Origin of the sequence: Flavobacterium cerinum, from assembly GCF_004028155.1 — a bacterium.
GTDB classification, from domain to species: Bacteria; Bacteroidota; Bacteroidia; order Flavobacteriales; family Flavobacteriaceae; genus Flavobacterium; species Flavobacterium cerinum.
In genome coordinates this window covers 346,030-576,715 of record NZ_SBII01000001.1, presented here as the reverse complement: position 1 = coordinate 576,715, position 230,686 = coordinate 346,030, and the positions used below count along the sequence as shown (strand labels likewise).

The 230,686-nt window shown below is 37.0% G+C and carries 218 protein-coding genes, 2 tRNA genes and 3 riboswitches (2 of these 223 running past the window's edge); of the genes, 106 read left to right on the top strand and 114 right to left on the bottom strand.

The window, feature by feature from the left end; all coding sequences use genetic code 11:
- Positions 1-1,283, top strand: partial view of a lysine--tRNA ligase gene (lysS, locus tag EPI11_RS02660; protein WP_128388403.1) — the 3' portion only. The gene continues 412 nt to the left of window position 1, outside the view; the window shows 1,283 of its 1,695 coding nt (coding positions 413-1,695); the start codon falls outside the window, past its left edge; its stop codon occupies positions 1,281-1,283.
- 66 nt (positions 1,284-1,349) lie between these two features.
- Here the strand turns inward: lysS and EPI11_RS02655 are convergent, their stop codons facing one another.
- From EPI11_RS02655 to EPI11_RS02640, 4 genes are all read right to left on the bottom strand, one after another.
- A complete protein-coding gene (locus EPI11_RS02655; protein WP_128388402.1) occupies positions 1,350-2,300 on the bottom strand; it encodes a transporter in 951 nt (316 codons plus the stop codon).
- Positions 2,301-2,307: 7 nt separating this feature from the next.
- On the bottom strand, positions 2,308-3,351 hold the full coding sequence (locus EPI11_RS02650; RefSeq protein WP_128388401.1) for a cytochrome-c peroxidase: 1,044 nt from the start codon (positions 3,349-3,351) through the stop codon (positions 2,308-2,310).
- Positions 3,352-3,412: 61 nt separating this feature from the next.
- The gene (locus EPI11_RS02645; RefSeq protein WP_128388400.1) at positions 3,413-4,249 is read right to left on the bottom strand and encodes an MbnP family protein; all 837 of its coding nucleotides are present in this window, start codon (positions 4,247-4,249) and stop codon (positions 3,413-3,415) included.
- A gap of 119 nt (positions 4,250-4,368) precedes the next feature.
- Complete coding sequence (locus EPI11_RS02640; protein ID WP_241657566.1) at positions 4,369-4,740, bottom strand: hypothetical protein; 372 nt, start codon at positions 4,738-4,740, stop codon at positions 4,369-4,371.
- Positions 4,741-4,847: 107 nt separating this feature from the next.
- Here EPI11_RS02640 and EPI11_RS02635 point away from each other — a divergent pair, with 107 nt between their 5' ends.
- Both EPI11_RS02635 and EPI11_RS02630 read left to right on the top strand, forming a co-directional pair.
- Complete coding sequence (locus tag EPI11_RS02635) at positions 4,848-5,276, top strand: hypothetical protein (protein ID WP_128388399.1); 429 nt, start codon at positions 4,848-4,850, stop codon at positions 5,274-5,276.
- Between the two features lie 90 nt (positions 5,277-5,366).
- Complete coding sequence (locus tag EPI11_RS02630; RefSeq protein ID WP_128388398.1) at positions 5,367-5,747, top strand: hypothetical protein; 381 nt, start codon at positions 5,367-5,369, stop codon at positions 5,745-5,747.
- Positions 5,748-5,799: 52 nt separating this feature from the next.
- On the opposite strand, the gene hemL is transcribed toward EPI11_RS02630, so the two are convergent.
- The 3 genes from hemL to EPI11_RS02615 are packed head-to-tail and all read right to left on the bottom strand — an operon-like array spanning position 5,800 to position 8,889.
- Positions 5,800-7,086, bottom strand: coding sequence for a glutamate-1-semialdehyde 2,1-aminomutase (gene hemL, locus EPI11_RS02625; protein ID WP_128388397.1), 1,287 nt, complete (start codon positions 7,084-7,086; stop codon positions 5,800-5,802).
- 2 nt (positions 7,087-7,088) lie between these two features.
- On the bottom strand, positions 7,089-7,994 hold the full coding sequence (locus EPI11_RS02620) for a glucosaminidase domain-containing protein (protein WP_128388396.1): 906 nt from the start codon (positions 7,992-7,994) through the stop codon (positions 7,089-7,091).
- Complete coding sequence (locus EPI11_RS02615; protein ID WP_128388395.1) at positions 7,987-8,889, bottom strand: 1-aminocyclopropane-1-carboxylate deaminase/D-cysteine desulfhydrase; 903 nt, start codon at positions 8,887-8,889, stop codon at positions 7,987-7,989. The genes EPI11_RS02620 and EPI11_RS02615 overlap by 8 nt, the downstream gene beginning before the upstream one ends.
- 160 nt (positions 8,890-9,049) lie before the next feature.
- On the opposite strand from EPI11_RS02615, the gene EPI11_RS02610 reads away from it, so the two are divergent.
- Both EPI11_RS02610 and EPI11_RS02605 read left to right on the top strand, forming a co-directional pair.
- Positions 9,050-11,431, top strand: coding sequence for a GAF domain-containing protein (locus tag EPI11_RS02610; RefSeq protein WP_241657565.1), 2,382 nt, complete (start codon positions 9,050-9,052; stop codon positions 11,429-11,431).
- Positions 11,432-11,444: 13 nt separating this feature from the next.
- A complete protein-coding gene (locus EPI11_RS02605) occupies positions 11,445-11,900 on the top strand; it encodes a hypothetical protein (RefSeq protein ID WP_128388394.1) in 456 nt (151 codons plus the stop codon).
- An 82-nt stretch (positions 11,901-11,982) separates the two neighbouring features.
- Here the strand turns inward: EPI11_RS02605 and EPI11_RS02600 are convergent, their stop codons facing one another.
- Positions 11,983-13,176 carry a Pycsar system effector family protein gene (locus EPI11_RS02600; RefSeq protein WP_128388393.1) on the bottom strand — a complete coding sequence of 398 codons (1,194 nt, stop codon included), beginning with the start codon at positions 13,174-13,176 and terminating at the stop codon, positions 11,983-11,985.
- A gap of 26 nt (positions 13,177-13,202) precedes the next feature.
- Between EPI11_RS02600 and EPI11_RS02595 the strand changes: the two genes are divergently transcribed.
- On the top strand, positions 13,203-16,934 hold the full coding sequence (locus EPI11_RS02595) for a metallophosphoesterase (protein WP_128388392.1): 3,732 nt from the start codon (positions 13,203-13,205) through the stop codon (positions 16,932-16,934).
- Here EPI11_RS02595 and EPI11_RS02590 read toward each other — a convergent pair.
- Entirely contained in the window at positions 16,917-17,792 is an 876-nt protein-coding gene (locus EPI11_RS02590) for an esterase-like activity of phytase family protein (protein ID WP_128388391.1), read from the bottom strand. The genes EPI11_RS02595 and EPI11_RS02590 overlap by 18 nt on opposite strands.
- Before the next feature lie 653 nt (positions 17,793-18,445).
- Here EPI11_RS02590 and EPI11_RS02585 point away from each other — a divergent pair.
- The 4 genes from EPI11_RS02585 to EPI11_RS02570 all read left to right on the top strand — a co-directional run bounded on the left by EPI11_RS02585 (position 18,446) and on the right by EPI11_RS02570 (position 20,112).
- On the top strand, positions 18,446-18,976 hold the full coding sequence (locus EPI11_RS02585) for a YciE/YciF ferroxidase family protein (RefSeq protein ID WP_128388390.1): 531 nt from the start codon (positions 18,446-18,448) through the stop codon (positions 18,974-18,976).
- A 53-nt stretch (positions 18,977-19,029) separates the two neighbouring features.
- Positions 19,030-19,284: a hypothetical protein gene (locus EPI11_RS02580; protein WP_128388389.1), complete on the top strand. Its 255-nt coding sequence runs from the start codon at positions 19,030-19,032 to the stop codon at positions 19,282-19,284.
- Between the two features lie 143 nt (positions 19,285-19,427).
- Complete coding sequence (locus tag EPI11_RS02575; RefSeq protein ID WP_128388388.1) at positions 19,428-19,697, top strand: hypothetical protein; 270 nt, start codon at positions 19,428-19,430, stop codon at positions 19,695-19,697.
- A gap of 145 nt (positions 19,698-19,842) precedes the next feature.
- Positions 19,843-20,112: a SemiSWEET family sugar transporter gene (locus tag EPI11_RS02570; protein ID WP_241657564.1), complete on the top strand. Its 270-nt coding sequence runs from the start codon at positions 19,843-19,845 to the stop codon at positions 20,110-20,112.
- Positions 20,113-20,116: 4 nt separating this feature from the next.
- Here EPI11_RS02570 and EPI11_RS02565 read toward each other — a convergent pair whose 3' ends face one another.
- The 10 genes from EPI11_RS02565 to EPI11_RS02520 all read right to left on the bottom strand — a co-directional run bounded on the left by EPI11_RS02565 (position 20,117) and on the right by EPI11_RS02520 (position 28,421).
- Positions 20,117-21,310, bottom strand: coding sequence for a retropepsin-like aspartic protease (locus EPI11_RS02565; protein ID WP_128388387.1), 1,194 nt, complete (start codon positions 21,308-21,310; stop codon positions 20,117-20,119).
- Positions 21,311-21,381: 71 nt separating this feature from the next.
- Positions 21,382-22,032, bottom strand: coding sequence for a thiaminase II (gene tenA / locus EPI11_RS02560; protein ID WP_128388386.1), 651 nt, complete (start codon positions 22,030-22,032; stop codon positions 21,382-21,384).
- Positions 22,019-22,855 carry a bifunctional hydroxymethylpyrimidine kinase/phosphomethylpyrimidine kinase gene (gene thiD, locus EPI11_RS02555; protein WP_128388385.1) on the bottom strand — a complete coding sequence of 279 codons (837 nt, stop codon included), beginning with the start codon at positions 22,853-22,855 and terminating at the stop codon, positions 22,019-22,021. The genes tenA and thiD overlap by 14 nt, the downstream gene beginning before the upstream one ends.
- Positions 22,852-23,496: a thiamine phosphate synthase gene (thiE, locus tag EPI11_RS02550; RefSeq protein ID WP_317125626.1), complete on the bottom strand. Its 645-nt coding sequence runs from the start codon at positions 23,494-23,496 to the stop codon at positions 22,852-22,854. Before thiE ends, thiD begins: the two co-directional genes overlap by 4 nt.
- A complete protein-coding gene (gene thiM, locus EPI11_RS02545) occupies positions 23,480-24,283 on the bottom strand; it encodes a hydroxyethylthiazole kinase (RefSeq protein WP_128388384.1) in 804 nt (267 codons plus the stop codon). The genes thiE and thiM overlap by 17 nt, the downstream gene beginning before the upstream one ends.
- Before the next feature lie 59 nt (positions 24,284-24,342).
- Positions 24,343-24,435: riboswitch (TPP riboswitch) on the bottom strand.
- 81 nt (positions 24,436-24,516) lie between these two features.
- Positions 24,517-25,332: a hypothetical protein gene (locus tag EPI11_RS02540; RefSeq protein WP_128388383.1), complete on the bottom strand. Its 816-nt coding sequence runs from the start codon at positions 25,330-25,332 to the stop codon at positions 24,517-24,519.
- Between the two features lie 179 nt (positions 25,333-25,511).
- Entirely contained in the window at positions 25,512-26,462 is a 951-nt protein-coding gene (locus EPI11_RS02535) for a S41 family peptidase (RefSeq protein WP_128388382.1), read from the bottom strand.
- A gap of 93 nt (positions 26,463-26,555) precedes the next feature.
- Positions 26,556-27,356 carry a TIGR00266 family protein gene (locus tag EPI11_RS02530; RefSeq protein WP_128388381.1) on the bottom strand — a complete coding sequence of 267 codons (801 nt, stop codon included), beginning with the start codon at positions 27,354-27,356 and terminating at the stop codon, positions 26,556-26,558.
- Positions 27,357-27,432: 76 nt separating this feature from the next.
- The gene (locus EPI11_RS02525) at positions 27,433-27,822 is read right to left on the bottom strand and encodes a lysozyme inhibitor LprI family protein (protein ID WP_164879097.1); all 390 of its coding nucleotides are present in this window, start codon (positions 27,820-27,822) and stop codon (positions 27,433-27,435) included.
- Positions 27,823-27,995: 173 nt separating this feature from the next.
- A complete protein-coding gene (locus EPI11_RS02520; RefSeq protein ID WP_128388379.1) occupies positions 27,996-28,421 on the bottom strand; it encodes a response regulator in 426 nt (141 codons plus the stop codon).
- 434 nt (positions 28,422-28,855) lie between these two features.
- On the opposite strand from EPI11_RS02520, the gene EPI11_RS02515 reads away from it, so the two are divergent.
- From EPI11_RS02515 to EPI11_RS02495, 5 genes are all read left to right on the top strand, one after another.
- Positions 28,856-29,320 carry a hypothetical protein gene (locus tag EPI11_RS02515; protein ID WP_128388378.1) on the top strand — a complete coding sequence of 155 codons (465 nt, stop codon included), beginning with the start codon at positions 28,856-28,858 and terminating at the stop codon, positions 29,318-29,320.
- A gap of 167 nt (positions 29,321-29,487) precedes the next feature.
- The gene (locus EPI11_RS02510; RefSeq protein ID WP_128388377.1) at positions 29,488-29,946 is read left to right on the top strand and encodes a hypothetical protein; all 459 of its coding nucleotides are present in this window, start codon (positions 29,488-29,490) and stop codon (positions 29,944-29,946) included.
- A gap of 34 nt (positions 29,947-29,980) precedes the next feature.
- Positions 29,981-30,445 (top strand): hypothetical protein, encoded by a 465-nt coding sequence (locus EPI11_RS02505; protein WP_128388376.1) that lies wholly within the window; start codon positions 29,981-29,983, stop codon positions 30,443-30,445.
- A 172-nt stretch (positions 30,446-30,617) separates the two neighbouring features.
- Positions 30,618-31,655 carry a serine hydrolase domain-containing protein gene (locus EPI11_RS02500; RefSeq protein ID WP_128388375.1) on the top strand — a complete coding sequence of 346 codons (1,038 nt, stop codon included), beginning with the start codon at positions 30,618-30,620 and terminating at the stop codon, positions 31,653-31,655.
- Positions 31,656-31,735: 80 nt separating this feature from the next.
- Positions 31,736-32,872 (top strand): hypothetical protein, encoded by a 1,137-nt coding sequence (locus EPI11_RS02495; protein ID WP_128388374.1) that lies wholly within the window; start codon positions 31,736-31,738, stop codon positions 32,870-32,872.
- A gap of 267 nt (positions 32,873-33,139) precedes the next feature.
- Here the strand turns inward: EPI11_RS02495 and EPI11_RS02490 are convergent, their stop codons facing one another.
- On the bottom strand, positions 33,140-33,838 hold the full coding sequence (locus EPI11_RS02490) for a pseudouridine synthase (protein ID WP_128388373.1): 699 nt from the start codon (positions 33,836-33,838) through the stop codon (positions 33,140-33,142).
- Positions 33,839-34,042: 204 nt separating this feature from the next.
- Here EPI11_RS02490 and EPI11_RS02485 point away from each other — a divergent pair, with 204 nt between their 5' ends.
- Together EPI11_RS02485 and EPI11_RS02480 are read left to right on the top strand one after the other, a co-directional pair.
- Entirely contained in the window at positions 34,043-34,918 is an 876-nt protein-coding gene (locus tag EPI11_RS02485) for a DUF4238 domain-containing protein (protein WP_128388372.1), read from the top strand.
- A 36-nt stretch (positions 34,919-34,954) separates the two neighbouring features.
- A complete protein-coding gene (locus EPI11_RS02480; protein ID WP_128388371.1) occupies positions 34,955-36,121 on the top strand; it encodes a hypothetical protein in 1,167 nt (388 codons plus the stop codon).
- 221 nt (positions 36,122-36,342) lie between these two features.
- Here EPI11_RS02480 and EPI11_RS02475 read toward each other — a convergent pair.
- The 3 genes from EPI11_RS02475 to EPI11_RS02465 form a co-directional block, all read right to left on the bottom strand.
- A tRNA-Met gene (locus EPI11_RS02475) sits at positions 36,343-36,415 on the bottom strand.
- 138 nt (positions 36,416-36,553) lie between these two features.
- Positions 36,554-37,003, bottom strand: a complete 450-nt coding sequence (locus tag EPI11_RS02470) for a KTSC domain-containing protein (protein ID WP_128388457.1) — start codon at positions 37,001-37,003, stop codon at positions 36,554-36,556.
- 145 nt (positions 37,004-37,148) lie between these two features.
- A tRNA-Met gene (locus EPI11_RS02465) sits at positions 37,149-37,221 on the bottom strand.
- A gap of 117 nt (positions 37,222-37,338) precedes the next feature.
- Between EPI11_RS02465 and era the strand changes: the two genes are divergently transcribed.
- The 4 genes from era (at position 37,339) to EPI11_RS02445 (ending at position 45,584) form a co-directional block, all read left to right on the top strand.
- A complete protein-coding gene (era, locus tag EPI11_RS02460; protein ID WP_128388370.1) occupies positions 37,339-38,223 on the top strand; it encodes a GTPase Era in 885 nt (294 codons plus the stop codon).
- Positions 38,224-38,343: 120 nt separating this feature from the next.
- Positions 38,344-39,654: a ribosome biogenesis GTPase Der gene (gene der, locus EPI11_RS02455; RefSeq protein ID WP_128388369.1), complete on the top strand. Its 1,311-nt coding sequence runs from the start codon at positions 38,344-38,346 to the stop codon at positions 39,652-39,654.
- A 191-nt stretch (positions 39,655-39,845) separates the two neighbouring features.
- Positions 39,846-42,665: an outer membrane beta-barrel protein gene (locus EPI11_RS02450; RefSeq protein ID WP_128388368.1), complete on the top strand. Its 2,820-nt coding sequence runs from the start codon at positions 39,846-39,848 to the stop codon at positions 42,663-42,665.
- Positions 42,666-42,749: 84 nt separating this feature from the next.
- On the top strand, positions 42,750-45,584 hold the full coding sequence (locus EPI11_RS02445) for an outer membrane beta-barrel protein (protein WP_128388367.1): 2,835 nt from the start codon (positions 42,750-42,752) through the stop codon (positions 45,582-45,584).
- Between the two features lie 269 nt (positions 45,585-45,853).
- Here EPI11_RS02445 and EPI11_RS19195 read toward each other — a convergent pair whose 3' ends face one another.
- The 5 genes from EPI11_RS19195 to EPI11_RS02420 are packed head-to-tail and all read right to left on the bottom strand — an operon-like array spanning position 45,854 to position 49,012.
- On the bottom strand, positions 45,854-46,660 hold the full coding sequence (locus tag EPI11_RS19195; RefSeq protein WP_128388366.1) for a TPM domain-containing protein: 807 nt from the start codon (positions 46,658-46,660) through the stop codon (positions 45,854-45,856).
- Positions 46,661-47,098 (bottom strand): TPM domain-containing protein, encoded by a 438-nt coding sequence (locus EPI11_RS02435; protein ID WP_128388365.1) that lies wholly within the window; start codon positions 47,096-47,098, stop codon positions 46,661-46,663.
- A 6-nt stretch (positions 47,099-47,104) separates the two neighbouring features.
- Positions 47,105-47,692, bottom strand: coding sequence for a LemA family protein (locus EPI11_RS02430; protein ID WP_128388364.1), 588 nt, complete (start codon positions 47,690-47,692; stop codon positions 47,105-47,107).
- A gap of 13 nt (positions 47,693-47,705) precedes the next feature.
- Entirely contained in the window at positions 47,706-48,035 is a 330-nt protein-coding gene (locus EPI11_RS02425; RefSeq protein ID WP_128388363.1) for a MerR family transcriptional regulator, read from the bottom strand.
- A complete protein-coding gene (locus tag EPI11_RS02420; RefSeq protein WP_128388362.1) occupies positions 48,035-49,012 on the bottom strand; it encodes a M23 family metallopeptidase in 978 nt (325 codons plus the stop codon). The genes EPI11_RS02425 and EPI11_RS02420 overlap by 1 nt, the downstream gene beginning before the upstream one ends.
- 152 nt (positions 49,013-49,164) lie before the next feature.
- On the opposite strand from EPI11_RS02420, the gene alaS reads away from it, so the two are divergent.
- The 6 genes from alaS to EPI11_RS02390 all read left to right on the top strand — a co-directional run bounded on the left by alaS (position 49,165) and on the right by EPI11_RS02390 (position 56,091).
- Positions 49,165-51,792, top strand: a complete 2,628-nt coding sequence (alaS, locus tag EPI11_RS02415) for an alanine--tRNA ligase (RefSeq protein WP_128388361.1) — start codon at positions 49,165-49,167, stop codon at positions 51,790-51,792.
- A gap of 122 nt (positions 51,793-51,914) precedes the next feature.
- Entirely contained in the window at positions 51,915-52,685 is a 771-nt protein-coding gene (locus tag EPI11_RS02410) for a putative periplasmic lipoprotein (protein WP_128388360.1), read from the top strand.
- A 93-nt stretch (positions 52,686-52,778) separates the two neighbouring features.
- The gene (locus tag EPI11_RS02405; RefSeq protein ID WP_128388359.1) at positions 52,779-53,510 is read left to right on the top strand and encodes a hypothetical protein; all 732 of its coding nucleotides are present in this window, start codon (positions 52,779-52,781) and stop codon (positions 53,508-53,510) included.
- Positions 53,511-53,691: 181 nt separating this feature from the next.
- A complete protein-coding gene (locus EPI11_RS02400) occupies positions 53,692-54,345 on the top strand; it encodes a hypothetical protein (protein ID WP_128388358.1) in 654 nt (217 codons plus the stop codon).
- A gap of 83 nt (positions 54,346-54,428) precedes the next feature.
- Positions 54,429-55,385, top strand: a complete 957-nt coding sequence (locus EPI11_RS02395; protein ID WP_128388357.1) for a GSCFA domain-containing protein — start codon at positions 54,429-54,431, stop codon at positions 55,383-55,385.
- Positions 55,386-55,479: 94 nt separating this feature from the next.
- Entirely contained in the window at positions 55,480-56,091 is a 612-nt protein-coding gene (locus EPI11_RS02390; protein WP_128388356.1) for a DUF4230 domain-containing protein, read from the top strand.
- A 36-nt stretch (positions 56,092-56,127) separates the two neighbouring features.
- Here EPI11_RS02390 and EPI11_RS02385 read toward each other — a convergent pair whose 3' ends face one another.
- From EPI11_RS02385 to EPI11_RS18915, 4 genes are all read right to left on the bottom strand, one after another.
- The gene (locus EPI11_RS02385) at positions 56,128-57,888 is read right to left on the bottom strand and encodes an aromatic amino acid hydroxylase (protein WP_128388355.1); all 1,761 of its coding nucleotides are present in this window, start codon (positions 57,886-57,888) and stop codon (positions 56,128-56,130) included.
- A 314-nt stretch (positions 57,889-58,202) separates the two neighbouring features.
- Positions 58,203-58,751: a DUF4136 domain-containing protein gene (locus EPI11_RS02380; protein WP_128388354.1), complete on the bottom strand. Its 549-nt coding sequence runs from the start codon at positions 58,749-58,751 to the stop codon at positions 58,203-58,205.
- A gap of 66 nt (positions 58,752-58,817) precedes the next feature.
- Entirely contained in the window at positions 58,818-60,806 is a 1,989-nt protein-coding gene (locus EPI11_RS02375; protein ID WP_128388353.1) for a urocanate hydratase, read from the bottom strand.
- A 67-nt stretch (positions 60,807-60,873) separates the two neighbouring features.
- Positions 60,874-61,050 (bottom strand): DUF5522 domain-containing protein, encoded by a 177-nt coding sequence (locus EPI11_RS18915; RefSeq protein ID WP_164879096.1) that lies wholly within the window; start codon positions 61,048-61,050, stop codon positions 60,874-60,876.
- Positions 61,051-61,081: 31 nt separating this feature from the next.
- On the opposite strand from EPI11_RS18915, the gene EPI11_RS02370 reads away from it, so the two are divergent.
- The 3 genes from EPI11_RS02370 (at position 61,082) to EPI11_RS02360 (ending at position 63,174) form a co-directional block, all read left to right on the top strand.
- Positions 61,082-61,417 (top strand): hypothetical protein, encoded by a 336-nt coding sequence (locus tag EPI11_RS02370; protein ID WP_128388456.1) that lies wholly within the window; start codon positions 61,082-61,084, stop codon positions 61,415-61,417.
- A 74-nt stretch (positions 61,418-61,491) separates the two neighbouring features.
- On the top strand, positions 61,492-61,974 hold the full coding sequence (locus EPI11_RS02365) for a DUF1761 domain-containing protein (RefSeq protein ID WP_128388352.1): 483 nt from the start codon (positions 61,492-61,494) through the stop codon (positions 61,972-61,974).
- A 57-nt stretch (positions 61,975-62,031) separates the two neighbouring features.
- Positions 62,032-63,174, top strand: coding sequence for a GNAT family N-acetyltransferase (locus EPI11_RS02360; protein ID WP_241657563.1), 1,143 nt, complete (start codon positions 62,032-62,034; stop codon positions 63,172-63,174).
- Here EPI11_RS02360 and EPI11_RS02355 read toward each other — a convergent pair whose 3' ends face one another.
- Positions 63,175-64,053, bottom strand: coding sequence for a diacylglycerol/lipid kinase family protein (locus EPI11_RS02355; protein WP_128388350.1), 879 nt, complete (start codon positions 64,051-64,053; stop codon positions 63,175-63,177).
- A 67-nt stretch (positions 64,054-64,120) separates the two neighbouring features.
- Between EPI11_RS02355 and EPI11_RS02350 the strand changes: the two genes are divergently transcribed.
- The 3 genes from EPI11_RS02350 (at position 64,121) to EPI11_RS02340 (ending at position 66,220) form a co-directional block, all read left to right on the top strand.
- Positions 64,121-65,095 (top strand): App1 family protein, encoded by a 975-nt coding sequence (locus EPI11_RS02350; RefSeq protein WP_128388349.1) that lies wholly within the window; start codon positions 64,121-64,123, stop codon positions 65,093-65,095.
- Between the two features lie 91 nt (positions 65,096-65,186).
- A complete protein-coding gene (locus tag EPI11_RS02345) occupies positions 65,187-65,810 on the top strand; it encodes a GyrI-like domain-containing protein (RefSeq protein WP_128388348.1) in 624 nt (207 codons plus the stop codon).
- A 110-nt stretch (positions 65,811-65,920) separates the two neighbouring features.
- Complete coding sequence (locus EPI11_RS02340) at positions 65,921-66,220, top strand: hypothetical protein (protein WP_128388347.1); 300 nt, start codon at positions 65,921-65,923, stop codon at positions 66,218-66,220.
- Between the two features lie 29 nt (positions 66,221-66,249).
- Here EPI11_RS02340 and abc-f read toward each other — a convergent pair whose 3' ends face one another.
- A complete protein-coding gene (abc-f, locus tag EPI11_RS02335; RefSeq protein WP_128388346.1) occupies positions 66,250-68,157 on the bottom strand; it encodes a ribosomal protection-like ABC-F family protein in 1,908 nt (635 codons plus the stop codon).
- 54 nt (positions 68,158-68,211) lie between these two features.
- Here abc-f and EPI11_RS02330 point away from each other — a divergent pair, with 54 nt between their 5' ends.
- Positions 68,212-68,604, top strand: a complete 393-nt coding sequence (locus tag EPI11_RS02330; RefSeq protein ID WP_128388345.1) for a DUF983 domain-containing protein — start codon at positions 68,212-68,214, stop codon at positions 68,602-68,604.
- Here EPI11_RS02330 and EPI11_RS02325 read toward each other — a convergent pair.
- From EPI11_RS02325 to topA, 7 genes are all read right to left on the bottom strand, one after another.
- Positions 68,591-69,634 carry an NAD(P)/FAD-dependent oxidoreductase gene (locus EPI11_RS02325; protein ID WP_128388344.1) on the bottom strand — a complete coding sequence of 348 codons (1,044 nt, stop codon included), beginning with the start codon at positions 69,632-69,634 and terminating at the stop codon, positions 68,591-68,593. The two genes, EPI11_RS02330 and EPI11_RS02325, sit on opposite strands and share 14 nt — an antisense overlap.
- Positions 69,635-69,701: 67 nt before the next feature.
- Positions 69,702-70,628, bottom strand: coding sequence for a type IX secretion system ring subunit PorN/GldN (gene porN / locus EPI11_RS02320; RefSeq protein WP_128388343.1), 927 nt, complete (start codon positions 70,626-70,628; stop codon positions 69,702-69,704).
- A 46-nt stretch (positions 70,629-70,674) separates the two neighbouring features.
- On the bottom strand, positions 70,675-72,219 hold the full coding sequence (gene porM / locus EPI11_RS02315; RefSeq protein ID WP_128388342.1) for a type IX secretion system motor protein PorM/GldM: 1,545 nt from the start codon (positions 72,217-72,219) through the stop codon (positions 70,675-70,677).
- A 44-nt stretch (positions 72,220-72,263) separates the two neighbouring features.
- Positions 72,264-72,899: a type IX secretion system motor protein PorL/GldL gene (gene porL, locus EPI11_RS02310; RefSeq protein WP_128388341.1), complete on the bottom strand. Its 636-nt coding sequence runs from the start codon at positions 72,897-72,899 to the stop codon at positions 72,264-72,266.
- Positions 72,900-72,966: 67 nt separating this feature from the next.
- Positions 72,967-74,349 carry a T9SS ring complex lipoprotein PorK/GldK gene (gene porK / locus EPI11_RS02305; RefSeq protein ID WP_128388340.1) on the bottom strand — a complete coding sequence of 461 codons (1,383 nt, stop codon included), beginning with the start codon at positions 74,347-74,349 and terminating at the stop codon, positions 72,967-72,969.
- Between the two features lie 149 nt (positions 74,350-74,498).
- Positions 74,499-75,653 carry a formimidoylglutamase gene (locus EPI11_RS02300; RefSeq protein ID WP_128388339.1) on the bottom strand — a complete coding sequence of 385 codons (1,155 nt, stop codon included), beginning with the start codon at positions 75,651-75,653 and terminating at the stop codon, positions 74,499-74,501.
- Positions 75,654-75,655: 2 nt separating this feature from the next.
- Positions 75,656-78,172: a type I DNA topoisomerase gene (gene topA / locus EPI11_RS02295; protein ID WP_128388338.1), complete on the bottom strand. Its 2,517-nt coding sequence runs from the start codon at positions 78,170-78,172 to the stop codon at positions 75,656-75,658.
- A 228-nt stretch (positions 78,173-78,400) separates the two neighbouring features.
- Between topA and miaB the strand changes: the two genes are divergently transcribed.
- The 8 genes from miaB to EPI11_RS02255 all read left to right on the top strand — a co-directional run bounded on the left by miaB (position 78,401) and on the right by EPI11_RS02255 (position 87,841).
- Positions 78,401-79,849 (top strand): tRNA (N6-isopentenyl adenosine(37)-C2)-methylthiotransferase MiaB, encoded by a 1,449-nt coding sequence (miaB, locus tag EPI11_RS02290; protein WP_128388337.1) that lies wholly within the window; start codon positions 78,401-78,403, stop codon positions 79,847-79,849.
- A gap of 21 nt (positions 79,850-79,870) precedes the next feature.
- Entirely contained in the window at positions 79,871-81,160 is a 1,290-nt protein-coding gene (locus EPI11_RS02285; RefSeq protein WP_128388336.1) for a sigma-54 interaction domain-containing protein, read from the top strand.
- Between the two features lie 13 nt (positions 81,161-81,173).
- Positions 81,174-81,680, top strand: coding sequence for an LptE family protein (locus EPI11_RS02280; RefSeq protein ID WP_128388335.1), 507 nt, complete (start codon positions 81,174-81,176; stop codon positions 81,678-81,680).
- Between the two features lie 79 nt (positions 81,681-81,759).
- A complete protein-coding gene (locus EPI11_RS02275) occupies positions 81,760-82,824 on the top strand; it encodes a tetratricopeptide repeat protein (protein WP_241657562.1) in 1,065 nt (354 codons plus the stop codon).
- 7 nt (positions 82,825-82,831) lie between these two features.
- Positions 82,832-83,203, top strand: a complete 372-nt coding sequence (gene secG, locus EPI11_RS02270) for a preprotein translocase subunit SecG (RefSeq protein ID WP_128388333.1) — start codon at positions 82,832-82,834, stop codon at positions 83,201-83,203.
- Positions 83,204-83,344: 141 nt separating this feature from the next.
- Positions 83,345-83,620 (top strand): co-chaperone GroES, encoded by a 276-nt coding sequence (locus EPI11_RS02265; protein ID WP_128388332.1) that lies wholly within the window; start codon positions 83,345-83,347, stop codon positions 83,618-83,620.
- Between the two features lie 41 nt (positions 83,621-83,661).
- Complete coding sequence (groL, locus tag EPI11_RS02260) at positions 83,662-85,293, top strand: chaperonin GroEL (protein WP_128388331.1); 1,632 nt, start codon at positions 83,662-83,664, stop codon at positions 85,291-85,293.
- 148 nt (positions 85,294-85,441) lie between these two features.
- Entirely contained in the window at positions 85,442-87,841 is a 2,400-nt protein-coding gene (locus EPI11_RS02255) for a hypothetical protein (protein ID WP_128388330.1), read from the top strand.
- A 46-nt stretch (positions 87,842-87,887) separates the two neighbouring features.
- Here EPI11_RS02255 and EPI11_RS02250 read toward each other — a convergent pair whose 3' ends face one another.
- The 4 genes from EPI11_RS02250 to EPI11_RS02235 all read right to left on the bottom strand — a co-directional run bounded on the left by EPI11_RS02250 (position 87,888) and on the right by EPI11_RS02235 (position 92,527).
- Entirely contained in the window at positions 87,888-89,237 is a 1,350-nt protein-coding gene (locus tag EPI11_RS02250; RefSeq protein ID WP_128388329.1) for a hypothetical protein, read from the bottom strand.
- A gap of 171 nt (positions 89,238-89,408) precedes the next feature.
- Entirely contained in the window at positions 89,409-89,756 is a 348-nt protein-coding gene (locus tag EPI11_RS02245; RefSeq protein ID WP_128388328.1) for a heavy-metal-associated domain-containing protein, read from the bottom strand.
- A 35-nt stretch (positions 89,757-89,791) separates the two neighbouring features.
- A complete protein-coding gene (locus EPI11_RS02240; RefSeq protein ID WP_128388327.1) occupies positions 89,792-92,029 on the bottom strand; it encodes a TonB-dependent receptor in 2,238 nt (745 codons plus the stop codon).
- A 66-nt stretch (positions 92,030-92,095) separates the two neighbouring features.
- On the bottom strand, positions 92,096-92,527 hold the full coding sequence (locus EPI11_RS02235; protein ID WP_128388326.1) for an HYC_CC_PP family protein: 432 nt from the start codon (positions 92,525-92,527) through the stop codon (positions 92,096-92,098).
- 148 nt (positions 92,528-92,675) lie between these two features.
- Between EPI11_RS02235 and EPI11_RS02230 the strand changes: the two genes are divergently transcribed.
- From EPI11_RS02230 to EPI11_RS02190, 9 genes are all read left to right on the top strand, one after another.
- The gene (locus EPI11_RS02230; RefSeq protein WP_128388325.1) at positions 92,676-93,131 is read left to right on the top strand and encodes a GAF domain-containing protein; all 456 of its coding nucleotides are present in this window, start codon (positions 92,676-92,678) and stop codon (positions 93,129-93,131) included.
- Between the two features lie 132 nt (positions 93,132-93,263).
- On the top strand, positions 93,264-93,533 hold the full coding sequence (gene rpsO / locus EPI11_RS02225) for a 30S ribosomal protein S15 (protein ID WP_128388324.1): 270 nt from the start codon (positions 93,264-93,266) through the stop codon (positions 93,531-93,533).
- 140 nt (positions 93,534-93,673) lie between these two features.
- Positions 93,674-95,974, top strand: coding sequence for a polyribonucleotide nucleotidyltransferase (locus tag EPI11_RS02220; RefSeq protein WP_128388323.1), 2,301 nt, complete (start codon positions 93,674-93,676; stop codon positions 95,972-95,974).
- Positions 95,975-96,381: 407 nt separating this feature from the next.
- Positions 96,382-96,996 carry a hypothetical protein gene (locus EPI11_RS02215; protein WP_128388322.1) on the top strand — a complete coding sequence of 205 codons (615 nt, stop codon included), beginning with the start codon at positions 96,382-96,384 and terminating at the stop codon, positions 96,994-96,996.
- A gap of 33 nt (positions 96,997-97,029) precedes the next feature.
- Positions 97,030-97,617 carry a TetR/AcrR family transcriptional regulator gene (locus EPI11_RS02210; protein ID WP_128388321.1) on the top strand — a complete coding sequence of 196 codons (588 nt, stop codon included), beginning with the start codon at positions 97,030-97,032 and terminating at the stop codon, positions 97,615-97,617.
- A gap of 74 nt (positions 97,618-97,691) precedes the next feature.
- Entirely contained in the window at positions 97,692-98,150 is a 459-nt protein-coding gene (locus tag EPI11_RS02205; RefSeq protein ID WP_128388320.1) for a hypothetical protein, read from the top strand.
- Positions 98,151-98,152: 2 nt separating this feature from the next.
- The gene (locus EPI11_RS02200) at positions 98,153-98,476 is read left to right on the top strand and encodes a DUF3817 domain-containing protein (RefSeq protein WP_128388319.1); all 324 of its coding nucleotides are present in this window, start codon (positions 98,153-98,155) and stop codon (positions 98,474-98,476) included.
- Entirely contained in the window at positions 98,466-99,437 is a 972-nt protein-coding gene (locus EPI11_RS02195) for a hypothetical protein (protein ID WP_128388318.1), read from the top strand. Before EPI11_RS02200 ends, EPI11_RS02195 begins: the two co-directional genes overlap by 11 nt.
- Before the next feature lie 73 nt (positions 99,438-99,510).
- Complete coding sequence (locus tag EPI11_RS02190; RefSeq protein ID WP_128388317.1) at positions 99,511-99,951, top strand: GNAT family N-acetyltransferase; 441 nt, start codon at positions 99,511-99,513, stop codon at positions 99,949-99,951.
- 11 nt (positions 99,952-99,962) lie between these two features.
- Here EPI11_RS02190 and EPI11_RS02185 read toward each other — a convergent pair whose 3' ends face one another.
- Positions 99,963-100,727, bottom strand: a complete 765-nt coding sequence (locus EPI11_RS02185; RefSeq protein WP_128388316.1) for an LA_2272 family surface repeat-containing protein — start codon at positions 100,725-100,727, stop codon at positions 99,963-99,965.
- 85 nt (positions 100,728-100,812) lie between these two features.
- Here EPI11_RS02185 and EPI11_RS02180 point away from each other — a divergent pair, with 85 nt between their 5' ends.
- Complete coding sequence (locus EPI11_RS02180; RefSeq protein ID WP_241657561.1) at positions 100,813-101,790, top strand: hypothetical protein; 978 nt, start codon at positions 100,813-100,815, stop codon at positions 101,788-101,790.
- Positions 101,791-101,940: 150 nt separating this feature from the next.
- Here EPI11_RS02180 and EPI11_RS02175 read toward each other — a convergent pair whose 3' ends face one another.
- The gene (locus tag EPI11_RS02175) at positions 101,941-103,467 is read right to left on the bottom strand and encodes a DUF6770 family protein (protein WP_128388315.1); all 1,527 of its coding nucleotides are present in this window, start codon (positions 103,465-103,467) and stop codon (positions 101,941-101,943) included.
- Positions 103,468-103,469: 2 nt separating this feature from the next.
- Positions 103,470-104,756: a M48 family metallopeptidase gene (locus EPI11_RS02170; protein ID WP_128388314.1), complete on the bottom strand. Its 1,287-nt coding sequence runs from the start codon at positions 104,754-104,756 to the stop codon at positions 103,470-103,472.
- A gap of 241 nt (positions 104,757-104,997) precedes the next feature.
- Between EPI11_RS02170 and EPI11_RS02165 the strand changes: the two genes are divergently transcribed.
- From EPI11_RS02165 to EPI11_RS02150, 4 genes are all read left to right on the top strand, one after another.
- The gene (locus EPI11_RS02165) at positions 104,998-106,527 is read left to right on the top strand and encodes a helicase HerA-like domain-containing protein (protein ID WP_128388313.1); all 1,530 of its coding nucleotides are present in this window, start codon (positions 104,998-105,000) and stop codon (positions 106,525-106,527) included.
- A gap of 229 nt (positions 106,528-106,756) precedes the next feature.
- Positions 106,757-107,620 carry a sigma-70 family RNA polymerase sigma factor gene (locus EPI11_RS02160; protein WP_128388312.1) on the top strand — a complete coding sequence of 288 codons (864 nt, stop codon included), beginning with the start codon at positions 106,757-106,759 and terminating at the stop codon, positions 107,618-107,620.
- Between the two features lie 410 nt (positions 107,621-108,030).
- Complete coding sequence (rpe, locus tag EPI11_RS02155) at positions 108,031-108,693, top strand: ribulose-phosphate 3-epimerase (RefSeq protein WP_128388311.1); 663 nt, start codon at positions 108,031-108,033, stop codon at positions 108,691-108,693.
- 48 nt (positions 108,694-108,741) lie between these two features.
- The gene (locus EPI11_RS02150; protein ID WP_128388310.1) at positions 108,742-110,187 is read left to right on the top strand and encodes a glycoside hydrolase family 30 protein; all 1,446 of its coding nucleotides are present in this window, start codon (positions 108,742-108,744) and stop codon (positions 110,185-110,187) included.
- A gap of 52 nt (positions 110,188-110,239) precedes the next feature.
- Here EPI11_RS02150 and EPI11_RS02145 read toward each other — a convergent pair whose 3' ends face one another.
- The 7 genes from EPI11_RS02145 to EPI11_RS02115 all read right to left on the bottom strand — a co-directional run bounded on the left by EPI11_RS02145 (position 110,240) and on the right by EPI11_RS02115 (position 118,862).
- Positions 110,240-111,154: a hypothetical protein gene (locus EPI11_RS02145; protein ID WP_128388309.1), complete on the bottom strand. Its 915-nt coding sequence runs from the start codon at positions 111,152-111,154 to the stop codon at positions 110,240-110,242.
- A gap of 22 nt (positions 111,155-111,176) precedes the next feature.
- Entirely contained in the window at positions 111,177-111,629 is a 453-nt protein-coding gene (locus EPI11_RS02140; RefSeq protein ID WP_128388308.1) for a GNAT family N-acetyltransferase, read from the bottom strand.
- A gap of 39 nt (positions 111,630-111,668) precedes the next feature.
- On the bottom strand, positions 111,669-112,967 hold the full coding sequence (locus EPI11_RS02135) for a TolC family protein (protein ID WP_128388307.1): 1,299 nt from the start codon (positions 112,965-112,967) through the stop codon (positions 111,669-111,671).
- A gap of 3 nt (positions 112,968-112,970) precedes the next feature.
- The gene (locus tag EPI11_RS02130; protein ID WP_128388306.1) at positions 112,971-116,048 is read right to left on the bottom strand and encodes an efflux RND transporter permease subunit; all 3,078 of its coding nucleotides are present in this window, start codon (positions 116,046-116,048) and stop codon (positions 112,971-112,973) included.
- Positions 116,045-117,124, bottom strand: a complete 1,080-nt coding sequence (locus tag EPI11_RS02125; protein WP_128388305.1) for an efflux RND transporter periplasmic adaptor subunit — start codon at positions 117,122-117,124, stop codon at positions 116,045-116,047. The genes EPI11_RS02130 and EPI11_RS02125 overlap by 4 nt, the downstream gene beginning before the upstream one ends.
- 612 nt (positions 117,125-117,736) lie before the next feature.
- Positions 117,737-117,919 (bottom strand): hypothetical protein, encoded by a 183-nt coding sequence (locus EPI11_RS02120; RefSeq protein ID WP_128388304.1) that lies wholly within the window; start codon positions 117,917-117,919, stop codon positions 117,737-117,739.
- A 94-nt stretch (positions 117,920-118,013) separates the two neighbouring features.
- Entirely contained in the window at positions 118,014-118,862 is an 849-nt protein-coding gene (locus tag EPI11_RS02115; RefSeq protein ID WP_128388303.1) for a helix-turn-helix domain-containing protein, read from the bottom strand.
- Positions 118,863-119,085: 223 nt separating this feature from the next.
- On the opposite strand from EPI11_RS02115, the gene EPI11_RS02110 reads away from it, so the two are divergent.
- Positions 119,086-121,338 (top strand): TonB-dependent receptor, encoded by a 2,253-nt coding sequence (locus EPI11_RS02110; protein ID WP_128388302.1) that lies wholly within the window; start codon positions 119,086-119,088, stop codon positions 121,336-121,338.
- A 122-nt stretch (positions 121,339-121,460) separates the two neighbouring features.
- On the top strand, positions 121,461-121,925 hold the full coding sequence (locus EPI11_RS02105) for a thioredoxin family protein (protein WP_128388301.1): 465 nt from the start codon (positions 121,461-121,463) through the stop codon (positions 121,923-121,925).
- On the opposite strand, the gene EPI11_RS02100 is transcribed toward EPI11_RS02105, so the two are convergent.
- From EPI11_RS02100 to EPI11_RS02090, 3 genes are all read right to left on the bottom strand, one after another.
- Positions 121,926-122,312, bottom strand: coding sequence for an acyl-CoA thioesterase (locus EPI11_RS02100; RefSeq protein ID WP_128388300.1), 387 nt, complete (start codon positions 122,310-122,312; stop codon positions 121,926-121,928).
- 11 nt (positions 122,313-122,323) lie between these two features.
- Positions 122,324-123,322 (bottom strand): beta-ketoacyl-ACP synthase III, encoded by a 999-nt coding sequence (locus tag EPI11_RS02095; protein ID WP_128388299.1) that lies wholly within the window; start codon positions 123,320-123,322, stop codon positions 122,324-122,326.
- Positions 123,323-123,691: 369 nt separating this feature from the next.
- Positions 123,692-123,879, bottom strand: a riboswitch (cobalamin riboswitch).
- Between the two features lie 117 nt (positions 123,880-123,996).
- Positions 123,997-126,426, bottom strand: a complete 2,430-nt coding sequence (locus EPI11_RS02090) for an outer membrane beta-barrel family protein (protein WP_128388298.1) — start codon at positions 126,424-126,426, stop codon at positions 123,997-123,999.
- A gap of 158 nt (positions 126,427-126,584) precedes the next feature.
- Here EPI11_RS02090 and EPI11_RS02085 point away from each other — a divergent pair, with 158 nt between their 5' ends.
- Both EPI11_RS02085 and EPI11_RS02080 read left to right on the top strand, forming a co-directional pair.
- The gene (locus tag EPI11_RS02085) at positions 126,585-127,910 is read left to right on the top strand and encodes a sensor histidine kinase (RefSeq protein ID WP_164879095.1); all 1,326 of its coding nucleotides are present in this window, start codon (positions 126,585-126,587) and stop codon (positions 127,908-127,910) included.
- Between the two features lie 2 nt (positions 127,911-127,912).
- Positions 127,913-128,605, top strand: a complete 693-nt coding sequence (locus EPI11_RS02080) for a response regulator transcription factor (protein WP_128388296.1) — start codon at positions 127,913-127,915, stop codon at positions 128,603-128,605.
- Positions 128,606-128,629: 24 nt separating this feature from the next.
- On the opposite strand, the gene EPI11_RS02075 is transcribed toward EPI11_RS02080, so the two are convergent.
- The gene (locus EPI11_RS02075; RefSeq protein WP_128388295.1) at positions 128,630-129,595 is read right to left on the bottom strand and encodes a GlxA family transcriptional regulator; all 966 of its coding nucleotides are present in this window, start codon (positions 129,593-129,595) and stop codon (positions 128,630-128,632) included.
- Between the two features lie 154 nt (positions 129,596-129,749).
- Here EPI11_RS02075 and EPI11_RS02070 point away from each other — a divergent pair, with 154 nt between their 5' ends.
- The 9 genes from EPI11_RS02070 to EPI11_RS02035 all read left to right on the top strand — a co-directional run bounded on the left by EPI11_RS02070 (position 129,750) and on the right by EPI11_RS02035 (position 133,840).
- Entirely contained in the window at positions 129,750-130,250 is a 501-nt protein-coding gene (locus tag EPI11_RS02070; RefSeq protein WP_128388294.1) for a DinB family protein, read from the top strand.
- A 41-nt stretch (positions 130,251-130,291) separates the two neighbouring features.
- The gene (locus EPI11_RS02065; RefSeq protein ID WP_128388293.1) at positions 130,292-130,708 is read left to right on the top strand and encodes a DoxX family protein; all 417 of its coding nucleotides are present in this window, start codon (positions 130,292-130,294) and stop codon (positions 130,706-130,708) included.
- A 27-nt stretch (positions 130,709-130,735) separates the two neighbouring features.
- On the top strand, positions 130,736-131,293 hold the full coding sequence (locus EPI11_RS02060) for a dihydrofolate reductase family protein (protein ID WP_128388292.1): 558 nt from the start codon (positions 130,736-130,738) through the stop codon (positions 131,291-131,293).
- Between the two features lie 29 nt (positions 131,294-131,322).
- A complete protein-coding gene (locus EPI11_RS02055; RefSeq protein WP_128388291.1) occupies positions 131,323-131,856 on the top strand; it encodes an SRPBCC family protein in 534 nt (177 codons plus the stop codon).
- Positions 131,857-131,859: 3 nt separating this feature from the next.
- A complete protein-coding gene (locus EPI11_RS02050; RefSeq protein WP_128388290.1) occupies positions 131,860-132,174 on the top strand; it encodes an SRPBCC family protein in 315 nt (104 codons plus the stop codon).
- 42 nt (positions 132,175-132,216) lie between these two features.
- A complete protein-coding gene (locus EPI11_RS18910) occupies positions 132,217-132,381 on the top strand; it encodes an SRPBCC family protein (RefSeq protein WP_164879094.1) in 165 nt (54 codons plus the stop codon).
- A 24-nt stretch (positions 132,382-132,405) separates the two neighbouring features.
- Entirely contained in the window at positions 132,406-132,831 is a 426-nt protein-coding gene (locus tag EPI11_RS02045; protein ID WP_128388289.1) for a VOC family protein, read from the top strand.
- 82 nt (positions 132,832-132,913) lie between these two features.
- Positions 132,914-133,291 (top strand): VOC family protein, encoded by a 378-nt coding sequence (locus tag EPI11_RS02040; RefSeq protein WP_128388288.1) that lies wholly within the window; start codon positions 132,914-132,916, stop codon positions 133,289-133,291.
- A gap of 45 nt (positions 133,292-133,336) precedes the next feature.
- Complete coding sequence (locus EPI11_RS02035) at positions 133,337-133,840, top strand: DinB family protein (RefSeq protein WP_128388287.1); 504 nt, start codon at positions 133,337-133,339, stop codon at positions 133,838-133,840.
- Between the two features lie 232 nt (positions 133,841-134,072).
- Here the strand turns inward: EPI11_RS02035 and EPI11_RS02030 are convergent, their stop codons facing one another.
- Positions 134,073-134,570 carry a CvpA family protein gene (locus EPI11_RS02030; protein ID WP_128388286.1) on the bottom strand — a complete coding sequence of 166 codons (498 nt, stop codon included), beginning with the start codon at positions 134,568-134,570 and terminating at the stop codon, positions 134,073-134,075.
- A gap of 95 nt (positions 134,571-134,665) precedes the next feature.
- On the opposite strand from EPI11_RS02030, the gene EPI11_RS02025 reads away from it, so the two are divergent.
- The gene (locus EPI11_RS02025) at positions 134,666-135,022 is read left to right on the top strand and encodes a hypothetical protein (RefSeq protein ID WP_128388285.1); all 357 of its coding nucleotides are present in this window, start codon (positions 134,666-134,668) and stop codon (positions 135,020-135,022) included.
- Positions 135,023-135,338: 316 nt separating this feature from the next.
- Positions 135,339-136,358 carry a phenylalanine--tRNA ligase subunit alpha gene (gene pheS / locus EPI11_RS02020; RefSeq protein ID WP_128388284.1) on the top strand — a complete coding sequence of 340 codons (1,020 nt, stop codon included), beginning with the start codon at positions 135,339-135,341 and terminating at the stop codon, positions 136,356-136,358.
- A gap of 27 nt (positions 136,359-136,385) precedes the next feature.
- Here pheS and EPI11_RS02015 read toward each other — a convergent pair whose 3' ends face one another.
- Positions 136,386-136,844, bottom strand: coding sequence for a copper resistance protein NlpE (locus EPI11_RS02015; RefSeq protein WP_128388283.1), 459 nt, complete (start codon positions 136,842-136,844; stop codon positions 136,386-136,388).
- Between the two features lie 61 nt (positions 136,845-136,905).
- Between EPI11_RS02015 and EPI11_RS02010 the strand changes: the two genes are divergently transcribed.
- Positions 136,906-137,313 (top strand): hypothetical protein, encoded by a 408-nt coding sequence (locus EPI11_RS02010; protein ID WP_128388282.1) that lies wholly within the window; start codon positions 136,906-136,908, stop codon positions 137,311-137,313.
- Between the two features lie 88 nt (positions 137,314-137,401).
- On the opposite strand, the gene EPI11_RS02005 is transcribed toward EPI11_RS02010, so the two are convergent.
- The 15 genes from EPI11_RS02005 to EPI11_RS01935 all read right to left on the bottom strand — a co-directional run bounded on the left by EPI11_RS02005 (position 137,402) and on the right by EPI11_RS01935 (position 154,410).
- On the bottom strand, positions 137,402-138,202 hold the full coding sequence (locus EPI11_RS02005; protein WP_128388281.1) for a zinc-dependent peptidase: 801 nt from the start codon (positions 138,200-138,202) through the stop codon (positions 137,402-137,404).
- Positions 138,203-138,345: 143 nt separating this feature from the next.
- Complete coding sequence (kynU, locus tag EPI11_RS02000) at positions 138,346-139,629, bottom strand: kynureninase (protein ID WP_128388280.1); 1,284 nt, start codon at positions 139,627-139,629, stop codon at positions 138,346-138,348.
- Positions 139,630-139,733: 104 nt separating this feature from the next.
- Positions 139,734-140,783 (bottom strand): tRNA preQ1(34) S-adenosylmethionine ribosyltransferase-isomerase QueA, encoded by a 1,050-nt coding sequence (queA, locus tag EPI11_RS01995; RefSeq protein ID WP_128388279.1) that lies wholly within the window; start codon positions 140,781-140,783, stop codon positions 139,734-139,736.
- 172 nt (positions 140,784-140,955) lie between these two features.
- Entirely contained in the window at positions 140,956-142,182 is a 1,227-nt protein-coding gene (aroA, locus tag EPI11_RS01990; RefSeq protein ID WP_128388278.1) for a 3-phosphoshikimate 1-carboxyvinyltransferase, read from the bottom strand.
- Positions 142,183-142,210: 28 nt separating this feature from the next.
- Positions 142,211-142,417, bottom strand: coding sequence for a hypothetical protein (locus EPI11_RS01985; protein ID WP_128388277.1), 207 nt, complete (start codon positions 142,415-142,417; stop codon positions 142,211-142,213).
- 36 nt (positions 142,418-142,453) lie between these two features.
- Complete coding sequence (locus EPI11_RS01980; protein WP_128388276.1) at positions 142,454-142,780, bottom strand: nucleotide pyrophosphohydrolase; 327 nt, start codon at positions 142,778-142,780, stop codon at positions 142,454-142,456.
- Between the two features lie 258 nt (positions 142,781-143,038).
- Positions 143,039-145,039 carry a DUF3857 domain-containing protein gene (locus EPI11_RS01975; RefSeq protein ID WP_128388275.1) on the bottom strand — a complete coding sequence of 667 codons (2,001 nt, stop codon included), beginning with the start codon at positions 145,037-145,039 and terminating at the stop codon, positions 143,039-143,041.
- A gap of 25 nt (positions 145,040-145,064) precedes the next feature.
- A complete protein-coding gene (locus EPI11_RS01970; RefSeq protein ID WP_128388274.1) occupies positions 145,065-147,011 on the bottom strand; it encodes a DUF3857 domain-containing protein in 1,947 nt (648 codons plus the stop codon).
- Positions 147,012-147,016: 5 nt separating this feature from the next.
- A complete protein-coding gene (locus EPI11_RS01965) occupies positions 147,017-148,918 on the bottom strand; it encodes a DUF3857 domain-containing protein (RefSeq protein WP_128388273.1) in 1,902 nt (633 codons plus the stop codon).
- Positions 148,919-148,969: 51 nt separating this feature from the next.
- Positions 148,970-149,422 carry a D-aminoacyl-tRNA deacylase gene (gene dtd / locus EPI11_RS01960; protein ID WP_128388272.1) on the bottom strand — a complete coding sequence of 151 codons (453 nt, stop codon included), beginning with the start codon at positions 149,420-149,422 and terminating at the stop codon, positions 148,970-148,972.
- On the bottom strand, positions 149,422-150,393 hold the full coding sequence (rsgA, locus tag EPI11_RS01955) for a ribosome small subunit-dependent GTPase A (protein WP_128388271.1): 972 nt from the start codon (positions 150,391-150,393) through the stop codon (positions 149,422-149,424). The genes dtd and rsgA overlap by 1 nt, the downstream gene beginning before the upstream one ends.
- Before the next feature lie 59 nt (positions 150,394-150,452).
- The gene (locus EPI11_RS01950) at positions 150,453-151,184 is read right to left on the bottom strand and encodes a DUF3667 domain-containing protein (protein WP_128388270.1); all 732 of its coding nucleotides are present in this window, start codon (positions 151,182-151,184) and stop codon (positions 150,453-150,455) included.
- Between the two features lie 81 nt (positions 151,185-151,265).
- Complete coding sequence (locus tag EPI11_RS01945) at positions 151,266-152,354, bottom strand: bifunctional 3-deoxy-7-phosphoheptulonate synthase/chorismate mutase type II (RefSeq protein WP_128388454.1); 1,089 nt, start codon at positions 152,352-152,354, stop codon at positions 151,266-151,268.
- Between the two features lie 56 nt (positions 152,355-152,410).
- Positions 152,411-153,586, bottom strand: a complete 1,176-nt coding sequence (locus tag EPI11_RS01940) for a pyridoxal phosphate-dependent aminotransferase (RefSeq protein ID WP_128388269.1) — start codon at positions 153,584-153,586, stop codon at positions 152,411-152,413.
- Positions 153,583-154,410, bottom strand: coding sequence for a prephenate dehydratase (locus EPI11_RS01935; protein WP_128388268.1), 828 nt, complete (start codon positions 154,408-154,410; stop codon positions 153,583-153,585). The genes EPI11_RS01940 and EPI11_RS01935 overlap by 4 nt, the downstream gene beginning before the upstream one ends.
- Positions 154,411-154,689: 279 nt before the next feature.
- On the opposite strand from EPI11_RS01935, the gene gldA reads away from it, so the two are divergent.
- Entirely contained in the window at positions 154,690-155,589 is a 900-nt protein-coding gene (gene gldA / locus EPI11_RS01930; RefSeq protein ID WP_128388267.1) for a gliding motility-associated ABC transporter ATP-binding subunit GldA, read from the top strand.
- 3 nt (positions 155,590-155,592) lie between these two features.
- Here the strand turns inward: gldA and EPI11_RS01925 are convergent, their stop codons facing one another.
- The 5 genes from EPI11_RS01925 to EPI11_RS01905 are packed head-to-tail and all read right to left on the bottom strand — an operon-like array spanning position 155,593 to position 162,128.
- Positions 155,593-156,342: a GIN domain-containing protein gene (locus EPI11_RS01925; protein WP_128388266.1), complete on the bottom strand. Its 750-nt coding sequence runs from the start codon at positions 156,340-156,342 to the stop codon at positions 155,593-155,595.
- A 4-nt stretch (positions 156,343-156,346) separates the two neighbouring features.
- On the bottom strand, positions 156,347-157,441 hold the full coding sequence (locus EPI11_RS01920; RefSeq protein ID WP_128388265.1) for an acyloxyacyl hydrolase: 1,095 nt from the start codon (positions 157,439-157,441) through the stop codon (positions 156,347-156,349).
- A gap of 53 nt (positions 157,442-157,494) precedes the next feature.
- A complete protein-coding gene (gene metF, locus EPI11_RS01915; RefSeq protein ID WP_128388264.1) occupies positions 157,495-158,451 on the bottom strand; it encodes a methylenetetrahydrofolate reductase [NAD(P)H] in 957 nt (318 codons plus the stop codon).
- Positions 158,451-161,129, bottom strand: coding sequence for a methionine synthase (metH, locus tag EPI11_RS01910; RefSeq protein ID WP_128388263.1), 2,679 nt, complete (start codon positions 161,127-161,129; stop codon positions 158,451-158,453). Before metH ends, metF begins: the two co-directional genes overlap by 1 nt.
- 12 nt (positions 161,130-161,141) lie before the next feature.
- Complete coding sequence (locus EPI11_RS01905; RefSeq protein WP_128388262.1) at positions 161,142-162,128, bottom strand: homocysteine S-methyltransferase family protein; 987 nt, start codon at positions 162,126-162,128, stop codon at positions 161,142-161,144.
- A gap of 90 nt (positions 162,129-162,218) precedes the next feature.
- Positions 162,219-162,328, bottom strand: a riboswitch (SAM riboswitch).
- Positions 162,329-162,486: 158 nt separating this feature from the next.
- Here EPI11_RS01905 and EPI11_RS01900 point away from each other — a divergent pair.
- From EPI11_RS01900 to EPI11_RS01890, 3 genes are read left to right on the top strand one after another with little or no spacing between them, the layout of a single operon-like run.
- Positions 162,487-162,942, top strand: a complete 456-nt coding sequence (locus tag EPI11_RS01900; protein WP_128388261.1) for a DUF6367 family protein — start codon at positions 162,487-162,489, stop codon at positions 162,940-162,942.
- Positions 162,943-162,958: 16 nt separating this feature from the next.
- Positions 162,959-163,432, top strand: a complete 474-nt coding sequence (locus EPI11_RS01895; protein WP_128388260.1) for a barstar family protein — start codon at positions 162,959-162,961, stop codon at positions 163,430-163,432.
- 23 nt (positions 163,433-163,455) lie between these two features.
- On the top strand, positions 163,456-163,989 hold the full coding sequence (locus tag EPI11_RS01890; RefSeq protein ID WP_128388259.1) for a GNAT family N-acetyltransferase: 534 nt from the start codon (positions 163,456-163,458) through the stop codon (positions 163,987-163,989).
- Between the two features lie 84 nt (positions 163,990-164,073).
- Here EPI11_RS01890 and EPI11_RS01885 read toward each other — a convergent pair whose 3' ends face one another.
- Both EPI11_RS01885 and EPI11_RS01880 read right to left on the bottom strand, forming a co-directional pair.
- Complete coding sequence (locus tag EPI11_RS01885) at positions 164,074-164,598, bottom strand: hypothetical protein (RefSeq protein ID WP_128388258.1); 525 nt, start codon at positions 164,596-164,598, stop codon at positions 164,074-164,076.
- A gap of 102 nt (positions 164,599-164,700) precedes the next feature.
- On the bottom strand, positions 164,701-165,141 hold the full coding sequence (locus EPI11_RS01880; RefSeq protein ID WP_128388257.1) for an OsmC family protein: 441 nt from the start codon (positions 165,139-165,141) through the stop codon (positions 164,701-164,703).
- 637 nt (positions 165,142-165,778) lie between these two features.
- Here EPI11_RS01880 and metK point away from each other — a divergent pair.
- Positions 165,779-167,029, top strand: coding sequence for a methionine adenosyltransferase (gene metK, locus EPI11_RS01875; protein WP_128388256.1), 1,251 nt, complete (start codon positions 165,779-165,781; stop codon positions 167,027-167,029).
- 179 nt (positions 167,030-167,208) lie between these two features.
- The gene (locus EPI11_RS01870; protein ID WP_128388255.1) at positions 167,209-167,436 is read left to right on the top strand and encodes a hypothetical protein; all 228 of its coding nucleotides are present in this window, start codon (positions 167,209-167,211) and stop codon (positions 167,434-167,436) included.
- Positions 167,437-167,479: 43 nt separating this feature from the next.
- On the opposite strand, the gene EPI11_RS01865 is transcribed toward EPI11_RS01870, so the two are convergent.
- From EPI11_RS01865 to EPI11_RS01845, 5 genes are all read right to left on the bottom strand, one after another.
- On the bottom strand, positions 167,480-167,698 hold the full coding sequence (locus tag EPI11_RS01865) for a hypothetical protein (protein WP_128388254.1): 219 nt from the start codon (positions 167,696-167,698) through the stop codon (positions 167,480-167,482).
- A gap of 81 nt (positions 167,699-167,779) precedes the next feature.
- Entirely contained in the window at positions 167,780-168,049 is a 270-nt protein-coding gene (locus EPI11_RS01860; RefSeq protein ID WP_128388253.1) for a hypothetical protein, read from the bottom strand.
- Between the two features lie 201 nt (positions 168,050-168,250).
- Positions 168,251-171,004: a TonB-dependent receptor gene (locus EPI11_RS01855; RefSeq protein WP_128388252.1), complete on the bottom strand. Its 2,754-nt coding sequence runs from the start codon at positions 171,002-171,004 to the stop codon at positions 168,251-168,253.
- Between the two features lie 26 nt (positions 171,005-171,030).
- Entirely contained in the window at positions 171,031-171,855 is an 825-nt protein-coding gene (locus EPI11_RS01850) for a GLPGLI family protein (RefSeq protein ID WP_128388251.1), read from the bottom strand.
- A gap of 128 nt (positions 171,856-171,983) precedes the next feature.
- Positions 171,984-172,865, bottom strand: a complete 882-nt coding sequence (locus EPI11_RS01845; RefSeq protein WP_128388250.1) for a GLPGLI family protein — start codon at positions 172,863-172,865, stop codon at positions 171,984-171,986.
- A 256-nt stretch (positions 172,866-173,121) separates the two neighbouring features.
- Here EPI11_RS01845 and EPI11_RS01840 point away from each other — a divergent pair, with 256 nt between their 5' ends.
- Both EPI11_RS01840 and EPI11_RS01835 read left to right on the top strand, forming a co-directional pair.
- Positions 173,122-173,916 carry a hypothetical protein gene (locus tag EPI11_RS01840; RefSeq protein ID WP_128388249.1) on the top strand — a complete coding sequence of 265 codons (795 nt, stop codon included), beginning with the start codon at positions 173,122-173,124 and terminating at the stop codon, positions 173,914-173,916.
- Positions 173,916-174,530 carry a deoxynucleoside kinase gene (locus EPI11_RS01835; protein ID WP_128388248.1) on the top strand — a complete coding sequence of 205 codons (615 nt, stop codon included), beginning with the start codon at positions 173,916-173,918 and terminating at the stop codon, positions 174,528-174,530. The genes EPI11_RS01840 and EPI11_RS01835 overlap by 1 nt, the downstream gene beginning before the upstream one ends.
- An 81-nt stretch (positions 174,531-174,611) precedes the next feature.
- Here EPI11_RS01835 and EPI11_RS01830 read toward each other — a convergent pair whose 3' ends face one another.
- The 7 genes from EPI11_RS01830 to EPI11_RS01800 form a co-directional block, all read right to left on the bottom strand.
- Positions 174,612-177,038: a sodium-translocating pyrophosphatase gene (locus EPI11_RS01830; protein ID WP_128388247.1), complete on the bottom strand. Its 2,427-nt coding sequence runs from the start codon at positions 177,036-177,038 to the stop codon at positions 174,612-174,614.
- 112 nt (positions 177,039-177,150) lie between these two features.
- A complete protein-coding gene (locus EPI11_RS01825; RefSeq protein WP_128388246.1) occupies positions 177,151-177,681 on the bottom strand; it encodes an inorganic diphosphatase in 531 nt (176 codons plus the stop codon).
- A gap of 114 nt (positions 177,682-177,795) precedes the next feature.
- The gene (locus EPI11_RS01820; protein WP_128388245.1) at positions 177,796-178,398 is read right to left on the bottom strand and encodes a DNA-3-methyladenine glycosylase family protein; all 603 of its coding nucleotides are present in this window, start codon (positions 178,396-178,398) and stop codon (positions 177,796-177,798) included.
- A 119-nt stretch (positions 178,399-178,517) separates the two neighbouring features.
- Positions 178,518-179,090: a hypothetical protein gene (locus tag EPI11_RS01815; protein WP_128388244.1), complete on the bottom strand. Its 573-nt coding sequence runs from the start codon at positions 179,088-179,090 to the stop codon at positions 178,518-178,520.
- A gap of 90 nt (positions 179,091-179,180) precedes the next feature.
- Complete coding sequence (locus EPI11_RS01810) at positions 179,181-179,696, bottom strand: lipoprotein (RefSeq protein WP_128388243.1); 516 nt, start codon at positions 179,694-179,696, stop codon at positions 179,181-179,183.
- Between the two features lie 62 nt (positions 179,697-179,758).
- Complete coding sequence (locus EPI11_RS01805) at positions 179,759-182,251, bottom strand: DUF5686 and carboxypeptidase-like regulatory domain-containing protein (protein ID WP_128388242.1); 2,493 nt, start codon at positions 182,249-182,251, stop codon at positions 179,759-179,761.
- A gap of 64 nt (positions 182,252-182,315) precedes the next feature.
- Positions 182,316-183,293, bottom strand: a complete 978-nt coding sequence (locus EPI11_RS01800; RefSeq protein WP_128388241.1) for a pyruvate dehydrogenase complex E1 component subunit beta — start codon at positions 183,291-183,293, stop codon at positions 182,316-182,318.
- A gap of 276 nt (positions 183,294-183,569) precedes the next feature.
- On the opposite strand from EPI11_RS01800, the gene EPI11_RS01795 reads away from it, so the two are divergent.
- From EPI11_RS01795 to porT, 10 genes are all read left to right on the top strand, one after another.
- The gene (locus EPI11_RS01795) at positions 183,570-184,316 is read left to right on the top strand and encodes an electron transfer flavoprotein subunit beta/FixA family protein (RefSeq protein WP_128388240.1); all 747 of its coding nucleotides are present in this window, start codon (positions 183,570-183,572) and stop codon (positions 184,314-184,316) included.
- Positions 184,317-184,364: 48 nt separating this feature from the next.
- Positions 184,365-185,333 carry an electron transfer flavoprotein subunit alpha/FixB family protein gene (locus EPI11_RS01790; protein WP_128388239.1) on the top strand — a complete coding sequence of 323 codons (969 nt, stop codon included), beginning with the start codon at positions 184,365-184,367 and terminating at the stop codon, positions 185,331-185,333.
- Positions 185,334-185,428: 95 nt separating this feature from the next.
- Complete coding sequence (locus EPI11_RS01785) at positions 185,429-186,052, top strand: bifunctional nuclease family protein (RefSeq protein WP_128388238.1); 624 nt, start codon at positions 185,429-185,431, stop codon at positions 186,050-186,052.
- Between the two features lie 79 nt (positions 186,053-186,131).
- A complete protein-coding gene (locus EPI11_RS01780) occupies positions 186,132-186,956 on the top strand; it encodes a thymidylate synthase (protein WP_128388237.1) in 825 nt (274 codons plus the stop codon).
- Between the two features lie 10 nt (positions 186,957-186,966).
- Positions 186,967-187,782 carry a hypothetical protein gene (locus EPI11_RS01775; protein ID WP_128388236.1) on the top strand — a complete coding sequence of 272 codons (816 nt, stop codon included), beginning with the start codon at positions 186,967-186,969 and terminating at the stop codon, positions 187,780-187,782.
- Positions 187,783-187,825: 43 nt separating this feature from the next.
- Positions 187,826-188,179 carry a 2TM domain-containing protein gene (locus EPI11_RS01770; RefSeq protein ID WP_128388235.1) on the top strand — a complete coding sequence of 118 codons (354 nt, stop codon included), beginning with the start codon at positions 187,826-187,828 and terminating at the stop codon, positions 188,177-188,179.
- Positions 188,179-188,667 carry a dihydrofolate reductase gene (locus EPI11_RS01765; RefSeq protein ID WP_128388234.1) on the top strand — a complete coding sequence of 163 codons (489 nt, stop codon included), beginning with the start codon at positions 188,179-188,181 and terminating at the stop codon, positions 188,665-188,667. The genes EPI11_RS01770 and EPI11_RS01765 overlap by 1 nt, the downstream gene beginning before the upstream one ends.
- 72 nt (positions 188,668-188,739) lie before the next feature.
- On the top strand, positions 188,740-189,177 hold the full coding sequence (locus EPI11_RS01760) for a GNAT family N-acetyltransferase (protein ID WP_128388233.1): 438 nt from the start codon (positions 188,740-188,742) through the stop codon (positions 189,175-189,177).
- An 82-nt stretch (positions 189,178-189,259) separates the two neighbouring features.
- Positions 189,260-189,991, top strand: coding sequence for a bifunctional demethylmenaquinone methyltransferase/2-methoxy-6-polyprenyl-1,4-benzoquinol methylase UbiE (gene ubiE, locus EPI11_RS01755; RefSeq protein WP_128388232.1), 732 nt, complete (start codon positions 189,260-189,262; stop codon positions 189,989-189,991).
- A 1-nt stretch (position 189,992) separates the two neighbouring features.
- A complete protein-coding gene (porT, locus tag EPI11_RS01750) occupies positions 189,993-190,703 on the top strand; it encodes a type IX secretion/gliding motility protein PorT/SprT (RefSeq protein ID WP_128388231.1) in 711 nt (236 codons plus the stop codon).
- On the opposite strand, the gene EPI11_RS01745 is transcribed toward porT, so the two are convergent.
- On the bottom strand, positions 190,690-191,427 hold the full coding sequence (locus EPI11_RS01745; RefSeq protein ID WP_128388230.1) for a TrmH family RNA methyltransferase: 738 nt from the start codon (positions 191,425-191,427) through the stop codon (positions 190,690-190,692). The genes porT and EPI11_RS01745 overlap by 14 nt on opposite strands.
- A gap of 38 nt (positions 191,428-191,465) precedes the next feature.
- Between EPI11_RS01745 and tamL the strand changes: the two genes are divergently transcribed.
- From tamL to EPI11_RS01725, 4 genes are all read left to right on the top strand, one after another.
- A complete protein-coding gene (gene tamL / locus EPI11_RS01740; protein WP_128388229.1) occupies positions 191,466-194,021 on the top strand; it encodes a translocation and assembly module lipoprotein TamL in 2,556 nt (851 codons plus the stop codon).
- 46 nt (positions 194,022-194,067) lie between these two features.
- Positions 194,068-195,135, top strand: a complete 1,068-nt coding sequence (gene fbaA, locus EPI11_RS01735) for a class II fructose-bisphosphate aldolase (RefSeq protein ID WP_128388228.1) — start codon at positions 194,068-194,070, stop codon at positions 195,133-195,135.
- 34 nt (positions 195,136-195,169) lie between these two features.
- Positions 195,170-196,021, top strand: coding sequence for an acetyl-CoA carboxylase, carboxyltransferase subunit beta (gene accD / locus EPI11_RS01730; protein ID WP_128388227.1), 852 nt, complete (start codon positions 195,170-195,172; stop codon positions 196,019-196,021).
- Positions 196,022-196,250: 229 nt separating this feature from the next.
- Entirely contained in the window at positions 196,251-198,107 is a 1,857-nt protein-coding gene (locus EPI11_RS01725) for a tetratricopeptide repeat protein (RefSeq protein WP_128388226.1), read from the top strand.
- Between the two features lie 300 nt (positions 198,108-198,407).
- Here the strand turns inward: EPI11_RS01725 and EPI11_RS01720 are convergent, their stop codons facing one another.
- Positions 198,408-199,658, bottom strand: a complete 1,251-nt coding sequence (locus tag EPI11_RS01720) for an ABC transporter permease (RefSeq protein ID WP_128388225.1) — start codon at positions 199,656-199,658, stop codon at positions 198,408-198,410.
- Positions 199,659-199,815: 157 nt separating this feature from the next.
- Here EPI11_RS01720 and purH point away from each other — a divergent pair, with 157 nt between their 5' ends.
- The 6 genes from purH to rodA all read left to right on the top strand — a co-directional run bounded on the left by purH (position 199,816) and on the right by rodA (position 206,910).
- Positions 199,816-201,339: a bifunctional phosphoribosylaminoimidazolecarboxamide formyltransferase/IMP cyclohydrolase gene (gene purH / locus EPI11_RS01715; RefSeq protein ID WP_128388224.1), complete on the top strand. Its 1,524-nt coding sequence runs from the start codon at positions 199,816-199,818 to the stop codon at positions 201,337-201,339.
- 62 nt (positions 201,340-201,401) lie between these two features.
- On the top strand, positions 201,402-202,430 hold the full coding sequence (locus EPI11_RS01710) for a rod shape-determining protein (RefSeq protein WP_128388223.1): 1,029 nt from the start codon (positions 201,402-201,404) through the stop codon (positions 202,428-202,430).
- 13 nt (positions 202,431-202,443) lie between these two features.
- A complete protein-coding gene (gene mreC / locus EPI11_RS01705; RefSeq protein WP_128388222.1) occupies positions 202,444-203,277 on the top strand; it encodes a rod shape-determining protein MreC in 834 nt (277 codons plus the stop codon).
- A complete protein-coding gene (locus tag EPI11_RS01700) occupies positions 203,267-203,773 on the top strand; it encodes a rod shape-determining protein MreD (RefSeq protein WP_128388221.1) in 507 nt (168 codons plus the stop codon). Before mreC ends, EPI11_RS01700 begins: the two co-directional genes overlap by 11 nt.
- Entirely contained in the window at positions 203,770-205,638 is a 1,869-nt protein-coding gene (mrdA, locus tag EPI11_RS01695) for a penicillin-binding protein 2 (RefSeq protein ID WP_128388220.1), read from the top strand. Before EPI11_RS01700 ends, mrdA begins: the two co-directional genes overlap by 4 nt.
- A 15-nt stretch (positions 205,639-205,653) precedes the next feature.
- A complete protein-coding gene (gene rodA, locus EPI11_RS01690) occupies positions 205,654-206,910 on the top strand; it encodes a rod shape-determining protein RodA (RefSeq protein ID WP_128388219.1) in 1,257 nt (418 codons plus the stop codon).
- Positions 206,911-207,009: 99 nt separating this feature from the next.
- On the opposite strand, the gene EPI11_RS01685 is transcribed toward rodA, so the two are convergent.
- The 3 genes from EPI11_RS01685 to EPI11_RS01675 are packed head-to-tail and all read right to left on the bottom strand — an operon-like array spanning position 207,010 to position 210,682.
- A complete protein-coding gene (locus EPI11_RS01685) occupies positions 207,010-207,339 on the bottom strand; it encodes a hypothetical protein (protein ID WP_128388218.1) in 330 nt (109 codons plus the stop codon).
- Between the two features lies 1 nt (position 207,340).
- Complete coding sequence (locus EPI11_RS01680; RefSeq protein WP_128388217.1) at positions 207,341-208,450, bottom strand: ABC transporter permease; 1,110 nt, start codon at positions 208,448-208,450, stop codon at positions 207,341-207,343.
- 6 nt (positions 208,451-208,456) lie between these two features.
- Positions 208,457-210,682: a carboxy terminal-processing peptidase gene (locus tag EPI11_RS01675; RefSeq protein WP_128388216.1), complete on the bottom strand. Its 2,226-nt coding sequence runs from the start codon at positions 210,680-210,682 to the stop codon at positions 208,457-208,459.
- A 156-nt stretch (positions 210,683-210,838) separates the two neighbouring features.
- Here EPI11_RS01675 and surE point away from each other — a divergent pair, with 156 nt between their 5' ends.
- The 4 genes from surE to EPI11_RS01655 all read left to right on the top strand — a co-directional run bounded on the left by surE (position 210,839) and on the right by EPI11_RS01655 (position 215,657).
- The gene (gene surE, locus EPI11_RS01670; protein WP_128388215.1) at positions 210,839-211,618 is read left to right on the top strand and encodes a 5'/3'-nucleotidase SurE; all 780 of its coding nucleotides are present in this window, start codon (positions 210,839-210,841) and stop codon (positions 211,616-211,618) included.
- A gap of 43 nt (positions 211,619-211,661) precedes the next feature.
- On the top strand, positions 211,662-212,774 hold the full coding sequence (gene lpxB / locus EPI11_RS01665) for a lipid-A-disaccharide synthase (RefSeq protein WP_128388214.1): 1,113 nt from the start codon (positions 211,662-211,664) through the stop codon (positions 212,772-212,774).
- Positions 212,775-212,886: 112 nt separating this feature from the next.
- Positions 212,887-213,594 carry a C40 family peptidase gene (locus tag EPI11_RS19120; protein WP_241657560.1) on the top strand — a complete coding sequence of 236 codons (708 nt, stop codon included), beginning with the start codon at positions 212,887-212,889 and terminating at the stop codon, positions 213,592-213,594.
- A 41-nt stretch (positions 213,595-213,635) separates the two neighbouring features.
- A complete protein-coding gene (locus EPI11_RS01655) occupies positions 213,636-215,657 on the top strand; it encodes a ComEC/Rec2 family competence protein (protein ID WP_128388213.1) in 2,022 nt (673 codons plus the stop codon).
- Positions 215,658-215,662: 5 nt separating this feature from the next.
- On the opposite strand, the gene EPI11_RS01650 is transcribed toward EPI11_RS01655, so the two are convergent.
- The 6 genes from EPI11_RS01650 to EPI11_RS01625 all read right to left on the bottom strand — a co-directional run bounded on the left by EPI11_RS01650 (position 215,663) and on the right by EPI11_RS01625 (position 223,893).
- Positions 215,663-216,130: a thioredoxin family protein gene (locus tag EPI11_RS01650; protein ID WP_128388212.1), complete on the bottom strand. Its 468-nt coding sequence runs from the start codon at positions 216,128-216,130 to the stop codon at positions 215,663-215,665.
- A gap of 138 nt (positions 216,131-216,268) precedes the next feature.
- On the bottom strand, positions 216,269-216,730 hold the full coding sequence (locus EPI11_RS01645; RefSeq protein WP_128388211.1) for a thioredoxin family protein: 462 nt from the start codon (positions 216,728-216,730) through the stop codon (positions 216,269-216,271).
- Positions 216,731-216,772: 42 nt separating this feature from the next.
- Positions 216,773-218,317 carry a peptide MFS transporter gene (locus EPI11_RS01640; protein ID WP_128388210.1) on the bottom strand — a complete coding sequence of 515 codons (1,545 nt, stop codon included), beginning with the start codon at positions 218,315-218,317 and terminating at the stop codon, positions 216,773-216,775.
- A gap of 23 nt (positions 218,318-218,340) precedes the next feature.
- Positions 218,341-219,975 carry a peptide MFS transporter gene (locus EPI11_RS01635; protein ID WP_128388209.1) on the bottom strand — a complete coding sequence of 545 codons (1,635 nt, stop codon included), beginning with the start codon at positions 219,973-219,975 and terminating at the stop codon, positions 218,341-218,343.
- A 13-nt stretch (positions 219,976-219,988) separates the two neighbouring features.
- Positions 219,989-221,707: a peptide MFS transporter gene (locus tag EPI11_RS01630; protein WP_128388208.1), complete on the bottom strand. Its 1,719-nt coding sequence runs from the start codon at positions 221,705-221,707 to the stop codon at positions 219,989-219,991.
- Between the two features lie 11 nt (positions 221,708-221,718).
- Positions 221,719-223,893 (bottom strand): S9 family peptidase, encoded by a 2,175-nt coding sequence (locus EPI11_RS01625; RefSeq protein ID WP_128388207.1) that lies wholly within the window; start codon positions 223,891-223,893, stop codon positions 221,719-221,721.
- Positions 223,894-224,055: 162 nt separating this feature from the next.
- Between EPI11_RS01625 and EPI11_RS01620 the strand changes: the two genes are divergently transcribed.
- Entirely contained in the window at positions 224,056-225,405 is a 1,350-nt protein-coding gene (locus EPI11_RS01620; protein ID WP_128388206.1) for a hydroxymethylglutaryl-CoA reductase, degradative, read from the top strand.
- Complete coding sequence (locus EPI11_RS01615) at positions 225,386-226,333, top strand: GYDIA family GHMP kinase (RefSeq protein ID WP_128388205.1); 948 nt, start codon at positions 225,386-225,388, stop codon at positions 226,331-226,333. Before EPI11_RS01620 ends, EPI11_RS01615 begins: the two co-directional genes overlap by 20 nt.
- A 36-nt stretch (positions 226,334-226,369) precedes the next feature.
- On the opposite strand, the gene EPI11_RS01610 is transcribed toward EPI11_RS01615, so the two are convergent.
- From EPI11_RS01610 to EPI11_RS01575, 8 genes are all read right to left on the bottom strand, one after another.
- A complete protein-coding gene (locus tag EPI11_RS01610; RefSeq protein ID WP_128388204.1) occupies positions 226,370-226,849 on the bottom strand; it encodes a hypothetical protein in 480 nt (159 codons plus the stop codon).
- 170 nt (positions 226,850-227,019) lie between these two features.
- On the bottom strand, positions 227,020-227,508 hold the full coding sequence (locus EPI11_RS01605; protein WP_128388203.1) for a hypothetical protein: 489 nt from the start codon (positions 227,506-227,508) through the stop codon (positions 227,020-227,022).
- 18 nt (positions 227,509-227,526) lie between these two features.
- The gene (locus tag EPI11_RS01600) at positions 227,527-227,712 is read right to left on the bottom strand and encodes a hypothetical protein (RefSeq protein WP_128388202.1); all 186 of its coding nucleotides are present in this window, start codon (positions 227,710-227,712) and stop codon (positions 227,527-227,529) included.
- A gap of 40 nt (positions 227,713-227,752) precedes the next feature.
- The gene (locus tag EPI11_RS01595) at positions 227,753-228,112 is read right to left on the bottom strand and encodes a hypothetical protein (RefSeq protein ID WP_128388201.1); all 360 of its coding nucleotides are present in this window, start codon (positions 228,110-228,112) and stop codon (positions 227,753-227,755) included.
- A gap of 217 nt (positions 228,113-228,329) precedes the next feature.
- Positions 228,330-228,830: a hypothetical protein gene (locus EPI11_RS01590; RefSeq protein WP_128388200.1), complete on the bottom strand. Its 501-nt coding sequence runs from the start codon at positions 228,828-228,830 to the stop codon at positions 228,330-228,332.
- A gap of 85 nt (positions 228,831-228,915) precedes the next feature.
- A complete protein-coding gene (locus EPI11_RS01585; protein ID WP_128388199.1) occupies positions 228,916-229,419 on the bottom strand; it encodes a hypothetical protein in 504 nt (167 codons plus the stop codon).
- Positions 229,420-229,428: 9 nt separating this feature from the next.
- On the bottom strand, positions 229,429-229,809 hold the full coding sequence (locus tag EPI11_RS01580; RefSeq protein ID WP_128388198.1) for a hypothetical protein: 381 nt from the start codon (positions 229,807-229,809) through the stop codon (positions 229,429-229,431).
- A gap of 354 nt (positions 229,810-230,163) precedes the next feature.
- Positions 230,164-230,686, bottom strand: the end of a protein-coding gene (locus tag EPI11_RS01575; protein WP_128388197.1) for a peptidylprolyl isomerase. Its footprint extends 1,583 nt past the window's final position; only the last 523 of its 2,106 coding nucleotides appear in the window; the start codon falls outside the window, past its right edge; the stop codon is at positions 230,164-230,166.

Below are 230,686 nucleotides of genomic sequence, written 5' to 3'. Positions count from 1 at the left end.
CGCTACCAATGCCTAAAACCGACGCCGACGGCAAAGTGTTTGACAGTTTTACAGATCCCGAATTACGTTACCGTCAGCGTTACGTAGACTTAGTGGTTAACCCACACGTTAAAGAAGTTTTTGTAAAGAGAACAAAACTGTTTAATGCAATGCGTAACTTTTTTAATGACAAAGGGTATTTTGAAGTAGAAACTCCTGTATTACAACCTATCCCTGGTGGAGCTGCTGCAAGGCCATTTGTAACACACCATAACAGCCTTGACATTCCTCTTTATATGAGGATCGCCAATGAGCTTTACCTAAAAAGGCTTATCGTAGGTGGTTTTGACGGTGTATATGAATTCTCTAAAAACTTCCGTAATGAAGGTATGGACAGGACGCACAATCCTGAATTTACCGCCATGGAAATATATGTAGCATACAAAGACTACAACTGGATGATGGAATTTACCGAAAACTTATTAGAACATTGCGCTAACGAAGTAAACGGCACTACAGATGTTACTTTTGGCGAACATCAGGTAAACTTTAAAGCACCTTATGCAAGAGTTACCATGACAGATGCTATCAAACAATTTACAGGTTTTGATATTACAGGTAAATCGGAAGAAGAAATATATCAAGCTGCTAAAGGCATGGGTATTGCTGTAGATGATACCATGGGTAAAGGCAAACTTATTGATGAGATTTTTGGCGAAAAGTGTGAAGGTAACTTTATACAGCCTACTTTTATTACTGATTATCCTAAAGAAATGAGCCCGCTTTGTAAAGAGCACCGTGATAATCCTGAACTTACTGAGCGTTTTGAACTTATGATCTGCGGTAAAGAGATCGCTAATGCATACTCTGAACTTAATGACCCTATCGATCAGAGAGAGCGTTTTGAAGCTCAGTTAAAACTATCAGAACGTGGTGATGTAGAAGCAGCTCAGTTTATTGATAATGATTTCCTTCGTGCATTAGAATATGGTATGCCGCCAACATCAGGATTAGGAATCGGTATGGATCGCCTTATCATGTTCCTTACCAATAACCCTTCGATCCAGGAAGTATTATTCTTCCCTCAGATGAGGCCGGAGAAAAAAGCACTGGAACTTACTGAAGATGAAAAAGCTATTGCCGAGATTCTAAAAGTAAGCACTCAGCTAACCATTGATGCTCTAAAGCTTCAAGCTGGCTTAAGCGGTAAAAAATGGGATGCTGCCATGAAAGGGCTTGCTAAACATGGGCTTGTAAAAGTAACCTTAGAAGGTGATACTAAAACTGTTGAGTTTAAAGGATAATTTCCTGAAATAAAACATAATATAAAGGCTTCCACTACAATGGAAGCCTTTATATTTAGTTATGAATTACAAACTGTAATTCAAATTCACAGACCATCTGTAATTGGCCTCTACTCTGCCACCGGTAAGATTCTGACTTATAGGTAACATAGCATTTAATCCTACTGAGAATTTTCCACTACCGGCTTCGAGTCCTACTTTACTAAAAAGAATATCACCTTTGGTATCAGGAATATCTTCTCCATATTGTTTATTAGTTGCATAGGTTTCTCCTGCAAGCCCTACCTGCGGTACCAATGTGAACTTCTCACGTTCTACTACATAAAAAAAAGTTCCTGCATAATTAAGCTGGTTACCAAATTGATAATGCTGATCATTTTCAGTTTTAAAAGCATAATTAAGCATAGCATTAAAGCCTAAATCCTGTTTCTTAATAACATATTCAGCAGCTAGCAGGTAATCCCAGCTCCCTGTGCCTACCTGAAAACTAGGGTTCACGCTTCCTGTACTGGCAGCACTATTATACTTTCCTGTAGGTGCTTTTACCCCTGCCCCTGCCTGAAGCATATGTGTAAAAACAGTACTGTCTTTTTTTGTTTGATATACCGTATAAAGCCCTAAAACAGTGATGTCTCCCAAACCTTCAATCGTCTGCCTGCCTGTAGACAACTCACGGTTATGAAAATGATAAGGCACCAGGGCCGATATCTGGAAATTCTTAAATACGGGTATTCTTGCCCACAGTTGTACGGTATTAAAGTTTTCATCAATCCATGGAGAATTTTTAAAGATCCCATCCCGGCTTGAATAACTTTGGTTAAAATAACGAACACCCACAAAATTCTTGTCCAGCATCGAACTGAACCCCATACCTCCGCCACTGGCAGAACAGCCACAGGCATCGCAATCGTCAAAATCCATTAGGTAGTGTTTAAAATTCGGTGGAGGTATATTAGTTATAGTGGCAGAAAAACCAAACTGACTGATAAACAGCAGTAATAGTAAATACTTTTTCATTTTTTTGTTATGTTTTAAAATAAAACAATTGATTATTAATGTATTCTTCATCCGTGAGTGTTTGAAAGAAAGCGATAAGCGCCTCTTTTTCATCAGCGGAAAGTGATATTCCCAAAACACCGTTTGCATTAAGCAGTGGATCCAGCGTTTCTGAGTGCTTTACTCCTGAGGCATAAAAATTAAGTACGGATTGCAGTGATCCAAACCGCCCGTCATGCATGTAAGGAGCAGTAAGTGCTATGTTTCTAAGACTGGGTACTTTAAATTTATATCGATCGGAGGCAAAACCTGTTACTGTTTCCCTACCTAAATCGTTAAGCTTGCTGTTAGGCGGCAATCCATTGTTTCTAAAAGTACTGTCAGTAAACATATCCGTTTTATGGCAGGAAGCACATTTTTGGGTAAACAATTCCAAACCAGACTTCTCCTGCTCAGACAGGTTTCCCCCCGGCTCCTTTCGCACATACTTATCATAGCGGGAATTAGCCGAAACCATCATGGTCATAAACTGTCCCAGTGCCTTAAGTATATTATTTGACGAGACCTCCTGATCTTCAAAAGCCTGAGAAAAAAGCTCCACATAACTTTTATCCTTTTTAAGTTTTACAGCGATATTTTCGAGCGTTTCATTCATCTCAACAGGATTATGTATCGGCGCAATAGAGAGCATTTCTATACTTACCGCAGCTCCATCATAAAAATATTGTGACTGAAAAGCCATGTTTTGTATCGATGGTGTATTTCTAACTCCTTCAAGGTTGTTGATACCGTGACTAAAAGCATGCCCATGATGGGTAAATGCCGATGCCTGTTCATGGCAAAAAGCACAGGAAACAGTACCATCAGATGAAAGACGGGTATCATGGAATAGCTTTCGTCCTAATTCAAATCCCCTTTCAGTAGGATAATTACGATCGATCTCCTGAGCCAAAGCAGGAAAATTAGATGGCACTTTAAAGTCCATACGTGCATTAACCTCTTCATAATCTGACTTGTTATCACAAGATATCAGAAATAAAAGGGGAGAAAGCATAAGAATAATTTTTTTCATATCATATTCGTATTATACAATCAGCCCAACCGAAGCCAGCCGGGCTGATATATGATATAAATTATTCGTGGTGACTTCCGGGTCCGTTATGTACATGATCCACCTTAAACATTTTAAGGGAGTTCTGGGCGATTTTTATGAGATTTTCTCCGCCCATAATACTCACAGCAGTACCTCCTGCATTAAGGTTATCATGAAGTAGTATCTTAGTATCACCATCCAGCAATACATTAATATCGCTCATAATATGGATGCTTGACAGCTCTTTTTCTCTTACGCGCGCGGTAGTTGGAAGATCAAGAGTTACCTCTCTATAATTATCTGTTGCAGAATTGCTTCCCTGGTGCACCTGGAAAGGTAATTCTTCATGACGGCCATGATCTGATGTTTCTGCGAATGTACCTTCAAAATTAATAAATCGATAACCGATGCTCCATGTCCAGGTCATGTCGTTAGCATAAGCAAGATCCCAAAAACTTTTCTGAGCCGATTCTCCTTCTAAATAGCGCTGCTGATCTACACCGATCCCGAATTTTACTTTTTTATAATCACCGACAGGTATATTCTCTAAATGCACGGTAAATTGTCCTTTTTCTTCACTAATAATAAAATAGTTCTCTGCTTTAGGGTATACGAATGAGCTACCGTCTTCTTTAATCAAAACTACATTACTAATAATATAATTAAGCTTTTTTACCGTAACAGTCTCTCCGTTAGAATTTGTATAGGCATTACCAAGATCGAGGGCATCTCCTGCCATACCGTTGTCAAAGAACAGTTCTGCTTCACCAACAGCGCCTTCAACTACTTTAGAGCCATTATCATCATCATTACTACAAGAAACAAAAAGAGAGGTTGCTGCCAGTACGGCAGCAATATTTTTTAATTGAAAATTCATTTTTTATTTATTTTTAAGTTATAGAATAGCATCTCAAAACATCATTATAGATAGTTGAGGCGCCAAATTGCATAAAATGTCTTACAGCACGAAAATGCACTGTATAAACAGATAAAAACTTAAGAAATAAATGCTGGCGGGTGAAAAACAGCTGTAGTATTTAAGTGAGAATATAAATTGCTGTATCCGGTAACGTTCTTTGCAAAAACGGCAGCACTGTTTGTTGAAAAACTAAAATCAGCTACCATTTCACAAAATAAAACTTCAGCTTCCTGATGTTGTGCTTTTTTTTGTGAGGCTGGTTTTTCATTTTCGGCGGCTTTTGCCAGCTCTTTCATAAGATGACATTTACCATTACAATGCATTTGGGGTTTTGCCTTGTTTTCACAAAGTTCTTTAGCGATATATTCATAGTTAATAACATAATCCAAAACAGGTATAACCGGCTTTGCCAATATTAAAAACACAACTATGAATATTGCTTTTTTCACAAGGCAAAGGTAATTGCCACATCTTGTTAAAAAAAATTAAGTGCAAAGAAATTAAACCTTTTATTTAATTTTATATCTTTCACCTATAACTTTTTAAAATTAAGATTATGAAAACGTGGATTTTAGCAGTAGTTATAATGATAGGAATAACGGTGCATGCACAAACCAAAAAAGAACATAAAGAAGCGTTAACCCCTGAACAAAGGGTAGAATTAAGGGTTAAAAAACTAACATTAGCACTCGATCTTACCAATAAACAGCAAAAAGAAATGAAAGTGTTGCTGTTAAGTAAAGAAACGGAAAGACAGCAGGTAATAGAAAAATTGAAATCGGAAAATAAAGCAAAAAAAGAGCTAACTGCCGATGAACGATTTGCAATAAAAAATAATGCGCTGGACAAAAAAATTGAGATGAAAGAAGAGATGAAAAAAATCCTTACAAAAGAACAAATCGAGAAGCTTGACAAAATCAGCGAAAGACAATATCATATAACAAAAAAAAAGATAGGCGAACTCAAAAAAAACAATAGAAGTTGATTTTTTTCTGTTAAAGTTTTGAGTTACATCATAAATTAATTAGATTTGACATAATTAAACGTAAATACTAACACCAATAACTGTTTTATTATGAAGAAAATAATCGCTGTTTTTGTTATTATGCTTGCATTTGGAGTTAACGCCAATGCACAGCAAAAAAAAGCTACTCCGTCTACTCAGGTTGCTGCTACAAATAAAGCAAATGCTGAACAAAAAGCTAATTTCAGTGAGGCTGCTTTAAAAGACATTGCTACATTATCTAACTATGTTAAGCTAACCTCACAACAAGAAGTAGCGCTTAAATCATTGTTTGAATACAAGCACCAGATTTATGCTCAAAACATTAGTGAAGAGCGTAAAGTTATCCTTGCTGAGAATATAAAAGGTAAAATAAATTCAATTTTAGGTGACGATCTATTCGCTAAAATTGAAGGTAATACTCAATTAATGAATGTTCTTACTAAACAATAAGACCAGACAATAATATACAAAAAACTCCCGTTATTCACGGGAGTTTTTTTATTTATAATGTGGCAGCAACTTTTTCTACTGCGGTTATTGTCGCATCAAGATCATCATAGGTCAGTGCATCTGTAATAAACCAGGTTTCATAAGCCGAAGGCGCTATGTAAATCCCCTCTTTAAGCAAACCATGGAAGAACTTTTTAAAGGTATCGTTATCTCCATTTGAAGCCGATTGGAAATCAGTTACAGGGCTGGCATCAAAATGCACCGATATCATCGATCCGGTTCTGTTTATAGTATAAACAACACCAGCAGCTTCAAGTTTTTCACGTATTCCTTTTTCAAGATAGGCCGTTTTTTCATCCAGCCTTTTAAATACATTAGCGTCGTTATTAAGCGCCTTAAGCATTTCCAGACCCGCAGCCATAGCTAACGGGTTCCCGGATAATGTTCCTGCCTGATAAACGGGACCAAGAGGTGCCAAATAATTCATAATTTCATTGCGCGCAGCAAAAGCACCAACCGGAAGTCCGCCACCAATAACTTTACCAAAAGCTACAATATCGGCTTTAATACCGAAAAGCTCCTGTGCACCGCCTTTTGCAAGACGAAATCCAGTCATTACCTCATCAAATATAAGCAACGTGCCGTTAGCGTCGCATAATTGCCTTAAACCTTCTAAAAAACCGTCTGAAGGAGGAATACAGCCCATATTGCCTGCAACTGGCTCTATGATAATAGCTGCAATTTCATTAGGGTTTGCTTCAAACAAAGACGCTACGTTTTGCAAGTCGTTGTATTTTGCAAGTAATGTATCTTTTGCAGTACCCTTTGTTACACCGGGACTGTTTGGCGATCCAAACGTTACTGCTCCGCTTCCTGCCTGAATAAGAAAAGAATCAGAGTGACCGTGGTAACAACCTGCAAATTTTATTATCTTATCTCTGTTCGTATATCCTCTGGCAAGGCGAATTGCACTCATACAAGCCTCGGTACCCGAATTTACAAAACGAATTTTGTCAATATTCGGAACCATAGAAACCGCCAGTTTTGCAATTTCAGTTTCTAAGGCTGTAGGCATCCCAAAAGATGTTCCTTTTTTCGCCCTTTCAATAACAGCATTTACTACGGGATCATAGGCATGACCTAAGATCATTGGCCCCCATGAATTAATATAATCTATAAGCTTGTTGCCGTCTTCGTCATACAAATAGGCTCCTTTAGCTTCTTTTACAAAAATTGGAGTTCCTCCTACGGATTTAAATGCGCGTACAGGAGAATTTACGCCGCCAGGAATTACCTGTTCTGCTTCAGCACACAGTTGGCTGCTTCGTTGATATAACATAATTATTTTACTTTTAATACCTGCCCAATAGAAATTGCATTGCTGGACATGCCGTTTAACTGCATTAACTGGTCTACGGTAAGATTGTGTTTCTTTGAAATGGAATATAAAGTATCACCCTGCTCTACTTTGTAAGTTCCAAAAGTTTTAGTTGGTGTTACTTCAGCAATCTGAGGTGTTTTTTCAATTTTAGTCTGTTGTGTTTTTTCCACTTTAGGAACCGGACTGTAAGGCTTCTTAAGCACCTCGGCATCATAACTCGCCAAGTCATACTTCTCGATAAGTCCTATTAATTTTTCAGGGTATTTTGGATCGGTTGCATAACCAGCCGCTTTAAGTCCGCGTGCCCAGGCTTCATAATCGCCTTTTTCCAATTTAAACAGCGCAGCATATCTTGATCTTGTAGTTAAGAATAACGAATGATCATTGTATGATTCGGCAGGATCATTATATTTTCTAAAACATTCCTGTTCAGAATCGTCATCATGAAAAACACTTTCACCCGTCCATCCGGCATGGCATTTAATCCCAAAGTGATTGTTTGCATTAACACACAATGTCCCCCTGCCTGCACCCGACTCTAATATACCCTGAGCCAGTGTTATACTCGCCGGAATACCATGGCGTCTCATATTCTCTTTTGCTGTTTCTTTAAAATCCAATACATAGGCTTTTACCACCTCTGCATACACAACAGTTTTAGAAGTAGACTGCAATGTCTCTGAATCTTTATTTGTATTCGAAGCGGTAGATGTTTTACTGTCAATCGTTGTCCTGATCGACGGTTTTGTAGTTCTTGTTGTCCTGGTTTTTACCGTACTGTTCTTCGATGTCTTTACGCGGGACTTAGATGACCCGCAGCTCACCAAAAAGCTCAATAAAGCTAAAGCTAGAATTTTTTTAAACATTATCTCTTATTTTAATTATGGGTAGTTTCTTTCTTAATAATTCCCTGTTCATTCCTGCTATCCCCTGCAATCCACCAGTGTGAATGAGTAAAATATCAGAACCTTGAGGAAAATAGCCTTTATATATTAAATCTATAACGCCAAAAAATAGCTTTCCCGTATACACAGGGTCTAAAGGAATACCTGTTTTATCTAAAAAATCATTTATAAAAAGCACAAGTTCCTCGTTCACTTTGCCATACCCTCCAAAATGATAGTCTTCAACCAGTTCCCAATTACTCTCTGGGGCAAATTTACAAATATCATCTAACAATCCAGCACCCTTTAAGGCCGGAAATCCCAGTACTCTTTGATGCAGCTTAGCCGATTTTATAATTCCGGATATAGTCCCCCCTGTTCCTACCGCACATGCAACATGAGTAAAAACAGCATCTTCCGGCGTTAGTATCTCTTCACAGCCTTTTACTGCAAGCGCATTTGTTCCGCCTTCGGGTACAAGGTAAAAATCACCAAATTCCGCCTTCAGATTTTCAATAAATACCGCTTCCGTTTTATTTCTATATACATCCCTGGATACAAATTTAAGCACCATACCACAATCACGCGCAAAGCTAAGTGTCGGGTTATCACCTATTTTATCAACAAGTTCCTCCCCTCGTATTACTCCTGTCGTTGCAAAACCATATTCCTTACCCGCAGCTGCCGTAGCAGCAATATGATTGGAAAAAGCACCTCCAAAAGTAAGTATAGCACTGCGCCCCTGCTTTTGTGCCTCAAGGATATTGTATTTTAATTTTCTGAACTTATTACCGGATATGTGAGGATGTAAAAGATCTTCCCTTTTTATAGTAAGTTTAATATTGTCAGGAAAATTGATGGCTATAGGCTGATTCATAAATAAAGCTAATACTGCAAAGTAAGTATAAAATATAAAGATTGCAATGATAGCGCGTGTTAAACCTATTATTTGCAGTTAGTTTTATCACAAAACAATACTTTTTTAAAAAAGCTTGGAATCTTAAAATTTTGTACCTTCGTTGTATATTTTGTATTGTATGAAAATGGACTCTGAACAAGATAACAGCACTCCCCTTATTGCCCGCATTTCCTTTCATAAAGTATTGGAAACACTGGAAGAAATTGCTGAATCTGATGTAGATTACCGATCAAATTATGCCAAGGCGCTATTAAAACATGCCGAACCTTTTCCTGAACTGCGTGAAGGAATTGCCGATTTTTCGGAACTGGAAAAGCATGAAAAACTTATAAAAAACTTACTTGCAGACCTTTTTCCTACGGCGCTTAGTAAAAACGAAATAAAAGCTGCTGCTATCCCGTTTTTCAATTTTACATTTAACCGTACTGAACGTTTTGATGCTATTCTTGAAAATGCAGGTGAAGATTTTGGCATTACCATACGTGATTTTGAAGATCATGAATTTTATATTTTTTGCTGCTGCCTAATTCTAAACGGCTATTATGGCCGCAATTTTGACTTTAGCAAGCCACTATTTTATGACATCCCTGATAATGAAGGGATCATGAAGCATTACCGCATTTTATACAATGCCGATTTTCTTGAAATTATCCCTACCGAAAAAGCCATTCCAATTACAGATGAAGACATCAATCTTCTTATGGATAATTATGACAACCTTGCAATGTGGAAAGAAAAATTTCCGCAGGAAAGTTGGGAAGTGAGAGGTTTTGGCATTATTTCATTATTTGATGCTACTACCGAAATTGCAATTTCTAACCTCAAAACCAATCTACTGGTTACCGAGGAATTTAAAGAAGTCGCCGAAGCTAATTTTGAAGGTGTATTCAGGTCCATCTATAAAATATCCGACCTACACATTGGCTTTACCGAAGTAAACCTTGAGGACAATCAATTTAAACTTGCGCCTTTTGACAGCGATATTAAAAGTCATATCCTGAAAGACTGTGCAGAAATGAGCTGCAATGCTGTTTTTAAAGATGGTTCCTTAGAAAAACTGCTGGAAGACAAAAAGTATTTTGTAATATCGGATGTTGAAGCTTACATTAAAAAGCATCCTGAAAAAGCAGGCTTTGCCCAGCATTTATTATCGCAAAATATAAGGAGCTGCATCCTTACCCCTATAGTAAAAAATGATAAACTCTTAGGCTTTATAGAACTGGTATCGTCCAGGCCTAAAGAACTTAATAGCATTAACGCCAACAAGCTTGATTACATACTGCCTTTTATTACAGATACTATAGAACGTTATTATTCTGAGCTTCAAAATGAAATTGATGCCATAATACAAAACGAGTATACCGCCATACACCACAGCGTGTATTGGAAATTTAAAGAAGAGGCATTAAAACATATCCACGCAAGAGGCAAAGAAGAACTGGCCTATAAAGAAATTGTATTCAAAGAAGTTTATCCGTTATACGGGCAAATTGATATTAAAGGCTCCTCTACTGCCAGAAATGAATCTATAGAGAAAGACCTTATCCTGCAGATAGAAAAGCTGCTATCAGTATTTAAGTTCATCTACAAGCAGGACAAACTCCCTCTTATAGAACAGCACATATATGAGCTGGAAAAAATGGAAGTCGAACTTAAGAGTCCGCTTAAAGCAGATACCGAAGGCATTGTACAAATGTACATTACAAACGAAATACATCCGGTATTAAAACATTTTGACACATCAAATACCGAAGTGCATGACAGGATCGCAGCCTATTTTAATTCACTCGACTCTAAAATAAAAATGGTTTACGAAAGCCGTAAGAACTTTGACGAAACGCTTTCAATGATCAATAAGCAGATGGCTGCGGTACTCGACCAGAAACAAGTAGAAGCGCAGGCATTTTTCCCGCATTACTACGAGCGTTTTAAAACCGATGGTGTAGAGCACAACCTTTACATAGGTGCTTCTATTTCTCCAAAACACAGTTATAGTCCTATTTACCTGAACAACCTTAGATTATGGCAATTACAGGCGATGTGCGAGATGGAAAACGAATATTACAGACTGCGTCCGTCATTACCTTATGACCTGGATGTTACCTCGCTTATCTTGGTTTTCAGTTCACCTATTTCCATTCGTTTTAGGATGGACGAGAAACGTTTTGATGTAGATGGCACTTACAATGCACGTTATGAAGTCGTAAAAAAACGAATTGATAAATCGAACATAAAAGGCACTACAGATCGCATTACCGAGAAAGGCAAGATAACCATAGTGTACTCCCAAAAACAGGAAGAAGCTGAGTACAGAAGGTATATTCAATACATGCAGCACAACAACATGCTGGGCGACGAAATTGAAACTTTTGAAGTAGAAGACCTGCAGGGTGTAACCGGACTTAAAGCTTTGCGTGTAGGTGTTCTTTACAACAGTGAAGAAAAACCTACGGAAACCTTGAGCTACGACGATCTTTTAAAAGAGTTGTCACATAAATAGTAAAATTTATAGTGTGATAAATTTTAAAAAAATATTTTATTTAATTCTGCTTTTAAACCTATTCTGCGGTAATAATTTATTTTCTCAATATAATGCTTTAGAAGCTTTAGAAAATCAGATCAATAATGAATGTAAAAATTGCAACCAAGGTGATTTAAACGTTTATCTCGTTGAAAAATGCTCTAAAACTGACTCATTGGTAAATATATTAGCTGATTCGTTAGAAAGATCAATTGAAAGAAAATTTGCAAAGAATAAGGATGCTAATTTTAAAAACAAAATGAATATACTGTTAAAGCATACTGTTAAAGATTTAATTTCAATTAGGAGTAATATCGTTAAGGAGTACTCCAGTTTAAATGAAGAAAGCGCAGAAAATGAATACTTCATTTATTTACTTCACCTGTATTGGTCCAACAGAATTACAGACATGCTTCATTATTATATTGATACAGTTGAAAAGAATTAATCTGTTCACTGTAAAATTTTATGCCTCAACAATAACTACAAAAGGCTGCCAATGGCAGCCTTTTGTAGTTTGAGTAACCCATTTATATCACATTTATGAAAGCATAAACAAATGCCATTACAGACACGATGATACCTACTGTAAAAACAATATAAGTAGCTCTAAGCAGTTTGTATTTTCTATTAAGAACAAGTCCTAAAAAGTAAAGATCTTTTATCATGGTTCCGTAAATATAATCCCTGTCTTTCATCATTTCATTCATTGCCCAATCATATTCTTCAAGAGGCATTTTATGAAAATTACCAAAAAACAGCAGATTCACCTTACGATCTTCGATATCCTTACGCGTAAACACACCACTCGTTACTTTGGGCTGTGTAGAACGTATAGCAAATATGATAGTGATCATACTCGAAATCATCAATATAAGCGTGGGCGTTATCAAATGCGCATTACTAGGATTATCAAGTTTTGGTATAAGTGTGGTAAGTGCTATTGAAATGATAATCGCATTCACAGACAACAGGATATTTGCCTTACTATCGGCAATTTCACTTAGGCGGGTATGGTTGTTTAAGGTAACACGAAACACAGTATCTATACCTCTTTCCGGCCTTTCTGATTTGTCTTTATCCTTGTTCTTTTTTTCTTTTTTCTCCTTAGGTGCTTTACCTTTTTCATCCTGAAGCACACATATGGCAGACTGGAGTACCGCTATATTAGTTTCTTTAAGCGGCTGAAGCTTTTCTTTTCCATAGTTTGAAAAAAAGCGGTGTTTGTTCATCAGTACATTCCTATTGATGAGTGCCCACTCCAAATCGGTAAACTCTTTATGCTGTGTAACTTTCCATTCTTCACGTAATAGTTCAGACAGTTGGCAGTAATGAGTATCTGCAAAATGAGAACAATCGGCATCACGCAATATCATTTCATCACGCGTATGCGGATCAATTTCCAATTTTGTTGCTTTTATCAGCAAAGCGACACGATCTGCTTTTTCTTCCGGATAGCCATTTTCGGTAAGGAATTCAATTGCCATCTGGCCACTGCGTACTTCGTGATTTACAGGCCCTTCAATGTAACCTAAATCATGAAACCATGCAGCCAAAACCAAAACTTCAATATCTTCTTCGTTTAAGCCTTCTGCTTCGGCGATAATCCGGACACTATTAACTACACGTAAAGTATGGTTAAAATTGTGGTAGATATAATCCGGAGATAGTTTATCTTTGAATAAACCAAAAACATAACTTTCGGCTTTTTGAACAATATTCATATGCTGGAATTTAATACACCCAAATTATGAAATTCTTTTGGCGTAACATAATTGTAAAGGTACATATAAAACTTACGATTTCTCTTTTTATTGCATTCTTATCCTACTCCTGCGCAACACACCAGCCACAGTATGGAAAAAGAACCTCACCTCTCCAGACAGCCACAGATACACCGGCTCAAACTCCTCAACACCGTTTCTTCCTTATAGGCGATGCCGGATATGCTACTTCCGAAAGATCGCAGCAGTTGCTTTCTATCGTTAACGACAAGCTAAAAGCGGCAGGAAAAAATACATCGCTGCTTTATTTGGGCGATAATATTTATCCGTTAGGCATGCCTCCAAAAGATGCAGGCAAAGACAGAGACGAAGCTGAAGCTTCTTTAAACAGCCAGATGGCACTTGCCAAAAGTTTTGAAGGTAAAACGATCTTTATTCCAGGTAACCACGACTGGTATTTCGGATTAAAAGGTCTTCAGGAAGAAGAGGCTTTTATTAAAGAACAGCTGAAAGATAAAAAGGCTTTCCTACCAGGTAAAGGCTGTGGTATTAATGACATTAAGATAAACGACAACATCGTTCTTATTGCTATAGACAGCGAATGGTTCTTAGAAGACTGGGACCTATACCCTACCATTAACGATGACTGTACGATAAAAACCCGTGACGCTTTTTTTGAAGAATTGGAAAGTGTTCTTAACAAAGCACAAGGCAAAACCGTTTTATTAGCCATACACCACCCGCTGCTAAGCAACGGTACACATGGGGGGCAGTTTTCGGCAAGAAAACAATTATTCCCATTGGAATCTGATATTCCATTACCTGTAATAGGATCGGTAATAAATATACTGAGATCTACAACTGGCGCCAGCCCGCAGGATCTTCAGAATAAGGTCTACCGAAGCATGGTAAACAGAATAAAAACATTAATTCAGGACAAGAGCAATGTTATTGTAGTTTCCGGGCACGACCATAACTTACAGTACATAAACAAAGACAATATCCACCAGATAATTAGTGGCGCAGGCTCTAAAGAAGAAGCTGCCAGAGCCGTAAACTCAAAAGACTTTTCTTATGGAGGCACCGGTTATGCCATACTTGACATTTACAATGATGGCAGCGCTAAGATTGCTTACTTTTCTGTAAAAGACAGTAAAGAAGAAAAGCTTTTTGAAACCAAAATGCTGGAGAAATATGAATCGGTATTAGCTCCATACCCGGATACATTTCCGGCTACGGTAAAAGCTTCAGTGTACACGCCTGAAATGACTAAAAAAAGTGGTGTGCATAATTTCCTTTTTGGCAAACATTACCGAAAATATTACAGTATGCCTATCGAGGTAAAAACAGTATCACTGGACACACTTCATGGCGGACTTACTCCCGGTAGAGCCGGTGGCGGACATCAGTCTAAATCCCTGCGAATTATAGATAAAGACGGAAAAGAATATGTAATGCGCGGCCTTAAAAAAAGCGCTACACGTTTCCTGCAGTCGGTTGCATTTAAAGATCGTTATGTAGGTAATTCTTTCGAGAACACTTACGCAGAAGATTTCCTGCTGGACTTCTACACTACTTCTCACCCTTACACACCTTTTGTTCTGGATGATCTTGCTGAGGCTGCAGGCATCTACCACACGAATCCTGAACTATATTATATTCCGAAACAAAACACGCTAAAAGAATACAATTCAGAATATGGCGATGAACTCTACATGGTAGAAGAACGTCCTATAGATGAATTTAAAGACCTTGCAAGCTTTGGAAAACCGGATCTTATAGAAAGTACCGATGATGTTTTAAACAACCTGCAAAAGGATGTAAAATATACCATTGATGAAAGAGCTTATATAAAAGCCCGTTTATTTGATATGCTTGTAGGCGACTGGGACAGGCACAGCGACCAGTGGCGCTGGTCGCGATTTGACGAAAAAGACAAAGTAATTTACCGACCTATTCCCCGTGATCGCGATCAGGCATTCTCTATGTACGATGGTACACTGCTGTCTATCCTTATGAATATACCGGCATTGCGTCATATGCAAACCTTTAAAGATGATATTCCTAATGTAAAATGGTTCAATAGAGAGCCTTACGATCAAGATCTTGCTTTGATAACCCGATCTGACGAAAGCGTATGGCTGGAAGAAGCACAAAAACTAAGAGAAAGCCTTACTGATGAAGCTATAGACAAAGCTTTTCTTGGTTTACCTAAAGAAGTACAGGACAGTACAATTGATGAAATTAAAGCGAATTTAAAGAAGCGAAAAATACATCTTGAAAAATATGCACTGGAATACCGTGCTGTTTTACTTAAAACCGTTCTGATTGCCGGCACCGACAGGAAAGAACGTTTTATCATTACCAGACTGCCTAACGGTGCTACCGAAGTACTAATGTACAGCAGTAAAAAAGACGGTGCCGAAGTTCTTTCCCACAGTAAAGTTTACAACCGTAAGGAAACCAAAGAAATTTGGATTTATGGACTTGATGATAATGATACTTTCGAAGTAAAAGGAAAACCGCACAATCCTATTTTCTTACGCTTATTGGGCGGACAGAACCACGACAATTATACTGTTGAAAATGGCAGGAAGGTTAATATATACGATTTTAAGAGTAAAGAAAACACATACAAGACTGACAGTAGAACCAATCTGGTACTGACCAATGATTATGAAACCAACAGTTACGACTATAAAAAACCCGAATACAATGTTTGGGCAGGCTATCCAATGGCAGGTTACAATCCTGATGACGGTGTAAAAGTAGGTACACTGGTAAACTACACAGTAAACAACTTTAACAGAAGACCTTTCTCCAGAAAACACAGCCTAAAAGCCAATTACTTTTTTGCGACCGATGGCTTTGAATTGGGCTATAACGGAAAATTTATGAACCTTGCCAGCAAATGGAATTTTGCTTTGGATGTATGGTACACCAGTCCTAACTTTAGCATCAATTATTTTGGGTATGGAAATGAGACCAAAAACGATGATGATAACCTGGGCATGGATTATAACAGGGTAAAACTTCAGGTATTTAGGGTTACTCCCTCTTTCTTTAAAGAAGGCAGGCACGGCAGTACAATAGAATTCCAGCTCCCTTTTGAAACTATCGAAGTAGACGGTACTACAGGAAGATTAGTAAACCAACCCGGAGTTATAGACTCTAATCTTTTTGAACACCGCCAGTTTGGAGGAGTAAACGCACGCTATAGCTTTACTAATTTCGACAGTGCTTCCCTGCCTACCCTTGGTTTAGCATTTAACCTTTTAGCAGGTTGGAAGACAAGCCTGGACGAGCTGGAACGCAATTTCCCACATTTGGAAAGTTCACTCAACATAGTACACAAATTAACATCAGATAATGCTCTTGTATTAGCCACAACCGTAAAAGGAAAAGTATTATTCAATGACAATTTTGAATTTTATCAGGCGGCAACCTTAGGTGGCGACACTGATCTAAGAGGCTACAGACGCGAACGTTTTACAGGTAAACAATCGTTTTATCATAGTACCGACGTAAGGCTTACACTAGGCAACTGGAAAAGCAGCATTATCCCAATGAAGTATGGAATACTGGGTGGTTTTGATTATGGGCGTGTATGGGTTGACAACGATAATTCCAGAAAATGGCACAACAGTGCCGGTGGTGCAGTATGGCTTAATGGCGCAGACACCGTTACCGCCAGGCTATCTTATTTTCATGCTGCCGATGGTGGTCGTGTGGCGTTTGGTTTACAGTTTGGTTTTTAGATCAGATAATTTTACTTCATAAAGTTTACCGCCTGTTTTCTTATCTTTTTCATCTGCGATAAGCAAAGTGTCGTTATCTTTAAAGCAAAGTCCTTCTTTTTGGGAAGCATGCCCCAGTTCATACATTTCCATTTTACCGGAAGCAAAATTATCGTTAGCAAAATTTGTAATAACAAAAACCTTATCTCCGGTAAGCAATACTGCTTTAGTACCATCAGGGCTGATATCGGCAGCAGTCACCGCACATTTCTTGTAGGTCGAACAGGTTGTTAAAGAGCCTAGTAATACTGCTTTATGATCGCCTTCTTTGTTAGGTACTTTATAAATATTAAAACTTCCATTAAAACCGGTACTTCTGTTTTTAGTGAACAGGTAAAAATTGCCTTTATGCTCAAAAAAAGCTTCACAGTCGAATATACGCTTTGATTTTTTTGGAGGAAATTCAGTTTGTTCAGGATAAGAAAAAGTAATTTTAGACGAAGCTGCTGCAGTCTCACCTGCAAGCTGTGATTTGTCTATTTTATAAATGCCAAGATCTTTTCTGGCATTGTCATTATTGCCAAAATCGCCAATATATAAATTACCTTCAGTATCAGATGTCAGCTCTTCCCAATCTGTGTTTACAACATTTGTTATAGTAACCTCGGCTTCTGATTTTCCGTTATCAGTTATTTTATACAATTTGTTCTCATTACCACTATCCTCAAGAGCCCATAACGACTTTGATTGCGGCAGGTATTCCAACCCAGATATTTCTTTAAGGTCTGTGCTGCCCAATTCTTTTAATTGCTGCGCACTGCCGCTGCATGATAAAAGGGTAACTGCAAATAGGGATGATATGATATAGAAGCTTTTCATAAACTGTGTTTTTGTAAAAGTATAAACCATTTGTTTATGAGCCATCTCTTTTAGGATACTTTTTACATCCCTGGCTATAAAACAAAAAAACCGCCAGCAAAAGCCAGCGGTTTCCCTACTATTAAAAAATCAAAAATATTTGAAAAACTGGTAACTAAAACCAACGCAAAGCAACAGGCACAATAGATTTTTTCAATTTGAAAGGACTTCAAATAAAACCGACACTTATAAAAGTACGGACTATCTATTAATACGAAATACATACTGGGCAGGTACATACACTATTAATTTGCATAAAGGTCAAGAACCAAAATTTACTTTATCTCCTGCCTCGCAAACCTCAACAGGATCATTAAAACTCTATATTATACACACAGATCAATTTAAAAGTTGTCTTTCAAAATTAAACAGTGTATTATTTTCGCGAACAAACATACTATCTAAAATCGTAAAATTACACAAATAAAACAAAAAACGTTAAAATGTTAAATTTTTACGACCAATTACACATAAATAATCACTGTTAACGAAACGTTAATTGTAATATTCTTAGGATAACCCCGTGGTAACTTTATAAATAACAAACACTTAACCCCTAAAAATCAGCCAGTTTAAAACCGGCTTTTTTTTCCTGATAACAAAAAAACAGTATCATGCTTCAAAACATAGCAAAAGAAAATATTGACCAGGCGCGCGAATTAAGAGGCCTATTCGAAAAACAGCTCAGGGAACTCTATTGGGCTGAAGGTGTCATGATACCTATGTTAAGCGATACTTTAGTAAATGCAACTTCTAAAGATTTGGTTATAGTACTTGAAAAACACAGAATTGATACTATTAATCACCTTTCCAGACTTGACACGATATTTACAGCTATTGGAATAGAGGCTGAAGCTCTTATTAATGAAGCTGTTTCCTGCTTTATAATGGAGGCAGAAGATGTCGCTGTCTTAATTAGACAGGGAGTTGTTAGGGATGCAGCAATTATAGCCATTTTACAAAAAATAAAGCACTATGAGATTGCTTGTTATGGTACTATGAGAGCCTATGCTATTGCCCTGCGTGAAGAAGATGTTGTAATACTGCTTGAAGAAACGCTTGAAGAAGAAAAAGTGGCCGATCTAGCCTTATCTTATATTGCGGAATCGCACATAAATATTGAAGCTGCAGACAAAGAGATCTAATACTCTGAATTCTCCTTGTATTATTAAAATTATAATATCAAAAAACAAATGTTATGAATGACAATGTGAATGACCAAAACAATCCTGACAAAAAAGAGAATATCGTTAAAAAAGTAATCCCTGATACTTCTCTTCCATATGAGGATCCGGCAATTGTTAATCCCGAGGAATTAGCATCCTTTCCTAAAGGATCAAAAATAGCTGATATTAAAGAGGTAGAATATGAACGAAAAAGTCACTTGGTAAACAAGAGAACTCCTCTTAGAGAAGGACGAAACATAACCCGAACAGACGATAGCCCGGAATAATAAAAATTCAAAATTATTACTCTTTTAAAATAAAATCCACATTCAATTATGTAAAAATATTTTTTTATCAAAATAATTTAACATATAAAACAACGCCGTAGTCAAAATAATTTGTAACTTTAGTCATTATAAATCAAACGATTATGGCAAATTACACAATGGACCGCCAGGATCTGGGAGATCTGGGTGGAGACCCAAGACACGAAATGAATTACACATATGGCGATTTTTCGTTTCCATATGAAGACCCGGCAGTCGTTAATCCCGACGAGCTTGCCTCTTTCCCTAAAATGGTAAATACATCAAGTTATCATCATCATGAATCGCACTTAGTTAACAAACGAACACCGCTTAGGGATGGAAGAAACATTACCATAACGGATAATCATCCGGACAAGCATGGTTTTGTGTAAAACAACTGTACATAAAAAATAAGGGACTCCATGGAGTCCCTTATTTTTTACTGCTTTCTTATAATAATAAAGCGACGTTAATCAATCGTTAATTTTTAATATGTCATTTTTAATGTCACTAAATTTAAAGATCTAACCCGCAAATATGAACTATATCCAGATACTTGGCTTAGTTGCTGCTTTTTTTACTACGACAGCGAATATTCCACAAGCCATAAAAGTTATAAAAACCTCATCAACAAAAAGCATTTCTGCACTCACTTATGCAATGCTGTTTATTGGTATGGCATTATGGGTTGCATATGGTATAATAAGAAATGATATCCCAATAATCCTCGCTAATTCAATTGCAGGTGTTTTATGCGGCATCATTCTCGTCATGAAGTTACTACCTAACAAAAAAGAGCATATATAATCTCTTAACTTTTATTTAATCGATATTCTTTAATCTCTCCGGAAGTAACATCTTTAACCCTTATGGTTTCTGTATCGTTTAATGTCTCTGCTTGAGTAAGTACTTTTTCACAAAAACTCATTTCCTTATAATTATTTTTTCCAAATTTAAGCACCTCATCGCCTGGTTTTAAAATACCCGATAATTTATCATCCCATACAATACCAACAATAATTTTTTCGCCGTTCATACTTAATGATATGGGCCATGTTTTCACTTTTACATCGATTGTTTCACTTTTTTCAAAAGGCTCAAAATAAAAACGTTTATTTATAAAATCGAGTGTCATTAAACCATAATCAAGTACAGCACTACCTATTCTTGAAGTGTTGTCTGTAGTTGTATCAACAGTTACATTAGTAAAATTAGTTTTTCCTATTAGTAATTGAGGCATAAAAACCTTATAACTATCACTATCTTCTGCCACTCCATGAAAGCCGGCCGAATATGATCCTTTCGCTTTGTGAAGTGTTTTAAATACATCTATTTTCTCTTTAGCCAAATATAAATATGCGTGAACACTAAGATCATAAAAACCTTCCATTCCTGTATCAACCAATATATTTTCATTTGCACTTAAATCCCCGTTTAAATAATACGCCTTAATATAGGGAGTATTTTGAATAGGATTAGTGGTCATTTCTATAGAATTCTTTTTTTTCAGATTTAATTTCCCCGGTTTATCTGTTATAGTAAGCGTTTTATTTTTTGATGATATTTGTAAAACCGAATTGCCCAAAATATTACTGCCAATAAATCCATCTATATTAAAACAGCCAAACAACTGCAAGTCTTTAATTATTATAGCCGGTGTATTTTTAAAAGTAACATCCCCTAATTTAAGCTTTTCTATATTCACTACTTTGACAGAATCCAGTATAGCGCTTTGATCTCTCATTTCTACGTTCCCTATAGCATCGAGATTTAGTTCCTCAGCTATTCGCTGAGAAATTGCAGTTGGAGCTCCGGTATCAAAAATAAAATTATACGTTTTACCATTAAGTTCTGCCTGCATTATTATCTTACCTTTTACTTCGCTATAAGAAATAGTTGTGAAATAATTTTTTATGTCTGTGTTTTCGTGATTAAGATTAGTCACTCCCTGTGCATAAAATAAATTAGAAAAGATCAGGAGAATAAAAAGATAAAATATTTTCATAGTAGTTATTAAGATGATACAAGTTATCTTCAATTATTATACCAAAGAAACTACATCATACGCTAGACACTTTATGCCCATTTTTCTAATTGATAAGCACTATCCCAAAATGCATATTCAAGACGGCTTGCCGTAACAAAAGCTTCAGTCATTTGCTGTTGTTGCGCTTCTGTACTATTTGCAGCAGCAATATCGCATAGATCAATCACTTTTTCTACGAACATTCCAAACTCTTCTCCTGCATAGGTATTTATCCATTCCTGGTATTTGTTCCTATTCTTAGTTTGGTTTGCTAAAATATAATCACCTACTTGCTTATATATCCAAAAACACGGTAATACCGCTGCCATTCCTACTGCCGAATCGGCCATGTAAACAGTACTTTGAAGATAATGCACATAATGGTGGCATGTAGGCGACATGGCTGCCCTTCCCTCTACATTATAATCTTTAAAATAAGAATCGTGCAATGCCCTTTCTACAACAATTGCACCTTCGGAAAAACGAACAAAATCGAGCATTGTATTTACATCCTGAACTTTTGCCGCAACAATAGCAAGTGCGCGGGCAAAATACTCCAGATAATGCGCATCCTGCTGAAGGTAATATTTAAACGGTTCAATATCCAGTGTACCGTCTGCCAGCTCTTTTATAAAAGGCATCCCGGTAATATCATTATATATTGGAAGCGCCTGCTCCCATGCTTTTTCAGACCATTTCATTCTTTATCATTTTTTGAGGATTATAAAAATGGTTTAAAGGACCATTACCTTTTCCAATAACAACATCCGCAGCATTGTATATAGCACCATGCACGTAATCTTGTGCTTTAGAGACAGCTTCTACTAACGTATAGCTCTGCGCCAGATAAGCAGCAATAGCCGATGATAGTGTACAGCCAGATCCGTGCATGTTCTTCGTTTCTATTCTATCCGAATGCAGTGTTTTTATCAAGCCCTGTTTCCCAATTAAAAGTGATGTAAGACGTTCCGATTCTAAATGCCCTCCTTTAAGCAAAAGTGCATTCACACCCATTTCCATTATTATTTCTGCAGCAACCTTCATATCTTCTACTGATTTAACGGATATACCTGCCAGCAGCGACGCTTCATCCATATTAGGGGTAATAAGAGTCGCTAAAGGAAATAATTGCGTTATAATGCCTTCTATTGTTTTCTCTTCAATAAGCCTGTCACCACTGGTAGCTATCATTACAGGATCAAACACTACCGGAATTTGCGGATACTGTTTTAGCACCTCCGCAATAACACTTACCAATTCAAGACTGTGGATCATACCTATTTTTATAGCATCGGGAAGTATATCATCCAGCACAGCCTGTAGTTGTACCTGTACAAAATCCGGAGGCACACTATGAATTGCCCTTACACCACAAGTGTTTTGAGCAACCAAAGCTGTTATTACACTCATGCCATAGCAGCCTAGTGCCGAAAATGTTTTTAGATCGGCCTGGATACCGGCACCTCCTGTAGGATCAGTACCTGCAATAGTAAGTACTGTAGGGTATTTATATACTTTTTTCATAGTGCTTTTTCAATTTGATTACGAATTACCTCTGCCGCTTTCGCTGGATCATCTGCACCACATATAGCCGAAACTATAGCCAGACAGTCTGCTCCCGCTTTAATCACATCATAAGCATTACTTTCGTTCATTCTTCCTATTGCTACAAGAGGTTTATTAGTAAGGTTTCTTATGGTACGAATACCTTCGAGTCCCCATTCTGTTACGGTATCTATTTTTGAAGGTGTGCTAAAAACAGGACTGATACCTAAATAATCCGCATACTCAATTTCACTATTATTAAGCTGTTCCAAATACTCTATAGAATAGCCTAACATATTGCATTGAGGCCAGAGGCTTTTTATTCTTGATGGTGAAATATCGTTATTCCCAACATGGATACCATGGACTTTAGAAGAGATAGCCACCTGAAGATTATCGTTCACAATAAGCGGTACATTATACCTATCCAGTATTTCTTTTAACCGGAGTGTTGTTTTAACAAACTCATCATCATTCAGTTGTTTTTCCCGCAGCTGTACTAAATCCACTCCTCCTTTTAAAGCCTGCTCTGTCACATTTACAATATCACGACCTCGACAGGCTTCTTCACTTACCACAAGGTAAAGTCGGCTTGTAAACAGCTTATTCATGGTGTTCATCAATGGCGATATGACTGTAAAATTCCTCCTGTGTTATACTATACAATTTATCCAACAGATGCAATTGTAAACTTCCAGGTCCTTGACTTATTTTTTGTGCCAGTTGTCCGGTTATTCCCAACAAAGCCATAGCTGCAGCTGTAGCTTTAAATATATCATTTTCAGCAGCAATAAAAGCACCAATCATAGCTGTAGCTGTACATCCCAAACCTGTAACCTGCTGCATTAATTTATGCCCATTGCTTACAAATATTTTTCTATTACCCGAAACAATTACATCTACAGCGCCCGAAACACAAACAACACTACCCACGTTTGCATTAAGCCATTGAGCGGCTTCAATAGCCTCCTGGCTTTCATGCGTACTGTCTACGCCTTTAGTCTTTGATTGGCTTACTTTGGCCAATGCCATAATTTCTGAAGCATTACCACGAATAACGGTAGGCTTATATTCTAATAATTGTGCAATAACACCATCCCGGTAAGCCGTTGCACCTGCACCTACAGGATCTAATACCCAGGGCTTATCCAGCTCATGTGCTTTTGCCGCTGCTAAGAGCATACTCTTAACCCAATATTCATCAAGGGTACCAATGTTTATAACCAATACACCTGATAAAGCAACCATATCCTGCACTTCAGAATGAGCGTGAGCCATAATAGGTGATGCACCAATAGCAAGAAGTGCATTGGCGGTAGTATTCATAACTACATAGTTTGTGATGTTGTGTACAAGAGGAGCATTTTTCCTAACGGAAAGAATGGAATTCCATAGAGACTCTTTCATATTATTTAATAATTTATAAATATGGCTGTAGAGCCTCCTAAAAGGAGTTGAAGAAATAGTACTATTTCCACGCTTTTCCCTACGACGGTGTAAACCGTGTCAGGTTCAAAGGGACTCTCTCAATTCTTTTCAGAATACCCCTAAAGCCAAAGTTCAAATATAGTGATTGTATTACAAAACAACGAAAGGCATAAAATAAATTATGCCTTTCGTTTATAGTGTACCATTATTTTTTATTTAAAGCTGACAGTCATTTCAAGATCGAATACCTCATTAAAATCTACATCTTTTACACCTTCATGTGTATCTCTCTTTCCGGTAACCGATATACTGGATTTACCATCAATAATAGGTCTCCAGCCTTCAGAAGTTATTATTACTCCTTTATGCCCCGCTTTCTCATAAAGCTTGTATTTAATATAATTGGTTTTATTTCCAGGCACTTTAACGATCTCAAAAGCAATATGGAACAGATCTGTAAGCTTGATCATTTTAGAGTTATAAGCGTCCATGCTGCCTTCTTTCTTAAGAGGCTCGATAACTCTTTTACCCACAACCAATTTTTTAATATCAAGAGTGTATTTACTGTTTGCAGGTATATCCTTTTGTCCTGTACCGGCCGCGATATAACCTGACTCTGCTTCAGCTTGCTTGATCGTTTTTGCTAATACTGCTTTAACCAATGGTATTTTAAAGGTAGTATTTAGCACATAATCGCGATTGTTGTAAAAATGAGAATCAGGGCATAATGAAAAACTTGTTTTTACATATTCATTAAGTCCTTTCCAAACCTTTACTTCTTTTTGACTTTTTTCACCATAAGCAGCGTAGAATACTGACTTTTTTAATTCACCTTTTTCACTAAATTCAAGTGCCGCCGTAATGATCTCGTTGGGTGTATGTTTTTTAATTGAATCCAGGTTTTTTGCTACAAACTGGTAGGCATTTACCTTGAGCTGTCTTATATCGCAATTGTATTCCTGACTAAAACCTTTTACTGTGGAAAGCAGTAAGAAAAATGATGTTACGAGCAATTGTTTTATTTTCATTCTACTATTTTATTTTTCAAGTTATTCCCTTTATCCGGATTTATGTAATAAACGCAAAGTACATTAATAATCTTATGTTACCTACGGCGGTATTTAAAACAGCATATCTACTATATACCCTACCTTAAACTGGCTAATGCTGCCCAAATGTACAAAACAAACACTCAATATATTGTTTACTAATTCTGTACTCTCAGCCATTCTATTGCTTCCTGGAGTACATTTTCGGGAACGACTACTTTATCCGGTTCAATACTATGTCCATATCGTTTCTTATTTCTGTCTGCAAATACAGCCACCGTAATCAACATATTAGAACCATCTGATAATACGAATTTTTGATTCGATGTAGATACACCATAGGTTTTATATCCAAAGCTTTTTGTTTTTTCACGGCCTTTAAAAGCTACTGTAAGTGCCTCGCCGGAACTTGCCGTAAGTGTATCTGTTAACACTGCCACAAACGGATTTAGCCTTTTAAGCCGATAGTACTCTTTTACCTTTATATCGCTATCCTCAATAGCGTCATAATAAAACTTGCCTTGTTCATAGTTCCATGAATGCATCTGCCCGTCAGGATATGCGGTATAGCCCAATATACCATCTCCCAGTATAGGCCCTGTACCTAAAAGCATAGGCAGCATATCACCGCCAAAATTACCACGTAAATCTACAATCCAGCCTTTAAGATTATCTTTATCTCTCTGTCTGATAGTCTTAAGTAAATCATCTACGTAAATTTGTTTTTGATCATTACTTCCCATGCAATACCTCACCCTAAGATAACCTATATCATTCGGCACTTTCTCGTCTGTCAGCATTGGAGGTGCTCCATTTTCTTCTGTGTTATCTCCTACAGCAGGCGCAAAATAACTATGCCCATCGCCTAATAATTTTATAGCAAGGTGTATTGCCGGATATGTTTCTTCAACAGTCTTTGCTTTATCTGCTTTAGCAAGTACCTTAGCCTCAAAAATAGGCCAATCAATTTTATTACGGTTTATGGAATTTGCCTTTAATATTGTTACCACTTCGTCAATATACGCAGCGGCTTCGGGAGAAATAGAATTATCTGTTGAAGTGGTTTTACAGGACAAAAACACAATAAAAAGGAGTAATAGTCTATACATTTTCACATAAGATTGATACTCAAATATACAAAACACATCATTCCTTAAACTAAAAAAGGGCCAAAGCCCTTTTTATTATTTTTTTATAAATATTTAAAACCTGTTATCCCCATCTAAAAGGTTACCAAGACCGCCCAGAATGCTACCCTCACCTCTTTGGTTCCCTCCTCCTTGTGGTGCAGATGCATATATTCTACCAGCCAGCCTGCTAAACGGTAAGGATTGTACATAGACAATACCCGGTCCGCGAAGTGTAGCATAGAATAAACCTTCTCCTCCAAAAACAGTATTCTTTATACCGCCAACAAACTCTATATCATAATCTACCGTTTGCGAAAAACCTACAATACAGCCTGTATCAACTTTAAGCACATCATCTTTAGTTAATTCTTTTCTGGCTAATGTTCCGCCAGCATGTACAAATGCAAGACCATCACCTTCAAGCTTCTGCATAATAAAGCCTTCTCCTCCAAAAAGACCTCGCCCAAGTTTCTTTGAAAACTCTATTCCAACCGATACTCCTTTTGCAGCACATAAAAACGCATCTTTCTGACAGATAAATTTTCCGCCGAACTCCTTAAGGTCAAGCGGGACAATTTTACCCGGATAGGGCGATGCAAAACTTACTTTACGCTTAGCATGATATTGATTATGGAAAACAGTCATAAATAAGCCTTCCCCTGTAAGCATACGCTTTCCGGCAGAGAATAATTTCCCCATAATACCTTCGGTCTGGTTAGAGCCATCTCCAAAAATCGTATCCATCTGGATACCGGTATCCATCATCATAAAACTTCCTGCTTCAGCTACAACAGCTTCCTGCGGATCCAGTTCTATTTCTACATATTGCATTTCTTCACCATAAATATGATAATCTATTTCGTGTGCCGGCATTTTTTAGGTTGTTTTGATTGTTATAAGAAATAAGTTGGCATTCTATAATTTTCGTTACACAGAAAAATGTTAAAAATTAATCAGGGTCAAAAGTTGCCATTTCATAATAGTTTTCCATTTCCAAAGCTCTTTGTTTAACAATAGCTGTAAGCCTGCCGGCATGAATAACTAACCATGCAGTACCATCCATATTCTTATAAAAAGTAGCAGCAAAATTCATTTCATTGTCCCTGTATTCCAACCAAGTTCGCTGCGAATCCCTAAGTTGTTTTTTTTCTACGGGCTTCAGTACTTCCATGAGTAATTTGTAATACTTATTCATTTCTTTATCCCAGGCAATACGTGCTGTATACTCACATTCAATCATTCCTGCCGTGGTCTGGTTTTCCAAAACCGCATGACATTGCTCAAGATCTGCATCTATAGCATGCTGCTGATAGGGCTTGTCCTGAGAGAAAGAAATCATAGAGTACATTGTAAAAGAAATCAAATAGGGATGCAGTCGCATAAACACATATAATTTTGTAAGATAAAGATAATGCTTTTCGATGTTCCTTATTATCGAAAATAGTGCTTTACAACCCTAAAACAAAAAACCCTCCTGAGTGGAAGGTTAGCATTCATCAAATAGTTAACGAATTATGGGGTTTTATTTAATTTCCAATAAGATAAAATATCGGCTATAAGTTTTTTATAGCCCGAAAAAGTTACAGGTTTTGCAAAATAACCATGTATAGATCTTTGAGTTGCCTTTTGTATATAATCTTCTGTACCGGATGTGGTAAGAAAAAGGTAAGGTACACAGCGTTCTCTTAAATCGGGGTCTTTACTAATCATATCCTTAAGTGCAAATCCGTCAACTTTAGGCATATTAATGTCTGACAGCAGTAAAAAAGGTGCTGTCTTTGTCGATTTCAGGTAATTAATTACTACAGAACTGTCTTCTATTACTATTAACCTGTTCTCATAATTATTTTCGGTCATTACCTGATCAAATGCTTCAATAAGGATCTCCCGATCATCAGCATCGTCTTCTATAAGTATTATATCTCCATCTGTTTTCATATTCAAATATATTTAAAAATTGAATAAATCATTCTCCTCCCTATCAAGTTGTAAGGGTTAATGTATAATGTTGATACATTTGGTTTTCATAAAAAAAACACAGGCATAGACAATGTAGCGCATGAAATCCATTATTTTACGAAAAATAAATAAATTTTTCAAAGCCCGTTTAATGAGTATTTCTTAATACAGCACTAGCTATTTCTCAATTATAGTATAATTTTTTATTAATAGTTTAAATGTAGATAATATGAGTACAAAACTAATGATTCAGGCAAATTATCAAACATCTGTCGATTAAATGCATATAGCATCTATGACCGTTCTACTTTATTTTAATTCTCTAAAAAATGCAGTTTAAACTTCTATTTATTTGTTAATTTCTATGGCTATTAAAAAAATTAAAATACTTTTATACCTCTATAACATATAACATGAAAAAAATAATTTATCTATTTGTAGCCTGCTGCATCAGCACTATAGCTACTGCACAAAAAGTTACCGAAAAAGATTTGCAGGGCACATGGAATCTTGCTGCATTCAATGCGAATGGACTTCACCTTGACATGGCAACAGGTACAGTAACGGTTTCTGAAGAATTAAAAAGCCAGCTTAGCCCTGAAATGATTGTAGAGCTAAACAATAGCGTTAAAGAAGGAATAGCGGTATTAAAAACATCCAGTGTAGTATTTACTGGAAAGAATACTAAGCAAAATATCGCGGGACAGGAGAAAAGCGGTACGTTTCTAATTAAAGAAATAAATGGCGAACAGTATATTGTTACTACCTATCCGGACGGATCGACCAGTGATACAAGTGTAGCTATTAAGGATAAAAAGCTATACATCTCCAAATCAGAACAAGGGCAAACTGCCGAACTTATCTTTAACAAAGGATAAAGTATTCCCTCAACCGGGCAGAAAACTATACTTAAAGAAGCCTTTTACGATAAAAGGCTTCTTTTTTTACTTATGTGCTACGCTTAATCAAAGTATGAAAAGAAATAATTTTTGTTATGCAAAACATACAGAAACCTTTTACGTTTACTACTGCACACACTAAAACTATGATAAAAAATATTTTCACATTTACTGCCTGCATATTCACACTACTCGCTTCGTCGCAAAAAATATCAGAACAAGAACTCCAGGGCAATTGGAAACTTACAGCACTTAATACTGCAGGTATAACACTTGATGTAGCTTCGGGTAAAATATTTTCCTCTAAAGAAAATGATGTAACCATTCCCCCGGATGCACTTGCTATAATTAAGGATAATATAAAACAATATGGTGAGTCTTTAAAAAACTCTTATATTACTATTACGGGCAGTGACATAAAGCAAACAATGGATGACAAAACAAAATTTGGTTCATTCACCATTAAAGACTATAAAAAGATACAGCTGATTTCTACTACATATAATGACGGCACTACCAGTGAAGTTCCTGTAAAAATAGTAAATGGCAAACTTTGCATAACAAACCATAAAAGCAAAAACGAGCTTATTTACAGCAAAGAATAAAACAAATCAATTCAATTAATATATACCAACAAAAATGAAAAAATTACTTTACCTATCTCTGGCTTTGTGCCTTTTAACAACTGTAGCCTCTTCTCAAAAGATAACCGAAAAAGACCTGCAGGGTAAATGGAAGCTTGCCTCTTTTACTGCTGACGGCGTTACATTTGACATAGAAAAAGGAGTAGTCACTATTAGTGAAGAAACAAAAGCAGGTCTTCCCCCCGAAGCTCTGGCACAATTAAAAAGCAATGCGGATGCTGCTATAGAACCTTTTAAGCAAGCGTATGTGATTTTTGAAGGCAATAAAGTGAAACAAACAATGGGCATGGAAAGCAATGAAGGTACTTTTACTGTTATTGAAAAAGACAAACAACAATATCTTCATGCAACATATGGCGAGATTACTGATGATGCTGGTGTTCTTATTAAAGATAAGCGATTGCATTTAACCATAAACGGTGACGGTGACGATGCTTTAATGATATATACAAAACAATAATAGCTTCGGTATTATACAACAAAGGCTCCCTTTGGAGCCTTTGTTGTTATTTATTTACACCTGATTGTTCAGCCTTAATCAATCTTAAAACTCCTTTTTTTTGGATGGCTCATCTTACAAGACTAAGTAAGTAATCACGGTTTTTTAGATTAAACAGATCTTTATATTATAAATGGATAGAATTAAAAAAAATAGAATTTTGCTTTTTGCAATCTTATTAATAAGTTACAATTATTGCTGCTGTCAATCCTCTAAAAAAGAGGTGCGTTTAGACAGCTTATTTCAAGAAGCAAGCAAATCAAAAATTTTCAACGGAAATGTTCTAATTTCCCAAAATGGAAAAATAATATATGAAAAAGCCTTTGGCCAAGCCGATGCAGGCGGCATCATTCAATTAAATAAAAAATATCGCTTTCATATAGGCTCAATAGCTAAAGAATTTAATGCAGTCGGGATTATGATGCTCAAAGAGCAGGGCAAATTAAAACTTGACGATACCATTTCTAAATTCCTGCCTGAACTTCCATCTTGGGCAAATAAAATTAAAATCATCCACTTACTTCAATACACAAGCGGTCTTCCGCAAATAAAATGGAATCAAGTTAATCAGGATTCCGACAATATGATGGAATTAAAAAAGACTGTATTTCTTGATTTTGAACCCGGAACGAAGTATGACTATAATAACAATAATGTGTTTTTACAAAGGAAAATCATTGAAAAAATAACTAAAATGTCCTTCAATGATTTTGTAATACAAAAAATGCTTCAGCCAATTGGAATAAAAAATGGAATTGTTGATCCTAATGAAAAAGAAAAACGCATTGCAAAATCGTTTAATAGTAACGGGAAACAGGATATTCTTAAATATAACATTTCGGGATGGACGGCATTAAATTTAAACGATTTTTATAAGTGGTCCGAAGCAATTAATTCATTTAAAATTATTAGTCCAGAATCAACGCTTAAACTTTTCACTCCGTTTACAAAAGGAAATCAAACCGGACTTGGAGAAGGAAGTATTCAGCTAGGTCGGGTAGTAAACCATATACACGATGGTGCTGCTTTTAATTATCAGTCCTTACTAATTAGCAATCCTAAGTACACAATTATTTTAATGACTAATAACAAACAGAATAATCTGGACGCAATTAGTTCTTCAATACAATCTATACTTGAAGGAAAAGTATACGATCCGATTGGAAACTGAGCTACTAAGTCTAAGTCCTTTTGCTTTCAGATTGAGTCTTTCAACTTCGATAATACAAAATAAAAAAAGATAATACAAAAATGAAAAAAACAATATTCTTACTTCTTACATTATTCATTACAAATTTTAACTATGCTCAAAACATATTACTTGACAGTTTAGTTCAAAAGAATGGTTTTCCTTTCCAAAATGATAAAAACATTTCATTTCAGGGAAAAGGATGGAATATTTTGCTAGACGAAATAAAACAATCTAATTCGGTTTTGTTGGGAGAAACTCATTTTACAAACGAAATTCCCTATTTCACAAATGCTATTATCAATGAGGTTAAGTTTGACAACTATTTTCTTGAGGTTGATCCTTATTCAGTAGATTTGATTGAAACAAAAATTAAATCTCTATCAACTGAACAGCTTAATTCTTTTGTTAAAGAATATTATACAAACTTTTCTTTTTTGCAGTATGAACCCGAATTTACTTTGTTTAAGAATTTAGTTAAACGTAATACCAAAATATATGGTGCCGAACAAATTAGCGTTTTTGCAGATCAGATGATAATTTCAAGTTTAAAAGAAACTTCGAAAAATAAAAAAATGATTGAGATATATGAGCAAATGCTTCATAATTCCAAACTGATTGCGTCTAAAGAAGGTTTGGAAAAATACTACCTGCTTTCTGAAGATTGCCTTCAAAAAATAGATTTGTTGTTGAAGTTAAAACTTTCTGACAAAGAGCGAAAACAAATTGAAGCATTAAAGTTAAGTAGAGAGATTTATACTAAAAGAAATCATCCCTTAAGGATTCAATTGATGAAAAACATTTTGCTACACCAAATGCCAGATTGGAATAACAAAAAAAATCTTTTCAAATTTGGTGCGGTCCATCTGCCAAAAGGGGAAACCATATTAACAAAAACTGATATATATGATATAGGCAGTTTAATTTCTAATATTGAAGAGGCAAATTTTAGGAAATCGTTACATATAATGCTTGTAGGAAAAGGAGAAGACGAAAATGACAACACTAGTTTTAAATCTTTTCTGAATGTGGCAAAAGATGATCAATGGTACTGTTTTGATTTAAGGCCTTTAAAGAAATCTATTTTACAAAACAAGCTAAAAGTAGATGATATATACTTATCGAGAGTTATAAAGGGTTATGATTATCTTATTTATATTCCTAAAGTAACTGAAAGTAAAGATATCTCGATAAAATAACAACGCACAACCGCCGTATGGCGATGTGGTGGGTTTAGGCTAAATTTGAAGATGGTTTTATACTTGGAAAATTTGTCAGTAACCGAAATTTGAGCTTTATTTAGTCCGCACTGCTGGCGCGAGCGTCCCGCTCGTGAACGCGACGAGATGTTGACAAAGAGGGGAGCTAAAGATAGTTAAAACAAAAAAGCTTCAGATTTCTCTGAAGCTTTGTCTTAGTAATGGGAAGCATTGAAATATCTAACCAGTTTTTTGAGGATTATTATTCTATTTATACTTACTCAAATCTAGATTAAGAATATTACCTATTCTGCTAAACTCTTCATTAATCTTTGCATTCAAGATTAGTTGTTCATTTTTTATTGGATGATTAAAAATTAACTGATGTGCATGAAGCATCATTCCTTTCAGGTCATAATTCTCCAACCATAATTTATTTTGTTTGTTACAACCATGTGGTCGACTTCCTAAAATGGGATGAAAAATATGTTTGAAATGTTTTCGTAATTGATGCATACGCCCCGTTTCAGGAATCGCTTCTACCAAACAATATCGTGACGTTGCCTTATTGTTAAATTCTAACTCAACTTCGGCATTTTGCAAACGGTGAAAGTATGTTATTGCATTTTGTTTAATGTCATCATCATTGATTAAATCATAATCAATCGTTAGTTCTTGGGGTGACCAACCACGTAAAATTGCTAAATATTTTTTTTGGACTTCGCGTGTAGCAAAACGATCATTCATAATTTTCAAAACCTCTTTATCCAACGCAAATAACAAAACACCAGATGTTTTGCGGTCTAACCTATGAACAGGATAAACGTGTCGCCCTCCTATTTGATTTCTCAATTCTTGAATAGCATAAACTTTTGCATCACGCGCATAAAATGATTTATGAACCAACAATCCACTTGGTTTATTAATTGCTATAATATATTCATCTTGGTAAAGAATTTCTAACATTTGGCAAAAATAAAAGAGATTACGATTAAAATCACTTTTATGATTTGTTTATTTCTATACTTCTCCCCACTCCTCGAAGTACCAACAGCATTCAACAGGTTTAAAATGCTTTTGATTATTTATAATGAAAAAATTATATATTTGAAAATAAGTAATACTTATCACACATATAAATAAGTTATATGACATTTTTAAATCCTGCTAATGGACAATATTTCCTCTAAACATCATTATCTTCCCGTTTTTTATTTGAAAGGATTCACAAAGGAATCTGGAAAATTTAAAATCTATAATGTTCAAAAAAAGAATTTTGCTCAAAAAGGAAAAGAATTTTCTCCGGGCTCATATTTCTATGAAAAAAATGCCAATACAGTTTTTAAACCTCAAGGCAATAGTGATTTCATCGAAAAGTCTTATTCTGATTTAGAAGGTAAAATATCTAAGATTATTAAAAAAATTGATTTAGCGGAAAGCGACACAAAGTTTGATGTAAATGAAGATGATATGCCAATGCTCAACACTTTTGCGAGTCTTATGTATTGGCGATTACCAAAGAATAAAAAAGAATTGGAGATAATTATCGAAAGTACACCCGCTAATCAATTAGGTTTCAATGTCCACAATGCTGACAATTCGATAAATCAAATTGCATCAGAAGAATTGAAAAACGACCCAGAATTTATAAAAGGTTATAGATTTCTGACTTCTTTATTTGATAGTGTTAGAGGACTTCATTGCAGAACTCCTTATACAATTATTCCTAAACACGAAGATTTACCTTTTATTTGCTCTGACAATCCAATCATTTTTGAAAAAGATGAGTTTCCAAATGTTTATGAAGATGATTATATATTTCCATTATCAGGAAAAAGATTTTTTGTAAAAACTGAAATCGGTAAAATGGACCCATATTTATGGATGTTAATCGACATTGTGATATATAAACAAGCTGTAAAATATGTAAGTTGCACTCATGAGGGATATCTTAGAATGTTGGACGATAATTTTGAAAAATACAATATTTCCTTAACAGAGCTAAAACAAATTATTTTCAAGAAACTAAGACAAAACGTCGCATAACAGCCGTTTGGCAATAATTGAAAAAAAAACATCTATATGAATTTAACATTTCCTTTTAGAAACTGGGCATATAATAGTTTACTTAAATTTTATAAAGTTGGCTTTATGGCAAGATTTTCAAAAGCCGAAATGAATATTAAAGAATGGGCTGATGAAGATTTTGATGTACAATTTTATCAAGACAGAATTCCTAGTTTTGAAAACGAGCTAATACAAATAATAGATACGACTACACAGGAAACAATCGATTATTACTTCAAAACTTTAGCAGAGGATTTAAACTATGCAAAACAATTATTAAAAGAAGATTACTTACTTGAACAAATTCACGAGTATAATAAAGAAAAACTTGAAAAATTTAACGAATTAGTAGAAACCAAAACTGAAGAATATTTTAAAAGCTCAAACCGTCAAAAAGCACATTTGGAACAATATGAAGAAACTATACATCCCTTTTTTGGAACTAGTAGTATGTTTTCAAGTGGTGCGAAAACAGTTCAAAAAACAAATTATAATTTTTACTGTATAGAAGACAAATTAGAATACATTGACCCAAAAATAATTGATGATTATCTTCCTTTTCTAAAAGAACAATTTGAATTATTAAAAGATGTTTCAAATAAATATGGGTTTTTATGGCAAGATGGAAAAATAAAATCTAAAGCTGGTGATGTAATTAACCTAAAAACAATTTTATTTTGCGAAGGAGATATTGATGTTACTCTTATTCAAAAAGCTGCTGAAGTTTTAAATAAGAATCAAGTTTTAGAAAACATAGAATTACGTTATCGGGGAAGTTGTAATAATTTAGATAAATTGTGGTCAATACTTACCGATAATAATTGGGAAACAGTACCACAGAAAAAAATTCTTTTATATGATTGTGATACTAACAGACCCGATGAGGATTTTGGTCATATTTACAGAAGAACAATACCAAAAATTGAGACAAATATAATTCAACGTGGTATTGAAAATTTATTCCCAAAAGAAACAATTGAAAAAGCTCTAGAACATAAAAAAGAGTTTGTAGATTTTAAAATTATAAGTGGAACTGAAAGAGGAATATCATATGAAAAGACTGAAACAATAGTTAATAAAAATGAAAAAAGAAATTTTTGCAATTGGCTATTAGAAAACGGAGGCATTGAAGATTTTAAACATTTTCAAGTAATATTCGATATTATTAAACAGACAGAATAAAGCAACTACTGCCAACATCTACTACAACTGATTTGGGCAATTGACTTAATAAGAAGTTAGTTTTTTATATTTGGGAGATTTGATAAATCCAAATAAAGAGCTTAATTAATACCAAATCATCCCCTCGTACTAACGCGAGCATCTCGCTCCTGAACGCAACAAGACGTTTCAAAAATGGTTAAAACAAAAAAAGCTCCAGATCTCTCTGAAGCTTTTCTTAGTAGCGGGAACAGGACTCGAACCTGTGACCTTCGGGTTATGAGCCCGACGAGCTGCCTACTGCTCTATCCCGCGCTGTTTCGGGTACAAAGATACAACCTTTTATTAGATAAAACACAATGAATACTGATAAAAGAGAACAATTCGCTGCTTTTAAGGCATAAAAAAAGGCTCCATATTAATGAAGCCTTTTTTAATTTTGTATCTATCTAATTATTCAGCGTTTGCAACAATTTTAACTGCGCTTCTGTATAAATAAGTTCCATAAATATGTCTACGGGCAAAACGCGCCGGCGACTCTGCATTCACCATTTTGATATAAATTGGCTTTGGTACACCAAAATACTCATAGCAGCTACCATCTACAAAGTTGATGTAAAGTGCCTGATTTTCCATGTAGAAATCTAAAATACCCGAAGTCGAAGTAGTTTTAGTATATTCTACCTGATTTTTCTCAGCCGTTTCCGGTGCAATACTTACCAAAAAGTGGTAAGCTTCAATGATCGCTTTACTTTTATCTTCTGCAGCAATCGTTTCTTCTGCAGTAGCAGCAGTATCAGGATGACAATCCTTCATGCTGTTTCTGTAAATTGTTTTTAACTCTTTTAGCGTTGCAGCTTTTGTAACGTCGAGTAATTTCCTGTACTCAACAATTTTCTTCATGTTCATAACTTCTCCAAAATTAAAAAACACTAGATTTTAGTAGTGTTCAGGGGTTTTTCATCAAAAGTATGCCCCGATATAATCGCTACATAACTTCCGTTTATAATAACAAAACCCACCAGTGTTATTGGTGGGTTTGTCTTAGTAGCGGGAACAGGACTCGAACCTGTGACCTTCGGGTTATGAGCCCGACGAGCTGCCTACTGCTCTATCCCGCGCTGTTTCGAGTGCAAATATACAACCTTTTATTACATCTGCAAGTGAAAAAAAGAAAAAAATGTTTTATTTCTACTATTGTCCTGATATGTCTACCTTTGCAGGATAATTATTTTTTTATGGCACACAAAGCAGGCTTCGTTAATATTATTGGTAACCCTAATGTGGGTAAATCTACACTCATGAACGCTTTTGTAGGTGAGCGTCTTTCTATTATCACCTCAAAAGCACAAACTACCCGTCACCGTATATTAGGTATCGTGAACGGAGAGGACTTTCAGGTAGTACTGTCTGATACTCCCGGTATCATTAAACCGGCCTATGAATTGCAGTCATCTATGATGGACTTCGTGAAATCGGCATTTGAAGATGCCGACATTCTTATATATATGGTAGAAATAGGAGAAAAAGAATTAAAAGACGAAGCGTTTTTTAATAAGATCATCCATTCTAAGATACCTGTACTCCTATTACTAAATAAAATAGACAAGTCGAGCCAGGAACAACTGGAGGAGCAAATGCAGCTTTGGAAAGAAAAAGTTCCTAATGCAGAACTATACCCAATATCGGCTCTTGAGAACTTTAATGTAAAAGAAGTTTTTAACCGTATCCTGGACTTGCTGCCTGAATCTCCTGCATTTTATCCTAAAGATGCACTTACAGATAAACCGGAACGTTTCTTTGTAAACGAGACTATCCGTGAAAAAATCCTTTTACACTATGATAAAGAAATACCATATGCTGTAGAAATTGAAACGGAAGAATTTATTGAAGACGATAACATTATCCGCATCAAAGCAGTGATAATGGTAGAACGTGATACTCAAAAAGGTATTATCATTGGCCATAAAGGTGCTGCTCTTAAACGAGTAGGTGTTGAAGCCAGAGCCGATCTTGAAAAATTCTTTGGTAAACAGATACATATCGAAATGTTTGTAAAAGTGAACAAAAACTGGAGAAATAATACCTACCAGTTGAGAAGATTTGGTTACAACAACAACTAGTTTTAACCTAACTTAACCATTTAATACACAGAAAACAGAGGTTCTAAGCAACTTAGTTACTCAGCTGCCTAGTAACTCTGCAACTTTATACGTACTTTTGCAAAAAATTAAAAATAAGGAATGAATAATATAGTAGCTATTGTAGGAAGGCCAAATGTAGGTAAATCTACTTTTTTTAACCGCCTGATACAGCGAAGGGAAGCTATTGTCGATTCTGTAAGCGGTGTGACCCGTGACAGGAATTACGGAAAGAGCGAATGGAACGGAAAAGAATTTTCGGTGATCGATACCGGAGGATACATCAAAGGATCTGACGATATTTTTGAAGCTGAAATACGCCGCCAGGTAGAGCTTGCCATAGATGAGGCCGATGTTATTATCTTTTTAGTAGATGTTGAAGAAGGTATTACACCAATGGATGCCGAGGTAGCAAAACTACTGCGCAAAGTAACCAAACCGGTTATGGTAGCTGTAAATAAAGTAGATAACTCCATGCGTGAAAAAGACGCTGTGGAATTTTATAACCTGGGATTAGGTGAATATTTCACTATTGCAGGTATGAGTGGATCTGGTACGGGAGACCTGCTTGATGCCCTTGTAAAATTATTACCGGATGCTGTTGCTCCTGATGAAAATGCTATTGCCCTGCCCCGCTTTGCCGTTGTAGGACGTCCAAACGCAGGAAAATCATCTATCATAAATGCATTAATTGGTGAAGACCGTTATATCGTTACAGATATTGCAGGTACAACCAGAGATTCTATCGATACTGCTTACAACCGTTTTGGATTTGAATTTAACCTTGTAGACACTGCGGGTATCCGTCGTAAAGCTAAGGTGAAAGAAGATCTTGAGTTCTACTCTGTAATGCGATCTGTAAGAGCAATTGAGCACAGTGACATTTGTATACTTGTTATAGATGCTACCCGTGGTTTTGAAGGTCAGGATCAAAGTATTTTCTGGCTTGCAGAGAAGAACCGTAAAGGAGTGGTAATCCTGGTAAACAAATGGGATCTTGTTGAAAAAGACACCATGTCAACCCGTGATTATGAAAGAAAAATACGTGAAGAATTACAGCCTTTTACCGATGTGCCAATTCTTTTCGTTTCTGCAATAACAAAACAGCGTTTAATAAAAGCTTTAGAAACGGCAGTAGAAGTGTTCGAAAACAGAAAACAGCGTATTGCTACTTCTAAATTCAACGAAACCATGCTTCCTATTATAGAAGCTATGCCGCCACCGGCACTTAAAGGTAAATATGTAAAGATCAAGTTCTGTATGCAGCTGCCTACAGCTACGCCACAGTTTGTGTTTTTCTGTAACATGCCTCAGTATGTAAAAGAACCTTACAAGCGTTTTCTTGAAAACAAAATGAGAGAAATATACAATCTGTCGGGAGTACCGATAGACATCTATTTCAGACAAAAATAACACCTCAAAAAACCGGAATTTACCTTCCGGTTTTTTTATGCCTTTTAATAAAATTAATGCTCCTATCACAGGTAGTAAGTCCTGTATTTATTAATTTTTAAAGGAATTATATATTTTCTTGTAAAAATCATACTAATGCTTTTAATTAGCTGTTCTTAAGGAATAACCTTACTAACCGTTAATTATTTATCATGCATAAGATTTTTACAATCTTCTTGTTCCTGTGTACAATAGTCGGCTATAGCCAGGATATTACCATTAAAGGTAAAATAACCGATAGTGATAATTTACCGCTGGAAGCTGCGACGATTTACCTTACATCTGTAAAAGACTCTACAGTAATAGATTATACCATTTCCAATAAAAATGGATCATGGGAACTTAAAACCCGTAAACTTACAAACCCTGTTCTACTTAAAGTTTCTTACGTTGGCCTTACTAACCACAAACAGGAGGTAAACTCTATTATAGAAGACAAGGATTTTGGTACAATTAAACTTGCCGATAAATCTACGGAACTGAATGAAGTGGTTATTCAGAGTGAAATACCGCCTATTCGAATAAAAAAAGATACCCTGGAGTTTAATGCCTCTTCGTTTAAAGTAAGACCGGATGCAAATGTTGAAGCCCTTATAAAAAAGCTTCCCGGTGTAGAAATAGATTCTGATGGAAAAATTACAGTAAATGGCAAAGAAGTTAATCAGGTATTGATTAATGGTAAACCCTTTTTTGATAAAGACGGAAAAATTGCATTACAAAACCTACCGGCAGATATTATTGATAAGGTACAGGTAACCGATACTAAAACAAAAAAAGAAGAGTTGGCAGGCCAAAAAGCTAAAGGAGATAATGCCAGTATAAATCTTACCCTCCAAAAAGACAAAAATAAAGGTGTTTTTGGCAAGATCATGGCTGGTTATGGAAGTAGTGACCGTTATGAATCCAGTGCGCTTATAAATTACTTTAAGGATAAAAGAAAAATAAGTTTCCTCGCATCGTCAAACAATATTAATTCCTCCGGCTTCTCCATGAATGAACTGTTTGACAGTATGGGAGGAGGCAGAAATATATCATCACTATACAATAGTGGAGTTATGAATAATGGTGTAGGCAGGGGTATCACAAAATCGGATATGATTGGAGCTAACTATTCGGATGAATGGTTTAAAGACACTAAAACTGATGGCAGTTATTTTTATACCAATTCTAATACCGAAAACCGCAACAGAACAGAAAGCATTAACTACCTCCCTCTTGGAGAAGATCCGGATAATCCAGGAGTTACCATCGATAAAAGCTACAGCACAAAATCACTATCGAATACTAATAATGACAAATTTGGGCATACGTTTACCGCTGAATTTGAAGTGAAAATAGATTCCACATCTACTCTAAACATTATCCCGAATTTTACAAGCACAAATTCCAAATCAAGTACTTCGTCCGAACGTTCTTCGGAAAGAATATCAGATTCAAGGCTGTTAAATAAAAGTACGTCAAACAGCTTTAGCGACAGCAATAATAGAAATTTCAACAATGAAATAAATTATCGTAAGAACTTTTCTTCCCGTAAAGGCAGGGGAATTAGTGTTGCTTTAGAAAATGAAAACAGCAAAAATGATGATAAAAACCTAAATAGGTCTAATACCATTAAGTACAAATATCCTAATGGTAATGCTGAAAGCGAAATAGATAACCGTGACCAGATACTATACAATAAACAGACTGATGACAATTATATTGCTACTATTGAATATGAAGAGCCTATAACCGATTCTCTAAGAATAACCCTGGGTACCATTTACAGTTTTAAAAAATCAGTGGAAAACAGAAACAGTTATGACTTTGAAGAAACAACAGGAAATTATTCAAAATACAATGATGCCCTTTCTAACATTATTGATTCAAAAACCGGAACAGTATCACCAAGAACAGGTATAAACTTTGAAAAAGGAAAATTTAATTTGCAATTTGAAGCTGGTACCGATATAATCTCATTTAAAAACAATGCATTTTACATGAATAATGATTATAATTTCAATAAAGTTTATATACTTCCTTCTGTTGACATAGATCTAACCTATAAGCCTGCAAAAGGTAAATCGATATCAGGAAGTTATACATACAGAATAAATTTACCGCAGTCACAACAAGTTCTCGAAGTAGAAGACATAAGTAATCCTTTGAATACTTATATAGGAAACTCTAATCTTGATCCTGCAAAATATCACTTTGTAACCGCAAGTTATCGCAATTACAACACGGCCAAACGTACAGGTTTCAATATCTATTTTAACGCAAGATATTATGATAATGAGATTGCACCATTTACTATAACGGATGAGAGTGCTAAAAATATTACTTCCTATAAAAACATCTCGGGGGCGATGTACAATAGCCTTAATGTTAACTGGAATAAATCTGTGAAAAGAGAAGCACATAGTTACAGATTAAACTTAGGCTTAAGCGGAGGTTATAATATTGATAAGGGATTTCTTAATGGAGAGTTATATGATACCAAATCGATTCGAATAACGCCCAGAGCAAACTTCACTTATGAGTATGGTGAAATTTTAACTATAAATCCTTCTTACAGCTTTACGTACAATGAAAGCAGTTTTAGCAATTATACGGTAAAATCTGCCTCAAACTTTTTGCACACTTTCAGCTTACAAACCACTACATACTGGCCTAAACATATAGTCTTTGGTAATGATTTTGGTTATACATATAACTCTAATATTGCAGATGGCTTTAAAAAAGACTTTTACTTATGGAACACCAGCCTTGGCTACAATTTCCTTAAGGACGAATTACTATTTAAAGTAAAAGTATATGACCTTCTAAATCAAAATACCGGAACCTCAAGAACTATCAGTCCTACCAATGTCATGTCGCAGGAAAACACTGTATTGAAACGCTACATCATGTTTTCGTTAACCTATAAAATAGGCAAATTTGGAGGCACAAACAAAAAAAGAGAAAATGGAAGAATGTTCCAGAGCTATTAAAAATCACTGCATTAGCACTTTTTAAATACTAAAACATTCAATTTCCAGTTATAAGTTTAAACTTACTAAAAATAATCTTCTTGTATGAAAAAAATAATTACTTTTTTTTTATTCCTATTTACCATGACTGGCTTTAGCCAAAACATTACTCTAAAAGGAAAAATTACAGATGATACTAATATACCGTTAGAGGCAGCTACCATTTATCTTACTACGGTTAAAGATTCATCTATGGTAGATTACACCATTTCTAATAAAAACGGAAGTTGGGAAATTAAAACTCGTAAACTCACAAAGCCTGTTTATTTAAAGGTTTCTTTTACAGGAATGGTCGATTATAAACAGGAAATTCTAATTTTGGAAGAAGACCGTGATTTTGGCACGATCAAACTTGCTGATAAATCTACCGAGTTGAATGAAGTAGTTATAGAAAGTGAAATACCACCTATACGCATAAAATCAGACACACTTGAGTTTAATGCTGCATCTTTTAAAGTAAGGCCTGATGCTAACGTAGAAACACTTTTAAAACAGCTGCCGGGTGTAGATATAGATGAAGAAGGAAAAATTACTGTAAACGGAAAAACTGTAAACCAGATTTTAGTGAACGGAAAGCCCTTTTTTGATAAAGACGGGAAAATTGCGCTCAAAAATCTGCCTGCCGAAATAATTAATAAGGTGCAGGTTACTGATGCTAAGACAAAAAAAGAAGAACTGTCCGGAGAAAAAGCAACCGGCGATAATGCCAGTATAAACCTTACAATCGACGAAGATAAGAATAAAGGCTTTTTTGGGCGATTTCTAGGCGGCTATGGCAGCGACAAGCGCTATGAAAGTAGTGCCCTTATGAATTATTTTAATGGTTCTAAGAGAATAAGCCTGCTGGCGTCGTCAAACAATATTAACAGTAGCGGCTTTAGCATGGATGACATATTTGGTAGTATGGGTGGAGGCCGAAATATGCCATTATATGCCAGCGACAGTGGAAATTTCTATATAAATGGCATGTCTTTTGGAGGTAGTGGTATTACCCGATCAAATATTTTTGGCCTGACTTATTCTGATAAATGGTTTAAAAAACTTGATCCGAATATGAATTATTTTTACACGAGTGCCGATAGTGAAAATAAAAACAGAAACCGATCAGAAACTTTTCTTCCAAATGATGACAAACCCGGTGAACCTGTAAATCCTTTAGGTAGAAAGATTATTACCGAATCTACTTCGAGTACTAACGATTTTAAATATGCACACAATTTTAGCACCGAATTTGAATTTAAAATAGATTCTACCTCAACCATATATTTTGCTCCTAAATTAGTGAAGGCAAACGCTAAAACAACCTCTACATCAAGAAGCATGACAAGTGACCAGGACAATAAACTCCTGAATAACAGTGAGGGTTCTTCTTTTAACGAAAGGGACAATTCTGCATTTAACACAGAACTGGTTTATAACAAATCCCTTAATAAAAGAGGCAGGTTCTTTAATGTTACAATGAGTACTGAAAACAAAATAGATGACGGAACACAATACAGTAAGTCCGACACCTACTTTTATGAAGATAAAGATGGTGATGGCAATATTGAAACACGAGCCGACCTGCGTAACCAACAGCTAAAGAACAGGATATCAAGCGACCTTTATAATGGGGAACTTGAGTTTTATGAGCCTATTGCCGATTCCCTTGGGGTGAAAATTGGTGTTAAGTATGAAAAACAGCGATCTTCAAACAACCGCGATGGTTTTAATTTTAATGAAACTACAGGTGGGTTTACTGACGTTAGTGAATTATTAACGAACTATGTAAGCAGTGATGCCAACACGTTTAATCCTTATGCAGGTATAACTATTGAGAAGAAAAAATACTCTTTCAGCTTTTCAGGAGGGACATCTATAATAAACTTTAAAAACTATGGCAGTTACATGGGCAGCAATTACAGCCTTAATAAGAATTATATGCTTCCGGTAGCCGAAGCAAGTTTTAGATTGAAAATTAAAAAAACACAGAGTTTGTACACAGGCTATAATTTTAGCACAAATCTTGCACAGGCCAATCAATTACTGCCTATAGAAGATTTGAGCAGCCCCTTATATACTACAATAGGTAACGAGAACTTAAACCCCGAAAAAACACATCGTATATTTTTTAGCTTTAACAATTACGACTTTGCAACACGTTCAGGTTTTTATCTTTATGGAAATGTACGCTTCACTGAAGATAAAATAACAACATTTACCGCTATAGATGCCAGTGCCAAACAAACAACTACCTATGGAAATCTTAATGGCACAATGGATACATGGCTAAGTGCAAGCTGGAATAAACAAATTAAAACCGAAAGTGGCCATACTTACAAATTTGACCTTGCATTGAGTACCGCATTTACCCTTAACAAGGGTATTACAAATGGTCAGCTTTATGAATCAAAAGAATATGACTTCAATCCAAAAGCAGGTTTTACTTATCAATATGGCGAGTTACTCACTATAAACCCTATTTACAGCTTTAGATACACTAAGATTGATTATAGTAATTATGTAATATCGTCTACATCAAATTATGTGCATAAAGTAGGTGTTCAAACTACAAGTTACTGGCCTAAAAAAATAGTTATTGGTAACGATTTTAATTATACGTACAATTCTAATTTAGGAAGCGGTTTTAAAAAAGATTTCTTTTTATGGAATACCAGTGTGGGTTATAATTTCTTAAATGACAAACTAATGTTTAAAGTAAAGGTATATGACCTTCTCAACCAAAATCTGGGTACATCAAGGTACATATCGGCAACAGGTATTTACGATAGCGAGAACACAGTATTAAAGCGCTATGTAATGTTTTCACTTACTATGAAGCTCGATAAGTTTGGGACTAAGAAAAAAGAAGAAAACCAATATCGTTTTTGGTCATTCTAAATTACTAAAAGGGCGCAATAGCAGAAATGGAAAATTCAATTTGCACACAAATAAATGTAGGCAAATTAAATGGGTGCAGATCATTAGGAAGTGCAGAACAAACAAATTAGGGCATTGTAAACAACATCTACAAAAACTTACTGTTGTGATGGTCCTAAAACAGGAGGAGCAGAAGGATGTTGGTATAAATTCAAAACTATCAATTTTTATTTAAAAAAGAGTTTTGATAAATCATTTTTACAAGGGCTATTCTTAACGAAATAGCCCTTTTACCATCCACCTGATGCGCCACCACCACCAAAACCGCCGCCGCCAAAACCTCCTCCGAAGCCACCACCAAAACCGCCGCCTCCGGAATTTCCTCCGAAACCGCCGCCTCCGCCTAGACTTCTACCAAGGCTGCCAAGTATAAGTATATCAGCAAGATCTGATCCAAAGCCTCCTTTACCACCGGAATTACCACCTCCACCACCTCTTCTGGAAAGTACGGCAATGATAATAACGAAAAGGATTATAAAGAAAATAATAAACCCTCCTCCTGAACCAGAATCATCAGATCTTTTTCTGTCTTCCTTATACTCACCATTCATCACCTGCATAATAGCAGTCGTACCTTTTTCGATACCGGCATAGTAATCGCCTTTTTTAAACTCAGGTGTTATATCATTTACGATTATTAATTTTGACATAGCATCGGTTAAAAGATGCTCAGTTCCATAACCTGAAGCAATAGCTACCTTCCTGTCTTTAACAGCTACAAGAAGCAATATACCATTATCTTTCCCCTTTTGGCCTATACCCCAACTATGTGCTAAATCAACTTTATATCTATCAATATCTTCTCCTTGGGTAGTGGGCACTACCACAACAACAATTTGGGTAGAGGTGCTATCGGCATAATTGATGAGCTTTTGTTCGATAGCCTGTTTTTGACTTTCGTCCAATAACTGAATACCAAGTTCATAATAGCTCGTTTGTTTTGCAGGTTTTTCAGGAATCGTTACCGTTTGTCCAAAGCCTGTAAAGCACAATAGCAATAGAAATACTTGCAGGCTTTTTTGTAGTGCGTTTTTCATTTAGCTTTTAGAAATTTCGTTAGACAGTTCGTCTTTATCGCTTTCATTATAGGGGAAATGCTGTTTTAGTCTTTCGCCCGCTTTCAATACGCCTTCAACCAAACCTTCTTTAAAACGGCTTTCTTTAAAATGAGAAATAATGGCATCTTTAGTACAATCCCAAAAATCGGCTTCTACTACCTTATCAATACCCTCATCGCCAAGTATGGCAAAGGTATGGTCTGACACTCCGATATAGAATAATACACCGTTCCGAGAGTTTGTATTGTACATACCTAATTGATGAAAAACCTCCTTAGCTCTTTCGAGAGGAGGTTTTACTGAATGATTTTCGATATGTACCCTAATTTCGCCAGAAGTGTTTTTTTCGGCAAGGATAATAGCGTTCACTATTTCCTGCTCTTCATCTGCTGTTAGAAAATCTTCGGTTACCGACATTATTTCTTATTTAAAATTAAAATCTACGCTAGGTGCTTTTTCAGCTCCGGCTTCGGCTTTAAACCTTGGCATATCTTCAAATCCAAAAAGACCTGCGAAGATTACTGTTGGGAAGCTGTGTTTTTTCTTATCGTATGTATTAGCCGCTGCATTATAACGGTCTCTCGCTACATTGATCCTGTTCTCTGTTCCTTCAATCTGTGATTGTAAGGCAAGGAAGTTTTGGTTAGCCTTAAGGTCCGGGTAACGTTCTACACTTACCAATAATCTTGATAATGCTCCCGATACACCAGCTTGTGCCTGTTGGAATTGCTCCAATTGTTCCGGAGAAATATTAGATGGGTCTACAGTAACAGAAGTTGCTTTAGCTCTTGCCTCAATAACTGCTGTAAGCGTTCCTTTTTCGAAATCGGCTGCTCCCTGCACGGTTTTAACAAGGTTGCCTATAAGGTCATTTCTTCTTTGGTAGCTGCTCTCTACATCTGCCCACGCTGTTTTAGTATCGGCTCTCACCGTTACAAGACCATTATAAGACGATATCGACCAGATTGCAAGAATTACAATAATAACTACAGGTATGATCCATTTTTTCATATTCAGTGTTTGTTTAAAGTTCGTTTTTTAAATTTAACAGGTTGGTTTTTATAGCTTCTAATTTACGGATTATTTCAAACTTATCCATAGTTTTTTTCTGACCTTCTTTAAGATGCACTTTGGCACCTTCTAAAGTGAAGCCACGTTCTTTGACAAGATGGTAAATTAGCTGCAGGTTTTTTACATCATCGGGCGTAAACATACGGTTGCCCTTTGCATTCTTCTTTGGCTTAAGGACGTCAAATTCCTTATCCCAAAAACGAATAAGGGATGCATTTACATTAAAAGCCTTGGAGAGTTCGCCAATGCTGTAATATCTTTTTTCTGGCAGTTCTAAATGCATTAATCTAGAGATTGGTTTTCCTGGTTAGCTAATTTAGAAATTAAAATGAATTCTTTTGCAGAAATATTTCCATAATAGAAGTTTAGCGGATTGACTACTTCACCATTTTTATGTACTTCATAATGCAGATGGGGCGCTTCACTTCGGCCTGTGCTTCCTACATAACCTATTACGTCTCCCCTTTTTACTTTTTGCCCTGCTTTCACCTTATATTTACTCATGTGTCCGTATAAAGTTTCATAACCAAAACCGTGCCTGATCACAATGTGATTACCATAACCCGATGCTTTATTATCGGCAGTAACCACAACACCGTCACCGGTTGCATATATAGGCGTTCCTGTTCGTGCAGAAAAGTCCATTCCGGCATGAAACTTCCTTATTTTTGTAAAAGGGTCACTCCTGTATCCAAATCCGGATGCCATTTGGCGCAGGTCTTCATTCTTAACAGGCTGTATCGCCGGTATAGCAGAAAGCAGCTTCTCTTTATCTTTAGCCAATTTGGCGATTTCATCAAGCGATTTGGATTGTATTACAAGTTCTTTAGAAATTACATCCAGGCGTTTTGTAGTATTTACAACCAGCTCAGAATTATCATACCCTTCAAGGTCTTTGTAACGGTTTACCCCTCCAAAACCTGCTTTACGCTGTTCTTCGGGTATTGCTGATGCATTAAAGTAAGTTCTGTATAAATTGTTATCGCGGTCTTCAATATTACCCAGAACCTCATCAACCTGATCCATTTTGCGGTTTAATATTTCATACCTTATCTTCATATTCTCTATCTCTCTTGCCTGTAGCCTGTCTTTTGGTGTCTCAAAAAAAGGTGTATTAAGCAGCACTACGAAACACAAAAAACCAAAAAGCCCGGCAGCAACCAAAAAAAGCACAATATATCCTACATTTCTACCCGCTTTGGGCTTTAATATACGATATGCTAAGTTTTCTGCGTCGTAATAATATTTTACCTTCGCCATGTTCTAAAATATTCTATTTTTGCACCTTACAGAAAATGCCCGCAGGTTGCTATAATTGATAAACGAACAAATGTAATAAATGTTACGGTTTTACCGCCGTTTTTTCGATTCATACCTGCTAAAATTAAACTATAATAAATTTCAGTCCCTATATGAAATCCCAGGATATCAGGAAACAGTTCTTAGATTTTTTCAAAGAAAAAGGCCATTTAATTGTGCCTTCAGCTCCTATTGTTACTAAAGATGACCCAACCCTTATGTTCAACAACTCCGGTATGGCACAGTTTAAGGAATATTTCCTTGGCAATGGCATACCTAAGAGCAAACGTATTGCCGATACTCAGAAATGCCTTCGTGTATCCGGTAAGCACAATGATTTGGAAGATGTAGGTTTTGACACCTACCACCATACTATGTTCGAAATGCTTGGTAACTGGAGTTTTGGTGATTACTTTAAAAAAGAAGCCATTAACTGGGCATGGGAACTGCTTACCGAAGTATACAAAATACCGAAAGACATTCTTTATGTGAGTGTTTTTGAAGGCAGCCCTGAAGAAAATGTTCCTTTTGATCAGGAAGCCTATGATATCTGGAAAGGCCTTATTGACGAAGACCGTATTATTCTTGGTAACAAGAAAGACAATTTTTGGGAAATGGGCGACCAGGGACCATGCGGACCTTGTTCTGAAATTCACGTGGATATCCGTTCTGCTGAAGAAAAGGCATTAGTATCGGGTAAGGAACTTGTAAACAATGACCACCCACAAGTCGTAGAGATATGGAATAATGTATTCATGGAGTTTAATCGTAAAGCTGATGGCTCACTGGAAAAACTACCTGCTCAGCACGTAGATACCGGTATGGGCTTTGAGCGTCTTTGCATGGTGTTACAAAACGTAACATCTAACTATGACACTGATGTTTTCACTCCGCTTATTCAAAAAATCGAAAGCCTTACAGGTAAAAAATATACGATCAAGGCCGAAAACGATGAGGAAGAAAAAACCAACATCGCTATACGCGTAATTGCTGACCACGTTCGTGCCGTAGCATTCGCTATTGCCGATGGTCAGCTGCCCTCTAATACAGGTGCAGGTTATGTAATCCGTAGAATATTGCGCAGGGCTATTCGTTACGGATTTACGTTCCTTGATAAAAAAGAAGCTTTTATTAATGAACTGGTTGCTGTATTGAGCGCGCAAATGGGAGAATTTTTCCCGGAGATCAAATCACAGCAGTCATTGGTAACCAATGTAATTAAAGAAGAAGAAGCTTCTTTCTTAAGAACACTGGATCAAGGATTACAATTGCTTGACAATGTAATTGCACAAACCGAAGGCAAAGAAGTATCGGGCGCTAAAGCATTCGAACTGTATGATACTTTTGGTTTTCCTAAAGACTTAACAGCTCTTATTCTAAAAGAAAAAGGGATGTCTTATAATGACGCTGAATTTGATGCTGAACTTCAAAAACAAAAAACACGCTCGCGTGCAGCATCAGAAGTTGCTACCGATGACTGGGTTCTTTTAGTTGAAGGTAACACTGAAACTTTTGTTGGTTACGACCAGACAGAAAACGAAGTAAAAATTACTCGATACAGGAAAATTGATTCTAAAAAAGACGGTATCTTATACCAGATCGTTTTAGACAATACTCCTTTTTATCCTGAAGGCGGCGGCCAGGTAGGTGATAAAGGTGCTTTGGCTACAGCTAATGAAACCATCGAAATCCTTGACACTAAAAAAGAAAACAATCTTATACTGCATATCGCTAAAAAACTTCCTGAAAATGTAAGTGCAACATTTACAGCTAAAGTAAACGAGAAGTTAAGAAGTGACTCGGCAAGCAATCACTCGGCTACCCACTTATTGCACCAGGCATTAAGAACTATCCTTGGCACACACGTAGAGCAAAAAGGATCGTTAGTTAGCCCGGGGTACCTGCGTTTTGACTTTTCGCATTTCGCAAAAGTTACCGATGCAGAATTGAAACAGGTTGAAGATTTTGTAAACGAAAGAATACAGGAACACCTGCCACTTGTTGAACGTAGAAATATTCCGTTTAAGCAAGCTGTAGAAGAAGGTGCTATGGCATTATTTGGAGAGAAATATGGTGACAATGTAAGAGCTATTAAATTTGGTGAAAGCATGGAGCTTTGCGGTGGTATTCACGTAAGGAACACTGCCGATATATGGTACTTTAAAATAATAAGTGAAGGTGCTGTTGCAGCAGGTATCCGCCGAATTGAGGCAATTACCAACGAAGCTGTTAAGACCTTCTTTGCTTCTCAGGAAAAAGCTTTGGAAGAAATAAATGCTGCACTAAAGAATCCGCAGGATACTTTAAAAGCAGTAGTTTCATTACAGGACGAAAATGCTAAGTTGAAAAAACAACTGGAAGCTTTAATGAGAGATAAAGCCAAGAACCTAAAAGGTGAACTAGCTGCTGAGCTTAAAGAAATAAACGGTGTACAGTTTCTTGCGAAACAAGTAGACCTTGATGCTAACGGCGCAAAAGACCTTGCTTATGAGCTGGGGAATCTTGGCACTAACCTATTTATTGTATTGGCTACTGCCGAAGAAGGAAAACCAATGCTAACCTGCTATGTTTCTAAAGAACTTGTTGCCGAAAAAGGCTTAAACGCCGGACAGGTAGTTCGTGAACTTGGAAAACACATTCAGGGCGGCGGTGGCGGACAGCCATTCTTTGCTACTGCGGGTGGTAAAAATGCTGCGGGTATAGAGGCTGCACTTTCTGACGCTGTTGGATTTATAAAATAACACATTGATACTCTTTTTAAAAGGCGCTAAATATATATTTAGCGCCTTTTTTCATTAGTAAGATTTCATTTACTTTTATTCCTTACTTTTGCCGCATTAAAAAATCAAATACAACCATACCAATGAAAAAAATGTTAATCATGGCAGCAGCTGCCCTATTTATGATCTCTTGTGGCAGTGACGATTCTTCTCCAGTTACGAACAATGACACAGTGCTCGTGAAAAAAATCACCGAAACCGATGAAGATGGAACGCTTATTACAGTTTTAACTTATAATGGTACTAAACTGACAGAAATAAATAACAATGAAGGTTTACGCCAGGTTTTCATTTATGCAGGCGATCTTATTACAGAGTGGAAAACATACCAAGGAACTGAGCTTATAACAACTGATACTTATGTATATAATTCAGCTAATAAACTTGTAACCTATACTTCTATTGATAATACCGAAGAGGCATACCACGAAAAAATCACTTATGTACATAATGCAGATGGAAGCATTGATTATAAAGAATATAATGGCAACACACCATCATCAATAGACCAATTGAATATGGTAGGTAAAATTTATGCAGATAAATATACCGAAGTAGTTTCTTTTGGTGCTGAAAGTATTACCTATACTGTAACATTTACTTTTGACGGTAAAAACAATCCGTTAAAGAATGTTACAGGGTTTGATAAAATTGCTTTTGTAAATACAATGGAAAGCACAAATCATGCAGAAAATATAACTTCAGAGACTTCTTCTGCTTCAAACAGTACTAGTGCACCAAAACTACAAACTACGTATGTTTATACTTATGATGCTAAAAACTATCCATTAACGGTTGTTGAAACAGATGTAGAGGACCCTAACACCACTATTACAACGCAGTATGCTTACTAATAAGAACAAACGTTTTTAAATTAAAACCCAAATACTATATTTGTATTTGGGTTTTAATTTTTTTATACCCCTCTCAATCTAAATAAACAGGAAATGAAAAAACTTTTAACTCTGACTATTGCTTTAATACTATTGACAGCATGCTCCAGTGACGATAGTCCGGCTCCAGCGAAAGAAACAACAGTTAGCCTTAAAAAGATCATTTCGACAAACGAAGACGGAGAAATAGTAACATCTAATTACAATTATACTGATACCAAATTAACAAGTGTTATTTCAAGTGACGGTTCCAGCAGTATTTACACTTACACAGGGCAGCAGAATACAGGCTTAGAAGATTATGAAAATTATACGCTTAGGTACAGCTATATTTATGAATATAATGACAATAATAAAATAGCTTCAAAAACAGTATTAGTACACAATGTGTACCCCAAGTTTGCCCAAAAAGACGTGTACACTTATAATGAAGACGGAACCACAACCATTAGATCATATACTGGGGATTTTGAATCTCAAACAGAGCTTTCCCAAACCACGATTGTTTCCTACCCTAGTGCCACTACGATCCAATATCAGTCTAATGACGGAACAAAATTGGTCTATACCTATGACGGAAAAAATCATCCTTTGAAAAATGTTTTAGAGACTGACATGTATGCTCAAAACCTGCTTACTGTTATTGATATAACATATGCAGAACCTATAACTTATTTTGACAATACCTATACCTACAACTCAAAAGACTACCCAATAACCTCTACAGAAAAGGTATATGTAATGGGTGAGTATAAAACCACGAAAAGACAATTCTTTTACGAATAATTATTTAAAAATCTAAAATCAAATACAGGACTTATTTTCTTATAAATCCTGAAATGAATCCAAATAAATGAAATAAATCTTTACTCTTATTCTTGCATTAACTCTATTAACTGCTTGTTCCGGCGATGATAATCCAGGAACCACAACTCCACCTCAAGAAACAAATGTTCTTTTAAAAAAAGTGATTGAAACGAAAGAAGATGGCAGCATTACTACCTTTACTTATACTTATGATGGTAGTAAAATAGTGAGTATTATTAGAACCGATGGCATTAGCGATATTTATGCCTATACAGGTAACCTTATAACATATATAAAGCATACAAATACCTATTTTACCAGTGAAACTTTTATTGAATATGATAACAATAATCGAAAAATTATAGAAAAGACTTTCAATACAATCCTTCAGCCTAATGTCGTTTTAGAAAAAATAGACATGGTGACTTTCTCTTACAGCCCAAATGGAACAGTTACCTCCTCCGTTTATGTAGGAGATAGCGAATCGGAAATGGAGTTAAATAACTCAAGTACTATCACTTACAATAACGGAAACACCATTTCATTTGAGACTACGTCAGGTTTAGGCAATTATGATCATATTTATGACACTAAAAATAATTCTATGAAAAATGTTTTAGGTTATCATGAATACATGAGACCAGATTATGATGGAAAACACAATTGCCTCACTGCTTATACAAAACCTGAAGGGGCTATATATACTTTCACTTATACTTATAATTTAGCTAATTATCCTGAAACCTCAACACTAAAAGGTAAAAGACTGGATGGTGAATACGTAACAACTAAAAAACAATATTTCTACGAATAACACTTAAAGGAATACAATTAAAAACCCAAATGCTATATTTGTATTTGGGTTTTCTTTTATGACCTATTCCAAAACAACAAAAAATGCAGTTCAGAACCCAAATACCTGTTTCAAACAATGTAACACCTATCGATTATAATTCGGTAATAGTGTCTTTGGGTTCATGTTTTGCCGTGAACATCGGGCAAAAATTTGATTACTTTAAGTTCAGGAATACTACCAATCCTTTTGGGATACTTTTCCATCCGGAAGCATTGGAAAAATTCATTGGCTTTGCCATACATAAAAAAGAGTTCACCGAAGCTGATATTTTTTACCACAACGAACGCTGGCATAGTTTTGATGCACATTCCGACCTTAGCCATCCTGATAAAGAAATGCTGCTTTTAAATTTAAACAGTGCTGTAGCATTAGCTAACACCCAATTAAAAGAGGCAACTCATCTTATAATTACATTGGGTACTGCATGGGTATACCGTAATACTGCATCAGGCGATCTTGTTGCCAACTGCCATAAAGTACCACAGAAACAATTTACCAAAGAACTGCTCACAGTAGATGCTATACAACAAAGCTTACAGCGTATCATAAATCTGGTTCATAAGATAAACTCATCAGTTCAACTCATTTTTACGGTGTCCCCTGTTCGTCATATAAAAGACGGATATGTGGAGAACCAATGGAGCAAGGCTAACCTTATAGCTGCGCTGCAGGAAACGATAAACAATAAGGAACAAATACTGAATACTTATTATTTTCCATCGTATGAAATCATGATGGATGAACTTCGTGATTACCGCTTTTACACAGAAGATATGATACACCCTAATCAGACAGCTATAAATTACATTTGGAAGCGTTTTACCGAATCTTCCATCACTTCTCAAGCACAGGAAACAATGAAGCTCGCAGACAGCATACAGAAAGGATTAACGCATCGCTCTTTTAATCCGGACTCACAACAGCACCTGGCATTCTTATCAAAACTCAATGATAAGATCACTGTACTGCAAAAGCTTCACCCTCATATTACATTTTAAAATAAACAACGGATATATACTTCACTTTTCCAATTATTTTAAGGCCGCTATAACAGTACCCCTTATAATTTATTCTTACTTTTAAAATAAAAAAATGACGCGCAAAATACTCATTGGTGCCGGTGCACTGCTTGTAATTTTTCTTGCTTTTCGCTTTTGCGAATTCAAAAAAGACAGTACCAGCCAGATTGAAGAAACGGCACTTATACAGGAACAGATAAAAAACGTAGGTAAGCTTGTGGTTACAGAAGGACATTTCTCTGAAGTACTAACCTACAAAGACCAGCAAAAGTATTTCCTGGACATGATCTCTTTTGAGAAGAAAGCACTTGTAATAGTAAATGCCGATGTTACCGTGAGCTACGACCTGAGTAAGATTGAATATGATATTGATGAAGCGTCTAAAACCATTACCATTGAAAACATCCCAAAAGAAGAAATAAAAATAAGTCCGGATCTTAAGTTTTATGACGTACAACAAAACGGATTTAATGAGTTCTCAGGTGAAGACTATAACAAAATAAACAAAACGGTAAAAGAGAACCTTGCTAAAAAGATAGAGAAATCTTCATTAAAATCGAATGCACAAAACAGATTGTTAAGCGAGCTTTCAAAAATACTTATCCTTACCAATACTATGGGCTGGAAACTTCAGTATAATGGTGAAACGGTAGATGACAAATCGATAAACAATGTACTTCTATAAATAAAAAAAGAGCGCTTAAAGCGCTCTTTTTCAAGATTAAGAAATCTTCTCTTTTTCAAATATAAGTTCTAATCCGCCCTCTATTAAATGCGCCACATTTGGGCGGTTCTTTTTAACGGCATCCAGGTGCAGCATAACTTCCTGCAATAATCCCTGGCTATTATCTTTATGAAGCTGTTCTGTAATTTCTACCGAAAGCAGCCAGTCATTTGAATGTTTCTCTTTTAGCATCGCGAAAGTATCTGCAATACTCATTGTTTCACCTTTTCCTTCTCTTATGCTTCTTATGTTTTTGTAAAGACCTTCCAGTTCTTCTCTTTCCGGTGATTTTACAGCTTTGATGGTTTTACTTGATGGTACGTGTGTTATCAGGTCAAAACTATTGATATCTGCAGGTCCTGAGAAAGCAGAAAGTACTTTTTTACCAACAGCCATATCATAATTACCCCATTCCGGCTGGAACAACACGGTATCATTATGTGTAACGGTACAGTCTTTAAAGCTGATGATAATTATCTTACCCTGAATATTTCTTGTACCCGTAATAATCACGCCACTCACAGTAATATTACCTTCAAACTCAAGGGTTACTCTTTCTCCTTCATAAATAGCATAAGCAATAAGATCCCTCGGACTCATATCTTCTATAGAAAGATTAATCCCTTTAAGTTTTCCAATTGGGCTTCCAAAACCTTCAGAATGATAAATTGTACCATGACCTACAAGTTCTTTTTCTCTATATGATAAAGCCGTTTTACCTGTTGTTTGCACATACACCGGTTTGCCTCCATTTTCAATCACATTCGTAAATACTCCCGAAACCTGTATACCAGTACTTAATTCGATAGTACCAAGGGCTTTCGATTTTATCAGTTTCTCCAGACCGGAAAGACCTCCGGTACGCAGTGCCATTTTATTGGCGAACTCTTCTAAAACAAGATTTAAATGTGCAAAATCAGGTGTAACAAATAGCTGTGGCTGTGGTTTTGTAATATCAAAACCTTGGTAAGCCGCTTCAATATCGTAAGGTGCTTTTTTTACATTATCAGTCATACACCAGGCGCTTTCACCAATAGATGAAAGTAATCCGGCACCATATATTTTAGGATCTTCAACCGTTCCGATAAGACCATACTCTACCGTCCACCAGTGCAGGTTACGGATAAGTGCCATTTCAGAGGGTTCTACAACTTCATTCTGCAGGTCTTCAACACGTTTTTCTATCGCATCAATTTCAGCCTGTGGTGTACCCTCAGCTTCTTTTAAGATAGACAACAGTCGTATTGCTTCGTATATTTCATAGTCTCTTGAAGAAGATATTGCTTTACAGCCAATTTCTCCAAAACGTCTCAGGTACTCAGCATATTCCGGGTTCGCAATGATAGGGGCATGCCCTGCCCCTTCATGAATAATATCCGGAGCCGGAGTATATTCAATATGTTCTAACTGACGGATGTCTGATGCGATAACAAGCACATTATAAGCCTGGAATTCCATGAATGCGTTAGGCGGAATAAAACCGTCTACAGCTACTGCTGCCCATCCTATCTCCTGTAATATCCTGTTCATGCCATACATGCTTGGAATATTATCTACCTCAATGCCTGTTTTTTTAAGTCCTTCAAGATAAGAACTGTGCGCTACCCTGCTAAGATAATCAACATTTTTGCGCATTACATAACGCCATACCGCCTGATTTATAGGCGTATAGTCATTATAATCCTGAGGCTTTATAAACTGCTTTAAGTGTTTCGGTAATCTTTCAATTAGCGGATTACTTTCAATAGGTGCATTCATTTTTTATAAACGTTATTTACATCGTAAAATTACGAAATTCTCATTTAACAATCCTAAACCATAAAATATATATTTTAAATAAAGGGATTTTATGCTACAAGTTAAATATTAACCAACCTGATTATTACAACGCAAAAGCCATGGTTTTCACCATGGCTCAACAGAAACAAAGTAATAATTGAAATAACAATTGATTAAAACAGTATATATTAAACTCAATAGTTATTGGTTTTAGTATGTAATAGGATCATTATTTTTTTTAAAATAATATCCCATAAAAAAAGCTCCATTGATATGGAGCCTTTTACTTTTTTTTATTTCTTCTTCTGTGGCGGGAACTGCTTCATGATCTCAGTCACGAATTCATTGATTCGTTCCTGTTTTCTTTCGCGGTCTAAAGTCAGTACTCCTGTACCTACTCCCTGCCAAACCAGTTCTTTTTTATTCACATCTATAAGATCTATGTAAAGCGTACCTTCGGTAGATGTGCTAACTGATGTATAACTGCCTCCCCAAAAACCGGGACCCCAACCATAGCCGTAACCATAGCCCCATCCGAAACCATTATTCCACTGATTAACATCTACCTGCTGTGTAGCTTTGGTGAATATATTCACCAGTAAAGTTGGGTTATCACTTTTGGTAAAACCTTTATTTTGGAGTTCAGTTTCTATAGCTTTTAATATCCTTTTCTTATCAAGATCAGATATCTCTGCTTTATCTATTCCTTCTTTAAAATAGCCATAGGTTTTATACTGGCTAAAATCAACACTGTCATCATAGTCTGACACAACCCTGATAGAGCTGCACGAAGCCATGATAGCTGTAACAAATAGTACCGATAGCAATTTTATAGTTTTCATAATCACAAAAAGTTAATCGTTCATATTAAAGATAATAAATGTTGACAATTAACCCTCTTCTAATTATCAACCTAGTAAAGCGTCGTCAACTATATTTGGCAAAGTAACCTTTAGAAGCGGCTGATTTTCCATCGCTCTTTTTATTGCAAAAATTGCTTCTTCATTCCTTGCCCAGCTTCTTCTTGAAATACCGTTATTAACATCCCAGAAAAGCATTGATTCTAAACGTCTTGACGCCTCTTTAGAACCATCAAGAACCATACCAAATCCGCCATTAATAACCTCTCCCCAACCTACGCCTCCACCATTATGGATACTTACCCAAGTTGCACCACGGAAACTATCTCCAATAACGTTGTGTATTGCCATATCGGCCGTAAAACGTGAACCGTCATAAATGTTAGATGTTTCACGATACGGAGAATCTGTACCGGATACATCGTGGTGGTCACGGCCCAATACCACAAGCCCGATCTCTCCATTGGCAATAGCCTTATTAAAAGCTTCGGCAATATTAATTCTTCCCTGTGCATCGGCATATAATATACGTGCCTGAGAACCCACTACAAGCTTGTTCTCCTGCGCGCCCTGTATCCATTTTATATTGTCCTGCATTTGCTGCTTTATCTCAACAGGAGCCGTTTTCGCCATTTCTTCCAGTACCGCTGCTGCAATAGCATCGGTCTTAGCTAAATCTTCCGGTTTTCCTGAAGCACATACCCAACGGAACGGCCCGAAACCATAATCAAAGCACATAGGTCCCATAATATCCTGTACATAGCTTGGGTACCTGAAATTAATACCGTCTGCTGCCATAATATCTGCTCCTGCACGTGATGCTTCTAATAAAAAAGCATTTCCATAATCAAAGAAATAGGTTCCTTTTGCTGTGTGTTTATTTACAGCTGCTGCATGTCTGCGTAGTGTTTCCTGTACTTTTTCTTTAAACAGTTCAGGATTATCAGCCATAAGCTGATTCGCCTCTTCAAGGCTTATTGCAACCGGATAATAACCACCTGCCCACGGATTGTGAAGCGAAGTCTGGTCACTACCCAAGTCGATATAGATATCTTGTTTGTCAAATTCTTCCCATACGTCTACCACGTTACCCTGGTAAGCTATAGAAACAACTTCTTTACCGGCTTTGGCTTTTTTAACTCTTTCTACCAATGAAGGTAAATCGGTCATTACCTCGTCTACCCATCCCTGAGAATGACGTGTGTGTACTGCTTTAGGGTTTACTTCGGCACAAACGGTAATACAGCCGGCAATGTTACCTGCTTTAGGCTGAGCACCACTCATACCACCAAGACCTGAAGTTACAAATACTTTGCCTTCCAGTCCTTCACCGTTCTTAGCTATCTTTCTTCCTCCGTTCAATACGGTAATAGTAGTACCGTGCACGATTCCCTGCGGACCGATATACATATAACTACCTGCCGTCATCTGACCGTATTGCGACACACCTAATGCATTGAATTTTTCCCAATCATCCGGTTTAGAATAATTAGGTATCATCATACCGTTAGTAACCACTACTCTTGGCGCTTCCTTATGCGATGGAAATAATCCCATTGGGTGACCTGAGTACATGGTAAGCGTTTGCTCATCGGTCATTTCGCTAAGGTATTTCATCGTAAGCCTGTACTGTGCCCAGTTTTGAAACACGGCACCGTTACCTCCATAGGTAATTAATTCGTGAGGATGCTGCGCTACTGCATAATCCAGGTTATTCTGAATCATAAGCATGATCGCTTTAGCCTGATCTGATTTTCCTGGGTACTCATCGATTGGCCTTGCATACATTTTATAATCCGGACGAAGGCGGTACATATAAATACGCCCATATGTTTCTAATTCTTCCGAAAATTCTTTTATCAGTTCCTTATGGTCCTTCGGTTCAAAATAACGAAGCGCATTGCGCAGTGCCAGTTTTTTCTCGTCGGCACTAAGTATTTCTTTTCGTTTTGGAGCATGATTAATGTCCAATTCATAAGGCTTAGGCTGCGGTAAAATAGAAGGAATCCCTTCCTGTATTTGCTCTTTAAATGTCATATAGTATAGTGTTCGGTTCACAGTGCTTAGTGTTCAGGCCTATTAGCCTGCTCACTACTTACTCTGTTTACTTTTTATTTGTCCCAGTTTTTTTATCAAACCCATACGGGCAGTGGCGGCAGCCATTTTTACAACAAAAGCCGCGTTTTAAATGAAATTTCTCGGTGAATACCTTATAGCCTTCCGGCGTAAGGTAATAATCTTCACCTTCTATTAATTTATTTTCAGAATTATGCCCACTCATATGCGCAAATTTATGAACTTTACATCTAATGATACTAATTGCATCTAAATATTTAATCCCGAAAGGTTATACAGCAATGGCTATTTTTCCATTTGTCCTTCTTAGGGATAAAAAGCTTCAGGAAAACGCCGTACTGATCAACCATGAAAAAATACACCTGCGCCAGCAGGCAGAACTGCTTATTCTCCCTTTTTACATTTGGTATGTAGCCGAATACTTACTCCGTCTTATCGCTTATCGTAACAAAAACAAAGCATACCGGAATATTAGCTTTGAACGCGAAGCCTACGCCGAGGAAACCAACAGTAACTACCTTAAGAATAGATCACTATGGAACTTCACCAAATTCATAAACTCAAACTCATAATTGTTTGAGGATTTGAAATTTATCTTCATAAAAAAATATACTTTTGTTACACCAAGCAACAAAAAAACAAAATTATGGAAATCAATTTCTTAGCCGTTCTTGTAGCTGCACTCGTAACATTGCCAATAGGTTTTATCTGGTACAATCCTAAGGTTTTTGGTACTATCTGGATGAAAGAAACCGGTATGACCGAAGAAAAAGCAAAGGGTTCTAATATGTTTAAAGTATTCGGGCTTACTTTCTTTTTTTCATTTTTGATCGCCTTTATACTACAGCCAATCGTTATCCATCAATATGGTGCTTTAGGTATGATAGGAGCAGATCCAACCTTAGCAAAACCGTCCTATGCCGCTTTCATGGCAGATTATGGAGAGGCTTACAGAACTTTTAAACATGGAATGCTTCACGGTTTTATGACAGGACTTTTCCTTGCATTACCCATGGTAGGCATCAATGCACTTTTTGAAAGAAAAAGCTGGAGATACATCCTTATCAATGCAGGTTACTTTACCGTTTGTCTTACTATAATGGGTGGCATAGTTTGTGCATGGAAATAATATCTTTGCAAATTAATGATACAAAATCTCCTTCGGGAGATTTTTACTTTATTTACCTTGAAGCATAACCTGTCTTATACACTTTACAATTCTTCTGCACAGCTGCCGGAAGAATGGGATACAATTGCCGAAAAAAATGTTTTTCTTTCGCGCTATTACCTTGCTGTGCTTGAAAAAGCCGCTCCCGACAATATGCAATGCCATTTTATTGGATTGTATAACAACAACGTTCTTTGCGGTATAGCACTTGCCCAGTACATTAACCTCAGGCGTATTAATACATTTGTAGAAGAAAAGAACAGCTTTTGCTTAAAAGATTATCTGTTTAAAAAATTTTCATCGCACATTATTGTTATTGGCAACAATACTCTTACCGGACAAAATGCTTACTTATTAAATGATGCTATTGCCGAAAAGGATGCTTTACGACTATTTGAAGATGTATTACAACAATTAAAACGGGAATACAGGAAGAAATGCATTTACGTCAATCTGCTTGCTGTTAAAGATTTTAATGAGAGCGAGCTGCCCAACTTTAAAGCTGTAGGGTATAAAAACTACTACCAATTTTGTACGCAACCGAATATGATCTTCAACATTCGGGAAAACTGGCATTCTATCGAAGACTATCTTGCCGATATGAATACCAAGTACCGCACCCAATACAATCGTGCCCGTAAAAAAGCAGAAGGAATTGAGAAGCGAAAACTAACGATAGAAGAAATAAACCAGCAGCAGGAGCGAATACATGAACTGTATATGACGGTTGCTCAAAATGCATCGTTTAATACCTTCCACCTGCCTAAAAACCATTTTGAGGTATTCAAGCAGCAACTTCAGGATGACTTTTTGTTTTACGGCTATTTTATCAATGGTGAATTAGTTGGATTCAATACCCTTGTAAAGAATAACAACGATATGGATACCTACTTTTTAGGCTATGATGACAGCATTCAAAAAGAAAAAATGCTGTACCTCAATATGCTTTATGATATGATAGGATATGCTATTAAAAAGCAATTTTCGCATGTAATCTTCGCGCGTTCAGCTATGGAAATAAAAAGTTCTGTAGGCGCTGTTGCAGAACAGGTGTATGGTGTGATAAAACACACCAACCCCATCCTGAATTATTTTATGGCAAAACTTTTCCCTTACTTCGATCCTAAAGTGGAATGGAAAGAACGCAGTCCTTTTAAATAGTTAAGGTACCGCTACCCTCATCTGCCTGTGCAGTATTTTCACGTCAAGCTTATCAACTTCGCCACAATACTCGCCATCTATCTGGAAACAAACGGGGAAATTTGTGGTTATCACAGCTTCTTCGGTAGAAATAATCTCTACATCTTCGTCGCTATCAATAGGCATATTGCCCGTTAATATCTTACCTATAAAAAAAAGGTCAAGGTTTTTAAGAATCACTACTTCAAACTTACCGTCATCCATTAGCCCAATCGGATTGATAGTTACTCCCGTCCCATACTTTTGTGTATTGGCAATAACAACCATCCTGGCTTCCGTTTCAACCGTTTTCCCATTGGCTTTTATTGTTACCTGAAAAGGATCTTCAAGATCGGTCAACGTATTTATAGCATGCAGCGCATAGCCTAATTTACCGCGAATGCTGCTGCCTTCATAATTACGGATCAGTTCAGCATTAACACCAATATCACTTAGATGCAGGCTCTTTTTATCGTTAATGCAAACCATATCCATTTCCATAGATCTCCCATGAAAGGCTACCTTTAGATTTTCTTCAACATCAGTAGGCAATTTTAAATCGACCGAAAGTCCGTTTGCCGAACCTGACGGAAGTACTCCAATGATTACATCATACTGCCCTACTGCTTCGGCAACAATCTTAACTGTCCCATCACCACCAGCCACAAGTATGCGCTCGGGCTCATGCTCTTCATATAACTTTTTTATATGGCTTTCATCATTTTTCCCTGTAGTTTCAAACTCTATTAACTCAATGTGTTCCCTGTCAGCATATTCACGGGCTGCGGTAACTAATCCAGACTTATCATTTCCTCCGGCAATTGGATTTACTACCAACAAAAACTTCTTTTGACCCTTCATCCCGATATTTTTTATTAAATTTAATTAAATTGGAGTGTCAAAACTCTTATCAAATCTATAAATTTTCATGAAACCCATTTTAAAACTCTACCGCGGATATGCCAACGAGCAGGAATTAATTGTATTTGGCCATGTTTTTAAGCCAAGTACAGCCGGGAATTATGAATTTGAAAAGAAACGTTTTAAAAATGCACGCTCTATAATACGAATGTTCAGGGTAAAAACAATTGCCAATACCAGTGTATACCTGGAACATGATGGAGAAAAAATCCACACCAAAACACTTAACGATGGTTATTTTAAATTCTGTATTCCATTAAAAAAGAAAGACCACACCGGATATGGATGGAATGATTACCATGTAAGCACTGTTTACAGAGGGCAGGAAATTCGTGAAAAGGGAACCTTTATAAGGCCTCATGAAGGTAATCTTGGTTTTATATCAGATATTGATGACACCTTTTTGGTATCACATACGCGGAATCCTTTTAAAAAACTTTACATCCTGCTCTGGAAGAATATCAATGACCGAAGGATATTTGAAGATGTAGTTCCCCATTATCAGGCATTAAGCACGGCCGGAAGAAACAAAAAGGACGAGAAGAATGCTTTTTTTTATGTATCCAGCAGCGAGTGGAACCTGTATAAATTTATCGTAAAATTTACCGAAAAACATGAATTGCCACGTGCCGTTTTACTCCTAAAGGATATTAAAACCAGCCTGACCGATTTTTTCTTTACGGGGCGAGGCAGCCACAATCATAAGTTTGACAAAATAAAACACATATTGGAATTTTACCCACATCTGGAATATGTACTACTGGGCGACGATTCCCAACATGATCCTATTTTGTATCAGGACATTTGTAAAATATTCCCTCTTACAGTAAGGGCAGTATACATCAGGCAGACAGGCTCTCACAAAAAAAGCGAAGTCACTAAAGTATTAAAAAATATAGAATCTATTGGTGTTTCCGCCTGTTATTTTAAGAACAGCAGCGATGCTATAGAGCATTCTACAGCTATTGGGTTAATTTCATAACTACGTTATCATTTTTTCGTTTTTTAATTAATCATGCTGACATACTGTTGTCATTAGCCCGGATTAATTTGCGCCAAATTTCGATACAACCATGGAAAAATCAGACCTTACCAAACTTTACAAAAGCTACTACTCCGCGACAGAAACCCCTAAAATCGTTACTTTTGAAAAAACACAGTATTTAGCTATCTTAGGCAAAGGAGACCCAAGCTTAAAAGGCTTTTCAGATGCCATTGAAGCGCTTTATGCAACGGCATATGCTATTAAGTTCATCTACAAAGCCTTAAAAAATGATTTTGTCGTACCCAAGCTCGAAGGTTTATGGTGGTATGATGAAACATTATACAAAGACCTGACCATTGATGAAGCTCCACAAAAAGTAAAACGAAGTGAGTGGGAATACCGCCTTATGATTCGTATGCCGGATTTTGTTACAGCCGAAGTTATAGAACAGGTTGTTGCCAATACGGCTGCCAAAAAACTGATCCCTGAGGTAAAAGACATCCATTTGTTCTTTTTAGAAGAAGGAAAATGTGTTCAGGCATTGCATGTGGGGCCTTTTAATAAAGAACCCGAAACACTAAACCGTATCAATGATTTTATTCTAGCAAACAATTTATCCAGAAATGGCCTGCACCACGAAATATACCTTTCTGACTTTAGAAAAACCAGCCCTGATAAACTGAAGACAATCTTACGTGAACCAGTTAAATAATTGCTGAATAAATGTACATTTTCATATTAATCAATAATTTAAGTTTCATTTAAGCAAAAGGTATCTTTAATTAAGTAATTTTAATACCATAACCTTTAAGGAATCTTAGAATGAAAAAAGTACTCATTATGGCCGGATTTGCATTATTACTAATGGCATCCTGCAAAAAGAAAGAAGAGCCGGTACCACAGCCAGTTCCACCACCGGTGGAAGATCCTGCACCGCCGCCAGCTCCTGAGCCTCAGGTTAAAAAAACAACGGCTGTAACCACTACTACTGAAGAAGAGAAAGATGGTACATCAGTAAGTATAGGCAGTGACGGAATAAGCGTTAAGAACAAAAAAGGAGAAAACAAAAACAACATTACCATCTCCAAGAAAAAAACAGAAGTCGAAATTAAAAAAGAATAAAAAAAAGTCCCGCCAAGGCGGGACTTTTTTTATGCATTATCAATATCTTCCTGAACAACTTCCCAATCCTGCATTAGTTTGTCCAGTTCTTTTTTCTTGTTTTCGTATGCTGTAAAAAATGCAGCATCCGCCATTAGTTTGTCATAATTAGCAGCCAGCAGTTTATCATCTTTTTGAATCTGATTCTCTACTTCTTTGATCTGGCTTTCAATTTTACTAAGCTTATTCTGAAGTGTCTTATTTTTCTTTTGATCCTGATATGACAATTGCTTGTTCTCTTTAGGAGCCTCTTTAGCAACTACATCTTTTTTCTCAACCTCACGCATGTTCTGCAGGTTACGCTGTTCAAGGTAATAGTTAATATCACCCAGATATTCTCTTATTTTCTGGTCTTTGAACTCGTATACTATGTTAGACATCCCCTGAAGGAAGTCCCTGTCGTGAGATACCAAAAGCAATGTACCCTCAAACTTTTGAAGTGCTGCTTTAAGCACATTCTTTGACTTAATATCAAGGTGATTGGTAGGCTCATCCATTACAAGCACGTTAATAGGCTGCAACAACAACTTACAAAGTGCCAAACGGTTTCTTTCGCCCCCAGAGAGCACTTTTACCTTTTTCTCTACATCGTCACCCCTAAACAGGAAAGAGCCCAGCATATCGCGCACCTTAGCCCTATTAGAGTCGGTTGCCGCATGCTGCATGGTTTCAAGAAGTGTAATTTCACCATCAAGGTATTCTGCCTGGTTTTGAGCAAAATATCCCAGCTGAACATTATGTCCAAGCTTAATCACTCCGGTATAATCAATATCTTTAGTAATCGCTTTTATAAAAGTAGATTTTCCCTGACCATTCTGACCAACGAAAGCAATCTTACTACCACGTTCTACTAATAGATCAATATCTTTTAATATGGTTTTATCCCCATATTTTTTAGTTACCTGTTCTGCTTCCACAACAACGCGGCCTGGTGTCATTGAAACCGGAAAAGAGATATTCATTACCGAATTATCATCTTCATCCACTTCAATACGTTCTACCTTATCCAGTTTCTTGATCAGTGACTGCGCCATTGATGCCTTAGATGCTTTTGCTCTAAACTTCTCAATCAGTTTTTCAGTCTGCTCTATTTTTTTCTCCTGGTTTTTCTGGGTAGCCAATTGCTTCTCTCTGATCTCATGCCTAAGATCAAGGTATTCGGTATATGGTTTATTAAAATCATAAATTTTACCCAGAGAGATCTCAATAGTCCTATTCGTTACATTATCAAGGAACATCTTATCGTGTGATACAATAACCACAACTCCGGCATAATTCCTCAGGAAAGACTCTAACCAAATGATACTCTCAATATCAAGGTGGTTGGTAGGCTCATCCAGCAGCAATACATCATTCGATTGTAATAATAATTTTGCCAGTTCGATACGCATACGCCATCCACCGGAGAAAGTATCGGTTTCTTTATCAAAATCCTCACGTTTGAAACCAAGTCCTAAAAGGATTTTCTCAGTATCACCAACATAGTTATAACCACCAAGGATTTCGTAATGATGCGTATGATCGCTAAGGTCTTCTATAAGTTTAGAATACTCCTCACTCTCATAGTCAGTACGTGTTACCAATTGATGGTTGATATGTTCTATTTTACCTTCTGCTCTTTTTATTTCTTCAAAAGCCTGATAGGCTTCTTCCAGTACAGTACGCCCTTTTACAAAATCGATATCCTGTTTAAGGAAACCTAATCGTATTTCTTTTTCTGTAGCAATAACTCCAGAGTCTGAAGGCTGTTCTCCAGATAGTATTTTCAGCATGGTCGATTTTCCTGCACCATTTTTGCCCACAAGACCTACCCTGTCACCGGCACCAAGTCTGAAAGTTACTTCTTCGAACAAATATGTTCCTCCAAAAGAAACTGATAAATTATGTATATTAAGCATTGTTTTTTTGTGTAATTAAAATCGTAAATTTGTTATAACAACAAATTTTTTCAAATGTTAAAAAAAGGATCCAAACTATATAGCATTTTTACCGGGTGCTGTCCCCGGTGTCATGAGGAAAGCATGTATTTGGATAAAAACCCTTACAATTTGGGCAATATTTATAAAATGCACGACAAATGTAGTCATTGTGGACAACTTTATAAAATCGAACCCTCATTCTTTTACGGAGCCATGTATGTAAGTTATGCTTTAGGCGTTGCAATTGGAGTTGCAGCCTTCATCATTTCTTATGTATTTATAGGATCGGGACTAAAAGAAGCCTTCTTTGCGATAGTAGCAGCATTAATAATTCTTATGCCTATTAATATGCGTTTATCAAGAAACATATGGATCAACTTTTTTGTAAGCTATAAAAAGGACAGGAAAGACACTATTGATTCTTAAAACGCTGTAAGCCTATTTCTCTTCTTACAGGATTGCCAGAAATTATGGAATCATATAATTCTTTTGCCATTGGTGGACCAAGCATAACACCCCTTGTACCCAAGCCATTTAGCAAATGGACATTCTTGTACTGCGGATGAGTGCCAATTAATGGCTTTCTATCCTTTACTGTAGGTCGAATGCCTGCTAAATGTTCTAAAATTTCATAATCACACGAAATTAACTCATTCAGTTTCTCAACTAATTCATTTTTCCCTGCTTCAGTAGGATCAGCAGTTTTATCATACCATTCATAAGTAGCACCAACCTTATAAATATCATTGCCCATTGGCAATATAAAGATACTGGCATTAATGGCGATGTCCAATTTCAGATGTGGTGCTTTAATGACTAAAAGCTCACCTTTTGTACCATCCAGTGGTAAATGTTTAAAATAAGGATTGCTATGGATACCAAAACCTTCAGCGAAAACAATATGCTGTGCTTTTACTCCTTTATATAGGATGCAGTCTTCTTCAACAGTTAATCCATTATAATCAAAAGTATCATTAATAAAACACTCCTGATCTATTAAATACTCTCGATAGGCTTCCAGTAAAACAATAGTATCCACATATCCGGTGTGAAGCACTTTACCAAAACCAAATGGAGAAGGAAGTGATAAATATTGGTTATGTATAACATCGGGTGATAAAAAAGGTTCAAGAGCAGGTTTATCCATTGCCTGAAACCAATTGTTTTGTTCCTCAACGGATGCGAATTTTCTATAAACCGGCAATTGATGGTCAAATACAACATCAAGGCGGTCCTGAATTCTTTGATAAAAAGGCCCGATAAATGCTAAATGCTCCGCAGCATCCTGTGGCAAACTAAAGCGCTTTAATATAACCGGATTATACAATCCAGCAGCTACACGTGATGAGTTTTGTGAATTATCACTAATAACTGTAAACGTTTTATTATTTAAAAAAGCAGTCTCAGCAAAGCTCATCCCTGCAAGTCCTGCGCCAACAATGATAAAATCTTTCATAGTGTAAAAATAAAAAAACTCTTACCACTAGGGTAAGAGTTTTTATTATTTTGAAGAATATACTTAATTAGTAATTCCACATATCCTGCTCAAAGTTACGTATCTTATCTTTGATACGCTCTGCCTCAAGCAATTGCATTTGTGAGTTATCTTTTAAGTAATCCTCGATAAGTCTGTCACCATAAACGTTCTCTTCTTTTACAATTGTAGCAGTAAAACGTCTAGAGTTTAGCAAGTGATCAAAAGTGATAGGCATCGCAGAGTTTCTTTCATTGAAAGCTTTCGCTTCATGTAATACGTCTCTTGCTCCTGGATAAAACACCCAGAAAAGTTCGATAGCCTCAGCTTCAGATCCAACTCTTAATTTAGTAATAGCATCAACAGCCATTGGACAAATACCAAGAATTCTATACTTCATTTCACCTTGTCTTTTATCAAAGTACCATGTACCAACAATTTTATATTTGGTAACATCAGCACCTGTAAGATCAGATGTAGTATAATGTTCTGCAGTTAGTAAGCCTTTAGCTTTAAGAGCTTCTTCAGTCTTACCAGGGTTTTGGTTCATTACATCACGACCATAATCGTTTAATTCAACGAAGTGGAAAGCAGACTCAATATCAGTGCCTGTTTTTTTGGTTTTGAAATATGAATCATCATATACCTCAGTAAGAGAACCATCTTTGATCGCTGAAATTAAAACACTGAATAAAGATCTTCTATCGCTGCCTATATTATCCTCAATAGGAAAATACATAGGAAAGTTAATCCTTTGATCAAGATCTATAACTTCCCAAACTTTTCTGGCAAGCAAAACATCTCTATCACCCACATAACCGTAAGGTAGTGGTTTGTCATTATCTAATGAGTCCTGCTCTGCAGTTTTTTTACCTATTTCATCCGGCGTTTTTGCATTAAGTAGGTTAGACTGACCAAAAGAGGTAGCCATACCAGTAAAGAATAAAGCCGCTAATAAAAAATTTCTACTATTCATTGTTTAATTTTTAAACTGTAAAAGAAAAACGTTCTTTTAACTCAAATTATTGTACTTCCCAAGCAAAAGAAGTAGATCCTCTAGGAATATAACCTGGGGCACCTATAATACTTGTCTTAATATTATTGATGGTTACAACATCTCCTCTTTTAGTTTTTGCGATAGCTGCTAAAGCTGCTCCACTAAACTTGTCACCTGTACAAATAATTGTACCAGCTCCAGGAATATAAACTTCAAAAGAAAGAACATTTGTTCTAACATCAAATACGAAATCAGGGAATGCAACTCTAACAGTTGATGACGCTAGGTCATTCTTGTTACCTTTAGCAGAACCGGTCTTACCTCTAAGTTCTGGCTGTGGAGAAGGAATTTCTCTAATGTTGAATTCTCTCTTATCAGTAACAACTTTACCATCAGATAATTTTGCAGTAACATTGATCATAGCCGTTTTACCAGCTACACCTGTTACAACCCAGTTGTATTTACCTTTACCTGTAGATCTCCAAGAACCTGCAGCATTTGCTTTAACATCGCTATCAGGTACACCTGCAAATGAAACTGTCATTGGGTTTTCAACACCACGGTAAACAGAGTTCATTTTATCAGCAGAGATTGTAGCAGAGTTAGGTCTTGGTACAACTACATAAGCTCCTTCAAATTTTAATGGCACTTTTTTTCCATCTTCAAGGAAAACAAACTCACCATTAATTTTTTGCTCACCTACACTACCAGCAGTCATATCAATAACAGCCTGACCTTTATCAATTTTACCAGGCCCATGGAATTCAATTGGCTTAGTATTTTCATCATATCTACCTAAAACTACTTTACCTGTAACCTTTTCTCCTTGGAAGTAAGCATTTTTATCAAGTACTACTAAAGCAGTATAGTTTTTCATAGACATCGATTCAACCGCAGCCTTACCAAGAGCAATGTTATAAACGTTAGCCTCGATAACTTTAGCATTATTCTGCATAGCAGAAAGTTTAGTTAAAGATGCAATTGAAGGGAAGCCTTTGAAGTGGTAATCAAGATATTTCTTTTTAACACCTTCGCCATCTTTGATATCTTCTGTATTAAATTTACTATCAAGTTCAGTGATAATAGCTTTATACTTAACATCATTACCAATAACAGCTTTCATGTCAGCTTTATATTTTTCAATAGTAGCAATGATTTCTTTACCTTTTTTAGAGTAACCATCACCTTCAAACCACTGTTCATCAATTTTATCACCTTTGTCCATTGCCTCATATGGAAGTTTTCCATTTGCTTCTTTCTCAATGTCTTTTGTGATATCACCTTTTAAACCTTCAATATAAGCAGTGAAATCATTTGATAAACCTTTTACTTTATCTGACAATTGCTTCGCTGAAGCAAATGACGGGTTCTCAGCTGCTTTAGCAGAAAGAGCCGAGTAAAGCATATCATTATTCTTCGTAGCTTCTACGTTAGAAGATTCAAATTGTTCGTTCATCAAGCCAAAAGCAGATAATACTTCTTTTGACATATTTAAAGCCAACATTGCGATGAAAACCAGATACATCAGGTTAATCATCTTTTGTCTAGGGGTTAATTTTCCTCCTGCCATTTCTAATTAGTGTCTTTGTTTTTAGTGTTAAAATTTTGTACTAATTAGGCTTTGTTTCCCATTGCAGAAAGCATACCACCGTAAACATTGTTCAATGAAGCAATATTTTGAGTCATAGCCTGCATCTGTTCTTTCAGCTTAGAAGCATTGTCAGCAATTTGAGAGTTAGCTTCTGCATTACGAGTAGCGCTCTCTAATTGTACTTTGTAAAGACTGTTTAATGACTCCATTTGAGCAGCAGCCATAGACATTTCTTCGCTATATTTTTTCTGAGAAGAAATTGAATCAACTGTAGGAGCAATTCCTTTAGCAGCAGATTCGAAGTTTTTGATACTGTTACCAAGGCTTTCCATTAACGCACCGTCAATTTTAGCATCTTTTAACAGGTTATCAAGTTTTTGAGAAAGTAAACCTTGAGCTTCAGCTGGGTTTTCTTTTTTAGCATCTTTTTTCTTAGCATCACCACCTGCTAATTCTGGATATACCAATGACCAGTCAAGTTCTTTATCAACAGGGTCAAATGCAGACAATCCGAAGATTAAAGCCTCAACACCAAGACCAATGATAAGCATTGGACTAGCTCCTGGCCAGTGCATCAATTTGAAAAGTGCTCCAATGATAACAACTGCTGCCCCCATACCATAGGCAAAATTCATAACTTTTTTAGGTAGTGCCATAATAAAATAATTTTTAGTTTTTAGTTAAGTTAATTAAATATTCAAAAAATTCGAGTTGGTTATTTTTGATCTATTGGTTGGTACCTGTGTTTTGAGTACCCATGTAATCCTGAACGGTTCTGAAACCAATATAACTTCTTGCAGAGTCAGCATATTCCCAATCTCTTGTACCCACCTGAAGGAAGTAAGCAACATCTTTCCATGATCCACCACGTATAACTTTACGTTTATTAGACTGATCCGGAACGTTAGGGTTCATTGTAGAAACATATTCATAAGAAGAAGCATCGTAAGATGAATCCGTCCATTCTGCAACGTTACCTGACATGTTGTATAAGTTATGATCGTTTGGATCATATGATTTAGCTTCAACAGTATACAATGCTCCATCTGCAGCATAATCACCTCTGTTTGGCTTAAAGTTAGCTAAGAAACAACCTCTGTCATTTTTAGTATAAGGACCACCCCAAGGGAATGTAGCCGAAGCCAGTCCACCTCTTGCAGCAAACTCCCACTCAGCTTCTGTAGGCAAACGGAACGAGTTGATCTGTTGTCTCTTTTTAGCTTTTTGGTATGTATTTTTATTAAGTGTTCTCCATGCGCAGAACGCTTTAGCTTTTTGCCATGTTACACCAACTACAGGATATTCTCCATAAGCATCGTGCCAGAAATAGTCATTGTGCATTGGCTCATTGTAAGAATAAGCAAAGTCTTTGATCCATACAGTTGTATCCGGATACACTTCAACCTGCTCGTTTCTCATGTATTTACTTCTCTTAGCTCTGGTATTCTTAGTAGACTTATCCTTAGCCGCAGCCTGAATATCCATCCAAGAATAACGGAATACCAATTTAGAAACATCAATAGTCCTTAAGCCATTGAATGATTCAGATTCCGGCAAATACATAGAATCCATAACCTCTACATAATACTCATCCGGATATTTTTGAGGATCCGTGATAAGCTTAGCTTTATGATTAAGTTTTCTACCAGCATACATGTCATCATCTGTACCTATGCTATAATAGTTCTCATACATATATTTATCATATGCTGATTGTTTATCCGTAGACTCCTGATCTTTGAACGCAAATTCTCCAATACCACCAGCCCCTGGTTTCTGCCCTTGCTCATCTGCAAGAATAGCTAGCCTGGTTCTGATTGTTGAATCTTTCACCCATTGAACAAACTGACGATACTCACTGTTTGTAATCTCTGTTTCGTCCATGTAAAATGAACGCACAGTTACTGTTTTTGCAGGAGCATCCTGAACGTTAGCCAAGTCATCGTCAGCCTTACCCATGATGTAAGCGCCACCCGGAACTAAAGCCATACCATAAGGCTTTTCAGGCCTCCACTTTTTTCCTCTAACACCTACGAGTTCCCCTCGGTCACTGGAACCACAGCTGATTAAAAATGATAAAGTTGCTGTTAATGCAATGAACTTCTTCATAAAATTGGGTTGTTAATGTAATTCTATTTTTAAGGGCGTAAACCTATTTATTTATTTTCAAAAAAACAATTTTTTTATTAAAAAAACCTAAACAAAAAGTAAACAATTGAATACTTATGCGAAAAGACATCATTTTTGTAACAAATACGTTAAAGAATGTTTTTTCTTTGGGCTTTCCATAATCGCTCCGGAAATTCGTTATTACAGGCACTTAAATAATCCTGGTAATTACATGGTAATAACGTGTTCCTTTTTAATTTATTGCTAAGATTAGATACAAAAGGCACCTCAATCCACCATCTGTCAGTCTTGTCGCTCTTATAAAATATAAGCTCCTCATCCTCCATTGGTACAATATATTTAAGATAATTCTCCTTACTACCAAATGGGTATTCATTCGAACGATAATGTACTCCTTCTATGAAATACCAGAGCACTTGTGCTACAAGTGCAGATTCCTGCCGGGTATCATCATGGTTAAAAATTCCAAAAGAAGTAACCTTGTCACTTATCCCAGCATAGCGTGCTAATGTACAAATTTCTTTGCCATCAAAACCATTTGGTATAAATTTAACAATATTTCCCGAATCACTGGACTTAACTGCCGTCATATCAACACATACGATGTCTGCATCTCTGAAAACTGGCTCTGAAATTGTCGAATCATTGCATATTTCTCCTAGTCGATAAGCATCAAAATAGAGTTTTTCGACCAAATCTATCTCTTCCTGGGAGTTGTAATAGGTCTGATATCCGAGGTTACTATAGTTGAAAAGATTATTTGGCTCATCGACAATCATTCTTGTAAGATATGACCTAGCCGACAATGGCTCATCCTGTTTACCAAAATCAAATTTGCTATCAATAGCAACAAAATTTACCATTTGCTCCAGCTTATCATAAGCACGATACATTGCATAAGACAAATCCTGTGAACCGCCTATTATTACGGGAACTATGCCTAGTTTTATAAGTTCGGCAACAATACTCTTTAATGCAAAATAAGTATCCTGCTGGCTTTCTCCTGCCGGAATATTACCCAGATCAACTATCGGTTTTACCCAGTTGCCCGGAAAAAGCCCGTAGAACTCTTTTCTGATATAATTAAGGTGCATATGATGGTCTTTCTTGTCGTTCGCACCTCTGTTATCTAAAACTCCTACAATAGCAATTGCAGCTGTTTCAAGATCAGGAAACTGATCTTGGGTATGAAACGATGTTTTATCACCCAGTGCCTGAGGCGAACCCTCTGCAATAAATTCCAGTAAGTCTGTTTCTAAAGGTTGTAAAAAATCAAAAACCATACTTATTTCTTTTTAACTGCTGTTTTCTTTACGGGCGCTTTTTTAGCAGGTGCTTTTTTAGCTGCCGTTTTCTTAGCTGGAGTTTTCTCCTCAATCATAACCTTAACCTGATCCAGCGTTAATTTAGTTGCATCTATATCTTTATTAAGCTCAATCTTGATCTTACCTTTTGTAATAACTGATCGGCCCCAGCGTGCTTTCTCTACCTTAATACCTTCGTCTTCCCAGTTATGCAGTACTTTATCAATATCTTTTTGAAGTTTATCCTCAATCAGTTCTGTAAGATCTGATTGTGAAAGGTTATCAAAATTGTATTTTTTGCTCACATTAATAAATATACCATTCCATTTAATAAACGGACCAAAACGCCCTACTCCTTTTTGTATAGGTTCGTTCTTATAAGTTCCAATAGGCGCATCTGCCTGTAGTTTTTCATCTATCAGCACTTTTGCTCTTTCTATAGTTACATCTAATGGATCTTCTCCTTTAGGTAAAGAGATAAATGTTTTTCCAAAACGCACATACGGACCGAAACGCCCATTATTAACCTCTACCTCTTCTCCCTGGTAATCTCCAAGATTTTTAGGCAGCAGGAATAAACCTAACGCTTCTTCTAATTTTATACTTCCTATATTTTGTTCCGGCAATAAACTTGCAAACTGCTTCTCTTCATCCTCTGCATCTCCAATTTGAGCCATTGGACCGAACTTACCTAAACGCACACTTACAGGCTTACCCGTTTTAGGATCAGTACCCAGAATACGCTCACCTGATTCTCTCTCTGCATTTTTCTCTACATTCTGAACCGTAGGATGGAAATGCCCGTAGAAATCACTCATCATTTTTGTCCAGTCTTCGTTACCTGAAGCTATCTCATCGAAATCCTGCTCTACTTTTGCTGTAAAGTTATAATCCAGAATAGTTCCGAAATGATTTACAAGGAAATCGTTTACAATAATCCCAATATCCGTTGGCACTAATTTTCCTTTGTCAGAACCTACGTTTTCCGAAAGCACCTGTTGTGAAACAGCACTGTCTTTCAACATCAACTGACTGTATTTTCTTTCCTGCCCTTCAAAAGCACCTTTCTCAACATAATTTCTGTTGATAATCGTAGAAATAGTTGGTGCATAAGTAGATGGTCTACCAATACCCAGCTCTTCCAGTTTCTTAACCAGCGCAGCTTCTGTATAACGAGCCGGCGGTCTTGAAAAACGTTCGGTAGCAGTAATATAATTGTTGTTTAATTTTTCGTTAATCCTTAATGCAGGCAGCATTCCTTCCTGCTCGATATCTTCATCATCACTTCCTTCAAGATATACTTTAAGGAAACCTTCGAATAGCAATACCTCACCAGATGCAGCGAATATCTCTTTATGATTATTTGCCTCGATCTTAACATTAGTACGTTCCAGCTGTGCATCACTCATTTGTGAAGCCAGTGTACGCTTCCATATTAAATCATACAATCTTGCCTGATCACGATCTATATTTACCGTGTGACGGGACATATCTGTAGGACGGATAGCCTCGTGAGCCTCCTGTGCCCCTTTACTCTTAGTAGCATAATTTCTAGGCCTGCTAAATTCTTTACCATAAGACCTGATGATCTCTGCCTCAGCAGCCCCCATAGCTTCCTGTGAAAGGTTAACACTATCGGTTCTCATATAAGTTATAAGTCCGGCCTCATACAAACGCTGTGCAAGCATCATAGTAACACCTACCGGAAGATACAATTTCCTTGCTGCTTCCTGCTGTAATGTTGAAGTAGTAAATGGTGCCGCCGGCGATTTTTTTGCCGGTTTCGTTTCAAGATCTGACACCTTATATATAGACCCAATATTTTTATTTAAAAAATCCTGGGCTTCTTGTTTTGTCGCAAAGTTTTTAGGCAGTTTTGCTTTAAACGTTTTTCCTGCTTCGTTTACAAATTCTGCTGTTATACTATATGATCCCTCTGCATTAAAATTTTGTATTTCACGTTCACGTTCTACAATTAGTCGTACAGAAACTGATTGTACCCTTCCTGCTGAAAGTCCGCTTTTTACTTTTTTCCATAAAACAGGAGACAGCTCATATCCAACCAGCCTGTCAAGTACACGACGGGCCTGTTGTGCATTTACAAGATTGTAATCGATATCCCTTGGGTTTTCGATTGCTTTTTGTATTGCCGTTTTTGTGATCTCATGAAAAACAATTCGCTTTGTTTTAGACTTATCAAGCTTCAATTCTTCCGCCAAGTGCCATGCAATAGCCTCACCCTCGCGGTCTTCATCGCTCGCCAGCCAAACCATTTCGGCCGATTTAGAGAGATCTTTAAGCTTCTTAACCAATGCTTTTTTATCCGGAGACACCTCATATTTTGGTTTAAAACCATTTGCCACATCTACACCTATCTCCTTGGAAGGCAGGTCGGCAATGTGTCCATAACTGGACTCTACCCGGTAATCTGCTCCCAGAAATTTTTCTATGGTTTTTGCCTTCGCAGGCGACTCAACTATCACTAAATTCTTTGCCATCTTGCTTTTCTTTGTGTCGCAAAAGTATATGATTTTTTTAAATATTGGTTTTTTGGTGATTTTAAAAATCATTTTTATGATATCCGCAACACAATGTTAACATTAAAAAATCTACCTATTGGCTCTAATAGTTCTCAATTTTATAACAAATCAACATCTGTCATCTTGTCATAATATTGAATAAAACAGTATCTTTGCGACTTCAAAAAAGCACTACAGGAGTGAATTATGGAGAAGATCATTGAAGAAAGCAAACAAGGACAAAGCCTTGTTTTAGAACATAAAAAAGAAAATACAAAAAAACTTTTCATCGAAAGTTATGGCTGTGCCATGAACTTTTCTGATAGCGAGGTAGTTGCTTCTATTCTCGCAAATGAAGGTTTTAATACTACAGATAAACTTGAAGAAGCCGATCTTGTACTGGTTAACACCTGCTCTATTCGTGATAAAGCAGAACAAACCGTAAGGAAAAGACTTGAAAAATATAATGCTGTAAAAAGAATAAACCCAGGTATGAAGGTGGGCGTTCTGGGCTGTATGGCCGAACGTTTAAAAAGCCAGTTTCTGGAAGAAGAGAAAATAGTAGACATGGTTGTGGGCCCGGATGCTTACAAAGACCTGCCTAATCTTTTAAAGGAGATCGACGAAGGTCGTGATGCGATTAACGTTATTCTTTCTAAAGACGAAACCTATGGCGACATCTCTCCGGTACGACTTAACAGTAACGGCGTAACTGCTTTTGTTTCTATTACCCGTGGCTGTGATAATATGTGTACCTTTTGTGTAGTACCTTTTACCCGAGGCCGTGAACGCAGCCGTGAGCCACAAAGCATCATGGAAGAAATTGCGGACCTTGCAAGCAGAGGCTTTAAAGAAATTACATTATTAGGTCAGAATGTGGACAGCTACCTATGGTATGGCGGCGGCCTGAAGAAAGATTATGAAAAAGCATCGGAGATGCAGAAAGCTACTGCTGTAGATTTTGCACAACTGCTTTCTATGGCAGCTGCAGCAAATCCAAAGATGCGCTTTAGGTTCTCTACCTCTAACCCTCAGGATATGCTTGAAGATGTATTGCATGTTATTGCTAAATACAATAATGTATGTAATTACATCCACCTACCTGTACAATCCGGCAGTACACGTATATTAAAGGAAATGAACCGTCAGCATACACGCGAAGAATATATCGCGCTTGTAGATAAAATAAAAGAAATATTACCCGGCTGTTCTGTTTCCCAGGATATGATCTCCGGTTTCCCTACAGAAACTGAAGAAGATCATCAGGATACATTAAGCCTTATGGATCATGTGAAATTTGATTTTGGCTATATGTATTCCTATTCTGAAAGACCGGGAACACTTGCTGCCCGTAAAATGGAGGATGACGTACCTGAAGAAGTTAAAAAAAGACGCTTACAGGAAATTGTAGACATGCAGCAAAAAACCAGCAAAGAAAGAATTTCACGCTTTCTTGGCACAACAGTAGAAGTACTTGTTGAAAAGGCATCCAAAAAATCGGATGCCGACTGGGCCGGAAGAAATTCTGAAAACAGTATGGTTGTATTTCCTAAAGGAGATTACAAACCCGGTGATTTTGTAAATGTACTGGTCAAAGAATGTACTTCTGCTACATTAATAGGAGAAGCGGTAGGTTACTCGGATATGCAGAGCTAATCATTGCAAAAAAACGTAAACATGGAAAGTGTACAAGCCATTAAACAGCGATTTGAGATTATAGGGAATGACCCTAAGCTTAACCGTGCCGTAGAAAAAGCCATACAGGTTGCCCCTACTGATATTTCGGTATTGGTTACTGGTGAAAGTGGTGTTGGTAAAGAAAACATCCCGAGGATAATACATGCCCTTTCTCACAGAAAACACGGTAAGTATATTGCTGTAAACTGTGGTGCCATACCCGAAGGCACTATAGACAGTGAACTTTTTGGCCACGAAAAAGGTGCTTTTACAGGCGCAACAGGAACCCGTGAAGGTTATTTTGAAGTTGCCGATGGCGGTACTATCTTTCTTGATGAAGTAGGAGAATTACCCCTTACCACTCAGGTAAGGCTTTTACGTGTTCTTGAAAACGGAGAATTTATAAAAGTTGGTTCGTCTCAGGTTCAAAAGACCAATGTGCGTATCGTAGCTGCTACAAATGTAAATATGTTTGAGGCTATTGAAAAAGGCAGGTTTAGAGAGGATCTTTACTATCGTTTAAGTACCGTAGAAATTATGCTTCCGCCATTACGAGAGCGTAAAGACGATATTCATTTGCTGTTTAGAAAATTCTCATCTGACTTTGCGCACAAATACAAAATGCCTCCTATAAAACTGGATGATGATGCAGTTGCTTTACTGCAAAAATTCCGCTGGGGAGGAAACATCCGCCAACTGCGTAATGCCGCTGAACAAATTAGTGTTCTTGAAACCAACAGGAATATTTCGCTAGCAACACTTCGCTCTTATCTGCCGGAAGAAGGCAGCAGCAGTAATCTGCCTGCTGTTGTAAGAGATAAAAAACCTGAAAGCGATTTTAGCAACGAAAGAGAGATATTATATAAGGTGTTGTTTGACATGAAAAGTGACCTGAATGATCTTAAAAAGCTCACGATGGAATTGATGCAGAATGGCAACACTAATAAAGTACAGGAATCGAACAAAGGACTGATACAAAAAATATACGGTTCGCAGGAAGACAACAGAGCCTTTGAAGACCAGCCCCGCACCGAAGTTTTTTCTTCGCAAAAAACAAGCCGCCCGGAGCCGGCTATAAGCGAACCTATTGATCATGAAGACGATGATGATGACAATTACCTGTTTGCCGAAACCGTTGAGGAAGAAGAAACCTTGCGACTGGACGAAAAAGAAATAGAGCTTATTAAAAAAGCACTGGAACGAAATAAAGGAAAGCGTAAAGCTGCTGCCGATGAGCTTGGCATATCTGAAAGGACGTTATACAGGAAAATAAAACAATATGACTTATAGCCCGAAAGCTACTATGAGACAACTTAAATTTATACTATTATTTACAGTACTTTTATCTTTAAGTGGCTGTAGCGTTAAATACAACTTTACGGGAACCGGTAAAATTGACGCCAAAACGTTCCAGGTAAACTTTTTTAGGAATAATGCCGATGTGGTAGAGCCGGGTATTGACCGTAGATTTACACTTAGATTACAGGATCTTATCCAAAATCAAACCAATTTGAGCTTAACGAACTCCAATGGGGATCTTGTATATGAAGGAGAAATTACACAATACCGAATTTCGCCCATGACTGCTACTGCCGACCAGCGTGCAGCACAAAGTAGATTGAGTATTACCGTAAATGTAAGATTCACCAACAAGAAAAAAGAAGAAGACGATTTTGAAAAACAATTTAGCTTCTATTATGATTTTAATGGGGACTTATTACCAACGGGAATTGTACTGGACACAGCTCTTGATCAAATATTTGAAAGGATAACACAGGATATATTTAATGCATCGCTTGCTAAATGGTAAACACATTATACTGTGGCACTAAACACTGAAGATTCTGAATACTAAAGACTACATACAGCTACTTAACAAGCCTTACTCTTTGAATGAAAGGCATACGGCCGAATTGGAGAAAATCCTTTCGGAATTTCCGTTCCTGCAAAGTGCGCGCGCTATTTATTTAAAAGGCCTTTACAATCAGGAAAGTTTTAGGTATAATACCGAATTAAAAAAAACAGCAGCTTATACTACAGACAGGTCGGTACTTTTTGATTTCATTACGTCTGAACAATTTCATAGTGTAGACAAAAAAGCATTCGACGAAAAAGAGAAATCGGTAGCAGTTATAGCAGTTAACGACAGTGAAATTATTGAACCTATAATTACTACAATTAAGGAAACTACAGAGCCGCTAACTACTAACATAACAGCCGAAGAAGAAAATACAGCTATAGACGAACCTATTGTTATAGAGGAAACAATTGCAATCGAGATATCTGCTCCTCCAGTAGTAAACAAACTGGAAGAGACTATGAAATTTGCTATAAAAGCAGCCGAAGAACAGGAAAATGCAATAGTACATGAAGAGCAGCCTATAGTTCAATTCTCACCTGAGCCGGTTATGGATAAACTTGAAGAATCTATAAAGCGAACAGTTGAAGCTGCAGAAGCCGATAAGCCTAAAGAAATCCCTGTTATAGAAGAACAGCCTCAGGAAAAGCCAGAGGTTAAAAATGAGGTTGATATTGCCGAAGAAAAACTGGATATTGGCAAGCCTTTAGAATTTGGCAAACAAGAAACACATTCCTTTGCGGAATGGTTAAAAATTTCGAAATTAACCCCTATAAACCGCGAAGAAGAGCCAAAATCACCAGAACAAGAGGAAGCAATTAGCAAAAAAATGGAATTAATTGATAAATTTATCGAGACAAATCCAAAAATAGCTCCGGTAAAAAATACGCCTGTATCCCCAGCAAACATTGAGAGATTCAGTCCTGACAACTCAAGTTTGATGACCGAAACATTAGCCAGGGTATACCTCGAACAAAAAAAATATAGCAAAGCGATACAAGCATATGAAATTTTAATTTTGAAATATCCGGAAAAAAGTGTTTTCTTTGCAGACCATATTTCAGATATAAAGATTTTACAACAAAATAATAACTAAAGAAACGATGTTTAACTTTTCAATTTTTCTGGTACTTATAACAATAGTAAGCTTTTTGCTTGTAGTAGTAATCATGGTGCAAAACCCTAAAGGCGGAGGTTTATCTTCTTCTCTTGGCGGAACTCAAATGATGGGTGGCGTTCAAAAAACGACGGACTTCCTTGATAAAAGTACATGGACTCTTGCATCGATACTAATCGTTTTAATATTAGCTTCAAGTTTAAGCTTCTCTACAGGTTTATCCGGAGACAGCCAACTAATTGATGAGTCTGCTGTTCCGGCACAAACAACTAAACCGGCAACTGCTCCAGGAACTGGCGCTGCGGCTCCTGCTGCACAACCTGCAACAACACCAGCTCCGGCACAACCACAAAACTAATTTTATCGTATATACGAATATAGAAATGCCAGCCTGTAAATGCTGGCATTTTTTACGTCTGCAAATTTGTCAGGAATGATCTGATTGGCATAATTTCTGACCAACACAACATATCCTTTTAATAATAAAAAAACATACAATATGGCCTTAAACATTAAACCCCTTCTAGACCGCGTACTTATTGAGCCGGTTGCTGCAGAAACTCAAACTGCTTCAGGGATCTTTATTCCTGACACTGCTAAAGAAAAACCACAAAAAGGTATTGTAGTAGCCGTAGGTAACGGTTCTAAAGACTATGATATGACCGTAAAAGTGGGCGATACCGTTTTATATGGTAAATATGCAGGTACCGAATTAAAATTTGAAGGCAAGGATTACCTTATCATGAAAGAAGAAGAAATCTTTGCAGTGATCTAATCGAGGTTAAATTTTTACAAAACATATAATAAAGCATAAAAATGGCTAAAGAGATAAAATTTGATATTGAAGCACGTGACGGTTTAAAACGTGGCGTCGATGCATTGGCTAATGCCGTAAAAGTAACACTAGGACCAAAAGGTCGTAACGTAATAATAAGCAAATCATTTGGCGGACCTACAGTAACTAAAGATGGTGTATCTGTAGCTAAAGAAATTGAACTTGCTGACACACTAGAGAACATGGGTGCTCAAATGGTTAAAGAAGTTGCTTCTAAAACCAATGATCTTGCCGGAGACGGTACTACAACTGCTACAGTTCTTGCACAGGCTATCGTTAAAGAGGGCCTTAAGAATGTTGCTGCAGGTGCAAACCCAATGGATCTTAAACGTGGTATTGACAAAGCAGTTGAAGCTATTGTAGCTGATCTTGCTAAACAAGCTAAAGTTGTAGGCTCTGACAGCGAAAAAATCAAACAGATCGCTTCTATTTCTGCTAACAATGACGAAACCATCGGCGAACTTATCGCTACTGCTTTTGGTAAAGTAGGAAAAGAAGGTGTTATTACTGTTGAAGAAGCTAAAGGAACTGATACTTATGTAGACGTTGTAGAAGGAATGCAGTTTGACAGAGGTTACCTTTCTGCTTACTTCGTTACAAACTCTGAAAAAATGGAGGCTGAACTTGACAGACCTTACATTTTACTATATGACAAAAAAGTATCTTCAATGAAAGATCTGCTTCCGATACTTGAGCCGGTTGCACAATCTGGAAAACCATTATTAATTATTGCTGAAGATGTAGACGGTGAAGCACTGGCTACTCTTGTAGTAAATAAATTAAGAGGCGCATTAAAAATCGCTGCTGTTAAAGCTCCGGGCTTTGGTGACAGAAGAAAAGCTCTTCTAGAAGACATCGCTATACTTACAGGCGGTACTGTAATTGCTGAAGAAAGAGGTTACACGTTAGAAAATGCGACTCTTGACATGCTTGGTACTTGTGAAAAAGTAACTATAGACAAAGACAATACAACTATCGTGAACGGTGCAGGTGATCCTGAATTAATTAAAAACCGTGTTAATCAGATAAAAGCTCAGATGGAAACGACTACATCTGACTATGACAGGGAGAAACTACAGGAAAGACTTGCTAAACTTGCAGGTGGTGTTGCCGTACTTTATGTAGGTGCAGCTTCTGAAGTTGAAATGAAAGAGAAAAAAGACCGTGTTGATGATGCTCTACACGCTACCAGAGCGGCTGTAGAAGAAGGTATTGTTGCTGGTGGAGGCGTTGCGCTTTTAAGAGCTAAAAATGTTCTTTCATCGATTAAAGCAGAGAATGCTGACGAGGCTACAGGTATTCAAATTGTAGCACGTGCTGTAGAATCTCCTTTAAGAACTATTGTTGAGAATGCAGGTCTTGAAGGATCTGTAGTTGTGGCAAAAGTTGCTGAAGGTACCGGCGATTTTGGTTATAATGCTAAAACAGATGAGTATGTGGATATGCTTGCTGCAGGTATTATTGACCCTAAAAAAGTAACCCGTGTAGCATTAGAAAATGCAGCATCTGTAGCTGGTATGATCCTTACTACAGAATGTGCACTTATAGACATTAAAGAAGATAACCCAGGCGGCGGTATGCCAATGGGCGGTGGTATGCCGGGAATGATGTAATCTTATTCTAAACATCAAAATATTTAAAAAGGAGCGTTTTAACGCTCCTTTTTTTGTTTCAATTGGAAATTCTATAATAAAGTCATAAAAAATAGATATTTTTACTATAGGCTTTTTGAAAGAAAAATTGTATCAATCTAACCGCCTTATGAAAAAAATTATCTCTGCATTTTGTTTAACAGCTATTTCTCTTTTTGTTAATCCTAGTGCTTTCGCTCAGGAAGACAAAAAAGACCAGATAGCAAAAGTGATTACCGATTACTTTTTCCTGGAGCGCGAAAACATCCATGTGCATTTTGATAAAAATGTTTTCATGACCGATGAAAGTGCTTGGTTTAAAGGTTATGTTTTTCACAGGAAGAAGAATGCGCCCTTTTTTAATACGGTCAACATTTACGCCACATTAATGGATGATCAGGGTAAAATGATAAGTACACAGCTTATTTATGGAAATATGGGCAGCTTTTCAGGTAATTTTAAATTAGGAAATCAGTTAAAATCCGGTAAGTATTATGTTCAGTTTTACACCAACTGGATGAATAACTTTACCGAAGACGAGTCGGCAGTATATGAGATCTCTGTAATTAATCAGAGTACAGGAGTTGGGAATATTTTGGCGAAAGCAGATCCATCAAAAATAAATATAGAATTCAGGCCTGAAGGAGGAACATTAGTTTATGACACCCCAAACAGTATTGGTATAAGTATTTCTGACTGTAACCATAATCCATTACCCATTACAGTAGTTGATATTGTAGACAGCACAGGCAAAAACATAAAGAAAGTACAGATAAATAAGTTGGGATATGGAAAATTTGATCTCCTGGCTAATAGCATTACAGGGTATAAAGCTGTTGTAACAATAGAAGATATAAAGCATGAACAACCCTTACCCCTTGCGCAACCAAAAGGCATAGCACTTGAAGTAAACAACTATGCAGTTGCTGGCAAAACCATTGTAAAAATACGCGCTAACAAAAGTACACTCGATTCTTTCACAGGGAAATCTATTTATATGGTAGCTCATCAGGATGATAAAATGACTGTTTTTGAAATAAAATTTAATGACCAAAATTTAGAACAAACAGTCGTTATACCTAATTCAGAACTGGCCGAAGGTATGAATACTATAAGGATTCTTGACACCGACATGAATGAGCTAGCCGAAAGAATGATATATAAATATCCTGAACCCGGATTAAATGTTTCATTAACACAAGGAAAGCAAACCGGAGATGAACTACAATATAACGGTAAGATTAATTATCCTAATATGAATATGAGTATCTCTGTGCTTCCTGAAAGCACTATTAGTTTTGAGGAAACTAATGATATTTACAGTTCTTTGCTTATTCTTCCCTATTTAGAGAACCAGAAGAAAACATCAGGCAAATATTATTTTGAAAGTCCATCTAAAGTAAAACAATATGAACTGGATCTTTTTCTTGTTAACCAAAAAAGTAAGTATAAATGGCGAGACATCTTGAAAAACCCTCCTAAAAGCACCTATTCCTTTGATATGGGTCTAACTCTGAAAGGCACAATACCATCTACTTTGGGTAATGTGAATAACGCCAAAGTGAGAGTGTATTCTTTAACATCCTCTATCGATGAAATTGCAGATATTAATGTCAAAAGAGAGTTTTATTTTGAGAATATGGTTATTGCAGATTCCAGCTATGTAAATTTCACTTTATTAAAAAAAGGAGCTAAGCCTAAAGAAATTACTGTAATACCTCAGCTATTAAATTCTAAAAGAAGATTAAACAAGCCTTATCAACCACAGCCCCGCTGTTATGCTCCTCAAGGAAACAACATAATACAACAAATACCTAATATTTATAAAGAAAACATTCAGCTCGAAGAAATTAAGATAGAAGGCAGTACTTTAAAATATGCAAATAGTTTTGGTAATGGTAATCTGGTGAGTTATAAAATTTCTGACGAAAAAGCGAATATGTATCAAAATCTTACAAACTTTATTAAAGCATATAGCAACTTTGAAATAATTGATCGTAATGGTCTTTTTATCATACAAACTAGAGGGGCAAATAGTATAAACGCAGCGAAAAGCGGACCAATTGTATACATAGATAATGTTCAGGCATTGGGCCAAGTGACTGACTCAGTATCAGGATTAGACTATAGCAACGTACTTAATCCGATACAAATGCACGAAGTAGATGAGATTTATATGAGTTCTACCGCTATTGTACCATCTATACGTAATTATGTAGGTATAATAAAAATTTACCTTAAAAAAGACAGAAAGCCAATCATCAAAAATAGTACTCCTCAAATCATTATGAAAAATGGATATGAAAGGATTAAGCCCTTTACAAATATCACTTACAACTCAACAACGGATAAAGGTTTTGAAAACTTTGGAGTGGTTGACTGGCAGCCTACAATCATGACGGATGAAAATGGCAACTTTAAACTTTCTATACCTAAAATATACAGAAAACCTATTAAAGTCCTAATTGAAGGCTTTAGTGCCGATGGAAAACTAATCTCTGAAATAAAGATTCTTGACACGGTTAAATAAAAAAATCCCGCAATAGCGGGACTTTTAGTTATAATAAATATCTCATTTAATTAAAAAACACCTGATACTGTGCTACCACAGCACCTTTTCTTTCTATACTATTTCCGTTTGTTCCAAAAACAGGACGGTTTTGATAAGATATGGTGAATTTAGAAGTCTGCCCTGCAAGGAACCAGTTTACACCGGCATCATAATAGGTCATTGCGTCATTTAACCTTTCATAGTCCCCGTACTGCATAGATACATAAGGCATAAGGGTTGTAGTACCAATAAGGTTATCTTTGAATTTATAACCCGCCTGGAAATACATTGCCGTACCTGTTCCAAACATAGGGAAAGCATTACCTGCACCATTTAAAATAGCAGGATTGTTGTTTCCGTTTGCAGGATTCATAGGTCCTGAATTGCGCGTATAATTTGTACCGTAATCAAAGTGTGTTATATTACCATAAAGGCTTATTGCCTGTCCTTTCTCTCCCATTGGTGCATCATAATATATATCTGCCGCCAGGTGAAGCATATCTGTACTGATCGTATCGTTTGCAACACCCAAGTGCCACATAGCATGTTTTTGATAAATAGCACCTACACCTACATTAAATACAGTTTTTTTACCCAAATAAGTACCCGTAGCATAAGGTGTCATGTTAGACTCCTGATCTTTAAACTGATACTGGACATAAGCATTGTACTGCATTTTTGGAGGATTTGCAGAGAAAGAGGAATTCTTACTAATGCCATTTGCAGGATTATAACCTGTTGATTTTTGTATTGACATGGGTTGTGCCATAGACACACGGTAATCTAATTTACCCAACTTACCTTTAGCAAAGATGGATAATTTTCTTCCAAACTGATCGGTTACGTCATTTGTTGCTTCCTGATATAATGGCAAATCGATGCCCATTATGGTCCCTACTGAAGACGATGCAAATCGTGATAATCCATTCCACCCTGAGATACCAAGTCCTAACGATAATTTTGTTTTATCTATAGCATATTCACCATAAGCATCGTGTACAAAGAAGCCCTGCTTTCTATCGCTTATGTTATTAAAGTTATTTTCTCCAAATTGGGTATATGCAAATACCCTGTCTGTAAGCTGTCCAAACATCTGAACCCTGTATCGGCGAATGCCAATATCTGTCCCGCTGCTTTTTGCAACACCATTTATAGTAGTCCCCGGATTATAATCGGCTGCCCGTATCCAGGCTTGTGTCATGAAGGTAAACTTTACAAAATTGCTTCCGTCTTCATTAAGATAAAACTTTCTGTCTTTAAAAAAGTTATTTTCCTGCTTTACAGGTGCAACCTCAGGAGTCTGCGCATTGACATTTTGAGGCAAAAGCATAGCTATCAACCCGGTAAAGGCTAATACATATTTTAATTTTTTCATTATAGTGCTTCTTAAATTAAAAAGGAATACCAGTCAGCAAACTCATAGTATACACTGTGGATATTCCGGGCAAATAACACAATTTTATCATGATTTACAAAGCAAATCGTCGTTTTCCTGCCCTACTTTAACTATTAAAAAATACCCCCGATGTTATTTCGGGGGTATTGATTATGATTTAAGTCGTTCGTACTTGCAGCAGCTGTGAAGCCTTTCATAATCTTCATCTTTAGCCTTCACTTTATTAGTATCATGCCCTGCTTTTGCAATTGCAGCATGTACATCATCAAGGCTGCATTTTGTTTCATCGATAATTAAATGAACATCCTGATGATCCTGATGCCACGCCGCAGATTTTACTCCTGCAACACTGTAAGCCGCTTTCTCAATTCTTTTTTTACATTGCCCGCAATTACCGTTAACGGTAATATCATGCTTAGCATTTTTGTTTTTCTTTTCCTGTGCCTGTGTAGATAGTCCAAGCATCATTACAAACAGTACTAAAATTAATTTTTTCATTTTTTTGAATGGTTAGGGTTTATAATTGTACTAAATTATTTGATTTTAAATCGAAGTCCGGCATAATACATCTGTCCGAAAATAGGTGCATAGATAATTGAACTGTCAAAATATGCACCAAAAGGATCGTCATTTCCCAGAATGGCTTTCTTCTGTTTATAGTTCCCAAGGTTCTCTGCTCCTACATACATTTCGAAAACACTTGAGAAAGTACGGGTAACCTGAGCATTCATCAACGAGAATGATGGTGAATAATCTCCCATTTGGTATTGTTCAGGATTGCTGCCTGTATATGGTAAACGCTGTTTACCCATCCAGTTGTATGTAAAGTCAAACTTCCATTGTCTTCCACCGTCTACAATGTGTGTTTCGTAACCCACATTTGTAAAGAAACGATGCTTCGCCTGTAGTGGCCGGTCTTGTAAACCCGTAGTGTAATCGGTCTTTATATCGTAGTATTTGTAAGCTGTCCTTATATTGAAATGGTGTGTAATTTCATAATTAAGTTCTAGCTGTAAACTATTAGCATACGATTTACCATCCAGATTATAAAACAGCGCCTGTTGTGGTGACGCAAAAAGATCTACTACTGCCTGGTTCTGGAAATCTGTCCTGTAGAAATCGATTACAAACTCGGTATTTTTACCAAACAAGGTAAAGCCCTGAACAAAGCTCACGCCATAGTTCCAGGCAATTTCAGGATTTAGCCCGTATATTTTACCTCCTCCGTTTATGATATTCAGTGCTCTTGAACTTCCAAAAAGCTGCTGGTTTTCTGCAAAAATATTCGCAGCTCTCTTCCCTCTTCCGGCGGAAGCCCTGATCGTAGCCTTTTCCCAAGGATTATAACGCAGGTGCATTCTTGGCGTAGCAAATGTACCCAGACGGTTATGAACGTCTAAACGGCCTCCAAGTACAACACTAAAATCGTTAGCATTATCATAGGTATATTCAAAAAATGCACCTACAGAATTATCAATTCGACTGTAATCTGTAGTGTTTACAAACTCACCATATTTGTCGTAGGTAACGTTAAGACCGGTTGCAAACTTGTTCATCGTGTTTGATATTATCGAATTGAATATCAGGTTTGAGTAAAAGCTTTTCTGATCGATGTCATACTGCGTCAAACCAAAATAAGAATCCTGTTTGTGCCAGTTGAACGATGTTTGAAGACCAATGCTCTGGTAAGGCATATCCGGGAATACATAACCTACTTTTGAGGAAACATCTAATTTATCTGTATTGATCTCAGAACCCCAATGGTTTGTAGTTAGTTTATCGGTATCCGGATCAAAGTCCAGTTCTCCGGTTTGTTTTTCATCGCGCATATAGCGGAAGTTGATAAAACTCACCCAGCCTGTTTCGGCATTGGTATATTGCCAGCGGTTCATCACATTGATTTGTTTGGCTAGCGGATTATCGAGAAAACCGTCATGATTCATGTCGTTTTTACTCACCCTGGTGTTTCCGTGAAGGAAAAGGCTCGTACTCCATTTATCTGAAATCTTTTTATTAAAATGGGTATTCAACTCGAAACGGCTATCGGTAGAACCGTAAGCATTTAGAAAAAACGGAATGTCGTTTACCGGCTTAAGCAGTTCGTAGTTTATCTGTCCCGAGATACTCTCATAACCATTAACTACAGGACCTGCACCTTTAGTGATCTGGATGCTTTCTACCCAGGTTCCCGGCACAAAAGAGAGTCCGTAAGCTTGAGATGCTCCACGAACAGCAGGTATATTTTCTTCAGAAATTACAAGGTACGGACTCGTAAGCCCAAGCATTTTAATTTGCTTGCTGCCTGTAAGTGCATCTGAAAAGTTAACATCTATTGAAGGATTGGTTTCAAAACTCTCTGCAATATTACAGCAGGCTGCCTTGAGCAGTTCTTTACTGCCCATTGTAGTAACATTTGCAGCTTTTACCTGAGATCTTTCAAGGCTCTTCCTTGTTTTATCTACCACAACTTCTTTTAACTCATTGCCTTTCGCGACGGTCATTTTGTGGTTAATGTATTTAGGTGAAGTTACGGTAATGGTATCTACCGTATAACCCAAATAGCTTATAACAAGTTTTGTATATTCCGGAGAATAAGGAATTTTAAATGTACCGTCTTCTAAAGTTGAGGCAGATATTGTTGTGTTTAGCCAGTTTACTCCGGCTCCCGGAAGCGGTAAGTTTAGTTCGTCTATTACTTTACCACTTATTATTGTTTCCTGTGCCTGTACATAAGTAACGCACAACAGGAATACTAAAAATATTTTACGCATATAAAAGTTATATCATTAATAATCATATGTTCCCTAAAAAAGGGAGACGACTAAAAACAAGTATGGCTAGGCGTAAAAAATATATTGGCAGTATAGTTTAAAGAGCGGCGGCGCATGGCTGTCACAATAAAATGAAGGATTTTGTGTCGTTACAAGTGGTAACTGCGTAGATACCGCTACGGATTTCCATTCATTAATAATGTAAAATGCACCAAGATCTAATTGAAGTGACTTAACAATTACATCTTTTGTAGTGTTTTCGTCATGAAGTTTTACAAGATCATTTTCGCAGCAGCCTTCTTTTTCGCTTTTAGCAATTGTAATACAACAACCCTCTGAAGCTTCATTGTGTTTGCTTCCGCAAGCTTCCGCCTGCTTATAGGCAAATGAAACCGAAGAAATTTCTCCTCCACAATAATGTACATTAAGCGCCATCCCCATATTGGAAGCCAATATCAGGAGGGTTAAAAGAATGCTTGTGTACTTATTAAATCTCATTTGTGTATTACCTAAGCGCGAAAATAAATATTTACATTGTATAACTGTAACTTTTTACTGATAAAATTATACAGGAAATTACTTTTAACAAATTTATACAAAATAACAACTCCTTAATAAATACTTTTGTTATAAAGAATATTAGATCATGACATTTGAAGAACTTCAGCCAAAAGTAGTAGATATACTGCTTCACGATAATACACTTAGAGAAGAAAAATTAGTGCAGCTATGCCACCTTTTACAGGATAACATTGATTATTATGACTGGGTAGGCTTTTATTTTCGCAATGGCGATAAAGAAGAATTACTGTTAGGCCCTTATGCAGGTGAGCCTACAGACCATACTGTTATTCCGTTTGGCAAAGGTATTTGCGGACAGGTAGCAATATCCAATCAGAATTTTGTGGTGCCGGATGTTACTGCACAGGACAATTATATTGCCTGCAGCATCACTGTAAAATCTGAAATTGTAGTACCGCTGTTTGTAGACGGTAAGAACATCGGTCAGATAGATATTGACTCTAATGTACTGGATGCCTTTACAGAACGCGACGAACGCTTTTTGGAATTTGTAAACCAGGAAGTGGCAAAACTTTTTTAAGAGAGCTTAGCACCTTAGATTCTAAGCAACTAAGTACCTCACAAAAAGTTGCAGGTATAAAAATATTGATTACCTTTGCACCCAATCAGGATATACCTGATTATACATAATAATCATTTAAATAATATTAGCATGTACTTGACTAAAGAAGTTAAAGCGGAAATTTTCGCAAAACACGGTAAAACAGCTACTAACACAGGATCTGCTGAAGGCCAAATCGCGTTATTCACATTCAGAATTAACCACCTTACTGAGCACCTTAAAAAAAATCGTCACGATTTTAACACTGAGCGTTCTCTAGTAATGCTGGTAGGTAAAAGAAGAAGTCTTCTTGATTACCTTAAGAAGAAAGAGATTAACAGATACCGTGAGATTATCAAAGAACTAAACATCAGAAAATAATCAAGATGAGAAGAGGTGCCCGCGCGCCTCTTTTTGTTTTTACACAATTGCACATAAAAAGTTTTGGTTTTTCATTGGGTACTAAACAACTACACAACTACAACACAACAAACCCATTGTTTAATCAAAGAATTTGAATTATGATTCCTAACGTAACAAAAGAAATCATCGATTTGGGAGATGGACGAAGCATCTCGATCGAAACAGGGAAACTGGCAAAACAGGCTGATGGCGCTGTAGTGGTAAGAATGGGTGATGCCATGCTTCTTGCTACGGTAGTATCTGCACGTACAGCTAGTCCCGGCATTGACTTTTTACCTTTAACACTTGACTACCGCGAAAAATTTGCTGCTGCCGGACGTTTTCCAGGCGGTTTCTTTAAGCGTGAAGCAAGACCTAGTGATGGCGAAGTATTAACCATGCGTCTTGTAGACCGTGTATTACGTCCGCTATTCCCTAAAGATTACCATGCTGAAACGCAGGTAATGATCCAACTAATGTCGCATGACGATAGCGTTATGCCTGATGCTCTTGCCGGATTGGCAGCATCTGCAGCATTAGCGATCTCTGATATTCCTTTCGCTACACTAATCTCTGAAGTACGTGTTGCACGTATTAATGGAGAGTTTATCGTTAACCCAAGCAAAGCTCAATTAGAGCAGTCTGACATCGATATGATGATCGGTGCTTCTATGGATTCTATTGCGATGGTTGAAGGTGAGATGAAAGAAATTTCAGAACTGGAAATGATTGAGGCTATTAAATTTGCCCATGAAGCCATTAAAGTACAAATTGCAGCACAGGAAAGACTTCAGGCTGCAGTAGGTAAGAAACAAGTAAGAACTTACGATGAAGAAAGAAAAGACGAAGCAATTCTTGCTAAAGTAAAAGAGCTTTCTTACGACAAGTACTTTAACATTGCAAAAGAAGGTTCTGCTAAACATGAGCGTACTGAGAAATTTGCAGCTGTAAAAGAAGAAGTTAAAGCATTATTTACTGAAGAAGAATTACTTGAAAACGGTGATCTTGTTAGTAAATACCTTTCTAAAGTAAATAAAGAAGCAGTTCGTAATGTAATCCTTGATCTTGGCCTTCGCCTTGACGGTAGGAAAACAAACGAGATCCGCCCTATCTGGTGTGAAGTAGATTACCTGCCTTCTGTACACGGTTCTTCATTGTTTACAAGAGGTGAAACTCAGGCACTTGCTACGGTAACACTTGGTACATCTCGTGAAGCAAACATTATTGACCGCCCAACAGAACAAGGTGAAGAAAGATTCTACCTTCACTATAACTTCCCTCCTTTCTCTACAGGTGAAGCTAAACCATTAAGAGGTACATCAAGAAGAGAAGTAGGTCATGGTAACCTTGCACAACGTGCACTTAAAAACATGATCCCTGCTGAAACTCCTTATACTGTACGTATCGTATCTGAAGTATTAGAATCTAACGGTTCTTCTTCTATGGCTACAGTATGCGCGGGTACACTTGCTCTTATGGATGCAGGTATCCAGATGACTAAACCGGTATCTGGTATTGCTATGGGTCTTATCTCTGATGATGCTACAGGCCGTTGGGCTGTATTGTCTGATATCCTTGGTGATGAAGATCACTTAGGCGATATGGACTTTAAAGTAACCGGTACTGCTGATGGTATCACTGCTTGCCAGATGGACATCAAGATTGAAGGACTAAAGTATGAAATCATGGAGAAAGCTCTTGAGCAAGCCCGTGACGGACGTCTTCATATCCTTGAAAAACTGGTAGAAGTTATTGATAAACCAAGAGCTGAAGTGAAACGTCATGCTCCAAAAATCATCAAAGTAACTATTCCGGGTAACTTCATTGGAGCACTTATTGGTCCAGGTGGTAAAGTAATCCAGGAACTTCAAAAATCTACGGGAACAACTATCGTTATCAACGAGGTTGACGAACAAGGTGAAGTAGAGATCCTAGGTACAAGCCCAGAAGGAATTCAGGCAGTTCTTAATAAGATCGACTCTATCATATTCAAACCACAGGTTGGTGAAAGTTACAGCGTAAAAGTTATCAAAATGTTAGATTTTGGTGCTGTTGTTGAGTACATCACTGCACCGGGTAACGAAGTACTTCTTCACGTGTCTGAATTGGCATGGGAGCGTACAGAGAACGTTTCTGACGTTGTGAATATGGGCGATATATTTGATGTAAAATACATCGGTATCGATCCAAAAACAAGAAAAGAAAAAGTATCAAGAAAAGCATTATTACCACGTCCTCCAAGAGACGAGAACGCACCACAGCGCGAAGATCGTGGACCTCGTGATAACAATCGCGGAGACAGAGATAACCGTAATAGTGGAAGAGATGACAGAAATTCACGCGATCGTGCTCCTAGAGAAGAACGCAGAAATGATGCTCCATCAAACGAAAATAAAGGCGATGAGCCGAAAGAATCTTAATTACTAATAAGGTTAATTCAGGAAGAACCCTGCTGCTGAAAAGTAGCAGGGTTTTTTGTTTAAAAATGTCCCGATAGTCCAAAATTAATTATCCACTTTTTGTTCCTGAAATGCGCTTTTGGAGTGGAATATTAAAAGCACTCAACAAACTAAAAATCAATTAATTAAAAATAAATCATCCGCTTTTAGTATATTTTTGATTTTGATGTCAGCCTAAGTTCGTTAAAAACAGCTCAATAAATAATTCAGAAACTTTTTACTGCAAAAATGATTGCAGTAAAATTTAAGCAACTTGTTTGTAATTTTACCGAACCAAAAAAACTAACTTTTCTAAAAACACATTTTTAATTTATGCCTCGCTACACCAGAAACTATCTCTTTGCCTTAACTTCTCTTTTACTTTTAGGATGCAACCGTTCAAATTCGGAAGTACCACAACTATTACCAAAAAACCTACTCAAAATTATATCACCCCACATACCCTTTCAATAGAAGGTGATTTTGATGGGGATGGTGAAAAAGAAAAAATGGTTTCATTTGTTAGCGACAGCACAGGCAAAGCTGTTACTCATCTTCCTTACGGCGAAGAGTGGAGCGAAACCCTGGATTATGTATTTGGCAATGGCATAACTACCAAGCTTTACATTGAAGGCAAAAAAAGCGATACCATAAAATTAGGAACATCGATGGGAGTATACTGCCTTATTAATTTGGGAGATCTAAATAAAGATGAAAAAGATGAAATTGTCTTTGTTATTGACAATCCCGACTACAGTTCGGTCAACACCGGAAGGATTTATTCCTTAGGTAACGGTAAATGGTCTGAGATAAAAACTTTTGGAGTACATGAAGAAGCTTTTTCTACTGAAAATGAAAAGACAGTTGTATTTAAAGAAATAAGAGGATTTTTAGAACAACATAAAGGAAAATGGCTATATGCAGACTATGCTGACGAAGGTTATACTATGTATCCTCCCCCCGAACAAATGAAACCTCTAAGAGTTCCTTCCTGCAAAAAGTAATTTTACATATCTTCGCCTTTTACTTATCCACTTATGTCTAAAGCTGCCGCAACCCGTCTCAACATATTACAAAAAGCCTTTGAGCTGGTTTATAAAAACGGTTACCGCACTACAAGCATAGACGAAATTATTGCCACTACCCAAGTAACTAAAGGCGCATTCTTTTATCATTTCAAAAACAAGGACGAAATGGGTATTGCCATGATCAATGAGGTAATGTATCCCGGCCTGTACAATGATATGGTTGTACCGTTAGTTAACAGCAGTGAGCCAATTACCGAAATTTATGATTCCATGCACGCCCTCCTGCTCGAAAACCCATTCTTTATTGTAAAGTATGGCTGTCCTGCCATAAACCTTGTAGAAGAAATGGCATCTTATAACGAAACTTTTAAAACAGCATTAGGCAGGCTTACCTCTCAATGGCAGGAAGCCATAGCCACCGCTCTTGAAAACGGTAAAGCTGCAGGAAAGATTAGACAGGATGTAAATACTGCACAAGTAGCACAATTCATATTATCAGGTTATGGAGGCATAAGAAACCTTGGAAAGATCTACGGTAAAGAAATTTATACAGGACATCTTAATGAGCTTAAAAACTACCTGAATAACCTGTCCTAAATTTTTTTCTTTAAAAACATACTAATTAGTATGTTTTTAAATACCTTTGCATACATCAATCAAAATCAACAGTTATGCATCATGTTATTTTAGTGCTCCATTCCATCTTTAGATGGGTAGTACTACTCCTGCTACTCTATGCCATTTACAGATCATGGCGAGGTTACCTTTTTAAAATTCCTTTTACAAAAGCAGATAATTCTATCCGTCACTGGACAGCTACTATAGCACATATCCAGCTAATTTTCGGAATTATCCTCTACACTCAGAGCCCCGTTGCAAAAGCCTTATTTTCTGAAATAGGCAATGGATATTCAGACCCTGTATTTTTCGGACTTATCCACATTACGCTAATGCTTACAGCGATTATTCTCATCACGATCGGTTCGGCAAAAGCCAAAAGAAAACCAGTCGATAATGACAAATTCAAAACCATACTTACCTGGTTTACCGTAGGACTTATAATCATTTTCATTGCCATACCCTGGCCATTTTCACCATTGGCCCAAAGGCCATACCTAAGACATTTTTAATCATGATTCATTTATTTAAAACCAATGTTGGCCGCCTCAGAATAATAGCTTTTCTGGAAGGCCTCTCATTACTGGTACTTGTATTTGTAGCTGTACCTCTTAAACATTTCGCTAATAACCCTTCAGCCGTTAAAGCTATGGGACCCGTTCATGGTGCACTATTTTTATTGTTTGTATTCAATGCCCTGAGCGTGGGTGTAGAACAGCAATGGAAATTTAAAGAGACCACATGGAAAGTACTGCTTGCCTGCATCGTTCCTTTTGGCACTTTCTATATCGATCATAAAATACTAGCTAAAATATCTGTAAGATCCAATGGGCAATAAACTACTTTTATTATCTATGCTTGCGCTTTTTGTTAACTGTGGACCGAATGGCAGTAGTGAAGGTTTCTCTAAAAACAACATGACCTTTCCCAAATCTTTATCAGCCTTTAAGCTGTTTAAAGGAAAAATGGCCCATTTAGTGCCTAATGATAGTATTGAAGTACTTAAATTATCTTCTGCTTTATTTACAGATTACACCGAAAAACAGCGTCTGCTAAAATTACCTCCTGGCACTAAAATGACAGCAAAAGACGACGGACTGCCTAACTTTCCTGAAGGTACGATTCTTGCAAAAACGTTTTATTATACCGCGGCTCAAACGAAAGATGCACAACGTATTATTGAAACACGAATTCTGATAAAGTATAAGCAAAAATGGAATGCTGCCACCTACCAATGGAACGAAGAACAAACAGAGGCACTACTGGCTAACGATGGCGCTGCAGTACCAATAAATATTGAAACTCCAGACGGAAAAAGTAAAGACATTAACTACAAAATACCCAATGCAATCCAGTGTTACGACTGCCATAGATCCGGCAGTGACATGGTACCCATCGGCCCCAAACTCCGCAACCTGAATGTAGATGTTCTTATAAATAATCAGTCAGTGTCTCAATTGGGATATCTCAATAGAAAAGGATTATTAGCTATTCCTTCTACTACTTCTATTTCCAAATTACCGGATTATAAAAACACCTCTTTATCGTTAGAAAAAAGAGCAAGAGCCTATTTTGAGATCAACTGTGCCCATTGCCATAATCCAGATGGCTTTGCTCATTCTTTTAACCTGAACCTGATGTATCAAACTTCTTTTGAAAACAGTGGCATATTGTTTAATAAATGGAATATCGAACACCGAATGACCATTCGTGATATGCCCAAACTTGGCACAACGATTGTAGACAAAGAAGGACTCCTTCTTATACAGCACTATTTGGCCAGCCTCAAAAAAAAGTAGCTGCCTATTGAATAACAAATCGATACAAATGAGTAGTTTTGGATTTCATTAAAGACTTATAAGCACTAATAAAATGATTTACAGAGAAGCAGTACTAGAGGACATAGCCCAAATACAAATTGTAAGACATCTTGTAAAAGAGAATGTACTTTCAGATCCTGCTTTGGTTCCTGACGCTGATGTTGAGGATTATATAATCCGAAGGGGCAAAGGATGGGTATGTGAAACAGATGGCAAAATTGTAGGTTTTGCCATAGCCGATCTCGTAGACCATAACATTTGGGCCCTTTTCCTGGATCCCGAATATGAAAAAAGAGGTATTGCCAAACAACTTCACCGCACCATGCTCAATTGGTACTTTAGCCAGACAGAAAACACTGTATGGTTAAGCACGGGCTTTTCAACCCGCGCCGAGACCTTTTACCGCATGCAGGGATGGCAGGAAGCCGGGCCATACGGTACTAAAGAAATTAAATTCGAAATGCCGTTTAAGCATTGGCAGTCACTACAATAGTGATTATCCATTTAATCTCTAAAATTCCAGTTGATAAGCGGCAGTGTGCGTTTTTCATTTTTATTTAATAGCCCTAACTGTATACCGCGCAGTTTTTTAGTGTTATTAAAAACACCTATCTGCAGTCCCGAAAACTTTTCACCGGGAGTCATTACATTATTAAAAATGCCTATCTGTACACCGTTGAATTCGACAGACTTATTAAATCCGCCTATCTGCAAACCACACCCTTTATAAACGTCTGTATTAAGGCAGCTGGCAATAATCCCCATACTGTAAAGAGAGCTGGTACCCGCCCCTGCTATCTGGATACCATTATTACGAAATGAACCGCTGCCCAATCCTGCCAGCGATATCCCGTTAGTATCTTTGAGGGACTGGCTTATCGCCGATATAGTTATACCGTTCACATTTGCAAAGGCATTCGTACCACAGGAAAGATTAAGCCCATTGATAATTTCATTGGGTATTTTTTTTGAGAATGCATCGTGCTCCGAAGCATTTAGTGGATAATCGACTGTATCAGGGCCAAAAATTAGTGTAGCAATTAGTAACGACTCCGAGACCGGTTCGATACGAATACCATTAGATCGTACTCCTACATAGTCAGAATTCTGATAAAGATCCGACCCAACACCTACTGAAAGTCCATAAATATCAACTTTATCTGCTGTGTAAAGCCAAACTGGAAATCTAAATTTTCTTTTTTCAGTTTCCTGAGCAACGGCCGAAAAGCACAATAGCAATATAACAGCCACACATAAATTTGTTTTCATAATAAATGATTTAAAATTCTTACCAAATCTATTGCGAATAGAACAAATGAATTTGCGGAAATGAATTAATATAAATCCTATATTTGTGAAAATCGCAAATATGGATAATCAGGAACTCTTGCTTAAAGCCATTCGTCAGAAACTGGAAAAGTCGGTTTCCCTTATTGAAGAAATTGCAGAAAGGCTCAGTATCAGTTATGATGCTGCACATCGCAGGGTATCTCAAAAAAGTAAATTCTCAATAGAAGAAACCATTACCCTCTGCAGGCACTATTCCATTTCTATGGATGCCCTTTTTTCAGATGGTAAAAAGGTAATTGTAGAAAAAACGGCCGAGATTCGTTCCATGGCAGACATGGAGGCTTACTTTCGCCATTCGGCAGAAAACATTAGCAGCTTTCTTAATGTGCCCGATGCAAAAATGTATTATTCTGCAAAAGATATTCCACTGTTTCATACCATTGGCGGTACACTGTTATCCAAGTTCAAGCTCTATGTATGGCTCAACCTGCTGTCCGGCACGCAAAACCAGGATACATTTGAAAATTTCACTATAAACAATGCATTGCTGGAACACAGTACAAAACTCAAAGCTGTCTATGAAAATGTAGAAGTAAACGAAGTTTGGAATGATACAACTATAAACAGCAGCCTTCAGCAAATTTACTATTTCTTCCAGTCGGGACTGTTGTCCTTAACCAATGCCCAGTTGCTTTGTGCCGACCTTAAAACCATACTGCAAACCGCCGAAGACCGCTGCTCTAAAGAAGGATCACGCTTTCACTTGTATTATAATGAACTGCTCATCCTAAACAACAATGTACTGCTGTCAGCACCTCAAAAACAGTCATTATTTGTACCCTATACCATGCTGGGATATTTTATAACCAATGATGCTGCAACGTGTGGTAATGCCCTCGATTTTTTTAAACATCAGGTAAAAAATTCAAAATCGCTCAACCAGTCGGGTACACGCGACCGAAAGCTGTTTTTTAATAAAGCCCATCAAAAGATCGATTTTTACATCCAGAAGATCAATAGCGAACTTGACCTCGGATTTTAAAATTAATTCTGAGCATCGTTAATCACTAACAGTCAACACAATAGAAAACACACAATAGACAGCATTAAAATCAAGACGACATTTAAAAAACAATTAAAAAGAAACACCTCCTAAAATCAGGAGGTGTTTTTTTATCTGGACATGTAGATGTTAGTAATTTATCTTTTCAAGCCTGAATTCAGTAGACTTGTTCTTCTCATCAAAATTTTCAACCAGCATTAAGTAGCCTTTTTTAGAATTATAGGCTTTAATGTTGCTCGTTTCTGTTTTTAAATCTAAGGTTTGTCTCTTAAATTTCCCATCAGAATAAGAGACTATACCATACAATGTGCTTTTCTTCCTGTTTTTAGACTTTTTCTCATTATCATTAAGAAAGAATAGAAACTCATCATCACCCAAATCCTGATAATCTATAAAGTCAAACATTCCGTAATTTTTAATATCACTTGAATACGCATTAGTTCCAGGAAATTTATTCCTGAATTTTGTCACTTCAAATAAGTCCTTAACTTCAAATTTATCATCAAGTTCTAAAAAGTACATATTATTAGTAATAATAGGTTTATTAATAAAAGCTTCGGTAACCGCAATTATATTTCCATCACTTTTCAATAACATATTATGCGTATACAGCTGCCCTTCCTTTCTCACATACCCATTTTTCTTAATGTCAAGCTTACCTACCAAACTTTCCCATTTAAAATAGTTCTTGTCTAACAGTTCTCCTGTTTTTTTGTTAAACACAAGTTTATAAAGACCAATATTTTCCGTATCATCTAAACTTGCATATTTATTACCTTTAGCATAATTCCCCATCAGGTATACTTTATCATTCGTAATAACACAGTCTACCACCCTGTAACTAAACTTATCAAGTTCAGGGAATTGAAATTCTTTACGTAATGTGCCTTTCTTTGCATCCAGGAATAATGTAGAAACTTCCGGCAGATAAGTACCTTCATTATTATTTTTTGTATAACGATTAAATAACACTATTACATCTTCATCGGAAGCCAGGTAAGTTAAAATTTTTTTCTTTTTATCCTCAACTTCCGAATACTCATACTTCCACTCCTCTTTAAGATCATCATTATAATGTGCAAGATATCTTTTTGTTCTTCCTTCCTTTTTGTTTAAAGTTTTAGAATGTACCATCATACCTACACCATCATAAAATGAGATATTCTCAGACATATTGTTACTCATATTACTATTCTTACGGTCAAATACCGGATTTAGCCTTAGAGAACCTTTAATAAAATCAAAAGGCTTACTCATTTCGTTAGTAACGACATCAAGAATCCTATACCGCTGAAAAAGGCTTACTCCATTAGCATAATCAGCTAATTCCAATAATAATTTATTTTTATACAATGAAACACCTACGGTGATCTTCTCTGCATCTATAAGCCACGATTCATATTTCATTTCTGTCATAAAACCGTTGGTAACCTTAGTAAGGTTTTCATCAAGCACAACATACTCAAGTTCAACAGTCTCTTTGGCAACCTTATCTGATTCAAATAATATAAAATATCCTTTGATATTATTCTTTTCATCTTTTATAACATCAGACGAATAAAACTTCCCTTTAGATAGTTTACTTAAATTAGTTATCTGCCCATAACTGGTACAGCAGAAAAAGCAAAGCAAAAGCAACAGGTAATTATTTCTCAATTTTAAGATTTAAAGTTGTTTATGATAATTTCAAGATCGGTCATTTTAATATTGTTCACAAAGCTGATAAACCTGTTAAGGCTCGCCGTATTATGCAGATTATCGTGTGTCGGCACATACCGGTTTATGGTATAACTCCCTCTTGAAGCATAAATCTTAGTGAAATTCAGGTAAATAATATTTTTAAGAATTGGGTTTTCACTATCATTCTTATAAAGCTTTAAGGCTTCATAAAGAGATAATCCATATTTTTCGGCGGTGAATAGATTAAAAAGGTTTTGATAAGCACTATTCTTTTTAATCTCCAAAAAACTATTGGAACTGCTATACTGAGCTGTAAACTTATTATCCAGGTGGTCTTTAAGAAGTTTTACACGGGTAATGCAATCCGGATGCGTTTTTAACGAATCGACATCGATACGTTTTGTTTTATCATATTTTTTAAATAAGCTTTCTTCTTCTTCAAAATATTTTTGCTTTACCACAAAACCCCCTTTTTCAAAAACACGCTTATAATCGCCCGGCATAATAGAATCTTTCTCTTTATCAGAATCATCAAGCTTTCCTAAAACAGCAATTGCCGCTTTAGGATTACGCATTGTTTTTTTATAAAACACCAGGCCGATAGAATCTGCCTCGATTTCTTTTTTCCTGCGTTCACTATAATTTTGATAACGTATATTTTTTAGCAAATCACTTGCCGTTGTAGCTCTGCCATACTTTTGCTTCCTGATTTCTTTTGTTTTCTTAACCACCTCTTCAGACGTAGATAATAAGGCAAACGTTTCGATATCGTTTTTTATATGGTTCAAAAATTGATGCCCAATTTCATGAGAAATAATAAAAACTAATTCATCTTCATTATCTGTTGCTAAAAACAAACCGTAATTTACCACTATAGTTCCATCACCGGTATTATAAGCATTGATTTCCGAATTCCTCGATAAAAGCATTTTATAACCTTCGGGCGATATGCCGCTTTTAATAAGCACCTCATCCATTAAGCCTTGAAGGTAAGGGTTGATTTTATCATCACAGATAAAATTGTTACTGTTTATCTTATCTAAAAAATTGTCCTGTATTTCGCTATATATCTCTTTAGTTATATTTTTCTGTGCCGAATTTAATGCAGATTTCTTTTTATTAATGCTTTCAAATTTTTTCTTGTATTCCAAATTCAAATTGGCTTTACAAACAAACGACGTAGTATCTATAGAAACAAAATTTGTTTGCCCATTAATAAATAACCCACAGAACACCAGAGCTATTATAGTAAAAATAAACTTCATGCTTTAATTGATTTAAAAACTTAATTCCCGAAATACTGTTTTTAACAGTAAATTATGTTAAAAACAGTAAATATATACCAAATACTGCTAAAAATATAATTCTACTCCACTCATTAGCCTCTTTTAAGAATAACAACTCAAATATTCTCAACAGACAAGATCCATTCTTAAAATTAAATCCAAATACTATTTGCCAGACAAAAATTAAATGCGAAATTTAGAATCATAAAACAAGCATCTAATGGCAGATACAACTCTTTTCGCTCAAACCATAAGTAAAGGATATGAAACCCAGGGCGATTCTATAACCCTGGGAACAGCAATGCTCAACGGCCAGCCTGTAGAAGGAGCCCACATCAAAATTCCGTTAAAGACATTAAACAGGCACGGACTGATATCCGGAGCAACCGGAACCGGAAAAACCAAGACCCTTCAGGTGTTATCAGAACAGCTTTCGGAGAACGGTATCCCTGTATTAATGATGGATATAAAAGGAGATTTGAGCGGTATCGCCAAACCCGGAGAAGAAAAGCCGTTTATTACCGAAAGGATGGCTAAGATCGGGCTCCCATTTTCTGCCAAAGGTTTCCCGGTAGAACTGATGTCACTCTCCAAGCAAAACGGGGTGCGTTTGCGATCTACCGTATCAGAGTTTGGACCTGTACTCTTCTCACGGGTATTAGACCTTAATGACACCCAAACAGGCGTTGTAGGGGTTATATTTAAGTACTGTGACGATAAAGGAATGCCGCTGCTCGATTTAAAAGACATTAAAAAAGTACTTCAATACATTACTGAAGAAGGCAAAGACGAAATTGAAAAAGAATACGGAAAGATCTCTACCTCTACAACCGGACTGATTCTCCGCAAGATCATCGAACTGGAACAGCAGGGTGCCGATATGTTTTTTGGTGAAATGTCTTTTGATACTAACGACCTGATGCGCATAGACAGTGAAGGCAGAGGCTATATAAACATTATGCGCCTTACCGATATCCAGGACAAGCCAAAACTCTTCTCTACTTTTATGCTTTCGCTTTTAGCGGAGATTTATAACCTGATGCCCGAAAGAGGGGATGCCGACAGGCCGGAACTGGTTATTTTTATTGATGAAGCACACCTTATATTCGATCAGGCGAGTAAAACATTACTGGATCAGATTGAAACCATAGTAAAACTAATACGTTCTAAAGGCGTAGGTATCTTCTTTGTGACCCAAAACCCTACCGACGTACCCACTGGGGTATTGAGCCAGTTAGGTTTAAAGATACAGCACGCCCTGCGTGCCTTTACCGCTGCCGACCGTAAAGCCATAAAGCTTACCGCAGAAAACTACCCTATATCCGAATTTTATAAAACCGATGAGATCATCACCCAGCTAGGAACGGGTGAAGCATTAATTACCGCCTTAAGCGAAAAAGGCGTTCCTACCCCACTCGCAGCAACCATGCTGAGAGCACCAATGAGCCGCATGGACATTCTTACCGATGATGAAATTGCAGCACTAAATGCCAACTCCAAACTGGTAAAAAAATACATTGAAGAAATAGACCGTGAAAGTGCTTACGAAATGCTGATTAAAAAGATCGAAGACGCAACAGCACAGCAGCAGGAAACACAGCAACAACAGGCCGAAGAAAAAGCTTCCAGATCAACAAAAAGCCAACCTTCAATGGGAACAGAAATAGGCAAATCGGTAGTGAAAGTAGTGACCAGTGCCACCTTTATCAGAGGTGTATTTGGAGTGTTGAGTAAAATGTTCAAAAAATAATTAAAAAAATACGATCATTTAAAATTCTTATTTCCGTATAATGATTTGCAAAATCACAATGCTAACCAAAAGGTTATCAATGGCATAGATTTTGCAAATCATTACATAAAGTAACAAACAGTAGCCCAATAATGAGGCAGATGTAAAATAATTTTCAATTCTGTGTAACTTTTTTGCCACTCATTACGTATAACTACCAGATTACTCAAAATAACTCAGGAAATTTTAAATGAGACAACTAAAAATTACCAAGCAGGTAACCAACAGGGAAACTGCTTCATTAGACAAGTACCTTCAGGAAATTGGAAAAGTGGATCTGATCACTGCAGATGAGGAGGTAGAGTTAGCACAAAGAATAAAAGCCGGAGACCAGAAAGCACTTGAGAAATTAACGAAAGCCAACTTGCGTTTCGTGGTATCAGTTGCAAAACAATATCAAAATCAGGGTTTAACCCTTCCCGATCTAATTAACGAAGGAAACTTAGGACTTATTAAGGCTGCACAGCGTTTCGATGAAACACGTGGTTTTAAATTTATTTCCTATGCTGTATGGTGGATCCGTCAATCTATCCTTCAGGCATTAGCAGAACAGTCACGTATTGTTCGTCTGCCATTAAACAAGATTGGGTCTATTAATAAGATCAATAAAATGTATGCTTTATTGGAGCAAAGTAATGAGCGTGCCCCTTCTGCAGAAGAAATTGCAAAAGAGCTGGACATGACCGTTAACGATGTAAAAGAAAGCATGAAGAACTCTGGCCGCCACCTTTCAATGGATGCGCCATTAGTAGAAGGTGAAGATTCTAACCTGTATGACGTTTTACGTTCTGGTGAGTCTCCAAACCCGGATCGTGAGTTAATTCACGAGTCACTTCGTACCGAAATTGAAAGAGCTCTGGAAACATTAACGCCTCGTGAGGCTGATGTAGTAAGATTATACTTTGGTTTAGGTGACCAGCACCCGATGACACTTGAAGAGATAGGCGAAACTTTCGACCTTACCCGTGAGCGTGTTCGTCAGATTAAAGAAAAGGCTATCAGAAGATTAAAACATACTTCTCGCAGCAAAATCCTTAAAACCTACTTAGGTTAATACACGTATATGCAAAAAAGGTCAGCCAGAATTCCATATTTTAAATAAAATTTGTATTTTGGCACTCCTAATACGCAATATACCTATAACAATATATAACGTGCAAACAGTTCAATAACTGTTCGTTTTTTGATTGATGATTGAACTCCGGCTGATTACCGGAGTTTTTTTTTTTGCTAAAACCTGCCATTTAAACTAGACTCAAATTAATTAAATATGGCAAATCTTACAATGATAACGTTGTAGTAATTCTCAAAATTGTGCAGAATTAAAAATATTTTTTGTAAGAAATCAATCTATCAAACCCCATACACCTGTCCTTTAGCTTTAAGAATCAGCAATTTTATGACTTTACAGCTTTGCAGCTTTAGCAGTTAAAGCTATCTTTGTGAAAACTATTCTACTTCACAATGAAAAATACTTTAATAGCACCTTCAGTGCTTTCAGCAGATTTTGCTAACCTGCAGCGCGATATCGAAATGATCAATAACAGTGAGGCCGACTGGTTTCATATTGATATCATGGACGGTGTATTTGTACCTAACATCTCTTTTGGAATGCCGGTACTTGAAGCCATTACGCGTCATGCTAAAAAAACTATAGACGTTCATGTAATGATCGTTAATCCTGACCAGTATATTAAAACTTTTGCACAATTAGGCACTACAAACCTAACAGTGCATTTCGAAGCATGTACACACCTTCACCGTACGCTTCAGGCTATAAAAGCAGAAGGCATGAAAGCAGGTGTAGCCCTTAACCCACATACTAACGTTGCTCTTCTGGAAGACATCATCAATGATATTGATGTAGTGTGTCTAATGAGCGTTAACCCTGGTTTTGGCGGTCAGTCTTTCATCGAAAGAACTTACGATAAAGTAAAACAGTTAAAAGAGATCATAACAAGAAACAATGCTTCTACGCTTATTGAGATAGATGGTGGTGTGAGTGACAAGAACGCGAAGCAGCTTGTTGAGGCCGGTGCAGATGTACTGGTAGCAGGAAACTATGTTTTCAGGGCACAAGACCCTGTAGCGACTATAGCTTCCCTTAAAAAGCTTACATCGTTCTAATTCACATATTCCAAAATCCGGCCGCCAGGCCAACATCTATTCTATTCAATGAAAAAAATCCCTTTACTAATTCTTTTGGTCTCAGGCAGTGTGCTCTGGGCTCAAAACAAAAAACCTTATACCACAAGTGGTAAAAAGGTGACAGTGTACACCACTGCCGAAAAAACTACCCAGCGTATAACGCCTGCCGGTACGACTCTATCTTTTAGCGAACTAAAACAACCTCTGGAAACCCAGATATCTGTTTTTGTAAACCCTAACAAGACATTCCAAACCGTTATGGGTATTGGCGGCGCTATCACAGATGCCTCTGCCGAGACATTTGCTAAGATCCCTAAAGACAAACAGCAGGAAATCCTTGATGCTTACTTTGATGTAAACAAAGGTATTGGCTACACTCTTGCCAGAACGACCATTCACAGCAGCGACTTTTCAAGCGGAAGCTACACTTACATTAAAGAAGGAGACAAAGAGCTTAAATCCTTTAGTGTAGACCACGACAAGAAATACCGCATTCCGTTTATCAAAAAAGCAATTGCTGCTGCAGGAGGTAAACTAACCATGTATGCTTCTCCCTGGAGCCCTCCGGCTTTCATGAAAGATAACAACAACATGCTTAAAGGTGGTAAGCTTAAACCTGATTATTTCCAGGCATGGGCAAACTACTACACCAAGTTCATCAAGGCTTACGAGAAAGAAGGCATTCCAATTTGGGGTATTTCGATCCAGAATGAGCCAATGGCTACACAAAAATGGGAATCATGTATCTTCACGGGAGAAGAAGAGCGTGACTTCCTTAAGAATTTCTTAGGCCCAACAATGCACAAGGAAGGCTTTAAAGACAAAAAGATCATCGCATGGGACCACAACCGCGATATGCTGTACCAAAGAGCAAGTACTATGCTTGACGATCCTGAAGCGGCTAAATATGTTTGGGGTATCGGTTACCACTGGTACGAGAACTGGAGTGGCGGCGAACAAATGTTCGACAACCTGAAACTGGTTCACGAAGCATACCCAGAAACCAACCTTATTTTTACCGAAGGCTGTAAAGAGAAATTTGACATTAACCGTATTGGCGATTGGAAACTGGGCGAACTATACGGTACAAACATGATCAATGACTTTAACAACGGCATTGTAGCATGGACAGACTGGAACATCCTTCTTGATGAGACAGGTGGACCAAACCATGTATTCAATCTTTGTTTTGCTCCAATCCATGCCAACACCAAAACCGGTGAGATCATGTACACAAACGAGTATTACTACATAGGCCACTTCTCTAAATTTGTACGCCCGGGTGCTAAAAGAATTGCCTGCTCTCCAAGCAGAAGCGCTATCAGTGCTACAGCATTCATCAATACCGATGGTAAAGTTGCCGTTATTGTAATGAACAAAGGCGACGAAAAGCTAAACTACAACCTTTGGATCGAAGGTCAGGCTGTAGAAGTAGAAAGCCAGCCGCACTCAATGCAGACACTGGTATTCTAATACCTGTTTTATAAAACTAAAAACCTCTAAAGATTCTTTAGAGGTTTTTTTATTATTTATTCAAATAAGCCACATCTTTTAAACTGTTCAATTTTAAATAAATGTATTCTCTTTTTGCATCGAATATAATACTGAAACGCTTCAAGACATCGCCGCCAAGTACACTAATGCTCTGCTGTAATTTTGTTCCACTAAAAAAACCTACAGACACATTGGTTAACTTTTGGTTGCCTATCATAAAGGAAGGAAGTAAAGCTTTTTTCGTTTTCAAAACATGACCATAAGAATCTTTCAACTCTTTTTCTCCTGTTATTTTTAGTTTTTCATCCAGCTTATTTTCCGAGACAAAAGCGTCATCAAATAAAACAGCACCGGCATATCCTGAATGAATCATGAACTTATTTGTAAAAGAAGTTCCTTTTGCTTGACCCGTCGCTTCCAAAAACATAGAATTGTTTTGCTGCGTTAGTTTTAGCTTATCATAGTTTTTTACTTTCTTAGGAAGTTCAGAATAAACAATGATAACTTTCTTTTCAAAATCAATTTCAACGGCTTTGTCCTTAAAAAGGTTAGGCCCAAACTTACCATCAGTATGCTGTCCTGAATTTTTATCTTCCCATACCAGTACGTTCTCCCATTTCATTGCCCCTATCTGTACCGAATTACCTTTGCTGAACCGGGACTCATTAGTTGCACTTCCCCAGCTTTTCACATCATTAACGGTACCGTCAAATTTTATACTCTTCAGCTTTTTCACAGCATCTTCTGTAAGTTCAATATCATTGATTGCCGTATGAAACATCAGGTGTACAGTATCCTTTTCATTCAGGATAACCTGAACCGAAAGGTTGTTGTAATCCGTCAGTTCAAAAGGTAGGGTATATATTTTTTCGGAGTTGTTCTGACCGAAAGCCATTTGACAACAACCTGCCAGTACCACTAAAATGCAAACAGTAAGTTTATGCATGGATATTCTTTCTAGATTACGACTATTTTACACTAATCTCATAAATGCGCGATTCTTCTTCCCAAGGATGATAGCCCTGCCCAATGTATATGAAACCCTGCTTTTCATAGAAACCAACATGATCTGTACATAAATACAGGTTATCAAAACCAAATTTTCGGGTATCTTCTTTCGCTTTATCGATCAGTAAAACACTGTAGTTATTTCCTCTATGGTTCTCGTCAATGTAAATAGCGCACACCCACGGGTACAGGTCGGCACGGCTTATAAAATCATTGGTTATAAGTCCGGCACACCCTATAATTTCACCTTCTTTTTCAAGCAGGTACCATTGCGGTAAAGAATTCTTCGCGGTTAAGCTATGGGTAATGCAGTCATCATACATAACTCCGGAAATTTCAGGCCAGCTTTTTTGTAAATATTCAATTGCTGTCTGTTTGTATTGTGGATTTTCCCTAACAGATATAATTTTCATTTGTAGTTTAAATTTAAGTGTAATCCTTGAATTGAAGGATTAAAAAGTAATGTTCCCTGCAAGTTGCTTTAGCGTAACTTCAGATATTTTTGCCTGGTATTGTGCAGAACTATTACGCGTTCTTGCATTAACGTAATTAAGCTGTGCTGTTCTTACTTCAAGCGTTGTGATAGTACCAATACGGTATTTTTCAAGCGTAATATCAAGGTTTTGCTCCGCAATATCTTCATTACGGGCTTCTAATTTTACCAGTTCTAAATTGGTAAGATAAGTTTGATAGGCCGAGATCAGCTGTGCATTAACCATTTGTTTCTGCTGATCGATCTGGATCTTACTGCTTTCAATCTGTAGTTTCGCAATTTTCTCGTTTCGGTTTTGCAAAAAGCCGTTGAATATATTAATCGAAGCCGAAATACCATAACTAAATCCTCTACCTTTATTTTCTCTGGCAAAACCAAGGCTCGATTCACTTTCAGTAAAAATATAACCGGCACTCACTCCTACCTGCGGATAACGGGAGGACTTCACTTGTTTCAGGTTGAGTTCTGCTACCCGTTTATTAATCAGCGACATCTGTATCTGCGGATTTTGCTGTTCTGCCAAGCCTATCAGATCTACCAGTTTTAGTTTATCATCCGTTGTCACGGCTTCTGCAACCTTAAATTGTGTTGTAAGGTCGCGTGCCATTAATTGGTTTAATGCGGTTTTTGTATTCTCAAACAATTCCTTTTGACGCAGGTAATTGGTCTGGTCTGTGTTCAGGTCTACCTGTGCATTTAGCACTTCCAGTTTTGCTGCCTTGCCTATCTTAAAACGGTTATCGGCAGTAGTTACCCTTTGCTGCGATATCACAATGGCAGTATCTAGTGCCGTTAGCATTTGCTGCTGCTGAACCAAATCATAATAAGTAACCATTACATCACTCACACGATTCATTATCATTAATTTCAGTTCGGTTTCACCTAATTCTTTTAACTGTTTTAATTGGTCGTATCGGGCAAACATTTTAAAACCGTCAAAAACAGTCCATCCCAGATTAACGCCATAGTTAAGACTGTTGTTCTTGGCATTATTCAGTTCCTGTACTGTACCGTCAGTACGTACCTGCCTGGAGTTTTGTATCGCATTATTCTGGTTCAGTGTCCCAGACAGATTAGGGAGCAGTCCTGCATTGGCAAGGCTTACATTCTGTTCGTCTATCTTTAGGTCGTTTGTTGCCAGCTTAATGTCATAGTTATTTTCCAGTGCTATAGCGACAGCCTGCTCAGCTGTGAGTAATTGCTGGGCGCTGCAAACAACTGTAAATAAACCAAATACTATAGAGATATAAAACTTCATGGGTTAGTCTTCAATGTTGTCAAATTCAGGGCGGTGCTTTTTAGGGCGCGACCACATATAATAAATTGCTGGGATAATAAACAAGGTAAGCACTAAGGAGAATATAGTACCGCCTACAATTACAACCCCCATACCAATACGGCTGGTAGATGCTGCTCCTAGCGACATCGCAATAGGTAATGCACCTAGCGCAATGGCTAAACTGGTCATTAATATCGGGCGAAGGCGCGATTCGGCAGCCTCCATAATAGCTTCATATTTTGGTCTGCCTTCTTCCCTAAGCTGATTGGCAAACTCTACGATAAGGATACCGTTCTTCGTGACCAGTCCTATAAGCATGATGGTACCGATCTGGCTAAAGATATTCCACGTCTGCCCAAAAAGCCACAGCGATAATAATGCTCCGGCAACCGCCATAGGTACAGTAAGAATAATAATAAACGGATCGATAAAGCTCTCAAACTGCCCTGCTAATATTAAGTAGATAAGCAATAGTGCAAGGCCAAAAGCAAACAGCGTATTAGAGCTGCTCTCCACAAAGTCACGCGATTCACCACCAAGATCGGTTGTGAAAGTATCATCCAGCACTTTTTCTTTAGCACGCTCCATGGCATCAATACCGTCACTGATACTCATTCCCGGTGCGAGTCCTGCCGAAACGGTAGCCGACATATAACGGTTATTGTGGTACAGCTGTGGCGGGCTGCTTTGTTCGTCTACAGTAACAAGGTTATCCAACTGAATTAGTTCTCCCGTATTACTCTTCACAAAAGTAGAGGTAAGATCCAGAGGTGCGTCACGGTCTTTTTGTTCAAACTGCCCCATTACCTGGTACTGCTTACCATTCATCATAAAGTAGCCAAAACGCTGGCCGCTCAATGATAACTGTAATGTCTGTGCTACGTCCAGTAGAGATACCCCAAGGCTTTGCGCCTTTTCACGGTCTATTGTTACTGTTATCTCAGGTTTATTGAATTTCAGGTTTACATCGGTCATAGCAAACGTAGGATCTTTACTTACCTCGTCCATGAACTGTGGTATTTTTTCACGCAGTTTTTCAAAGTTGGGTGCCTGTATAATATATTGTATCGGGAAACCTCCTCTTCGGTTTACGGCAATGGTAGGCTGTTCTGATACCGATGTACGTGCCTCTGAATAACGCTTGGTCCATTTGGTAAGATCAGCAGCAATTTCTTTTTGCGAACGTTTCCTTTCATTTGGCTCTACCAACGCAATTCGCACACGACCACTGTTTACAGATGATGATCCAAAACCGGGTGATGTAATTACAAGGCTCACTTTTTTCTCGGGTACAGAGTCTTTTATAAGCTGTTCGATCTCACCCATAAAGCGGTTCATATATTCATACGATGCACCTTCGGGAGCGGTAATATTTAGTCCAACAAAACTACGGTCATCATAAGGTGCTGTTTCTTTTTGAATGATCGAATAAAATAATCCAATAAGTCCTAAACACACAACAAGTATTGGGAAACTCACCCATTTCCTTTTCATAAATCCTTTTAATGCATTTGCATAACCGGCATTCAGTTTTTCGAAATAAGGTTCGGTAAAATTATAAAAACGTGATTTTTTGTGTACGCCTCCTTTCATCAGGTAGGCATTTAGCATAGGCGTAAGCGTAAGCGATACAAAAGCCGAGATCAATACCGCAGACGCAATGACGACCCCAAACTCCCGAAAGAGCCTCCCCACAAAACCTTCAAGGAAAATAACCGGAAGGAATACGGCTGCAAGTGTTACAGAAATAGAAATAACCGCAAAAAATATTTCATTGGCTCCCTTCATGGCAGCCTCTATAGGTGTCATTCCTTCTTCTACCTTTTTAAAGATATTTTCGGTAACTACGATACCATCATCTACCACAAGACCTGTAGCCAGTACAATAGCCAATAGTGTTAATACATTAATAGAGAACCCAAAAATATACATGATAAAGAAAGTAGCAATCAATGATACCGGTATGTCCAGCAAAGGTCGCAGTGCAATTGCCCAATCCCTGAAGAAAAGGTATATAATAAGTGTAACCAGTATAATGGAAATTGCCAGTGTCTCGGCAACTTCAAGTACTGATTTTTTAATGAATATAGTATTATCAATCGCGATATTAAGCTTAAGGTCGGCAGGCAGTTCTTTTTTCATCTGCTCGTACTGCACATAAAAAGCATCTGCCACCTCAATGTAGTTGGTTCCCGGCTGAGGGATGATCGCCAAACCTACAAGCTGCTGCCCGTCGTTGGTCATTTTCGTTTCCACATTTTCCGGGCCTAACTCTGCCCTTCCAACATCACTAAATTTTACGATCTTCTCCCCTTCCGATTTTACAATGATATTATTGAATTCTTCGGCACTTGCCAAATTTCCAAGAGTCTTAATGGTAAGCTCAGTATTAGCACCTGTAAGTTTACCTGTAGGTAATTCCACATTCTGGCTGTTAAGTGCATTACGCACATCACTAACCGTTACCCCATACGAGTTCAGTTTTACAGGATCGATCCACAGCCTCATGGCATATCGCTTCTGGCCCCATATCTGCACACTGCTCACACCCGGAATAGTTTGCAGCCTTTCGGCAATTACATTCTCGGCATAGTCACTAAGTTCAAGTGGGTTGCGTGTTGCACTCTGTACCGTCATAGTAATGATCGGTTCAGAATCGGCATCGGCTTTAGAAACTACCGGTGGCGCATCTATATCCTGCGGAAGGCTTCGAATAGCCTGTGATACTTTATCACGAACATCATTCGCTGCTTCCTCAAGGTTTTTTTCAAGGTTAAATTCTATCGTAATATTACTTGACCCCTGGTTACTGGAAGAAGTAATATTACGTATCCCATCAATAGAGTTGATGGCTTTTTCCAGCGGTTCTGTTATCTGCGACTCAATAATGTCGGCATTTGCGCCGGCATAGTTGGTTCGTACCGATATCTGCGCCGGGTCAATAGACGGGAATTCTCTTACCCCTAAGAACGTATAACCTATTATTCCAAAAAGAATAATAGCCACATTCATTACTATGGTAAGTACCGGCCGCTTTATACTTAGCGTAGATAAACTCATGGTTTAGCGTTTTTAGTTACCGATACCTTAACAGGTGTTTCTTTTTTAAGTGTAAGTACTCCGGTGGTTAGCACAGTATCGCCTGCTTTTAAGCCTGATAGTACCACAATATCCTTATCGGTACGGGTTCCGGTCTGCACCATTACTTCTTCTGCCAGACCGTTTTTAGCAATAAAAACTTTTTTACCGCCTTGTATCGGTACAATAGCTTCGGTAGGGATTACAAAAGCACCATCTACTTTTTCTAATGGAAGTGCCACGTTAGCAAAAGTTCCCGGTAGTAATTTACCATCACTGTTTTGTGCTAATGCCCTAACCCTTAAAGTACGGGTAGCAACATCAACTGCAGGTTCGATCGCATAAATCTTGGCTTCAAAATTCTGTGTTGTCCCGGCAACAGTAAATGATATTTTTGAGTTAAGCTTCATTTGCGAAGCATATTTCTCAGGAATAGAGAAAGTTATTTTTACCTGGCTGCTGCTCACTAAACTAGCAATAAGCGTTGCAGAAGTTACATAAGTACCCGGAGATATATTACGTAAACCAATAGTTCCCGAGAACGGTGCTCTTATTGACGTTTTGGCAATTTGCGCATTAATAAGCTGGGTTTGCGCCTGTGCTGTTTTAAAATCGGCGCTGGCAATATCATATTCTTCCTGGCTTATAGCCTCTTTTTGAAGCAGCAGTCGTGCACGCCTTTCATTTTCGGCAGCAAGGTTCTGTCTGGTTCGTGCAGCACCTGCCTGAGCCCTAAGTTCTACATCATTTATTTTTACAAGCACCTGCCCCTGCGATACTTTTGCCCCCTCGGTAAAAAATATCTTTTCGGCAATGCCCGACACCTCGCTTCTAATCTCTACCTGTTCATTGGCTTCTATAGAACCTGATAATGATAGTGTGTTAGAAAATTCCTGTGGAGCAACTACTACTCCGTTAACAGACATAGGCGGTTTTTTACCGTCCTTTCCGCCGCCGCCCTGTTCGTTTTTCTTAGCAGAATTTTCAGAAATCCTGTAGTATACCAGAGCGCCAACGCCAACAATTATAAGCGTGTAGACAATATATTTGATCTTCATGGTGGTGAATAAGTGAATGCAAAACAAATCTAAGGGAAAAGCGTGCCAAATCTTTCATTACATAATGAAAAATGACCAATTCAATACGTCAATCCAATAAAATAGATATGTTTTTTGTTAATTTATGCACATACTATACATACCACACAAAGCTAAAGGAATATTTCCTGACTGATAAAGCCATTGCTCGTTTTAACAAAATTTATACAAATTTTTTCCTACAGTCTTTCTCCCATTCACAACAACTGGGAAGAAAAGTCGAAAACGTATTAAAAAAACATATTTTTCTGTAATTCTTAAAGTTTTCTTAAGTAATAAAACGGCAAAATGTAAAAAAATTAGACAAAAGGTAAAAATAAAAATATCTCTTGCGCAGGTGTATTTTATTTCATTAATTTAACCATTCTTTTAAACTATTACATCAACAATAGCTTAAAAAATTACAATAACAAAACCAATTAAGAAAACAAGAAGTTAACGATAATGTGTGTGCTTAGAATTTATTTTAGGCAAGGAAGCCTGGCCCAAAAGCCAGGTTTTTCTTTTTACTAAAGTATAACCCGCACTATAGTTACTATAACTAGTATAAGTAGTTTAAACATAACTGTTGGTTTATTGTTTCTGTATACTTGATTTTTTGTTTCTGTAATATCCGCCATAATAAGCACCAATACAACCACACAACATTGCCATAAAATAATTGGCATCATAAACAATCCATATCACTGCCGATGCGAGTTGAAAGATCACAAAGAAAATCAACGCTACCTGTAAATCCTGTTTAGTAAGTTTCATTTTAATATTGTTTTAGGTTTGATATTTTCATTATTATAATACAAATATCGCTAACACTAAAAAGGTACAATTGTAAAATTGGGACAGCTGTAAATTAGTCTTCAAAATTCCAATACACTTCCTGATTACCAAGCTTGGTTAACTTAGATAATAGTGTTTTTGGTGATTGTTTGGTAACCGATTTAAAGTGTTTTATGTAATGTGCCTGATCGTAGTAAAGGCTATACAATGCAACATCGGTTAATGAAGCATCCTCACCCATTTGTTGGGAATAATTAAGTGCATTACGAAACATAACGAGTTTCTTGTATTCTTCTACACTACTGCAAAGGTGTTTTTTAAAGAGTCGTAAAAGCGTTTTACGGTTCACACCTAATCCTTCAGACAACTCTTCTACTTTTACAAATCCATTAGAGTTGAGTATTTCCAGCATTGCTTTTTTTACCACAACTTCATCAAAACCACAATATTTCTCTTTAAAGAAAGCATCAAGAAGATTCGTTTTATTATCAGCATCAGGCTCATTGAAAACGTTTTGAGACAAAGTAGTAAAATCATTTCCAAAATATTTAAATTCAGAAATAGACCTGCTGCAAAATTCACTTAAAGGTTCTTTCGAAAAATGATTCAGTCCTAACGGATTAAACACTATCCCTATTTTATTAAACACCCCGTTAAGCTCAACTTTAAAATTCTGATCGGTATTTATCGAGTAAAAGGCAAATAGCTTTTTTTTATCCGATGGATTGATCAAAGAACCCTCATGTGTAATCGTTACTTCAGATCCTTCATAAACTGTGATAGCATGCTTGTAATTAGGATAAAAGAAAAATTTCCTGCTAAAACCGGGATCATCAGACGTATGAAAATAATAATAGTCAATATACTTTGCTACTACCTCATCTTTTGGTTTTACCGTTATGAAATTTCCTTTTGAGTCCAATGTATACTGGGTTTTACCTTGGTGTAAAAATAACAAATTACTACTTACTAAAAACGCATTAATAATCAATTTATTACCCGGCAATACATTCAAAAATCATTAAAGCACCTGTAAACACTGGAACTAATTAGATTAATCAAATAAAAAAATAAAATATACATTAAATTAATTTTTAGATTAAACTAAATTTATAATTTTGCAGAACTAATTATATGTTTAGATAATGAAAAAACACTTACTCTTTTTATTTTTATTTGTCGGTTTTTCCATGTATTCCCAAACCGGAAGCATTAAAGGAAAAATATCCGAAAACAATCAGCCTGTACCTGCGGTATCTATCATTTTGCCTGCATTAGGCTATACCCTTTCTGCAGATGATGACGGGAATTACGATATCCAAAATGTGCCCTTTGGAACCTATGAAGTGATATTCTCTTCGACGGGATTAAAAAATGAACGCAAAAAAGTGACCGTAGACAAAACCACGCCATTAGTTCTAAATATTACTTTACATGAAGACAATACCTCATTAGATGAAGTAGTTGTTACCGGAACCATGAAAGAGATAAGCCGTACCGAAAGTCCCATTCCGGTAGAGATTATTACACCAAAGCTGTTTAAGAAAAACCCAACTGCAAGCCTGTTTGAGGCTGTAGGTATGGTAAACGGTGTTCAGCCTCAGCTTAACTGTAATGTGTGCAACACAGGCGACATCCACATTAACGGTATGGAAGGTCCGTACACCATGATATTAATTGATGGTATGCCTATAGTGAGTGCCCTTTCTACCGTATACGGCTTGAGCGGCATCCCAAACAGTATTGTGGAACGCATCGAAGTGGTAAAAGGCCCGGCATCTTCTTTATATGGTTCAGAGGCGATGGGTGGAATCATCAACGTGATTACCAAAACGCCTACAAAAGCACCACTTATAAGTGCCGATTATTTTGTAACCAGCTGGGGCGAACAAAATTTCGATACCGCCGTTAAATCCAAGGTAGGTTCTGCAACATCGCTTTTTGGCTTAAACTACTTTAACTACAGTTCAAAAGTGGATAAGAACGGAGATAATTTCACCGATGTTACCCTTCAGGATCGTATATCGCTTTTCAACAAATGGAATTTTGAACGTAAAGAAAACCGTGTTTTTAGCCTTGCTGCCCGTTATGTATATGAAGACCGATGGGGAGGCGAAATGAACTGGAGCAAAAAATGGCGTGGCAGCGACAGTATTTATGGCGAAAGTATTTACACCAAAAGAGCCGAACTAATCGGTTTGTATCAATTACCAACCACCGAAAAGATCTATACACAGTTCTCTTACAACTGGCACGACCAGAACTCCTATTACGGTTTTACACCTTATATGGCCACACAGCAGGTTGCCTTTTTACAAACCTACTGGGATAAAGAGTTTAGCGGAGGGCATAACTTTTTACTGGGTGCCTCCATGCGTTATACAGTTTATGACGACAATACTCCTGCAACAGCATCGCCGGATGGTTTGAGCAATGAACCGCAAAAAACACCTTTACCCGGACTTTTTATTCAGGACGAATGGAAAATTAATGAACAACATAAAGTATTAGGCGGCTATCGTTTTGATTATGATAAAAATCACGGATCGGTGCATTCACCAAGGGTGGCTTATAAGTTTGCTCCAAATACGAATAATGTGATCAGGGCAAGTTTTGGAACCGGTTTCAGGGTAGTTAACCTTTTTACCGAAGACCACGCTGCACTTACCGGAGCACGTGAAGTAGTAATTGCCGAGAAACTTAATCCGGAACGCTCTTTTAACGGTAACCTGAATTATGTAAAAAAGATAACAACCGATTTTCTTTCTATAGGACTGGACATTACTGGTTTCTATTCTTATTTCACCAATAAAATCGTGGGCGATTTTGATACCGATCCGAATAAGATCATCTACGATAACCTTAAAGGACATGCCATATCGCAAGGGGTTTCACTAAATACTGATCTCACTTTTACCTTTCCTTTAAAAGTTTTGGCAGGTATATCTTATATGGATGTATTCCAGATGGAAGATAAAAATGGCACAGGCCGTCTTGAAAGGTCACAGCAATTGCATGCTCCAAAATGGTCGGGTACCTTTGTTGCAACTTACACATTCCCTAAAGGAGTTAGTATCGACCTTACCGGAAACTGGTACGGTCCAATGCGACTACCTATATTGCCTAAGGATTACAGGCCGGAATATTCCCCTTGGTTTTGCATTGCAAATGTACAGCTTACAAAAAAATTCACCTACGGACTTGAATTTTATGGCGGTGTAAAAAACATACTAAACTTTGTACCGGATGATCCCATCCTTCGCCCGTTCGACCCGTTCGATAAAAACGTGAACGATCCTGTAAATAACCCTAATGGCTATACATTCGACCCAAGTTATAACTTTGCTTCAATGCAGGGAAGAAGAGTATTTTTAGGAGTACGCTATAATTTGTTTTAGTAGTTTCATGTAAAAACCGAAACGAATGAATCTCATCCGAGTGAGTCACGCTGAGCTTGTCGAAGCGCGCCAATAATTGTCATAATACTGCAACAAGATAAGTGTAACAAACATTAAAAAAAATGAAAAAGATAGTTTCCATAACACTTCTACTCTTCGCTGTTTCCTTTGGCTACAGCCAGAAAAGCTATGGCATATCTTTTAAAGAACTGGAACAAAAAATGGCACAGCAGCCAAGGCCCATCTTAATAAAGATGTATACCGGCTGGTGTGCCATTTGTAAAATTCAGGATAAACAAATTGAGAAAGACAGTGCTTTACAGCAACTATTCGCAAACAATTATTATTATATAGAATTGGATGCCGAATCGCGCGAACCTATTACTTTCAATACAACAATCTATACATTTATTCCTCATGGTACCGGCGGGCTGCATGCACTCGCCGCACTGTTAGGAGATGCAAAAGGTGCTTATCCTTCATGGGTGCTTTTATCTCCCGATTATAAAATCGAAGCACGCTATAACGGATTGATAAAAAGCAGGGAACTCGTAAAGATCTTATCTCAATTTAGTGAGCAGCACTAATTACTTATTAATTGGCACTGGCTCTTTGTTCTCGTTTATTGCTACAAAAGTAAAGTTTCCCGTTATCGCTTTTTCGCGTTCCAAAGAATACATTTTCTCCACATAAATCTCTACATGAACCTGTAAACTGGTATTTCCTATATGGGTTACCTTACCTATCAGTTCGGCAAAAGTACCTGCAGGGATAGGTTTCTTAAAGTCAATACGGTCACTGCTCACAGTAACCACACGCTGCCTGCTAAAACGGGTTGCTGTAATAAAAGCAACCTCATCCATTAACTGCATGGCAGTACCCCCAAAAAGAGTATCATAGTGATTGGTCGTATTAGGAAATACGGCTTTAAATATATGTGTTTCTGATGCGTCTATTTTATCTTGTAATGTCATTTTATTTTTATTTAATTCATCAGGCTGCCCCATACTAAGTAGGAACTGCCCCAGGTAAATCCTGCGCCAAATGCTGTTAGCAGTATTTTGTCACCGGGTTTAAAATCTTTATGAAAATCCCACAGGCATAGCGGTAATGTTGCTGCCGTGGTATTGCCATACCTGTTAATATTTACTTTTATTTTTTCTATCGGTACACTAAGGTGCTCTCCTACTGCCTGAATGATCCTCATGTTAGCCTGGTGTGGCACGATCCAGTCGATATCTGCTACAGCAAGGCTGTTGCGCTGCAATATCTCTTTACAGGCTGCAGTCATACCATTTATGGCATTTTTAAAAACTGTTCTTCCGTCCTGCTGGACAAAGTGTTTTTTCTCTTCTATCGTTGCTGTTGATGCCGGATGAGCAGACCCTCCCGCCGGAACCGATAAAAACTGTGCACCATGGCCGTCAGACTTTAAAAAACTGTCCTGTAAACCAGCACCTTCTGTTCCTGGGCCTAATAGTACCGCTCCGGCACCATCACCAAAAAGCACACAGGTATTGCGGTCTTCATAATTTACAATAGCACTCATTTTATCTGCACCTACAACCAATACTTTAGAATATTTTCCACTTTCAATAAATGAAGCGCCTACAGAAAGCGCATATAAAAAACCACTGCATGCTGCGTTAAGATCAAATCCCCAGGCATTTTTAAGTCCTGCTTTTTCGCAAACCAAAGCCGCTGCCGGATTCAAAACATGATCGGGTGTAGAGGTCGCAAGAATAAGCAATTCAATATCTTCAGGGTTTACACCAGAGTTATCAAGCAGATTTTTTACAGATAGCGCCGCCATATCAGACGTTGCCATATCAGCATCGGCAATCCTTCGTTCTTTTATTCCGGTACGTGAAATTATCCACGCATCCGATGTATCTACCATTTTCTCTAAAGATGTATTGTCAAGGATATTATTAGGCACAAAGCCACCTACTGCTGTTATTGCCGCCTGTAATCGAGTAATCATATAATGTTATTGTATTTAAGAAATGCATACCTGCCGGGTATACGATCGGGACAGGCATTAAGATAGCTCCAATGAAAACTATAGGAGTGCCGAATCATTATCACCAAGTAGCAAACAATATGCCGCTATGGCTTTAAAATTATAATTCCTTTGCTTTTTAATCGAGGGAAGAAAATTTGCGCTGTTGCCAATAAAGATACGGCTTAGATTGTTTGTGAACATTTCTTTTTTGCTTTTAAAAAATTAATAAATTAGTTAAAAGCTCTTTGCAGGATTTCACAATGCTTTAAGAAGTTGGAAAAAGCCGGTCACGAATAAACACACTTATTCTTTATTAGGGCTGTAACCAATACTTCAAACCGCGAAAGCATTGTCAAGTTGGTAAAGGCAGGTCTCCTGACTTATAACATTTTTACCGTCCTTCCCATCAATTAAGACAGTGGACTGCGTGGGTAAAAACTTAGAGGTTATTTACAGTTGCGCGACAGTTCGTGATTTACACACGATTCCCTTTTCGTCATGGCCTTAAGCCATGAACCTTTCCCGTTTGATCGAAATAAAGAAAAGAACTTATTGCAGCAAATATACCACCATAAATTTTAAAAAAGCCACAAATAGCAAGGCCCGGCATAAAATAATGCCGGACCTTAAACTGTTTTATTTCAAATGGATTATTACAAACGCTTCTGTTCGTCAGTATTTTCTCTCGACTTGCCGTTACCTAATTTCTGGTTTCCAAAACGATACCTGAACTGGATCCTGAAACTTTGAGAGTCACCATAATTTGATGTATAACTGTATTGATTGGCATATTGTGTAGTTGCTTTTAACACCTGCCCTTTGTAGATGTCAGAGAATATAAAAGTAAGCTCTCCATTACCTTTAAGAAATATCTTTTTTACACTAAGTGATAAGCTCGACAGCTGGTCATAATTATAAGAACCCTGCACTGTAGGCGATGTATAGTAAAAGTTCATCTCTGCTAAAAGATCTTTCTTTTTAGAAAGTGTAAAGCGTGAATTTGTACTTGTGGTAAAGCTTACTTTTTTATTGGTATACATCAGTTCATCAACTCCCTGGAAAGTATCTTCCTTATAATCTACCGTAGCCTGCAATCCTGTCTGCCACCATTCAAAAAACTCAATATTAGTATTAAAATCAAGTCCTAAAGACATGTTCTTATCTATATTGGTAACCTGTGTTATTATAGTATTGGTTGCATAATCCTGACGGATAATCTCTATTGTAGGATCTTTTTCAAAACGATAGTACAGGTCAAAATTATATTTTGTTTTTAGTGTATACATCAGGCTGAAATTATGGGTTATTGCAGGCTGCAGCCTTGGGTCTCCCGTAGCATAAGCATAAGGTGTAGAATAAGAACGGAAGGGATTAAGTGCCGAATACTGCGGCCTGATGATACGTTTACCATAAGACGCTCCTATCTGATGATTATCCGATGCTTTATAAAGCGTATATAACGAAGGGAACAGTTTAAAATAATCCTGTGTATTTACCTCCGCAGTGGTAACCGAATTTCCTTCCAGATGTGTGTACTCCCCGCGAAGCCCTGCTTTAAAACCCCATTTTCCAAACTCCCTGTCGGCTCCTATATAACCCGCCATGATTGACTCATCATACAAAAACTGATTTGACAATCCGGCATTGGGTACAGGCATACCATTTTCTTCTTTTGAATAATCAAAAACATTATCAGCTTTTACACTGCCATAACGCAAACCCGCTTCAGTATTGGTTACTCCGGATGCTCCATTATAATCTGCCTGGACAGAGAATAGGTCAATACGTCGGGTATCGTTACTCTCAATAAGGCTCTCCCTGTAAGGAGCCGACATTGGGAGTGAAAAGGCAGCATTAATATCTTGTTCCTGATTGTAATAATACTTTGTATAATCAGACGATACCGCTATTTTATGCTTACTGTCAAATTTATGTTCGAATGAACCGGTAAGTGTACTGTTCTTTTGAGGGTAATCCCTATGGTTTCGGGTAGAATATATTGAATCTAACTGACCAAAACCATTATAAATACGGGTAGGTGATTCCATATTTGCAGTACTCTTAAGGCTGGAGAAACCGTTTGCTCCTACAGCTACAGTATTAAGACTGTCTATCTGGTATTCGGCAGTAAGGTTATAGCTGTGTTGAGCCAAAGCCCTGTAATGTGCCTTTTCAGCATTTTTCCAAACCGATGCTGTTTTGCCCTCCTCATCAAAATACCTGATCTCTCCTGGAGTTTCGCTATAATAGTGACCGGAACCAAAACTGTAACCGCCAAATACCGTTAGCTTATTGTTTTTGTAATACTGATTAGTAGAAACCACACCTTTAGGATACATCGACTGTACATAAGCTCCGGATACTGATCCCTTGTAGCCTCCTGTAACATTTTTTCTCATTTTAATGTTCAGTACCGCACTGCCCTGCGCCTCATATTTCGCCGGCGGCGTAGTGATCACCTCGATCGATTTTATGTCTTCACCACTGGTGTTTTCTAAGAGGTTTTTTAGTTCTGTTCCTGTCAGGTATACTTTTTTATCATTAATCGTTACCAATATCCCGCTGCTGCCCCTAATGGTAAGGTTTCCTGTAGCGCTGCTTACACCCGGAGTTTTCTTAATAATCTCCCAGGCATTGTCTGATGAAAGAATGGAATTCTCTACATCAAATTCTAAACGGTCTATTCTTCTTTTAACCACAGGCCTTTTAGAATTGATCACTACATTATCCAGTTCTTTAGACTCGGCAGCTGCCAATATAATATCCGGAAGTTCCATACTTTCCTGCACTAAAAGAGGTACATAATATTCTTGGTACCCCAGCGTACTAATTTTAAGAAAGTAGTTCCCGGAAGCTACATCGGCTATTTCAAACCGTCCTTTTTCGTCTGTAAAGCCTTTTCTATATACCGTAGAATCCTGTACCGACAGCACCAGGGCATCGGCAAAAGAGAGTGGCTGTTTTGCACTGTCATATACCCGCCCGGATACTACCGGATTTTGTGCCTGCCCTGCAAAATAACAGAACAGGGAAATGATCATGATTAGTGATCTTTGTTTTTTGATGATTGATGATGAACTCATAATTGATTGATTGATAGTGCAAATCTCACGTAAATTTTCGGGCAATGGGGTTAATACTGGGTTAATGACAGGTTAACGTAATTAATTTTAAACCAACCAAGGCAGGAAAAAAGTAGCTTTGTATCATTCCAATACCCTGTTTGGTTAACATCAAAATGATGAAGCGTAAAATTTTATTTTTAATTATCGGATGTGTTGTTACCGTGGTTGCCTTAATCTGCATCCAGGGGTATTTTATAGGCAATACCTATAAACTTAACGTTAAAGAGGCTAATGCTGTAATAACACAGCAATTTATGGCTTTAGAAACTTCCGGAAAGATGGATACCTTAAACAAGGCCTGGATGAAAAAAACAGGCAATTTCATTAAAGACTATGTTGCGCACAAAGCAAATAAGGAAGTGTATGAAAAGGAGATGAAAAAAACTTCCGATTCTCTTTCACAAATAGCAATAAAATTGCTTGAAAAAGAGAGATTTTTCGAAAATTATGATGTGAGCTATGCCAGCTATCTCACTGCTATAATCATTCTCGACAAAGAAACTAAAGCAACTGACACCCTTTTTTCAGGCAAAATGCTGATATTTGGTAATAACACAGAACACAACAATGAATTAAAGGCTTCACAAACCAAATCACGCGATGACGACAGTAAGTATAGCTATGTTGTTGTATCAGACCGCTTTTATGGCATTGCCAATTGGGAAAAAAGAACCTTTATCCGAATGTCAGGACTGCTTATTTTCTCTGCCGCATTATTAATTTTTGTTGTACTGCTTTTTTACTGGTCCATTAAAAGCCTTATTACGCAAAAAAAGATAAACGATATTAAAACCGACTTTATTAACAATATTACCCACGAGTTCCAAACACCATTGGCAGCATTGGATATAGCCGTAACAACATTAAAGAAGAAGGAACAGGAACTTACTCCCCAACAGTTTAGTCATGCCCTTTCTATTATTGAGCGCCAAAACGTACGCATGCAAAAGCTATTCAGTGAGGTTACAAAAGCATCGCTTGCAACAGACAGTATCGATACATCAAATACAAAAGAGATCACTTCTACCGACATACAGGAAATAATCAATGATTTTAAACTTTCACACACAGAAGTGGAAATTATTTTCAGGGAAAGCATCGAAACTACATTCTATATGGATCGCTTTCATCTGGACACCATACTCGTAAACCTACTGGACAATGCTGTAAAATATGGCGCCAATTTGATCACTATAAAATTAGAAAAATCACCTACTCACATTACCTTGACTATACAGGATAATGGTATTGGCATTGCCCAAAAAGAACAGGATGCTATATTTGATAAATTTTACCGTGTACAAAAAGGCGATGTACATACTACAAAAGGACTTGGCTTGGGCTTGTTTTATGTGAGCCGGATAATAGAAGCCTATATGGGTACTATTACTGTAAGCAGTGAAGAAGGAAAAGGCGCCACATTTATAATTTCAATACCGTGATCATGAAACATATACTTTTAGCCGAAGATGATTTTGATTATGCCAGCATCTTAAAACAATATCTTGAAATTTCAGGGTTTAAAGTAACCTGGGCAAAAGATGGCGCCGAAGCGTTGGCCATTTTTTCGGTAACGAATCCTGACATTTGTGTTTTTGACGTAATGATGCCTAAAATAGATGGCTTCACCCTTGCAGAGAATATTATTGTAAATAACCCTGAAACACCCATTATTTTTCTTACCGCAAAAGGATTAAAAGAAGACAAAATAAAAGGGTTAAAATTAGGAGCCGACGATTATGTCGTAAAACCTTTTGAAGCCGACGAACTTATTTTACGGATAACAAACATTTTAAAACGTACACAAAGAACATCAGCAGCCACCTCTCCAGATACCGGACCAATAAACATAGGGTTGTATAGTTTTGACAGTAAAAACTATACACTTATTCATAAAGAAACCATTTACCGCCTTACCGAAAAAGAGGTACACCTGATTCGCTATTTGTTTACCAATAAAAACAGAATGATAAAACGTGACGATATACTCACCTCGATATGGGGCAGTGACGATTTCTTCTCCGGTCGAAGTATGGATGTATTTATAAGCAGGCTGAGAAAGTATTTTAGTGAAGACCCTTCTATTTCAATTCAAAGCTTCCGTGGTCTTGGCCTGGAATTTAATATAAAATCATAGGGCAAATTAAAATCTAAAATCCCGCTAAACCATCTGCCCGCTAAATTTCTCCCTATACATTTTAGGGGTCATACCTACATTTTTCTTGAATAATGTTCTAAAGGTTTTAAGATCATTATACCCCGATTCCAGCATTACTTCCAATATACTGTAACGTGATTGCTCCAGCATTTGCTTGGCTGCTTCGATACGTGTTTTCTGAAGGTACTCTATAGGAGTGATCCCGGTCACCTGTTTAAAACGGCGCACAAGGTTACGGCGGCTGGCAGGTACATCGGTAATAAGTTCTTCAATGGTATTGGCAGTACTAAAATGTTTTCTAATTTCTTCCTGTGCCTGTTTCACTAAAATATCCCCATGATCTTTGTCTGGCGTAAACGTACCAAAATACGTTTGGCGGTTACGGTCAAGATCGATAGAAAACACTTTGGCAGCCCTAACAGCTACTTTTCGGCTGCAATAAATTTCAAGCAGCAGCATAAGTAAATGGAATGTATTTGTAGCACCACCGCTGGTAAATATCCTGTCTTTTTCTGTGACAACCGCTTCGGCCTTTAATTGTACCAAAGGAAATAATCTTGAAAAAGCACCCTCGGCATTAATATGAGTAGTAGCCGGGCGGTTGTCCAGCAATCCCGAAGCTCCCAATAAAAAAGCTCCCGTACAAAAACTCGCAATGGCCGCTCCTTCTTTATATTGCTGCTGTAACCAAGATACCCATGGAATATTTGCGTTTAAAGCTTCCGCCAGCATTTCACTTTTAAAAGCAGGTATTAACAACAAATCATAATCAACATCCCTGCTTACCACTTTAGGCATATGTCCCGCATACGATGCTATCTCATGCCCTTCAAGATGGATCAGGTTTATCGTAAAAGGAGAAATTTCTCCTTCTTCTTCATAAAATCGGTTTGCCGTTTCCAACACATCGAGTAAAGCTGCAACGCTTAATAAACGATGATCTTTTGTCAATAAAATTCCTAATTGCATGACTATAAAACTTTAAGGATAACAAATATACCTTTTTTGTCCTAAACACCCCCTTATCTTGACTTTTTATGACGCCTTAAATACAAAATACTTATCTTATCTTTGTTTAAGACATTCAGAACAAAGGTATTTACATTATAAGTGTTAAATAATTATGAAAGCAACAGAAGCAAAAGACAGTAGATTACATGGCCTAATTGACCTATATGATATGCATACCGGATTTTTTATCAGTGCATTAGACGGTATTTCAGATATCCATTCTCACAACAGGCTAAACACAAAAGCCAATCATACGGCATGGCTGGCCGGCAGTCTTGTACAACAGCGGTATGAAATTGCTTCTGCTCTCACAGGCGAATCTTTAAAACAAGCTGCCGATGCATTATTTAAAGACAATCAGGGCATAAAAGAAGATGTTACCTACCCTGCATTAGAACAATACAAACAAGACTGGAAAAAAATAAGCCCTATAGCCCGAGAAGCACTTGTTACCGCAACTCCCGAGAAGCTGGATAGTCTTATAAAAATTCCGGGGATGGAGATGTCGCTTTATGAGCTTATCTCTTTCTCTATTTACAGGGAGGCAAATTGCATTGGCCAGATCGCTTTATGGCGAAGACTTCTTGGTTATGATGCTATGAAATACATGTAGCCAAATCTTAAAAAGAATACCAACCAAAACAAAATAAAACCATGAAAAGACTACTAAGTACACAATCACTAAACACAGATTTCGCAGCATTATTATTACGGCTTATAGTAGGCGCAATGTTTGTACGCTATGGCTACACCAAGTTTGAGGCATACGATACTATCCTACCAATGTTTGGAGATATTATCGGCATTGGAGCAAAACTATCATTTAACCTTGTCATTTTTGCCGAACTGTTTTGTGGATTCCTGGTATTGATCGGACTGGTAACACGCTATGCAATAGTACCTATATTCATTACCATGATCGTAGCCTTTTTTATAGCACATGCTAATGATGCTTTTGATGTAAAAATTGCAGCCTTCTTGTATCTGGCTTTATGCCTCCCGATATTTATACTGGGCAGTGGTAAATATTCAATCGACAGCCTGATATTCAACCGAAAAAGAGACGAATAATATATCCTTCAAAATAAAATCACAGCGATGAGAAAATTAAAATTACAGGTACAAATGTCTGTAGACGGATTTATAGCAGGACCCAACGGAGAAATGGACTGGATGGTTTGGGATTGGGACGATACCTTAAAAAAGTATGTCAGCGACCTTACAGATCCGGTAGATACCATACTATTAGGAAGAAAACTTGCCGAAGGATTCATCGATGCATGGCAGGCTAATATATCTATTCCCGAAATGGCCGATTTTGCTCATAAAATGATAGACTCCCCTAAAATAGTATTCAGTAACACCATGAAAACCTGTGATTGGATAAATACAGAAATCGCACAAAGAGAACTTGTAGAAGAAGTTACTGCGCTTAAAAACAAACCGGGCAGCGATATCATTGCCTATGGCGGTGCTTCATTTGGCGCATCACTTATTCAGCACGGACTTATAGATGAATTCCATCTTTTTATTAATCCGGTAGCAATTGGTGCAGGTATGCCAATATTCAACAAACTGGAAGGCTACCAAAAACTAAACCTTGTAAAAGCTACACCTTTCGACTGCGGCATTACCGTACTTCAGTATATTAAATAAACATCTAAAAACTAACCAACCCTTATATCATGAAAATTCTAAAGAAAATTTTACTCGTAATCCTCATCATTATTGCTATCCCTCTTGTCCTGGCAATATTCATAAAAAATGACTATGCAGTGACCAGGGAAATCGTAATAAACAAACCAAATGCTGTTGTTTTTGACTATATAAAACACATTAAAAATCAAAATACATATAACGCCTGGATTCTTGCCGACCCAAATATTAAGCACGAATACACCGGTACAGATAGCACCGTAGGTTTTGTAAACGCATGGAAAGGCAATAGTAGTGTAGGCGAAGGTGAACAGGAGATTACTAAAATTGCAGAAGGAAGCCGCTTAGACACCGAGCTTCGCTTTAAAGAACCGATGGAAAGTACCGGATATGCTTTTATGAGTACCGATGAGGTAGATCCTGCAAATACTAAAGTTATCTGGGGTATGCAGGGAAGAAGTTCTTACCCTATAAATTTCATGAACCTTTTTATGGATAGCATGATAGGTAATAAACTGAATGAAGGCTTGTCAAATCTTAAAAAAGAAGTAGAAAAACAATAAGCTATGTACACAATACTTATAATAATCGCGATCATCATCCTGCTTCCATTAATAATTGCGCTCTTTGTTAGCAAAGAATATTCTGTTGAGGCAAAAATCATTATCAACAAACCAAAGCACGAAGTGTACGACTACCTTAAAATAGTAGTCAATCAGGAAGTTTACAACAAATGGGTAAAAACAGATCCCGATATAAAAAAGACCCTAACGGGAATAGACGGGACTATTGGTTTTATATATGCCTGGGATGGTAAAAAAGCAGGTGCCGGCGAACAGGAAATTACCGGATTAACTGATGGAGAACGCATTACCAGCTAGATCAGGTTTACAAGGCCTTTTAAAGCTATTGCGCATACCTACATGAATACCGAAGCAGTTAGCGAACACAGCACTAAAGTAACATGGGGCATGACTGGTAAAACCAATTACCCTATCAATTTAATGACTGTAATGATGAAAGGCGCACTGACCAAAGACCTTAATACAAGTCTAAACGACCTTAAAAAGGTTCTCGAAAAGAAGTAATCAATCAATCTAAAACAATAAAAAATGAGCCAGATTAATCCCTATTTGAATTTTAACGGAAACACCGAAGAAGCTTTTAACTTTTACAAAAGCACTTTTGGTGGAGAATTTACTGCACTAATGCGTTTTGGCGACTCTCCGGGTTGCGAAGATATGCCAGAAGTTGAAAAAAACGGCATTATGCATATTGCACTGCCTATTGGCGGTAACGTAATCATGGGTACCGATGTTCCAAAATCTATGGAGCAGGTAACCTTTGGCACAAACTCATCCATCTGCGTAAGCGTAGACAGCCGTTCAGAGGCAGACAGGGTTTTTAACGGACTGACTCCGGGCGGTAAAGTAACAATGCCTATGGAAGATATGTTCTGGGGCGATTATTTCGGGTCATTCATAGACCGGTTTGGTGTGCTTTGGATGGTAAGCTATAATCCTAATGAAACTAAATAAGCTAAAAGCTTATACTATAGAAACAGCCGGAAAGATCATGGCTGTTTCTTAAAAAACAATCCAATTCTTAAATACTAAAATTATGTTTAAAGACACAAAAGCATTCAGCGGATTTTCAGTAAACGATACCGTCAAAGCCAAGGAATTTTATAGCACAATTTTAGGGCTGGATGTTCGTAATGGAATAGAAGGCATATTGGAACTGTACATTAAAGGCAGCACTCCCGTTATTGTTTACCCAAAACCTAACCATATTCCGGCCACATTTACCATACTTAACTTTCCTGTACCTGATGTAGAAAAAGCTGTTAACCAGCTCAAAGCAAAAGGTGTAGTTTTTGAAAGTTACGACCTCCCCTATTTCAAGACAGACAGCGACAATATCTTCCGTGGCGGAGGTCCGTTAATTGCCTGGTTTAAAGATCCGGCAGCCAATATATTTTCGGTGCTGCAGGAATAAAATCTAATAATTATCCTATTCAATCATCAATCAAAACGAACAATTATGTCACAAGAAATTTTCAATGAGCTGGAAACAGCCTTAAACGACACACTTCACCTTCTTTCATCATTCAACGAAAAAGAAATGAACACCATCCCTTTTCAGGGCAGCTGGACAGCAGCACAGGTATGCCGTCATCTTTTTAAAGCAGAAGACGGTATCGACGGATTATTTTATGCTCCCGGAAAACCTGCAGAAAGAGAACCCGATCAAAGAGCCGGCGAGTACAAAGAAATCTTCATGAATTTTGACACCAAAATGGAGTCACCCGATTTTATATATCCTGAAGAAAAAGAATATAAAAAGGAAGAACTTACAGAACCGCTTAAAGAGGCCAACAAAAAACTACTGGAAGCAGCAAAAAAAGTAAATCTTAGCGAAGAAGCATCCTTACCTGATGAACATCCTTTAAAAGGAAGTACAAAATTGGAACTGGTCTATTTTATTACCTATCATAGCATGAGGCACAACCATCAGTTAAAAAAAATACGCGAAGCGATTAATTAATTATCGTGTTAAGTTGGTCGAAGTATTTGTCACACTGAGCCTGTCGAAGTGTTTGCCGCACTGTCCCCATAGCTATCGGCAGTCTAAGTATACAAAACGATTCTAACAACTGATTTTCTTAAAACGTCATGCTGAGCTTGTCGAAGCATTACAATAAACTTTTAGGATTGTCACACTGAGCTTGTCAAAGTCTTAGTCACACTGAGCCTGTCGAAGTGCAACAATCCTAAAACTATTTTTTATATTCTTTAAACCATTCTTCCAGCACTGGGAATATAGTATTAGAGACCTTTAATATCGGATAAAAGAACAAAGAATCATCAAGGGTTTTCTTTTCAGCAAGAGCATTACTGCTGTTTAATTTCATAAAGAAATTAAGTGATACACTAAGTATCAATATCATTTTTAAAAGTCCGAAGAATCCACCAAGAAGACGGTTAACGAGTCCGAGACCAGAAAAATCCGCAAGCTTGGTAAATACTTTAGCCAGCAGCACAATGCCAACCACTACTGCAATAAACGTAATAGCAAAAGCTGTAATACTTATGTATTTAGGATTATCTACATGGCCTTCAAGCATTTTACCCACAAGACCTGAGAATTTAACTGCTACATAAATACCTACTAACAATGAAAGTAATGAAGCCAACTCGGCAAAAAGGCCTTTCCATAATCCCTTTACAGTACCATACAATAGTAGGCCTCCTAAAATAATATCTATACCCGTCATAAGGGCAAAGGTAAGCCACTGCTTTTACAATCCAAAAAAATACCGGTGACACATTAAATTTCAAGTTACTATCTTTGCGATATTAAATTAAAAAAATGTCAAGAGACGAACAACTAAAAGAACGCTGGGAACAGCTTGTCACTATACTATCTGACCGTTTTGCCGACGGCGATACACTGGACCTCGATGCTATTATTTACCTTATAGGCGTGCAGGAACTGGGTCAATTCAACAAAAAATTCAAGAAAGACGAAAAGTTAAACCTAATGCACATAGCGATTTGCAGATTGCTGGAGCCATACGGGTACTATGAGTTTGAACTTTTTGATGAAGAAGGCTGGCCACACTATACTGTTAAGGAAGAATTACCACCACTTAAAGCCGGTGAACAAAGTGTATTGATGAAGGGAGCTATAGTAGATTATTTCCTGGAGAAGCAGCTTATTAAATAAGCAGAACTTCTAAAAAACAAAAAAACCTGTGCCACTAACCAAAGCACAGGTTTTTTATTTAAGATATGTAAGGATAACCTGTTGATATTGCTAAAGCACAATTTGTTATTTCACTTTGTTGCAGCACCAACCCATTGTAATTGAATATATAACGTGAAAAAAAAATGTTTAGTATATCAAAGTGAAAAAAAATAATTATAAAAATAAAAACACCCGCAGGTTATAACATTCCTGCTGTTAAACATAAATTATACCTGCGAAATTCGTGGTGAGAGAAATTTAAAATGTTTAAATTTGCACCCATTACTGAATAACAATGATAGACAAGATTAAAGGGTACATTGCCGAAGCAGAAGCGTTTCAGACACAGAGTAAGGAAGAACTTGAAGCATTCAGGATTAAATTTCTTGGAAAAAAAGGAATCTTAAATGATTTCTTTGCTGAATTTAAAAGCGTTCCTAACGAAGAAAAGAAAGAATTTGGCCAGGTTATAAACACCTTAAAAATGACAGCAGAAGAAAAAGTTGCCCTAATACAGGAATCCTTGGAAAGTAAAGAAGAGGCCAAAGGAATCTATGGCGATCTTACACGACCGGGCGAACCGTTCCAGATAGGCTCACGCCACCCTATATCTATCGTTAAAAACCAAATTATTGATATTTTTTCGAATATAGGCTTCAACGTGTCCGAAGGACCGGAAATTGAAGACGACTGGCATAACTTTACAGCATTGAACCTACCGGAATACCATCCGGCACGTGATATGCAGGATACATTTTTTATCCAGACAAACCCTGATATATTGTTGAGAACACACACATCATCAGTACAGGTGCGTTACATGGAGAACAACAAACCGCCTATCAGGACTATTTCTCCTGGAAGGGTATTTAGAAACGAGGCGATATCGTCACGTTCCCACTGTATCTTCCATCAGATAGAAGGACTTTATGTAGATAAAGATGTATCGTTTGCCGACCTTAAACAGACACTTTTATATTTTACAAAAGAGATGTTTGGTAAATCTAAGATCCGTCTTCGTCCGTCATACTTCCCATTTACTGAGCCTAGTGCTGAGATCGATATCTATTGGGGTCTAAAAACCGAAACTGATTACAGGATCACTAAAGGTACAGGCTGGCTGGAAATAGGCGGCTGTGGTATGGTAGATCCTAATGTACTTACCAACTGCGGTATCGATGCAACAAAATACAACGGCTTTGCCTTTGGAATGGGTGTAGAACGCATAGCGATGCTCCAATACCAGATTGGTGACATCAGGATGTTCTATGAAAATGACGTTCGCTTTTTGGAGCAATTCAAAACTAACATATAACACAATAAAGCCCGCAGAAATGTGGGCTTATTGCTTTTTACCTAAAATATAATTTCCTTTGCCTTGTTTTGGTTCGCCAAACTTGTCAAGCATTTTAAGACAGCCTTCCTGAACCTTAAATTTTAAATGGTCGCCTTCGGCATCAAGAGTAACAATGCTTCCGGATTCGTCCCAGGTAAATGTTCCTTTATATACATGTGGTGTTTTGTCCTTGTTTTCTGCCTGAGAAGATAAAACATAAGTACCATCAATGTTCAGGGTTAGTTCAGTAATAATACCTGGACAATCGGCACAAGGTAATGATCCCTTATAAGCACCGTTCCAGTCCAGCGAATTTTCGCTATTATGATCAACGGTAAACTTAGGTAGTGAATCTGCTATTTGTTCAGGCTGTGTTTTCTCAACCACAGGTTCGGTTTTTTGTTCTTTTTTACAGCTTATAATAGTTAGTACTACAAGAAGGCATAATGTGTAAGGGACTTTCATAATCAGGAAAATTTTATTACCTTAAAGGTAGTTTTTATAATACTTTCATATTCTTAAAAAAATGAAAAAAGATATCATTATTCCACAAGTAGAAAATGTATTTGTGGCAGCCGTTCAGGAATGGAACGACGATTTTATGAAAAAAACATGGTATGCCTATCTTATAAATGATAGTGATTACCTGCTGGAAGGTGCTATGGTAGTATCCAGTGCATCGGGTACTATAAATGGTGAACCACGCAAAACCTCAATGCTGCGCCATGCTTTTGTAGAGATCCAACCGGTATCTGTTATGAAAATAGAGTTAATCGAAGACAGTGTTCTGGTATTAGACAATCAATTTATGGTTACCTACTTTATCGACAATGTACTTTATGATAAAACGTATACTTTTAAAGCACATTCTATTCATGAAGATTTTGTAACAGAAGTTCCATTATTATTTAAAGACGGAATTATGATCGAATAATTTATTCAGGAACACTATGCGAAGGACTAAAACTAAAAGCACTTCGACTCCCGACAGCTATAGGGACAGTGTGACACTCCTAATAAATTTACCCTTCCCTGAAGTTGATCATTTTTTTAACCATATCATAAAGATCGGGGTGCTTTTGTTTAAACTCCTGAGGGGTTTCAAAGAAGTATTCCAGTATTACCGCTATAAATTCAAAGGAGTTCGTGTAGGCGTAACTCCTAAAATAGTTTGTTTCCATAAGCTTTTGCCTGTTTTCCGGTTTATCAATATATGCCATGATCTCATGGAACATATCGCTATAAATAATAGCCGATGAACCGGGACGGCGTTTTGCAAGCGAATCCAATTGGAGTGCGTGTGAAAACTCATGCAGCCCCAAATTGATATTATCGTTATCAAACTCTAATCCCTCCTGAAAATCTTTCCATGAAAACACAATGGCCTTTACTGCGGGGTTAAACTCCCCTTTATGCATATCTCCGTTACGTGATTCAAAAACATCAGGGTAAATTATAATACCCTCAAAAACAGCTGGCAAATAACTTCGCATACCAAAAGTAAGCATCACTCCCGTTGCCGCTATTTTAAGCTTCATCTCATCGGTTACCTCAAGGTCTCCGCGCCCTAAAAAAGTATAGTTATTAATGAAGTAATGCACCCTATGCTCAAAATAACCTTTTCTTACAGGTGATAAATCACGGTAGAATTTAAAATCACGCCTTACTACCGCTTTTTGCGATTCGTCTAGTTTTTTAGGAAACAGGTAAAAATGGACATAGAGAGGTTTATTAAAAATGAGCATATAAGCAGGCTCAATTATTCTTTTAAAAACAATAAACAGCACTATAACCGCGATAAAAGCAAATGCAGCAATCTCCATAAAGGACGTATAGGTTTAACAGCCCGCAAAATAACTAAATCCTACTTACTAACCTCAACATCTGCCTGAATTATACTAAAATTCAGGATTAAACTATTTAATATAAGTACAAAAGAAAAGGGAGCAGCTGCTCCCTTTTCTAATTATTTTTTGTGTGACAAAATTCCTTGTTTAAGAACCTGTCCAAACTCATACATATCTTCAAAAGAACAGTATAAAGGCACAGGCGCAAGTCGGATCACATTAGGTTCTCTCCAATCGGTGATAACACCGTTTTTCATCAGGTATTCAAATAATGATCGCCCTTCTCCATGCAGGAATACCGATATCTGTGATGCTCTTTCAGACGGTTCCGATGGCGTGATAATCTCAAAATTCCCTTTTACTTCCCTGTCAATTTCATGAAGCACATATTCAAGGTAAGCCGTAATATGATCTCTTTTTTGAATAAGAGCAGGCATCCCTACCTCGTCAAACATTTCTACGGATGCTAAATAAGGTGCAAGCGACAATACCGGAAGACAGCTTATCTGCCATCCGTTTGCTCCTCTGATCGGATCAAAATTAGGCTCCATCAGGAAACGACGCTCTTTGTTATGGCCCCACCATCCTGAAAGGCGTGGAAGGTCAAGATCGTTGTGGTGCATTTCGTGCACAAAAGCTCCAGATGCATTACCCGGTCCTGAATTCATATATTTATAACTGCACCAAGCGGCGAAGTCTACATTCCAGTCATGAAGCTCTAAATGAATGTTACCTGCTGCATGAGCAAGATCCCATCCCACATAAGCACCTGCATCCTGACCGGCCTTAGTGATGGTTTTCATATCAAAAACCTGACCTGTATAGTAGTTTACACCACCTATTAAAACCAATGCAAGCTCATTGCCTACTTCTTTAATTTTATCTAGAATATCCTGTTTACGAATATTGTGTTCGCCTTCTCTTCTTTTAATCTCCACAATTACGTTTTCCGGTTCCAGTCCATGAAAACGCACCTGGCTTTTAATCATATACTGATCGCTTGGAAAAGCCTTCTCTTCGCATATAATTTTAAACCTCTTTGCAGTAGGCTGATAAAAGCTCACCATCATAAGGTGCAGGTTTACAGTAAGTGTATTCATTACCGTAACCTCAGAAGGCAACGCACCAACTACTTTACTTAACGGAGCTGCAAAACGTTCATGATAATCCCACCATGGCTTATCTGCATAGAAATGACCTTCTACAGCCAGTTTTGCCCAGTCGTCCATAACCTCATCAACATAAGCTTTCGTTCTTTTAGGCTGAAGCCCTAAAGAGTTACCCGTAAAGTAAATTACCTGTTTACCGTTTACATGAGGAAAATGAAATTCATCCCTATATTTTGCCAGTTTATCTTTGGCATCAAGTTGTTGTGCGTATTCACGCGTATTTTGAAAATCCATTATAGTTTGTTTGTTGACCGTAAAAATAAGCAATAATTAAAAAAAGCAACAAAAAAAATCCTGCCATACGGGCAGGATTTTGTTTTATTTTTAATGCTTGTATATTATAATATCAGCATAGCATCACCATAAGTGTAAAAACGGTAACCTTCTTTTATAGCTTCGTCATACGCTTTACGCATAAGATCGTGACCCATAAAAGCAGAGATCATCATTAATAGTGTAGATTTTGGTGTATGGAAGTTTGTGATCATACAATCAGCTACACTAAAGTCATATGGAGGGAAGATAAATTTATTTGTCCAGCCAACATAAGGATTAAGTGTTCTTTGAGAAGACACAGAGCTTTCCATAGCACGCATTGTAGTAGTACCTACAGCACATATTCTTTTCTTCTTAACTTTTGCACCATTCACAATATCACAAGCCTCCTGGCTGATGATAAGTTCTTCAGAATCCATTTTATGTTTTGAAAGATCTTCTACTTCAACCGGGTTAAAAGTACCAAGACCAACGTGAAGTGTAATTTCAGCAAAGTCAACTCCTTTTATCTCAAGTCTTTTTAAAAGATGTTTTGAGAAGTGAAGACCTGCAGTAGGTGCCGCAACAGCTCCTTCTTCTTTAGCGTAGATAGTCTGGTAACGTTCCGCATCTTCAGGAACTACTTCCCTGTTAATGTATTTAGGTATTGGAGTTTCTCCAAGTTCCGTTAATTTATTACGAAACTCTTCGTAAGAACCATCATAAAGAAAACGTAGTGTTCTGCCACGAGATGTCGTGTTGTCAATAACTTCTGCTACAAGAGAGTCGTCATCACCAAAATATAGTTTGTTACCTATCCTTATTTTTCTTGCAGGGTCTACTAATACATCCCAAAGGCGCTGCTCAGAGTTAAGCTCTCTTAAAAGGAAAACTTCAATTCTTGCTCCGGTTTTTTCCTTATTACCATAAAGACGTGCAGGAAAAACTTTGGTATTATTAAGCACCATTACATCTCCTTCGTCAAAATAATCAAGCACATCTTTAAAAAGTTTGTGTTCAATGGTGTTTGTTTTCCTGTCTATTACCATAAGACGTGCTTCGTCCCTGTTTTCTGCAGGAAATTCAGCTAAAAGCTCTTTTGGTAAATTGAAATTGAAGTTAGATAATTTCATGTAGTGTTTTTGTTTTTCTAAATAAGAAGCATAAAATTTACCAATGGGTTCACTTATGCCTGATTTTAATTTGATGCAAATATACTACCGCAACATAGGCGTTGTCAAGTGTTTTGCGATATATTTACAATAATAAATACCCAAGCCACTAAAACCAGCCTTTAGCATCGTTTTAGTGCCTGTTTACGGTGAAACCTAAAACCTGGAGATCATCCCAAAAAGCAGGGTATGATTTTGATACCACATCGGCATCCTGAATGCATATAGGCACTCTTATAGCCAGTGGTGCAAAAGCCATTGCCATTCGGTGGTCGTTATAGGTAGCTATAGCAATATTACTATTTATAACATCCGAAGCTTCTAGTATTAGGCTGTCGTTTGTTACCTTTATTTTAGCTCCAAGCTTTTTCATTTCTGTTTTAAGAGCTTCAAGCCTGTCTGTTTCTTTTATTTTCAAAGTATGTAATCCCCTTAATGAACAGGCAATACCCAAGCCAAAACAGGTCACTGCAATCGTCTGGGCAATATCCGGCGTATCATTAAGATCCAGATCAATCGATTTAGAAGCACTCGCTTTACTAAGAAGTATCGAGTTTCCTTCAAATACGGTATCTACTCCTAGTCCTTTATAAATAACTGCCAGAGCACTATCCCCTTGTAAACTGTTCTTTTTATAGCTAGACAAACGCATAGAAGTACCTTCGCCAGCCAATGCTGCGATCGAATAAAAGTAGGATGCAGAGCTCCAGTCACTCTCTACCACAATTTTAGAAGCAAGGCCCACAATTTCAGATTTCGGCACTACCGTAATTACATTCCCTTCAAAATAATTTTCAATCCCTGCTTCATTCAGTAGCGACAATGTCATATCAATATAAGGACGTGATGTTATTTCGCCTTCTAATGTAAGTTCGAGTCCGTTTTCAAGCTTTCCGGCAATCAATAACAACGCAGTAATATACTGGCTGCTCACACCTGCTTTTATAGAAACTTTATTTTTAAGGAGTTTTTGCCCTGTAATTTTCAATGGTGGAAAACCTTCATTTTCGGCATATTCAATTTTAGCACCAAGGCTTCTTAAAGCATCTACTAAAACACCTATTGGGCGTTCTTTCATTCGTGGTGAACCGGTAAGTACAACTTCCTTTCCTTCCTGAATGGCATAGTAAGCCGTTAAAAAACGCATTGCCGTACCCGCATGGTGAATATCTATAACCTCACCATTACCTGATAACGCCTTTTGCATAGCATCACTATCATCAGACTCTGATAAATTACTTATAGTTATACCAGGATACAATGCCTGTAAAAGTAACAATCGGTTCGATTCACTTTTAGAGCCTGTAATTGTTATTGCAGTACTTTTTACAGCACCGTTCAATTGTAGTTGAATGTCCATACGTACTTAAGAATATCTGTATTCGGAATTATTTTTTTTGATCCTCTTTTTTCTTTGCCATCCTAACTCTAAGTGGTTCCATTATAAAAAAATGTACAAGAGACATACTTACAGTCCAAATTGCTAAAAAAAGCCATTTATTAGGCAGGTCTTTTCCTGCGGCTAAAATCATCAGAATCCCAAAAACAAAATAAATAAGAAGACCACTTATAAATAGGGCTATTTTCTGTTTCATAGTATCAATTCGTTTAACGCTAAACCCGGCAAAAAATTACTTAAGTTTTTCGTTATTATGATGCCTGTCGTGATCGCGTTTCGACTTCAAATCCATTTTTTTATCAAATGCTTCCTGCAGGTTTACCCCTGTTTGATTTGCTAAGCACATTACCACAAAAACCACATCAGCAAGTTCTTCACCAAGATCTTTGTTCTTGTCGCTTTCCTTTTCACTCTGCTCGCCATAACGACGGGCTATAATACGGGCAACTTCACCTACTTCTTCAGTAAGCTGTGCCATATTAGTAAGTTCATTAAAGTAGCGCACACCGTGCTCTTTTATCCAGTTGTCTACGTCCAGCTGTGCATTTTTAATATCCATGTTAAGCTTTTTTAAGTACTACTTTTTCTTTTTTCAGTTTATAACTTAGTACAGCAAATTTAGTGTAATCATGTATTTATACTGGTATGGAAAAGTAAAATCTATTGGAATATTGCCTTTTTCTTTGTTAAACAGTCCCGACAAGAAGTATTATTAAAATATAAGATCCCTATTAAACGCATAATACCGTTACAAAGAGTCTCACTTTTAACGATTCTCCCTGTAACGGCATTATACGACATCCGGTTTATTATCAGATTATACTTTTTTAAGTACTATTTTCTCGCTTTGTTTTTCTACCATTTTCTGATAAAAATCTTTCAGTGTAGCATAATAAATTGGTGATACATTAGCCTGATTTATTTCAAATGTAACAACTATCTGAATCTGATTGTTTTGCTGGGCGATAAGATATTTAAAACCGCCCAGATTCTCTTCCATCTTCAAATTAGCCGATGCCGGTACAGATTCTATTGCATAGCCTTCAGGAATATTTATATTTATCATGTATTTATCCTGTTGCGGAAAAATAAAATCTATCGGATACTCTCTTTTTTCCTGTTTGAATGGACTCTCTGTCTGAACCAGATGGAGCATAGGGTTAATATAAATTTTATCTCCTATTATATCTGTAAGTCCGTCATGAATAAAATCATACTCTTCAATAACCGGTTTAAAAGGATCATCATTAGTTACTTTGTACTCATTCACCTGTAAACCTTTATAATGTTTTTCAAGCATTTCTACATAACTGTCTTTATTTGTCCCCGAATAATTTTCTCTAAAACGAAAAGCATTATAATCATAGTACTGATCTCTCGCCTTACCTGATATTTTACCGTCTTTATCCATATTTACAGAAAGACTTATCATTTCGCGTGAAACAATTGTAGGTGCCAGGTCTACACTTAATGATGTTCCGTCTTTTTTAATAAGCCTTCCCGTCCAGTTAAGCACCCTTATCGGCAAAATATTAGGTAATGCAGATTTTGAAGTTGCATCAAACAGTATTACTTTATTATCAATTTCTATTGCGGCAATAACATAATTAAAAGCCGACCTCGCAGGAAACAGGGCAACTTTATTTGCACGTGTACTTACAAGAACCGGATTAGCTTCCAGACCTGCATAACGCAGCATTGCTGTAAGCATAAGGTTTATATCTGCCGAGTTACCTACTTTATCAGCATATGCCTTTTTAACACCCAGATCACAAGAATAACCTGAAAAATCATTCCAGTTCATATGTTTTTTCACATACAAAAATATTGCATTGGCCTTCTCTATAGGGTTCGTTATACCTGCAATTAATGCATCAATATCTTTCTCAAAATATCCGGTCTTTTTAAGCTCAGGCCCAAAATCATTATTCTCATATATTCTTTTCACTACATCTTCCCAATTCATCGAATATGACTTTATAGCCTGATTAGGAAAACGTGTTACAGAAAGTTCATGTTCTATACTTGCTGTATAGTTACCTATATTATCTACATAGCTTTCATCTTTCATAGAAGGCATTTTATCAAGCACATAAGTAGTTACATGTTCTGTATAATCAACCTTATTATTAGAAAATTCTGTAGGGCGCCCTCCTATTCGTTCTTTGCTCGAATAATTGTACGATCTGTTTATCTGGCTTTTAACCACCTTAGGTGTATAATACCCCCTAAAATTAGGATTAAACATAAAATATTCAGGAATCCTGGTTACAAATTCCGAGTGGTCTACAGGAATACTTTCCTGAAACCTCCAATCAGGTAAAACTTGTATAAAAGGTGATCTAATGGTATACTTGTATTCTATAATACTGCCTTCTTTAATATCAGGCATCACAATTTTTTTCTGCTTCCAGTTTTTATTTACGTTTTCAGTAAATTCACCTTCACTCTTTAGTTTTGTCTTCTTTACAGCACCGTCAACAAGATTATATGTAGCTGCTTTATCTACATTAACAACTTCTCTTTCTCCATCAGAAGAACTATAATAGGCTATTACTTTATTTGCCCATCCATACCCTTCTTTATTATAAATTTTAATCTTTACCTCTACTTCTGTAACAAGATCGAAACCGCTTTTTTCTGAGATCGTCATGTAACTATGGCCTTTACTAAACAAAATGGCAGCCCCTGCCGATGGATCTAACGGATGGCTTTTTTCTGCCAATTCTTCTTTAGTAACCTCTCCCAGTTCATATTTTTGAGCCTCGACAGAGAAACCCGTGAACAAGAACAATACAATACATTTTACCAGCTTCATACTTTGTTAATTTATAAATTGTTATCTATGCTTTTTTAAGCACAATTTTTTCGGTTTGTTTTTCAATCATCTTTTTAAAGAAGTCTTTAATAATGATATAATAATCCTGAGATATCGTTGCATGGTTAATTTCGTAAGAAATATTAAGCTGCAATTGCCCTGTATTGTTAACAATACTATATTTAAAGCTCCCTATATTTTGTTCCATACCTAAAGACATAGAAGCAGGAAGTGTTTCTACCACATATCCATCAGGAAGTTTTATGGTAATTAAATAATTGTCTTTTCTTGGGAAAATAAAATCTATTGGATATTCTCTTTTTTCCTGTTTAAAAGGATTAACCGTATTTGTAAAAAACAGCATTGGGTTAAAAAAAATCCTATCACCTATTACATCTGCCACACCATCATGCAAAAAATTATATTCTTCACATACAGCTTTAGTCAGGTCTTTTTCGTTAAGAAGGTTATAATCGTTAATTTCCAGGCCTTCATATTTTTTTTCAAGTCTTTGAATATTAGTGTCGATACTATTATCTGAATTGTTTTCCCTAAAACTATAGGCATAATAGTCATAATACATATTTCTTATCTTCCCGGAAACCTTACCTCCTTTATCCATTTGAGCAGAAATTTGTACAATTTCTTTAGAGTTAGCATTTGGCATTAGGTTGATTTCGGCATTTTTTCCGTTTTTCAAAATCATCCTGCCCTGCCAGTTTAAAACCCGAACAGGCATTATATTAGGCTGAGTATATTTACTGGTAGCATCCAGTAGCATAACTTCTCCATTGTTTTCAGTATCTACAGCAGTGATCACATAATTATAAGCTGTCCTTGTAGGATACATAGCCACACCATTGGCCCTGGTACTTACTAATACCGGATTAGCATAAAACCCGGCATAACGCAGCATAGCTGTTAACATTAAATTAATTTCTGCCACATTTCCAGTCCTGGATTCATATGCTTTTTTTACGCCCTGACGGCATAAATAACCATATTTTTTATTCCAGTTCATTCTTCCTTTAACAAACTCAAAAACAGCAAGAGCCTTTTCTCTGGAAGTCATTCCCGGCTTAATTAGCGCATCTATATCTTTTTCAAAATAAGAGCTGAATTTTAGTTCTTTCCCAAAATTATCATTGTCGTATATACTACCTGCTACTGTTGGCCAATCTGTAGCATAGTATACAGCTTCTGTATTAGGCACATGCACAGATGCCAGCTCATGTTTAAGCATGGAAATGTAATTTTCCTTGTTATTTACATATTCTTCCTCTTTAGAAGCACTAACATCCTTTGCCTTATAGATGTGAGTTGTTTCATATGCATCTATTTTTTTATTCAATTCAGGTTGAAGATGAAAAGTTTCAATTTCCACAGTTCCCTTAGTATAAATATTATAAGTAAAAAACGTTGGTATTTTTACAGTATACATAATGTTTTTCACAGGGATATCATATTGAAAATACCAATCTTCAAAATTTGTAAAATAAGGAGTCCTTATTATGTATTTATACTCTACCACACTACCTTCTTTCACATTAGGCATCGTGATTTTTTTTGTAGTAAAATCTTCTTCAGGGTGTTCTTTAAACTGTCCTTCTTCTTTTAAGCTTGTTTTTTCGATCGTACCTCCTACAAGGTTATAAGTATTACCATCAACAAAAGTCATACTTCCTTTTTTGTCACCGGTATACATTGTTATTTCACCATTAGCATAGCCATATCCCTCTTTTTTATAGATTTTTACACGGGTGTATACCTCGGTGATCATAATCCAGTAACGGTTGTTAATTTCAAAATATGTCTTACCGTTCTTATACAAATAAGCTGCTACAGCAGAGGTGTCTTTAGCATAAACTTTTTCTGAAAGTTCTTCTATTGTAACCTTTCCCAGCTGATTATCCTGTGAAAAGACCGAAAAACTAAAAATCAATGCAATAAGTAGTAGTAGTTTTTTAAACATTCTTTTTAATTGTTTTTTGCTAAAACTATTTTTGCATTATCATTACGGGCAATTTTTTCTCTAAACAATCTATAGTTCTCATATTCTTTACTCTCAAAATAACCTTCATTCATAACAAGAGAACGCTTATAAACAATACGTGATGGAGTTACTACTACATACTCTGTTTTATATTCACCAAATTTGTCTGATATTGTTACATTCTCCGGTTTTGCTTCCATTACAAACCCTGCCGGCAGGTCTATGGTTATTTCATCGGTATCAAAATAGCCATGCGAAATTTCAAATGGATTCATCCTGTTACGGTATCTTTGAGGAACAGATGATATTTGATTGAAAGCATTAAGGACAAACATCATCTTATTACCGCTTTTATTACAATAACCTTCTGCTTCCAAAGTAACATTTTCAACAAATTCCTGATCGTCTTTATTATTCTTAAGCTCTATTTTCTTAAGCTTCAGATTATTAATATTCCCAAAAGCCGATTTATAAAACTCATCTTTTTCATCTTTAGATCTGGCTTCTAAAAAAGACCGGTTATCATACTGTATTCCTTTAGATGCAATATTTATATTTCCGGCAATCGCTCCGTTTTCAGATATAGTGTAAGCCCCTTTAGACATTTGTGTATTGTCTTTAGTAGGATAGATCCCGGTTCTAACAAGCTGCCCTTTTTCGGGTTTAACTAATAAAGCCATCCTGTCGTCCGTAAAATTAGCCTGATACCCAAACGGTGCTGACTGACTGGTACATTCAAGCCAAACCAATCTATTATTGTTTGGAATAGCCAGTATTACGTGATTACCCTGCATAGACACAAAATCTTCACGTATATCACGTTTACTTCTGCTTCCATATATAACCGCATAAAAAGCCTCAACTCCAACGGTTTTAAGCAATGCCCTTGTATAGTTGGTAAGTGCTTTACAATCACCATATCCAAGCCTGTCCACATCTTTAGCCAGCATTGGCTTCCATCCGCCTATCCCTAACTGTATGCTTATATAGCGCGTTTTACTCTGTACATATTCATAAACAATCTTCGCTTTTTTTAATGAATCCTTCTCTTCCCCTACAAGCGCCTTGATCTTATTCTGAGTTTCAATAGGTAATTCATCTGTTCCTGTTAAAAGATTCGTATACATCCATGCACCAAAACTTTCCCAGCTTACAGCTTCACCATCTACACCTTCAAGATGAAACTTTTCTAAACCAAAAAGAACATGGGGAGTCGTCTTTATATAAGATGGAGAATAGTCTTCATTTTTAAATGCAGGTATATTCTCTGCACTTAAAGTAAGTGTCGTAGAAGTTTCCTGCTTATTAACAGGTAAACTTCCAAAGTTGTATTCTTTGTATTTAAAGCCAAGAGCGGGATTATGCGTTATAGTAACAATAGATTTTTCCGTACTGGAATACAGCCCTTCAATTGGAGACCACATAGGTATAAAAGCGGTATTAGAAGAAGAGGTTTCACTGGTAAACACTAAAGTAAAAGGATACTGAACAGGAGTATAATCAAGATAGATCCTTTTAGAATCACTCGCAATTGCTCCACCTGAAGCAGATACTTCTTTAAACTCTTTACGCTTTAATTTTTTTATTTGTTCACCGGCAGCGTTGTAGATAAGTGCTTCAATCGATCTTACCGTAGTAGAATTATCCAAGTACTCATAAGCTCCCATATCATCAAGACCTTTTGAATTGAGTATAGAGACAATCCTGGTCTTATTGATCACCATAGATTTCTTTGACGATATCACGATATCTGTCTTTTCAAGCCTTATTACTGCGTTTGAATTTTCTTTTAGCACCTCAGGAATAGAAGAAATAGCTAAATTATCCTGAGCAATTAAACCCTGCTGAACAATAAATGCTAAAAATAGAAGTATACGTAAAATCATGTTAAATTTTAATTTTCACCAAAATTAACAGAATTTTATGAAACTCAAAGCTTATTCTTTGTTTTTGGTATCGATGATGATGGTTACAGGACCATCGTTAAGAAGAGAAACTTTCATATCGGCTCCAAACTTGCCTGTTTGTATATCTTTACCCAGCTCTTTTTCCATTTGTTTTACAAATGCTTCATAAATCGGTATCGCAGCATCGGGTTTTGCTGCCTTGATATAAGAAGGACGATTGCCTTTTTTTGTAGCAGCATGTAGTGTAAACTGACTTACTACAATAACATCTCCATTTACATCCTGTACCGATAAATTCATAAGGCCATCGGCATCATTAAAAATTCTGAGCTTAACTATTTTAGCGGCCAGCCAGTCAATATCTTCCTGTGTGTCGGCATCTTCAATCCCTACAAAAATAAGAAGCCCGGCTTTTATATCAGCTACCTTATTACCCTCAATAGTTACAGCTGCTTCGCTAACTCTTTGTAATACCGCTTTCATTAATCTTCTGCATCATTATTTTTACCATCACTGTAAATATCAGACCTGTAATGCTCTTCATCACCTTCCAGTAACTGAAGATAGCTGCGATAGCGTGACCAGGCAATTTCATCTTTTTCTAAAGCTGCTTTTATAGCACAGTGAGGTTCTTCTTTATGCAGGCAATTGTGGAATTTACATTGATCCTGAAGTGCAAAAAACTCTGGGAAATAACGGCCTAATTCGGCCTTTTCCATATCAACAACACCAAAACCTCTTATACCTGGAGTATCAATAATTTTTGCATCAAAATCCAGATCAAACATTTCAGCAAATGTAGTGGTATGCTGCCCCTGGCTGTGCTGAACAGATATCGCTTTTGTTTTAAGATTAAGCGATGGCTGCAATGCATTTACAAGTGTAGATTTTCCAACACCCGAGTGCCCTGAGAACATACTTACATTGCCTGTCATCTCGGCTTTAAGCTCATCAATACCTTTCATTTCGGTAGATGAAACCCTAAGGCATTTGTAACCTATATTGCTATAAACATACTGTAAGAACAATTGTTCATCCAGCATAGCTTCATCAAAAGTATCTGTTTTATTAAATACCAGTACGGCTTCAATTCCATACGCTTCGGCAGTAACCAGAAAACGATCTATAAAACTGGTAGTCGTTGGCGGATTATTGATCGTAACCAATAAAAAAACCTTATCAATATTAGATGCAATAATGTGTACCTGCTTGGAAAGGTTTACCGATTTACGAATAATGTAATTTTTACGCTCATGAATGGTATGAATAAGACCTGTGGTCGCATCAGATGTTTCATCAAGATCAAAACCAACCACATCGCCTACAGCAACGGGGTTTGTACTCTTAATACCCTTAATCCGGAATTTACCTTTTATACGGCATTCAAAAAAAGTACCATCGTCTCTTTTAACGGTGTACCAGCTTCCTGTAGATTTATAAACCAATCCTGTCATGCCGCAAAGATAGCTAATCTCTTTTTGCTATGTAATACTGCAGCCTAAAATACATTGTTTTACAAAAAATTATGGTAGATCAAGTAACCCATCGCAAATAGTATGGTAAACAGCATATAAAAAACAACAAAGCAAAGCAGTGTAAGTAAAATCGTTTTCACTTTAGACAGTTTTTCAAAAAACTGAGTATAGGTCCAAAACATCAGTAAAACATCAACAAGCAAAAATACTTTCATTAAAATATTTACTGTTTCGGGAGCATCAGGCAATAAAAGCAACGGCATCATTATGATCCTTACCCATAAACGCTGTGTCGAGTAAAACGAATTTAAAATAATATGCTCTGTATAATTATAACCCTGTTTTTTAAAAACAAGAAAAGAACTTAAAGCAAAAACAGGAAGTGTAGCTAATGTAATTATAGCAAAGTGATGCGATATCCACTCATTGAGTTCTTCATAATTAAACTCTTCCGATTCAATCCCCTTAAACACATTAAGATGCAAAAAATGATAGAGTACGCCATGTAATGTTGCCACCAGGATCACCATCGAAATTGGCTTATAATGCTTTACCCTCTTACCATGAAGGTATTCTCTTATGGTATGCCCGGGACGCAGGAAAAGCTCCTTAGCAGAATACAATAATCCACTCTCAAAATGAAAAAGTCCATGCTGTACATCATGCGCTATAAAAGAAGCATTTACAGGATGTGTTTCTGCCGGTTGCCCGCAGTTGTTGCAATAGTTGCCTTCAAAAATATTTCCGCAGTTCTTACACGTTATACTCATTTAAAAAAGCAAATTTATTAGTTGTAAAGTCTCAACAAGATACATAAAAAAGAAATCGGCTTCATAATGAAGCCGATCTTTCTAATTATTGTTATTTATTACCCTTTCCTGGTGTACAATACTTTCCTGATGAATGGCCTTAAATATCCTTAATATAAAATCTTCACTAAGGCCCTTCGCTGCGCCTTCAGCAATCATTTTTTCCAATATTTCACTCCAGCGCTTGTTTTGCAGTACGGCTACATTTCTTTCCTTTTTAAGTGCACCTATTTGGTCAGAAACTTTCATACGTTTACCTAATATTTCTAAGATACGGGCATCATATTCATCAATATTAATTCGCAGCCCTGCCATCCTATGATTATAATCGTCACCCTGATCGGTCTCTTTTCTAACCTTAAGATTTATAAAAATCTGCTTTAGCGCATCTGGGGTTACCTGTTGTGCGGCATCACTCCATGCATTATCAGGATCAGTATGCGTTTCTATGATCAATCCGTCATAGTTCAGGTCCAGTGCCTGCTGCGACACTTCCTGTATCATGTTACGGTTGCCTGTTATATGCGATGGGTCGCAAATTAACGGCAGATCAGGAAAACGCTGTTGTAATTCTATAGCAATCTGCCATTCCGGGATGTTACGGTATTTTGTTTTTTCATAAGTAGAGAAACCGCGGTGTATAACACCCAATTTTTCGATACCGGCATTATACAAACGTTCCACACCACCTATCCATAAACCAAGGTCGGGGTTTACAGGGTTCTTTACTAATACTATTTTATCTGTACCCTGAAGGGCATCGGCAATTTCCTGTACCGCAAAAGGATTAACTGTAGTACGGGCACCTATCCATAATACATCGATATCATGTTCCAGTGCCAGTTTTACGTGAGCCGCGTTTGCAACTTCAACCGCCATAAGGAGTCCCGTCTCAGCTTTTGCTTTTTGCAGCCATTTAAGACCAATAGCACCCACACCTTCAAAACCTCCCGGACGGGTACGCGGTTTCCAGATGCCTGCACGAAAAATACTCACATCACTATCTTTTAGCTCTTTCGCTATTTTCATTACCTGCTCTTCAGTCTCTGCACTGCATGGACCTGCTATTACTAAAGGATGAGAAAGTTTAAAATCATCCAGCCATTTTCTCATACTGCTGTTATTCTCCATAGCATTATCTATTTGGATACCGCCTATTGGCAGTTCAGGAATTATCGTATTCATTATTATGCAAATTTAACTATTAGTTGTTCTACTTTTTCCAATCGGTGTAAAGCTTCTATTATTTGTGCTTCGGGCACACATAACGAAAATCGGATATACCCTTCGCCTGCGCTCCCAAAAACAGTCCCGGGTGTAATAAAAATATGACTTTCATGAAGTATTTTATCTACATAGGCTTCCGCCGATGCACTTCCTTCCGGCAGTTTTGCCCATACAAACAACCCGGAAACATCAGTGTCATAAGTACAGCCTAAAGCATATGCCAGTTCAAATACCAGTTTACGCCTTTTAAAATACGTATCGTTAAGCTTATCAAACCATTCTTCACCACTATTCAAAGCAGCTATTGCTCCCTTTTGAATACCATAAAACATACCGCTATCCATATTGCTTTTCACTTTTAGTACCGTAGCTACTAAATCTTTATTACCAAGTACCATCCCCACACGCCAGCCTGCCATATTAAAGGTTTTACTTAACGAGTTAAGTTCCAGCGCTACCTCTTTAGCTCCTTCCACCTGAAAAACCGACAAATGTTCTTCATTAAGTACAAAACTGTACGGATTATCATTTACAATAAGGATGTTATGCCTTTTCGCAAAAGCCACCAGTTTTTCAAACATCAGCCTGCTACCCTTAGCTCCGGTAGGCATATGCGGATAACCCGTCCAGATCATCTTAACTTTAGAAAGATCCATCTGTTCCAATGCATCAAAATCAGGTTCCCAATCATTTACTTCAGATAATTCATAATGCAGCACATCAGCACCAGCCAGTTTAGCCGCCGCTGCATAGGTAGGATATCCGGGGTTGGGTACTAATACCCTGTCGCCTTCATTCAAAAAAGCCAGGCTTATATGTGCAATACCTTCTTTAGATCCCATTAGCGGTAATATCTCGTTCGTAGAATCAAGGCTTACGCCGAAATGCTCTTGGTAAAAATTACACATGGCTTCTCTAAGTTCCGGTAAGCCCTGATAGCTTTGGTACTGATGTGCAAGTACATCGGGCATGGCATTGTTCATCGCTTCAATAACCGCCATAGATGGTGGCAGATCCGGACTGCCAATACCCATATTGATCACCTTTTTTCCTTCCGCCATCATTTGGCGCACTTCTTTTAATTTGGCCGAAAAATAATACTCCGTTACTCCTCCCAATCTCTTTGCTGCAATCATATTTTTCCGTTTTTATATTCTCCCAACACCTTAAAATGTGTTGTCATTAATGCTAGTATTTCTTTTGCTTTTTCATAATCTTCATACACCTCAAAAACCACATCTACAAAAAATGAATAGTGAAATGGCCGTTCAATGATCGGCATCGATTGTATCTTGGTCAGGTTCAGTTTGCAGTTGTTCATTACATTAAGTACTGTGGCAAGACTGCCTGCAGTATCGTCCAGTTCAAACTTTATAGATGCCTTGTTTATGGCCGTTTTCGGCATAACCTTATTTTCAGTTTTCACGATCACAAAGCGGGTCTTGTTACTTTTTATCGTATGAATACCGGCAGCTACAATATCAAGTCCAAACATTTCGGCCGCAAGAGGGCTCCCCACCGCTGCAACATGCTTTAGTTGTTTCTCTTTTATGCGCTGTGCCGTTTCTGCAGTATCTACGCTTTCAACCAGTTTTATGTTTGGATATCCTTTAAAGAATTCCCCGCATTGCAGTAATGCTATAGGGTGCGAATGCACCTCTTCTATATCCTCAATCTGCTGTCCTTTAAGCACCATAAGGTTCATATGGATATCAAGGTAATGCTCTCCAATAATGTGTAAGTTGTTGCGGTCTATCAGTGCATAATTGGGTATTATAGATCCGGCTATCGAATTTTCCAATGCCATTATACCCTGCTCAGCCTTATTTTCTAAAAGGCTTTGCACAAGTATCGGGAACGACATGCATTCTTCCAGCTCAGTATCAGCACCAAACCATTCGCCCGCTACCTGATGGTGGAACGAACCCTTTATTCCTTGTATTGCTATTTTTGCTTTCATATAGGGACAAAAAAAAATCCCGACGCGAATCGGGATTTAGTATATTATAAATTATTTATATCAGTGCTTAAATAACAATACAATCCCTCTTCCCTCTGCTAAAGAAGAAATAAAAGAAAGTGTTATAAAAGTTTGAAGTGTACATTTCGTGATGTTGATTTAGCTAAATTAGCAAAAAAATCTTTGCGCCGTAAAAAAACATGAAAATTATTTATACAAAAACACAGGCAAAACTTTTAACAACTGTTTTTCTTATTACTTTTGTTCAAAATCATAGGTATGTCAATTGAGGTAAAGGATATTTCTAAAAGCTACGGCGAACAAAAAGCACTCGATGCAGTTTCGTTTTCAATAAACAAAGGAGAAATTGTAGGCTTCCTGGGGCCAAACGGTGCCGGAAAGTCGACACTTATGAAAATACTTACCACGTTTATTAATGCCGATAGCGGCACTGCTCTTGTTAATGGCAGCGATGTTTCAGAACAGCAAAAAGCAGTACAAAAATCGGTTGGCTATCTTCCTGAACACAATCCGCTTTACCTTGATCTTTATGTTCGAGAATACCTTTCTTTCAATGCCGATGTATACCAAGTAAAGAAATCAAGAATTGACGAGGTAATACAGCTTACTGGCTTAACACCCGAATCACATAAAAAAATTGGCGAACTTTCTAAAGGTTACCGTCAGCGTGTAGGTCTTGCTACTGCATTGTTACACGATCCGGAAGTACTTATTCTTGATGAACCTACTACTGGACTTGATCCTAATCAGCTTGTTGAGATACGCGAACTGATAAAAAACATTGGTAAAAACAAAACCGTATTCCTTTCCACGCACATTATGCAGGAAGTGGAAGCTATTTGCGACCGTGTTATCATCATTAATAATGGGAAGATCGTTACCGATAAAAAACTTAATAATCTTGTAAAAGACCAGGAGCAGGTTCTTGAAGTAGAATTTGACAAACAGGTTGATGCTGCATTATTAGAAAAACTGCCTAACCTTGTTGCTTCTAAAAACACAACAGGATTTACATGGGAACTTACTTTTGCCACCACAAAAGATATGCGCCCTAGCCTATTTGATTTCGCTCAGGACAACGGACTAAAAACCTTACAGCTTACACTTAAGAGTAAGAACCTGGAAACGGTATTCAGGGAAATGACAAAAAAGAAATAGTCTTTATTTGTAGATAATCTTTCCGGTATACAGTTGTTCCACATCCACTAATGGCGGATGGTTTTTTAGCACCAGATTACCTGTTGAATGAATTTTACCCGTCACCTCCATCTGCGGATTAACAATAATATCATTAGAGCTCCTTTGGAACACTTTTATTTTTTGGGCTATTAAGTCGGCTCCTTCAAAACGGGAATCGCCTGCATAAAAGTTTATGTTGAGGTTTTCAACCTTACCGGAAATTATATAGTAAGCCGACTGGTTATCGTCTATTGTCAGGTTTTGAGAATCGATGTTCAATTCAAATACACCCGAAGCTGTTTCGCTGATAAGTCCGGATTGCAGCGTAAGTGAAGCATAGCTCAATATACCATCAGACTTTACACTAAACTGCGATGCCGAATAAATTTTATCCAGAAAAGGTGTTGTTATATAAATCGTTGTCGTTTTATATCCTCGCACCCAGTTGCATCCGGTATCATTGGTTAACAGCAACTCGTTATTTATCACCTTAGCGGTAATCGCTGCTTTTAAATTCTCTCCGGTTTCTACGACTACTTTTCTTTCCGGCCCTTGTTTCACTACGACCTCAACACCAAGTCCTATATGCAATGCAGTAAATTCAGGCAATGCAACTTCATAAGAAATTGTTTTCCCAGCCTGTTTAAAACACTCAGGAGCATTGTCATTACTACAGCCAATACACAACTGTATAAAACATAGTAAAACCGTAATTTGTATTTTGTACTTCATAATATTATAGTCTTACACCAACTCCAAATTCCATTACTTCTGCCTTAGCTGCATGCGTTTTTAAACCCAGCGTACTGAATATTTTATCACTAAAGTAATACTTCATTCCTATTCTCTGGTACATTTTACCAGTAGAGTTAAAGGGAGAGTATACGTAATATCCTATCTGCCCTTCTATCGAAATTTTATTTATAAAAAGCTCATGTCCTATAAACACACCTATTTTTCTATAATCGGCATTAGCATTTACGTGCTCTTCAGGATAAGCTACAGCTTTATATTTAATATACTCTTTCAGGTATTCCGGCCAAAAAACCTCAACTCCCAACTGAAAAGCACTCTTTCTACACCAGCGTTTATCCACATAAGCAGATAAAGCATAATATGGCTTTTGGCCGCTGCCAATAATATCACTCTCGTTAAATCCGCCTTTAAAGGCAAAATTGAATTTTACAGGCTGCTTGTAATTTGTAGTATCTACCTGTTTAATGTATTGATTATCCTCGCTGCGGTCAAACGTATAGTTCAGACCTACATTTACTGCGAAAGTGTTGGTACTCGTATTGGGTGCTTTCGCACTGGCATTAGAGTGATGGATAAATATCATTCCTGCCTGTACACCTAGTCCTTCCCATAAATCAGGCTTAGTATAATTAAGTAGAAAGTAAGTAGAAGGCATAACATGGGCACCATAAGCATAGTTCCTGAAATTAGTTTCCCTGTCGTATGGATTCGTATTGTAGGCCACACCCTGCCCTATCCTGAACATCAGGTTGCGTTTCAGGAAATAGAAACTGTAATGGCCGTAAAGACCATACATATCACCCAGAGTTTCGTTTTTCATGTTCTGATAATGAAATGAAAAACCATAATCAGGGTAATTATAACTTTGCTCCCATTCTTTTTTACCAAATGTTTTTCGGCTCACACTAAGCACTATACCTTCCGGGTGTGCCGTAATAAGGTGCTGTATCGATTTTCTGTGCGGAATGACATTCCCATAAAAATATTGTGCATCGACAGTGTATTTGCCTTCAGGTTTATCCTGCGCAGTTAATAAAATCGGAAAGAATAACAACAAAAGGTAGTAATGCTTCATCTAAATAATTGAGGCGCAAATATAATGGAAAATTATTATGTTAAAAATCTTACTTAAAAAACCTCTCTCGCTATAGCTTTAATATTATCTGCCTTACCCATAGAATAGTAATGCAGTACAGGAATCCCTGCTTTAATCAGTTCTTTGCTCTGGGCAGTGCACCATTCTATACCTATTTGCCTAACCGCTTCATTATCGTTTGCCTTAACGACTTCCATAATAAGATCATCGGGTAGATCTACCTTAAAGCGATGCGGAATCTGGTTTAGCTGTTTTTTGGTCGAAATTGGCTTTAATCCGGGAATAATAGGCACAGTAATACCTTCTTTTCTGCATTTTGCTACAAAATCAAAAAATTTCTGGTTATCAAAAAACATTTGTGTAATAATGTAAGATGCACCATTCTTAATTTTTTGCTTTAAAAAATAGATATCGCTGTCAAGGCTTGGTGCTTCCATATGCTTCTCGGGATAACCAGCTACTCCAATACAAAAATTAGTCGCCGATGTATTTTGCAAGTCACTGTCCAGATAAATTCCTTTATTCAGGTTATCTATTTGTGTAACCAACTCGGTAGCATTATGGTTTCCTTCTTTCTCGGGTTTAAAATAAATTTCGCTTTTCACGGCATCGCCTCGCAAGGCTACAACATTTTGAATACCTAAAAAGTCAAGATCAATCAAAAAGTTCTCAGTATCTTCTTTTGTAAAGCCGCCACAAAGAATATGCGGAATAGCATCCAACTGATATTTATTCTGTATTGCCGAACAGATACCCACCGTACCCGGGCGTTTCTTTACGATCTTCTTTTCCAGTAAACCTCCCGGCATTTCTTTATATTCATATTCTTCCCTATGATAAGTAACATCAATAAAAGGCGGATTGAACTCCATTAACGGGTCAATACTATCAAAAATACACTGGATATTCTGCCCTTTAAGCGGAGGCAATATCTCAAAAGAAAAAAGTGGTTTGCCGTTAGCGTTCTCTATATGTTCGGTAACTTTCATTAGTCTGCAATATTTGGGTTAAGCCATTTTTTGGCTGTATCTGTAGGTATGCTGCGCCTTTTGGCATAGTCTATTACCTGATCTTCTTTTATTTTTCCGAGTCCGAAATACTTACTCTGCGGATTTGCAAAGTAGTACCCCGATACTGATGATGCCGGCCACATGGCAAGGCTTTCTGTTAATGTTACTCCTATTTGTTTGTCAACATCCAGCAATTGCCAAATGGTGTTTTTCTCTAAATGATCCGGACAGGCAGGGTAACCCGGTGCCGGGCGTATTCCCTCGTACTGCTCTTTTATAAGCGCATCATTACCCAGTGCCTCATCTGATGCATAACCCCATATTTCCTTACGAATCTTAAGGTGCAAAAATTCAGCGAAAGCTTCTGCCATACGGTCTGCCAGTGCTTTCACCATAATACTGTTATAGTCGTCATGGGCTTTTTCAAATTCAGCGGCTTTTTCATCTACTCCAAAACCGGTGGTTACACAAAAAGCACCCATATAATCTGTTTTACCCCTATCTTTTGGCGCAATAAAGTCCGACAGCGCAATGTTAGGTGCTCCTTTGGTTTTTTGCGATTGTTGTCGCAATGTCAAAAAAGTTACTTTTTTACTGCCGTCTTCATTATATAGTTCAATATCATCATCGTTTACCTGTGCCGCCGGATAGATACCATAAATACCTTTTGCCTCAAGCCAGTTTTCTGCTATAATATCCTTCAGCATTTTCTGGGCATCGGCAAATAATATTTTCGCCTGTTCGCCTACAACCTCATCATCAAGAATTGCCGGAAATTTACCGTGCAGGTCCCACGTTTGAAAAAACGGAGTCCAGTCAATAAAATCGATCAATTCTTTTGGTTCAGGATATATGGTTTGTGTTCCTATAAAATTGGGTTGAAACGGAGTAAACTCCTCCCAATCCAATTGCAATTTATTTTTTCTTGCATCTTCTATATTCAGAAAATTTTTATCTCGTGAACGATTAAGATACCCCTCACGCAATTCATCATACTCAGCACGAACAGTTTTAGAATATTCAAGTTTTGTATTAGAGTTCAATAGATTTCCGGCAACCGTTACCGCACGCGATGCATCATTAACATGTACTACCGTTTCACGGTATTGCGGTGCTATCTTTACGGCTGTATGCGCACGTGAAGTCGTTGCCCCGCCTATCATTATAGGGATACTTATGTTAAGCTTGTCCATCTCTTTTGCCAGATAGACCATCTCGTCCAGCGAAGGTGTTATCAGTCCGCTTAGCCCAATAATATCAACCTGTTCCTTAACAGCAACCTCAATAATTCTTTCGGGCGGTACCATAACACCAAGATCGATGATCTCAAAATTGTTACACCCCAGTACTACAGCCACAATGTTTTTACCAATATCGTGAACGTCACCTTTTACAGTCGCCATCAATACTTTTCCGGCAGAGGAACCTTTACCTTTGCCTTCTTCAATAAACGGAAGCAGGTAGGCTACGGCTTTTTTCATTACCCTTGCGGATTTTACTACCTGAGGGAGGAACATTTTTCCGCTTCCAAAGAGATCACCCACTACATTCATTCCCGTCATTAGATTAATTTCAATAACCTCAATAGGTTTAGATGCCTGTAGTCGTGCTTCTTCAATATCCAATTCAATAAATTCGTCAATACCTCTTACTAAGGCATGGGTAAGCCTCTCCTGTATTGGTAAGGATCGCCATTCCTGTGCCTGCTTTTCGGTAGCTTTTACATCCCCTTTTACATTTTCAGCAAAGGTTAAAAGGCGTTCTGTAGCATCATCACGTCTATCCAAAAGCACATCTTCTACATGTTCTAAAAGGTCTTTCGGGATCTCGTCATAAATCTCCAGCATCTCAGGGTTTACAATACCCATATCCATACCATTCTGTATGGCATGATACAGGAATGATGAATGCATTGCCTCCCTTACCCTGTCGTTGCCACGAAAGGAGAACGAAACATTACTCACCCCTCCGCTCACATGGGCATAGGGCAGGTTGGTTCGTATCCATTTTGTAGCACGGAAAAAGTCTAGCGCATTCTTGCGGTGCTCTTCCATTCCGGTAGCAACCGGGAAAATATTCGGATCAAAAATGATGTCTTCCGGCGGAAAACCTACTTTATCGACCAGTACATCATACGATCTTTTACATATCTCAATACGCCTTTCATAGGTATCAGCCTGACCATCTTCGTCAAAAGCCATGACAATTACAGCCGCACCATAGCGTTTTACTTTTTTAGCATGATGGATAAAATTCTCCTCACCTTCTTTAAGGCTGATAGAATTTACCACGCTCTTACCCTGAGTTACCTTTAATCCTGCCTCAATAATTTCCCATTTGGAACTGTCTATCATTACTGGAACACGGGCAATATCAGGCTCAGAGGCTATCAGGTTCAGGAATGTGGTCATGGCATGTACGCCATCAAGCATTCCTTCATCCATGTTAATATCAATAATCTGGGCACCACCATCTACCTGGGCACGCGCAACGTCCAGTGCTTCCTCATATTTTTCTTCTTTTATGAGGCGCAAAAATTTACGCGAACCCGTAACGTTAGTACGTTCGCCTATATTTACAAAATTACTTTCGGGTGTTATGATCAACGGTTCGAGCCCCGATAGCTTTAAATATCTTTTAGGATCTGTTTCTGCCATTATACGGTTGTCTCAATTTCGGGGTTGGTAATCTTTGGCAGTTTCAGCAATAAGCCTTATGTGCTCTGGTGTAGTGCCGCAGCAACCACCAATAATATTTATCAGGTTATCATCAAGGTATTCTTTTATAAGCACCTGCATTTCTTCTGCCGTCTGGTCATACTGGCCAAAAGCATTGGGAAGCCCCGCATTAGGGTGTGCCGATATACTGAATGATGTATTATGTGCAAGTCTTTTTAGGTAGGGTTTTAACTGATCCGCACCAAGTGCGCAGTTAAAACCCACACTAAGTAGCGGCATATGGGATATCGAAATAAGAAAAGCCTCTACCGTCTGTCCTGAAAGTGTGCGTCCCGAAGCATCGGTAATTGTACCGCTTACCATTACAGGAATATCCAGACCCAATTCGTCTTTTACCTCCTCTATAGCAAAAAGTGCTGCTTTGGCATTAAGGGTATCAAAAATGGTTTCTACCAGTAATAAATCCACACCGCCATCTATCAATGCTTTTACCTGCTCTTTATAAGCAATTAAAAGATCATCAAAAGTTACGGCACGAAAACCCGGGTCATTCACATCAGGACTCATGCTTGCGGTACGGTTGGTGGGACCAATAGAACCTGCTACAAAACGGGGTTTGTGCGGTTCTGCTGCTGTAAACTCATCGGCAACTTCACGGGCAATCCTGGCAGATTCATAGTTCAGTTCATAAACTAAATCTTCCAGATGGTAATCCGCCATACCGATAGTTGTACCACTAAACGTATTAGTTTCTACAATATCGGCGCCTGCCTCAAAATATTGGTAGTGCACATCACGGATCGCGTTGGGCTGTGTGATCGATAATAAGTCGTTGTTTCCTTTCAGCGAATGCGGAAAGTCTTTAAAGCGGCTCCCCCTAAAATCTTCTTCCGAAAAATTATAGCGTTGCAGCATGGTACCCATAGCGCCGTCGAGCACGAGTATCCTTTCATTTATGGCCTGGTATATTTTAGACATATCAATTCTTTCGGTTAAGTTCCGTTATAAAGAATATGTCATCAAAAAAAGTGAGGGGTGTGTTGAATAGTACTGAAAGTACTATTTCGTGTGTTATCTATCTACGCTTGCTGCGTAGTAGAATTTAGCACCTTCTTTAAATGAATAAAGGGTTGCTAAGGCTTCAACGGGTCTATTCCCTCTGCCTTTCGTGATAACATAATCAGTGTGTAAAAGAACAGGACAAAGTAACAACATAAATTGATATGATGCAAATTTTGTTTTTTAGGTAGGATGATGTCCTCGTTAATTCGTACACTTGTACCGAATGTGCACGTATACAACACGCACAACATTTGATTAATTATACAACTATACAATGAAAACATTTAAATCCTTTTTAAATGAATCCCGCGCCGAAGACAGAAATCAATTCCATATAATTGTTATAGGAAATGAAACTGAAATAGAAAGCATAGAAGATGATAAATGGCTAAAAAGCGGCGTAATAGACTACTGGAAAAGAGTTGAAAAACCAACTAACGACAATGGACAGCTGCAACTGCATATTGGCAGGCTAAAACACGTTCATACAAAATCAAGTCGTATCACATGGCATGTAAACGGTGTTAAACACGATAAGAAATCATTCAATGATAATTTTAACGGACTAACAACTGCTACAAATATTGCCAAAGCTGTTGTAAAACTGCCAGCCGATAAAACATTGGAAACAATGCCTAATGAAAATGCTGCATCTATTTTAGGAGCAATAGACTACCTGCCGAATAAATGTAAAATATTTGTTTTTAAAATTGCAGATTTAGTGAACTAAATTCCCCTAAAAATATATGTTTAAATTCGAAAACAACCCTAAAACCTGGGAAAGAATTGATTATCAGATAATATCCCGCGGATTTGTGAAGGCATACAGCGATGATACTATTTTAAAAGCAAACATAGGATGGTTTGAAAAAGAAAATTACAAAACAATCGAATTTGACTGCATTGAATGGAATAACGACAAGGAAATAATGCATGATCATCTTTCATTAAAACTAGATTTCCCTCCTTATTACGGGAAAAACTGGGACGCTTTAGATGAATGCCTAAACGACCTTGAAATACCTGAAAATGGCCTGGTGGTAGTCTTCAAAAATCTGGACCTGATTAATATAAAAACAGCTCACACACTCATAAATTGTTTTGTAAGTAGTGCACAAACGCACATTTTGTTCAACGAAAGGCTTTTGGCTCTTATAAAAGTTGAGAACCAAAAATTCGAATTACCCCCCTTGGGAGCAATTACTCTTTCATACTATTAACTAGTTAAGATTATCTTTATCTCATGAACATCCCCCGTTTCAGCCCCTTCCCCATCCTCTCCACCGAAAGGCTCATCCTTAGAAAAATAACTTTGGATGATGATAAGGCAATATACCTACAGCGGTCTAATGAGATCGTTAATAAATATATTGCCAGAACTCCACCGGCTGATATTACCGAAGCTCAGGCATGGATTACGAGAATAAACAAGAGTATAGACGAGGGACAGAATGTAAACTGGGCCATTACATCAAAAAATTGCGGAACTTTTATCGGGCTAATCTGCCTTTGGAACTTCTCTGAAGACCGTACCATTGCCGAAACTGGCTACGAGCTAAACCCAGGCTATCATGGTAAAGGCTACATGAATGAGGCCTTAAACAGTGTTATTAATTTTGGTTTTTCTTCTTTAAAGCTATCCATGATCGAAGCCTATACCCAAAAAGGTAATGTCAATTCAATTAAACTTTTAACAAAGAATGGTTTTGTACACGACCCTTCCAGAATCGATGAAGGATTCCCTTTAAATACCATTTATACATTATCGAATAAATAAAAAAGCAGGCCAAAACAGCCTGCTTTTTAAATTTACCAAAGCCCCACCCTAACCACAGTAACGGGACCCGGTAATAAATTTTTATCAGGCCACTGCCTCTTTTTTTCCTGCAATAGCCAGTATAGTATCAAACAATTCATCGGCTACAGCCTTATTCCCACCCTTAGGTAAATTAATAAAACTGTAATCCAGTCCTCTATTAAGAGCTGTCCTGGAAATTTCGGTTTCAAAATCTGGATGAAGTGATGCCAGTGTTTCATTAATGGACACCACATTAAACCCGCTTTTTATGAGTCCGGAATATTGTCTTACAAACTCTGCATTAGCTGTAGCATCTATTGCTATCAGGTTGTGCAGTTTATTTTCATGCACATATTCTACAACATCTTCTAACTTAAACGGAATACCAAACTGAATAAAGTTAGCCTCCCATGAATAATTAGCACCTTCTTTCTCAAAGAAAGCAACGGTAGAGTTGGTAATTACCGGAAACCTCAAGTCAATGTGGCTATCCAGTATAAGAGTCTTGCGATTTTTCAACGCTTTATTGATCAATGCACTCCCGGCTTTTCCTATACCAAAGAGCACTATATTTATTTTCTGGGTCATGGCTAATTAAATTTTAAAAAAGAAACTGCCCCAAGCCTGTGCTAAAGGCAGCTCTTAACAAACAAACAAAAAACAACTTATTACAACTTTAAATTTTATCTCTTAATTGTACGAGAACTCTTTATACAACACCACATCTACAGGCGTGTTATTAACGAGGTTATCATACACGGGGCTGCGCCGCTGTACTTCCAGCAGCCATTTTTGCAGTGCTTCCAGCGAAGCACTAGAAGCCGGCTTAAGCCCAATTTCTATATTATTGAAGCCAGGTCTTTCTTCTCCCGATGGTTTAGGCAGGTTTAGGTTACCTGTAATCTCTATCTGTAACGATTTAAGATTTATACCCTGTTCTGCTGCGACCAACTGTCCAAGTGCATTAATGCAGCCCGCAAAACCTGCAAGGATATATTCGTAAGGGTTAGGCCCTTCTAATTCCGGGTATTTTGTGTTTTCGCTAATGCGAAGATTTGCGTTTAATGTTTTTACAACAAATTGACTGTTATTTCCGGTGTACCCTAGTACATTGATTGAATTTGTATTCATGATGCGAAAATTTATATGTTATTATGAAAGATCTTTAAATAAAAAAAGTCCTTTTGGAACGATTACCAAAAGGACTTGACACTAATAAAACTAAGATTACGTCATTCTCTTTTGGCAACACCAATGCATACAGCACATCCATGTAAAATAGATGTTATGCATATTTGTATAAATTGATGTTCTCATTTTCATTGTATATTTTTAAAATGGTAAATAAAAAAAGCCCCTGCAATTTGCAGGGGCTTCAGTGTTATATAATTTTAAGAATTTAAAATTTGGCAACAGCATCCCCTGCGGAAAATTTCCACATTGTAAAATACGTATGACAAATATTAAAATTCATTTTTTCTCGATCTTTATGCTGCAAACTTCTTAACTATTTTCGACATGACCAAAGAAATTTTTAAATTTAACATTTTCATTTTCAGGCACTCTCAATCTTTTATTTTTTTTATGCATGCATAATAATTAAAATCTATTCGTACTTTTTTTATTCGGATTTCGTTTTATACCTTTGTACCCAATAAAAATTGAGAGGAAAAATTTGTACTGATTGCAACCTCATTAAAAAATGCTAAAGCAGGTCTACTCCCCTTTAGCTTTCTGCAATCTTTTCCTCGCTTAATTAATACTATTTATGGCATATTTATTTACGTCAGAGTCAGTGAGCGAAGGACATCCTGACAAAGTTGCTGACCAGATTTCCGATGCATTAATTGATAACTTCCTAGCTTTCGACCCTGAGTCGAAGGTAGCCTGTGAAACGTTAGTAACTACAGGGCAGGTGATTCTTGCAGGTGAAGTAAAATCTAAAATATATCTTGATGTACAGCAGATAGCACGTGATGTTATCAGAAAAATTGGGTACACCAAGAGCGAATATATGTTCGAAGCTAATTCTTGTGGTGTGCTTTCTGCTATACACGAACAGTCACAGGATATTAACCAGGGCGTAGACAGGTCTAATAAAGAAGATCAGGGTGCAGGCGACCAGGGAATGATGTTTGGTTATGCAACTAACGAAACAGAAGCCTACATGCCACTAGCACTTGACCTGTCTCACAAACTATTGCAGGAACTTGCTGCTTTGCGCCGCGAAAATTCAGACATATCTTACCTGCGCCCGGATGCAAAATCTCAGGTAACGCTAGAGTATGATGACAACAATAAACCTGTGCGTATCGACGCTATTGTGATTTCTACACAACATGATGATTTTGATGATGAGCCTACTATGTTAGCGAAAATCAAAAAAGACATTCTAGAGATCTTAATTCCAAGAGTTGTAGAAAAGAACCCGGCTTATGCTCATCTTTTTAACGACCGTATACAGTACCACATTAACCCTACCGGAAAATTTGTTATAGGCGGCCCTCATGGGGATACTGGTCTTACCGGAAGAAAAATTATTGTAGACACTTATGGCGGTAAAGGTGCTCACGGTGGCGGTGCTTTCTCTGGTAAAGATCCTAGTAAAGTAGACCGTAGTGCTGCTTATGCAACACGTCACATTGCTAAAAATCTTGTTGCTGCAGGCGTAGCCGAAGAGATCCTTGTACAGGTATCTTATGCTATTGGAGTAGCTAAACCAATGGGTATTTACATTAATACTTATGGTACATCTAAACTTAACCTTACCGATGGTGAAATTGCCAAAAAAGTAGAAGAACTATTTGATATGCGTCCTTACTTTATTGAGCAGCGACTTAAGCTTAGAAACCCTATTTATAGTGAAACAGCTGCTTACGGACACATGGGCCGTACACCTGAAACAGTTACTAAAACGTTCAGATCGCCAAACGGTGAAGAGAAACAGATAACAGTAGAATTATTTACATGGGAAAAACTTGACTATGTAGATAAAGTAAAAAGTGCTTTCGGGATTTAAAAACCCCACAATATACAAATTAGAAGAGGATAGCAATATCCTCTTTTTTTTGCTCGTGCTTTAAAAAATTATTCGTTACAATCACATTCATAAGTTAAATACAATAACAATTACCTATACATTAACACTCTTGCTATAAAGTGATGTTTATATTTAAGTAACCCTAAACACCTTGAATTATGAAGATTGTAAATGAAGAAAGTATTTTACACGACAAGTTTGTAGAATTTAAATCAGGATTGCTTGATATTCAGAAAGAAAATCATGATGTGCTTCAGGGAACTAAACTGGCACAAGAGTGCAGTCCCTATATTTCCATCCATGTATCCGGGATTAATTACAGGAAAGAAATACCAATAATGATCCGAAAAAAAATAGAAATACTGCTATCAAAAATATTTAAATAGCAATACCTCAACTTATAATAAACATTCAATAAGACATTGTAGTCTATACGAATATACTTTTAAATGCAGCATTTAGCTTTTCTTTAATATCTTCAGGAACTATTCCTCTAGCAAAAGAAAGCATTGGTAAATTCTTATCATCTCTCGTTATTTTAAAAACTTTTGATAATGTTTTACCTCTAAAAAAATCAAGGTGGCTTACCCTGATATCAAATGCTAATGAATTGAATTGACTGGTTTTGAGCTGTATATCTGATGACATAATTATAATTTTAAGTTACTTCATCAAATATAGCCTTTATCTATAGATAAAGGACTTAATATAAAATATATCTATAAATTGTTATGGGAAAAGGCTTTCTAAACTCGCATAAAGCACTGTAAACGTTAGTATTCCAGCCCCAACCATCACAATAATATAATTTTCGGCATCCATCATAGTTTTACCTAAGCGTACCCTAACAATATACACACTCGCAGTAAGCATAAAAATAACCGATGCGCAGAGTGTTGCAATAAAAACATTAGAGTAATCACCATCACCAATATACCAAATAGCGAGTATAAGACAGAGAATGACAATATAAGGAATACATTTTATGACTTTATCCATCTAAGAATAATCAGATTAATCTTCAACAATACCTGCTCTTTAAACAAGCAGATTTTACAGTTCAGGCTAAAAATAAAACTTATTTTTAATTGTTAATCAGGATTTGACAGGTTCTAGTTTAACTACATAAAAAGGCTGTCCAAAAACAGCCTTTTTATTATTTTTCTTACATTATAACCTTTAATAACGATTACAATTATTTTATAGATTGTACTTAATTGTTAGCAGCAAATACCTTGGCTGTACCCTGTAACGTGATGTATAAGTAGAGAACTGATTAAAGCTGTCATCATTAAGCGAAGTAGTATTAAGTAAGTTTGTTCCACCTACCTTAAACTCCCAGTGGCTGTCTTTTTTACGATACATTATATCGGCACTCAGGAAATCATATTCATTATCTGATGTCTTACTATCGTTATAATAATGATTGTATTCATAATCAGCATTGATCGTAAAAGCATCCCAAAAGAAGAAGTTGAAATTAGCAAATGGCCTGTGGTTATAAAACTTATTATTCGCATAGTCATTAATACTCATCTCGTAGCCTACTTCTAGGTTAGGCAGGTTCTTATAGTTTGTAGCAAGGCTAACTGTATAATTCTGATTGAACTGTTCGTTAACCTGTCTTATAGAGTTTGCTATAGTTACCGGCTCGCCTAAATTAGCCATATCAAGCCTAAAGTTATTAAATTTACTCCAGGTAAGATTAGCTCCAACAGATGCTTTATAGAAACGGGCAAAACTTCTGTTATATCCTACCGATCCCGAAAGGTTTTCATCGGCAAAATGAGAATTCTCCAAAGTCCCTATCTGATTGATACCGTTAAATGCCGAAAGGTTTTTAATCGCATCCATCCTATGGCTGTAGTTTACAGCACCATATATCTGAGTAAAATTAAACATATTGTATTTAAAATAATTCAATGAGTGGTTTTGATACAAACCATTCTTTAAATCTCTGTTACCCTGAAAAAGTGACTTATAGCTGTTAAGCACTAATCCTTGTGCAAAACTGCTCACGTTAGTAAAATCAGTCGTCATAGAGTAATTATAGGTAAGCCTTTCCGCTTTTTTAATCTGGAACTGAGCAAATACATCCGGCAGGACCCTAAAAAAATTGTTTTCTACTTTACTGCCTAACTGCTCGTTATTGGTATCGTAACGGTGCAGACTTACTCCGGGATTAAACTCAAATTTACCGGTAATGAATCTGTAATGAACACCTAAAAACACATCATTAAAAACATAATCTACATTATTATCAGTGTTGTCATTAAGACTGTTCTTAGAGCTATCATCCAGCATTTGGAAAATGCCTGAGTTAAAATTCTGGTATGAATACGTATTTCCTAAAGTAACATTAATATTACTCTTTGATGTAAGCATGTAATAATAATCCAGTTTAGCATCTGCTTTATTAGTTTTTATAAAACGCTTTTGCGAAATATCATACCTTGATGCCGGTTCAAGTCCCAACCCCAGCGAAGGATCTGCTCCGGGTATATTAGGAAACGGATTATTAGCTAAATTGGCATTATACAAAGGATCTTCGTCCTGATAAAGATGCTGCGCAGCAAAAGCAAATACATTTTTATCATTAAGAGTATAATACAAATTTAAATTCTGATTGAACGAAAATGGCTTTTGCTTTTTGCGCGTATAAATATCCTGACTCTGGCTTGTTTCGGGCATAACTGACGACAGTAATGCATTGCCTTCCTCCTGATTTGATGTTTTCATGAAAGCATCATAATCAAGCTGTAAACTCTTACTCGGCTTATAGCTGGAGCTCAACTTAAATAAGGCAAATTCACTTTTCTGCTCTGATGTGTCCTCTGTATCCTGTATTGTTTGCGGTTCTCCGGTAATAGGATCAAGCAATACATTACGGCTCTTTGTTTCCATAGCCGTCCTGCTCGAATTAATAATAGCAAATCCACTTAGTGTTAATGTTGGTATCGGATTATAACTAAAGTTACCGGCTCCAAATTTTGTTTCGATTTCTTTGGCTCTGTTATTACGCATAAGTGAAAGTCCAAGATCATTAGATCCTACATTAAAACTTGTACCCCCTTTACGCATCATATTACGAAAACCACCGGTAAATTTAAAATAGTCCTGCATAGTAAGCGGCAGTTCTCCTGTATTATTAAAATTACCAATAAGGTTTAAGCTGTATTTTGGATTGTAATAAAATATTTTTGGATTCACAATATAACGTTCGCCTTCACCTATACTTGCTCCTGCACTCATATCACCAAACCAAAAGTTCTTTTTACCATCTTTGAGCTTAATGTTCATGGCAACATTATCTTCATTATTCTCAACACCTTTAAGCTGGCTCACTTCATTATAATTGCGCAATACTTCTACCTTGCTCACCGCATCGGCAGGAATGTTTTGCACACCGAGCTTAGTATCGCCATCAAAAAAATCCTTGCCCTCTACCATTAATTTAGAAACCGACTTACCTTCTACCTTTATACCTCCGTCTTTATCAACCTCAACACCCGGTAGTTTTCTAAGTACATCCCCCAGCTTACGCTCGGTACCATTAGTAAATGAGTCAGAATTATAAACAATTGTATCTCCCTTAATCGTAACCGGCATTTCGTGAACGATCTCCAGTTCTTTAAGTTCAATACCCTGCTTTAAAACTATATTTTTTATAATATTCTCTGCCCCTGTAGTAACGGTAGTTTCAAAAGGCATGTAGCCAATATAACTTGCCTTTATTATATAAGCAGTATTTGCTTTTAAAGACAGTTGGTATTTTCCTGCCTCATTTGTAATAGCATAGGAGTCCATTGCATTTGTATTCTTATTCACAGCCATAACATTGGCCATTTCAAGAGATGTTCCGGTAGAATCTTTTAAAACACCTTCCATTCTTATATTTTGAGAATAAGAAAAAACAGAGGTAAGTAATAGTAGGGCAATTACAAAATTCTTCATGAATGTGTTAGTGTTGTTAGTAAAGGTTATCCTCCAATTTTAATTATCATTTTATTATCGTCAGACCCACCTTCTTCCATCTTCATCATGTCATTGGTCTTTTCTTCTAATATCTTGGCAAATTCTGTCTGAGTTACTTTTTTCCCTTTTTTAGGAACAGTTATTTCGATCTTTTCTTTAGGATTTAATACTATCTTAGAACATAACACCGAGGTAGAACCATCGTTTACTTCAAGTATTAGTCCCGGTAGTCCCCAATATTCCCCCGGCCCCTGGCTTACAGGTATCTCAGGCGTATACCATGCGGTAATAATTATATCTTTATTCGTAGCACCCAATATATTTATCGCTTTGGCGGCTTTACCATCTTCATCAGGTGTGTCCGGTTTTTTATCAATCTTTATAGTAGCCTTATAACAAGTGTAATTACCTATCTTTTTTGTCTCATTTTCCAGCTTCCATTCCAGTTTTGATAATGAATCTTTAATAAGGAACTCTTTATCATAAATTTCAGTTTCAGTTATAAAAACCTTATCCTTTAAATTTTTATATTGCTTTCCTCCACCTGCAAAATTTATCTGCATATCCATTCCTCCTCCTCCTCCGTTTGAAAGCTGTTTTTCTTCATCGTAAATAGAAGCTGTTTTATTAAAACGCAGCGTGTATTTTTTCTCAAACGATTTAGATAATTGCTCTTTAACCATTGCCGCAATTTCTGGGGTTATATTACCTCCCTCTGCCTCAAATTCTCCCATTTGGGTTTTAGACTCATAAGTGGCTATGCCTTGAAAATCTTGTGCACGCCCCGAAAACACAGCTAATAAAGCTACATAAATAACATATTTTTTCATAATGATTAGTTTTTAGACTACGCAAATAAACTAAAAAAATCGTTATAAAACTATTTTTATAGTTACTTAACTAAAAAAACAGTTTTGCCCATGTGTCATTGAATTAAAATAGATAATTATAAACAGGTTTAACCTCCAATCCTCATTCTGCCTCCACGGCCACCACCGCCCATTTCCTGCATTTCCTGCATTTTTTTTGCCATGATCTTAGCGAACTCAGCCTGGGAAACCTTCTCGCCTTTTTTAGGTGCTTTAATCTCAACTTTTTCTTTAGGGTTAATTACCACTTTAGAACAAAGCAATGTTGTTTTATCATCACTTACTTCAAGAATAAGTCCCGGAAGACCCCAGTAATTTTCAGGCCCCTGGCTTACAGGTATATCCGGCGTATACCAGGCAGTAATAGTTTTCTCTTTTGGCATTTCAACCATATCCATAAAGTTGGTCGATCTTTGTTCCGATTCACTTTTTTTCTTCATCTCCTCTTCTGCACCCTTTTTAGGTTTATAGTTTAAAAGATTTGACTGATCTACCGGTATGGATGCTGTTGCCTTATAACAGGTATAGTTACCGATCTTTTTCGTTTCGCTTTCCATTTTCCATTTTATCTGTGTAAGGGAATCAGTAATTAAAAATTCTTTCCCAAACATTTCCTTTTCTATAAGCAGGCTTTTATCTTTAATATTTTTATACTGCTTACCGCCGCCGCCCATAAAAGACGACATCATTCGCATACCATTATCACCTCCGGGGGTGCCTAATTTTTCTTCTTCCTGATATATAGAACTGGTTTTATCAAAATTCAGAATAAACGTTTTTTCAAACATTTGCTTCATACGCTCTTCTATCATCTTTTTCATATCCGGTGTGATATCCTTGCTGTCAAGTTTTGGCATCATATCACCCAGGCTTGTTTTAGATTCATATACAGCCATGCCCTGAAAATTCTGAGCCTGAAGTGCAGCAGTAGATAACAAAACTGCAAAGAAACAGATTAAAGTATTTTTCATTGTATTATAGGTATTATGTAAATTAGGTCGTTTTATACAAGTAAGACTACATGAGTCCTGTTTTGTTACTTCGTTTTATGTTTATTTTAAAAATTAAGACAATCCATTCACTATGCTTACTTTTTTGTCTATTGAAGATTCAAATATAAGCAAGTGTTAACAATATGTTATACTACTATTTAATAGCTTAAAATTAATAGTGCTTTGCCATAATAAATTTTAGCGTTGGGCTATTTTTTGTACTTTGGCTATCAATATGAAACAACTATTGTTCCTTTTTCTGACACTGTGCTATGCTTCATTATCAGCACAGGAACCTTCTATTCCGGTTAAACTTCTTTCCAATGCTTTGGCGGGACCTCAACGCTATGTGGGTACCGACGCTTTTGGATGGAAATACACCATCGTAGAAAACGAATTTCGCAAAGAGAAAGACAACAAAACCATGCGTTACAAAAGTGTTTCTCTGGGTGAAATTTATAAAGCAGACCTTCAAAATCCACTTCAGATTATTCTTTTTTACCGAAAGTTTAATACAGCTGTGCTTCTGGATAATCAGCTTAATGAAACAACCCGCATTAATTTTTCTAATGTACCGCAACCACTCATTACTGAGGCTATAGGACTAGCCTCTCAAAACCGTTTGTGGATATACGACATTACAACGCAGCAATTAGGCCTTTATGATTTAATTCAGAAGAATTTCAAGACCATAACACCTCCTTTTTCAGATAACATTAAGTACTATCAAAGTGATTATAACTATTTCTATTGGATAGACACTTCTAATAAATGCTTCATGGTTAACCTCTTTGGAAATGTAGGTTTTCTGGGAATTATTCCTGAATACGACCAGATACAATTGCTCACGTCAAGTGAGGCTTTAATAAAAAAAGGTAACGCTCTTTATCTGTATAACTTAGAAACGCAAACACAAAAACCAATTGCTTTGGTTGAAAAAAGCTTTCAGAGCTTTCATTATACAGCCCAAATTTTGTCTATTTTTACAGACTCTGAAATTAACACGTATAAAATAATTTTATCCAAATAATGCATATAGCTGTAGCAGGAAATATAGGTGCCGGAAAAACGACTCTTACAGGATTATTAGCCAAACATTTTAAGTGGGAACCCCATTATGAAGATGTAGTAGACAACCCTTATCTCGATGATTTTTATCATCAGATGGAGCGTTGGTCATTTAACCTTCAGATCTATTTCCTTAATACACGTTTTAGTCAGGTAATGCAAATTCGTGAAAGCGGTAAGAACATTATTCAGGACAGGACCATTTATGAAGATTCGCATATTTTTGCGCCCAACCTTCATGCAATGGGACTTATGGCAAATCGTGATTTTAATAATTACAAAGCACTTTTTGATATGATGGAAGGTTTTGTAGGTGCCCCGGATCTGCTTATTTACCTTCGCAGTTCAATACCTAACCTGGTAAAGCAAATTCACAAACGCGGACGCGACTATGAAAACACCATTTCTATAGATTATCTGAGCCGCCTTAACGAGCGTTATGAAGCATGGGTACAGGGATATGACAAAGGCAAACTGCTTATTGTAGATGTAGACAAGGTGAATTTTGTAGACAATCCGGAAGATCTTGGTGACATCATTAACCGTATTAATGCAGAACTTAACGGATTATTTTAATCTGCCATGCAAATAATGAAAACATAGTCCAATAAAAAATGCCCTCACTTAAAGTGAGGGCATTTTTGTTTATCAAAAATATTATTTCTTTTTAAAAGCATCGATCTGAGCATTCACTTCAGCCTCTGTACCTTCAAAAACTTTTTGTTCTGTTTTTAATTCTTCGAGATCTGTTTTAGTCGAGATCGTAACAGTAGCTGTTATTTTACCATCTCCATTTTTTTGACGCTCAATAGATATTTCTGTACTCGACTCTTGTGCAGTTACTATAGGTTTTTCTATAACAGTTGCTGCCTGTACATTTGTAATAATTGGTGCTTCGGTAACATGTCCGCCCAATATAGGCGCTATTACAAGCCCGATAAGACACGTAAGCTTGATCAGGATGTTCATTGACGGCCCTGATGTATCTTTGAACGGATCACCCACTGTATCGCCTGTTACAGCCGCTTTATGTGCATCAGACCCTTTATAGGTCATCTCGCCGTTGATCATTACACCAGCCTCAAAAGATTTTTTGGCATTATCCCATGCACCTCCTGCATTATTCTGGAACACTGCCCATAATACACCTGACACAGTAACACCAGCCATATATCCTCCAAGCATCTCTGCTACCAGTTGATTATTATCCGGATAAATAAGCATCCCTAAAAGTACAATTGCTATTGGGAAACCTATAGTCAATACTCCCGGAAGCATCATTTCTCTTAAAGCTGCTTTTGTAGAGATCTCAACACATTTACCATACTCAGGTTTACCAGTTCCTTCCATAATTCCCGGTATTTCACGAAACTGTCTTCTTACTTCATACACCATGTCCATCGCTGCTTTACCAACCGAGTTCATTGCCAGAGCCGAGAACACCACAGGTATCATACCTCCCACAAACAGCATAGCCAGTACCGGAGCTTTAAAAATATTAATACCATCTATTCCTGTAAAGGTTACATAAGCAGCAAATAATGCCAGAGACGTTAATGCTGCCGAAGCAATAGCAAAACCTTTTCCGGTAGCAGCAGTAGTATTACCTACCGAGTCTAAAATATCTGTACGGGTACGCACTTCTTTAGGCAGTTCGCTCATTTCGGCAATACCTCCTGCATTATCCGATATTGGTCCGAAAGCATCAATTGCCAACTGCATTGCAGTAGTAGCCATCATGGCCGAAGCAGCAAGTGCTACTCCATAAAATCCTGCAAAAGCATAAGACGACCAAATCGCTGCTGCAAATAATAAAATTGTTGGAAATGTAGAAATCATACCCGTTGCAAGACCAGCAATGATGTTAGTTCCTGCACCGGTACTCGATTTCTGAACAATCGCTAAAATCGGTTTTTTACCCAGTCCTGTATAATACTCTGTAACCGATGAAATAACTCCACCTACAACAAGACCTACAAGTGCTGCATAAAACACCCTCATTGATGATATATCTTTAGCTGCTTCGCCATAAAATTCCATCTTCATGGTTGCTGGCAGCATGTATTGAATTAAAAAATAAGAAGAAATAGCAACCAATACGATCGATACCCAGTTCCCTACATTCAAAGCACCCTGAACCTGAGCTTCTTTTGCATTGTTATCTTTAATTTTTACCATTAAGGTTCCTATTATCGAGAACAAAATACCAAAACCTGCAATAGCCATTGGTAGTAAAATTGGCCCTATACCTCCAAAGGCATCAGTAAAACCCGGATTATTAATTATAATATCCCTTAACACATAATTGCCCAGTACCATCGCCGCTAATACGGTTGCTACATACGACCCAAAAAGGTCGGCACCCATACCGGCAACATCCCCTACGTTATCCCCTACGTTATCTGCAATAGTAGCAGGATTACGTGGGTCATCTTCAGGAATACCCGCTTCAACTTTACCTACAAGGTCTGCACCTACATCGGCAGCTTTGGTATAAATACCGCCACCTACACGTGCAAACAATGCAATAGATTCTGCTCCAAGCGAAAAGCCCGCAAGCGTTTCTAATACAATAGTCATATCAGCAGCATTTGTCCAAACGCCGCCCATAAAGTAATGAAAGAAAAATATAAAGAAAGATGTAAGGCCTAATACTGCAAGACCGGCAACACCAAGCCCCATAACAGTACCACCGCCAAAAGAAACTTTTAATGCCTGAGGCAAACTTGTTCTTGCAGCCTGTGTGGTCCTTACATTTGTTTTAGTTGCAATTTTCATCCCCATGTTTCCGGCAAGTGCCGAAAAAAATGCCCCAAAGATAAAGGCAACCACAATTAGCATGTGTGTGGTAGGGACGATGTAAGCGATACCGGCAAGTGCGATACTCGCTATAATAACAAAAATAGTTAGTAATCTATATTCTGCTTTAAGAAAGGCCAGGGCGCCTTCATAAATATGATCCGATATTTCCTTCATTTTTCCATCCCCGGCATCCTGTTTTAATACCCATGATCTTTTGACTGCCATAAAAAGCAATCCCAAAACGGCCATTACTAATGGCACGTAAATCATTATTGAATCCATAAATAAAGTTTTGGTTTGTTGTTAATATTGTAAATGTAACAAAACCAAACTAAAAAAAGCAACACTCTTTAACAGAATGTTGCTTTTTAAAATCATAATTTTATGAAATAGCTTATCGAATGCTGAACAATTCTTCAGGCTTATTTTCTATTGCTGCAAAACGGTCTACACACTGCTCAATAATTTCGCGCGCTTCGTTTACATCTCCCCATCCTTCAACGTCAACTTTTTTGTTTTCAAGGTCTTTGTACACTTGAAAAAAGTGCTCAATTTCTTTTAACAAGTGAGGATTCATCTCGTTAAGATCGTTAAGTTGGTTCCATACCGGGTCAGATACCGGTACACATATAATTTTTTCGTCCGGTCCTTTTTCGTCTGCCATATGGAAAACACCAATTGGTTTTACTTCCATAACACATCCAGGAAATGTAGGCTCTGTAACCAGTACCAATACATCCAACGGATCACCGTCTAATGCAAGAGTTTCAGGAATAAAACCATAATCAGCAGGATACATCATAGACGAGAAAAGCATTCTGTCGTAACGTATTTTCTTTAATTGAAAGTCATATTCATATTTGTTTCTGCTCCCTTTAGGAATCTCTATAAGTACATCAAACGAATTTAATTTTGCTGCAGTCATCTTTTTCTTTATCTTTTGTTTCGTATTAAGCGGGTGCAAAAGTAAGATAAAAATACTGTTATGCAAAGCTTTACCCTATTAAAAAACATAGCCAAACAAGCAGTTTACAAAAACTTAATGAGGAAATTTCCTTCCCCGCTTTTCAAGATAGTAATGCCATAGAAAAAAAGCAGCTGTTGTCCTGTATGGTTTCCAAAGTTGTGAATGTTCAATAATCTGATCCATCGCTGTGAATCCCCACAAATCCTTAATGGCAGATAAGATTCCTATATCACCTAAAGGCAGTACATCCGGAGACTGAAGACTAAACATTAAATAAATATCTATCGTCCAGTTACCAATACCTTTCACCTGAATAAGCTCTTTCCTTACCTGTTCAGTATCCTTATTTTTAAAACTCTCGAAATCTACAACTCCACCCAGAACCGCTTCAGCCAGTACCCGAAGGTATGTCGTTTTTTGACGGCTCACTCCACAACTTCTAAATTCTTCTTCTGTAACCTCAATTATATTCTCAGGTATAAAATCCACAATAATAGCTTTGATCTTATTAAATGAGGCTCTTGCAGATTCCAGAGACACCTGTTGTTCTAATATTATTCCGCACATACTTTCAAATCCCTGAGGACGAGTCAAAAAACCCGGGACACCATATTCATCAAGGATTAACGAAAACACTTTATCCTGTTTTATTAAAAATGGAATTGTATTGTTCATATAAGCTAACTTATTTATGAGGGTATAAAAAAATAAAAAATCCCGACTACTGATGCAATCGGGATTTTTTTATTTTAATTGTCAATCCTTCTAACTATAGAATGATTCATATTTTTTTACTACAAAGGTCTTTCTCTTTTAACACAGCTGTAACGAGAACATCCATTTTCGTCACAATAAGGCACCTGATTTTTACCAATAGTATAGTACCTAAGGTTGCACCCATACGAACATCCCCTGCAGCTTGTTACCGTAATTGGATCTCCTACCTCTAAACCTGCACCAAGATAAAATCCATTAATACCTTTAGTAAGAATTACAGCTATATTAACCGCTTCAGGCAGGCCTCCTCCAGTTTTTCCGCTTGATGCTATTAACATATAAGCTGTATTTGCAGGATCATTTGTTGCTGTTTGTTTTACAATTTTTATTTCATCGAACTCAACAATATCACCTTCTTCTTTTAGTAAATATTCAAAATAAGACATCAGGGCATCCTGATCAGCAGTAATTACATATTCACCATTACGCTCAACCCCTATCACACCTTCCCAAATGCTCCCTGATTTTTTATTAATACTATTATTTACTGACTTATTTGATGTTTCCTGAGTCACGCTATCAGAACTGCAAGAAATCAGTGTTGCCAAAAATAAAAGGCAGGTTAGACTTTTTAAAAAAACTTTTTTCATGGTGATTGGTTTTGGTTATCGGGAAACTAAAATATAACATTTAGAAAAACAATGACATTAAAAGTGTGTTAATTATTAGAAAATAATTAATTAATATATTTCACAATCAATTTTTTCACAATCAACATTAGAAGAACAAACAAGATCCATTAAGCCTTCATTGATTCTTACAGCAGGCTTACAGGCAGTTTGAATTTTACCTCTGCATATTATAGTCTGATAGCTTTTTACACTTCCTCCCTCTCGCCTTTTAAAATAAAATGTACCATCTTTAAGTTCTAACAACGCGGCTACTTTTGTAAATTCATTAGCCGTTTTAGAGATTATCATATAATAATCTTCTACCGCATCTCCTTCTGTTTTACCCTTAATTATTTCAAAATCGGTTAACTCTACATCATTCAAAGGCATTAGCTCTTTCTTCAGATTGGTTTCCCATTTTATTTTAAGAATATCAGGATTCAAAACAGTATACTTTCCATTTTGAGCAGTTCCTGCAACGTCCTCAAAATAATCTGTATCTGTCTTTTTCTCATTACCATCATTTTTGGTATTGCATGCTGTAAGTATCAGCAGCAAAAACAATCCGGAAATGTACTTTTTCATATCAAGAAATGTGGGGGATTATATAGTACGAATTTACATTTTTTTTATGAATCTTAAAATTTTTAGAAATGAAAGCCAAATGAGCCTTTAACTGTAAATTTATTCGCGTCCGGCAAATCGAGATAACTTCCTCTCCATGCAAAATCGATCCTGAATACTTTAAAGATATTCCCTATACCTGCATGGTATTCCCAGTAAACATCTTCAGGAGCACGATAGGTAATACTGGATGCATTTAACCTTCTGTTACCATCAGACACTGTACCATAAACTCCTTTTATTCCTATAATTTCTCTTAAGTTTAAATTTCTGATTCCGGGAATTCTTGAGAATAATCTTCCATTAAAATTATGTTCAAAATGCAGCGACACATATTCGTCGGCTACAAATTCATAATAATTCATCAGATTGTACGTGTTTTCTATAATGAAATAAGACTGGTTACCCGGTACTATTCCCATAAGGCCCAATGGTACATCTCCAAATATTTTTCCGGCTTCTAATGTCGCGAACAACCTACCAAAACCTCCTACCAATACTGGCTGACGATAGTAAAACTGAAGTTTTTGATAATCGAAATCACTGCTAAATAAACCTTTTATACCCTGGGAGTAATTAAGATACAGCCTGGCGTAATTAAGATCTACATCAGAACGCTCAACACCATAACCAATAGTTCTTCTGCCTGGGGTATAATCTACCATAAATCCATACTCATACTGCTTTATATCGGCTTTGGTTCCTTTAGAGTAATCGTTCGGATCAACATAATAATCCATTATAAATGTTGGAAATGCCGATCGTAATGTACGGTAATTAAAGCTTGTTTTAAAAACAAGATTCTTTACGGGTTCTATCTCTGCCGAAAACGTACTGAAATTTACATTGGTAAGTTTACTGTTATCTCCGCTGGCAAATAATGCCGACGATGCAAAACTCCTGCCCAGTACATCACTTGTAGCTGTAAGACTTACACCTATCTGCTCTACATCGCGTCTATTACCTGCCGCAAGAATAATACGGTTCTTTTTATTAACCATCCATTTACCGGATATGCCGTATTTAAACTTATTATCTTTAAAGCCATAAGCCGTATAGCCTTCTATCCTCCATGGGTCGTTTTGCCCAAAGTAAGTACGCCCACCTGTTCGCAAACGTATCCCTTCAACATCATTATATCCAAAAGAAGAAAATATGGGTCCGTAATCAAAGTTATCAATTTGATAATAACCGCTGCCGAGGGTAGCTGCAACATTGTAGAGTCGCTTAAATTTAGCAACTGTTTTAAGCGTGTCGAGCATTTTATAAACACCCCGTTCATCTGAATTTAGTGATTCAAAACGATTTTCATCCCAGTAATCATCGGATCGCGAATACACCTCATCCTGATAGAGGTTTACTTCTTTAGTATAAAACTCGTCGGGTTTTTTAATATTAAATTTATAATCCCTAAAAAGCGTTGTCCTTTTACCATACACTCCTTTAGAATCTTCTTTTTTATTTAAGGCAAAGTCAGACATCATATGGTCACGCTTCAGCAAAAACACCGAGTCGTTTAAAACATCAAACTCCTGCTCTATATAAATATCTTTTACCCAGTTAATATTTGCGCCCTTACTGGCCGCCATACTTATCTTTTTAATGGCAAAAGTGGTGTCATTTACCCAAAAGTTTCCTTTAAAGGTAAGCTCAGCTTTACGTCTTGGATAAAAAACAATATTGTAACACCATTTTTTATCAATGTAGGTACTATCTGCAAGCACATAATTATATACGTTAATACCTGTACGTGAAAGCGGGCTTACAAAATCCTTATCAAAAAACTTTAGGTAATTATCGTAAATATCATACTCTGCATAAAGATCTTTTATAAAAGCAATAACCTGCTGATTGTTTGTAAAGCCAGAGTTCTTATTAGCCTTAGTAACCTCTTTTTTCCTATTAGCCACATTGTCGCCATATACATTGCTCAATGCCTCATTAATAAAAATAGGCAGATACGTTTTCCCGGTAACATTAGAGGTATCTACATGTTTAAAAATAAATTCCATACCCTTAAAAAGTTTCTTTTTCATGAAAGCACTATCAATGCTGTTCATATCAAATTCTACTTTTTCGTATTTATCATACTCATACTGCTTAAACATTTTGAGTCCGTTCTTACGTCGGCGTTCCCATATTTTTCGCAGAATATCAATAGCTGGATTATTCTTTTTAGAAGTTTTCCCAGAGTACAGGACAATTTCTTTTAATTCGTTCGATTCACTAAGCGTAATCTTAAGATCCAGATTAACCGGCTTAGTTAACTTTAATTCTACCGGAGCATATCCTACAAAAGAAATTACAACTTCAGTATGGGTATTTTTAGATTCAAGATAAAATTTTCCGTTTTCATCGGTTATTACTCCTTCGCTGCTATTTTTAAAAAAAACGTTAGCATAAGGCACAGCAATATTAGTGTTATCTACTACTACTCCGCTCAATTTTGTTTGCGCAAGGACTGCTCCCGAAAACGCGAGGAATAACCCAACAAAAAACAGTATTTTTTTTCTCATATATCCTTAAAACAAAAAACTTCATCAAATAGTATGATGAAGTTTCAAATATAGGTGATATTCGTTATTTATACATAACTTTTTTAACCGCTTTAACAACGTCTCCAGCGTTTGGAAGCCATTCTTTTAAAAGATTTGGCGAATATGGCGCAGGAGTATCAGCAGTTGTGATCCTTTGAATTGGTGCATCAAGGTAATCAAACGCTCTTTCCTGCACTATGTAAGTAATCTCTGAAGCTACGCTGCCAAATGGCCAAGCTTCTTCCAATACTACTAATCTGTTTGTTTTTTTAACAGAGTTAAGAATCGTTTCATGGTCCATTGGACGGATTGTTCTTAAATCTACGATCTCACAGCTAATTCCATCTTTAGCAAGTTCGTCTGCTGCGATGAAAGCTTCTTTTAATATTTTACCAAAAGAAACGATAGTAACATCAGTACCTTCACGTTTAACATCTGCTACTCCTAATGGAATAGTGTATTCTCCGTCCGGCACCTCACCCTTGTCGCCATACATTTGTTCAGACTCCATAAAGATAACAGGGTCGTTATCACGGATAGCCGATTTTAATAATCCTTTACAATCATAAGGAGTAGATGGCACTACTACTTTTAATCCCGGAGTATTTGCAAACCAGTTTTCAAAAGCCTGTGAGTGTGTTGCTCCAAGTTGTCCTGCAGAAGCAGTAGGCCCACGGAAAACCATTGGCATATTAAACTGTCCGGCAGACATCTGGCGCATTTTTGCGGCATTGTTAATAATCTGGTCAATACCTACCAGTGAAAAGTTAAATGTCATGAACTCAACAATCGGTCTGTTTCCGTTCATTGCACTTCCTACAGCTATACCGGCAAAGCCAAGTTCAGCAATTGGAGTATCTATAACCCTTTTTGGGCCAAATTCGTCAAGCATTCCTTTAGAGGCTTTATAGGCACCATTATATTCGGCAACCTCTTCACCCATTAAATATATAGTTTCGTCGCGACGCATTTCTTCACTCATTGCCTCGCAAACTGCTTCTCTAAATTGTATCGTTCTCATGTAACTTGTATTTCCGTATTAATGAATGGCAAAAATAAAAATTTAAAATTATTAAATGCCCCTATATTCTTTAAATAAATACTTTGTTGGCAAGTTGTTGATAAAACATTCAGTATTCGCAATAATCAGGATTTTAAAGCTTCTTTTTTGTGATAATCAGATTTTATCGATGAAATCCTTAAAAAAACACTATTTGTTATGCGTGCATAGTTTTTTATTTGAATAAAAGTATTATTTTCGTAACGGAAAAATAATCAACTTTATAACTTTATAAAAATGAAAATATTAGTCTGCATCAGCCATGTGCCTGATACTACTGCAAAAATCAACTTCATCAACGGAGATAGCGAGTTTGACACAAATGGTGTTCAATTTGTAATTAACCCTAACGACGAGTTTGGCCTTACTAGGGCAATATGGTTCAAAGAACAGGCGGGCGCAACCGTAACTGTAGTAAACGTAGGAGGCCCTGATGCCGAAGCTACGCTAAGAAAAGCACTTGCTATAGGTGCAGACGAAGCAATTCGTGTAAACGCAACTCCTACTGATGGTTTTTTTGTTGCAAAACAACTTGCCGAAGTAGTAAAAACAGGTGGTTACGATCTTGTAATTGCAGGTAAAGAATCTTTAGATTACAATGGAGGAATGGTTCCTGGAATGCTTGCGGGTATCCTTGGATATGACTTTGTAAACTCTTGCCTTAAACTTGACATTACCGGTACTGATGCTAAAGCAGTAAGAGAAATAGATGGTGGTAAAGAAACACTAAGCGCAAAACTACCTTTAGTAATTGGTGGACAAAAAGGACTTGTTGAAGAAAAAGACCTTAGAATACCTAACATGCGTGGTATCATGCTTGCAAGACAAAAAGCACTTACTGTGCTTGAGCCTGTAGCTGCAGCAAACACTACAAAAACTGTTAAGTTCGAAAAACCGGCACCAAAATCGGCAGTAAAATTAATAAGCCCAGACAACCTTGATGAGCTTGTTAACCTATTACACAACGAAGCTAAAGTAATTTAAGCGATAGATTTAAATCTTTCAATTTTTAATCTTTAAATTAAAAACATCATGTCAATCTTAATATATGCTGAATCAGCAGAAGGTAAATTCAAAAAAACAGCTTTCGAGCTTGCTTCATACGCTAAAAAAATAGCTGCAGAAACAGGTACATCTGTAACTGCCTTAACAATAAACGCTACAGATACTTCATCATTAGCACAGTATGGTGTAGATAAAGTACTTAATGTAAAATCTGACAAGCTAACTGCTTTTAACGCTAAAGCTTTTGCTGATGCTATAAAACAGGCAGCTCAAAAAGAAAGTGCTAAAATAGTATTATTCAATTCTACTACAGACAGCCTTTACATCGCTCCGCTTGTAGCAGTTGCTCTTGAAGCAGGTTATGCTTCAAATGTAGTAGCACAACCGGTAAGTCTTTCTCCTTTCCAGGTTAAAAGACACGCTTTCTCTAACAAAGCATTCAGTGTTACAGAAATCACTACCGATGTAAAAGTACTTGCTATTGGTAAAAACTCATACGGCATATTCGAATCTCCGGTAAGCCTTAGCCAGGAAGATTTCGCTCCATCATTAAATGATGCAGACTTTACTGTAAAAGTAGAATCATCTGAAAAAGTAACCGGAAAAGTAACTATCGCTGATGCTGAAATAGTAGTATCTGGCGGACGCGGACTTAAAGGTCCTGAAAACTGGCATATCCTTGAAGATCTTGCAGCAGTACTTGGTGCAGCAACAGCATGCTCTAAGCCGGTATCTGACCTTGGATGGAGACCTCACTCTGAGCACGTAGGACAAACAGGTAAACCGGTAGCCGCTAACTTATATATTGCAATCGGTATTTCGGGAGCAATCCAGCACATTGCAGGCATCAACTCTTCAAAAGTAAAAGTGGTAATTAACTCTGACGCAGACGCTCCTTTCTTTAAAGTTGCAGACTACGGAGTTGTAGGCGATGCTTTTGATATTGTTCCTAAACTGACTGAAAAAATTAAAGCCTTTAAGGCTCAAAACTCATAATTTTATTATAAATTGTGCCCACAAAAGGGCTATCTGGCTATTGATAGTTTTATCTTTGCCCAGATAGCCCTTTTTCTATTACAGGAAGAACCAATATGAGCTTAGTAAAACTTACTATAAAAGGAATCTCATACAGCCAGACACAAAATGGAGCGTATGCATTGATTCTAAATGAGGTAGACGGAGAACGGAAATTACCTATAGTTATTGGTGCTTTTGAGGCCCAGTCTATCGCAATTGCCTTGGAAAAAGAAATAAAACCGCCTAGGCCGCTTACCCATGACCTTTTCAAAAATTTTGCCGACCGATTTGATATTGTCGTAAAACAGGTGATCATCCATAAACTGGTAGACGGTGTTTTCTTTTCAAGTATTATTTGCGAAAGAGATCGTATCGAAGAAATTATAGATGCCCGTACATCAGATGCTATTGCACTGGCGTTACGTTTTAATGCACCTATTTTTACCTACAAGAACATCTTAGATAAGGCAGGTATTTTTCTTAAGATAAACCCTGAAGCAGATGCAGAAGGAAACATCAACCAACCGGAAGATGTACTTTCTGAACCGGAAACTTTTGGCATCGAAACCGTTTCGGGTGAAGGCTACTCTGCTTATAATCTACAGGAATTACACGAGATGCTTGAAGGCGCTGTGCAAAATGAAGATTATGAAAAGGCCGCAAAAATACGCGACGAAATATCAAAAAGAGAGAGTTAATTCAGTATTTGTTTAGTTCGCTTATTCGAAGCCTCTGCTCACGAATGATCAAATAACCAAATCAACAAATCAACATATAATGAAGCAGTATCACGATTTAGTAAAGCATGTTTTAGAGAACGGCACTCAAAAAGGTGACCGTACAGGAACAGGAACAAAAAGCGTTTTTGGCTACCAGATGCGTTTTGACCTTAGCGAAGGTTTTCCAATGGTTACCACTAAAAAATTGCACCTAAAATCTATAATATATGAACTGCTTTGGTTTTTAAATGGCGATACAAATATTGCCTACCTAAATGAAAACGGTGTAAAAATATGGGACGAATGGGCTGACGAAAACGGCAACCTTGGCCCGGTTTACGGCCACCAATGGCGCAACTGGGATGATAAGGAAATTGACCAGATCACAGAACTTATCGAAACCCTGAAAACCAACCCTAACAGCCGAAGAATGCTAATATCGGCATGGAACCCAAGTGTACTTCCGGATACTACAAAATCGTTTGCAGAAAATGTTGCAAACGGTAAAGTTGCTCTTCCGCCCTGCCATGCATTCTTTCAGTTTTATGTAGCCGACGGAAAACTATCGTGCCAACTGTACCAAAGAAGTGCCGACATCTTTTTAGGTGTACCTTTCAATATTGCATCTTATGCCCTACTTACCATGATGATCGCTCAGGTTTGCGGATTACAGGCCGGAGATTTTATCCATACTTTTGGTGATGCTCATATTTACAACAACCACATGGAGCAGCTCGAATTACAGCTTAGCCGTGAACCAAAACCGCTTCCTAAAATGACATTAAACCCAGAGGTTAAAAACATTCTCGACTTTAAATTTGAGGATTTTACCCTGGAAAACTATGATCCACACCCACATATTAAAGGAGCGGTAGCTATTTAATCTTTCTTCTATGCAATTCATTCGTTTTTCACTAATACTGGCATTTATTACTTTATGCTCAACTGTAACTGCACAGCAAAATAAAATTAGAGCAGCTGTCCTCAAGGAATCCTGCTTAGAAAAAGATCCCATAAAGGCTACTGAAGAAACACTTGAGGTATATCTCATCAGCCTTGTCGATGATGAAATCATCAGCGATCTCCCTGAAAAGAATAAAATGTGTTTTTCATTATCCGTTTTCTTTGTTCTCAATGATGAAGGCAATGTTATTCCAGACCACACAGAAGTAAAATCTGAAAGTAAAAATTTAATATCAGTTGTAAGTAAGTGGGTTAATAATCAACCTACTTATACCCCTAAAGATATTACAATCAAAGAGCGAAGAAGTGCCTACATTGTAAATCTTACTTTTATAAGAAACTCAGCAAAGAAGAAATTTCATATTGCTACACCTGAAGAACTTGCCAAGAAAAACATACAACCAGATTACATAAATTATGATCAAGGTCCGATTTGTGGAAAATGCTACACTAAAAACACTTATATAGAACAGCTTCATTGCACAAATGGGCAAATACACGATTATCTAAAAAAACATTACCGCGTACCAAACCATGGTAAAGACCTCCCATTAGGCATGAGTATTTATTTCATTATAGACAGTGATGGTAAAACTACTCCTGAAACATTCTTTGGCAGTTCTCCAGATATTTATGAGGATGAAGTACGCCGAGTTATAGATGAAATGCCTAACATAAAACCCGCAACAATAAAAGGCATCCCTATTTACAGTAGAGTTGGTTTTTCTTTTATCCTTAAAAAATAATTCCAGTGTTTTTTCCTTATCTTTATTCTATAAACAATACAATATGGAGCCAAACCAGCAGGAACTATATGAATATGCCAGAAAAAGAGTAAAGCAAAAAAAACGCGTTTACTTTCACTTTATATTATTTTTAGTCAGCAGTGTTTTCTTTTATATTATCAATAAAGTACTGGATGTAGATCCTCAGGACGATTGGTATCTATGGGTTATCACTGCATGGGGATTCTTGTTTGTACTACACTTTATAAAAGTATTTGTTACCGAAAGTTTTATCAATAAAAACTGGGAACAGGAACAAATTTCAAAGCTGGTAGCCCGCCAGGAACGACGTATAGGTCAGCTGGAAAAAAAACTGGAAAACGAAAACGACACTACCACCACAACTACAACACCATAATGACGATTACCCTTATTGCTGCAGCGGCAGAAAACAACGCCTTAGGTAAAGACAACCAAATGATATGGCACCTGCCGGATGACTTTAAACGTTTTAAACAACTTACCACTGGTCATTATATCATTATGGGCCGTAAAACATTTGAAAGCTTTCCAAAACCATTACCCAACCGCACACATGTTATAATTACCCGCCAGCAGGATTATACTGCCGAAGGATGTATTGTGGTAAACAGCCTTGAAGAAGCGATAAAAGCGTGCCCTCAGGACGAAGAAGTCTTTGTAATTGGCGGTGGTGAAATTTACAATCAATCCATTGCTACTGCAAACAAAGTTGAGCTAACGCGCGTACACGGTGTTTCTCCGGAAGCCGATGCTTTTTTCCCAGAGATCGATCTTTCTAAATGGAAAATGGTTGAAGAAGTTTTTCATCCAAAAGACGAAAAACATGCTTATGACATGACGTTTCAGACTTTTATAAAAAAGTAATATCCTTTATAATTGTTCTTTTGTTACTTTTGTAATACTATACGCACTTTACGTAATTATTAAAAGGACATTATGACAATCAGAAAATACTTGCTATCTGATGATGACAACATTATTAGCTTACTAAGGTTAAACACACCTAAATATTTTGCACCCGAAGAAGAGCAGGACCTAAGGGATTACTTTGCTAATCATATTGATCATTATTATGTAGTAGAAGATAATGGAACTATTATAGGTTCTGGCGGTTTTAATCTTACTAACGAAGGTAAAAATGCTGCAATCTCATGGGATATTATCCATCCCGATTATCAGGGCAAAGGCGTAGGCAAACAACTTACACAATATCGAATAGACAGGATAAAAGAAATTGACACCGTTGAGAATATATCGGTAAGAACATCACAACTGGTGTTTAAGTTTTACGAAAAGTTTGGTTTCGTATTAAAAGAGATCGCTAAAGACTATTGGGCAAAAGGTATTGATATGTACCGAATGGAAATAGAATGATATTAAAATGCATATATCACTAATTCAATTATAACACGTTATTAGTAAAACTTATTTTATCTTTGCCTCGTAAATAATCGCAATGTCACAAAACGTAACCCCCTATAAAGATTCCGGCCTTGGCAAAAAAGAGCAGGTAGCCCAAATGTTTGATACCATTTCTGGTAATTACGATGGTCTTAACCGTGTAATTTCTTTTGGTATCGATATTAAATGGAGAAAAAAAGTATTAAAAATTGTTTCGGCTAAAAATCCCGAAAGAATTCTTGATATTGCTACCGGAACCGGAGATCTGGCTATTTTAATGGCCGAAACATCTGCTAAAGAGATTATTGGCGCAGATATCTCTGAAGGTATGATGGAAGTGGGACGCAAAAAAGTATCAGAAAAAGGTCTTGACAACAGGATCAAATTGGTATATGGTGACAGCGAAAACCTTCCGTTTGAAGACAATTATTTTGATGCTATAACCGTAGCCTTTGGTGTGCGTAATTTTGAAACACTTGAAAAAGGCCTTGCCGAAATTTTAAGGGTATTAAAACCAAATGGTGTATTTGTAATATTGGAAACATCGGTACCCGTTAAATTTCCGTTCAAACAAGGATATAATATTTACTGTAAATACCTGATGCCATTAATAGGCAAAATGTTCTCTAAAGACCAGTCTGCTTATACTTATTTAAGCAAATCGGCATCTGTTTTCCCTCATGGTGAGGCACTGAACAATATTTTACGTAAAATTGGGTTTATAGAGGTTAAGAATATGCCGCAAACTTTTGGGGCGGCAACAATTTACTCTGCTTCAAAACAATAAGATGAAGAAACTGTTTTTATACATACTGCTTTTTACCGGCCTTTTTAGCCACGCTCAGTTTGGCACTAACGTATTTGGAAAAAACCCTATTATCAACCTTGAAAACTTTGACAAACAAAGGGTTCACTGGGGTTATTTCTTAGGCTTTAACAGCTACGATTTTAAGTTTGACTATATTAAAGATCCAAAAGTAGACGTACAGGTTAAAGGTACAACAGGTTTCAATGTGGGACTTGTAGGTAACCTTAGAATATTTGAATTCCTTGACCTTCGTTTTGAGCCGGGTTTATATTATACCCAGCGTAATCTTACTTTTTCGGGCTTTGAAGATAAATTTGATGCTTTAAGAGAAGTAAAATCTACTTATATCCATTTTCCTGTTTTACTGAAATTCTCATCAAAGAGAACCGGTAATATCAGACCTTACCTTTTAGGTGGTGTATCGCGTTCTTTAAACCTTTCCAGTAACGAGCAGGCAAAAGACGATAATATTACAGGCCAAAGATTCAGAATGAACAAATGGACTAACAACTATGAGTTAGGTGTAGGTATAGACCTCTATTTTGAATACTTTAAGTTTTCACCTTCTATTCGTGGAGTGTTTAGTTTTGATGACGAACTTATCCGCGACAACACTACAGACAGTCCTTATACAGGGAATATTGGCTCAATGAAAACAAGAGGCGTTTTCGTGAATTTTACTTTCCACTAAAATTTCTTCTAAATTCGCTTAAAATAATAGATGCAGCTGTAGCTACATTTAAACTCTCTGTTTGCTGTAAATTACCAAAACGTGGTATGGCTATTTTATGCCCTACCTTGTATTCTATTGGTTTAGAGATACCATTTGCTTCATTACCCATTACAATGATTCCATTTTCAGGAAGTGATTCGCTGTAAATATTTTCGCCATCCATAAAAGTTCCGAAAATTGGCAGTGACGTTTTATCCAAATAAGCTTCTAAATCGGTGTAAACAACATTAACACGCGTTATAGATCCCATAGTAGCCTGTACCACTTTTGGATTAAAAACATCAACACATTGCTCTGAACAAACCAAATGACTGATACCAAACCAGTCGCATAATCGGATAATTGTACCCAGGTTACCAGGATCACGAACATCATCAAGCGCTACAATAAGACCATTGTCCGGCACTGGTTTTTCTTCGGGCATAACAAACAAAGCCAAGCAAACATTGGGTGTTGCAAGCGCACTTATCTTTTTAAGTTCGGCTTCGGCTATTAATTCAACCCTACTATTATCCAAGCCTGTAAAGATCTCCTGAGTGGTAAACAATTGGTGTAATTCAAAATTGGAATTAAGTAATTCCTGCACTACCTTTATCCCTTCGGCAAAGAACAACTTATACTGCTTTCTGTATTTTTTTTGCTGTAAGCTCGTTATTGTTTTAATTTGGTTTTTGCTAACCATAAAAAATGTATTTTTGAATTACTATTTCGTTATACCCCTTGAGAGATAAAGCAACAAAAATAGCACTAATTATATTATCGGGCTGGGTTTTATATTCCTGCTCGCTTGTTAAGAGGGTTCCTGAAGGAAAACACCTTCTTAGCAAAGCCGAAATATCGGTTAATGGTGAGCAAAAAAAAGATGATGAGCTCAAAGATCAGCTCTACCAGGTACCCAACACCAACCTGCTGGGCTATCATGTAAGGCTGCACTTGTTTAACCTTGCAAAACCTAATGCAGACTCCTCTTATCTTGCATGGCTGGAAAGAAAACCGGGCAGGCATGAATTCATGACAAAACTATTGTCCGAAAAACAGGTACAGCGCTTGGGTAACTCATTTGTTGTTTCCGGCTTTAGTAACTTCCTTAAAAAAACAGGAGAACCTCCAGTTATAGTAGACATTAACAGGGTAAAAAAATCTAAGAACAGGCTTTTTGCTTATTTCTATAAGCATGGCTATTTTGGAGCAAAAGTAAGTTACAGCATTGATACACTGGAAGGCAAAAAAGCCATTGTAAAGTATGATGTAACTACTGGTAAACCATATATCGTTGATTCACTTTCAACTTTTATTCAAACTCCCGCACTTGACAGTCTCTACAATACCACAAAAAAAGAATCGGTCATTAGGTTGAACAAACAATATAACGAAGCTGATTTTACTACCGAAAGACAAAGAATTACTGCCAACTTTAGAAACCGCGGTGCTTATCGTTTTTATGAAAACAACATAAGCTATGTTGTAGACACCGTAAATAATTCGCATAAAGCAAATGTAGAACTGATAATCGATAATGAATCGGTTAAGCAGGGCGACTCGACCTTTGTAAGACCTTTTAAGCTTTACAAAATAAGCAAGGTAAATGTTTATACAAAGAACATAACGAGCGAAGACCAGTCTATAGACAGTACCAGCTATAATGGCTTTACAATTTATAGTACCGGTAAACTTAATTACAGACCAAACGCGCTTACCGATGCTATCTTTATAACACCGGGCAGTACTTTTGCCGATTTTAGAAGAGCACTTACCTCAAGATACCTTAGTAACCTAAGAGTATTTAATTACCCTACAATAGAATATGTAGAAGATAAAAATGACACTACAGGCGGATCGCTTATTACAAACATTTACCTGAATCCAAGAAGGAAATTCAGATTCAATGTAGCTGCCGATTTTACCCACTCCAATATTCAGGATTTTGGTATATCGGGTAGCTTAGGGGTTTCTATTCGAAATATATTTAGAGGAGCGGAAACATTAGATATTTCTACAAGAGGAAATATAGGTTCATCACGTGATAACGCCATAAAGGACAGGGCATTCTTTAATATCCTTGAATATGGCGCCGACTTAAAACTTACATTCCCACGGATTTTCTTCCCATTTAACACAGAGAAGATTATCCCTAAGAACATGATCCCGTCTACTATTCTAAGCTTTGGTATTAGTCGACAGCAAAATATTGGTCTCGACAAAGAAAATTTTTCAGGTGTACTTAATTACAACTGGACTCCTAAACGAAATCGCGCTGCCCGTTTCGACCTATTTAATATTCAGTACATTAAAAACGTAAACCCTGAAAAATATTTTAATGTTTACGAGTCATCTTATGACAGGCTTAATGAAATTGCAAAAGAAGCAAAAGAATATACTACCATTCCGAATGAATACTTTGATCCTAAAGGCAATTTAACCATTAGCGAAGGCGGTGCAAATAATTTTATCCGTGATGTAAATAGCGGCACTATTGTATTAGATAAAGCAGACGACCAAAACGTAAGAAGTATTGAAGAAAGAAGACAAAGGTTAACCGAAAACAACCTGATATTCGCCTCTAACTTTACCTATACTATAAACAGTCAGGATAACCGTAACGACAATACTTTCTTTATTTTTAAAACAAAGGTAGAATCGGCGGGTGCCTTACTTTCACTTGTTGGTGGAACACTGGACGCAACAAGCGCCAACAAAACAAGAACTATTTTTGATGTTGCCTATTCACAATACGGAAAAATAGAACTTGATTACATAAAACACTTTGACCTGCGTCGTGGTAAAGTACTGGCAATGCGTGCCTTTTTTGGCATAGCTGTTCCTTATGGCAATTCTAATTCTATACCATTTACCAGAAGTTACTTTGCCGGCGGATCTAACGATAATCGTGGCTGGCAGCCCTATAGCCTTGGGCCTGGAAGCAGCGGCGGTCTAAACGACTTTAACGAAGCTAACCTTAAAATGGCCTATAGCGCAGAACTCCGTTTCAATATTTTTGGAAAGCTTAACGGAGCTATCTTTGGTGATGTGGGTAATATCTGGAATGTTTTTGATGTAGAAACCGATAAGAAAAAAACCTTTAACGGAATCGAATCCTTTAAGGAACTGGCATTTGGATCAGGTATTGGCTTCAGGTATGACTTTAACTTTTTTGTGGTGCGCTTTGATGTAGGATTTAAGACATATAACCCAGGCAGACCGGAGAATGACCGCTGGTTTAAAGAGTACAATCTATCCAAATCTGTTTTAAATGTCGGAATTAATTATCCGTTCTAAATTTAAAATATTATTTTTGTCTCTTCTAATTCTAAAATTTATTACAATGGCCCATAATATTAAGCCCGGTGTTGCTACCGGAGACCAGGTTCAGGAAATATTTAAGTATGCTAAAGAAAAAGGCTTTGCACTTCCTGCGGTAAACGTTACAGGTTCAAGCACTATTAATGGTGTTATGGAAACTGCAGCAAAATTAAATGCGCCTGTAATTATCCAATTCTCTAATGGTGGGTCTATTTTTAACGCTGGTAAAGGATTATCTAACGATGGTGAAAAAGCTGCAATATTAGGAGCTGTAGCCGGAGCAAAACATATACATACACTTGCAGAAGCTTATGGAGCTACTGTTATATTACATACTGACCACTGTGCAAAAAAACTTTTGCCTTGGATAGACGGACTTCTTGATGCCAGCGAAAAACATTTTGCAGAAACAGGAAAACCTTTATTCAGCTCGCACATGATCGACCTTTCAGAAGAGCCTCTTGAAGAAAATATGGAGATCTCTAAAAAATACCTTGAAAGAATGAGCAAAATGGGCATGACCCTTGAAATTGAGCTTGGTATTACTGGCGGAGAAGAAGATGGTGTTGACAATTCTGACGTTGACAGCTCAAAACTATATACTCAACCTGAAGAGGTTGCTTATGCTTTTGAAGAACTTAGCAAAATATCCGACAAATTCACTATAGCAGCTGCCTTTGGTAATGTGCATGGTGTATACAAACCAGGTAACGTAAAACTTACTCCAAAAATTCTTAAAAATTCTCAGGAATATGTACAAAACAAATTCAACACCGGTGAAAATCCAGTAGACTTTGTATTCCACGGAGGATCAGGATCTACACTTGAAGAGATCAGAGAAGCTATTGGTTACGGTGTAATCAAAATGAATATTGATACTGACCTTCAGTTTGCATTTACAGAAGGTGTTCGTGACTATGTATTATCAAAAGCAGATTACCTACAAACACAAATAGGCAGCCCGGACGGACCAGAATCACCAAACAAAAAACACTATGATCCAAGAAAATGGATACGTGAAGGTGAACTTACATTTAACAAAAGGCTTGAACAGGCTTTTAAAGACCTTAATAACGTTAACACACTATAATAACTGCTTGCAGTAATAACTTTAACTGAATAAGATGGCTTGGTTTAAAAGAACAGAAAAAGGGATAACAACACCAACCGAAGATAAGAAAGATGTGCCTAAAGGATTATGGTACAAATCTCCAACCGGTAAAATTGTTGATGCAGAAGAACTTGCCAAAAATTTTTATGTTAGCCCGGAAGACGGTTACCACGTAAGAATAGGCAGTAAGGAATATTTTAATATCCTTTTTGACGACGAGTTTACCGAATTTGATAAAAACATGACTTCTAAGGATACTCTGAAGTTTGTGGATACCAAAAAATATGGAGACAGACTTAAAGATGCTACCGAAAAAACAAAACTTAAAGATGCCGTAAGGACAGCTGTAGGTAAGTCTAAAGGGAAAGATCTTGTAGTTGCCTGTATGGATTTCGCCTTTATTGGTGGTTCTATGGGTGCTGTGGTAGGTGAAAAAATTGCCCGTGCTATAGACCATTCTATCAAAAACCAAATTCCTTTTGTAATGATTTCAAAATCAGGAGGAGCCAGGATGATGGAAGCAGCTTATTCACTTATGCAGTTAGCAAAAACATCGGCTAAACTGGCACAGTTAGCAGATGCAAAAATTCCGTACATTTCATTATGTACAGATCCTACTACGGGTGGAACAACAGCATCTTATGCTATGCTTGGAGACGTAAACATCTCTGAACCGGGCGCTCTAATTGGGTTTGCCGGGCCTCGAGTTGTAAAAGATACTACAGGTAAAGAACTTCCGGAAGGTTTCCAAACTGCTGAGTTCGTATTAGAACACGGATTCCTGGATTTCATTACGCCTCGTAAAGAACTGAAAGACAAAATAAATTTATATCTGGATCTTGTACTGAACCAGCCTGTAAGATAAAATTACTCCCCCTGTTACACAGGGGGATTTTTTTTGACCAACCACTACCCCTTTACGGTTATCTTTTAAACATATTTAAGTACTATCTTACAAGAAATATAAATCGCAAAAAACAAAGAATAATCCATTCAATTTAGGCTTCAAATTTTATGATTATTTAAAATTTTATGATTTATTTTACCGAGTATTTCGTCAAATATCAGTTATGCCGAAAATACATACATGAACCATGAAACAAAAATTACTCTGTATCATATTTTTGTTTTTACAGTATGCCTATGCACAATCCCCCTCGGGTATAGATTTACTGAAAAATGAACGCCAGATTAAAAAGACACTATACTCTCAACCGGATAGTGCTAAAGTTTATATTAAACAAACTTTAAATTATAAAGGTAAACTACACGATACCATATATATAAATATGTATATCGGATATGGAATATACTACCATTTAAAAAACAACACCGACTCTTCATTATACTACTATAACAAAGCATTATCATACTCTAATGAGCGGAAATACCCAAAACAGTATGCAAGATTGTTACGTAATAAAGCTGCTGCCTATAAAAAAAGAGCAGATTATGACGAAGCACTTAAGATACTTGACCTTGCCGAAGAAAAATACCGTTCTATTAATGATTTAGAAGGGATCGCTATAGTATATGGTGATATCGCTTCAAATTATAACCTTATGCTTAAAAGCGAAGATGCAATTCGGTATCTTTTAAAATCAATCGCTATACTCGAACAAAAAAATGAAAAATTTTATATCCATAATGTTAAACTAAGTTTAGCCAATACTTACATGAATAGTGGCAATAATGAATTTGCTGCCGATCTATACAAGGAAGTACTTAAAGGTTTTCAGGATCAGCGATCAAATAAAAATTATGCACTTACCCTCTTAAATTATGGTGACTGCCTTGCCCGAATGAAAAAATACAACGAAGCCAAAAAAAATATATCCGAAGCCATCAGTGGACTCGAAAAATTTAATGATGATGACGTTACAGCAATAGGTTATTCTAAATTAGGCATAATAGAAACGGAACTAAATAATTTAACCTCTGCAGAAGTATACCATCAGATTGCATTTCTAAAAGCAGCCAAGATCAACTCTGTCAGAATTGTTGTAATTGCTTCCGATTATCTAAAAACTTTAAACAAACTGCACAAATATGATGAGGCGATTAAGATAATAAATGATGTAGAAAAATTCACTATTAAAGAAAAAGCTAACATTAACGATAAAATTTATTTTGAAAGCCAAAAGAACATCACTTACCAAAATAATAACGACAAAGAAAAAGCCCTTGCTGCTTTAAAAACAAAGCTACAATTAATGGATACATTGAAAAAGGCGGACAAACCTATATGTACCATCGTATTACAACAGGAATACCAGAATAAATATCAAAATAGGAAAAGAAAATCGCTAAAAAATATAAACACATCTTTAAAAGAAGAATTAGATCATAATAAAAAAGCAGCTATGCTGCCCATACTATCCCTAAGCTGTATTCTTATAGGGGTAGCTGCTATTTGTGTACGAAAAAACAAGAAACATAAAAGAAATATTCTGCACGCAAAAAAATGCAAAGACCAATTGTTATCTGAGTATGAAAACAAGAAAGAACTGAACAGAATACATAAAGAAAATATAGATCAAAAGCAAAATGAGCTAACATCAAACATATCTGTACTGGCAACACTGGAAGGCAATATTAACAGCCTGGTAAACCTTTGTAAAGAGCAACCGGATAATATCGCTGTAGAAAATGTAAAAAGTCAATTACAATCTTTAATAAATGATAAGGATTATTGGACTCTCTTTAGAAAAAGATTTAATGAAGCCAATCATAATTTCCAGAAAAATCTTCACGCCAGATTTCCGCAGCTCACTGAAAATGATTTGTTTTTTTGTTCTCTTTTAAAACTAAAATTACCAAATAAAGATATGGGGATGCTTATGCAGGTATCACCGGAAAGTATTGTAAAGAAAAAATACAGAATAAAACAACGAATGCAAATAACAACAGAACAGGAACTGGAAAGTATACTTTCAAGCACTCCACTATAATCTGAAAGTTATTGTTCCCATTTTTTTGATACGTTTCAAAAAAATAAGGCTTTTCTCGTAAAATATCAGCAAAACAAACCATTGTCCGTGTTTTGTCTATACTCGAAATTATACACTTGCTTAAAAAAGTATTTAGTTTGTAACTGAAAAATGATTATCCACAATTATATAATTGAGGGTGCTATTTAAAAACACGTACCTCCCGGTATGAGAATCTAAATAGTGTAGTAGATCATTTTTCGACATTACAATGCGGTACGTTATAAGTGGGGGCTTTATACGTATCGCATTTTTTTATGCCTACATACCGCTTCGTATAGCTTCTACCGGATCTAGTTTGGATGCAGATATAGCAGGAAGTATCCCGGATAATAAACCAATGAAAACAGCAAGCCCGGTTCCTATAACTACATTCCAGAAACTAAGTATAAATTCAAACTCTATCATTTTGGTCAATGCTATACTTATACCCCAAACCATAAGCATTCCTACAATACCACCTATTAGAGACAATATTACAGCTTCGAAAAGAAACTGGAATAAGATAAATTTATTTTTCGCTCCCAGTGCTTTTTGAATACCTATAAGATTCGTTCTCTCTTTAACAGATACAAACATAATATTCGCGATTCCAAAGCCACCCACGAGCAGCGAAAATCCACTGATGATCCATCCAATAACATTCATCTGTCCTATTATGTTATCGATAAGATCTGTAAAACCTGAAAGTATATCTATAATAAAGTTTTCAGTCTCCCCTGCTTTGATTCCTCTATAATTTCTTAATTTCTGGGTTACATCGGCTTTTACAGCCTCGGCATCAGCTCCTGCCTTTGGTTTTATTATAATTATAGGTGTCATAAAGCTATTATGGTCACCATACATTCTTCTTAGAAAATTTACAGGTATAATTGCTGCGGTATCATTACTATCACCAAACATACCCTGCCCTTGTTTTTCAAGAACACCTATTACTGTAAACTTCTGCCCGTACATTCTAATTTTCTTATCTAATGCACTTTCATCACCAAAAAGCTTTTGAGCAATTTCATATCCCAGTACAACTACTGATGTGCCCGAATTGGATTCTGATTCATTATAAAAACGCCCTTCAGCAATTTTAAAACTCTGAATAGTGGCAATCTCATAAGAAGCAGGTACAACATTTACATTACTTGCCGATTTATCATCATACTTTATAATTTCACTTTTTGTAAAAATCTGGAAAGACATGGCCTCAGCCGATGGTACAGCATCCTTTAGATATTGATACTCATCATAAGTAACATCAGGGAACTGTTCTCTCTTCCAACGTGGGATATCACTTGGCCCAAAAGAGAAACGTTTAAGGTACATCGTGTTCTTATCTACGCTGCTAAGGTCTTTTTTAATTTTACGATCGAGCGAGTCTACAGCTGCAAGTACAGCAATGATGGAAAAAATACCAATAGTAACTCCAAGCAGCGAAAGAAATGTTCGCAGCTTATTATTAGTAAGGGCATTCATGGCAAAAGAAAGGCTTTCTTTAAGTAAACGCAGGTATAGCAGCATGATTAATTTGATTGACTTCTGTAAAATTCCACATTTTTTTTAAATGGTGCGAACCTAATTGCAATAAATTTTCAAAATCATTAAAATTTAGTGTTCACTGCTTTTGAATGTTAGCTATACAATAACTACTTTTGCATCTTTATTTATATACATCAAAATGAGCATTAAAAAAATTTCATCGGCATTAATTTCGGTATTTGACAAAGATGGTCTTGAACCAATTGTAAAAAAACTTCATGAGCAGGGAGTAACGTTCTATTCTACAGGCGGTACCGAAGCTTTTATAAAAGACCTGGGTATACCGGTCGTGCCGGTTGAAGACGTAACTTCTTACCCATCTATCCTTGGTGGGAGGGTTAAAACACTTCACCCAAAAGTTTTTGGTGGAATTCTTAATCGTCAGGATAATGAAAGTGACGTTCAGCAAATGCAGGAATACAACATTCCGCAAATTGATGTGGTTATAGTAGATCTTTACCCTTTTGAAAAAACTGTAGCTTCGGGAGCTTCTGAAGCTGACATTATAGAAAAAATAGATATCGGCGGTATTTCACTTATCCGTGCAGCTGCTAAAAACTTTAAGGACACTGTAATCGTTGCTTCGGTAAATGAATATGCAGATTTCCTTGATGTGATCACAAAAAACAACGGTGGAACAACACTTGAAGAACGTAAATTATTCGCAACTAAAGCATTCCACACTTCTTCTCATTACGATACTGCCATTTTTAATTACTTTAACCAAGACGAAACGTTTTATAAAGAAAGCGTAAGCAATGGTCAGGTACTTCGCTATGGCGAAAACCCACACCAAAAAGGTTTCTTCTTTGGCGAATTCGATAAAATGTTTACAAAACTTCACGGAAAAGAGTTGTCTTACAACAACCTTCTTGATGTGGATGCTGCTGTAAACCTTATAGGCGAGTTTAAAACTGACGGCCCTACATTTGCTATTCTTAAGCATAATAATGCTTGTGGCATTGCTACAAGAAATACAGTAAAAGAAGCTTACCTTGACGCTCTTGCCGGAGATCCAACTTCTGCTTTTGGTGGTGTTTTAATCACGAATGCTAAAATAGATAAGGCAGCAGCAGATGAAATAAACAGCCTTTTCTGTGAAGTAGTAATTGCTCCTGCTTATGATGATGATGCTGCTGCAGTATTACAGGAAAAGAAAAACAGGATCTTATTAGTACAACATGATGTGACTTTACCTACAAAACAGGTAAGAACCTGTCTTAATGGACTATTAGTTCAGGATAAAGACAATATTACAGACAATAAAGAGCATCTGCAAACCGTTACTATAACATCACCTACTACACAAGAAATTGAAGATCTGATTTTTGCTTCAAAAATTTGTAAACACACAAAGTCAAATACAATTGTGTTTGCTAAGAACAAACAGCTGTTTGCATCGGGCACAGGACAAACATCCCGTGTAGATGCTTTAAGACATGCTATAGAAAAAGCAGTTTCATTTAATTTCGAACTAAACGGCGCCGTTATGGCGAGCGATGCGTTTTTCCCTTTCCCGGATTGCGTTGAACTTGCTAAAAACGCCGGAATCACCGCTGTTATACAGCCCGGCGGATCGATAAAAGATGAGTTAAGCATTAACTATTGCAACGAAAATAATGTTGCGATGGTATTTACCGGAACCCGTCATTTTAAACATTAATTTTACTATTTTTGTAGGCTTAACAATTTTTAAAAACCAAACCCTTAATACAATAAATAAGTATGGGATTTTTTGACTTCATGACCGAGGATATTGCCATCGACCTTGGTACCGCAAATACCCTTATCATTCACAATGACAAAGTAGTAATAGACAGCCCCTCTATAGTAGCGCGCGATCGCATTACCGGCAAAATAATTGCTGTAGGTAAAGAGGCCAATATGATGCAGGGTAAAACCCATGAAAACATAAAAACTATACGCCCGCTTAAAGATGGTGTAATTGCAGATTTTGACGCATCTGAAAAGATGATAAGCTTGTTTATTAAAAGCATCCCTGCTCTTAAGAAAAAAATGTTTACTCCGGCACTACGTATGGTAGTTTGTATACCATCAGGTATTACGGAGGTTGAAATGCGTGCGGTAAAGGAATCATGTGAGAGAGTAAATGGAAAAGAGGTATACCTTATCCACGAGCCTATGGCAGCAGCTATAGGTATTGGCGTAGACATTATGCAACCTAAAGGTAATATGATTGTAGATATAGGTGGTGGTACTACCGAGATCGCTGTTATAGCATTAGGTGGTATTGTATGTGATAAATCGGTTAAAATTGCCGGCGACGTTTTCACAAACGATATTGTTTATTACATGCGTACACAGCATAACCTTTTTGTAGGTGAAAGCACTGCAGAAAAAATAAAAATAACAATTGGAGCTGCTCTTGAAGATCTTGAAACCCCTCCAGAAGATATGTCGGTACAGGGACGTGACCTTTTAACGGGTAAACCAAAACAGGTAGACGTTTCATACCGTGAAATTGCAAAAGCACTGGATAAATCAATACAACGTATTGAAGATGCAGTAATGGAAACATTATCGCAAACACCTCCAGAGCTTGCAGCAGATATCTATAACACGGGTATCTATCTTGCCGGAGGAGGGTCTATGTTAAGGGGTCTTGATAAAAGGATATCCCAAAAAACAGATCTACCAGTTTATATTGCAGAAGACCCGTTAAGGGCTGTTGTAAGAGGAACAGGGATGGCGTTAAAAAACATTCAGAAATTTAGGAGTATACTTATCAAATAACAGGGATTAATCCATGCAGCAAATATTTAATTTTATATTTAAAAACAGTATTTTATTACTGTTTTTGCTGCTTTTGGGCATTTCCTTAACGCTTAGCATTCAATCACATTCCTATCACAGGAGCCGCGCAGTTACATCTGCCAATGCTGTGACGGGTTATGTGTATGAACAAATAAACAGCGTAGAAGAATATCTAAGCCTTAAAGGACAGAACGAAGCACTTGCTTCTGAAAACGCACAGCTCAAAAAATTACTTTTCAATACTCAGGACACTGCAAACAGGCCTCCGGTTGATATTCCGGATGCTATGGGTAACTATAAGGTAATACAATCTAAAGTCATTAAAAATTCTTATAATGTTCATGAAAACTACCTCACTATAAACAGCGGGCGTAATCAGGGCGTTAAAGAAGATATGGGTGTAGTGAGCAGCCTTGGTGTTGTGGGTTTTATCGAGAAAACATCTCCCGGATATTCTACCGTTATTAGTGTGCTTAACCTTAAATTTAGGCTTGATGCCAAAATTAAAAAGAACAACCACTTTGGTACACTTACCTGGAATGGTAAAAATACCGGTTTTGCACAACTTACAGATGTACCAAGACTGGCAACCGTTAAAAAAGGTGATACTGTAGTTACAGGTGCCGAATCGAGGATTTTCCCAGAGAATATTCCGATAGGAACAATCGAGAAAGTATATGTTGACAAAAAAACAAATTACTATACTCTGGATGTTAGGTTGTTTAACGACATGACTAGCCTGGGACACGTGTATATTATCGAAAACAAAGACCGCGACGAAATAATTAAACTGGAAGAAGAAACCAACGTTACAAATGAACAGTAGTGTTATCCTAAATATATTCAGGTTTATCCTGCTACTTGCGCTACAGGTGGTTGTCTTTAATCGGATAGACCTCTTTGGCTTCATTAATCCATATCCGTATATATTATATATTCTTCTATATCCGGTAAATGGCAATAGGGCAGGTTTACTTATCTCCTCCTTTTTTTTAGGACTTACAATGGATATGTTCCTTAATTCGGGCGGATCACATGCTGTAGCGTGCGTTACACTCGCTTATTTAAGATCTACTTTCTTTAAGTTCTCTTTTGGTGTAAGTTATGAATACCAAACAGTAAAAATAAATGACCGCCTTTCACCGGAAAGATTTTCATTTATACTTATTTCTGTTGTAACGCATCATTTAATTTTATACCTTTTAGAAGTATTTAGATTCAGCCTTATTCTTGACGTATTGTTAAGAACACTGCTTACAACCATATTTACGCTAATACTATGTATAATTATCATCTATTTAATTAAGCCGGGCAAACAATGAGAAAGGTCTTACTGCCAATAATAATTATTGCCGCAACTCTTATAATTGTGGCAAGGCTTTTTTATTTACAGATACTCGATGATTCTTACATCAAGAAATCTGACAATAATGCTATTAAAATAAAATACGATTATCCTGAAAGGGGCTATATCTACGACCGTCATGGCAAATTAATGGTAGCCAATCAGCCTTCTTATGATATTATGGTTACCCCTAATGAAATGAAGGATATAGATACTCTGCAACTATGCTCTTTACTTAACATCTCTAAAGAATACTTTATTGAAAAAGTAAAAAAAGCGCATGTATACAGCCCGAGGCTTCCATCTGTATTTTTACCTCAGCTTAACAAAAGAGAATTTGCTGCTTTTCAGGAAAAGATAAGGCGTTTTAAAGGTTTTGATATCGTTAAGCGTTCGCTTCGTGATTATCAGACAAATGCCGGTGCAAACGTTTTTGGATACATACAGCAAGTAAACGATGTTATAATTAAGAATAATCCGTATTACAAAAGCGGCGACCTTATTGGTAAACAAGGCGTTGAACAGATGTATGAAGATATTCTACGTGGTGTTAAAGGCGTAAAATACATTCAAAAGGACCGTTTTAACAGAGAGATAGGCTCTTTCAAAGAGGGTATATATGATACCATAGCCATTCAGGGACAGGATATAACACTATCACTGGACATGGAGCTTCAAAAATATGGTGAAGCTTTAATGTTTGAAAAACGTGGCGGTATTGTAGCAATAGAACCTAAAACCGGAGAAATACTGGCTTTAGTAACAGCTCCGTCATATGATCCCGCTATACTTGTGGGCAGGGAACGTTCAAAGAATTATACAAGAATGTATAACGATTCTATAAGCAAACCGCTATACGACCGTGGTCTATTAGCCGAATACCCTCCCGGATCTCCGTTTAAAATACTTACGGGACTAATCGGTCTGCAGGAAGAAGTAATCGATGAGAATACAACTTTTATTTGTCATCATGGTTTTTCTTATGGTCGTGGTGCTTTTATGAAATGTCACGATTCCGGACCATCCAAACTGCATGACGGAATATTCAAATCATGTAATACGTATTTTGCTAATACATTTAAACTTACTATAGACAAGTATCCTAAACCGCAATATGGACTGGATGCCTGGAGTAATCACCTTAAGAGTTTTGGTCTTGGCGATTTTCTTGGATACGACCTTCCTCCTGGGAAAAAAGGTCACGTACCAACTTCTAAATTCTACAAACGCTTTTATCCTAATGGCGGCTGGAGAAGCTCTACTATTATTTCAAACTCTATTGGTCAGGGAGAAATATCTATGACCCCTATACAGCTGGCAAACATGATGGCAACTGTAGCCAATGAAGGCTATTATTATACCCCTCACGTAATTAAAAAGATCGAGGGACATGTTATAGATAAAAAATTTAGAACAAAACACTACACCACTATAGACAAGCAGTACTTTAAGCCTGTAATTGATGGTTTATTTGACGTATACAACCTGGGTACAGCGCGAAGCTTAAAAGTAGAAGGTATCGAAATTTGCGGTAAAACGGGGACAGCCGAAAACTTCGCAAAGATTAATGGCGTAAGAACACAGCTTACTGACCACTCTATCTTCGTGGCATTTGCTCCAAGGCACGATCCAAAAATCGCTATTGCAGTATTTGTAGAAAACGGGTATTGGGGTGCACGTTGGGCTGGACCTATTACCAGTCTTATGATCGAAAAATACCTAAAAGGAAAGGTAACGCAAACTGCTCGTGAAGAGTATATGCTAACACATGGCCTTAAAGCTGAATATGATAAAGTAATCAGTGGGCAGCCATTTAAAATAAATCAATCTTACGTACCATAACAATAGTTACTAAAAATGAAGAACCAAAGTGTAACTAATAATATCGACTGGATTACCATACTTATTTACACAGTATTGGTGCTCATTGGGTGGATGACTATTTATTCAGCATCACTACCCAAAGAAACTACATCCATATTTGATATTGGACAGATATACGGTAAACAGATATTATTTATCATTTTTAGTATCCCGCTTATTATAGTACTCCTTACACTGGATGCCAAAATATACGACAAGTATGCCCTTGTTTTTTATGGCATTGGCTTACTACTACTCGCCGGGCTATTTGTTGCAGGTAAAACCATTAAAGGTCAGACCAATTGGTATTCCTTTGGCGGATTCAGTCTTCAACCCTCGGAGTTTGCCAAAATAGGCACAGCATTGATATTATCTAAGTTCCTTAGTGATGTACAGATAAACCTAAAGAACACCAATCATCAGCTCATCGCTTTTGGGATAATCTGCTTGCCTGTCTTTCTTATCATGATGCAGCCCGATGCCGGTAGTGCCATGATATTTGCTTCATTATTCCTGGTACTTTACCGTGAAGGACTTCCTGGCTGGTATCTTGCTACAGGTGCAATAGCTATTGTACTCTTTTTGCTGGCACTATTAGTAAAACCGCAGTATATTGTATTATTTACCCTTATAATAATTCTGGCTCAGTTTTTCCTAACCCGAAGGGCTTTTAGAAACCCTATACTCTCAACCATTATATTTATCGTTATTACAGGCTTTGTTTTCTCGGTAGACTTTGTATATGAAAACGTATTGGAGTCTCACCAAAAAGACCGTATAAATGTGCTTTTCGATAAGAATGTAGACCAGCAGGCGGAAGGTTATAATCTAAATCAGTCAATGATCGCTATTGGATCCGGAGGATGGTTTGGTAAAGGATACCTTGAAGGAACACAAACAAAAGGTGGTTTTGTGCCCGAACAGCATACCGATTATATTTTTACCACAGTAGGCGAAGAATGGGGATTTGTAGGCGGACTTGTGGTCATCGGACTTTTTGTAACGCTGCTATTACGGATCATTTACCTGGCTGAGCGCCAAAAATCCAAGTTTAGCCGAACCTATGGCTATTGCGTGGCTGCTATACTCTTTATGCACTTTTTTGTGAATATAACGATGCTGATTAAGCTGTTCCCAACCATTGGTGTACCACTGCCGTTCTTTTCTTATGGAGGATCGAGTCTTTGGGCATTTACCATATTGCTGTTCATTTTCATTAAAATGGATGCCAATAAAGTGAATGAGTGGTAGAATAATTAAGTATTTAGCTTAAATTTAGTTTTGTATTTATTAAAAAAATCTTCCATTTCATAAACCTATTAGGTAAAAAACTATTACTAAAATGATTTTTCATTTTACAAACAGTTCAATATCTAAAACTGTCTCTCTAATTAGCCCACTTAATTTATTTTCTTTGATAAGTTTAAGTTCAGATAAAACCTTTTCTACATTTAATACTTTATGAATTCTCGCAATATCCCCTAAACTATTGATCGCAGTTTTTGATACCCAAAAATCAGTATGATGGAGATAATTGAGACATAAACCTTCTAACCAAAACCAATCGTCAATTCCGTTAACTGCTCCAATTAAAGCAGTTATTATATTTTCCGAACTACCAGTATTAAGCAATCCAATTACTTCTTCTTTAGATTTAAACAAATAATTATCATATATCATACTATTTACTCCTTACATCGAGTGCATCCCTTAAGGCATTACCTACCATCATAAAAGCAAGTACAAGCAATAGCATTGCTATACCGGGTGCCATAGCGAGATAAGGTTTGCCAAGAATAATATAATTGTAGTGGTCTTTTATCATACCGCCCCAGCTTGGAATTGGCGGTTGTGCTCCCAACCCCAGAAAGCTAAGCCCGCTTTCTACAAGAATTGCCGAAGCAAAGTTAGCTGCTGATATTACTATAACAGGAGCCATACTATTTGGCAATATATGATTAAAAATGATTCGGCTGTTTTTGTATCCAAGAGCACGCGAAGCTGTAACAAACTGCATTTGTTTAATGCTCATTACCTGCCCTCTCACCACTCTTGCTACCTCAACCCACATTGTAAGCCCTACTGCCACAAAAACCTGCCAGAAGCCTTTGCCTAAAGCCAGCGTAATTGCTATAACCAGGAGCAATGTAGGAATCGACCAGATAATATTAACCAGCCACATCACAAAAGCATCTACTTTACCTCCATAATAACCGGCAATAGCTCCAAAAAATATCCCTACCACTAACGATATGAATACGGCAACAAAACCAATAGCGATAGAAACCCTTGAACCAATTATAAGGCGGCTTAATAAATCACGCCCCTGGCTGTCTGTTCCTAAAATAAACTTCTGATCTTTAACATACTTCTCTCCTATTGAATCAGCATTTATATCTGCTCCAAAAACAGAAAGCGGAATTGTTTTGGCAACTGCCAAAGACGGTTCATCGGTATATTCATAATATGTAAGGCTGTCTTTTGATATGGTGTATTTAAGAATAGGTACTTTTAGCGGCGCAGTTGTTTTACCTACAAAATAATCAGACAGCTTTGTGTTCTCCTCATTCTGCGAAGGCAGTGTAAGCATTTTTACTGTAAAACCCGGTGATTTAGAATGTATAGACAAATCTCCCCAATTGGCATTTTGTGTTTTATCAGGCGAAAATACATAGGCGAAAATTGCGATAAGCAATAGTAATACAATAAATACTAAACTTAAAACGCCCCAAAAATTCTTTTTGAATTTTTGGAGCGCTAAGCCTGTAAGCGATAGATTGGTTTTATCCATCAGCTATTATTTTGTTTTAATCATTTTTTCTTTCTTATTGATCGTAACTGCATTTTTAGTGCTTTTACCCGGCTGTAAATCATCCAGAACGTTAAGTGCTTCTTCTACATAAATGTCTTTAGAAAGACTTTCATACCATCTTTGTTTTTTCTCTGCCAACAACGGGTCTTTAGCGAAAATTGCTTTTTCGTAAGGCAGTGCATCAAAAGTAAATTGGTTCTTATAATCATTAAGTACTTTAAACTTTTTGGCTATAGCTTCCGTTTCAGCAACCTCTTGTTTAAATTTGTCCAGATTAAGACTATAGGTATTGTTGTCTTTTTTCTCACTTACCCATTTAGCATTTTCTTCCATAAGCTTAAACTGCTCATTTGCTGATACCCTTCTTTTACTATTCTCTATAACACCTGCAAAATTATTCTTAACCGGTTTGAAAGGTGCAGTATCGATTTTATCCCATGGCATGGCATTATCCGCATCACGCTCACCCATTTCGATATAAGCATATCTGTCCGGTAAAACGATATCACTTTTTACACCTTCTCTTTGTGTAGAACCACCATTAACTCTATAATATTTTTGTGTAGTCAGCTTAAGCGCACCAAGATTTCCTAAAGAATTGTTTCTTACAAATTGGTTAAGGTCAATCATATTTTGTACAGTTCCTTTTCCGTAAGTATGTTTGCTTCCTAAGATCAATCCTCTGTTATAATCCTGTATTGCAGCGGCAAAGATCTCCGATGCTGAAGCAGAAAAATTATTAACCAATACTACAAGCGGTCCGCTCCATTGTACAGACGAATCGGTGTCTGCCAATATCTCTTTTTCTGCACCAGCAGATTTTACCTGTACCACCGGGCCCTGAGGAATAAATAAACCTGTCATATCTACAACAGTTTTAAGTGAACCTCCCCCGTTGTCTCTAAGGTCCATGATAATACCATCTATATTTTGTTCTTTAAGCCTTTTAATTTCTATAGCAACATCTTTAGCGGCATCACGGCTGTCTTTATTCTCAAAATTGATGTAGAATTTAGGCAGGTTAATAACCCCATAGGTCTTACCATCCTTTTTTACAATACTTGATTTAGCATATGTTTCTTCAAGCTCAACAATTTCTCTGGTAATCGGTATTACTTTAATACTGCCATCTACCTTTTTAACAGTAAGCCTTACCTCTGTTCCTTTAGGCCCTTTAATTTTTTTCACCACATCGTCAAGACGCATACCTGCAATATCTACAGGCTCATCTTTACCTTGTGCTACTTTCATAATAAGATCGCCCTGCTCAAGATCTTTTCCTCTCCATGCAGGTCCGCCCGGTATAAGTTCAGAAATTTCGATATAGTCACCTTTCTTTTGCAGTTTAGCACCAATACCTTCAAGAGAACCTCTCATGCTGGTGTCGAACTTGTCTTTATCGTCCGGAGCAAAGTAAAAAGTATGCGGATCAAAACGTTCTGCTATCGAATTGATATAAATACTAAACCATTCATCACGTTTTAGTTCATCTATGATAGCAAAATAATCATTAAGTGACTTTAGTGTAGACTCACGTGCTTCTTTTTCAAGCTCAGTAAATGTTTTTATTTTACCATCGTCTGCTTTTTTCTTATCTGAAGCAGCCGGTTTAGTGGAATCTTTATCTCCTTTGCCTTTCGCGATATCTTCCTGTAGTTTCTGCTTATCTATTATTGTAGACAAGACTGACAACTTCAATTGTTTCTCCCAACGTTTTTTAAGATCAGCATCTGTTTTAGCAAACGGCATCTTTTCATAGTCAACATTGAATTCTTCGTTAGTAGTAAAATCGAAAGGTTTTGCCAATATTGCTTTGTAAAAATCCTCAGATTCTTTTATCCTTTTCAACAATCTTTCATGTGTAAGATTAAAAAAGCTAAGATCCTTATTAAGGATCATATCGTCGATCTTGTCTTCGTATTTTGCGAACTCGTCAATATCCGACTGAATAAAAAATCGTTTAGACGGATCTATTGACTGCAGATAGCTTTTGTAAACTCCTTTAGAGAATGTATCGTCTATTTTCGCAGGATCATAATGCCCTTTCTCAACTACAAACGTTAAAAGTTCTATAAGTAATTTATCTTTATCAGGATCACCGGAAGCTGCTACTTGCTGCTTTAGCATAAAACTCCATAGTGCCACTGCCAGTACAGCAACGAACACTAAAACTTTATAATTTCTTTTCATATAGCTTAGAATGGCATTCATTTAATTATGATATGGTAACATACATTAAAAATTGTGCCAAAATGTGTGTTTGCATTTTTTTTCTTATCCCCTGATCAGGAATAAAGGCAGCAGTTTAAAATTTATGTATTTTAGCGAAACGTAAAAGTACAATAGTTATTTTGAATATTTATAGGAATGAAGAAAAAACCATTAATACTGGTAACCAATGATGATGGTATTACTGCACCAGGTATAAGAGCGCTAATAAGCGTAATGAAAGAGATTGGAGAAGTTGTTGTCGTAGCGCCTGATAGCCCGCAATCGGCCACCGGCCATGCCATAACCATAAACAGCACGCTTTTTATTAATAAAATAGATATCGATCCGGAAATTGAAACCGAATACAGCTGCAGCGGTACTCCGGTAGACTGTGTTAAGTTTGCCGTAAATGAAATATTGAAACGCAAGCCAGACCTTTGTGTATCTGGTGTAAACCATGGCTCTAACTCCTCTATCAATGTAATTTATTCAGGGACTATGAGTGCTGCTGTAGAAGCCGGCATAGAGGGCATCCCTGCGATAGGCTTCTCACTATTGGACTACAACTGGAATGCCGACTTTGAGCCGATTAAAGCCTCCATAAAAAAAATTACACTTGAGGTTTTGGAAAATGGACTTCCTGAAGGAGTCATCCTGAATGTAAACTTCCCAAAATTAAAAGAAAAAGATATTAAAGGCATTAAAGTATGCCGACAGGCAAAAGCCATGTGGCAGGAACGTTTTGATAAACGCCAAACACCACACGGAAGAGATTACTATTGGCTTACCGGTGAATTTGTAAATTTGGATAATGGTGAGGATACGGACGAATGGGCTCTTGAACACGGTTATATCTCTGTAGTACCTGTACAATTTGACCTTACTGCCCATCACGCTATGCAAACATTAAATAGTTGGAAGCTTAATAACGATTAATGCTAAAAAGCTTTCTATTATCTTTGGCAAACAATTCACAGCAATGAAATATTACATTATAGCAGGAGAAGCTTCGGGTGATTTGCACGGTGCTAACCTAATGAAAGAACTTTTTAAGCAGGACCCAGAAGCTAACATTCGATTTTGGGGTGGCGACCTTATGCAGCAGGCCGGCGGAACACTGGTAAAACACTATCGTGATCTTGCTTTTATGGGCTTTGCCGAAGTAATTCAAAACTTAAAAACCATTCTTAATAATATTAAATTCTGCAAACAGGACATTCTTTCATTTCAGCCTGAGGTAATTATTTATATTGACTATCCTGGTTTTAATATGCGTATTGCCGAATGGGCAAAAAAACAAGGTTTTAAAAATCATTACTATATCTCACCCCAAATATGGGCCTGGAAAGAAAGCCGCATCAAAGCTATTAAACGCGATGTAGACCATATGTATATCATACTTCCGTTTGAAAAAGATTTCTACGAGAAGAAACATAATTTCGCTGTAGAATTTGTTGGTCATCCACTAATTGATGCCATACACAACCGTAAGACTACAGATCCAGCCAGCTTTCGTAAAGAACATAACCTTGACGACAGGCCTGTAATAGCTTTACTGCCGGGAAGCAGAAAACAGGAAATTGCAAAAATGCTGGAAGGCATGCTCTCTGTTGTAAATGATTTTCCCGATTACCAATTTGTTATTGCAGGAGCACCATCTCAGGACTATTCTTTCTACCAGCAGTTTTTAGGAAGCAGCAGTGTGAAATTTATTTCTAATAAAACCTATGACCTGCTAAGTATTTCTCATGCCGCTTTAGTAACATCGGGTACGGCAACTTTAGAGACTGCATTGTTTAAGGTTCCTGAATTAGTATGTTATAAAGGAAACTGGATATCTTACCAAATTGCAAAACGTATAATTACGCTTAAATACATATCGCTTGTCAATTTAATCCTGGATAAAGAAATTGTTAAAGAATTGATCCAGGATGATTTTAATAAAAAGAATATAAAAGCCGAGTTACAAAAAATATTAGCTCCTGATTATCGCGCAAACCTCCTGAACCAGTATGATTTACTGGAACAGCAATTGGGTGGAATCGGTGCCAGCCAAAAAACAGCAGCGCTCATAATCAAACATTTAACATAAAATTTAGAAAAATTTTTAAATTTAATTTTCTATATTTGCTCAAACACACCCATAATTTGAAAAAATACAAGATTTGAAAAACCTTCTGTCCATATCCCTATTTTTGCTTTTAATGATTTCATGGAAGTCATCTGCCCAGATAATAACATCTAAAAAAGAAGCTCAAAAAAAGGGAATCTACTCTTATTCAGAAACAAAAACCAAAGCTACATCTAAGCCAACCGCTACTATAGATAAGGTTGTCGTAGGTAAAGAAATTGCCTCGATGAAAAAGAACAGTAACATTGTTGCTTATCAGCCGGTAGTAAAAGAACAAAAAATAAGAGGTCAGAGAACAGAGAACACTTCCATTTCAAAATCTAAAAAAACGATAACACTAACCGAAGTAAAAGACGATCCTAATTTTACTCCTGAACCTGAAGAGAGTTATTTAGCAAACCAGATAGTTAACAATGCTATGCAGTTTGAAGGCGTTCGCTACAGAGGCGGGGGTACAACAAAGGCTGGCATGGACTGTTCAGGTATGGTATATGCTACTTTTCAGATATTCGACACTACATTGCCAAGAAGCTCACATGAAATGGCTAAAGCAGGTAAAGAAATAAAGCTTTCGGAAGTTAAAAAAGGAGATCTCCTTTTCTTTAAAAACAACCGTCGCAGAAGTGTAATTAACCACGTAGGTCTTGTTACAGAAGTAACTCCTGAAGGCGAAGTAAAATTCATTCATTCTTCAACCAGTTCTGGTGTAATCGTATCTTCAATGAATGAACCTTATAATGCCAGAACTTTTGTTCAGGCAAGTAGAGTTGTTGAAGATTAATTACAATAATCATTATGTGTTTTTCAATATCATGATGTAATATGACGGTATTGAAATATCCCATTATTCTAATTACTGTTATTTTTACTCTGGGCATACTGGCTGGTTCTCACTTTAGCCTTTCCCTTACTTTCCTTTGCATCTTAAATTTTACGACTTTTGGCGCTCTGATGATTTCTTTTTGGTATGCTAAAAAATCGTTTCTGCAAAAGCCTTATTTTACCATAAGTGTATTATTTTTTTCCTTATTTATAGGAATGCTCATACAAGCACTACATTATACACCCAATCAAAAACTTCATTATTCTCATAAACTTACAGACGAAACTCCTCTTATAAAAGGTGTCATCTCTGAAAGGCTTAAGCCAAATCTTTATCAGGAGAAATATTGTTTTGAAGTAACATTTGTTAATCAACAGCCAGCTACGGGAAAGATATTGCTTACCGTTTCGAAAGACTCGATTTCAAAACAGCTCAACCCTGGTGATTCTTTTATCATTGCAGATACTCCGCAGCCTATTCAAAAAAAAACTAACCCTTACCAATTCGATTATGCGGGTTATATGCAAAAGCAAGACATTTTTCATCAATTGCGTTTGAAGGATAATTATGTAAGAACTGAAACCCTTAAAAATTTCGATTATTATATCGGACAATTGAGGAATAAACTAACCCAAAGTTTTTCCATCCACAACTACAGTCCTGAAGTACAGCAAACCCTGAATGCACTTTTACTAGGCCAACGCCAGGATATGGATAATGTAACAGCAAATAATTACAAAAATGCAGGTGTACTCCATATACTTGCTATATCCGGATTACACTTTGCTGTTTTATTCTATATACTCACTTTTCTTTTTCGCCCTTTAAACAGACTAAAAAACCACGGTCAATTGATCCAGCTTATTCTTGTACTTTCCATTTTATGGGGATTTGCCTTTATAACCGGTTTATCAGCATCAGTAGTTCGGTCTGTTGTTATGTTTAGTTTTATAGGTATTGGGCAATACCTTAACCGTAATGCAAACATTTATAACTCACTCGCTATCTCTATGCTGGTATTGCTATCAGTTAAGCCGGGTTTTTTGTTTGATGCCGGGTTTCAGCTTAGTTATCTGGCTGTCCTTTCTATTGTTTGGTTTGAACCATTTTATAAAAAAATAAAAATTTCCAGGTACAAGGCTGTAAATTATTTTGGAGACACAGTGCTCATTTCACTTGCTGCACAACTCGGTGTGCTCCCATTAAGTCTTTATTACTTTAACCAATTCCCATTACTGTTCTTATTAGCCAATGTTGTTGTTATCCCTTTATCAAACATTATATTAGTTGCTGGCCTGGGAGTATTGATCCTAAATTTCTTATGGATAGACGCTGCGCTTTACATAGGCAAAGTGCTGGAAACGTTAGTCCAAATAATGAATGGATTTATTGCATGGATAGCCTCTTTTGATCGCTTTATATTTAAGGATATTCCCTTTACACTTTCACTGAGTGTGTCATTATATATTGTTCTCATACTAACAGCATTCTGGATCTATAAAAGAAACTACACGAGAACAGTAGCCGTTTTATGTTCATTTTTTTTATTTCAATGTATTTTGGCTTTTACTGTCTGGAACAACAAAAACAAAGATGAATTAATTGTATTTCACAATCAAAAGCATACTTTAATAACGCTTAAAAACAATAATGAAATTAGCATTATAAGTACAGATAGCCTCGCAAAAGAAAGCTCAAGCATTACGGCTTACAATAAAGGAAACTTTAACCAGTCCCTAAAATTAAGACCTTTGCAAAACATGATCTATTTTAAAGGTAAGAAGATTTTATTATTAGACAAAGATGCGCTCTACAAGCAAAACATAAAACCCGATATACTTATTCTAACCAACTCTTCAAAAGTGAATCTGGCGCGCGCAATACATCAATTAAACCCAAAGTTGGTTATTGCAGACGGTAACAATTACAAAATGCACATAAAACAGTGGGCAGCTACCTGCCAAAATGCAAAAATCCCTTTCCATGCTACTGCAGAAAAGGGACATTACATATTTAAATAAACTTACTATTTATTTGCAAGGACTTTATTCGCTCCGGCTATCCATGCGTCAGGCCCTCCGGCAACATAGCCGATGTTACCCAACGGTGAAAATTCAATACCACCCTCTGCACCCTGAGTCGCATTTGTAAACCATACTGTAGGATATCCCTGTACTTTAAAAAAGGCATTCAATCGACCATTTTGATTTTTCAGCTCTTCAGCCTGGGGTGTTCGTCTGGGAAAATCAAGTTCCAGCAAAACCACATTTTCTTTTGCCCACTTTGTAAACTCAGGTGTTTTAAATACTTCTTTTTGTAGTTTAATACACCAGCCACACCAATCGCTGCCCGTAAAAAATAAAAAAAGAGGTTTTTTTGTTTTCTTTGAAATAGTCATTGCCTTTCCAAGATCTGTATGCCATTCCTGACCTTCCTGAGCGTGTACTGTTAGTGTACTAAAAACAACAAGCAGTATTAAAAATATTTTCTTCATTTTGTGATTTATGTTTATGTCATACTTTTTCTAAAGCAGGCTCTAAAATAATAAAAGAAACAACACAATAATCACCTCATACAAAAAATCCCTTTCCAGCTAATGCTAAAAAGGGATTTTAATACTATTTGAAATCAATTATTTTGTTTTAAGAGCTTCAAGCAGCTGCTCTGGCTGATAGTAGCCAACTATAGGCTCTTTTATTTCGCCTTTAGCATCAAACACCATCATTGTTGGATAAGCACGTACACCTAATAATACAGTAAAATCATGTATCGCGTTCCTTCCTTTACGGTTAGCGTCAAATTGAGGATTAGCGTACTTCTTGCCTTTATAGTTAACTTCCGAATTACCTTCAGCATTGAACTTTACAGCATAATAGTTTGCATTGATGAACTCTACTACCTTAGGATCATGAAATGTATTTTTGTCAAGCATTTTACATGGTCCGCACCAGTCTGTATAGACGTCCATAAAAATTGGCCTTGCTTTTTTCTTTTGTGCTGCAAGAGCTTCATCCATGCTCATCCATTTAATTTCCTGCGCCTGTGTAGCTAATGCGCCTAATGTTATAAATAACGTTAAAAGTAATTTTTTCATTTTTTTTGGTTTTACGATTGATTTTCAAAAACAGTGCCGAATTTATTTAACACCGTGCATTAGTTTTTTTATCACCGGATTTAAAGCCGAAATAAATAATCCCATCACAATAGGAACAATTGTAAATATAAGGAAGAATGTACTTAACGAATATTCGTTAGTAATTTTTTCGATCATACCTCCCATTGAACCGGCAAGCTTATTACCCATAGCAATAAATAGGTAGTAAACCCCAAACATCATTCCGATCCATGCAGCCGGAACAAGTTTACTTACATAAGATAAACCTACAGGAGATAAACAAAGTTCACCTAATGTATGGAATAAATAAGCCAATACTAACCAAACCATACTTACTCTTACTACATCTGTAGCACCAGGCATGATTGAACTTGAACCGTAAGCTAAAAATCCGAAACCTAAACCAAGTAACACTAAGCCAAGTCCAAATTTAACAGCCCCCGGAAGGTTGTATTTACTTTCCCACCATTTAGAAAATAACGGTGCAAAAGCAATAATAAATAGAGAGTTCAAAATACCAAACCATGTAGCCGGAACTTCAGTTTCGGTTGCAGAGAATTCTTTGTTTATTTTCCAGATAACAATACACCATATAATTAAGAAACTACTAGAAAGAATTATGTTTCCTACAGAGTATTTTTTAAATGTTTTAGAGAATAATTTTATCAAAACATAAGTGATAATCCCTAATGGTACAATCGTTAAAATCGCATCAACAAATTTAAATGTCAATCCTGCATTTCCTTCCAATACCCTTTGGGTATACTTATCGGCAAAAATTGTCATCGATCCACCTGCCTGCTCAAAGGCAGCCCAGAAGAAAACCGTGAAAATAGAAAAGATAAATACAACGATCATCCTGTCAAAAATTACTTTTTTAGGAGTATCATCTACTTTTTCTTCCATTTTTAGATCTTTAGTCTGTTTTGCAGAAAGTCCAACATTACCAAAAATATTCTGTGTGAAATAAAACTGAAGCATACCTAAGAACATAAAGATACCGGCAAGACCAAATCCCCAACTCCAAGACACTTTTTCACCTATATAACCACAAAGCATGATTCCAAGGAAAGCTCCAGCATTTACACCCATATAAAAAATAGAGTAAGCACCGTCTTTTTTCTCCGGGTGATCTTTGTAAAGGTTACTGATCATTGAGGTCATATTTGGTTTAAAAAGACCATTACCAATGATAAGACAGCCTAAACCAATATATAGAAACATTTCTGTTTCGAATGCCATAGAAGCATGACCAAGGGTCATGATAAAAGCACCTATAATAACTGCCCATCTATAGCCAATTAATTTATCGGCGATTAGTCCTCCAATAACCGGGGTAAGATAAACTCCCATTGTATATGTTCCATAAAGACCTAAAGCTCTCTCTGTAGTCCATCCCCATCCACCTTTATCAAAGGTAGAGATTAAGAAAATTACCAATAGGGCACGCATACCATAGTATGAAAATCGCTCCCACATTTCTGTAAAAAATAAGACGAATAAACCGGCCGGATGGCCTAAAACACTTGACTTAAAAAAATCCTGATTTGCAGTTTCTGATGACATTAACTAGTATTTAAAAAATATATTTATTTAACTTCTTGCATTAATTTTCGCACCAGCGGAGAAATAGCAATCAATACTACTCCCGCAATTAATGCATAAATGGCTAACTGGTAGTAACCGTCTGTAAAGGTTGCCAATTTTTGAGGCAAACTGTCGTTCTCACCACCTTCTGAAAGACCAGCACCTAAGATACCTGCTACATATTGACCGTAAGCACTCGCAAGGAACCACATTCCCATCATTACACCCTGAAGTTTTTGAGGAGAAAGTTTGGTCATAATAGAAAGACCTATAGGTGAAAGGCATAATTCTCCAAAAGTAATTACAAAATAAGCAAGAACAAACACATCAAGGCTGGCAATACCGGAGCCGGCAACAACTTCAAAGAAACGTGTTGCATAAAGTACATAAAAACCAGCTGCGAGGAACAGGAAGCCCATACCAAACTTAATAACTGTATTAGGCTCTATTTTCTTTTTTGCCAATGCTACCCATACAAGACCTACTAGCGGTGCAAAAATAATAACGAATACCGAATTGGCAGCATTATTAACACCATTAGGATCTAATACAAGTGTTCCGGCAACAACATTATTAAGATTTTGAGCTGCAAAAATACTTAGTGAACCACCGCTCTGCTCAAAGAATGCCCAAAAAATTATAGAGAATAAGATGAATACCAATGCTGCAATAAGCTTTTTACTTTCTGCCCAGGTATGTTTAGTCATTTCATAAACAAGATACACCAAGGTCGCAGGACCAATGATATACATAAAATAGTCTGTATATTCTGTTTTAGCAACCATGGTCATAATAACCGGTATTAATGCTAATGTAAGTGCATAAACTGCGTACTCATACCATCCTTTACCTGATTTTACTTTTACAGGAATAACAGCAGGCTCTTTCGGCTTAACTGTTTCAATACCTTCAACACGTACAACTTTTACCACATCTTCCTCCTTATTTCTAAATGGAGATAAACCAATAGGTCCAAGCGTTTTTTGAGTAAACAGGAAAGTAATAAGACTTATTGTCATTACTACACCTGCAAGACCAAAAGCAACATTCCAGGTATATTGAGCCGGAATAAAGCTTGTAAACAACTGGCCTTTACCTATCGCGATACAAGCATAACCACCTAGTAACGCACCTATATTAATCCCAGAATAAAATAAAGAAAAACCAGCATCTCTTCTTGAATCATCTCTTTTGTATAGCGATCCAACCATAGTAGAGATATTTGGCTTAAAGAAACCTGTACCAATAACTGTAAAACTTATTCCCAGGAAAAAGTTATTCTCCGGAAACGGGTCGAAAGCAAGAATAGCACTTCCCACAATCATTAATATACCACCCCAGAATAAAGATTTCCTGAAACCTAATATTTTGTCGGCAAACAAACCGCCTATAAAAGTAAACGCATACACAAATGCCTGAGTAGCTCCATACTGAAGGTTAGCCTGTACAGCATTCATATGTCCGCCAGTATTTAAAATCAGGTGCGTTACCATAAAGTAGGTTAGAACTCCCCTCATTCCGTAAAAGCAAAAACGCTCCCACATTTCAGAGAAAAATAATCCCCACAACTGTTTTGGATATTTCCCTTTAAAATCCTGAATTTGTTCCAGGGTTATTGATTCGTTAGCTATTGCCATTGTATAGTTTTAATTAATAAACATTATTTTCTTTCATTACCTTATTAAGCCATTTTAGCATAAGGAATAATAAACACGCTGCCGCAAGTACCAATGCGAAATTAAGGAAGAAAAAGTTTTCTTTTTGTTCCATTGTTTCCCAAAGGCTTGAAAGCATACCGGCAAGCTTGTTACCTACAGATATAGAAAGGAAAAAACCACCCATCATTAATGCTGTGATCCTTGGAGGGCTCAACTTAGACACTAATGAAAGTCCCATTGGCGAAAGACAAAGCTCTCCTAAGGTAATTACACCATAAGACGCTAAAAGCCACCAGCTGCTTGCTTTCATGCTAAGATCGTTTGTAGCATAAACAGCTCCAACCATTACTAAAGCAGATAGTGCAGTAATTAATAATCCAATAGCAATTTTTGTAGGTGTGCTTGGCTCTTTTTTTCTTTTTCTTAAAGCGCCCCAAACTCCCACAAGTACCGGTGTAAGTAATACTACCCAGAATGGGTTTATAGACTGATAAAGTTCTGTAGAAAATAATTTAAGATCTGCCCCTTTTGCAGGAATTTTATCTGCAGGAAGGTTATGAAAGTATTTGCGTGATGATTCCAGTTTAGCAACTTCTTTAGCGGCACCTTTTTTAGTAGCCATCTCTTCCGGAGTTGTTTCCGGCATAGCTTCAGTAGCAGCTCTCATTTCATTAAGTTTAGCTGCAAATTCAGCATCTCCCAGTGCAACGATATCGTTGTTTACAACGGTTTGAGCCATATCAAATTTAGTAGCTACAGTAGCTACAGATTCCGGCATTTCCCTATCTGTATAATCTTCTGCCCATACTGTTAGAGCATCTCCATTTTGATGGAAAATAGCAAAGAATAATATAACACAAGAGAAAACAGAAAGAAGAGCGCCTATAGCGCGTTTTTCAAGACCTGATGATTTGAACCATAAGTATATGAAGAATGCTATTACGGGTAAACATCCAAAAATAAATGCATCGTTAGTATCAGATCCAAGAATGTTGTTTGGAATAATATAACCCAGAATACCAAATATAAACATTGGCAATACGGTAAGTCCTAATATTTTTAATGTTGGCATGTCACCTTGCTGAACCGGTTTGATAACATCAACATGTTTAATATGTTTTGTTCCGCTAAGAAAAATAGCTATACCAATAAGCATACCTACACCTGCAGCGATAAAGGCAAAGCCCCATCCAAAGTTAATCCTCATATAAGCAGCCACAAAATTGCATATAAATGCACCAATGTTAATACCCATGTAAAATATATTATACCCTGAATCTTTCTTATCTTTTAAATCGTCTCCACTATAAAGATTACCAACAAGTGTAGAAATATTTGGTTTAAAGAAACCATTACCCAGAATAATAAAAGCAAGACCTGTAAAGAATGTGGTAACATCGTGTATCGATAACAGGAAGTAACCACAGGCCATCATAAGCCCACCCATCACAATAGATCTTCTATAACCTAAAACCCTATCAGCAAGAAGGCCTCCAATAAACGGAGTAAGATATACTAACCCTAAGTAAGTTCCGTAAATATCTGATTTTTTTGCAGCGTCAAAACCCATACCTCCATTGTTCCAGCCGTCTATCATATACAGCGAGAAAATTCCAAGCATTAAGTAATAACCAAATCGCTCCCACATTTCTGTGCCAAATAAAAACCAAAGCCCCTTAGGATGCCCTTTTTGTGTAGTAGTTTCACTCATAATTTGCCTGTTTATAGTTTTTCTTTTATAAAGTTAGTCATCTTTGTATACAACTGTAATCTTGTTTTACCACCGTAAATACCGTGGTTTTTATCAGGATAAATTGCCCAGTCAAATTGTTTGTTAGCCTGTACTAATGCTTCGATCATTAGCATCGTATTTTGTACGTGTACGTTATCATCTGCTGATCCGTGGATCAGTAAATAAGAACCGTTAAGCTTGCTAACATGATTTATTGGTGAGTTATCGTCATAACCCGATGCATTTTCCTGAGGAGTCTGCATGTATCTTTCAGTATATACCGAATCATAAAAGCGCCAGTTGGTTACCGGAGCAACTGCAATAGCCATTTTGAACACATCATTTCCTTTAAGAATACAGTTAGATGACATGAAACCACCATAACTCCATCCAAAGATGCCTATTCTTGAAGCATCTACATAAGCATACTTCCCAAATACTTTTGCAGCATCTATTTGGTCTTCCACTTCATATTTACCTAACTCTTTATAAGTTACTTTTTTAAATTCAGCACCTCTAAAACCTGTACCACGCCCGTCTACACAAGCTATAATATAACCTTGCTGCGCCAGCATCATGAACCAGTAATCGTCTGCACTGTTCCACTCATTGTTTACCTGCTGCGATCCGGGACCACTGTATTGGTACATGAACACAGGGTATTTTTTAGTTGCATCAAAATCTTTTGGTTTTATCATCCATGCATTTAGCTGATGGCCTTTCTCGGTTGTAATAACCATAAATTCTTTTTCAGGAAGACTAAAATCCATTAATTTAGATTTCAACGCGTCGTTGTTTACGATCGCTTTTACCTGCTTACCATCTTTAGCATTTAGCAAAGTATAGTTAGTAGGTTCTTTAGCACTTGAAAAAGTATTGATAAAATAATCGAATTTAGGGCTGAAGGTTGCCGCATTTGTTCCGGCATTTGGCGTTAGCCTAACTTTATTTTTACCGTTAAGACTTACTCTGTAAACATCACGATTGATAGAGCTGATCTCTGTAGACTGGTAAAATACATTCCCGGTTTTATTGTCAAAACCATAGTAAGCTGTTACTTCCCAGTTGCCTCTTGTAACCTGATTGATAAGTTTACCTGTTTTTGCATAGTGGTATATATGATTGTAACCGTCTTTTTCACTTGTCCATATAAAGCTGTTATCAGCAAGAAAAGTTAGGTTATCGGTAATATCAACGTATGCTTTATCTTTTTCATTAAGTACAATTTTTGGAGTACCACTGTTAGCATCAACAAAAATAAGATCAAGATTATTTTGGTGTCTGTTTATCACCTGAACACTCAGCGTTTGGGCTTCGTTAGTCCATTTTATACGTGGAATGTAGTAATCGTTGTAATTACCCAGTTTAATTTCTTTAGTCGTATTGGTCTTTACATCATAAATGTGAAGCGATACCAATGCATTCTTTTCGCCGGCCTTAGGATATTTGAACACATATTGTGAAGGGTATAATCCTGTGTTGAACATGTCCATTGAAAATTCAGGAACTTCAGTTTCATCAAAACGGATGAAAGCAATTTTATCGCCTGCACTGTTCCAGTCGTATGCTCTTACAAATGCAAATTCTTCTTCATACACCCAGTCCGTAATACCGTTAATAATGGAATTCTTCTTTCCGTCTGTAGTAATTTGCTTTGCAGTTTTAGACGCAAGGTCATATAAGTAAAGATTGTTTGAATTAGAGTAGACAACTTTAGTACCGTCGGCAGAAAAAGTAGGTTCCTGCACTTTTACATCAGCCAATTTGGTAAGTGTTTTGGCTGCGGTATCGTAGATATAGAAATCGGCAACAAAAGAATGCCTGAATATCTGTTCTGATTGGGTAGCAATTAATATCTTTTTTTCGTCGGGGCTAAACGTGTAACTATCGATTCCGTCTTTAAGTTGTGGAAAACTTTTTGAATCGATCAGATTCCCTACTTTATTAAGTGTTGCAAAGTCATATAAATCGATTGACATCGTCCGCGCATTTCTGTTAGCATTCAATACCGTATACTCGTTGGTATTTTTCATTGCCTGTAGATCGTCCATACCCTGGGTCCGGAAAGCACCTCCCCATATTTGTTCAAGGGTTATTTTTTGCTGTGCGACAACAGGCATAGCAGCCAGTAAAAAGAATAAAAGTGACCGTTTGATATATTTCATTTTGCAGATGGTAAAAAACTTCCAATTTTAGTAAATTTTTATGAATAATCTCTCCTTTTTTTTGTTAAATGAAGTATAGCCAAATTTGACGGCGGATAATTTTAGCAAATGCATCTGTGAAAGCTTATCTTTGCAGGGAATTATTATTTTAAGTTATTGAAAATGAGCAAAGCAATTACCGGATTTTCCAAACTGACTAAAGAACAAAAGATTGAATGGATCGCTAAGGAGTACTTTTCAAATCCGGAAGAAGCCACCGCTTTAATAAAAAAATACTGGAATGCAGACCAGGACCTTCAAAAACTGCACGACGAATTTATAGAAAACACCATAACTAACTTCTACCTACCACTTGGTGTAGCTCCAAATTTTATCATTAACGACAAAAAATACACTATCCCGATGGCGACCGAAGAAAGTTCGGTTGTGGCAGCAGCATCTAAAGCAGCAAAATTTTGGGCAAAACGCGGTGGATTTAAGGCTACAGTGATCAATACCGAAAAAATAGGTCAGGTTCACTTTATTTTTAATGGATCTACCGAAAAGTTAAATACCTTTTTTAGTAACGTAAAATCAAAATTCTTTGAAGGGACAGATGACCTTACCAAAAACATGCAGAAGCGTGGGGGAGGTATTCTTGATATTGAATTAAGAGATAAAACCGACTCACTTTCTAATTACTACCAGCTGCACACTACTTTTGAGACAAAGGACAGCATGGGTGCCAATTTTATAAACTCCTGCCTTGAGCAGTTTTCAAAAATATTAAAGACCGAAGCTTTAGCTTATGAGGCATTCGCCGAAGAAGAAAAAGACATTCAGGTTATTATGAGCATACTCTCAAATTATGTACCTAACTGTACTGTGAGAGCCGAAGTGTCATGCCCTGTACAAGAACTCCACGAGGATACCAATATAAGCCCGATGGCATTTGCCGAAAAGTTTATGACGGCGGTAAAAATTGCCGAAATTGAACCTTTTCGCGCTGTAACACACAACAAAGGTATTATGAATGGCGTTGATGCTGTAGTAGTTGCCACCGGAAATGACTTTAGAGCCGTTGAAGCCGGCGTTCATGCTTATGCATCAAAAGACGGACATTACAGCAGCCTGTCGCATGCTAAAGTAGAAAATGGTATATTTACTTTCTGGATGGAAATTCCATTAGCATTAGGTACTGTGGGCGGACTTACCACGCTGCATCCTTTGGTAAAATTATCATTAGAGATGTTAGGCAAACCGTCAGCACAAGAACTAATGCAGATCGTAGCCGTAGCAGGACTGGCACAAAATTTTGCAGCGCTGCGCTCTTTGACCACTACAGGTATACAGCAGGGTCACATGAAAATGCACCTTATGAATATCCTGAACCAACTGCAGGCAGGCGACCATGAAAAGAAGCAGGCCGTAAAACATTTTGAAAAAAATCCCGTGAGCCATTCGGCCGTGGCAGATTATTTAAGAGATCTACGTCAAATTAATATCGACCGCATTGAAGAAGACTTTTTTTAGTAACGGAAAACTTTTATTAACAGGCGAATATATTGTTTTGGACGGTGCAAAAGCATTGGCCCTGCCTACCCGATATGGCCAATATCTTGATGTTGCCCATACAACAAAGAACACTATCCACTGGCAGAGTTTTGATGCTGACGGGAGTATATGGCTGGATCAGGAAATTCAATTATCCACCGTTTTTGAAAACAAACAGGATGACCAGAATTCAGAGGTCAATACGCTTGTAAAAATATTACACGAGGCATGGTTAGCAAACCCTGAACCTTTAAACGATATAAAAGGACTTTCGGTTACTACCAAATTAACATTCCCGAGACTATGGGGACTAGGTACCTCTTCTACCCTAATCAATAATATCGCCCAATGGTTTGGTATCGATGCTTTCGACCTTTTAGCCAAAAGCTTTGGCGGTAGCGGTTATGATATTGCCTGTGCTCAAAACGACACACCCATACTTTACCATCTCGATAACGGCCAGCCCATTGTAGAGCCGGTAGCAGCATTTAATCCACCATTTGCAGACAACCTCTACTTTGTTTACCTAAACCGCAAGCAGAGCAGCAAACAGGCCATTGAGAGCTATAGAAGAAGAAGGAACAGCGTTCCGCCTGTACGCGCAAAAATAGATGAGCTAACACAGCAGATACTTCATTCCAAATCACTGGCTGAATTCAGTCATTTATTACAGGAGCATGAAAATATAATGTCGGAAATTTTAGGATTACCCGCACTTAAAGTATTAGCATTCCCTGATTATCCCGGAACTATTAAAAGTCTTGGAGCCTGGGGAGGGGATTTTATACTGGCAACTGCCAATGAAAATCCTGAAGCTTACTTTAAAGCAAAAGGATTTGAAATTATTATTCCTTATAAAGAAATGATCCTTGACAGAGGAATCGATTTTTCTGAAGGCGATTTTTAAAAAAGCCTCTGATTTATTCAGAGGCTTTTTATTTTTTTAGTAGATAACTACAGTATATATTACAACAGTTCCATTTGTAAACATACTATATTCTGCTGTAAAGCCAGGCCCTGCAAAAGGCGAATTTGCCGCACTAATAGAATAACCAAAATTACCTACATTAAATGTCATCCTGTAAAAGGACTGCGGACTACCCAGTGTCCAGGCAACAGTACTCGGTACAAAAACTTCCATAGTAGCTGAAGTTTGCCGCTGCCATGAAGCTATATAAGGAGAGGTTGCTGGTGAATCGAAGGGGAAACGAGTTAAGCTTGAGGTGTTTTCCAGTATGTAAGACCCCGATGCTGGAACGGCGATCATTGTACCTTTGCAATGAAATTCAGGGTAAGTTCCTGAGGCATTTGTAAAAATATCGGTAATAGTAACCGTTTGGTTTGTAAGATTATAAATTTCAAGTTTTTTTTGTGAATACACCTGTAAACTGAACAAAACGATTATAAGGAAAAATCTTTTCATAATACTTAGTATTTTTATCGTTCATAATGGGTTATAAATGCTATAAAGCACTTTTGCATAGCTGCTTATTATTTTTAATTTGTCATATATTCTTTATGAGATAAAAACCTCCTCAATAAATTAATAAGGAGGCTTCTATATTTTCAGATACACTTTTCTTCAGAAAGTAACTATTGAATTACTACTAAATAGGTTATATCATTTGGATTTGATGGGTTAACAATCGTTTCGTAATCTGCTGTCCAAGCAATACCACTAGAACTGCCACCCGCGCTTGGAGACGCTGGGCCAATAACATTATAACTGCCAGATGTTCCAAAAATCATCTTGTCAAAAACCTGAGCATTACCCAATACCCATGCAGCTGCATTTGATAGAGGAACACCATCTCTCATCCAGCTAATAACAGGGGTGGTTGATGGAGACAGAAAAGGAAAGCGATATATATTAGATGTGTTTTCAAGTATATAAGAATCTACGGGATCAATAGTTATTACTGTGATCTTACTTTGAAACTCAGGATTGGAGCCTGATGCATTTGTAAAAATATTATATATTTGAAAAGTTAAACTTGAATTCAAATTATAAATTTCAAGCTTTTTCTGACCAAAAACCTGAAGGCCAAATAAAACAATTGCTATTAAAAGTATTTTTTTCATAATCGAAAATAGTTTGATTTATATTTTAAAAAATGCGATATTATAATTGATAATGTTGGGATTATTAGGGTTTACAAACATATCATATGCAGCATCCCAGACAGGACCGCTTACATTAGGAACTTCGGTACTAATAGTTCCTGTAGAAGCAACTCCCGTAATTATAAACCTCCAATGTTTTTTTGCGAGTAACCATTCAAACAAAATAATTTTTTCATCATTTTGGTTACTTGCAGTTACTATTTTATTGCTTGCGCATTTCGGTTAGTTTCTTAGAATACTCCCTTAATGCCAGTAACATAAGCTGATCAGTTTCCATTGTTTCCTGAGTGGCTAACTCCGATTTACCAATTGAATTTAAAAGAAGTATGGTTTTTTCCTTCATAATCTTTGTATCTTCTTCCTTTAAATTAGATTTATTTCCTGCATTTTCTTTTTTACCTCTCAAATAGGTTTTTAGTGCTGACTCAAAGCCCTGCATTTCGGGAGTTTTAGAAATTTCAAAAGCAGTTGTATTTTCTTTAATTAATGCTTCCTCGCTACTACAGGAAGTCATTAAGACTACAAGAAGCAGTCCTTTAAAAAATAAGTAAGATTTCTTCATGTTGATTTAGTGCGCCCACGCTACAATGGACTTAATTAATTATGTAGCCAATTGATTGATTTATTACATATAAAAATTTCAGGATAAACACCGGATACATTTGTGACAATATCCAAATCATAAACTTCAAATGTTTTCTGTGAATACACCTGTAAACTGAACAGGATAATTTGTAAAGAATAATTTTAGATCTGATTATATAAGCTTTTACAATTGTTTAGTAAATAACTACTGTATAAATAACAACATTAGACGGCGCCGGAGCCGTATACTCATCATATTCGGCAGTAAATCCAGGCCCAATTACTGGGGAAGACATTGTATTGGTTGTATTAATGGTATAACTATTCCCTCCAATACTAAAGGTCATTCGTGAAAAATCAAAATGATGTCCCGTTAACCATGCATCTAGAGTCGTAATATTCCAACTTGATGATGAAGTCACCATCTGCCATATATTTATATAAGGAGAACTGGCCGGTGAATCGAATGGAAATGTATAAAGGCGCGCAGTGTTTTGAAGTGTATATGAGGAAAATGGCGCAACGGTAATAGGTCCAAAAGGTAAACTGTGAATTTCCGGAAAGTTATTTGCAGAGTCGGCAACCAAATTAGTTATAATAACTGATTGGCCTGTAGTATTATAAAACTCAAAAGTTTTTTGAGCATATGCAAATACTCCAACGAAAATCATGCATATTAAATATATTTTTTTCATCGCTACTTATTATTTTCACATTGTCTTTCATTCTTTATAATATAAAAGCCTCCTGGATAAAATTACAAGAGGCTTTTAACGCTTTTTAGTTAATGACTACAGTATATGTGGTAACTGTACCACTTGTAAATTGGTCATATATAGCAACCCAATTGGTTGAAGCTATAAAAGGAGTTGCAACACCAACAGTTCCCGCCGAACCACCAAGGGGATCCAGTACACGGAATGCCACCCAGTTAAAAACCTGAGGATTACCCAAAACCCAGGCTACCGGACTTGTCAATCCTGTACTCGCTGTTGCCGAAGTCATTCTTATCCAGTTTACAATATAAGGAACACTGGTTGGTGACTCAAAAGGAAAACGGGTTAACGACGCTGGGTTAGTAAGCGTATAGTTTGCTCCGGGTGCAAGAGTAATAAAGCCAATGGAGCTCAAATTAGGCCTAAACTCAGGATACGATCCTGATGCATTTGTTGACATATCGACAATTACAACCGTGTAGGCTGTGAAATTATAAATTTCAAGTGTTTTTTGAGAATATCCATAAATCCCAAATAAAGCGAATAGTATTAAAAGTAATTTTTTCATGACGATAGCTTATTTTTGATTAATGTTACTTTGGTGATACATTCCAGTCAGCTTTTTAGAATATTCTTTCATTGCCACCAATAGAAGCTGCTCTGTTTCCATATCCTTCTCTCCTGCCAATTGCTGTTTACCCAACGAGGTCAAAAGCACTATTGCCTTCTCCTTTACAGCAAGTTCATTATCAGTTTTAGATTTAGCAGTAGTTGTACCTCCCTGCTGTTTACTTCTCATATAAGTTCTTAAAGCAGTTTCGAAATTGACCATCTCAGGAGTTTTGGCAAATTTAAATGCTTCAGTATTATCTTTAGTCACAGCATCCTCACTGCTGCAGGAGACCAGTCCTGTCGCCAAAACAAACATTCCTGCAAAAATTAAGAAGATTTTTTTCATGTTGATTTAAGCGTCCATGCTACAATGGACTTAGTTTAGTTATGTAGCCAATTAAAATTTGTAACTGTGGATTTATATAACAATCATAAAAATCAAAAAAAAAAATTACAGAAGAATGATAAAACTAATTTTGATCGGTCAATGACACTTAATTTCGTTAAATGATTAATATTGAAAGGAATAACTTATGACATAAGTATAAACAAATGAAAAACGACCAGTTAAGCAACCTTGAATTTTACATCAATTTGAACAAATTGAAATTGCTTTGAAAAGTTTAAAATCTGTTCATTTCAGTCCAAAAAAAAATCCCGCAATTGCGGGATTTTTATATTACTATATGCTTTATTCAGACTAGTTGAATTCAGCTCTGTTGTCTTGAATATCAGCTTTCTCTTTTAATGCCTGAGAAAGTCTTCCTTGTACCTGTTGTTTAGCTTCACCACTTAATCTTGTAGTATAAGCAGTATAATTAGGTAATGCAGGAGCTTTAGTAACACCTTTTCCTCTTACCATGAAAACCCCCATTTGACCATCAATAAGTCCTGAAGTTTTTCCAGCAGCAAGACCAAATGCTCTCCCTACAACTTTAGGTTCAGAACCTACATTAGGAACCGTTGGGTTAGCTAATGATACATCTGTAGCAGATGCAACAGTAGATCCTGTTTTTTGAGCTACAGCTTCAAGTGTTGTTCCTTCCATTTTCTTTCTGATCAACTCAGCTTTCTTCTGGTTACGAACGATTGGCAATACTGTTATTTTAGCTTCTTCCATTGGTAGAAGACCTTTTTCATTGATTGACTTAAGTCTAACGATAGCATGACCCTGAGGAATATCAAATTTCTTAACATCACCTATTTTAGTGTCTTTACCATAA

Coding starts and splice junctions, on each gene's coding strand:
- EPI11_RS02350 (WP_128388349.1), top strand. CDS start 64,121: ATGAAACCCATTTTAAAACTCTACCGCGGATATGCCAACGAGCAGGAA.
- EPI11_RS02375 (WP_128388353.1), bottom strand. CDS start 60,806: ATGACATTTAAAGAGCAAATACAGGAAGGGATTCCTTCTATTTTACCG.
- EPI11_RS01880 (WP_128388257.1), bottom strand. CDS start 165,141: ATGAATACAAATTCAATCAATGTACTAGGGTACACCGGAAATAACAGT.
- porK (WP_128388340.1), bottom strand. CDS start 74,349: ATGAAGAAGTTCATTGCATTAACAGCAACTTTATCATTTTTAATCAGC.
- EPI11_RS02240 (WP_128388327.1), bottom strand. CDS start 92,029: ATGCGTAAAATATTTTTAGTATTCCTGTTGTGCGTTACTTATGTACAG.
- EPI11_RS02010 (WP_128388282.1), top strand. CDS start 136,906: ATGAAAAAAGATATCATTATTCCACAAGTAGAAAATGTATTTGTGGCA.
- EPI11_RS01810 (WP_128388243.1), bottom strand. CDS start 179,696: ATGAAAAAGTACATTTCCGGATTGTTTTTGCTGCTGATACTTACAGCA.
- EPI11_RS01970 (WP_128388274.1), bottom strand. CDS start 147,011: ATGTTTAAAAAACTACTACTACTTATTGCATTGATTTTTAGTTTTTCG.
- EPI11_RS02650 (WP_128388401.1), bottom strand. CDS start 3,351: ATGAAAAAAATTATTCTTATGCTTTCTCCCCTTTTATTTCTGATATCT.
- surE (WP_128388215.1), top strand. CDS start 210,839: ATGAAGAAAAAACCATTAATACTGGTAACCAATGATGATGGTATTACT.
- EPI11_RS02055 (WP_128388291.1), top strand. CDS start 131,323: ATGAAAATTCTAAAGAAAATTTTACTCGTAATCCTCATCATTATTGCT.
- EPI11_RS02165 (WP_128388313.1), top strand. CDS start 104,998: ATGGCAGATACAACTCTTTTCGCTCAAACCATAAGTAAAGGATATGAA.
- EPI11_RS01845 (WP_128388250.1), bottom strand. CDS start 172,865: ATGAAAAATACTTTAATCTGTTTCTTTGCAGTTTTGTTATCTACTGCT.
- EPI11_RS02090 (WP_128388298.1), bottom strand. CDS start 126,426: ATGAGTTCATCATCAATCATCAAAAAACAAAGATCACTAATCATGATC.
- EPI11_RS18910 (WP_164879094.1), top strand. CDS start 132,217: ATGAATACCGAAGCAGTTAGCGAACACAGCACTAAAGTAACATGGGGC.
- porM (WP_128388342.1), bottom strand. CDS start 72,219: ATGGCAGGAGGAAAATTAACCCCTAGACAAAAGATGATTAACCTGATG.
- EPI11_RS01815 (WP_128388244.1), bottom strand. CDS start 179,090: ATGAAAAAAGTTTTTTTAAAAAGTCTAACCTGCCTTTTATTTTTGGCA.
- EPI11_RS01975 (WP_128388275.1), bottom strand. CDS start 145,039: ATGAAGCTGGTAAAATGTATTGTATTGTTCTTGTTCACGGGTTTCTCT.
- thiD (WP_128388385.1), bottom strand. CDS start 22,855: ATGAAAAAAGTATATAAATACCCTACAGTACTTACTATTGCAGGTACT.
- EPI11_RS01685 (WP_128388218.1), bottom strand. CDS start 207,339: ATGATATATGATAATTATTTGTTTAAATCTAAAGAAGAAGTAATTGGA.
- EPI11_RS01745 (WP_128388230.1), bottom strand. CDS start 191,427: ATGGTTAGCAAAAACCAAATTAAAACAATAACGAGCTTACAGCAAAAA.
- EPI11_RS01935 (WP_128388268.1), bottom strand. CDS start 154,410: ATGAAAGCAAAAATAGCAATACAAGGAATAAAGGGTTCGTTCCACCAT.
- EPI11_RS02330 (WP_128388345.1), top strand. CDS start 68,212: ATGTTAAAAAAAGGATCCAAACTATATAGCATTTTTACCGGGTGCTGT.
- tenA (WP_128388386.1), bottom strand. CDS start 22,032: ATGAAATGGTCTGAAAAAGCATGGGAGCAGGCGCTTCCAATATATAAT.
- EPI11_RS02230 (WP_128388325.1), top strand. CDS start 92,676: ATGACATTTGAAGAACTTCAGCCAAAAGTAGTAGATATACTGCTTCAC.
- EPI11_RS02590 (WP_128388391.1), bottom strand. CDS start 17,792: ATGAAAAGCTTCTATATCATATCATCCCTATTTGCAGTTACCCTTTTA.
- EPI11_RS01985 (WP_128388277.1), bottom strand. CDS start 142,417: ATGAAACAGAAAATAGCCCTATTTATAAGTGGTCTTCTTATTTATTTT.
- EPI11_RS01980 (WP_128388276.1), bottom strand. CDS start 142,780: ATGGATATTAAAAATGCACAGCTGGACGTAGACAACTGGATAAAAGAG.
- EPI11_RS01610 (WP_128388204.1), bottom strand. CDS start 226,849: ATGAAAAGATTTTTCCTTATAATCGTTTTGTTCAGTTTACAGGTGTAT.
- EPI11_RS19195 (WP_128388366.1), bottom strand. CDS start 46,660: ATGAAAAACGCACTACAAAAAAGCCTGCAAGTATTTCTATTGCTATTG.
- EPI11_RS02135 (WP_128388307.1), bottom strand. CDS start 112,967: ATGAAGTTTTATATCTCTATAGTATTTGGTTTATTTACAGTTGTTTGC.
- EPI11_RS02615 (WP_128388395.1), bottom strand. CDS start 8,889: ATGAATCAGCCTATAGCCATCAATTTTCCTGACAATATTAAACTTACT.
- EPI11_RS02390 (WP_128388356.1), top strand. CDS start 55,480: ATGACGCGCAAAATACTCATTGGTGCCGGTGCACTGCTTGTAATTTTT.
- EPI11_RS02520 (WP_128388379.1), bottom strand. CDS start 28,421: ATGAAAACAGATGGAGATATAATACTTATAGAAGACGATGCTGATGAT.
- EPI11_RS02095 (WP_128388299.1), bottom strand. CDS start 123,322: ATGATTACTCGATTACAGGCGGCAATAACAGCAGTAGGTGGCTTTGTG.
- lpxB (WP_128388214.1), top strand. CDS start 211,662: ATGAAATATTACATTATAGCAGGAGAAGCTTCGGGTGATTTGCACGGT.
- EPI11_RS02380 (WP_128388354.1), bottom strand. CDS start 58,751: ATGAAAACTATAAAATTGCTATCGGTACTATTTGTTACAGCTATCATG.
- EPI11_RS01780 (WP_128388237.1), top strand. CDS start 186,132: ATGAAGCAGTATCACGATTTAGTAAAGCATGTTTTAGAGAACGGCACT.
- rpe (WP_128388311.1), top strand. CDS start 108,031: ATGAAAAATACTTTAATAGCACCTTCAGTGCTTTCAGCAGATTTTGCT.
- EPI11_RS02565 (WP_128388387.1), bottom strand. CDS start 21,310: ATGAAAATATTTTATCTTTTTATTCTCCTGATCTTTTCTAATTTATTT.
- EPI11_RS01700 (WP_128388221.1), top strand. CDS start 203,267: ATGAACAGTAGTGTTATCCTAAATATATTCAGGTTTATCCTGCTACTT.
- EPI11_RS01900 (WP_128388261.1), top strand. CDS start 162,487: ATGAAAACATTTAAATCCTTTTTAAATGAATCCCGCGCCGAAGACAGA.
- EPI11_RS01710 (WP_128388223.1), top strand. CDS start 201,402: ATGGGATTTTTTGACTTCATGACCGAGGATATTGCCATCGACCTTGGT.
- EPI11_RS02190 (WP_128388317.1), top strand. CDS start 99,511: ATGATTTACAGAGAAGCAGTACTAGAGGACATAGCCCAAATACAAATT.
- EPI11_RS01850 (WP_128388251.1), bottom strand. CDS start 171,855: ATGAAAAAATATGTTATTTATGTAGCTTTATTAGCTGTGTTTTCGGGG.
- EPI11_RS01720 (WP_128388225.1), bottom strand. CDS start 199,658: ATGCTGCTATACCTGCGTTTACTTAAAGAAAGCCTTTCTTTTGCCATG.
- EPI11_RS01895 (WP_128388260.1), top strand. CDS start 162,959: ATGTTTAAATTCGAAAACAACCCTAAAACCTGGGAAAGAATTGATTAT.
- EPI11_RS02075 (WP_128388295.1), bottom strand. CDS start 129,595: ATGCAATTAGGAATTTTATTGACAAAAGATCATCGTTTATTAAGCGTT.
- EPI11_RS02110 (WP_128388302.1), top strand. CDS start 119,086: ATGAAAAAACACTTACTCTTTTTATTTTTATTTGTCGGTTTTTCCATG.
- EPI11_RS02210 (WP_128388321.1), top strand. CDS start 97,030: ATGTCTAAAGCTGCCGCAACCCGTCTCAACATATTACAAAAAGCCTTT.
- EPI11_RS01620 (WP_128388206.1), top strand. CDS start 224,056: ATGAGCAAAGCAATTACCGGATTTTCCAAACTGACTAAAGAACAAAAG.
- EPI11_RS02325 (WP_128388344.1), bottom strand. CDS start 69,634: ATGAAAGATTTTATCATTGTTGGCGCAGGACTTGCAGGGATGAGCTTT.
- EPI11_RS02570 (WP_241657564.1), top strand. CDS start 19,843: ATGAACTATATCCAGATACTTGGCTTAGTTGCTGCTTTTTTTACTACG.
- EPI11_RS02085 (WP_164879095.1), top strand. CDS start 126,585: ATGAAGCGTAAAATTTTATTTTTAATTATCGGATGTGTTGTTACCGTG.
- EPI11_RS01775 (WP_128388236.1), top strand. CDS start 186,967: ATGCAATTCATTCGTTTTTCACTAATACTGGCATTTATTACTTTATGC.
- EPI11_RS02435 (WP_128388365.1), bottom strand. CDS start 47,098: ATGTCGGTAACCGAAGATTTTCTAACAGCAGATGAAGAGCAGGAAATA.
- thiM (WP_128388384.1), bottom strand. CDS start 24,283: ATGAAAGAGTCTCTATGGAATTCCATTCTTTCCGTTAGGAAAAATGCT.
- EPI11_RS02150 (WP_128388310.1), top strand. CDS start 108,742: ATGAAAAAAATCCCTTTACTAATTCTTTTGGTCTCAGGCAGTGTGCTC.
- EPI11_RS02025 (WP_128388285.1), top strand. CDS start 134,666: ATGTCAAGAGACGAACAACTAAAAGAACGCTGGGAACAGCTTGTCACT.
- EPI11_RS02160 (WP_128388312.1), top strand. CDS start 106,757: ATGAGACAACTAAAAATTACCAAGCAGGTAACCAACAGGGAAACTGCT.
- rsgA (WP_128388271.1), bottom strand. CDS start 150,393: ATGACAGGATTGGTTTATAAATCTACAGGAAGCTGGTACACCGTTAAA.
- EPI11_RS01655 (WP_128388213.1), top strand. CDS start 213,636: ATGACGGTATTGAAATATCCCATTATTCTAATTACTGTTATTTTTACT.
- EPI11_RS01865 (WP_128388254.1), bottom strand. CDS start 167,698: ATGTCATCAGATATACAGCTCAAAACCAGTCAATTCAATTCATTAGCA.
- EPI11_RS02300 (WP_128388339.1), bottom strand. CDS start 75,653: ATGGTTTTTGATTTTTTACAACCTTTAGAAACAGACTTACTGGAATTT.
- EPI11_RS01630 (WP_128388208.1), bottom strand. CDS start 221,707: ATGAGTGAAACTACTACACAAAAAGGGCATCCTAAGGGGCTTTGGTTT.
- EPI11_RS02065 (WP_128388293.1), top strand. CDS start 130,292: ATGAAAAGACTACTAAGTACACAATCACTAAACACAGATTTCGCAGCA.
- EPI11_RS02540 (WP_128388383.1), bottom strand. CDS start 25,332: ATGAAAATAAAACAATTGCTCGTAACATCATTTTTCTTACTGCTTTCC.
- EPI11_RS02145 (WP_128388309.1), bottom strand. CDS start 111,154: ATGCATAAACTTACTGTTTGCATTTTAGTGGTACTGGCAGGTTGTTGT.
- EPI11_RS02070 (WP_128388294.1), top strand. CDS start 129,750: ATGAAAGCAACAGAAGCAAAAGACAGTAGATTACATGGCCTAATTGAC.
- EPI11_RS02450 (WP_128388368.1), top strand. CDS start 39,846: ATGCATAAGATTTTTACAATCTTCTTGTTCCTGTGTACAATAGTCGGC.
- EPI11_RS02485 (WP_128388372.1), top strand. CDS start 34,043: ATGGACAATATTTCCTCTAAACATCATTATCTTCCCGTTTTTTATTTG.
- EPI11_RS02345 (WP_128388348.1), top strand. CDS start 65,187: ATGGAAAAATCAGACCTTACCAAACTTTACAAAAGCTACTACTCCGCG.
- EPI11_RS01580 (WP_128388198.1), bottom strand. CDS start 229,809: ATGAAAAAAATCTTCTTAATTTTTGCAGGAATGTTTGTTTTGGCGACA.
- EPI11_RS02490 (WP_128388373.1), bottom strand. CDS start 33,838: ATGTTAGAAATTCTTTACCAAGATGAATATATTATAGCAATTAATAAA.
- EPI11_RS02620 (WP_128388396.1), bottom strand. CDS start 7,994: ATGTTTAAAAAAATTCTAGCTTTAGCTTTATTGAGCTTTTTGGTGAGC.
- EPI11_RS01835 (WP_128388248.1), top strand. CDS start 173,916: ATGCATATAGCTGTAGCAGGAAATATAGGTGCCGGAAAAACGACTCTT.
- rodA (WP_128388219.1), top strand. CDS start 205,654: ATGAAGAACCAAAGTGTAACTAATAATATCGACTGGATTACCATACTT.
- EPI11_RS01760 (WP_128388233.1), top strand. CDS start 188,740: ATGACAATCAGAAAATACTTGCTATCTGATGATGACAACATTATTAGC.
- EPI11_RS02105 (WP_128388301.1), top strand. CDS start 121,461: ATGAAAAAGATAGTTTCCATAACACTTCTACTCTTCGCTGTTTCCTTT.
- EPI11_RS02185 (WP_128388316.1), bottom strand. CDS start 100,727: ATGAAAACAAATTTATGTGTGGCTGTTATATTGCTATTGTGCTTTTCG.
- EPI11_RS02340 (WP_128388347.1), top strand. CDS start 65,921: ATGAAAAAAGTACTCATTATGGCCGGATTTGCATTATTACTAATGGCA.
- secG (WP_128388333.1), top strand. CDS start 82,832: ATGTTTAACTTTTCAATTTTTCTGGTACTTATAACAATAGTAAGCTTT.
- EPI11_RS02430 (WP_128388364.1), bottom strand. CDS start 47,692: ATGAAAAAATGGATCATACCTGTAGTTATTATTGTAATTCTTGCAATC.
- EPI11_RS01950 (WP_128388270.1), bottom strand. CDS start 151,184: ATGAGTATAACGTGTAAGAACTGCGGAAATATTTTTGAAGGCAACTAT.
- EPI11_RS01855 (WP_128388252.1), bottom strand. CDS start 171,004: ATGAAGAATTTTGTAATTGCCCTACTATTACTTACCTCTGTTTTTTCT.
- queA (WP_128388279.1), bottom strand. CDS start 140,783: ATGAAATTATCTAACTTCAATTTCAATTTACCAAAAGAGCTTTTAGCT.
- EPI11_RS02285 (WP_128388336.1), top strand. CDS start 79,871: ATGGAAAGTGTACAAGCCATTAAACAGCGATTTGAGATTATAGGGAAT.
- EPI11_RS02250 (WP_128388329.1), bottom strand. CDS start 89,237: ATGAAAAAATTAAAATATGTATTAGCCTTTACCGGGTTGATAGCTATG.
- EPI11_RS02365 (WP_128388352.1), top strand. CDS start 61,492: ATGGAAATCAATTTCTTAGCCGTTCTTGTAGCTGCACTCGTAACATTG.
- era (WP_128388370.1), top strand. CDS start 37,339: ATGGCACACAAAGCAGGCTTCGTTAATATTATTGGTAACCCTAATGTG.
- gldA (WP_128388267.1), top strand. CDS start 154,690: ATGTCAATTGAGGTAAAGGATATTTCTAAAAGCTACGGCGAACAAAAA.
- EPI11_RS01890 (WP_128388259.1), top strand. CDS start 163,456: ATGAACATCCCCCGTTTCAGCCCCTTCCCCATCCTCTCCACCGAAAGG.
- EPI11_RS02505 (WP_128388376.1), top strand. CDS start 29,981: ATGAAAAAATTACTTTACCTATCTCTGGCTTTGTGCCTTTTAACAACT.
- EPI11_RS01790 (WP_128388239.1), top strand. CDS start 184,365: ATGTCAATCTTAATATATGCTGAATCAGCAGAAGGTAAATTCAAAAAA.
- alaS (WP_128388361.1), top strand. CDS start 49,165: ATGAAATCCCAGGATATCAGGAAACAGTTCTTAGATTTTTTCAAAGAA.
- EPI11_RS01870 (WP_128388255.1), top strand. CDS start 167,209: ATGAAGATTGTAAATGAAGAAAGTATTTTACACGACAAGTTTGTAGAA.
- EPI11_RS01920 (WP_128388265.1), bottom strand. CDS start 157,441: ATGAAGCATTACTACCTTTTGTTGTTATTCTTTCCGATTTTATTAACT.
- EPI11_RS02630 (WP_128388398.1), top strand. CDS start 5,367: ATGAAGAAAATAATCGCTGTTTTTGTTATTATGCTTGCATTTGGAGTT.
- EPI11_RS02600 (WP_128388393.1), bottom strand. CDS start 13,176: ATGAATATTGTTCAAAAAGCCGAAAGTTATGTTTTTGGTTTATTCAAA.
- rpsO (WP_128388324.1), top strand. CDS start 93,264: ATGTACTTGACTAAAGAAGTTAAAGCGGAAATTTTCGCAAAACACGGT.
- pheS (WP_128388284.1), top strand. CDS start 135,339: ATGATAGACAAGATTAAAGGGTACATTGCCGAAGCAGAAGCGTTTCAG.
- EPI11_RS02030 (WP_128388286.1), bottom strand. CDS start 134,570: ATGACGGGTATAGATATTATTTTAGGAGGCCTACTATTGTATGGTACT.
- topA (WP_128388338.1), bottom strand. CDS start 78,172: ATGGCAAAGAATTTAGTGATAGTTGAGTCGCCTGCGAAGGCAAAAACC.
- EPI11_RS02535 (WP_128388382.1), bottom strand. CDS start 26,462: ATGTATAGACTATTACTCCTTTTTATTGTGTTTTTGTCCTGTAAAACC.
- EPI11_RS01945 (WP_128388454.1), bottom strand. CDS start 152,354: ATGGAGAATAACAGCAGTATGAGAAAATGGCTGGATGATTTTAAACTT.
- EPI11_RS02515 (WP_128388378.1), top strand. CDS start 28,856: ATGAAAAAAATAATTTATCTATTTGTAGCCTGCTGCATCAGCACTATA.
- EPI11_RS01595 (WP_128388201.1), bottom strand. CDS start 228,112: ATGAAGAAATCTTACTTATTTTTTAAAGGACTGCTTCTTGTAGTCTTA.
- EPI11_RS02445 (WP_128388367.1), top strand. CDS start 42,750: ATGAAAAAAATAATTACTTTTTTTTTATTCCTATTTACCATGACTGGC.
- metH (WP_128388263.1), bottom strand. CDS start 161,129: ATGGCAGAAACAGATCCTAAAAGATATTTAAAGCTATCGGGGCTCGAA.
- EPI11_RS02060 (WP_128388292.1), top strand. CDS start 130,736: ATGAGAAAATTAAAATTACAGGTACAAATGTCTGTAGACGGATTTATA.
- EPI11_RS02080 (WP_128388296.1), top strand. CDS start 127,913: ATGAAACATATACTTTTAGCCGAAGATGATTTTGATTATGCCAGCATC.
- EPI11_RS19120 (WP_241657560.1), top strand. CDS start 212,887: ATGATTTCATGGAAGTCATCTGCCCAGATAATAACATCTAAAAAAGAA.
- ubiE (WP_128388232.1), top strand. CDS start 189,260: ATGTCACAAAACGTAACCCCCTATAAAGATTCCGGCCTTGGCAAAAAA.
- EPI11_RS02425 (WP_128388363.1), bottom strand. CDS start 48,035: ATGCATTTAGAACTGCCAGAAAAAAGATATTACAGCATTGGCGAACTC.
- EPI11_RS02510 (WP_128388377.1), top strand. CDS start 29,488: ATGATAAAAAATATTTTCACATTTACTGCCTGCATATTCACACTACTC.
- mreC (WP_128388222.1), top strand. CDS start 202,444: ATGCAGCAAATATTTAATTTTATATTTAAAAACAGTATTTTATTACTG.
- EPI11_RS02495 (WP_128388374.1), top strand. CDS start 31,736: ATGAAAAAAACAATATTCTTACTTCTTACATTATTCATTACAAATTTT.
- groL (WP_128388331.1), top strand. CDS start 83,662: ATGGCTAAAGAGATAAAATTTGATATTGAAGCACGTGACGGTTTAAAA.
- hemL (WP_128388397.1), bottom strand. CDS start 7,086: ATGTTATATCAACGAAGCAGCCAACTGTGTGCTGAAGCAGAACAGGTA.
- kynU (WP_128388280.1), bottom strand. CDS start 139,629: ATGGATTTTCAAAATACGCGTGAATACGCACAACAACTTGATGCCAAA.
- EPI11_RS01725 (WP_128388226.1), top strand. CDS start 196,251: ATGAAACAAAAATTACTCTGTATCATATTTTTGTTTTTACAGTATGCC.
- EPI11_RS02130 (WP_128388306.1), bottom strand. CDS start 116,048: ATGAGTTTATCTACGCTAAGTATAAAGCGGCCGGTACTTACCATAGTA.
- EPI11_RS02215 (WP_128388322.1), top strand. CDS start 96,382: ATGCAACCGTTCAAATTCGGAAGTACCACAACTATTACCAAAAAACCT.
- thiE (WP_317125626.1), bottom strand. CDS start 23,496: ATGAACACCATGAATAAGCTGTTTACAAGCCGACTTTACCTTGTGGTA.
- EPI11_RS02655 (WP_128388402.1), bottom strand. CDS start 2,300: ATGAAAAAGTATTTACTATTACTGCTGTTTATCAGTCAGTTTGGTTTT.
- EPI11_RS01625 (WP_128388207.1), bottom strand. CDS start 223,893: ATGAAATATATCAAACGGTCACTTTTATTCTTTTTACTGGCTGCTATG.
- EPI11_RS02280 (WP_128388335.1), top strand. CDS start 81,174: ATGAGACAACTTAAATTTATACTATTATTTACAGTACTTTTATCTTTA.
- EPI11_RS02040 (WP_128388288.1), top strand. CDS start 132,914: ATGTTTAAAGACACAAAAGCATTCAGCGGATTTTCAGTAAACGATACC.
- EPI11_RS02120 (WP_128388304.1), bottom strand. CDS start 117,919: ATGAAACTTACTAAACAGGATTTACAGGTAGCGTTGATTTTCTTTGTG.
- EPI11_RS02420 (WP_128388362.1), bottom strand. CDS start 49,012: ATGGCGAAGGTAAAATATTATTACGACGCAGAAAACTTAGCATATCGT.
- EPI11_RS02355 (WP_128388350.1), bottom strand. CDS start 64,053: ATGAAGGGTCAAAAGAAGTTTTTGTTGGTAGTAAATCCAATTGCCGGA.
- EPI11_RS02050 (WP_128388290.1), top strand. CDS start 131,860: ATGTACACAATACTTATAATAATCGCGATCATCATCCTGCTTCCATTA.
- purH (WP_128388224.1), top strand. CDS start 199,816: ATGAGCATTAAAAAAATTTCATCGGCATTAATTTCGGTATTTGACAAA.
- EPI11_RS01650 (WP_128388212.1), bottom strand. CDS start 216,130: ATGAAGAAAATATTTTTAATACTGCTTGTTGTTTTTAGTACACTAACA.
- EPI11_RS01795 (WP_128388240.1), top strand. CDS start 183,570: ATGAAAATATTAGTCTGCATCAGCCATGTGCCTGATACTACTGCAAAA.
- EPI11_RS02500 (WP_128388375.1), top strand. CDS start 30,618: ATGGATAGAATTAAAAAAAATAGAATTTTGCTTTTTGCAATCTTATTA.
- EPI11_RS02265 (WP_128388332.1), top strand. CDS start 83,345: ATGGCCTTAAACATTAAACCCCTTCTAGACCGCGTACTTATTGAGCCG.
- EPI11_RS01805 (WP_128388242.1), bottom strand. CDS start 182,251: ATGAGAAAAAAAATACTGTTTTTTGTTGGGTTATTCCTCGCGTTTTCG.
- metF (WP_128388264.1), bottom strand. CDS start 158,451: ATGAAAGTTACCGAACATATAGAGAACGCTAACGGCAAACCACTTTTT.
- EPI11_RS02585 (WP_128388390.1), top strand. CDS start 18,446: ATGCTTCAAAACATAGCAAAAGAAAATATTGACCAGGCGCGCGAATTA.
- aroA (WP_128388278.1), bottom strand. CDS start 142,182: ATGGACATTCAACTACAATTGAACGGTGCTGTAAAAAGTACTGCAATA.
- EPI11_RS02195 (WP_128388318.1), top strand. CDS start 98,466: ATGGGCAATAAACTACTTTTATTATCTATGCTTGCGCTTTTTGTTAAC.
- EPI11_RS01675 (WP_128388216.1), bottom strand. CDS start 210,682: ATGAATGCCATTCTAAGCTATATGAAAAGAAATTATAAAGTTTTAGTG.
- EPI11_RS02480 (WP_128388371.1), top strand. CDS start 34,955: ATGAATTTAACATTTCCTTTTAGAAACTGGGCATATAATAGTTTACTT.
- EPI11_RS02635 (WP_128388399.1), top strand. CDS start 4,848: ATGAAAACGTGGATTTTAGCAGTAGTTATAATGATAGGAATAACGGTG.
- EPI11_RS02220 (WP_128388323.1), top strand. CDS start 93,674: ATGATTCCTAACGTAACAAAAGAAATCATCGATTTGGGAGATGGACGA.
- EPI11_RS02470 (WP_128388457.1), bottom strand. CDS start 37,003: ATGAAGAAAATTGTTGAGTACAGGAAATTACTCGACGTTACAAAAGCT.
- fbaA (WP_128388228.1), top strand. CDS start 194,068: ATGGCCCATAATATTAAGCCCGGTGTTGCTACCGGAGACCAGGTTCAG.
- EPI11_RS18915 (WP_164879096.1), bottom strand. CDS start 61,050: ATGAGTGGGCATAATTCTGAAAATAAATTAATAGAAGGTGAAGATTAT.
- porN (WP_128388343.1), bottom strand. CDS start 70,628: ATGAATAGTAGAAATTTTTTATTAGCGGCTTTATTCTTTACTGGTATG.
- EPI11_RS02395 (WP_128388357.1), top strand. CDS start 54,429: ATGCAGTTCAGAACCCAAATACCTGTTTCAAACAATGTAACACCTATC.
- dtd (WP_128388272.1), bottom strand. CDS start 149,422: ATGAAAGCGGTATTACAAAGAGTTAGCGAAGCAGCTGTAACTATTGAG.
- EPI11_RS02580 (WP_128388389.1), top strand. CDS start 19,030: ATGAATGACAATGTGAATGACCAAAACAATCCTGACAAAAAAGAGAAT.
- EPI11_RS01825 (WP_128388246.1), bottom strand. CDS start 177,681: ATGACTGCAGCAAAATTAAATTCGTTTGATGTACTTATAGAGATTCCT.
- EPI11_RS02140 (WP_128388308.1), bottom strand. CDS start 111,629: ATGAAAATTATATCTGTTAGGGAAAATCCACAATACAAACAGACAGCA.
- metK (WP_128388256.1), top strand. CDS start 165,779: ATGGCATATTTATTTACGTCAGAGTCAGTGAGCGAAGGACATCCTGAC.
- EPI11_RS02385 (WP_128388355.1), bottom strand. CDS start 57,888: ATGAATGCACCTATTGAAAGTAATCCGCTAATTGAAAGATTACCGAAA.
- EPI11_RS02170 (WP_128388314.1), bottom strand. CDS start 104,756: ATGAAGTTTATTTTTACTATAATAGCTCTGGTGTTCTGTGGGTTATTT.
- EPI11_RS02405 (WP_128388359.1), top strand. CDS start 52,779: ATGAAAAAACTTTTAACTCTGACTATTGCTTTAATACTATTGACAGCA.
- EPI11_RS02205 (WP_128388320.1), top strand. CDS start 97,692: ATGCATCATGTTATTTTAGTGCTCCATTCCATCTTTAGATGGGTAGTA.
- EPI11_RS01605 (WP_128388203.1), bottom strand. CDS start 227,508: ATGAAAAAAATACTTTTAATAGCAATTGTTTTATTTGGCCTTCAGGTT.
- EPI11_RS02530 (WP_128388381.1), bottom strand. CDS start 27,356: ATGCCGGCACACGAAATAGATTATCATATTTATGGTGAAGAAATGCAA.
- EPI11_RS02245 (WP_128388328.1), bottom strand. CDS start 89,756: ATGAAAAAATTAATTTTAGTACTGTTTGTAATGATGCTTGGACTATCT.
- EPI11_RS01635 (WP_128388209.1), bottom strand. CDS start 219,975: ATGGCAATAGCTAACGAATCAATAACCCTGGAACAAATTCAGGATTTT.
- porT (WP_128388231.1), top strand. CDS start 189,993: ATGAAGAAACTGTTTTTATACATACTGCTTTTTACCGGCCTTTTTAGC.
- EPI11_RS02235 (WP_128388326.1), bottom strand. CDS start 92,527: ATGAGATTTAATAAGTACACAAGCATTCTTTTAACCCTCCTGATATTG.
- EPI11_RS02410 (WP_128388360.1), top strand. CDS start 51,915: ATGAAAAAAATGTTAATCATGGCAGCAGCTGCCCTATTTATGATCTCT.
- EPI11_RS02595 (WP_128388392.1), top strand. CDS start 13,203: ATGAAATTCTTTTGGCGTAACATAATTGTAAAGGTACATATAAAACTT.
- EPI11_RS02100 (WP_128388300.1), bottom strand. CDS start 122,312: ATGACATTACAAGATAAAATAGACGCATCAGAAACACATATATTTAAA.
- EPI11_RS01680 (WP_128388217.1), bottom strand. CDS start 208,450: ATGGATAAAACCAATCTATCGCTTACAGGCTTAGCGCTCCAAAAATTC.
- EPI11_RS02045 (WP_128388289.1), top strand. CDS start 132,406: ATGAGCCAGATTAATCCCTATTTGAATTTTAACGGAAACACCGAAGAA.
- accD (WP_128388227.1), top strand. CDS start 195,170: ATGGCTTGGTTTAAAAGAACAGAAAAAGGGATAACAACACCAACCGAA.
- EPI11_RS02005 (WP_128388281.1), bottom strand. CDS start 138,202: ATGGAGATTGCTGCATTTGCTTTTATCGCGGTTATAGTGCTGTTTATT.
- EPI11_RS01885 (WP_128388258.1), bottom strand. CDS start 164,598: ATGACCCAGAAAATAAATATAGTGCTCTTTGGTATAGGAAAAGCCGGG.
- EPI11_RS01590 (WP_128388200.1), bottom strand. CDS start 228,830: ATGAAAAAAATATATTTAATATGCATGATTTTCGTTGGAGTATTTGCA.
- EPI11_RS01905 (WP_128388262.1), bottom strand. CDS start 162,128: ATGTCTAAAATATACCAGGCCATAAATGAAAGGATACTCGTGCTCGAC.
- EPI11_RS02035 (WP_128388287.1), top strand. CDS start 133,337: ATGTCACAAGAAATTTTCAATGAGCTGGAAACAGCCTTAAACGACACA.
- EPI11_RS01940 (WP_128388269.1), bottom strand. CDS start 153,586: ATGATTGCAGCAAAGAGATTGGGAGGAGTAACGGAGTATTATTTTTCG.
- abc-f (WP_128388346.1), bottom strand. CDS start 68,157: ATGCTTAATATACATAATTTATCAGTTTCTTTTGGAGGAACATATTTG.
- EPI11_RS01585 (WP_128388199.1), bottom strand. CDS start 229,419: ATGAAAAAATTACTTTTAATACTATTCGCTTTATTTGGGATTTATGGA.
- EPI11_RS02610 (WP_241657565.1), top strand. CDS start 9,050: ATGAAAATGGACTCTGAACAAGATAACAGCACTCCCCTTATTGCCCGC.
- EPI11_RS02575 (WP_128388388.1), top strand. CDS start 19,428: ATGGCAAATTACACAATGGACCGCCAGGATCTGGGAGATCTGGGTGGA.
- EPI11_RS01830 (WP_128388247.1), bottom strand. CDS start 177,038: ATGGATTCAATAATGATTTACGTGCCATTAGTAATGGCCGTTTTGGGA.
- EPI11_RS02645 (WP_128388400.1), bottom strand. CDS start 4,249: ATGAATTTTCAATTAAAAAATATTGCTGCCGTACTGGCAGCAACCTCT.
- EPI11_RS01770 (WP_128388235.1), top strand. CDS start 187,826: ATGGAGCCAAACCAGCAGGAACTATATGAATATGCCAGAAAAAGAGTA.
- miaB (WP_128388337.1), top strand. CDS start 78,401: ATGGAGAAGATCATTGAAGAAAGCAAACAAGGACAAAGCCTTGTTTTA.
- EPI11_RS01785 (WP_128388238.1), top strand. CDS start 185,429: ATGAGCTTAGTAAAACTTACTATAAAAGGAATCTCATACAGCCAGACA.
- EPI11_RS01640 (WP_128388210.1), bottom strand. CDS start 218,317: ATGTCATCAGAAACTGCAAATCAGGATTTTTTTAAGTCAAGTGTTTTA.
- EPI11_RS01860 (WP_128388253.1), bottom strand. CDS start 168,049: ATGGATAAAGTCATAAAATGTATTCCTTATATTGTCATTCTCTGTCTT.
- mrdA (WP_128388220.1), top strand. CDS start 203,770: ATGAGAAAGGTCTTACTGCCAATAATAATTATTGCCGCAACTCTTATA.
- EPI11_RS01840 (WP_128388249.1), top strand. CDS start 173,122: ATGAAACAACTATTGTTCCTTTTTCTGACACTGTGCTATGCTTCATTA.
- EPI11_RS02525 (WP_164879097.1), bottom strand. CDS start 27,822: ATGATTTCTTTCTCTCAGGACAAGCCCTATCAGCAGCATGCTATAGAT.
- EPI11_RS02015 (WP_128388283.1), bottom strand. CDS start 136,844: ATGAAAGTCCCTTACACATTATGCCTTCTTGTAGTACTAACTATTATA.
- EPI11_RS01925 (WP_128388266.1), bottom strand. CDS start 156,342: ATGAAGTACAAAATACAAATTACGGTTTTACTATGTTTTATACAGTTG.
- EPI11_RS01800 (WP_128388241.1), bottom strand. CDS start 183,293: ATGAGAACGATACAATTTAGAGAAGCAGTTTGCGAGGCAATGAGTGAA.
- der (WP_128388369.1), top strand. CDS start 38,344: ATGAATAATATAGTAGCTATTGTAGGAAGGCCAAATGTAGGTAAATCT.
- EPI11_RS02255 (WP_128388330.1), top strand. CDS start 85,442: ATGAAAAAAATTATCTCTGCATTTTGTTTAACAGCTATTTCTCTTTTT.
- EPI11_RS01965 (WP_128388273.1), bottom strand. CDS start 148,918: ATGATTTTACGTATACTTCTATTTTTAGCATTTATTGTTCAGCAGGGT.
- EPI11_RS01765 (WP_128388234.1), top strand. CDS start 188,179: ATGACGATTACCCTTATTGCTGCAGCGGCAGAAAACAACGCCTTAGGT.
- EPI11_RS01820 (WP_128388245.1), bottom strand. CDS start 178,398: ATGAACAATACAATTCCATTTTTAATAAAACAGGATAAAGTGTTTTCG.
- EPI11_RS02125 (WP_128388305.1), bottom strand. CDS start 117,124: ATGAAGATCAAATATATTGTCTACACGCTTATAATTGTTGGCGTTGGC.
- EPI11_RS02200 (WP_128388319.1), top strand. CDS start 98,153: ATGATTCATTTATTTAAAACCAATGTTGGCCGCCTCAGAATAATAGCT.
- EPI11_RS01645 (WP_128388211.1), bottom strand. CDS start 216,730: ATGAAAAAATTACTTTTAACGTTATTTATAACATTAGGCGCATTAGCT.